Here is a 163002-nt window from a genome sequence, read left to right as displayed (position 1 = left end):
CCCCCCCCCCCCGGCCGGGCCGCCCCCACCAACAGGTCACCTGATGGGGGGGCGACCCCCCGCCGGGGCGGCGGGGCGGCCCCCCCCGCTGCGGTGGGGGAGGACGCGCTGCGGTGGGGGAGGACGTGCTGCGGTGGGGGAGGACGTGCTGCGGTGCCGAGATGGTCGCGGTGCCGACGTGGTCGCGGGCCGAGGTGGTCGCTGTGCCGACGTGGTCGCGGCGCCGGCCGGGTCAGAGCCAGGGCAGGCGCAGCACCAGGTCCAGGTCGTCGGGCGCCTCGCCGTCGCGGACGAGCCGGTTGGGCTGGCGGTGGCCGCACGCCGTGCAGCGGTGCACCACCTGCCAGCCCTTGCCCGACTTCTCCACCAGCCCGACGGGCTCCATGAGCTGCCGGCACTCGCTCGCCCGGTCGCCGGGCAGGTCGTCGACGTGCAGCGACCACAGGCAGTACGGGCAGTGGTTGCGGTAGTGCCCGTCGGTGTTCGCCGGCACGTCGGAGTGGCACCACCCGCAGGTGAAGCCGGTGTTCTCCGCCCGCCGGGAGCGGGCCGTGCGCACGGGTGCGCCCCCGGTCAGGGGACGAACGGCTCGACGGCGACGACGTCGACGGTGATGTCGCGGCCGTTGGGCGCCTTGTAGGTGACCGTCGTGCCCGGCTCGGCCCCGAGGATCGCCGAGCCCATCGCCGACTCCGGCGAGTAGACGGCGAGGTCGGTGGTGCCGGCGATCTCGCGGGAGCCGAGCAGGAACTTCTCGGTCTCCTCGTCGCCCTGGAACCGGATGGTGATCACGGTGCCGAGCTCGGCGGTGGTCACCGTCGTGGGGGGCTCGCCGACGCGGGCCTTGCGCAGCAGGTCGGTCAGCTGGCGGATCCGGCCCTCCTGCTTGCCCTGCTCCTCCTTGGCGGCGTGGTAGCCGCCGTTCTCCTTGAGGTCGCCCTCCTCGCGGCGGGCGTTGATCTCCGCCGCCATGGCGGGCCGGCCGGCCACCAACTGGTCGAGCTCGGCCTTCAGCCGGTCGTGGGCCTCCTGGGTCAGCCAGATGCCCTGCTCGTTCTCAGTGGGGGTGGTCACGCGGGGTTCTCCTGCGGCTCGGGGGCCGTCTCCCGGCCGGGAGACGGTCGACGTCGATCCGGCCAAGCTAACACCGGCCGGAGGGCTCCTGCACCGACCCGGCGGCACGGCAGGGGGGCGAGCACGCTACCGGCGGACGGCGTGAGGAGCAGCACATCCACCCGTCCGGACCACCGCGGCGCGGCGGGCCGTCCCCACCGCGGGGGACACTGGTCCGGTGACCGAAGCAGACCCGTTGCGCCTGCTCGCCGTGCACGCCCACCCCGACGACGAGTCGAGCAAGGGCGCGGCGACGATGGCGAAGTACGTCGCCGAGGGCGTCGAGGTGCTGGTGGCGACGTGCACCGGTGGTGAGCGCGGCTCGGTGCTCAACCCGGCACTCGACCGTCCCGAGATCTGGGAGCGCCTGCCCCAGCTGCGCGCCGAGGAGATGGCCCGCGCCCGCGAGATCCTCGGAGTCGAGCAGGAGTTCCTCGGCTTCGTCGACTCCGGCCTCCCCGAGGGGGACCCGCTGCCGCCGCTGCCGGAGGGCTGCTTCGCGCTGGTGCCCACCGAGGAGGCCGCGGCGCCGCTGGTCGAGGTCATCCGGCGGTTCCGCCCGCAGGTGGTGCTCACCTACGACGAGAACGGCGGCTACCCCCACCCCGACCACATCAAGACCCACGAGATCTCGGTGGTGGCCTTCGAGGCCGCCGGCGACCCCGAGCGCTACCCCGGCCTGGGGGAGCCCTGGCAGCCGAGCAAGCTCTACTACCACATGGGCTTCACGCTGACCCGGATGCGGGCGCTGCACGAGGCGATGCTCGAGGCCGGCGCGGAGTCGCCCTACGCCGAGTGGCTGGCCTCCTGGGACCCCGAGCGGGACATGTCGCACCGGGTCACCACCCGGGTGTCCTGCGCGGAGTACTTCCCGGTCCGCGACGCCGCACTCATCGCGCACGCCACCCAGATCGACCCGACCGGCCGCTGGTTCGCCTGCCCCATGGACGTGCAGCAGCGCGTGTGGCCCACCGAGGACTACGAGCTGGCCCGCTCGCTGGTGGACTCGCCGCTCCCCGAGGACGACCTGTTCGCCGGCATCCGCAGCGAGGTGCGCGTCCCGTGACCGGGCTGGCCACGGCCGTGCTGGCCGCCGAGCAGCAGCAGCTGCCCGAGGACGTCGGCAAGTCCGGCCCGCTCGGGCTGTTCCTGATCCTCGTGCTGCTGCTGGCCACGGCGCTGCTGGTCCGGTCGATGAGCCGGCACCTCAAGCGGATCCCGCCCAGCTTCGACGAGGAGGACGGGCCGCGCGTCGTCGTCCCCGACACCCCGGCCGACCTCGTCGAGCCGCGGCAGCCCGGCCAGGACCTGCTCGACACGCTGCGCCGGGCGCCGCGGGCCATCGAGGGCCCCAAGGACACCGACGGCCGGACGGACCCGCCGGCGCGCTGACGCCGGCGGGCCCGCCCGGGCGGCTCACCAGGTGTGGGCCACGTCGACGACGAGGCGCGACCCGTCGCCCGGACCGTTCAGGACGACCACCCGGAAGGGCAGCCGGGCGCGGACGCCGAGGCCGACGGTGCTCGACCCCTCGAACGACCCGGCCCAGGCCACCTGGCGGAAGGTGCTGTAGCCGGCCACGTCCACGGCCTCGGCGTCGTCGGCGGGGTCGTAGGTGGCCGCGCCACGGTCGTCGTAGGCCGGGGTGTGCACGACCACCTGCAGGTCGGCGGCCCCGCGCAGGGGGACCGGGGCGCCCGAGCCGTCGCGCGCGACCTGGCCGACGTAGCGCACGTCGTAGGACACGGCGGACGCGTCGATCCCGTCGAGGTCGAGCACCAGCCGGTCGTAGCAGGTGTGCCGGCCGGCGCGGACGCCGTCGAGGGTGCCGCCGCCGTCGTCGGACACGGTCTCGGGCAGCGAGCCCCAGGCCGTGCTGCAGCCCGGGGCGGCGGAGGCGGGCAGGACGCCGCCGGTCACGACGGCCGCCGCGGCGGCCAGGACGACGGCGGCGCGGGTGCTGGTGGTTCTCATGTGGGGCTCCCGGGGTCAGGGGGAGGGGTGGTGCGGACGAGGGAAGAGTCCGCCGACACGTCCGTCGGCGCTACGGCTGGACATGCCTGGAGATGCCGATCCGGTGCGCCGTTCACCGGCAGGATGTGACGAGTGAGCGGGGTCTGCACGCGACACGACACGGCACATGACGCCAGGGTCACCGGCGCGCGACGCCGCGTCGTCGTCCGCTCTCGGCGTAGTGCTCCGAGCGGGCGGCGGCGCTACCGTGTAAGCGTGTAATCACCTGGTATCCGAGGAGGATCCCGTGCACGGACACCACCGCTTCGCCGACTCCGCCTTCGCCCGCATGGGCGCGCCCGGGTTCCGGGGCCGCGGTCCCGGCGGCCGCGGCCGCGGCGCCGAGGGGCCGCCGCCGGTCGACCGGGCCGAGGTGGCCGGCTGGTTCGCCGGCCGGCTGCCCGACGGCTGGTTCACCGGGCCGGTCGAGATCACCGTCGACCGCGACGAGATCACCGTCGTCGGCTCGCTGGCCGAGCCCGACGCCGGCGAGGGCGACCCCACCGCCGCCCGGTCCGGGCGGATCTCCCGCTTCCGGGAGGACACCCGCGAGCAGCGCATGGCGATCGCCGACGCCGCCCAGGCCCGCTACGGCCGCTCGGTGGCCTGGGGCGCCGCCTGCGGCGACGTGCGCGAGCTGTTCACCAACGCCTCGGTGCCGGTGATGACCCGGCTGCGCCAGCCCGAGCGGCTGGTCCTCGACACCCTCGTCGACGCCGGCGTCGCCCGCTCCCGATCCGAGGCGCTGGTGTGGGCGGTGCGGCTGGTCGGCCAGCACGCCGACGCCTGGCTGACCGAGCTGCGCGACGCCATGGCCTCGGTGGAGGAGGTCCGCGCCCGCGGGCCCGAGCTGTGATCCCGGCCGGGCTGCCGGCCGCCCGGCCGGCAGCCCGGCCCCGGCGTGCGGCCGGCACGCGTCGCTGACCAGGGACACTGGGGACGTGCTCGCCCCCTCCGCCGTCCCGTCCTCGACCGACGTCCTCGTGGTGGGGGCCGGCCCGGCCGGCTCCGGCGCGGCGGCCTGGGCGGCCCGCGCCGGTCACGACGTGCTGCTGGCCGACGCCGCCGTCTTCCCCCGCGACAAGGCCTGCGGCGACGGGCTCACCCCGCGGGCGGTCGCCGAGCTCGACCTGCTGGGCCTCGGCGACTGGGCGCGCGGGCGGGCCCGCAACCGCGGCCTGCGGGCGGCCGGCTTCGGCCAGGTGTGGGAGCTGCCCTGGCCCGGTGGGGCCTTCCCCGACCACGGCAGCGCCGTGCCGCGCACCGAGCTCGACGCCCGGATCCGTGCCTGCGCCGTGCAGGCCGGTGCCACCCCGCTGGAGGGCGCCCGGGCCGTCGACGTCGAGCGGGACGGCGACCGCGTCACCGGCGTCGTGTTCGACGTCGGCGGGGAGCGCTCCACCGTGCGCTGCGAGCGGCTGGTCGTCGCCGACGGCGCCCGCTCGCCGCTGGGCCGCCGGCTCGGCCGGCAGTGGCACCGCGACACCGCCTACGGCGTGGCCGCCCGCGGCTACGTGACCTCCGGGCGCAGCGCCGACGAGTGGATCTCCTCGCACCTGGAGCTGCGCGACGCCGACGGGGCGCTGCTGTCGGGCTACGGGTGGGTCTTCCCGCTGGGGGAGGCCGCTGGGCAGGTCAACATCGGCGTCGGCACGCTGGCCACCGCCCGCCGTCCGGCCGGGGTGCAGCTGCGCGCGCTGCTCGGCACCTACGCCGCCGCCCGCCGCGAGGACTGGCGGCTCGACGGCCCGGTGCACGCGCCGGCCTCGGCGCTGCTGCCGATGGGCGGGGCGGTGTCCGGCGTCGCCGGGCGCAACTGGGCGCTGGTCGGGGACGCGGCCGGCTGCGTCAACCCGCTCAACGGCGAGGGGATCGACTACGGCCTGGAGACCGGCCGGACGCTGGCCGGGATGCTCGGGGAGCCTGATTGGTCGGGGGCGTGGCCGGCCACGCTGCGGCGGCACTACGGCGAGGCGTTCTCCGTCGCCCGCCGGCTGGCCGGCCTGCTCACCCTCCCGCGGCTGCTGCCCGCGGCGGGTCCGGTCGGCATGCGCTCGCGCGCGCTGATGACCGTGGCCCTGCGGGTGATGGGCAACCTGGTCACCGAGGAGGACCGCGACGCCGTCGCCCGCGCCTGGCGCCTGGCCGGCCGGGTGTCCCGCCGCTTCGACGAGCGCCCGCTGTTCGCCTGAGTCCGTGCACGTCCACGGACGCGCACGGACCGGGTCACACGAAGGGCGAGTTGTACATCGCGAAGTAGACGGCGATGTAGTGGCAGATCGCGGCCACGATCGTCATCGCGTGGAAGACCTCGTGGTAGCCGAAGACGCCGGGCACCGGGTTGGGCCACTTCACCGCGTAGGCCACCCCGCCGAGGGTGTAGAGCACCCCGCCGACGGCGAGCAGCACCAGGGACGTGACGCCGGCGATGTGCAGGATGTCGGTGAGGATGAAGACCGCGACCCAGCCCAGGCCGACGTAGAGCGGCACGCCGACCCAGCGCGGCGCCGTGGGCCAGGTGAGCTTGAGGCAGACGCCGGCCAGCGCCCCGGCCCAGACGCCGGCCAGCACCCAGTACCCGGTCGGCTGGTCGACGGCGAGCAGCGAGAACGGCGTGTACGTGCCGGCGATGAACAGGAAGATCATCGAGTGGTCGAGCCGCTTCATGACCTTCCAGCCGCGCGGTGACCAGCGGCGGCGGTGGTAGAGCGCGCTGATGCCGAACAGGCCGCAGATGGTGAGGCAGTAGACGGCGACGGAGAACCCCGACCGCGCCCCCAGCACCGCGGCCAGCGGGATGAGGACGGCGCCGGCGACGATCGCGCCGAAGAAGGCGAACAGGTGCAGCCAGCCGCGCATCCGCGGCCGGGTGTCGGGGTGCTCCCAGTCGCCGTCGGCGAAGTCCGCGGCGGTCCAGGTGTGCTGGACCGCCTCGCCCTCCGCCAGGACGGTACCGACGGCCGCGCCCCGCGGCGCCTCGATCTCGGCGTCGTCGGCCTCCACCCGGACGGGCTGGAGGTCGTCGGAGGGTGCGCTCATGCACCGAGGTTACGGAGGCGTAGGTCGCCGTGCACCGCGACGCCGCTGTGAGGTCGGTGGCAACGCCGCAGGCGGGGGAGGGGGTGGCGCGCCGCCGGAACGGCGGCGTCGCGGGGGTCCTACGCTCTACCCCGTGGGGGCGCGTCAGTGGGTCCGCGACGCGCTGACCCAGCTCTACGAGCGGCGCCTGGCGCGCCAGCTGGTCGGGGCCCCCGTCCCCCGCCACGTCGGCGCGATCATCGACGGCAACCGGCGCTGGGCGCGGGCCACCGGGCTGCTCGACCCCAACGCCGGGCACCGCCGCGGCGCCGACCGGATCGCCTCGTTCCTGGGCTGGTGCGACGAGGCCGGCGTCGAGGTGGTCACGCTCTTCCTGCTCTCCACCGACAACCTCAGCCGGCCCGAGCCGGAGCTCACCCCGCTGCTGCGGATCATCGAGGGCGTCGCCGAGGACCTCTCCGCGCCCGACCGGCGCTGGCAGCTGCGGCCGGTCGGCGCCCTGGAGCTGCTGCCGGCCGAGACCGTCGCCGTCCTCAAGCAGGCTGAGGAGACCACCCGCGGCCGGCCGGGCGCGCACGTCAACCTCGCCGTCGGCTACGGCGGGCGGCGGGAGATCGCCGACGCCGTCCGCTCGCTGCTCGCCGAGCACGCCACCAAGGGCACCTCGCTCGACGAGCTGGTCGAGGTCCTCGACGTCGAGCACATCGCCGAGCACCTGTACACCCGCGGCCAGCCCGATCCGGACCTGGTCATCCGCACCAGCGGCGAGCAGCGGCTGTCGGGCTTCCTGCTCTGGCAGACGGCGCACTCGGAGTTCCACTTCACCGACGTCTACTGGCCCGACTTCCGCCGGGTCGACTTCCTGCGGGCGCTGCGCGCCTACGCTGCGCGGCACCGCCGCTTCGGGGGCTGAGAGACTGACGCCCATGGCAGCCGGCGCGGTCGACCTCCCCCTCGAGTACGTCCGGCTGGGGTTGCGGTTCGACCGGCTGGAGTCCGGCTTCGTCGACGCCTACACCGGCGAGAAGCGGATCCGCGCCGAGGTGGAGAGCGAGCCCGCGCCCACGCCGTCCGGGCTGCGCGACCAGGCCCGCGCGCTGCTCGGCGAGCTCGACGCCGCCGGGCTGCCGGCCGACCGCGCGGCGTTCCTCCGCGGCCAGCTCACCGGCCTGGAGTGCAGCGCCCGGAAGATGAACGGCGAGCCGGTCGCCTTCCTGGACGAGGTGCGCAGCTACTTCCAGGTCGACCTCACCCTCGGCGACCCGGCCGCCTACGCCGCCGCGCACGCCGAGCTCGACACCCTGCTGCCCGGGGAGGGTGGGCTGGCCGAGCGCTACGCGGCCCACCGGCGCCGCGAGGAGTGCCCGCCGCAGCGGCTGGAGACCGCGGTGCACGCGCTGTCGAGCGCGCTGCGCGACCGGGTCCGCGGCCGGTACGGGCTGCCGGAGGCCGAGACGGTGCGCTACGAGGTGGTCACCGACAAGCCGTGGTCGGGGTTCAACTACTACGAGGGCGACTTCCGGTCCCGGGTGGCGATCAACGCCGACCTGCCGCACCGGCTCAGCCAGCTGGTGCACCTGGTGGCGCACGAGTCCTACCCCGGCCACCACACCGAGCACTGCCGCAAGGAGCGCGGCCTCGTCGAGCGCGCGGGCCACCTCGAGCACACCGTCTTCCTGGTCAACACCCCCGAGTGCCTCATGGCCGAGGGGCTGGCCGACCTCGGCGTCGACGCCGCCGTCGGCGAGGGCTGGGGGCCGTGGTCGGCGGAGGTGCTCGGCGACCTGGGGCTGCGCTTCGACGGGCACCTCGCCGAGCGGATCGCCGCGGCCGCCGCGCCGCTGAACCGGGTCCGGCAGGACGCCGCCGTGCTGCTGCACGACCGCGGGACCGACGCCGACGAGGTCGCCGCCTACATCCAGCGCTGGTCGCTGGTCAGCGCCGAGCGGGCCCGCCAGCAGCTGCGCTTCCTCACCCACCCGCTGTGGCGGGCCTACATCACCACCTACGTCGAGGGCTACGACCTGCTGCACCGCTGGCTGGCCGCCCGCCCCGCCGAGCAGGACGTCGCCGGCCGCTTCGTGCGCCTGCTCGACGAGCCGCTGACCCCCGCCGTCGTCACGGCCGAGCTGTCGGCCGCCTGACCCGTGCCGCGCCGCGACCCCCGGGAGGCCCGCCTGCTCGGGCTGTGGACGGCGGGGTGGCTGTTCGCGCTGCTGCTGGCCGGCCTCCTCCGGTTCGGCGACCTGCGGGTGCAGTGGCCGGTGCTGCTCGTGCCGGTGGTCTGGGCGCTGGTGGCGCTGCGGCCCCGGGGCGGCCGCGCCGCGCGGGGCGGGGACGACTGGCCTCCAGACGACGACCTGGCCGGCTGGCCACCACCGGACGACGGCGGGCCGCCGCGCACGCCCCGGACCCGCGAGCTGCGGCGGCTGCCCGAGGTGCCCCGGGACCGCCGGCGGGAGTGACGGCGGGAGTGACGGCGCTGTCGCGGGGGAGCGGCCGGCGGGCAGAGTGGGCGCATGTCCACCACGCGGCTGCTGCTGCTCGGTGCGGTCCGGGTGTTCCAGCCGGTGCACGGCTACCTGCTGCGCCGTGAGCTGCTGAGCTGGCAGGTCGAGGACTGGGCGCACGTCAAGCCGGGGTCGATCTACTCCGGCCTGCGCACGCTGGCCGGCCTCGGCCTGGTCGAGGAGCTGTCCGGCGAGCCGGTGTCCTACCGGCTGACCCCCGACGGCGAGGTGGAGTTCCGGCGGCTGCTGGACCAGGCGCTGCGCGAGCCCGACCCGGGAGACCCCTCCCGGCTGCTGGCCGGGCTGTGCTTCGTGACCGTCCTGCCCCGGGCGGAGGTGCGCGAGGCGTTGCGGGCGCGGTCCCTGCAGCTGGAGGCCGCCGCCTCGGCCACCGCAGCGCGACTGCGCGCGCTGGCCGCGGGCCGGTTCGCGCCCGCGAGCACCGCCGAGCTGTTCTCCGTCACCGGCCACTGGATCGAGGGCGAGCGGGCGTGGGTCCGCGAGGTGTGCGGGCGCCTGGACGCCGGCCACTACCGCTTCGCCGGCGACGGGCCCGGGCCCGACCTCCCGGCCGACGGGATCTGGCCGCCGGCCGTCCTCCGCGACCCGCCGGAAACCGGTTGACCGCCTGGTAGTCAAAGTTGAACACTGGGGTGCGTGATCGAGGCACGCGGGCTGGCCCGCACCTTCCGGAGGAGGAAGCAGGAGGTCCACGCCGTCACCGGGGTGGACCTCGACGTCGCGGCCGGCGAGATCGTCGGCTTCCTGGGGCCGAACGGCGCCGGCAAGACCACCACGCTGCGCATGCTCACCACGCTGCTGGCGCCCACGGCGGGCACCGCGACGGTGGCCGGCTGCGACCTGCTGGCCGACCCCGTGGGCGTGCGCCGGCGCATCGGCTACGTGTCGCAGAGCGGCTCCACCCAGCCGGAGGCGCTGGCCGGGGAGGAGGTCGTCGACCACGGCCGCCTCTACGGCATGAGCACCGCCGACGCCGTCGCCCGTGGCCGGCGGCTGTTCACCGAGCTGGACCTCGAGGGGCTGTGGGAGCGCAGGCCCAAGGCCATGTCCGGGGGCCAGCGCCGCCGGCTCGACATCGCGATGGGCCTGGTGCACGAGCCGGGCCTGGTGTTCCTCGACGAGCCGACGACCGGCCTGGACCCGCAGGCCCGCGCGAACCTCTGGGACCACATCCGGGGGCTGCGCGAGGAGCGGGGGACGACGGTCTTCCTCACCACCCACTACCTCGACGAGGCCGACGCGCTGTGCGACCGGATCCTCGTCATCGACCGGGGGGCCATCGTGGCCGAGGGCACCCCGGACACGCTGAAGTCCCGCGTCGGCGGCGACGTCCTGACCGTCACCGCCGCCCGCTCCGACCGGGCCGGTGAGATGGCGCGGCTGGTCGCCGGGCTGCCGGGCGCCGAGCCGCCGCAGGTGCACGGGGACCGGGTGGTCGCGCGGGTGCCCCAGGGCGGCAGCGCGCTGGTGCAGCTGGTCCGCGAGCTCGACGCCGCGGGCATCGGCGTGGCCGGCGTCGAGAGCCGCCGGCCCAGCCTCGACGACGTCTTCCTGGGGCTGACCGGGCGGTCGCTGCGCGAGGAGGGCGCGCCGGCGGCGCTCCCCGAACCGGAAGGAGCCCTGCGGTGAGCCTGCCCGTCGCGACGAACAGCGTCGCCCGCGACACCTGGACGGTCTTCGCCCGGGCGATGCGGCTGTCGCTGCGCAACCCGGCGTGGGTCGTCATCGGGCTGACCCAGCCGGTGCTCTACATCCTGCTGTTCGGCCCGCTGCTCGAGCCGCTGTCCGGCCAGCTCGGGTCGGGCAACGCCTACCAGGTGTTCGTGCCCGGGATCCTCGTCCAGCTCGGCATCTTCGGCGCGCTGTTCGTCGGGTTCGGCCTCATCGCCGAGTGGCGGGCCGGCGTCGTGGAGAGCCAGCGGGTCACCCCGGCCAGCCGGACGGCGCTGCTGCTGGGCCGCGTGCTGCGCGACGTCGTCGTCCTGCTGGTGCAGGGGACCGTGCTGGTGCTGGTGTCCCTGCCGCTGGGCCTGCGCGCCCCGCTGGTGGGGGTGGTGCTGGCGCTGGCCCTGGTCGCGCTGCTCGGCGCGGCGTTCTCCGCGGTGTCCTACGCGCTGGCCCTGACGCTCAAGAGCGAGGACGCCTTCGCGCCGCTGCTCAACGCCGTTGTCCTGCCGGTGCTGCTGCTGTCGGGGATCCTGCTGCCGATGAGCCTGGCGCCCGGGTGGCTGCAGGCGGTCAGCGACGTCAACCCGCTCAAGCACGTCGTCGAGGGGGTGCGCTCGCTGTTCGACGGCTCCTACACCTCGGCGACGGCGTGGTGGGGGCTCGGGCTGACCCTCGCGATGGCGGCGCTCGGCTGGTGTTTCGGCGTGCGGCGGTTCCGCCGGGAGTCCAGCTGACCCGCAGGTGGGACGGCTGGGACGGCTGGGTCCCCCCGATGGAGGACACGCCGCCTCCTCGTCATGTGACTGTCACCTCCCCGTTCTAGCGTCCGGGGTGGACGACGGGCCCGCCCCGGAGTCCACGGGAGGCCCGGTTGGTGCTGACGTTCTCGTCGACCAGGGGGCCGGTTCCCGGCCCCTGTGCCGGGGCCCGGCCACCTTCGAGAAGGGGTGCGGTCCCGCACCTCAGGGGAGACGACTCGTGACTCTGCGCCGCACGTACGTCCTCGACACCTCCGTCCTGCTCTCCGACCCCCGCGCGCTGCTGCGCTTCGGCGACGCCGACGTGGTGCTGCCGCTCGTGGTGATCGGTGAGCTCGAGGACAAGCGGCACCACCCCGAGCTCGGCTGGTTCGCGCGCCAGGCGCTGCGCCTGCTCGACGACCTGCGCGTCGCGCACGGCCGCCTCGACGCGCCGGTCCCGGTGGGGGAGGACGGCGGCACGCTGCACGTCGAGCTCAACCACAGCGACGCTGCGGTGCTCCCGGCCGGCTTCCGCAACGACAGCAACGACAGCCGGATCATGGTCGTGGCGCTGAACCTGCGGGCCGAGGGCCGCGACGTCTGCCTGATCACCAAGGACGTGCCGCTGCGGGTGAAGGCGGCCGCCGTCGGCCTGGACACCGACGAGTACCGGGCACTCGACGCCGTCGACGCGGGCTGGTCCGGCATGGCCGAAGTGGGTCTCGAGGACGCCGAGCTGTCGGCGCTGTACGACGCCGGTGAGGTGTACGTGCCCGCGGCCGCGGAGCTGCCGGCGCACACCGGGCTGGTGCTGCTGTCCTCGCGCGGGTCGGCGCTGGGCCGGGTGACGCCGGACAAGCAGGTGCGGCTGGTCCGCGGCGACCGCGAGGCGTTCGGGCTGCACGGGCGCTCGGCCGAGCAGCGGGTCGCGCTGGACCTGCTGCTCGACCCCGACGTCGGGATCGTCTCCCTCGGCGGGCGCGCGGGCACCGGCAAGTCGGCGCTGGCGCTGTGCGCGGGCCTGGAGTCGGTGATGGAGCGGCGGGCGCACAAGAAGGTCGTCGTCTTCCGGCCGCTGTACGCCGTCGGCGGGCAGGAGCTCGGGTACCTGCCCGGCAGCGAGGGCGAGAAGATGTCGCCCTGGGCCCAGGCGGTCTACGACACCCTCGGTGCGCTGGTGTCCCGGGACGTGCTCGACGAGATCGCGTCGCGGGAGCTGATCGAGGTGCTGCCGCTGACCCACATCCGCGGCCGGTCGCTGCACGACTCGTTCGTGATCGTCGACGAGGCGCAGTCCCTCGAGCGCGGCGTGCTGCTGACCGTGCTGTCCCGGCTGGGCAGCGGCTCGCGGGTGGTGCTCACCCACGACGTCGCGCAGCGGGACAACCTGCGGGTCGGCCGGCACGACGGCGTGGCCGCGGTGGTCGAGCAGCTCAAGGGGCACCCGCTGTTCGCCCACGTCACGCTGACCCGCTCCGAGCGCTCGCCGATCGCCGCGCTGGTCACCGAGATGCTGGAGGACCTCCCGCTCTGAGGTAGGGCCCGCTCGCTCCGGCTGGATTGCGGGCGTTCCTCGTGCACTGCCGGTGCTGCAGGACCGGCAGTGCACGAGGAACCCGGCAGTGCGGTCACGCACCGGGCCGCCGCCGCCCCAGCGCGCGGTCGACGCGGACGGCCAGCGCACCGGAGCCGCTGATCTCGTCCCAGGTCCAGCGGACCATGCCCCAACCCTCGGCGCGCATCGCGTCCTCCCGGCGCTTCTCCTCGAAGACGACGTCGCCCGGGGCCTGCCCGGGGCGCAGCAGCCGCCCGTACTTCACCCGCCCGTCGAACTCCCCGAGCAACCGCTCCGCCTCCCACGCGAAGTCGGCTCGGCCGAGCAGCGTCCCGTCGGCCGAGCGCACCGGGTGCTGGAGATCGCTGGGCGCCAGCCGCAACCGGTGGAGCAGGACGCGGCTGCGGCTCTCGCCGACGCTCTCGCTGCGCCCGTCGGCGAAGGCCACGGCCCGCGCCGCGGCACGGCTGCCGCGGGTCCCGGCCGCACGGACGAGCCCGTCCTGCAGGGCACCAGCGTCGGCCGGCCGCGCGGCGAGGAGCCCGTCGAGCACGACCACCGCCACCTCGAACGGCAGGCAGCGGGCGAGGTCGAGCGCCGTCCGCACGGGGTCGGTCACGGGGATCCCCCCGACGGCGGTGACCTCGTCGTCCTCCAGCCGGGCGACGTGGCAGCGCAACGTGCGGCTGACGTCGCTGGAGGCAGGGGGACGCCGGGTCACGTGCACGCGGCCCAGACGCAGTCCCCAGGTGGGCAGTCCGTGCAGGACGGCCGCCGACTCGTGGCTGACGACGGCGTCGCGGCGCAGCCCGGCGACGGTGGCCCGGACCAGGAGGTGGTGGTGGACCGCGGCCGCCGTGGGCACCGCGCCCTCGACGTAGGCCCCACGGCGCACGCGGGACAACGCGCCGGAGCGTCGCGCGCGGGCGACCTCGTCGTCGCTCCAGCCGCCGGTGACCAGGTGGCGACGCAGGACGAGCGGTGGCTGCCCCTCGGACGGCATGCGGCCAACGTCCTGCCGACGCGCCGTGCCCGGTGGCCGGTCAGCACGTCCGTGGACGGCTGCCGGTCCTGTGGACCGCGCACTGCCGGTGGTCCTCGCGCGTTGCCGGTGCTGCAGGACCGGCAACGGACGAGGACCACCGGCGAGGCGGCGTACCGCGGGTCAGGAGGTGGGGTCCTCGGCCTCGGGTGCCGGTTCGGTGGCGCCCTGCGCCGGCGGGGTGCGCGGCGGCGTCGCCGCGTAGCGCAGCAGCGCCACCGCGCCCCACCCGGCCAGCAGGCACCAGGGCAGCCGGGCGGCGACCTCGTCGGGGGAGAAGTCGCCGCGCACGCCGAGCGCGAGCACCGGCAGGGCCAGGAGGAACCCCACCGCGAGGACGTCCCAGCGCAGCAGGCTCATGCCTCAGCGGTCTCCAGCCGCTCGCACAGCAGCGACGCCCAGCGGTGTGCGGTCGCGCGGACGCCGTCGAGGAGGGCCACCGGCACGGTGGTGCGGCCCAGCACGGCCGCGGGGTCGGCGGTGAGGTCGGTGTCCTGGACGACGAGCGCGTCGACCCGGGGCAGCCCGTCCAGCCACGGCCCGACGTCCTCGGGCTTGCGGGTCGCCTCCACGACGGCCCACACCGCCGACGGCGCGAAGATCGCCATGACCTGCTCGAGCCAGGTGCGGCCACCGGCGCGCATGGGGGCGTCGACGGCGACGACGGTCGGCGTCCCGGCCCGGGCGGCGTCCTGCTTGCGCTCGATCGCGGTGTCGACGGAGGTGATCCGGCCCGCCTCGGGCGCGAGCGCGGCGAGGTCGCCGCGGGTGGCCCACTGCAGCCGGTCGGCGTCCAGGCGCATCGAGACCGACAGCGACCGCGCGGCCGCGAGCGTCTCGACGCCGGGACCGACCACCAGCAGCACCTCGCCGGGGCCGGCGGGCGCGGCCGGGGCGGCCGGGAGCGACCGCAGGGCGCGGGTCAGCGCGGCGTAGGTGCCGTGCGCGGCGACGTCGGCGGGAAAGCCGCCGCCGAGCAGGTCCTCGGGCACACCGAGGCCCCGCAGCCGAGCGACGACGCAGGCCGCCTCGACCGCCCGCGGGTCGACCAGGTCGCGTCCGGACCGCCCGCCCGCGGCGCGCTCGCGCACCGAGGGGACGACGACCCGGCCCGCGCGGGTGTCGACCGGCAGCCGGGTGACCGTGGCCAGGCCGGTGGGCCGCTGCGGGGCGGCGACCCGGGCGACGGCGTGCCCGGGCACCGGCGGGAGGCGGCGCGGCGGCACCGGCGGGCGCCCCAGCAGCGGCGGCACGGCCAGCGCGGTGCCGGGGGTCGGCGGCAGCAGGGAGAGCGGGGGCAGGACGGCGGTGGCGTCGGAGAGCAGCGGCGCCGGGTCGCTGGCGGTGGGCGCCAGCGCCACGAGCTCGGTGCCGGCCTCCTCGGCCTCCTCGGCCTCCCACTCGTCGCTCTCGGCGGAGGTCTCCACCCACGCCGGCTCGCGGTCCAGGCGCTGGGCGGTGACCGGCACCGGCGGGCGGCCGCGGTGCACGCCGCCCTGCGTCGAGGCGCTGGCGAGGACGCCGCGGAGGATGTCGGTCAGCGCGTCGTCGGGGGTGTCGTGCGCCAGCGCGGCGCGCAGCACCTCGGCGATGGCCTCCTCGCGGCCGGTGGTCGGCTCGGTGGGGTCCGGGTCGGCCCAGGGAGCCGGCACCTCGACCGGCTCCACGACGACGGCCGGCAGCACGTCGGTGGCGAAGTCGTCGGCCGGGACCTCGGCGAGCCGCGCGGGGATCTCATCAGCGACCTCCTCGGCGGCGGGCCCGGTGCCGCCCAGCAGCTCGTCGAGCAGGGACTCCTCGACGACGGCGGGCTCCTCGGCCACGGCCTCGACGACGACAGGCTCCTCGACGACGACGGGCTCCTCGACGACCGGCTCGGGCTCGACCACCGGCTCGACGACGGCGGCGACGCGCGGCGCGGGGACCGGCTCGGCCCACATGTCCAGGTCGGGGACGGGCCGCTCGTCGGCGGGCTCCTCGACGGCGAGCTCCTCGACCGGGAACTCCTCGACCGGGAACTCCTCGGCGACCGGCTCCTCGGGGATGACCTCGACGACCGGATCCTCCGCGACCGGCTCCTCGGCGACCGGCGCAGGAGCCGGGGCGGCGGCCGCAGGGGCAGGGGCGGGAGCGGGTGCGGCCATCGCGGCGGCCAGGGCGGCGGCCAGCGGCAGCGCCGGGCCGGCGGGCGCGGGCGCCGGCGTCCGCAGCACCGACCGGGACGCGGGCACCTCCGGCTCCGGCGACGGCACGGGCTCCGGCGACGGCGTCGTCGACGTCGCCACCGCGGCCTCGGTCAGCGCCCGCAGCGCCTCCGCGGCGGACGAGGCGGCCGCGACACGGACGGCGTCGTCCACGGCCTCGCGGACCTCGCGGTCGCCGGCCACCACCTGCGCGAGCGCAGCGGTGAACGGCGAGGGACCGGCGGGTCCGGCCGGCGTCGCCGGCGGGCGCACCGCCGTCCTCGGCGCCCGGCGGGGCGTGGCAGCGGCGGGAGTGGCAGCCGCGGGACGGGCGGCAGCCGCGCGGCTCACCGCGGCCGGGCGGAACGCGGCCCCACCGGCAGCGGTGCCGCGGCCCGCGGCCACCGACGTCCGCGAGTAGAGGTCGACGTCCGGGCCGGCGCCGCCGGACCCGAGCAGGCCGGCCAGCTCGTCGACCGGGTCGGGGAGCGCGGCGGTCCGCGCGGCCGCCGGCCGGGACCGGTGCATCTCCGTGGCGCGCAGGAAGGCGCCGGTGTCGGCCAGCGGCCCGGGGTCGCGGCTGAGCGCGGCCTCGATGCGCCGCGCCGACTCCGACCGCGACGCGGGGGCGCGGCGGGCCGGCTCGACCTCCTCCACCTCGGCGATGAACCGCTCGGTGGCGAAGAAGCCGAGGACCCCGCCGGAGCGGACGCGGCGCACGCCGACGATCCGGACGGCGTTGCCGTACCGCTCCCGCGCCGCGGCCACCGCGGCCTCGGGCGTGGGCGCCTCAACGGATGGCAACGGCACCGCTCACCACTCCCAGGGACTCGATCTGGGCCGTCCGGGAGACCTCCGCGTAGGAGATCACCGGCAGCCGGGGCAGCACCTGGCGGACCAGGCGGGACAGTGCGGCGCGGACCTGCGGCGAGCAGACCAGGACCGGCGAGAGGCCGTGGTTCTCGGCGACCTCGAGCAGCCCGGTGCAGCCGGTGACCAGCGCGTCGACCGAGCCGGCGTCCAGCGCCAGCACCTGGCCGCCGTCGCCGTGCCGGACCGCCTCGAGCAGCCGCTGCTCGAAGGCCGGCTCGAGGGTCAGCACGTGCAGCCGCTCGTCGGGCGTGACGTAGGGGTGGCTGATCGCGGCGCCCAGCGACGCGCGCACGGCCTCGACCAGGCCGTCGAGGTCGGTCGACGTCTTCGCCCGCAGCGACAGCGCCTCGAAGATGCGCACCAGGTCGCGGATGGACACGTTCTCGGTGAGCAGCGCGTGCAGCACCCGCTGGATCTCGCCGAGGGTGAGCAGCGCCGGGGTGAGCTCCTCGACGACGACGGGGTGGCTGCGGCGGACCATCTCCACCAGCAGCCGGACGTCCTCGCGGCCGAGCAGGTCGGCGGAGTGCTGGCGGACGACCTCGGCCAGGTGCGTGGTGATGACCGAGGAGCGGTCGACGACGGTGGCGCCGGCCATCTCCGCCTGCCGCTGCAGCTCGGCCGGCACCCACTTCGCGGGCAGGCCGAAGACCGGCTCGCGGGTGGGGCGGCCGGGCAGGCCGTCGAGGGCGTCGCCGATGGCCAGCACGGTGCCGGCGGGGGAGGAGCCCTTGGCCGCGGGGACGCCGTTGAGCCAGATGACGTACTGCGACGCCGGCAGGTCGAGGTTGTCGCGGGTCCGCACCAGCGGGATGACCAGGCCGGTCTCCATCGCGACCTTCCGGCGCAGCGCCTTGACCCGGTCGAGCAGGTCGCCGCCGCGGGCGGTGTCGACGAGGTCGACCAGGTCGAAGGCCACCTCGAGCTCGAGAGGGTCGACCCGCATCCGCTCGGCGATCGCCTCGGGGGAGTCCGGCCGCGGCTCGTCGTCGGCCTCGGCGGCCGGCGCGGTCTCGTCGTCGGCCGGGACCTCCTGCATGCGGGCGGCCATGAGCAGGAAGGCGCCGCCGATGACCAGGAACGGCAGCTTCGGCAGGCCGGGGATCAGGCAGAGGGCCAGCGCGGCGCCGCCGGCGATGCGGACCGGCTGCCGGAACCGGCCGAGCTGGGCGAGCAGGTCGCTGCCCATGTCCCCGTCGGAGGCCGAGCGGGTGACGATGATGCCGGTCGCGGTGGACAGCAGCAGCGCGGGGATCTGGGAGACCAGGCCGTCGCCGACGGTGAGCAGCGAGTAGGTCGAGACCGCCTCGCCCGGCGCCATGCCCTTCTGCACGACGCCGACGGCGAAGCCGCCGACGAGGTTGATCAGCGTGATGACGATGGCCGCGATCGCGTCGCCCTTGACGAACTTCGAGGCGCCGTCCATCGAGCCGTAGAAGTCGGCCTCGCTGGTGACCTCCGAGCGCCGCTTGCGGGCCTGCTCCTCGTTGATCAGCCCGGCGTTGAGGTCGGCGTCGATGGCCATCTGCTTGCCGGGCATCGCGTCGAGGGTGAAGCGGGCACCGACCTCGGCGACGCGGCCGGCACCGTTGGTGATCACGACGAACTGGATGATCGTGAGGATCACGAAGATCACCAGGCCGACGACGAGCGAGCCGCCGATGACGAAGTGGCCGAAGGCCTCGATGACCTTGCCGGCGTAGCCGTCGCTGAGCACCAGCCGCGTCGAGGAGACGTTGAGGGCCAGCCGGAACAGCGTCGCGATGAGGATCAGCGACGGGAAGACGGCGAAGTCCAGCGGCCGCCGGATCTGCATCGCGACCAGCAGGATCAGCAGCGACGCGGTGATGTTCAGGCCCAGCAGCAGGTCCAGGAACGCCGCCGGCAGCGGCACGACGAGCATGAGGACGATGGCCACGACGCCGATCGGCACGGCGGCCCTGGTCATCCCTCGCACGGAGCCTCCATCGGCAGCCCGCGCGGGGGCACCGACCGCGTTCGGCCCACCCGTCACAGCAGCCCCACCACCCGGGCACTTCCGCGGAAGTGCCCGCCCTTCCCGGGCACTGCCGCAGAAGTGCCCGGGTCAGGAGGCGATCGGCGCCCTCCGGCGGCCGGCCCGCGGCAGCCCGGTGACGTCGGGCGCCTCGAACCCCGGGCGGTGGAAGCCGCCGCGCACGCCCCGCGCGCCCAGCTGCATCACGAAGGCGAGCACCCGCGCGACGGCGGTGAACAGCTGCGGCGGCACCTCCTGGCCGATCTCGCAGGAGGCGTGCAGCGCCCGGGCCAGCGGCACGTCCTGCACCATCGGCACCCGCGCCTCGGCGGCCCGCTCGCGCAGCCGGGCGGCGATCTCGTCGGCGCCCTTGGCCACCACGCGCGGGGCGCCGCGCTCGGGCTGGTACCGCAGTGCGACGGCGACGTGCGTCGGGTTGACCAGCAGGACGTCGGCCTCGGCGACCTCGGCCATCATCCGGTTGCGCGACATCGCCAGCTGCATCGACCGGCGCTGGCCCTTCACGTGCGGGTCGCCCTCGGAGTTCTTGTGCTCCTGCTCGACCTCGTACCGGGTCATGAGCAGCTTCTTCCTCGTCTGCACCCGGACCACGACGTAGTCGGCGATCGCGATGACCAGGCCGGTGACCGCCACGACCCGGAACATCAGGACGGCGGAGTCGGCGACGGCGGAGGTGACCGCCGACAGCGGCAGCGCGCCCGACGCCGAGACCAGCTCCTGCGCCCGGTCGCTGGTGGTGACCACGACGACGCCGAGGGCGATCGTCTTGATCACCGCCTTGGCCGCCTCCCACAGCCCGTGGGTGCCGAACATCCGCTTCATCCCGGGGAAGGGGTTGAGCTTCTTCAGCGTGGGCTTCATGCCCTTGGTCGCCAGCGCCACCCCGCCCTGCGCGGCCGAGGCGAGCACGCCGGTGAGCAGCAGTGCCAGCGCCACCGGCAGCACGGTCGCGAGGAAGGCCGACAGCGCCTGGCCGAGCAGCGGGTCGACCCGCTCCACCCGGGGGTCCTCGACCACCACGCCGACCTGCAGGAACAGCCGGCCGACCTCGTCGAAGGTGTTGCCGACCATCATCGGCAGCAGGGCGCTGGCCACCGCCACCCCCGCCCAGGTGCCCAGCTCCTGGGTGCGGGGGATCTGCCCCTCCTTGCGCGCCTCCTTCAGGCGCTTGGGAGTGGGCTTCTCGGTCTTCTCACCGCCCGGTCCGTCCTTGGCCACCGGGCCTCACCCACTCCGGAGTCCGACGACGGCGCGGGTGGCCTCCTCGAGCAGGGCGTCGAGGGCCGAGGGCAGCAGGGGGAAGGTCAGCCCCAGCAGCGCCAGGGTCAGCATGATCTTCACGGGGAAGCCGATCGCGAAGATGTTCAGCGCCGGCGCCGCCCGCGACAGCAGGGCGAGGGCGACGTCGGCCAGCAGCAGCACCGCCACCATGGGCCCGGCGATCTGCAGCGCGGCCAGGAACATCATCGAGAAGGCGGTCATCACCACCTCGCCGATCGACTCGGCGGGGTAGCCGCCGGTCACCGGCAGGCCCTCGTAGGAGGTGGCGAAGCCGCGCACCAGCAGCAGGTGCCCGCCGCTGGTGAACAGCAGCGTCGTGGCCAGCAGCGAGTGCAGCTTGCCCATGACGGAGTTCATCGTCATGGCCAGCGGGTCGTAGGCCGGCTGCAGCGTGAAGCCGCCGGTGACGTCGATGAGTTCCCCGGCGAACTGCACCGCGGTGAAGAACAGCTGGACGACGAAGCCCAGCGCCGCGCCGATGGCGACCTCGGTGACGGCGGTGACCACGAGGAAGCCGGCGGTCGGCTCGGGCAGGCCGGGGGCGACACGGTCGACCAGCGCGACCGACAGCGCCAGGGCCAGCGCGCCCTTGACCGGCGCCGGGATGGTCCGGGTGTTGAACGGCGGGGCCAGCAGGACGAATCCGGCCGCGCGGGCGGTGGCGAGCAGCAGGGCCGCGAGGGTGACCGCCGGGACCTCGAGGTCCATCCGGTCAGGTCCGCCCGAGCAGGTGCGGCAGCTGGTCGAACAGGTGCTCGGTGAAGCTGACCATCTCGGCGAGCACCCAGTTGCCGGTGACCAGCAGCGCGACGGAGACCGCGATCATCTTCGGCACGAACGACAGGGTTGGTTCCTGGATCTGGGTCGCGGCCTGGAACAGCGAGATGAGGAACCCGACCAGCAGCGCGGTGAGCAGCACGGGGGCGGCGACCTTGGCGCCCACCGTCATGGTCTCGACGGCGATCTCGGTGACGTCGGCGTCGGTCACGACGGCTCCTCGCTGGCGCTCGTCGCCATCGTGCCCGGGGGTGCTGCGCCCACGCGTGAGCTCGCGAGCTCGCTCACGAGTAACTGCCCACGAGAGCGGTGGTGATCAGCGCCCACCCGTCGACCACCACGAACAGCAGCAGCTTGAACGGCAGCGACACCACCGACGGCGGCACCATCATCATGCCCATCGCCATGAGCGCGGCGCTGACGAGCATGTCGAGCACCAGGAACGGGATGAACACGACGATCCCGATGATGAAGGCGCTCTTGAGCTCGGAGAGGACGAACGCCGGCACCAGCGTGGTCATGCTGACCGACACCGCGTCCTCGGGCTGCTCCTCGCCGGAGAGGCCCACCATGAGCTCGAGCTCGTCGTCGCGGGTGTTGGAGAGCAGGAACTCCCGCAGCGGCACGACGCCGGCGTCGTAGGCCTGCGAGACGGTGATCGTGCCGTCCATGTAGGGCTGGACGGCGACCTCGTTGACGTCGGAGAACACCGGGCCCATGACGAACAGGGTCAGGAACAGGGCGATGCCGGTGAGCACCGAGTTGGGCGGCGACTGCTGCAGGCCCAGCGCGTTGCGGGTCAGCGACAGGACGATCGTGATCTTGGTGAACGACGTCGCCAGCAGCAGCACCGACGGCGCCACCGACAGGACGGTGACCGCGAGGATCAGCGTGATCGACGTGCTGGGGCTGCCGTTGCCCACGGAGATGTCCACGCCGCCGTCGACGGCGGGGACGGTCGGCGCGGTCGGGGGCGTGGGTGCGGTCGGGGCGGCGGCGGCCGGCCCGGCCAGCAGCACGCCGGTGACGGCGCAGCCGAGCAGGGCCGCGGCGACGACGGCGGCGCGGCGCGTGCGGTCCATCAGCGGCGGACCGTCCGCTCGCGCAACTGGCCCACCAGGGTCGACCAGGCGCCGCGGTCGAGCACCGACCCGGCCACCGCACCGCCGACGCGGCCGGGCGCGGTGGGCAGGGCCGGCGGGCGCCCGGCCGCCTCGGCGCGCTCGGCGAGGGTGGCCTCGACCGCCTCGCCGTCGAGCTCGGCGAGCAGGGTGACCTGCTGCTCGGTGGCGCCGACGACGAGCACCCGGTCGGCGATGCGCAGCACGTTGACGGTGCTGGCGCGCCCCATCCGCTGGTGGGCGACGACCTCGACCAGGCCGCCGGAGGAGCCCAGGCCGCGCTTCTTCGCCAGCTGCGCGGCGAACCACAGCACGCCGCCGACGAAGGCCAGCGACAGCAGCAGCCGCACGACCATCCACGTCACGGCTGGTCCTGCCCGAGCTCGGCGGCGGCGTCGGTCACGATCTCGCTGATCCGCAGGCCGAAGTCCTCGTCGACGACGACGACCTCGCCGCGGGCGATGAGCGTGCCGTTGACCAGCAGGTCGGCCGGGGCGCTGGCGGCACGGTCGAGCTCGACGACCTCGCCTGGGTGCAGCGACAGCAGCTCGCCGACGGTCATCCGGGTGCGGCCGATCTCGACGGTGACCTCCATGGCCACGTGCCGCAGCAGGTCCAGGCTGCCGCGGCGGGCGCGCGGCGCCGTCGGCAGGGTGACCTGCAGCGCGAGCGTCGCGACGTGCTCGGCGCCGGCGGCCAGCGGCACCGCCACCAGCATGCCCTTGTCGCGCAGCCCGTCGAGGGCGGTGACCGGGTCCTCCGTGCGCTCGCTGTCGACGCGGACCCGGCCGAGGGTGGCCGCGGCCGCCTCCAGCGCGGGGCGCAGCGCGGTGGCGACGTCCATCGGGCCGACGGGGGAGTTGTCCAGGGCCTCGACGACCTCGGCGGAGAGCACCAGGACGACGTCGCCGGTGACCTCCCCGGACAGCCGGGCGCTGACCGCGGCGGCCGCGGCCGGCGGGACGGGGACGGCGTCGGGGTCGGTGACCGCGGCGCCGGCGACGAGCTCGGCGCCGGCCGGGACGAGGGCGCCCGCCGCGCGCGCGGCGGCCACCACGACGCTGGTGATGGCCTCGGAGGCCTGGGAGTGGTCGAGCGTGGCGGTCATGCGAGGTCCTTCGGGGCCGACGGGGCGGGGACGATGGCGGCGGCCAGCCGGCGCCGGTGGTTGCTGGCGATGGCGTGGGCGAACACGGCGTCGTTGGTGGTGACCTCCAGCGGCGCGTCGCGCGGGTGGCGCAGCAGCAGAACGTCGCCGACGGTGAGCGACAGCAGGTCCTCCGAGGACACCTCGAGCGGGGAGAACCGCACGCTGACGTCGACCGGGACCAGCTCCAGCCGCTCGGCGAGCAGTTCGGCGGCCCGCTGCCGCTTGCGCTGCGCGGACTCCGACAGCTGCGGCGAGGCGGCGTTGTCCAGCGCCTGGTGGAACGAGGAGAACGGCAGCACCAGCGCGGCCGCGCCCTCGCGGCTGCCGATCGAGAGCGTGTAGCGGGCCACCATGACGGTGTCCGAGCCCGCCGCGGCCTGCGCCAGGGCGGGGTTGTACTCGATCCCGTCGATCTCCGGCTGCACGTCGCTGACGTGCTGGAAGGCGGCGGCGAACTCCTGCAGCAGCCGGATCAGCAGGGAGTGGGTGATGGTGGTCTCCATCGCCGTCATCGGCCGCTCGGGCTGGTGGGCGGCACCGGAGCCGCCGAGCATGTGGTCGACGGCGGCCATGGCGATGTCGAGCGGGTAGGCCAGCAGGCCCTTGCCGGCCAGCGGGTCCATGCTGAACGTCGTCAGGAACGAGGGGTCGGGCAGCGTCGCGACGAAGTCGTCGTAGGAGTGCTGCTCGATGCCGAGCAGCTCCATGCGGGCGCCGGTGCGCAGCATCGTGGTGAGGACCGTCGTCGCCTGGCGGGCGAAGGCCTCCTGGGCGATCTGCAGCACCCGCACGTGCTCGCGGGAGAGCTTCGTCGGGCGGCGGAAGTCGTAGGTGCGGGGCGCACCGCGCCGGCTGCGGCCGCCCACGGCCGGCGACTGCGGCCCGTGCCCGGCGGGCACGGTCGCGTTCTCGGGGCGGGTCACGGCCTCCTCATCGGCGGGCCCCGAACGCGAACTGACCGGCGGCGCGGGGCGCCGCCGGTCAGCCGGGGAGGGTGTGACGGGTGGTGCGTCAGGAGGTCACTGGGTGTCCGACGGGGAGCGAGGGTGTGCGCCGGAGCCGGGTTCCCGAGCTCGGGACGCGGCGCGGGCGCACACCCTCGGCCGGGCTACTGGGTGACGTACTCGGTGAAGTAGATGCCCATGACCATCGGCACCTCGTGCTCGGTGTAGGCCTCGACGATCTTCTGCTCCAGCGCCTCCTTGAGCGCCTCGCGGGCCCCGGTGACGTCGGCCGGCTGGGCCTGCGAGTAGGTGGAGATGACCAGGTCGAGGGCCTTGGAGCCGTCGACGCCGCCACCGCCGTGGCCACCGGAGGCGGCGTCCTCCGTCGTCTGCAGGCTGATGCCGATCTTGAGGTAGCCGCCGCCGGCCAGGTTGACCGTCACCGGCTCGAGCGCGACCACCTCGCCGGCCACCGGCTCCTCGGCCTCGGCCTCCCCGGTGAAGAGGAAGAAGTAGGCGGCGGCCCCGAGGGCGACCAGCAGCACGACGAGCACCAGCAGCAGCTTCCTGCGGCCGCCGCCCTTGGGCTCCTCGCCCTCGGCGGGAGCCTCCTCGTTCTTCTTGGCCTTGGTCGTCGAGCTCACTGGGGGATGCCTTCCTGTGCGGGTGCCTGTGCGGGTGCGTCGAGGCCGGGCAGCAGCTCGCGCGCCTCGGCGGAGGCGTCGGACAGCACGACGACGTCGACGCGGCGGTTGAGGGACAGTGCGTCGGGGTCGGAGGCGGGCACCATCGGCCGCGTGTCGGAGTAGCCGGTGCCCTGCAGTCGCTCCTGGGGGACCCCGGAGGCGGCGAGGAAGCGGACCACCGTGGTGGCGCGGTAGGCCGACAGCTCCCAGTTCGACGGCCACGGCCCGCCGCGGGTGACCGGCAGGGAGTTGGCGTGCCCCTCGACGGCGAGCTGGTTGGGCACGCCGGCCAGCGCGGGGGCGACGGCGCCGAGGACGGCGCGGCCGGTGGGCTGCAGGTCGGCCTCCTCGGGGCCGAACAGCACCGGGTCGGACACGATGTGCACGACCAGGCCGCGCTCGTCGATCTCGTAGCGCGCCGTGCCGGCCTGGCCGGCGGCGGCGAGCGCGGCGTCGATCGCGGCGCGCACGGCGGCGAGCTCGTCGTACTCCGCCCGCGCCTCGGCGGCGACCCGCTGGGCCTCCTGCCGGGCGGCCTCGGCGGCCGCGGCGTCGACGGAGTCCTGCGCCGCCGGGGCCGGCGGGATCTGGACGTCGACGGCGGCGTCGAGGGAGTCGAGGACGGAGGCCTCGGGGTTGCCCGCCGACCCCTGCAGGGCGGTGACCGGGGCGCCGAAGGCCTGCGAGAGCCCGCTGGCCAGCGCGGCGAACTTCTCCTTGTCCACCTGGCTCATCGCGAAGAGGACCACGAAGAGGACGAGCAGCAGCGTCATCATGTCGGCGTAGGACACCAGCCACCGCTCGTGGTTCTCGTGCTCCTCCTCCTCGTGCTTCTTCCCCCGCCTCCGGCCGCCGTGGCCGCCACTCACGCGGCCTCCTTGGCGACCTCACTGGGCGGGATGAGGGAGGTGAGCTTGAGCCGGACGGCGCGCGGGCTGGTGCCGGCCTGGATCTCGGCGATGCCCTCGACCAGCAGCTCCATCTGCGCGGCCTGCAGCTCGCTGACGCGCAGGATCTTGGCGCCCATGGGGAGGAACCAGAAGTTGGCGGCCATGACGCCCCACAGCGTGGCGACGAACGCCGAGGCGATCATCGGGCCGAGCGCCTCGGGGTTGCTGAGGTTCCCCATGACGTTCATCAGGCCGACGATGCAGCCGACGATGCCGATGGTCGGCGCGTAGCCGCCCATCGCGTTCATGAACTTGGCGGCGACCTTGTCCTCCGCCTTCTTGGCGGCGATCTCGCTCTCGAGGACCGCGCGCAGCTCCTCGGGGTCGGTGCCGTCGATGCCCATCTGCAGGCCGCGCTTGAGGAACGGGTCCTCGATCGCCTTCACCTGCGCCTCGAGCGCGAGCAGGCCCTCCTTGCGCGCCTTCTCCGCGAGGGCCACCAGGACCTTGATCTGGTCGGCGGCGGGCGGCACCTTGGCCGGCACCACGGCGAGCTTGAACCAGGCGGGCAGCTTCTTGAGGTCGTCGAGCGTCTGGCTGGACATCGCCGCGCCGAAGGTCGCGACGATCACCAGGACGATCGCGGGGAGGAACAGCAGGGTCGTCGGGTCCGAGCCCTCCAGGACCATGAAGGCCAGGAGGGCGACCATCGAGACGACGAACCCGACGAGGGTGGCGGGGTCCACGGATCAGCGCTCCTCGCGGGCCGGGAAGGGGACGACGGAGGCCGTCGTGGTGTCGTCGGCGGCGGTGGGGCCGCTGGTGGTGCGGTAGGTGCCGCGGTCCATCGCGTAGGCGGTGGCGAGGATGCTCGCCCGGTACTCGCGGATCTCGTCGAGCACCTCGTCGACGCCCTCGCTGACGACGTAGCGGGTGCCGTCGACCAGGGAGATCACGGTGTCGGGGTGGCCCTCCACGCGCTCGATGAGGTCGGGGTTGAGCGCGAAGTGCTCCCCGTTCAGGCGCGTCACACGGATCACGGGTCGGTCCTTCTGCTCGTGCGGAGAGGGGAAGCGGCTGCAGGGACCATCGGTCCCGCGCCGGGACTGCTTGAGCCGAACACGGCCCGCCGCACCACCCCGGCGGGTGACGCGGCACCGCCGTCCCACCCGCCCCGGGAGTGCCACGGGGCGCGGCCCGGCACCCCGGGGAACGGGTGCCGGGCCGCGAGTCGGTGACGTGCTGGAAAGGGCCCGCTCGCAGGGGCCCGCGCCGAGCGTGGTGACGTGCTGGAACGGCCCGCTCGCAGGGGCCCGCGCCGAGCGTGGTGACGTGCTGGAACGGCCCCCCTGCAGGGACCCGCCACGAGCTCGCGAGTGGTGGGGAGCAGGGGGGTCCTTCGTCAGCGCTTGAGGTTGACCAGGTCCTGCAGCACCTCGTCGGAGCTGGTGATGACGCGGCTGTTGGCCTGGAACCCGCGCTGGGCGACGATCAGGCCGGTGAACTCCTCGGCCAGGTCGACGTTGCTCATCTCCAGCGCGCCTGCCGTCAGCGAGCCGCGGCCGCCGGTGCCGGCCTCGCCGATGACGGGCTGGCCGGAGTTGTCGCCCACCCGGTAGCTGGTGTTGCCGGCCTTCGACAGGCCGCCGGGGTTGGCGAAGGTGGCCAGGGCGAGCTTGCCGATCGGCTCGCGCAGGCTGTTGGAGTAGACGCCCATGATCGTGCCGTCGCCGCTGAGCGAGATCGACTGCAGCGTGCCCATGGCGTTGCCGTCGACACCGCTCGGGGTGAGCGCGGTCTTGCCGCCGAACTCGGTCATCCCCGACAGGTCGATCGCGATGCCGCCGGGCCAGTTGGCGCCGGTGACCCCGAGCTCGAAGCTGGTGTCGCCGGTGGCCAGGCCGGTGGAGGCGCTGAAGCCCAGCGTCTGGGCGGTGCCGATGGCGGTGCCGTTCTCCGAGGCGGCCACCGACCAGCGGTTGGCGGCGGTCTTGGTGAAGGTCAGCGCGATCTGGTGGGCGGTGCCCAGCGAGTCGTAGGCGGTGACCTGCGTCTGCACGGCCGTGGCCTCGACGACCGGCGGCCCGGCCGAGGCGACGACCGCCGACGTCGACAGGTTGCCGCTGACCGTGCCCGTGCGGGTCGGGGTGGGCGGCATGACCTGGCCGAAGGGGATGGTCAGCGGGCCGAGGGCGCCGTTGGTGTCGACCCGCCCGCCCTGGGCCATCCAGCCCTGCAGCTGGGCGCCGTCGGGGGTGACGAGGTTGCCGGCGCCGTCGTAGTCGAAGGACCCGGCGCGGGTGTAGAGGTTCTCGTTGCCGGCCCGGGTCACGAAGAAGCCGTCGCCGCTGATCATGAAGTCGGTGGAGCGGCCAGTGTTCTGCGTCGAGCCCTGGCCGAAGTTGGTGGTGATGCCGGCGACCTTGACGCCGAGGCCGACCTGCGCCGGGTTGGTGCCGCCGGCCTGGTCGGTGGGCGCCGAGCCGTTGCGGACGACCTGGGACAGGGTGTCCTCGAAGACGGTCTGGGAGCTCTTGTAGCCGACGGTGTTGACGTTGGCGATGTTGTTGCCGGTCACGTCGAGCTTGGTCTGGTGGGCACGCAGGCCGGAGATGGCCGAGAACATCGAGCGCAGCACGGGGAGGGTCCTCTCGGGAGGGGAGCGGGGGTCAGGCGCCGGTCTGGGCCGGCAGGGAGATCTCGGTCAGGCGGCCGAGGGGGACCTCCTGGCCCCCGACGACGGCCAGGGGCTCGTCGTCGCCGAAGCGGACCGAGGACACCGTCCCGGTCTGCGTCGTGCCGTCCTCCGCGGTCCAGCTGACCGCGTGGCCGACCAGGGCACCGGCCGACAGCGACCGCTGCAGGGACAGCAGCGCGGCGTTCTGCGAGGCGATCTCCTCGAGCTTCTCCACCTGGGTGAAGGTCGCCGTCTGCGACATGAACTCGGTCGTGCTCGTGGGGTTGCCCGGGTCCTGGTACTTCATCTGCGCGACCAGGAGCTGCAGGAAGGTGTCCTTGCCCATCTGGTCGGCGCGGTCCACCGAGCTGGTGGCGGTCTGGGGAACGGCGGGGGAGGTGCTGCCCACGCCGCCCACGGGTCCGGTCATCGTCGGCTCCTCTCAGGCCCGCACGTCGAGGGCGCTCGACGCGGGGTGGGTCGCGGCGGCAGCCGGTCGGCTCCCGTCGGGGTCGGTGCGCAGCCACGGGCGGCCGCGGTCGTCGGCGGGGCCGCGGCCCGGACCGTGGCCCTGGCCCCGGCCGTGCTCCTCCGACTGCTGGCGGGACTGCTGCCAGCCGGACTGCGCCTGTGACGAACCCGAGCCGGCCTGCTCGCGGTCGACCTGCAGCCGCGAGCAGGTCAGCCCGGCGGACTCCAGGTCGCGGCGCAGGTCGGGCAGGGCGTCGAGCAGCGCGGCGCGGCCGGCGTCGGACACCCCGCGCAGGCTCAGGTCGAGCGTGCCGGCGTGCACGGTGACCCGGACCTCGACCTGGCCGAGGGTCTCCGGGGTGAGCACCAGGGTCATCGTGTGCGTGCCGTCGGGCCCGGAGGCCAGCGTGGCGACGGCGGGCGTGACCTGCGCGGCGACCGGCGGCTGGGGGACGTCGGCCCGCGGTGCGGCGGCCGCGACCGGCACCGCCGCGGCGGGGGCCGGTGCGGGGAGCGGGGCGGCGGCCGGCGCGGTGCCGGCCGGTGCCGCCTCGGGTGCCGTGGGTTCGTGTCGCGCGGGGGCGTCGGCCGGTCCCGGCCGCGGCGCCGGCTCGGCGAGGACGGGCACCACGGCGGGAGGCGACGGCACGACGGGGGCCGGGTCGGCGGCCGGCACGACCACGAGCCCGGCGGGCAGCCCGGCGGCGGCGGGATCCGGAGCGGGGGCGGCGGCCTGGGTGGCGGCCGGGGGAGCGGTCGCGGGGACGGTGCCGTCCGGCGCGACGGCGGCCGGCAGCGGGGTGCCCGCGGGGGAGGGGGGGACCGCGCCGGTGGGCAGGCCGGCGGCGACGCCGGGGACGGCGACCGTGCCGTCGGCGACCCCGCCGGACGCGGCGGCGGCACCGGGAGCGGCGGGGACGGCGGGCGTGTCCTCGGCCGGGGTGCCGGCGGCGGTCGCGGGCGGCACCGCGGTCCCCAGGGCGAGGGCCAGCGCCCACCCGGCGGGCAGGGCCCCGGCCGCGGCGGGGGCGGCGGGCGCCGTCGCGGCGGCGTCCTCACCGGCGGGGACGGCGGCGGCGTCGTCCTCGGGGGGCGCGGCCTCGCCGTCGCGGCCCACGGCCCGGCCGGGACGGTCGCCGGCACGGCCGCGGTCGGCCACGGCGCCGTCGAGGGCGGACGCGAACTCCGCCGACGGGCCGGACGGCTCGGTAGACGGCGCCGCGGTCGGCGCCGCGGGGAGGACGGCGGGCAGGGCGGGTGCTGTCACGAGTAGGCCTCCGCGGCGCTGGTGACCTTGCGGACGTAGGACTGGGTCTCGGCGTACGGCGGGACGCCGCCGGCGCGGGCCACCGCACCCGGCCCGGCGTTGTAGGCGGCCAGGGCGAGGTCGGTGGAGCCGAAGCGGTCGGTGAGCTGGCGCAGGTAGCGGGCCGCGCCGTCGACCGCGGACGCCGGGTCCGACGCGTCCACGCCGAGGCCGGCCGCGGTGGCCGGCATGAACTGCATGAGCCCGGTGGCGCCGGCGGGGGAGACGGCGGCGGAGTCGAAGCCGGACTCCACCTGCGCCACGGCGGCCAGCAGCGCCGGGTCGACGCCGTGGCGGGCGCCGGCGGCGGTGAACAGGTCGGCGTAGGGGACCCCGGCCAGGCCGGCACCGCCGGTGGCCGGGGGCGCGGCGGCCGCGGCGGGCAGCACGCGGCGGACGACCGACGGGGTGCCGACGTCCTGCACCCGGACGACGTCGCCCTCCTGCGGCGCGGCGATCATCTTCCCGTCGCCGACGTAGATGCCGACGTGGTCGATGCCGGGGCGCGACGGCGAGTTGTCGAAGAACACCAGGTCGCCGGGGCGGGCCTCGGCCAGGCTCGCGACCGGGGTGCCGGCGGTGGCCTGCTGGGAGCTGGTGCGCGGCAGGTCGATGCCGACGTCGGCGAAGACGCGCTGCACCAGGCCCGAGCAGTCCAGGCCCACCGACGGGTCGGTGCCGCCCCACGCGTAGGGGACGCCGAGGTAGCGCTGCGCGGCGGCCACCACCTGCCCCTCGCGGCCGCTGCCGGCGGCCGGGGGCGTCCCGGTCGCCGCGGCCGGGGCCGTGCCGGTGAGCCCGGCGGTGGCCGCGGCGCTCGCCCACGCCGCGGACGTCGACGTCGACGACGCCGAGGCCAGGGTGAGGATCCGGTTCTGGATCTCGGCGATGCGGCCGTGCACCGCGGTCAGGCCCTCCACGGCTCCTCCTCCCCGTTGTCGGTGGCCCGCACCGCGTGCCGGCGCGTGACCAGGTCGTCGACCGCGCGCTCCTCGGCGGTCAGCTCGGCGGCCCGCAGCGCGAGGAGGTGCCGCTCGCGCAGCTTCTCCAGCGCCCGGGTCTCCTGGGCGGCGGCGGTCCACCGCTGGCGCAGCAGGTCCGCCTGCTCGGCCGAGGCCTGCGCCGTCGACCGTGCGGCTGCTACATCGGCAGCCGCGGCCGCCGATGCGACCATCGCGGCGAGGAAGACGGGCGCGGGGGACGACGCGGGCGGCACCCGGCCGGCGAGCGCGGCGGCCAGCTCCTCGGCGCGGCCGGCGGCGTCGCGGGCGGCGGCCTCGGCCTCGGCCGCCGCCCGCTGGGCGGCCTCCTCGGCGGCGGCGCGCACCCGCAGCACGGGCTCGAGGCGGAAGGTCGCGCGCTTGCCCACGTCAGCCCGCGGTCACGAGCCGGTGCAGCATCGCCCAGGCGTCGTCGGGGGCGGTGCTGTCCTCCAGCGACTGGCGCAGGAAGGCGTCGATGGCGGGGGAGAGCAGGCGGGCCCGGTCGACCAGGGGGTCGCTGCCGGCCTGGTAGGCGCCGATCTCGACGAGCTCCTTGACGTCGCGCAGCGCGCCCATGAGCCGACGCATCTCGCGGGCGTCGGCCATCCGCGCCGGGGCGGTGACCGCGCCGGCGACGCGGGAGATCGACTCCAGCACGTCGACGGCGGGGAAGTGGCCGGCGGTCGCCAGCCGGCGGGTGAGCACCACGTGCCCGTCGAGGATGGAGCGGGCGGTGTCGGCGATCGGCTCGTTGTGGTCGTCGCCCTCGACGAGCACGGTGTAGAGCCCGGTGATCGACCCGGTGGAGCCGGGGCCGGCCTTCTCCAGCAGCCGCGGCATCATCGCGAACACGCTCGGCGGGTAGCCGCGGGTGGCCGGCGGCTCCCCGGCGGACAGGCCCACCTCGCGCTGGGCCATCGCGGTGCGGGTGATGGAGTCCATGAGCAGCAGCACGTCGCGGCCCTGGTCGCGGAAGCCCTCGGCGATGCGGGTGGCCACGAACGCGGCCTTGAGCCGCACCAGTGGCGGCTCGTCGGAGGTGGCGACGACGACGACGGTGCGCGCCAGCCCCTCCGCGCCGAGGTTCTCCTCGAGGAACTCCTTGACCTCCCGGCCCCGCTCGCCGATCAGCCCGATGACCCGGACGTCGGCCTCGGTGCCGCGGGTGATCTGCGCGAGCAGCGTGGACTTGCCGACGCCCGAGCCGGCGAAGATGCCCAGCCGCTGCCCCTTGCCGACCGGCACCAGGGTGTCCAGCGCGCGGACGCCGACCGGCAGCGGCTCCTCCACCCGGCGGCGGGAGAGCGCGTGCGGGGTCTCGCTGGCCAGGTCCACCCAGTCGACCCCGGCGCCGAGCGGGCCGTGCCCGTCGACCGGCCGGCCCAGCCCGTCGAGCACGCGGCCCAGCAGCGCCTCGCCGACGGGCACCTGCAGCGGCATGCCGGTGGCGCGGACCGGCGCGCCGGCGTGCACGCCCGAGATCTCGCCCAGCGGCATGCAGGTCAGCCGGTCGCGGGAGACGGCGACGACCTCGGCGAGCAGGCCCGGGCCCACCTCGACGAGGTCACCGACGGCGGCGACGACGCCCTCGACGGTGACGGTCAGTCCCATGGCGCCGACGACGGAGCCGGTCAGCTGCGGCCGGGCGGCCAGCCGGGCCCGGGACAGCAGGGCGGCGGCGCCGCTCATGCCGACAGCACCGCCCGCACCCGCGCCAGCGCCGTCGACAGCTGCGCGTCGACCCGGCGCGGGCCGCACTCGGCGACCGCCCCGGCCCGCTCGACGGCGTCGTCACCGACCACCGTGACCGTGGGGGGCAGCGCGGCCAGGGCGTGCGGCGGGACCTCGGCGAGGTCGTCGGGGTGCAGCCGGACGACCGCGGGGGCGTCGGTGGGGACGAGGGTCAGCGCGCGGCGCACGGCGTCGAGGCCGGCGGTGGTCGACGCCGACAGCTCGCGGCCGAGCAGCTCCTCGACCAGGCCCAGGGCGCCGTCGAGCACGGTGTCGCGGACGTCGTCGGCGGTGGGCACGGCCGCGGCCTCCAGGGCGGCGGCCGCGGCGCCGAGGGCCGCGGTGGCCGAGGCCGTGCGGCGCTCCCAGCGGGCCTGCACCTCGGCGAGCCGCGCGGCCGCGGCGGCCTCGGCCTCGGCGACGACCTGCCCGGCGGCGGCCACGCCCTCGGCGTGCCCGGCGGCGAAGCCCTCCCGGCGGGCGAACTCGCGCAGCCGGGTCAGCTCCTCGGCGTAGACGTCGCCCAGGCGCAGCACGCCGCGGCCGTTGGGCACCGGGACGTCGGCGGCGCGGCGGCTCGCCGTCCGCCGCTCGACGGTGACCTCGGGGGCGGAGGCGACCACCGGCGAGGGGCCGGCCGGTGCCGGCGCGGGGGCCGGCCGCGGTGCCGGGGGCACGGTCGTCCCGGCGACCTGCCGGTAGGGGGCCGCGGCGCTGGCCGAGGCCCCGCGCAGCAGGACCGATCGGCGGCCGTCAGGAGACGAACTCATCGTCCCCACCGCGGGAGATGGTCAGCACGCCCTGCTCCTCGAGCGTGCGGATGACCGCGACGATCTTGCCCTGCGACTCCTCGACGGTGCGGGCGCGGACCGGGCCGAGCAGCTCGATCTCCTCGGCGAGGTTCTCCGCGGCGCGCTCGGAGAGGTTCCGCACCACCTTGTCGCGGACGTCGGGGCGCACGCCCTTGAGCGCGGTGGCCAGGTCGCTGGAGGCGACCTCGCGCAGCACCAGCTGCATGGAGCGGTCGTCGATCGTGACGATGTCCTCGAAGACGAACATCTGCGCGCGCACCTGCTCGGCCAGCTCCGGGTCGGAGGAGTCCAGCCACTCGAGGATGGAGCGCTCGGTGGGCCGCGGCGAGCGGTTGATGATCTCGACGAGGGTCTCGACGCCGCCGACGGTGGACATGTCCTGGTGGGCCAGCAGCGACCCCATGCGCCGGCTGAGCTCCTCCTCGACCAGCCGCACCATCTCCGGGGAGGTGCGGTCCATCGTCGCGATCCGGTGGGCGACCTCGGCCTGCTGCTCGGGGCTGAAACCGGAGAGCACCTCGGCGGACTGCCCGGCCGACAGGTGGGCCAGCACCAGCGCGATGACCTGCGGGTGCTCGTCCTTGAGGAAGGTGACCAGCTGGCGGACGTCGGCGTTGCGCAGCGAGGCGAAGGGCACCTCGGTGTAGACGACGTTGAGCCGGGCGAGGATGCCCTCGGCCTTGTCCTCGCCGAGGCCCGCGGCGAGGATCTCGCGGGCGAAGTCGACGCCGCCGCGGCCCACGAAGCGCTGGGCGGCCATCATCGTGTGGAACTCCGACAGGACGCCGTCGACGTCCTCGGGCTCCACCGTGCCGAGCTTCATGATCTCGCGGGTGAGGGCCTCGACCTCGCGGGCGTTGAGCTTGGACAGCAGCAGCCCGGCCTCCTCCTTGCTCATCTGGGCGAGGAAGACGGCGGCCTTGCGCAGGCCCGGCATCTCCGGGCGCGGCGGCGCCGGCGGCAGGGCGGGCAGGTTGGTCCCGCCCGCGCCGACCAGCTGCTCGACCGATGCCAGCGTCATCGGACGTCACTCAGCCAGCCGCGCAGCATCTGCGCCACCTCGTCGGGACGTTCGCTGACCATCGAGGCGATCTCCCCTCGGACGCGCTGGCGCTCGGCGGCCTCCAGCTCCAGTGCACGGGTGTCCAGCACGGCGGTGTCGTCGCGGGAGCTGGCCACCCGCAGCCGCTCCAGCTCGGCCATCAGGCCGTCGTCGATCTCGTAGGGCTCGTCGTCCTCGTCCTCCTCGTCGTCGCCGCGGCGGCGCGAGCGCAGCCACACGACCAGGACGAGGAGCGCGATGCCGAGGCCGATGCCGCCGGTCCGGATGAGCGACCACATCTGGGCCTGCTGCTCGGCCTCGCGGGCCTCGGCCATGGCGGCGGCGGCCTCGTCGGCGGCCTTCGTGTCGAAGGCCAGCGAGGCGACGCTGATGTCGTCGCCGCGGGCCTCGTCGAGGCCCACCGCGTTGCTCACCAGGTCCTGCACCTGCGCCTGGTTGAGCCCGCCGGCCACGGTGTCGTCCATGACGACGGCGACGGTGAGCCGCTTGACCTCGCCGGGCGCGGTCACGGTGTTGGTGACCGTCTGGTCGACGGCGTTGTTCGACGTCGAGGACTCCGTCGAGTACTCGGACTGCCCGCCGCCGGTGCCGTTCGCGGCGTCGGCGGTGTTCTCCGGGCCCAGCACGCCGCCCACGGCGGTGCCGTCCCCGGTGTAGGTCTCCGTCGAGCTCTGCTGGGACACCGGCGGGGTGCCGTCGGTGTAGCCGTAGGTGGTCGCGGTGCTGTCGCGCTGGGACATGTCGAGGTCGGCGCGCACCGAGACCTCCGCGTGCCCGGGGCCGAGCACCCGGTCGAGGATGGCCTGCGCGTTGGCGGCCAGCCGGGTCTCGTAGTCCGACTCCATCTGCGAGCGGGCGTCGCCGGCGGCCGAGGTGAGCCCCGTCCCGGCGGCCGAGAGCAGCTGCCCGGAGGAGTCGCTGACGGTGACCTGCTCGGGCTCCATCCCCTCGATGCTCGAGGAGACCAGGTTGGTGATCGAGGCGACCTGCTCACCGGTCAGCTGGGTGCCGCGCTCGACGTCGAGGAGCACCGAGGCGGTCGGCTCGGCCTCGTCGGAGGCGAACACCTCCTCCTCGGGCAGCGCCACGTGCACGACCGCCTGCGAGACGCCGTCGAGCGCCTCGAGGGTGTTGGCGAGCTCGCCCTCGATGGCGCGCTGGTACTGCACCTGCTGCTGGAACTCGCTGGTGGTGATGCCCTGCTCGTCGAGCAGCGCGTACCCGGTCTCCGAGCCCGCGGGCAGGCCCTTGCCGCTCATCTGCAGCCGCAGGTCGTAGACGGCGTCGTTGGCGACCAGGATCGTCTGGCCGCCGTCGGCGAGCTCGTAGGCGACGCCGCCGGCGTTGAGCTCCTCGACGATCGCCGAGGCGTCGGTCGAGGCGAGGTTGGAGAACAGCGGCGCCATGGTCGGCGTCGTGACCCAGCGGTAGAAGACGAAGCCGCCGAGGGCCAGCCCGGCGACCAGCAGGCCGATGACGACCTTCTGGCCCAGGCTGATCGTGGCCAGGGTGCCGCGCACCTTCGCCAGCGGCCCCGCCAGTGCGGGAGGCATCAGACCGGCATCCTCATGATCTCGGTGAAGGCCTCGACGGCCTTGTTCTTCAGGGTCACGACCATCTCGGTGGCCACGGAGGACTCCTGGGCCGCGATCATGTAGTCGTGCACGTCACGCAGGTCGCCGGTGGCGGCCTGCACGGCCAGGTCGTCCCGGGTCGACTGCAGCGCCCCGAGCTGCTCGAGCGCCCCGGTGAGCGCCGCGGCGAAGCCCTCGCCGGAGGCCGGGGCCGCCGGCTGGGCGGCCTGGGCGGCCTCCGTGGCCTGCAGGGGGCCGACGGTCGGGACGGTGGGCAGCGAGATGCCGCCGATGGGGGAGGTCACGCTTCCTCCTCGCTGGCGCTCGTCGAGCGCACGCCCTGAGGTGCTCTGTCTTCTCGTGTTCTCGTGAGCTCGAACACCGATCAGCCCTTCCCGAGCTGCAGGGCGGCCTGGTAGGCGGAGGTCGCCCGCTCCAGGGACGCCAGGTTCGCCTGGTAGCCGCGCTGGGCCATGATCAGCTGGGTCATCTGGTCGCCGAGGTCGATATCGGGGTAGCGCACGTAGCCCTCGGCGTCGGCCAGCGGGTGGTCGGGCTCGTACACCAGCCGGCCCTCGCCGCTGCCGAACTCCGCGCCGGCGATGCGCACGCCGCCCTCGCCGGAGCCGTAGTCGACGGCCTGCGCGACGACCATGCGCTCGCGGAACGCCTCGCCGTCGGTGGAGCTGACGGTGTTGACGTTGGCGATGTTGTCCGAGACGGCGTCCATCCAGCGGCGGTGGACCGACAGGCCGGACCCGGAGATGTCGATGCTGTCGAACACGTCACGCCGTCCTGAGGGCCGTGCGCAGACCGCTGTACTTGCCGTCGAGCGCGGTCAGCGCGAGCTGGTAGCGCAGGCCGGTCTCGGTGGCGATGACCGTCTCGCTGTCGAGGTTCACGTTGTTGCCGTCCGTCCGCGTGGGCTCCAGCGAGCGGGCGATCGCGCCACCGGAGACCGTCGGCGTCCGGCCCTGGCGCAGCTCGGCGCGCAGCGAGGACTCGAAGTCGGTCCGGCCGGCGAGGAAGCCCGGCGTCTGGACGTTGGCGATGTTGTCCGCCGTCACGCGCTGGCGCTGGGCCAGGCCACTCAGCGCCGCGTGCAGCGTCGCCGTCGTGACGTCGCCGATCATCGGGCGGACCGCCGGTGGGCAGGACGGCAGGACACGGGGTGCCTCCGGGTACGTCGGGGACCCCCGCGCGCGAGCGCGAGGGAGGGGCCGCCGATCCGTGGCGAGAGTGGTGCTGTCCGTGCAGGGCCGTCATCGGCATCGCCTCGTCAGACCTTGACCACGATCCGTGACGGAGGTGACCGGTGTGACGGGGGGCGCGATCGAGGGGGACGAGCCGGGGGGAGTCCCCCCCCGTGCCCCACGAGGTGCCTCCGTCGTGCAGATGGCACTCCTGGGGGCGGGACGACGACGGCCGGGCCCGCCGTGAGGCGGACCCGGCCGGGTCGGGAGCTGTGCAGATGTGCCAGGAGCGGTCAGAGCGCCCTGTCGACGAACGCCGCGACGGGGCGGGGGCGGTAGGCCATGCGGGCGGCGACGTCGCGCTGCCGCTGGGACTGGGTGATCCGCTCGACGAGCTCCTCGGCGACGGCGAGCTGGTGCTGCAGCAGCCGCGCGGCCCGTTCGCGCAGGTCCGGCGGGAGCGGCCCGAGCATCGTGGGCGGCGTCCAGTCCTCCATGCGCCGGCCCCAGGCGGCGATCTCGTCGGCGCGGTCGCCGCGGATCGAGCGCTCGGCGTCGAGGACCTCGACCTCCATCTCCTCGAGGGCGGCGGCCCACTCGGCCCGCCGCTGCTCCTCGGAGGAGCGCGGCGCGCTCATGCGGTGCTCGCCGCCATGCTCGCTGCGGCCTGGCGCCACGCGTCGCGCAGCGGTTCGACGACCTGGAGGCAGGACCGCACGCGGCTCCGGTCAGCCCGCACGTTGGCCTGGACCATCTCGGTGAGCAGCCAGCTGTAGAGCGCCGCGAGGCGGGGGCCGCCCTCCCAGGCGTCGACCCGCAGGCTCGACTGCAGCTCCAGGACGATGTCCTGGGCGTGCTGCAGCTGGGCGCCGGCGGCCTGCCGGTCGCCGTCCCCCAGCGCGGTCAGCGCACGCTCCAGGTCCAGGGCGAGCCGGTCGTAGAGCATGACCAGCAGGCGCTGGGGGGAGGCCGTCGTGACGGCGTCGCCGACGTAACGGGCGCGGAGGGAAGCGGCACTCATCGGGCTGTCTCCTGGGGAAGAGGGGTCAGGGGGAGTGTCGGCCGGGCAGCTGGTCAGCTTGAGCTGGGGAGCGAGGCGATCTGGCCGGCCAGCCAGTTCGACTGGTTCTTCATGGCGCTCAGCGCGGTCTCCATCGCGGTGAACTGGCGGGTCAGCGTCTGCTTGCGCTGGGCGAGGCGGAGGTCCCAGGCGTCGATGCGGGTCTGGATGTCCTTGGCCAGCGCGTCGCGGCCCTTCGCGAGCATGGTGAGCGTGCCGGTGGTCGTGTCGGTCGCCTTCTGCGCGAGCTCCAGCACCCGGTCCGCGACGCCGGGGACGGCGGCCGCGGTGCCGGCGGCGGGCGAGCCGTCGACGATCCTGCGGGCGAGGCCGGGGTCGGCCTTCAGCGCCGCCACGAACCGCTCCTGGTCGAAGGTGACCGTGCCGTCCCTGTTCAGCTGGATGCCTGCGCGGTTGGGGGAGCCGTCGCCACCGACGGCGTAGGAGACGGCCGAGCGCAGGCTGCTGGCCAGCGCCGACAGACCCGAGTCGCCCTTGAGCACAGCCGTGGCACCGCCGTCGGCGGCCGTGTAGGTCTTGATGCCGCTCAGCGCGTTGTTCACGGCGTCGACCAGGGCCTTGACCTTGCCGGCCACGGCCTGCGGGTCGGCGGCGACGTCGACGGTCACGGCCGCGTCCTTGTCCGCCTTGCTCACCGTGATCGAGGTGCCCGGGATCAGGTCGGTGAAGGTGTTGGTGGTCGACGTGACATCGAACCCGTCGGTCGCCCCTCCGATGTGCAGGACGGCGTTCTGGCCCTTGGTGAGGTCGACGAAGGCCGGCCCCCCGCTGAGGGAGAAGCTGCCGGCGGCCCCGGAGCTCTTCGTGGTGACCTGGAGGCGGTACTCGCCCGGGCCGGTCTGCAGGACCGTGGCGGTCAGCCCGAGCTCCGGCTTCTTGTTGATCGCGGCGGCCGCCTCGGCCAGCGTCGCCGTGCCGTTGCCGTCGGTGTCCAGCGCGACGGCGGTCGTGGTGCCGCCGGCGGCCACGCTGATCGAGGTGGCCCCGAAGTCAGCCGTCGTCGTCGACCAGGTCGCCGTGCTCCGCACGGAGTGGGCGGTTGCGAGCTGGGTGACCGCGAACGTCACCGTGCCGGTCTGGGGCGCCGTGCCCGTGGTGGCCGTCACCGTGGACGAGGAGCTGGTCGCCCGGGCCGCGGACCAGGCCTCGGGCTTCGTCAGCGCCTCCGCGGCGGTGCGCACGGCGTCGAAGCGGGTGTTGATCGTCCGGTAGGCCGTGGCCGACGCGTTGGTGACGGACAGCTTGGTCTTCAGCTGGGCCTGCGGCGCGGCCTCGGCCTGGACGAGCTGACTGATGAGGCTGGTGGTGTCGAGTCCGGAGACCAGTCCGTCGACGCTCATGCCTGCCACGGGGGATGCCTCCCGGTCGGTGGGGATGGGTGTACGCCAGTGAGGGGGGAGGTCGGAAGACCTCCCCCCTCACCGGGTGGTGCGGTGGCGCTACTGCGTCAGCCGTCCCTGGACGGGGATCAGCGGAGCAGCTGCAGGACGCCCTGCGAACCCTGGTTGGCCTGGGCGAGCATCGCGGTGCCGGCCTGGGACAGGATCTGGTTGCGGGTGAACTGCATCATCTCCTGGGCCATGTCGGCGTCGCGGATGCGCGACTCCGACGCGGACAGGTTCTCGACCGACACGTTCAGGTTGTTGATCGTGTGCTCGAAGCGGTTCTGCAGGGCACCGAGGTTGGCGCGGGCCGTGGAGACCGCCACGATCTGCTTGTCGATCAGCGTGATCGACGCCTGGGCCTTCACGTTGTCGCTGAAGTCCACGCCCCCGCTGCTGCCGGCGACGGCCGTGCCGTTGCCGGCGGCGAAGACGGTGGCGTTCGGCGTACCGGCGGTGGCGATCGTCCCACCGTTCACCGTGCTGCCGTCCTTGGACCGGACCTCGATGTGAGTGGCCTTGCCGTCGGCGTCCTTGATGACCGCAGCCGTCATGTTCTGGTTGAAGTCGGCGTTGGCGTTGAGGGCGTCGGCCAGCTCGGCGGCACTGTCCCGGGTGGCGTCCGCCGCCAGGGAGACGGAGTAGTTGGTGTCCGTCGACGTGCCGTCGGTGCTGAAGGCGAAGGTCAGGGCGCCGCTGTAGACCGGTGCCGTAGCCAGTGCGAACTTGGTGGAGCCACCGACCGAGGCGGTCGAGCCGAGCGTGGTCGCGATGCCCGAGACGTTGACCCCGCTGAGGTCGACCGCGATCTTGCTGTTCTCGTCACCGTCGGCACCGACCTGGAAGTTCAGGGTGCCGGCGGTGCCGTTGAGCAGCTTGATCCCGTTGAAGTTGGTCGCCTGGCCGATCCGGTCCAGCTCGGAGATCAGCTGCGTGGCCTCGGTCTGGATCGCGTCACGCGACTGGCCGTTGTTGCTGTCGTTACCCGCCTGGACGGCGAGGTCACGGACGCGCTGCAGGATCGAGTGGACCTCGGTCAGGGCGCCTTCCGCCGTCTGGACGACGGAGATGCCGTCCTGGGAGTTGCGGACGGCGACCTTGAGCCCGCCGACCTGCGAGCGCAGGCCCTCGGAGATCGCCAGACCGGCGGCGTCGTCGGCAGCACGGTTGATGCGGAAGCCGCTCGACAGCTTCTCCAGGCTCTTGGACATCTGGGTGTCCGTGGCCGAGAGGTTGCGGTACGAGTTCATCGCCGCGATGTTCTGGTTGATGCGCAGACCCACGGTGTTCCTCCTTGGAATCGGGTCTTCCGGTTCTCCCGCTGCATCCGTGCTGCGGGCTTGCACTGGCTGTTACGGCTGGGACGAGCCGGGGCTTGAGGCGAACCTCGATCTTTTTCGCGCCGGCCTCACTCAGGCGGGGCGGGCGGCTCCGTAGGCGACCTGCCAGCCGGCGCGGTGGCGGGGGACGGGCACGACGGGTGGCACGGCGCGCCCGGCCACCCGGTCGACGTAGAGCCGCTGCTGGTTGCGCGCGCGGACACCGCCGTCGGCCGCCACCGGCCGGCCCTCCCACACCTCGCTCATGGCGGCGTGCAACAGGGTCAGCGCGCGGGCGCGCATCTGCGAGACGCGGGAGAGGGTGACCCCGAGGTCGGCGGCGATGTCGGTGAGCGACTCCCCGCCGAAGAAGTTGCGCTCCACGACCTCGTCGAGCCGGTCGGGCAGCGCCCGGATGGCGTCCTGCAGGTACCGGGCCCGCTCGCCGCGCAGCACCGCCCGCTCGGGCGACTCGCCGGGGTCGGGCAGGTCCAGCGTGCCGCCCTCGCCGCCGGTCTCGGCGTCGATGCTGACCATCACGGCGCGGTGCACGTCGACCTGCAGCGCCTCGAGCTCCTCGCGGCGCACCCCCAGGTCCTCGGCGAGCTCCTCGCGCGTGGGCGGCCGGCCCAGGCGGACGGTCAGCGCGTCGGCCGCGGCGTCGGTGCGGCGGGCGGCGGCCCGCACCGAGCGGCTGGCCCAGTCCCCGGAGCGCAGCTCGTCGAGGACGGCGCCCTGCAGCCGGGGGAGGGCGTAGGTGGCGAACGTGGCGCCGGCCGACGGGTCGAACCGGCGGGCCACCTCGACCAGCGCGACCTTGGCGCAGGAGAGCAGGTCCTCGCGACTGACGTGGCCGGGCAGCGAGATGCGCGAGGCCACCGCGTTGACCGCGAAGGAGCACAGCGGCAGGTGCGCGGTCACGAGCGCCGCGACCTCGGCCTCCGACCGCAGGGCGTCCGGGCGCGGCACCTCGGGCCGCGCGGCAGCGGCGGACAGCGGGGGAGCGGGGCGCGCGGCGACGGGGCGCTCGGTCACCGGGGAGCGGGCAGCTGGCACGGTGCCCTACTCGGCAGGGACCCTCCCGCCCCGGACGCACAACTCCTGCCAATCCTGCGATCTCGGCTTGAGGGGCCGTTGCCCGCTGCCGACGGTCCGAGGGCATGGCGCGGACGGCGGGAGGCCCCCGCCGGGGACGAGGGAGGCGGTGGCGGACGTGGACTACCAGCACCTGTCGACGCTGCTGTGGCGGGAGCAGGAGCTGCTGGACCTGCTGCTGTTCAAGGCGGAGGAGAAGCAGTACCTGATCCTGTCGGGCAAGACGCGCTGGCTGGCGCGCATCGCCCACGAGATCGAGGTCGTCCTCGACCAGCTGCGGACGCTCGAGGTCGAGCGCGCCGCGGCCACCGAGGCGATCGCCGTCCGGCTGGGCACCGGGGTCAACCCCTCGCTGCGCCAGTTGGCCGAGGCCGCGCCGGCGCCGTGGAACGACCTGCTGGCCCGCCACCACGAGGCGCTGCTGGTGCTGGTCACCGACCTGCGCAGCCTCTCCGACGCCAACCGCGAGCTCATCGAGGGCGGCCTGGCCGCGATCGGCGACGCGCTGCTGTCGGTGCGCCACCCCTCCGCCGGCACCTACGGCGCCAGCGGTCGCTCCGAGGCCGGCTCCTCCCGCGCCGTGACTCTCGACGGTGCCCTGTGAGCAGCACGTTCGGCGGTCTGAACACCGCCTCGACGGCGCTCTGGGCGCAGCGGCGCGCCCTCGACGTCACCGGCCAGAACATCGCCAACGTCAACACCGACGGCTACTCCCGTCAGCGGGTGGACCTCCAGGCGATGGGCGGCACCGCCGTCCCGGCCGTGCACTCCGTCGACCGCGGACTGACCGGGGGTGTCTCCGCCGACGAGGTGCTGCGCATCCGCGACGCCTTCCTGGAGGCCCGGGGCCACACCGAGCACGCGAACCAGGCCCGGCTGACCGCCGAGACCGAGGCGCTGCGCCAGGTCGAGCAGGCGCTGCGCGAGCCCGGCAAGTCGGGCATCCAGAGTCTGCTGTCGGACATGTGGGCCGGCTGGGACGACGTCGCCAACAGTCCGGACAACACCGCGGTGCGCGGTCAGGTGCTCGAGCGCCTCGGCGCCCTCGTCGACGGGATCCGGACCAGCCAGACCACCATCGACGCGGAGTGGTCCCGCACGCGGGAGAACCTGCGGGTCCTCGTCGCCGACGTCAACTCCGCAGCCGCCACCATCGCTGAGCTCAACCAGGCCATCCAGCGCTCGGCGCAGAGTGGGATGCCGGTCAACGAGCTCACCGACAAGCGCGACCTGCTGGTGATGGACCTGGCCGACAAGGTGGGCGCCACCGTCCAGCACCGGCCCGACGGCGTCGTCGACGTCTCGGTCGGCGGGATCGTCCTGGTCTCCGGGGCGGCCGCCACCGAGCTGACCGTCGTCGGCACCGACGACCCGGCCGGCATCGACCCCGCCGTCAACCCGCCGGCCGACCCGCCGCGCATCCAGACCGCCCGGGGCAACCTGGCCGTCGTCCCCGGCGGCACCGCCGGCGGGCAGCTGGACGCCCTCACCCGGCTCCTGCCGCGGTACCGCGACGCGCTCGACGACCTCGCCGTGGACCTGGCGACGTCGCTCAACGCGGTCCACACGACCGGGGCCTACGACCTGGACGGGGCCCCGGGGACGCCGCTGCTCGGGTCGAGCGGGGGGCCGGTCACCGCGGCCTCCCTGAGGGTGCTCGTCACCGACCCGAGGAAGCTCGCCGCCTCGGGGGAGCCGCCGACCGCGGGGACCCCCTCGCTCGACAACTCGGTTGCCGACCGGATCGCCCAGCTGCGGCTGTCGCCCACCGGCCTGGACGCGACCTACCGGCGGACGGTGGTCGAGCTCGGCGTCCAGACCTCCGTCGCGGCGCGCAGCCTCGAGATCCAGGGCGTCGTCACCACGCAGGTCGACGCGGCGCGCGACTCCGTGGCCGGGGTGAACCTCGACGAGGAGATGACGAACATGCTCTCGTACCAGCACGCCTACTCCGCCGCGGGACGGCTGGTCACCACGATCGACGAGATGCTCGACCAGCTCATCAACCGCACCGGCGTCGTGGGTCGGTGAGCGGCGTGAGGATCACCCAGCGCGCCGTCGCGACCACCAGCCTGCAGGGCCTCAACCGCAACCTCGACCAGATCGGGAAGCTGCAGCAGCAGCTCACCTCCGGCCGGAAGATCAGCGCGCCGTCGGACTCGCCCACGGGCACCAACCGGGCGATGCAGATCCGGTCGAACCAGGCCGCCGTCGACCAGCAGTCCCGTGCGGTCGCCGACGCCAAGGCGTGGCTGGAGCAGACCGACTCGACGCTGCAGACGATGGTCCAGCACACCCAGCGGGTGCGGGACCTGGCGCTGCAGGCGTCCAACGACGGCGCACTCTCCGCCACCGGCCGCCAGGCCATCGCGACCGAGGTGACCTCGCTGCGCGAGGGGCTCATCGCGCTGGCCAACACCCGCTCGCAGGGGCGCCCGCTGTTCGGTGGGACGACGTCCGGCCCGGCCGCTTACGACACCGCCGGCGCCTACGTCGGCACCGCCGGTGACGTCAACCGGCGGGTGTCCGACGGCGAGGTCATGGCCGTCAACGTGACCGGACCGGCCGCCTTCGGTGCCGGCCCCGGTGACCTCTTCGGCGTCGTCCAGGCGATCGCCACGGACGCGACCGCGGACCCCTCCGCGCTCTCCGGCCACCTCCAGGCGCTCGACGACGTCATGGCCGGCATGCTCGACGCGCTCGCCAGCGTCGGTGTGCGCGGGGCGCGCATCGAGCGGCTGGAGGAGATCGGCGCGGACCGCGCGCTGTCGCTGTCCTCCCAGCTGTCGGAGGTCGAGAACATCGACCTCCCCCACACGATCATGAAGTTGCAGATGCAGCAGATCGGGTACGAGACGGCGCTCGCGGCGACGGCCAAGGCGATCCAGCCCACGCTCCTGGACTTCCTCCGGTGACGCTCGCCTCCGTGGTCACCCTGCCGCTGCTGGGCATGGTCGCGCCGCTGCCCGGCTTCCCCGACTGCCGTGACTACGTGCTCGTCACGGCCGACGGCGACGGGCTGCTGTTCTGGCTGCAGTCGATGGACGCCGACGGTCCGCGCTTCCTGGCCATCCCCCCGGCCCGGTGGTTCCCGGACTACGCGCCGTCGCTGCCGCGGCAGGTGCTCGCCGACCTCGACCTCGACGACGCCGCCGACGCCCTGCTGTTCTGCCTGGTCACCGTCCCGGCCGAGGGGGTGGCAGCGGCGACGGCGAACCTGCGCGCCCCGGTCGTGCTCAACCCGGCGAACTGGCGGGCCACTCAGGTGGTCCTGCCCGACGGCCGTCTTCCGATCCGGCGTCCCCTGCGCCGATAGGAGGAGGAGACCCCGTCCTCCTCGGACGGGGCCCGCGCCAGGAGGGCCACCACACACCCATGGAGGGGTACCCGTGCTCACACTCACCCGCAGCGTCGGCGAGACGATCCGCATCGGCGACGACATCGAGGTCCACGTCGTCGAGGTCCGCGGTGGCACCGTCCGCCTCGGCTTCAAGGCCCCCCGTGAGGTGACCATCCACCGCGAGGAGGTCTACCGGCAGATCGCCGAGGCCAACCTGCTCGCCGCCCAGGTCACCGCGGACACCCTCGGCGCCCTCGCCGCCTTCGCCCCCGCGGCCGGCGGTCCCCCCGCCCCGCCGGAGGCCCGCGGCCACTGAACGACTGAACGACTGCCACGACTGCCACGACTGGCACGACTCGCACGGACGGCCGGCCCGCGCCTCGGCAACTCCTGCCGGAGCGCGGGCCCGCCCCGGCGGAGGCCCCGTCCGCACGGGCAAGACCTGACGAAGGTCTGCCCGCGGATTGCAGAGGGCACGGCGAGTTGTGTGCCCGTCACCGTCCGCTTCTGCGACAGAGTTGCCCCCGAGCACGACACAGGGGGCGATGGAGATGCAGCAGAGCGTGATGGCAGAGATCCCGCAGGCCGACGAGACCGTCGTCGTGCACGTGCAGCTGCGGCCGCGTCGCGGGTCGACCCGCCGCTGCCTGGCCGAGCTCTCGGCCCTGGCCGCCGCGCACCCCGCGGTCGCCTTCTCGGTCACCGGCCTGGCCAAGGACGAGCGCGTCGTCCGGGTGACCGTGGGCGTCGAGCTGGGCCCCCGCGCCGGCATCGCCCGCTTCTCGCCGCAGGCGCAGGCCGCCTACGCCTTCGTCAGCGACGTCTTCACCATGCTGTACGACCACATGCCGGTCTACGCCACCGAGCCGGCCGCCGCCGAGCGCGCCGCCGCCGAGGCCCTGCTGCAGGTCGCCGACGAGCTGCTCGAGCCGGCCCCGGTCGCCTACGCGTCCGCCTGAGCGAGGACCCTCCTGCCCCCACCACTCGCTCCGCTCGTGGCGGGCCCCTGCAGGAGGGCCGTTCCAGCACCCCGCCGCACCGTCGCCCCGCGATCGTCTGGAGACCCCGGTGACCACCTCCGCTGCCGACCGGCCGGCCGACGCCGGCACCCGCGCGCCGCTCGTCTTCGGCGGCATCCCCGAGGCCGAGGGCTTCGCGGCCGTCCCGATCAGCGCCCGCGACCGGGTGCACTTCCGGGTCGACCGCGACCTGCCGCTGGCCGAGTTCCGCGCCGACCTGCCCGACGGCGTCACGGTCAGCCACGACGAGGGGGAGGGCCTCTACCGGGTCGACGGCCCCTGCGGTCAGGGCCAGGTCCTCGCCGACTGGGTCCGCGCGTGGTGCGCCGGCCGCGGCTGCGCCACCGTGGGCCTGCGTGCCGAGGCCGGCGTCCGCCGCCGCGCCCCGCGCGACCTGCCGCCGGCCTTCCTCGAGGACCTGTGCCGGCACTACCACCCCGTCAGCCTCAAGCGGCTGCAGCGCAACTCCAGCACCCTGCGGATGCACGTGCCCGACCCCGACGACCTGCACCAGCAGGTCGCCGAGTGGATCCTCAAGGCCGTCGGCCAGTACGACGAGACCAAGGGCGTGCCGTTCGGGGCCTTCCTCGCCACCCAGCTGTCGAAGTGGGTGCACGACCTGGGCCGCAGCGCCCACGGCCGGACGGCGGCCGACACCGAGAACCGCCAGCAGAAGGCGATCGCCGCGTTCCAGGCCGAGCACCAGCGGCGGCCCACCGAGCGGGAGCTGGCCGCCTACCTGGGCCAGAGCGTCGAGACGCTGCGCCGCAACGCGCAGACCGTCGCCACCCTCTCGGGCCTGCGCAACCTGCAGTCCCTCGACGGCGGGCCCGACGCGGCCGAGGTGCTGGTGCCCGACTCCACCGAGGCGCCCGACCAGATCATGGACGAGGCCGAGCAGACGCTGCTGTCGCACGCGCTGACCGCCGCCTGCGCCCCCGACCCGACCGCCGCACGCGGCCAGCGCGCCGCGCAGCCCAACGTGCTCGGCTGGGCCACCTGGTACCTGACCACCTGGGGCGGGCAGACCAAGACGCAGGTGTCGGCCGACCTCGGCACCTCGGTCCGCAACATGAACGTGCACGCCGACCGCGTCGAGCGCGCGCTCAAGGACCGGTTGACCGAGCTGTCCGAGTGACGCGTGGGTGAACGGACCGCAGGAGTCCGCACCTGACGGGTACACCCGGGCTCTCGCCTGCCGATATCCAGAGCGGAACCGGGAGTGCCCGCCGCCGCGCCGCGCGGCCGGGACCCGATGCGCCGACGGGGGGAGGGTGCGGTGAGCGTGCTGCCCGCGGGCGACCCCGCCGTCGTCCTGCTGCCGCACTGGCTCTCGGCGGCCGACCGCGAGCTGCTGGCCACCGTCGTGCGGGCCTCGCTGGACGCCCCGGAGCTGCACCCGGTCGACGCCGTCCACCTCGCCGACGTGCTCACCGAGCTGCACGTCGCCGCCGCCCGCGAGGCCGTCTGGCCCGGCCCCGCGGCCCGTGTCCGCCGGGTGACCGGCTGGCCCGACGACGTCCTGCCGGTGCGGCTGTCGGCCGAGGAGCTCGACAGCGTGCTCGGCCTCGCCGCGCTGCCGGCCGCGCTGCGCGCCGCCCTGGCGGGACGCCGCCCGTGACGTCCTCGCGCGCGCTGCGCCCGGGGACGGGCCTGCTGTCGCGGCTGCGCCCGGCCGCGGTCGCCGTCGACGACGTCCGCGCCGCCGCCGCCGCGGTGCTGCCGGTGCTGGCCACCGGGGGCCTGCGCGCCGCCGTCCTCACCGACCCCTCCGGCGGCCCCGTGCTGGTCCTCGCCGAGGACGAGCGCCGCACCCGGATGCCGCTGCGCGATCTCGCCGAGGACATGACCGACGCCGGCGTGGCGCCCACCGCCGACGGTGTCGCCGCCGCGCTGACCGCCGTCGTGGCCGGGCGCCCGGTCAGCGACGCCGCCGCCGCGCGCAGCGGGGTCGCGGTGCTCGACTGGACCGACGGGGCGCGGTCGGCCGTGGGCTGGCAGGTCGTCGTCCGCCGCGGTGAGCGCACCGTCGCGTGGACGCCGTCGGACCGCGCCGACGCCGACGCCGTCGCCCGCACCCGGGCCGGTGCCACCGCGCGCGCCGCCGACGCGGGGGGCGTGCTGCGGGTCGAGGGCCCGGTGGCGCTGTGGTCGCACCCCGGCGCGCCGGTGCTGGCCACCGCCGCGCTGGCCGCGCCCGACCGGCTGCTCGCCCGGATCGCCGACGCGGGACTGCCGCTGCGCGACCCGCACGTCGTCGTCACGCCGGCGCGGCCGCTGGCCTGTGCGGTGGCCGGGGTGGCCGACCGGCTGGCCGGCCTGACCGGGGAGGCCTGCGTGCGGCTGCCCTGGTCCGGCCTGTCCGCCCTCCGCTGGCTCTGAACGAGGCATAGGAAGCTCTACCCGCGTCCTGCACTGCAGGACGTGGGTGTTGCTTCCTATGCCGCGTCGGCCAGGTCGCCGAACTCCCAGTGCCAGGGCTCGGGCTTCTCGCCGCCGGGGCGGGCCCAGTCGGGGTTGACGAACCCGAACCGCGCCGCGTTCTCCGTCATCCACCGCCACTGCGGCGTGCCGGCGACGTTGATCCCGCCGCACAGGTCGACCGCCAGCGCCCACCCGTGGTTCGACGTGCCCGGCACCGCGGCCAGCGCTGGCTTGCGGCGGAAAGCGTCGATCTGCGCGGTCATCGACCGGTAGGAGTCGGTGATGCACAGCGGGCGGCCGAACTGCGCCTCGAAGGCCGCGGCGAGCGCGGCGTACCCGGCCGCGGCGTCGCAGCGCAGCGCGTGGCCGCGGGCGATCGGGCACAGCGCCTCGACCGGGATCCGGCCGTTGCGCCAGCCACCCCAGGCGGGGCTGACCGGCCCGGCCGGCGGCGGGGGAGCGCCACAGGCACCCCGGCCCGACGCCGTCGCCGGCAGCGGCGCGTTGGGCTGCGCCGGGGCGGGCAGGGTCACCCGCACCGCGCGGGCGTCGTCGGGCAGCGGCCGCACGCCCACCCGGTAGGTGGCGGCCGAGGCGCCCAGCACCTCGCCCTCGCCCAGGTAGAGCCCGACGTCGGAGCCGCCGTCGGAGACGACCAGGTCGCCGACCTGCAGCTGCGTGGCGGGCACGACCGTGGCTGCCGCCCACTGCCCGGCCGCGGTGGCCGGCAGGTCGTACCCGGCCAGCAGCCACGCCGCCGCGGTGAGACCGCCGCAGTCGAAGCCGTCCGGGCCGGTGGCGCCGGGGGCGTAGGGCCGCCCGGCCATCGACAGCGCGCTGCTGACCGCGGTCACCGTCTCGGCGGGGAGCACCGTGACCGGGTGGTTGCCGGCGACGGCCCAGGCCACGCCGGGCACGGCCTGGCCGGCGGCGTCGAGGGCGGGGGAGAAGCCGTCGGGCAGCCGGCCCGGGTCGGCCAGCTCGGCGGCCGACGGCGGCTCGATGCCGGCCGACGCCAGCTCGGCGAGGGAGGCCTGCCAGCGCTGCAGCGCCGCGGCGTTGCGTGCCTGCTGCTCGCCGGCGGCGGGCACGGTGTCCAGCGCGGCCAGCTGCGCGGCGACGTCGAGGCCGAGGTCGCCGGCGGTCTCCCGGACCCCGGCCAGCAGCGTGCGGGCCTGCGCGGTGGCACCGTCGAGGGCGGCCTGCGCCGAGGCCACGCGGTCCTCGGCGGCCTCGGCGGCGGCCGCGGCGCGCTGGGCCCGGACGACGGCGGCCTCCCGGTCGCCGTCGGCGCGGTCGGCCAGTGCCTGCAGGTACAGCACGTCGGGGGTGGTGACGGGGGTGTCGGCGTCCAGCGCGAGCACCGGCATCCGCCCGGTGGCCGGGGCGCGGTAGAGGTCGGCCGCGGCGGCGCCGACGGTGCCCCGCTCCGCGGCCACGGCGGCGCGGGCGGCCTGCGCGGCGGCGGTGGCGTCGGTGAGCTCGGCGCGGCGGGCGCCGATCTCGGCCTGCAGCCGGCGGTAGGCGTCGGCGTCCTGCAGCAGCGTGCTGCGGGCGGCCAGCGCCAGCCCGGCCGGGTCACCGGCCACCGAGGCCGAACCGGGCGCGGAGGTGGTGGGGGCGAGCGGCACCGACAGCGCCGGCACCAGCAGGGTGGCCAGCCCGACGACGAGCAGCCGGGGACGCCAGGGACCGCGCAGCTGTGCGCGCAGGTGGTGCCGGCGGGCGGCCCTCCGGCGCTTCGGCGGCGTCCGGCGCGTCGCGGGGCGCCGGCTGCCCGGACGTCCGGCGTCGCGGGCGGCCAGCAGAGCGCGCAGGGCCTCGGCCTCGCGGGCGGTGAGCTCGCGGCGGGGGCCGGCCGCCCGGGTGCGCGGGGGAGCGGGCGTGCGCGGTGCAGGCACGGCGTGGTCCCCCGGCGGTCTCGACTGGCGTGGCCGCGCTCCGTGGTGGAGCGCTCGCCGTCGGATCGGCCGGTCGGGGGACCCGGAGGAGGGAGCGGGCGGGCGACCTCACCCCCGCGGGGGAGGAGGTCCGCCCGCCCGGGGGACGCAGGGACGGGCACGTCCGCGGAAGTGCACCCGTGGGGCCGGCCCGGCTCGTGCACTTCCGCGGAAGTGCCCAGGTCGGGCCGGCCCGGTCCGGGCACTTCCGCGGAAGTGCCCGGAGGAGGTCAGCGGTCGGGGGGCCACCAGGCGCCGTGCCGGGGGACGAGGGCGATGCGGTGCTCGCCCCCGTCCGCGGTGGACACCACGAGCTCGACGGCGGTGACCACCCGCACCCGGTCGTCGTCGTCACGCAGCAGGCGGCCGGTCGCCAGGGGGATCGGGGGCAGGACCAGGAGGTCCTCGGCCGGCTCGCCGCCCACCGGCGCCGTCGTCAGCGCTCGTCGAGCGGGACGAAGGCCCGCTCGGTCTCGCCGGTGTACACCTGCCGGGGCCGGCCGATCTTCGTGGACGGGTCGTCGATCATCTCCCGCCACTGCGCGATCCAGCCGGGCAGCCGGCCGAGGGCGAACAGCACGGTGAACATCCGCGTCGGGAAGCCCATCGCCCGGTAGATCAGCCCGGTGTAGAAGTCGACGTTCGGGTAGAGCTTGCGCTCGATGAAGTAGTCGTCGGACAGCGCGATCTCCTCGAGCTGGCGGGCCAGGTCGAGCAGTTGGTTGTCCCCGCCGAGCTTGTCGAGCACGGTGTCGGCGGTCTGCTTCACGATCGCCGCGCGCGGGTCGTAGTTCTTGTAGACCCGGTGGCCGAAGCCCATCAGCTTGACGCCGGGCTCCTTGCGCTTCACCCGCTCGACGAACGCCGGGATGTCCCCGCCCTCGCGCTGGATGGACTCCAGCATCTCCAGCACCGACTGGTTGGCCCCGCCGTGCAGCGGGCCGAACAGCGCGTTGATGCCGGCCGAGACCGAGGCGAAGAGGTTGGCGTGCGAGGAGCCGACCAGCCGCACGGTCGACGTCGAGCAGTTCTGCTCGTGGTCGGCGTGCAGCACGAAGAGCATGTCGAGCGCGGCGGCCAGCTCGGGGTCGACCTCGTAGGGCTCGGCGGGGAAGCCGAAGGTCATCCGCAGGAAGTTCTCGACCAGGCCGAGGGAGTTGTCCGGGTAGAGGAACGGCTGGCCGACGGACTTCTTGTACGCGTAGGCGGCGATCGTCGGGAGCTTGGCCAGCAGCCGGATGGTGGAGATCTCCACGTGCTCGGCGTCGAAGGGGTCCAGCGAGTCCTGGTAGAAGGTCGACAGGGCGCTGACCGCCGAGGACAGCACCGGCATCGGGTGCGCGTCGCGCGGGAAGCCCCGGAAGAACTGCTTGAGGTCCTCGTGCAGCAGGGTGTGCCGGCGCAGCCGGCTGTCGAACTCGGCCAGCTGGTCGGCCGTCGGCAGCTCGCCGTAGATGAGCAGGTAGGTGACCTCGAGGAAGCTCGCCTTCCCGGCGAGCTGGTCGATCGGGTAGCCGCGGTAGCGCAGGACGCCGGCGTCGCCGTCGATGTAGGTGATCGCCGAGGTGCACGAGGCGGTGTTGACGAAACCGATGTCGAGGGCGACCTGGCCCGTGGTGGCCAGCAGCTTGGAGACGTCGAGCCCGTCGGACCCCTCGGTCGCGGGCACCACGCGCAGCGGGAGCTCACCTCCCGGGTGCCGGAGAGATACCTCGGGGGCGCGGTCGGCCGCGGCGCTGTCGGCTGCGGTGCTGGCTGTCTCGGTCATGGTGGTCCGACGCTACTGGCGTCGGGCCCGTCCGACGACACGGACGGTCCTCCCGCCGGGTGGGCCGGGGTCCCGGCCCACCCGGCGGCGGGTCAGGGGTGGGTCATCGACAGGACGTCGAGGGCCTCGTCGAGCTGGGCCTCGGTGAGCTTGCCCTGCTCGACGTAGCCCCGCTCGAGGACGACCTGGCGGATCGTCTTCTGCTCGGCCAGCGACTGCTTGGCGACCTTGGCCGCCTCCTCGTAGCCGATGTACCTGTTCAGCGGCGTGACGATCGACGGCGAGGACTCGGCGTACTCGCGGCAGCGCTCGACGTTGGCGGTGATCCCGTCGACGCAGCGGTCGGCGAGGACGCGGCTGACGTTGGCGAGCAGCCGGATCGACTCGAGCACGTTGCGCGCCATCAGCGGCAGCGTCACGTTGAGCTCGAAGACGCCGGTGGTGCCGGCGAAGGTGACCGCGGCGTCGTTGCCAATGACCTGCGCGGCCACCTGGATGGTCGCCTCGGGGATCACCGGGTTCACCTTGCCCGGCATGATCGAGCTGCCCGGCTGCAGGTCGGGGAGGTTGATCTCGGCCAGGCCGGTGCGCGGGCCCGAGCCCATCCAGCGCAGGTCGTTGGCGATCTTCACCAGGCCGACGGCGATCGTCTTCAGCTGCCCGGAGGCCTCGACCAGGCTGTCGCGCGAGCTCTGCGCCTCGAAGTGGTCGCGGGCCTCGGTCAGCGGCAGCTCCAGCTCCGCGGCGAGCCGCTCGATGATGGCCGCGGCGAACCCGGGCGGGGTGTTGATCCCGGTGCCGACGGCGGTGCCGCCCAGCGGCAGCTCACCGATGCGCGGCAGCGAGGCCTCGAGCCGCTCGACGCCGTAGCGGATCGTGGCGGCGTACCCGCCGAACTCCTGGCCGAGGGTGACCGGGGTGGCGTCCATGAGGTGGGTGCGGCCGCTCTTGACCACCTCGGCGAACTCCTGCGCCTTGCGCGACAGCGAGGCCTCCAGGTGCCGCAGCGCCGGGACGAGGTCGCGCACGATCGCGCGGGTGGCCGCCACGTGGATGGCCGAGGGGAAGACGTCGTTGGACGACTGCGACGCGTTGACGTGGTCGTTGGGGTGCACCGACGTGCCACTGGCCTCGGTGGCCAGCGTCGCGATGACCTCGTTGGTGTTCATGTTGCTCGACGTGCCCGAGCCGGTCTGGAACACGTCGATGGGGAAGTGGTCGTCCCAGGAGCCGGAGACCACCTCGGCGGCGGCGTCGGCGATGGCGGCGGCGACGTCGCCGTCGAGCACCCCGAGGTCGGCGTTGACCCGCGCCGCGGCGCCCTTGATGGCGGCCAGGGCGGCGATGAGCTCGCGCTCGACGGGCGTGCCGGAGATGGGGAAGTTCTCGACGGCGCGCTGCGTCTGGGCCCGCCACTTCGCCCACGCGGGCACACGGACCTCCCCCATGGAGTCTCGTTCGATGCGGTGGTCCTGCTCGGTGGCCACGCTGGCTCCCGTGTGGTGTCGGTGGGTTCTGTGCTGCAGCCGTGACCTTAGGAGGACCCCCGCGCCCCCTGCTGCGCGCGGGCCCGGAGCGGCACCCCGGCCCGCGCCGGCCGGGCTCCTACCGTGCGCCGGACACCCCGGTCCCAGGAGGCTCCGTGACCCACCCGCAACACCCCGCACCCGGCACGGTCCCCGTCGGGGGCTGGACGCCCTGGGGGACGTGGGACCCCGCCGCCGGGCGGCCTCCCGTCCCGCCCGCAGCGCCCGCCGTGCCCCTGCCCGCGGCCCGGGCCGGTCTGGGCGGCGCCGCGGTCGTCGCCGCCGGGCTCGTCGTGGGCCTGGTCCTCGCCGCCGTCGTCGCGGTGGTGCTGCTGCGCGGGGTCGCGGAGGACGCCGGCCGGGCGGCGGGCGAGGCCATGGGGACGTCGGTGGCCGACGCGCTCTCCGGCGGCGCCGGTGCGTACGTGAGCGGGACCGTGGAGGAGGTCGAGCAGTCCGCCCCGGTGGCGCCGGGTGACCTCGGGCCCGACCCGGTGCTCGACGGCTACGCCCAGCAGTGCTTCGACGGCGACCTGCAGTCCTGCGACGACCTCTTCGCCGCCTCCCCACCGCTGTCGGACTACGAGGAGTACGCGCTCACCTGCGGCGGCCGGGTGAAGGCCTGGGCGGTCGTGTCCTGCACCGACCTCGAGTAGGGGGGGAGCCGGGTCGCGGCGATCCCGTGACCCGGAGGTGCTGGTCGGCGCCGGTCCTGCGGACCTAGCCTGGCCCCGCCAGCACCCGGACCGAGGAGTTCCCGCGATGGCGCAGCCGCCGTACCCGCCGCAGGGCGGCGAGGACCCCGCGGGCCGGCAGCCCGGGCAGCAGGGGTGGGGTCCGCCCGAGGAACCGACGCGGCGGCTCGGTCAGCCGGCTCCGCCCACCACGCAGTTCCGGCCCGGTGAGCACGGCGGAGAGCCGCGCGAGCAGACCGCGCCCCTCGGCCGGCCCGACCCGGAGCAGCCGTACGGGCAGCAGCCGTACCCGCAGCAGTACGGCCCCCAGTACGGGCAGCAGTACGGCCAGCAGCCCGGCCACGACCCGACCCAGCAGTTCCCGCAGCAGTACGGCCAGCCGTACGGGCAGCCGTACGGACAGCCGTACGGACAGCAGCCCGGCTACGACCCGACCCAACAGTTCCCGCAGCAGTACGGCCAGCAGTACGGCCAGCAGCCGCCGCCGCAGAAGCGGAGGAACCTGGCGGTCGTGCTGGGTGTCGTCGGCGTCCTGGTGGTCGCCGGCCTGGGCGTGCTGCTGTTCTTCCTGCTCCGCGACAGCGACACCCCCGTCGCCGACCCGCCCCGGACGACGAGCGCCTCCTCGTCCTCCGCCGGGCCGTCGTCGAGCCCGTCGTCGTCGAGCCCGTCGTCGTCGAGCCCGTCCACCTCGAGCTCGCCGCGGCCCCCGACCCCGTCGCCGTCGAGCCCGCCACCCCCGCCGACCCCCGGGGGCGGGTCCGTGGCGGCGCCGGTGCCGCCCACCGGGCTGGGCGACGACGCCACCTACCAGCCGCTGGCCCAGGCCTGCTTCGACGGGGACTTCGCCGCCTGCGACGAGCTGTGGCGGCTGACGCCCTCGGGCTCGCAGTACGAGCAGTACGCCGGCACCTGCGCCGGCCGCGTGCCGTACCAGACCAACGCCTGCCAGGAGCGGCTGGGCACGACGACGCCGGCCGACCCCACCCCGCCCACCGGGCTGGGCGACGACGCCACCTACCAGCCGCTGGCCGAGGCCTGCTTCGCCGGTGACTGGGCGGCCTGCGACCGGCTGTGGCTGGAGACCCCCATCGGCTCGCCCTACGAGGACTACGCCGGCACGTGCGCGGGCCGGCTGCCCTACGAGGAGCAGGGCACCTGCGAGGCGCGGCTGGGCTGACCTGCGGCGGACCGCTCAGTCGTCCTCGTGGGAGCGGTCGAAGGGCACCGCGGAGTAGGCGCGCAGCTTCTCCAGCGAGTGCAGGCTGTCGATCGAGCGGATGGTGCCCGAGCGCGAGCGCATCACCAGCGACTGCGTGGTGCAGCCCCCGGACCGGTACTGCACGCCGCGCAGCAGCTCGCCGTCGGTGATGCCGGTGGCCACGAAGAAGACGTCGCCGCGCACCAGGTCGTCGATCTGCAGCACCCGGTCGAGGTCGTGGCCGGCGTCGAGCGCCTTCTGCCGCTCCTCGTCGTCTTTGGGCCACAGCCGGCCCTGCAGCGCACCGCCCATGCACTTGAGCGCGCAGGCGGCGATGATCCCCTCCGGTGTGCCGCCGATGCCCATGAGCAGGTCGACGCCGGTGCCCTCGCGGGCCGCGGCGATCGCGCCGGCGACGTCGCCGTCGGAGATGAACTTGATCCGGGCGCCGGCCTCGCGGACCTCGTGCACGAGCTGCTCGTGGCGCGGCCGGTCGAGGATGCAGACGGTGACGTCGGCGACCGAGCTGTGCTTGGCCTTGGCGACCCGGCGGACGTTCTCCGCGACCGGCGCGGTGATGTCGACGACGTCGGCGGCGGCCGGCCCGGTGGCGATCTTCTCCATGTAGAAGACGGCGGAGGGGTCGTACATGGCGCCCCGGTCGGCCACGGCCATGACGGCGATGGCGTTGGGCATGCCCTTGGCCATCAGCGTGGTGCCGTCGATGGGGTCGACGGCGACGTCGCACTCGGGGCCGTAGCCGTCGCCGACCTGCTCGCCGTTGTAGAGCATCGGCGCCTCGTCCTTCTCGCCCTCGCCGATGACGACGACGCCGCGCATCGTCACGGTGCCGATGAGGGCGCGCATCGCGTCGACCGCCGCGCCGTCGCCGCCGTTCTTGTCCCCACGACCCACCCAGCGGCCGGCGGCCATCGCGGCGGCCTCGGTGACCCGCACGAGCTCGAGGGCGAGGTTGCGGTCGGGCGCGGGGCGGTCGGTGCGGAAGGTGCTCACGCGGGGGGCCGGGGGCACGGGGCCGTCGGGCACGGGAAGGATCACGGGACCTCCAACGTCGGCAGCGTCGCCGGTGCCCACCGTTCCGGCCACCCCGTTCCCGGTGCCGGTCGGGCGGGCGGGTGCGTCGGGATGTGGAGCGACGGGGTTTTCGGATCGGTGCTGCGATCCTAGGGGTATGACCACGACCGGGCCGTCGGGCCGGCAGGCCCCCGAGGAGCCGCCTGCCCAGCAGCAGCCCACCCAGGACCAGCTCGCGCCGGAGCAGCCGCCGCCGGCGCCGTCGGCGGTCGAGCGGGCCAACCGGATGAGCGCGGCGAACATGGTCCGGTCGCTGCTGCCGCTGGTGGTCGCCTGCCTGCTCGTGGTCGGCTGGATCGCCTTCCGGCAGGGCGACGTGGACCCGGTCCGGGCGATCGACCCCTCCAGCACCGTGCAGCTGGCCGCCACCCGGGCGTCCTACCCCGTGGCGGTGCCGACCGGGCTGCCCGACGGCTACCGGCCGACGAGCGCCCGGACCGACGCCGGGGAGGCCGTCGACGGCGCGCCCGTCACGCTGGAGGTGGGCTACGTGACGCCGTCGGAGGAGTACGCGGGCTTCCTGACCACCGACGACCCGCGCGCCGAGCGGCTGACCGCGGTGCTCGACGGCGCCGAGGAGGACGGCACCGTGCAGCTCGGCGACCGCACGTGGACCCGGCTGACCAGCGACCGCGGCGAGACGGTGCTCACCGTCGAGGACGGCGGCGTCACCACGATGGTCACCGGCTCGGCCGACGACGGGGAGCTGGAGACGGTGGCCGGCTCCCTCGCGCCCGTCGTGGTGCGCTGAGCGCTCAGTCCTGCCGCTCGGCCGGGGTGGCCGCGGCCAGCCGCTCGCGGGCGCGGTCGAGCCAGTGCCGGCACAGCTCGGCCAGCTGCTCGCCGCGCTCCCACAGCGCCAGCGACTCCTCCAGCGTCAGCCCACCGGCCTCCAGCCGGCGCACCACGTCGGCCAGCTCCTCGCGGGCCTGCTCGTAGGTCTGCGTCGGCTGCTCGGCCGGCTGCTCGCTCGGCTGGTCGCTCGGCTGCTCGCTCACGGGTGCCCATCCTGCCTGTCGACCCGCACCGGCAGCCGCCCGCCCGCGACCCGCACCGACAGCCGCTCGTCGTCGGCCACCTCGCCCGGCTCGCGGACCAGCGCGCCGTCGGCCCGCTGCACCAGCGCGTAGCCGCGCTGCAGCGTGGCCTGCGGCGAGAGGGCGGCGACCCGGGCCCGGGCGTGCTCGAGGTCGCGCTCGGCGGTCTCGACCCGGTGGGTGAGGGTGCGGCGGGCCCGGTCGCGGAGCGCCGCGACGTCGTCGGCCCGGCCGTGCAGCAGCCGCTCGGGGTCGGCCAGCACCGGCCGGCTGCGGACGCTCTCCAGCCACCGCTCGGACTGCTCGACCCGGACGGTGAGCAGGTGCCGGGCGCGGGCGCGCAGCCCGTCGACCAGCCGGCGCTGCTCGCCGATCTCGGGCACCACGCGGTGCGCGGCGTCGGTGGGGGTGGCGGCGCGGACGTCGGCGACGTGGTCGACCAGCGTGGTGTCGGTCTCGTGGCCGACGGCGGTGACCACCGGGGTGCGGCAGGCGGCGATGGCGCGGACCAGCCCCTCGTCGGAGAACGGCAGCAGGTCCTCCACCGACCCGCCGCCGCGGGCCAGGACGATCACCTCGACCTCCGGGTCGCGGTCGAGCCGCTGCAGCCCGTCGATGACCGACGCCGCGGCGTTGACGCCCTGCACCAGGCTGTGGTGGACGGCGAAGCGCACCGCCGGCCAGCGCCGCCGGGCGGTGACCAGCACGTCGCGCTCGGCGGCGGAGTCCTTGCCGGTGACCAGGCCGACGACGGCGGGGGCGAAGGGCAGCGGGCGCTTGCGGGCGGCGTCGAACAGGCCCTCGGCGGCCAGCAGCCGGCGGATCCGCTCGATGCGGGCCAGCAGCTCGCCCAGGCCGACGGCGCGGATCTCGGTCGCGCGCAGGGAGAACGAGCCGCGGGCGATGTAGTAGTCGGGCCTCGCCCGCACGATGACCCGGGCGCCCTCGGTGAGCTCCAGGCCCGGCCGGTCGGCGACGTCGCGGGCGCAGGTGACCGGCACCGACAGGTCGGCGGCCGGGTCGCGCAGGGTCAGGAAGACCGTCGCGGCGCCACTGCGCCGGCTGAGCTGGGCGACCTGCCCCTCGACCCACACCTCACCGAGCCGGCCGATCCACTCGGCGACCTTGCGGGCCACCGTGCGCACCGGCCAGGGCGCCTCGGGGGAGGAGGGGGCGGTCATGCCCGCGACTGTGCCAGGCGCCGGTGACGACGACGGCCCGGGACCCCGGTGGGGGTCCCGGGCCGCGCCGGGGCAGGTGGTCCGTCGTCAGCCGCGCGGCTGCAGCGGGCTGGCGTCGACCGCCTGCTGCTCGAGCTTCTCCAGCCGGTTGCGCAGCATCGTGACGAACTGCGCGCGGTTGCGGGTGGCCTCCTCGTAGGCGAGCAGGTCCTGGACGGTGGCCAGCTGGTAGCCCCGCAGCCGTCCGCGCAGCTGGGCGATGGTGAAGGAGTCGTAGCCCTCGATCGGCGCCGTCCCGGCCGCCTGCGACCCGGAGACGTCGCTGCCGCCCTCGGGGTCGTCGGTGGGCGCGGCGGACTCCCCGCCGACGGCGTCGACGGCTGCGCCCTCGGCGCGCGCGGCGTCCTCCTCGGCGGTGTCGGTCTCCCCGACGTCGGTGCGCACGCCGGTGGCGGCGGCGACCGGGGTGCCGCTCTCGTCGGTCACGGTGTCCTGCGTCACGGTGTCCTGCGTCGCGGTGTCCTGCGTCACGGTGTCCTGGCCGGTGTCCCGGTCGCCCTCGGGGGCGACGACGCCCTCGTCGGTGACCGTGCCCTCGACCGTGGTGACCTCGCCGTCGGGGCCGACCACGTCGACCTCGGCGTCGGCGAGGCCGATGTCGGTGTCGGGGGTGCCGGAGTCGGCGGCGTCGGGCGTGGTCGTGTCGTCGCTGCCCACGTCGGGGGCGCCGGCGAGCTCACCGACCGGGGAGCCGCCCGGGTCGCTGGCGGCCGGGGTGTCCTCGGGTGCGCCGGCCGCGGGGGCCGCGTCGGTGCCCTCGGCCTCGAGCAGCGCGCTCTCCAGCGCGTCCTCGGCGGTGAGCGCGGAGTCGGCGGCGTCGAGCGCGGCCTCGGCCTCCTCGGCGCCCAGGACCTGGTCGGTGACGTCCTCGACGGCGGCGACCACCGCGGCGGGGGACGGCTCCGGCGGCAGGCCGGCGAGCTCGTCGTCGACCAGGCCGGCCGCGTCGGTGTCGACGTCGACCTCCATGACGTCGACCTCGGTGAGCTCGGTGACGGTGTCGGGCTCGCGCAGCGCCGCGGCGGTGTCCTCGACGGCGGCCACGACGGCGTCCGCGGCGGGGTCGCCGGGGAGGGTGGCGACCTCCTCGTCGGAGATGCCGGTCGTGTCGACGTCGGGCGCGCGGTCGAACGCGGAGTCGCGGAGCACGTCGATCGGCTGGGCCACCAGCCCGGTGCCCGCCGGCTGCTCGTCCTCGTCGTCGTCGAAGGTGGCCATGCCCGGCTCGCGCTCGCCGCGGATCCCGGTGAGCACCTCGTCGCCGCGGGCCACCAGTCCCGACCACTGCTGCTGCAGCTTCATCGCCGCCTGCAGCGCGATGCCGACGATGCGCACCGGCAGACCCGGCAGCGTCCGGGGGAGGCTGCGGACGTCGTCGAGGACGGTGGCCGCCAGTCCGACGGTGGCGCGGACCGGCTCGGGGATCTCACGGGACATGCACCCAGCCTGCCGCAGGGTCTCCGGGTCGGCACCACGGCCCCGGCCGGGGCCACCCGGTCGGGCGGGCCGCACCGGTGTGACGTTGGTGACGTTCCGGGGCGGCCTCCCTGCAGGGGCCCGCCGCGAGCCTGCGAGCGGCGGGGGGCAGGGAGGTCCTGTCTCTACCATGGGGTCATGGCTGATCAGCGCGGACGGGTCCTGCTGGCCGATCCCCGGGGCTACTGCGCCGGTGTCGACCGGGCGGTGGTGGCCGTCGAGCGGGCGCTGGAGATCCACGGCGCCCCGGTGTACGTCCGCAAGCAGATCGTCCACAACAAGCACGTGGTGGCCACCCTCGAGCGGCGCGGCGCGGTGTTCGTCGACGAGACCGACGAGGTGCCCGAGGGCTCGGTCGTCGTCTTCAGCGCCCACGGCGTCTCCCCCGCCGTCCACGAGGAGGCCGCCGCCCGGCAGCTGCGCACCATCGACGCCACCTGCCCGCTGGTGACCAAGGTGCACCAGGAGGCCAGGCGGTTCGCCCGCGACGACTACGACATCCTGCTGATCGGCCACCGCGGCCACGAGGAGGTCGAGGGCACCTCCGGTGAGGCGCCGTCGCACATCCAGCTCGTCGACGGACCCGACGACGTCGCGAACGTGCAGGTCCGCGACCCCGAGAAGGTCGTGTGGCTCTCGCAGACGACGCTGTCGGTCGACGAGACGCTCAGCACGGTCGACCAGCTGCGCACCCGCTTCCCCGGGCTGCAGTCCCCGCCGAGCGACGACATCTGCTACGCCACGCAGAACCGGCAGCAGGCGGTCAAGCAGATGGCGCCCGCGTGCGACCTGGTCGTCGTCGTCGGCTCCACCAACTCGTCGAACTCCGTGCGGCTGGTCGAGGTCGCGCTGGAGGCCGGCGCCCGCGACGCGCACCTGGTCGACTACGCCGCCGAGATCGACCCCGCCTGGCTCGAGGGCGTGTCCACCGTCGGCGTCACCAGCGGCGCGTCGGTGCCCGAGGTGCTGGTGGGCGAGGTCCTCGACTGGCTGGCCGAGCGCGGCTACCCCGACGTCGAGACGGTCAAGGCCGCCGAGGAGCGGCTGGTCTTCGCGCTGCCGCGCGAGCTGCGGCCCGAGCGCGGCGAGTCCGCCCGCCCCGCCCGCTGAGCGGCCGGCCGCAGACGCGAGAAGGGCCCCCGCCCGGGCGGGAGGGGGGCCTTCTCGTCTGGCGCCGGGGGGTCAGTGCCCTGCGGCCCCCCCCACGCCGGCCAGCCCCAAGGCGGCACCGGTGGCCACGGCCATGGTGGGGAAGCCGCGGATCAGGATCGTCGCCAGCGTCGGGAGGTTGAAGCTCGCCGAGGGCGCCAGGCCGATGTTGACCGCGGCGACGGCGACGAAGACCAGCGGCGGGCAGCAGACGACGGTGAGCAGGTCGCGCGGGCGCACCAGCAGGGTGCCGACGGCGGTGGCCGCGACCAGGGTGACCAGCGTGAGCGTGCCGAGACCGACGGCGAGGAAGGAGTCGACGGCGCCGCCGGCGAGGGTGATGACGAAGATCCCGAGGACGGCGAGGACGCCGCGCAGCCCGCTGTCGCGGCGGCTGTCGGGCGGGGTGCGGCGGGACGAGCCGCGCGACCCGCGGCCGGGGACCGCCTCCCGGCCGGCGTCACGGGCCGGCACGCGCTCGACCGGCCGGCTGTGCCGCGGCGGGGCCTGCGTGCCGTCGCGGCCGGCGACCGGCGGCAGGCCCGGCTGGGGGGTGCGCTGCCCCGGGCGGATCGCCGGGGGACGGGAGTCGGGGACCGGGCGACCGTGGCCCATGCCCGCCCCGTGGCCGGAGCCGCCCGGGCGGCCGCGGGGGTGCGGCGGGGGCACCGGCGGCAGCGACATGCGCGAGGCCCGGGCGGGCGTCGCGTCGTGCCGCGGCGGGTCCGGGCGCGGAGCCGGCGCGCCGGCGAGGGGGCGCTGCCCGCGGACCCCGCTGTCGCGCCAGGTGTCGGCTGCGCTCGCCGAGGCCATGGCCACCTCCCCGTCCCGTCCGGCCGTCCCGTGCCGGGCCGGTCCCGGTGCACACCGTAGCGACGGCAGGCCCTGCGGCGGGGCACCTTCCCGTGTGGACCCTCGACACGTCGCCGTGTCGATTTGGCAACTCTCGGTGGGCCGCGGGGTGGGTGTGACGGAGGGGTCCAGCGCGACCGCCGGGACGGGCCCGCCCGGTCGGTCAGCCGGTCCGCTCAGCCGCCGTCGGTGAGCCGCCAGCGCAGCGGGACGTCGTCCGCGGCGGTGTCGTAGGCGGCGGTGTCGTAGGCGGTGGTGTGGTGGGCGGTGGTGTGGTGGGCGGTGGTGTCGCCGGTGACGGCGCCGAGGGCGTCGGGCGCGTCGTCGGCGGCGGGCCGCAGCTGCCGCACCACCGCCTCGACCTCCGGCGGGGACGGCACCGCCGCCTCGCCGACGCCGAGCTCGTCGAAGCGCCGCGCGGCGGCGAGGACGGAGCGCTCGTAGGAGCCCACCGTCTCGTTGTAGCGGGTGAGCGTGGTGCCCAGGGCGGCGCCCAGCCGGGTCAGGTGCCCCGAGAGCGTGGTCAGGCGGGCGTGCAGCCGGCGGCCGACCTCGATGACCTGGTCGGCGTCGCGGGCCAGCCGCTCCTGCCGCCACGAGTGGGCCACGGTGCGCAGCAGCGCCAGCAGCGTGCTCGGGGTGGCGATGACGACGTCGCGGCCGAAGCCGTACTCCAGCAGCGCCGGCTCGGCCTCGAGCGCGGTGGTGAGGAAGCCGTCGGAGGGGACGAAGAGCACGGTGAACGGCGCGGCGGGCCGGAACGCGGTGGGGTAGCGGCGGGCGGCCAGCGCGTCGACGTGCGCGCGCAGCTGCCGGGCGTGCGTGGCGACGCGCTGGACGCGGACGGCCTCGTCGGTGGCCTGCACGGCCTCGATGTAGCCGGCGAAGGGGACCTTCGCGTCGACGACGACCTGGCGGCCGTCGGCCAGGGTGACCACGAGGTCGGGCCGGACACCGGCGCCCTCGTCGTTGGTGGAGGAGGGCTGCTCGACGAAGTCGCAGTGCTCGAGCAGCCCCGCCACCTCCACGACCCGGCGCAGCTGCACCTCGCCCCAGCGGCCCCGCACGTGCGGGGTGCGCAGCGCGGTGACCAGGGCCGCGGTCTCCTGGCGCAGCAGCGCGCTGGTCTGCCCCACGGTGCCCATCTGCTCGCGCAGCTCGCCGTGGGCGGTGGCGCGGTCGCGCTCGATGCCGGCCAGCAGCCGGTGCAGGTGGTCCAGCGACTCGTGCACCGGCTCGAGGGCGTCGCCGACCGGCCGGCGACGGGACACCAGCGCGACGACGCCGAGCACGACGGCCGCTCCCAGCAGCGCGCCGAGCAGCAGGCCGAGGAGGAGCGAGGCGGCGTCCACGAGCAGCAGGGTGCAGGACGCCACCGACAAGCCCCCGCAGGCGCACGGCATAGGAAGCGATCCGCACGTCCCGGGGGCCGGGACGTGCGGATCGCTTCCTATGCCTCGACGGCGACGAGGACGGGGACGGGGGCGTGCGCCGCCTCGTGGTCGAGCAGCCACCGCTTGACCGGTGTGCCCCAGCGGAAGCCGCCGAGGCCGCCGTCGGAGCCGAGCACCCGGTGGCAGGGCACGAACAGTGCGGCGGCGTTGCGGGCGCAGGCGTTGGCCGCCGCGCGCACCGCCTGCGGCCGGCCGCAGCGGGCGGCGAAGGCGGCGTAGGTGTCGGGCTGCCCGGCCGGCACCGTGCGCAGCACGTCCCACGCCTCCTCGAGGAACGGCCCGGAGCGCTGCTGCACCGGGACGTCGTCGATCGCGCGCAGGTCGCCGGCGGCGTGCGCCTCGACGGCGTCGAGGACCGGCAGGTGCTCCACCCGCTCGACCCGGGTGGGCCGCAGCGTGCGGTGGACGACGGGCAGCAGGTCGGCGACGTCGCCGGTCCACCCGGCGGCCAGGACGACGTCGCCGCCGTCGGGGCCGGGGGTGACGACGACGGTGAAGGGACCGGGCGGGGTGGCGACGGTGGCGTAGCGGGCGGACGAGGTCATGACGCACTCCGATCGGGGGTGGGCGCGGGGGAGCGGGTGAACAGGGCGGGGGCGGCCAGCGACCACAGGTGCACGACCGCGTAGGAGCGCCACGGCCGCCAGCGGGTCGCGGCGTCGGCGTAGGAGCTGCCGAGGGCGGCCAGCGAGCGGCGCAGGGCGAGGTCGCCGGGGAGCCAGACGTCGGGGTCGCCGAGGCCGCGCATCGCCACGACCGCCGCCGTCCAGGGGCCGATGCCCGGCAGCGCCAGCAGGTCGCGGACGGCCTCCTCGCGGTCGCAGCCGGGGTCGAGGGCCACCCGGCCGTCGGCCAGGGCCGCGGCCAGGCCGGTGAGGGTGCGGCTGCGCGCGCCGGTCAGCCCGACGGTCGACAGGTCGGCCTCCGCCAGCGCCGCCGGCCGCGGGAAGGCGTGGGTGAGCGTGCCGACCGGCTCGGCCAGCGGCGTGCCGGCCAGCGCGACCACCCGCGCGGTGAGCGTCCGCGCGCCGGCCACCGACACCTGCTGGCCGAGGACGGCGCGGGCGGCCGCCTCCGGGCCGTCCGGCGAGGCGGGCACGCGGCGGCCGGGCGCGCCGGCGACCAGCGGGGCCAGCGCGGGGTCGGCGCCGAGGACGTCGTCGACGGCGGCGGGGTCGGCGTCGAGGTCGAGCAGCCGCCGGCAGCGGGGGACGGCGGCGCGCAGGTCGCGCAGGTCGGTCAGCAGCAGCCGCGCCGTCACCGCGGGGCCGCCGTCGGCGGCGGGGGAGAGGCGGACGACGGCGGGGCCGCCGGGCAGGTCGAGGACGCGGGAGAACGTGGTGCCGTCCCACTCCTCGAGGCCCGGGACGGCGTGCGCGCCGAGGAAGAGCAGCACCTCGGCCGCGTCGAACGGGGCGCGGGCGGCCAGCCGCAGCGTCAGCCAGCCGGGCGCGCCGCCGTCACCGCCGCGCCGGCGGCTGCGCAGCTCGCTGGGGGTGCAGGCGAAGACCTCGCGGACGGTGTCGTTGAACTGCCGGATGCTGGCGAACCCCGCCGCGAAGGCGACGTCGGCCATCGGCAGGTCGGTGGTCTCGACGAGCACCCGGGCGGTCTGGGCGCGCTGGGCCCGCGCGACGGCGAGCGGGCCGACGCCGAGCTCGCCGACCAGCAGCCGGTGCACCTGGCGCTCGGAGTAGCCCAGCCGCGCCGCGAGCCCCGGGACGCCGGCCCGCTCGACCTCGCCGTCGGCGATCAGCCGCATGGCCCGGGCGACGACGTCGGCGCGCACGTCCCACTCCGGCGAGCCGGGGACGGCGTCGGGGCGGCAGCGGCGGCAGGCGCGGTAGCCGGCGGCCTGCGCGCCGGCGGCGGTGCCGTAGAAGGTCACGTTGGCCACGGCCGGGGTGCGCGCCGGGCAGGAGGGCCGGCAGTAGATGCCGGTGGTGCGCACGGCGGTGAAGAACCAGCCGTCGAAGCGGGCGTCCCGGCTGGCGACCGCGCGGTAGCAGCGGTCGGTGTCGAGGGAGGCGGTCACGGCTCCGAGCATGGCACCGCCGGCCACCCTCCTCTGGCGGGAATCGGACGCCACCGTGGGCCGGTGTCCGGGTGCGGCCGTCACCGCCCCGCAGCAGACTGCCCGCACTGCCGGGGCTCCCGCCCGGGCCGCCGACCAGGGGGAACCGTGATCGATCCGTCCGTGCCCGAACGCCGCCACCTCCGCCCGCCCGTGCAGACCACCGGCCGGCAGGTGCTCGTCTTCGCCGACGCGGCCGACGAGCCGGTCGACTGGTCGGCCGCCGGGATCTCCGACGTCGCCGACTCCCGCGACTTCACCGCCGGCCGGGTCCCCGCGCAGACCCTCCGCGAGGCCGGCGCCACGGTGTTCTCCCGGCTGGGCATCGCCGTGGTCGCCGCCCCGCCGGAGCAGGTGGGCGCGCTGCGCCGGCCGGTGCTGTCGGTGTCCCCCGAGCTGGTGCACCACGTGCTGCCCGACGACGCCTACGTCCGCGGCTACCGGGACGGCGTCGCCGACCTCGCCGGCCGCCTCGTCGGCACCGGCGGCGACGGCGCCGCGCCCGCGCCGCCGCTGTTCGAGGACACCGCGGCGGCCACCTGGGGCGTGCAGGCGGTGCAGGCGACGACGTCGCCGTTCACCGGCCGCGGCATCCGGGTCGCCGTCCTCGACACCGGCCTGGACCTCGCCCACCCCGACTTCGCCGGCCGGCAGGTCACCGCGGAGTCCTTCGTGGAGGGGGTGACCAGCGCGCAGGACGGCCACGGCCACGGCACGCACTGCACCGGCACCGCCTGCGGCCCGCGGGTCCCCCCGGCCGGCCCGCGGTACGGGATCGCCTCGGAGGCGGAGGTGTACGTCGGCAAGGTGCTCAGCGACGAGGGCAGCGGCGACGACGGCGGGATCCTGGCCGGCATCGACTGGGCGGTGGCCAACGGCTGCGCCGTCGTCTCCATGTCCCTGGGCGCCGACGTCGCCGAGGCCCACCCGCCCTACTCGGCCGCCGGGCGGCGGGCGCTGGAGCAGGGGTCGCTGATCGTGGCGGCGGCCGGCAACAACGCCGACCGGCGTGCCGGTGACCTCGGCTTCGTCGGCGCCCCGGCCAACAGCGTGGAGGTCCTCGCCGTCGGCGCGCTCGACGCGAGCCTGGCGACCGCCTGGTTCTCCGCGCGCAGCCTGCCGGTGCCCGGCGGGGAGGTCGACGTCGCCGGACCCGGTGTGGACGTGCTGTCGACCTGGCCCATGCCCACCCGCTACGAGACGATCAGCGGCACCAGCATGGCCACCCCGCACGTGGCCGGGCTGGCCGCGCTGTGGGCCGAGGCCACCGGGCGGCGCGGCTACGAGCTGTGGGCCACGCTCACCCAGGCCGCGCGGCGGCTGGCCGAGCCGTCGGCCGACGTCGGCGGCGGGCTGGCGCTGGCCCCGCAGGAGGGCGCCGGAGCGGGCTGAGGTCGGTCCGGGCACGTGGTCGCGCCGGAGTCCGGTGGTCCCCGGCCGCCCGGTCCGGCGGTCAACCGGGGAGGTGGCCCAGCTGCGACAGCACCGTCACGTTGTCCCAGATCAGCCACATCTCCGCGATCCTGCCGTCCTGGACGCGGAAGACACCGGCGAAGTCGAACCGCGCCTTCTGGCCGGACGGCGGGAAGGGGCCCAGCGGCCCGGTCTGGGTGCCTTCGTAGGTCGCCCACACGGCCGCCCGGTCACCGTCCACCAGGACCTGGGTGAACGTCTGCACGTTGTCCGGGAAGGACTCCGCGTCCTGCCGCAGGAAGTCCTTGAACTGGTCACGATCGGTGATCGAGAGGTGTGGGGTCGCCTGGGAGTGCCGGGTGACGTCCGGGGCGAGGACGTCGTCGAGGAGGTGCAGCCGGCGGGTGTTCATCGCGTCCTCCAGCCGCCGGACCAGCGTCCTGATGTGCTCGGCGTCGTCGGTCACCGGGACCTCCTCGTCCTCCGGCCGTGCAGCGACCCGGCCTGCCTACTCGCCGACACGACGGGGGTGCCGACGACGGCTCGCCGAGGGGCCGGGCGGGCAGCCGGTCGTCACCCCGTGGGACGCCCCCGTCACGGCTCGCCGCCTCGGCGGCCCCGGGCGGCGTGGGAGGGACTAGCCTCCGCCCCGTGGGCTCCCCGCTGGCGCGGTTCAGCGTCACCGTCGACGACGGGCACCGGGCCGACCTCGACGAGGTGGCCCGGGCGCTGCGCGACTCGGGCCTGCAGGTCGACCGGGTGCTCGGCACGCTCGGGCTGATCACCGGGCGGGCGCCGGCCGACGCCCGCCCGGCGCTGCTGGCCGTGCCGGGCGTGAGCTCCGTCGACGAGCAGCTGCGCGTGCAGCTGCCGCCGCCCGACGCCCCGGTCCAGTAGCGCGGGGACCCTGCCGCGCCGCCGTCCGTTGGACGGGGTGTGCAACCGAGCCCCCCGGCCGGGCGAGCCCGCCTCCTCGTCGTCCTGCCGGTCCTCGTGCTGCTCGTCCTCGGGCTGGTGCTGGTGACCCGGCAGGACCCCGTCGAACCCGCGCCGTCGGCCGAGTGCGCGGCGGCGGAGCCGGCGGTGCGGGTCGACCCGGCGGCGGTGCCCGAGGGGCCGGTCGCCGGGTACGCCGGGGAGCAGCTGGCCAACGCGGCGGCGATCGTCAACGCCGCCGCCGACCTGGGCCTGGACACCTGCGCCCAGGTGGTCGGGGTGATGACGGCGATGGGGGAGTCCTCGCTGCGCGTCCTCGACCACGGCGACGCCGCCGGGCCGGACTCGCGGGGGCTGTTCCAGCAGCGCGACAACGGCGCCTGGGGCAGCTACGCCGACCGGATGGACCCCACCACCAGCGCCACCAACTTCTTCCGCGCGCTGCAGGAGGTGCCCGACTGGCACGCGCTGCCGCCGACGATCGCCGCGCACCGCACCCAGCGCAACGCCGACCCGTACCACTATCAGCGCTGGTGGGACGACGCCGTCGCGGTGGTCGGCGCGCTGGCCGGCCGCCCGGTGCTCGGCGCCGGCAGCTGACCCGCGCCCGACGGTCAGCGCCCGACGGTCAGCGCTCGAGGAGCACCGCGATCCCGTCGAGCAGCCGGGCCAGGCCGAACTCGAAGGTCCGCTCGGGGGAGTAGCCGCCGAGCTCGTTCCCCGCGACCGGGCCGACCCGCGCCGCGGTGGGGAAGCGCGCCGCGTCGAAGACCCGGTCGACCAGGGGCTCGGTGGCCGCCCACCACTCGTCCTCGGTGAGCCCGCTGTCCCGCTCGGCCGCGTCCTTGTCGTGCAGCCCGCCGACGGTGCCGCGGACGAAGCCACCGACCACCGTCACCACCAGCTCCATCTCCACCTCCGACAGGCCCAGGCCGTCGACGGCGGCCAGCTCCAGGTCGTACCGGCGCATCAGGTTCGGCCCCAGGACCGGCCTGCCGGTGCCCACGGAGGCCGCCCAGGGGTGGCGCACGTAGAGGTCCCAGTTGGCCCGGGCGACGGCGGTCAGCCGCGCCCGCCAGTCGCCGGCCGGGGGCTCGGGGTAGAGCTCGCCGAGGACGGCGTCGTGCATGAGGGCCACCAGCTCGCCCTTGCCCGGGACGTGCGTGTAGAGCGTCATCGCGCCGACGCCGAGCTCGGCGGCGAGCCGGCGCACGGTCACCGCGGCCAGTCCCTCGCGGTCGGCCAGCTCGACCGCGGCGGCCACGACCCGGTCGACGTCGAGGCCGGGGCGAGGGCCGGGGCGGCGTCCGGCAGCGTCCGGGGTCCGCCAGAGCAGGGCCATGGTGCGGGCGGGGTCACCGCCGGACGTGGACTCCGTCGCCATGGCTGCAGCCTCCCCCATCCGGTTGCCCGGCCGTCTCCGTACGGCGTACGGTACTGCCCGAGGGGACGTCGTACGGTGTACGGAGGTGGCGGGTGGACGCGTCGGTGCGGATCCGGGGACTGGTCAGGAGGTACGGCGCGAGGGCGGTCCTCGGCGGGGTGGACCTCGACGTCGAGCCCGGGCAGGTGTGCGCGCTGCTCGGGCCCAACGGCGCGGGCAAGACGACGGCCGTCCGCATCGCCACGACGCTGCTGCGGCCCGACGGCGGCCGGGTCGAGGTCGCCGGTGTCGACGTCGTCGCCCGGCCGCGGGAGGTGCGCCGCCGGATCGGCGTGGTGGGCCAGCACCCCACGGTCGACGACGTGCTCGGCGCCCGCGACAACCTGGTGCTCTTCGGCCGACTGCACCACCTCGACCGGGCCGCCGCCCGCCGGCGCGCCGCCGAGCTGCTCGCGCTGGTTGGGCTGCCCGACACCGGCGACCAGCCGGTCCAGGAGTTCTCCGGCGGCATGCGCCGACGGCTCGACATCGCCGCGGGGCTGGTGCTCGAGCCGCGGGTGCTGTTCCTCGACGAGCCGACCACGGGGCTGGACCCGGCCGGCCGGCGCGACGTGTGGGACGCGGTGCGCGGCCTGGTGGCCCGGGGGACGACGGTGCTGCTCACCACCCAGTACCTGGAGGAGGCCGAGCGGCTGGCCGACCGGGTGGCGGTGCTCGACGCCGGCCGGGTCGTCGCCACCGGCACCCCGCGCGAGCTGACGGCGGCCATCGGCGGCGACCGGCTGGAGCTGGTCGTCCCCGACCCGGGCCGCGCCGCCGAGGCCGCCGCCATCGCCGAGCGGGTGGCCGCCGGGCCCCCGCTGCCGGGCGGGCACGAGGAGGGGGCGCGGGTGACGGTCCCGGTCTCGCGGCGCGCCGGCGTCGTCGGGGACGTGGTGCGCGCGCTCGACGGCGCCGGGATCGACGTCGCCGACCTGGTGCTGCGGCCGGCCACGCTCGACGAGGCCTACCTGCGCCTCACCGGCCGGGACCGGGCGGCCGAGGAGGTGCCGGCGTGACCGCGGCCGCGGAGGGGACCGGCGGGCGGCTGCGGTGGGCCGTGACCGACGCGTTCACCGTCGCCGGCCGCGACGTCGCGCACTGGCGGCGGCAGCCCGCGGGCCTGCTGGCGACCCTGCTGTTCCCGGTGCTGCTGATGGTGACCTTCGTGTACCTGCTCGGCGGCGGCATCCCCGTGCCCGGCGGCAGCTACCGCGACTTCATGGTCCCGGGGATGCTCGCGCTGGTGATGCTGTTCGGGCTCGAGGGGACGATGAGCGCCGTCGTCACCGACACCCAGCGCGGCGTCACCGACCGGTTCCGGGCGCTGCCCATGGCGCCGTCGGCCGTGGTGGCCGGGCGCTGCCTGGCCGACCTCGCGGCCTCGGTCGCCGGGCTCGCCGTCGTCGCGCTCGCCGGGCTGGCCGTGGGCTGGCGCCCGGAGCCGGGCCCGGGGCTGCTGGTCGCGGCCGCGCTGCTCCTGCTGCTGCGGGTCGGCTTCCTCTGGGTCGGCATCTGGCTCGGGCTGCTGACCCGTGACCCCGCGCTGGTCACCGCCGTGCAGGTCCTCGTGTGGCCGTTCGCCTTCCTCTCCAACGTCTTCGTCCCGGTCTCCTCCATGCCGGCCTGGCTGGGGACGCTCGCGGAGTGGAACCCGGTGGCGGCCACCGTGACCGCCGTGCGGGAGCTGACCGGCGTCCCCGTCCCCGACGGCGGGTGGGCCACCGAGCACGCCGCGCTGCTCGCCGTCGCCTGGCCGGTGGCGCTCACCGCGGTGTTCGCGGCGCTCGCGGTGCGCCGCTGGCAGGGTCTGTCGCGCTGACCCCGGCCGCTGGGTCCACCGACCGGTGGACGCAGCGCCCACGGAACGGCCGTACCGCCGGCGGCCCCGGGCCGCCAGGCTCGTGCCATGACAGCGATGCAGACGGCGCCCGCCGCGGCGGGGGTGCGCGACGACGACGCGGTCCGCGTGCGCGGGCTGGTCAAGCGCTACGGCGGCCGGGCGGTGGTCGACGGCCTCGACCTCGACGTCCGGCGCGGGGAGGTCTTCGCCCTGCTCGGACCCAACGGCGCGGGCAAGACGACCACCGTCGAGGTCCTGGAGGGGCTGCGCACCCGCGACGGCGGCGAGGTCGCCGTCCTGGGCGAGGACCCCGCCCGCGCCGGGCGCGCCTGGCGCGACCGCACCGGCGTCGTCGGGCAGACCACCGGCGCCGGCAACGCGCTCACCGTCCGCGAGACCCTCGACCACTTCGCCCGCTACCACGCCACGCCGGTGCCCACCGCCGAGCTGCTCGACGACGTCGGGCTGGCCGGGTCCGCCGGCACCCGGGTGTCGCGGCTGTCCGGTGGGCAGCGGCGGCGGCTGGAGGTGGCCCTCGGCATCCAGGGCCGGCCGGAGCTGCTGTTCCTCGACGAGCCGACGACGGGCATGGACCCGGGGGCCCGGCGCTCGTTCTGGGGGCTGGTCCGCGGCCTGCGCGCGGCCGGCACCACCGTGCTCCTCACCACCCACTACCTGGACGAGGCCGCCGAGCTCGCCGACCGGGTGGGCGTGCTGGCCGCGGGCCGGCTGGTCGAGGTCGCCCCGCCGGCCGAGCTGGGCGCCGACCTGCGGCAGGTGGCCACCGTGCGGTGGACCGAGGGCGGCACCGTCCGCGAGGTGGTCACCCGCGAGCCGTCGGCCGTCCTGCGCGACCTGCTCGCCACCTCTCCCACCGGCGAGGTGCCCGGCCTGACCGTCACCCGCCCCGACCTGGAGGAGGTCTACCTCTCCCTGGTCGGCGCCCCCACGACCCGCGAGGGAGAGCTCAGGTGACCGCCGTCCTGACCCCGCCCCGCACCCGCCCGACGCCGCCGTCGGCCGCGGCCATCGGCCTGGCCCGCACGGGCGTGGAGCTGCGGCTGTTCGTCCGCGACCCGGCCCAGGTGGTCTTCTCCTTCGCCTACCCGGTCGTGATGCTGCTGATCTTCGCGTCCGTGTTCGAGGGCGAGGACCGGCCGGGTGGGGTGCCCTTCGCCCAGTACTTCCTCGCCGGGATCGCGGCCACCGGGATCATGCTGACCAGCTTCCAGGCGGTGGGCACGGCCATCGCCGAGGAGCGCGACCGGGGCGACCTCGCCCGGCTGCAGGCGCTCGGCACGCCGGCGCTCGGCTACTTCCTCGGCAAGGCCGGGCAGGTGCTGGTGACGACGGTCCTGCAGCTGGCGCTGCTGCTCACCGTGGCCGCGACCGCCTTCGACGTGGCGCTGCCCGCCGAGCCCGGCCGCTGGCTGACCTTCGCCTGGGTGGCGATCGGCGGCGCGGCGGCCGGCACGGTGCTCGGCATCGCGGTCGCCTCGGTCGGCAGCAGCCGGTCGGTGGCCAACGGGATCAGCGCCTTCGCCGTCGTGCTGCAGTTCTTCTCCGGCGTCTTCTTCGTGTTCTCCGAGCTGCCGCCGTGGATGCAGGAGGTGGCCGCGGTCTTCCCGCTGAAGTGGATGGTGCAGGGCATGCGCTCGGTGTTCCTGCCGGACTCGGCCGCCGCGGTGGAGCCGGCCGGCAGCTGGGAGCACGGCACCACTGCCCTGGTGCTGGCCGCATGGGTGATCATCGGGCTCGTGGTCTGCGTCCGCGCCTTCCGCTGGCGCCGCACGGCATGAGCCTGCGGCGCCTCCTGGCCGCCGCCCTCCTCCCCACCCCGGGCGAGGAGGGCGGCGAGCCGCTGTCCGCGCGCGGGTGGCGGGCGACGGTCGTCGGGATGCACGTCATCTCGGCGGTGCTGTGGTCGCTGGCGGTGGTCAGCGTGCTCTCGGGCGAGGTGACCGAGCCGGGCGAGCAGGGGCCGGTCCTCGCCGTCCTCGGGGCCCTGGCGCTGTCCTACGTCCTCGCCGGCGGGCCGGCCGTCGGGGGCGGGCACCCGCACCGGGCCCTGGTCCACCTCACCGTCGTGGTCGTCTGCTTCGGGCTGCTGGGGTGGCTGGCGCCGGGGCTGCTGTTCCTGCTCTTCCTCGCCTACCCGCAGGTCTGGTTCGTCGTGCAGGGGACGCTGACCGGCGTCGCCTGGACGGTGCTGCTGGCGGGAGCCAGCGCGATCGGGCCGCTGGCGCAGGCGGGGGCGGGGGAGACCACGCTGGAGGTGCTGCGCGAATCGGTGGTCAGCCTGGCGTTCAGCCTGGCGCTCGGGCTGTGGATCAGCGAGGTGCTGCGGCAGAGCGCCGACCGGGCCTCGCTGATCGCGCAGCTGGAGGCCACCCGGACGGAGCTGGCCACCGCCGAGCGCGAGCGCGGGGTGCTCGCCGAGCGGGAGCGGCTGGCCGGCGAGGTGCACGACACGCTGGCGCAGGGGTACACCTCGATCGTCGTCCAGGCGCAGACGGCGGCGGCGCTGCTGCGCACCGACCTCGACGCCGCGCGGGAGCGGCTCGCCGTCATCGAGGACGTCGCCCGCGACAACCTGGCCGAGGCGCGCGCCGTGGTGGCGGCGTTCCGGCCGGTGGCGCTGGACGGGTCGACGCTGGTGGAGGCGCTGCAGCGGCTGGCCGCCCGGTTCGCCCGCGAGACCGGGCTGCAGGTGCGGGTGGACACCGGGGCGCTCGACGGCGTGCCGGCGCTGCGCACCGACGAGGAGGTCGTGCTGCTGCGCGGCGCCCAGGAGGCGCTGACCAACGTCCGCCGGCACGCCGCGGCCTCGGCGGTGGTGCTGCGGCTGGCGCGGGTGGGCGGGCAGGTGTCGGTGCACGTGGAGGACGACGGGGTGGGCTTCGACCCGTCGTCGGTCACCGTCTCGGGCCTGGAGGGGCTGCGCGGGCGGGTGGCGCAGGTGGGCGGCGAGGTCGACGTCGCCTCCGCGCCGGGCTCGGGCACGCGGGTGACGGTGCGGGTGCCGGGGACGTGATCAGGGTGCTGGTGGTCGACGACCACCCGGTGGTGCGCGGCGGGCTGGTCGGCTGGTTGGCGGCGCAGGAGGACCTCGACGTCGTCGGGGAGGCCGGCGACGGGCTGGAGGCGCTGGCGCAGGTGGCGGCGCTCGCGCCCGACGTGGTCCTCATGGACCTGCGGATGCCGCGGATGGACGGCGTCACCGCGATCGAGAGGCTGGCCGCCGCGCACCCCGCCGTCCGGGTGCTGGTGCTGACCACCTACGACACCGACGCCGACATCGTGCGGGCGGTGGCCGCCGGGGCGACCGGCTACCTGCTCAAGGACGCCCCGCTGCCGCAGCTCGCCGACGCCGTCCGCGCGGCCGCCCGCGGGGAGACGGTGCTCGCCCCGCCGGTGGCCGCCCGGCTGGTGTCGCAGCTGCGCGCGCCCGCGGTGGAGGCGCCGACCGCGCGCGAGCTCGAGGTGCTGGCCGGGGTGGCGCGCGGGCTGACCAACGCCGAGATCGGCCGGGAGCTGTTCATCGGCGAGGCGACGGTGAAGACGCACCTGCTGCGGGTGTTCGCCAAGCTCGGCGTCGACGACCGCACGCGCGCGGTCATGGTCGCCGTCGAGCGCGGCCTCCTCCCCGGCCCCGGCGCCCGGTAGGTACCTCTGTCGCGCTGCCGACGGGAGTCGGCGGCTGGCGCGCTCGCCTCCACGTCGGCCTTCTCCCCCGCGCGAGGTGGAACAGCGCCGTGAGGAGGACCCATGCCACGTGCGGTTGCTAGCTTCCGGCGGTCCACATGATCAACAGGGGGGCTGGTGTGACCGACGACCGCGGGTTCGGACCCGATCGTGCGCCAGGTGGGCCCTCGTGGTCCCACGAGCCGGGGCCAAAACCCCGCGACCTAGGACACGACCTCGCGCGGACTCCGGTGACAGGGGCAGCGCCCGGCGTCCGGCCGGGGTGGGTACAACCGCAGGCCTGGATCGCACCGCCGCCTGCGCAGTCGCTGCCGACGCCACCACCGGGTGCGCCACGGAGCGCCTCGCCGCGCTCGGCTGCACTGCTGGCAACCGTCATCGGCAGTGTCGCGGTGGCGGTGATCGCCGTGGTCGTCGCCGTGGTCGCGGTGAGCCGTTCCGGGGGACAACAGCCGGCCGCCGGCCCCACGCCCGCCGCGGTGACAGCTCCGACGAGTACGCAGGAGACCGTCGACACCGGCCCGGCACGCCCCTCGGCGTCGACTCCTCCCTTGGAGGCGGAGCCGTCGGCGGCGGTTCCTGCGGCCACCACGACGGCCGCACGGCCGACCACCTCGGCTCCCCGGCCGACCACCCCGGCTCCGCGGCCGACCACACCGGCTCCGCAGCCGACGATGCCATCGTCACAACCGACCACGCCGGCTCCCCGGATCGGGTCGGCGACCGCGCCTGTGCCCCTCGGACAGGCGGCCGTGGTCGGCGACTACCAGGTGACGGTGACCGGCGTGGACTTCGACGCCGACGCCGTCGTGGCCGGTGCCAACCAGTTCAACGACCCGCCGACCGGTCGCTACATCATCGTGGAGGTGACCGCGCAGTACGTGGGCACCGAGGAGGGGCAGCCGGGCTGGGACCTGTCCTACGTATACAACGGGACCGACGCGAGGCAGTACTCCGACAGCGAGTGTGGTGCGGTGGTCCCGAACGGCGGACTCGATGCCCCAACGCTGAACCCGGGCGGCTCAGCGTCCTTCCAGATGTGCATGGACGTGCCCCCGGCGGCGATCGACGGCGGACAGCTGTTCATCGAGCCGCTGCTGACCTTCGACCGGGACGGTCGGGTCTTCTTCGCGGTCCGCTGACCGGGCTCAGCCGACCCAGCACCAGCGGTCGCGCGGCTGGAGATGGAGGCGTCTCCCTGAGCGTCCGAACTGCCGTGTGTGACTCATCCCCTGTGTACGGGCCGGAGCGCCGGCGCGTATCGAGGTGCACCTTCGCCGGTCTGTTGATGACGGGCTGTCAAGCGGTGCAGCGGAGCTGTGGACAGGCCTCTGAGCTGCGGATTCGGCTCGCGGTAGGGTCCTCGGTCGAGTAGTCTTCGATCATGTGTTCGAGTGAGTGGCGGGACGGTGATGTGCTCGACGACGTCGCCGCGCTGGTCGCCGAACGCAACCGCATCGACGCCGTGCTGGCCCGGCGGGCGCGGGCCGCGGAACTGGCCCAGGCGCCGGAGCGCGACGGGCTGAAGTCCATGACCTCCTGGCTGCGCGGGCACTGCCGGCTGTCGTACGCGGCCGCCGCCCGGCTCGTCACCAACGGGCGGGCGCTGGAACACCTGCCGGTCCTGGCCGAGGTCCACGACGCCGGCTGGGTGACCGCCGAGCAGGTGGCCGAGGCCGCCCGGATCGTCACCCCCAAGCGGCGGGCGGCAGCGGTCGCGCAGGGCGTGGACCTGGCCGCGATCGACGCGGCACTCACCCAGGTCGCCGTCGACGGCGAGCACGCCGACCTGGTGCTGGTGGTGCAGCGCTACTGCGACGCGCTCGACCCCGACGGCCCGGAGCCCGATCCCACCGGAGGGCGGTCGCTGACGATGGTCAAGCACGCCGACGGCAGTGTGTCCTTCCGCGGGCACCTGGACGCCGTCGGTGGGGAGAAGGTGCAGACCGCGCTCGAGGCGCACGTGCAGGCCAACCGGCCCGCCGGCGACGACCGCACCCGCGCCCAGCGACTGGGCGACGCCTGGGTCCAGTGGGCCGACAACTCCCTCGCGTCGGGGAACCTCCCCGTCCTGCGGACGGTCAAGCCGCACGTCGCCACGCGCATCGACCTGGACGACCTCGCCGACCCCACCACCGGGCACGGTGCGGCCACCATGGGTTTCGGCGCGGTGATCTCCGCCGCCCGGGCTCGCTGGCTGGCCTGCGACGGGCAGGTCACCCGCATCGTCATCGGCCCGGAAGGCCAGCCCCTCGACGTCGGCCGCACCAAGCGAGTAGTCACTCCGGCCATCCGCAAGGCCGTCGAACTCCGCGACGGCGGCTGCGTCTTCGCCGGCTGTGACGCGCCGAGCCACTGGGCGGACGTCCATCACCTGGTGCACTGGATCGACGGCGGCGAGACCTCCCTCGACAACAGCGCGCTGCTGTGCGAGCGGCACCACACCAAGGTCCACCACGGCTTCCGCGTCGAGCGACAACCCGATGGCCGATGGCGCACCTACAGACCCGACGGCACCGAGATCAGCACCCCGACACCGCTGGTGCCTGCCGCCTGACCGCTACGGCTCGACCACCCGGCGCTCGGCGGTGAGCTCGCTCGGAGTGTCACCGGTGTTCACCGTCGCGCTCGGCTCCACCAGCAGCACCTGCGCGCCCTCGGGCGAGTACGGCTGGTGCGGCGTGCCCCGCGGCACCACGTAGAGCTGACCCGGGCCGAGCGTGACGTCGCCGTCGTCCATCCGGATGGTCAGCGAGCCGGCGAGGACGAGGAAGACCTCGTCGGTCTCCGGGTGGCTGTGGCGGGTGAACTCGCCGCGGGTGTGCACGACACGGACGTCGTAGTCGTTGAGCACCGCCACGGTCCGCGGCGACCACGGCTCGTCGACGGTGGCCAGCACCGCGGCGAGGTCGACCGGGCCGGTCACGGCGCCGCCTCCACCGACTCGGGCGCACGCGCGAGAGCCCGGTCGACGAGGTCGAGCAGTCGCCGGCTGACCTCGGGACGGCGCTCGAGCTGGACCATGTGCCCGACGCCGGGGTAGACGGCCAGCTCCGCCAGTGGCAGCGCCTCGGCGATCGCCCGGCTGTGCTCGACCGGGCAGAGCCGGTCGGCGTCGCCCACGGCCACCAGCGCCGGCACCTCCGCCAGCGCCTCCAGCGCCGTCGCGCGGTCGTGGTCGGAGAAGGTGGGCAGGAAGGCGGCCACCGTCTCCGCCGTGCACGCGCGGTGCACCTCCATCGCCAGCCGGACGTCGGCCGGGTCGGCGGTGCCGCCGAAGATCAGCTTCATGTCCAGCGGGCCGACGGCGCGCGGCCTGCCCGCCTGCTCGGCCCGCACCGCGCGCTCGTTGAGCACCGGCAGCAGGCGCTTGACCACCCGGGCCACCGGCGCCGGCAGCCCGTAGGTCACCGCGTCCAGGCCCCCGCTGCTGGTCCCGACGAAGGCCACCCCGACGACGCGGCTGCCGAACAGGTCGGGCCGCTGCTCGGCCAGCGCCATGAGCGTCATGCCGCCCATCGAGTGCCCCGCGACGACGACCGGCCCGGCCGGGGCCACCTCCTCGACCACCCTGGCCATGTCCCGCCCGAGGTGCTCGATGGTGGCGCGGTCGCGCGTCGTCGCCCCGGACCGCCCGTGCCCGCGGTGGTCGTAGGTGACCACCCGCAGGTCGGGGCGGGCCTCGAGCAGGTCGCGCACCTGCCCGGCCCACAGGCGCGAGGACTGCACGTACCCGTGGGCCAGGACGACGGTGGCGGCCGGCCGCTCCGCGCCGAACTCCTCGACGTGCAGCGCGACGCCGTCCTCCGTGGTCACCGTGCGCACCCGCCCCTGCGGCGGCGGTGGCAGGTCCGGCGTCTCGGCCGGACGGGCGGCGCGGCGGCGGGCGAGGGCCGCACCGGCGGCGAGGGCGACGAGGCCGGCAGCGGCGGCGGTGGACGGGCGCATGGTGGCGGACTCCCGGGTGGTCAGGCAGGGACGGGGACGCGCCGGGCGGCGCGCAGCTCGTAGGACTCGGCGTCGAACCGCCGCATCAGGCGCACGAAGGGGAGCGTGTACGTGGGCCAGAGCGTGAAGTTGCGCCCCTGCGCGTCGCGGTACCAGGACCGGCAGCCCCCGGCGTTCCACACGGTGCCGGTGAGCTCGGCCTGCAGTCGCGCGTTGTAGGCATCCTGCGCCGACCGCCGCACCTCGAGCGCGGCGGCGCCGGCCTCCCGTAGCGCCCGCAGCGCTGCGACGACGTAGCCGATCTGCGCCTCGATCATGATCACGACGGAGGTGTGGCCGAGCACGGTGTTCGGGCCGAGCAGCAGGAACAGGTTGGGGAAGCCGGCCACGGTGGTGCCGCGGTGGGCCTGCACGCCCGAGCGCGCCCACTCCTCGTGCAGCGCGCGGCCCTCGCGGCCGGTCAGCCGGTGGGCCAGCGGGATGTCCATCACCCGGAACCCGGTGCCGTGGACGACGACGTCGACCTCGTGCTCGGACCCGTCGGCGGCGACCACGGCGTGCGGGCGCACCTCGGTGACCGGCGAGGCGACCACCCGCACGTTCGGCCGGGTCAGGGAGCGCAGGTAGTCGTCGCTGACGATCACCCGCTTGCAGCCGATGGCGTAGTCCGGGGTGAGCGCGGCACGCAGCTGCGGGTCGGGCACCTGCTCCTCGAGGAACCGCAGCGCCTGCTTCTCGAACAGCCCGCGCAGCCGCCCGCCGCCGATGAACGCGCGCAGCCGGGCCTCGCGGGACCAGTACTGCAGACCGCGGGCCAGCCGCAGGAAACCCGGCACGCCGGCGTGCAGCCGGTGCTCGCGGTCGCTGTAGGCGCGGTCGGCCCGCGGGATGACCCACGGTGGGGTGCGCTGGAAGACGACGACCTCCGCCGCCGTCTGCTGCAGCTCGGGCACGAACTGGGCGGCCGACGCGCCGGTGCCGACGACGGCGACCCGCTTGCCGGCGAGGTCGACCGAGTGGTCCCAGCGGGCGGAGTGGAACGACGGGCCGCGGAACGTCCCGACGCCGGGCACGTCGGGCAGGTGCGGCTCGACCAGGCCGCCCGCCCCGCTCACGACGACGTCGGCGGTGAGGCTGCCGCGCGAGGTCTCCAGCCGCCACAGCAGCGCGTCGTCGTCCCACTGCCCGGAGACGACGTCGGTGCCGCAGTACAGGTGGGGGAGGACGCCGTGGTCGGCGGCGACCTGTTCGAGGTACTCCCGGATCTCGGCCTGCCGCGAGTAGACGTGCGACCAGTCGCGCTTGGGCGCGAAGGAGAACGAGTAGAGGTGGCTGGGCACGTCGCAGGCGGCGCCCGGGTAGGTGTTGTCCCGCCAGGTGCCGCCGAGGCTGTCGGCCCGCTCCAGGACGACGACGTCGTCGATGCCCGCCCGCACCAGCGCGACCGCGGTGCCGATGCCGGAGAACCCGCTGCCGACGACGACCACCCGGGCGTGCGCCGGGAGCGGTCCGGCGGCGGTGGCGTGCCGCGACGTCGTCGTGGGCAGGACCAACGGTGCCTCCTACGGGTGCGGGGGGTGACGAGGGTCGCACGCGTCGCCGGCGGATCGGCGGGGACCCGGTCCGCGCGCGCGGCGGCCCGTAGGCTGGGCTTCCGTGAGTCTCACCATCGGGATCGTCGGGCTGCCCAACGTCGGCAAGTCGACGCTGTTCAACGCGCTGACCAAGAACGACGTCCTGGCGGCGAACTACCCCTTCGCCACGATCGAGCCGAACGTCGGCGTCGTCGGCGTCCCCGACGAGCGGCTGGGGAAGCTCGCCGAGCTGTTCTCCTCGCAGAAGGTCGTGCCGGCGACGGTGTCGTTCGTCGACATCGCCGGCATCGTGCGCGGCGCCAGCGAGGGGCAGGGACTGGGCAACAAGTTCCTCGCCAACATCCGCGAGAGCGACGCGATCTGCCAGGTGATCCGCGTGTTCAGCGACCCCGACGTCGTGCACGTGGAGGGCAAGGTCTCCCCGCGGGACGACATCGAGACGATCAACACCGAGCTCGTCCTCGCCGACCTGCAGACGCTGGAGAAGGCAGTCCCGCGGCTGGAGAAGGAGGCGCGCAAGGACAAGGAGCGCGCGGCGCTGCTGTCGGCCGCGCAGGCCGCCGTCGAGGTGCTGAACACGGGGCAGACGCTGTTCGCCGCCGGGGTGGACCCCGCGCCGCTGCGGGAGCTGACGCTGCTGACGACCAAGCCGTTCCTGTACGTCTTCAACGTCGACGCCGACGAGCTGGCCAACGAGGAGCTGATCGGCGAGCTGCGCGCGCTGGTGGCGCCGGCCGAGGCGATCCTGCTCGACGCCAAGACCGAGGCCGAGCTCGTCGAGCTGCCGGCCGAGGAGGCCGCGGAGCTGCTGGAGTCGATCGGGCAGAGCGAGCCGGGCCTCGACCAGCTCGCGAGGGTCGGCTTCCGCACGCTCGGCCTGCAGACCTACCTGACGGCCGGGCCGAAGGAGGCGCGCGCCTGGACGATCCCGGTCGGCGCCACCGCGCCGCAGGCCGCGGGGGTCATCCACACCGACTTCCAGCGCGGGTTCATCAAGGCCGAGGTGGTCTCCTACGACCAGCTGGTGGAGGCCGGTTCGATGGCGGAGGCGAAGTCCCGCGGCTGGGTGCGCATCGAGGGCAAGGACTACGTCATGGCCGACGGCGACGTCGTGGAGTTCCGCTTCAACGTGTAGAACGGCCTGTCGCCGCAGCTCAGCGGCTTGCGGAGGTCCTCCAGTCAACAGGACTCCTCGAGGACGGCGCCGAGCGCGTCGGACAGATCGAGCAGATCGCGGTCGTGGATGCGGCCCTCGACGGCCTGCACGGCGGATCGACCCGAGGCTGCGGCTCGGGTCTGCTCCCAGGCGCGGTGCCGGCAGGTGGCCGAGCACCACGTCGCGATGGGGCCCCGGCTGCGAGGGGTGACGGGCCCGCAGCACCAGGCGCAGTCGCCGGCCGCCCTCGGGGTCCCGCGGAGCGCTTCTCGTCGTCGACGGCGTCGGATCGCTCCGGTTGGCTGAGCGCCCAGTCGACCTCTCGGCGGCGGCGCTCGGCCTCCGCCCGTCGTCGACAGTCCGCCGTCCCCTTGCTGGCCATGGCGCCGAGGCGGCGCACCAGCCGCCGGTGTCCCGTCACCACGGACCACGAGACCCGCCGGTACACCCGTGCAGAGCTCCGTGCTCCTGCAAGGTCCGCTCAGAGAAACGGCCTGCTCAGTTGGGCGGCACTGTTCGGTCCGTTACCTGCTGGACGTTTTCTCACCGAGCGTGGCCCGAGAGACTGCGGCAGTGACCGAGACCGCGTCGCCCACCTCCCCCTTCTGGGACCGACCCGCGACCTGGAAGCCGTTCGCGCTCATCGCGGGCTACCTGGTCTTCTTCGGGGCGATCACCACCGTCGTCGGGACCGTCTTCGGCGACCGGATCGACGACGACAACGTCGTGGCCGATGCCGCCAGCATCTTCTTCGGGCTCGTGCTCCCGATCGGCATCGGCGCCCTTGCTCTGCTGGTCTTCACCTGGCGGGTCGGCTGGTTGCCAGAGGTGCTCGGCCGGCAGCCGATCGGCGGCCGGGGCTGGATGTGGATCGCGCCCGCCCTCGTCCTGGCCGTGATCGTCGCGCACACCGGCGCCGTCGACTGGGACGAGTGGACCAGCGGCGAGATCGCGATGCTGGCCCTGCTCGGTGTCTGCATCGGCGTCGCGGAGGAACTGGCCACGCGCGGCCTGGCGGTGAAGATGCTCCGCGACGCCGGGCACACCGAGCGGTTCGTCGCGGTGGTGTCCTCGGTGCTGTTCGCGCTCATGCACCTGATCAACCTCCTCGCCGGGATGGAACTGACCACGGTGCTGGGCACCGTGGTGTACACGTTCTGCTTCGGCGTGTGCATGTACCTGGCGATGCGGGTGACCGGCACGATCTGGGTCGCCATCGTCCTGCACGGGCTCACCGACCCCACGACGATCCTGTCCACCGGCGGGGTCGACGAGGCCGTGGGCACGCAGGACGTCTCGGGCTGGTCCGCGCTCGCCGTGATCGGCACCTTCGCCTTCATGCTCTTCGCTGTCATCGCCGTCTTCCTGGTCCGTGGGACCCGGGAGGACCGGCGCAGCACGGCGCCGGCCCGTTGAGTGGACCGACGAGGCCACCACTGCAGGGCCCTGGCGGAGGGGGCGCCACGACCGTGACCACGAACGACTCGGGTCAGCCCCCCGGGGATACGGCGCCGCCCACCCGGGCATCCGCGCCGGCGACGTCATCCAGGTGGCCGAGGGTGTCACGTTCACCCCGACCACGGGCTGGGGTGTGCTGGACGATCGAGGCCGCTCGGGACGTTCCGCTCCGACGGGTGACAGCCGTCAGTACCAGCCACCGGGCGGGAGCTGCTCCCCGGCGGCGACCACGGCGTCGAGCCGGTTCCCCTCCTGGGGGAGCGGGCACGACCAGCGGGAATCGTAGGTGCACGACGGGTGGTAGGCGAAGTTCAGGTCGACCACCACGGAGCCGGCGTCCCCGCCCAGGTCGGCGCCCTTGATGGTGTCCAGCAGGTAGCGGCCGCCACCGTAGGTCGTCGTCCCGGCGCTGGCGTCGCGCACCGGCAGGAAGAGCCCGCCGGCGTACCCGCCCAGCCACCAGACGTCGAGCCGACCGAGGTCGCCCAGGGTGACCCGGCCGATCCGGGTCATCGCCACGACCCCGTCGTCCGCGGTGGGCAGCTGGAGGAGGACCGGCTCGACGTCGGTGTCCAGCCGCGGGCGGAAGCGCAGCGCGGGGTCGTAGGGCGCCAGCGGGAGGCCGCCGCGGGCGCGGCCGGCCTCGTCCAGCGGCGAGTCGGGGTGGCCGACGAAGAGCGCGTCGCGGCCGGCGCCCCACGCCCGCCAGCCCTCCTCGGGGTCGTCGGCCGCCCGCACGCGGGCGTAGAGCTCGGCGACCTGGCGCCGCCAGTCGAGCAGGGTCAGGCTCACGCGGCGACCCTGCCACGGGACGGAGGGCGGCCGCGCCGGCTGTCCGGCCGACCACCTGCTCCGCGTCATGCGATCGGCACCACCGCGTCGTCATCGGTGCACGGGGACCGGCAGGGATGTGGGGCACAGGATGACCAGGGGTCACCAGGACGGGGTCACGCCCGTCGACGGCGGGCACCGACCGTCGAACCGGCACGAGCAGCTCCGGCGGCTGCTGCGGATGCAGCGTGCGGCCGACGAGCTGGCGACCGCGCAGCTCCTCGAGCGCCGCGCCGACTCCGTCAGCAGCCCGGCGCTGGCCTCCCTGCTGCGCGAGCGCGCCGGTGAGCGACGGGACCGCGGGGAGCGGCTCCTGGACGTCCCGCCGGACACCGGTCCCGCGACCGGAGACGGAACCGGTGGTGACACCGCAACCACGGAACGGCATCGCCCGTTAGGGTGACGCGGCTCACATCCGCTGCCGGCACCGTCGCCGGCGACGATGACAGGGAGTCCCATGGTGATCACCCGGCTGCGCGGGGCGGTTGTCCTCCTCGCCACCACCCTCCTCACGATCGGCTTCGTCGCGCCGACCGCCTCGGCCGCACCGCCGACCCGGTCCGACGTCGAGTCGCCCGCCCGCCGGCTCGTCGAGCAGGCGATAGACCCGGGCGACTACGTCTGCGGACCCACCTCGCTCGACGCCTACTTCGAGGAGCTGCTGGGCGAGCTCACCGAGTCGGAGCTCGAGTTCCTGGTCACCACCGAGGCCCTGGACATCCCGACGTACGACGCCCTCCTCTTCGGGACCGCGTCCGACCCCGAGTACGCCCTCGAGGGCCAGGCCCGGCAGCTGCAGAACACCTTCCGCGACCTGCGGCGGTTCTGGGACATCGACTCCTCCGACATCCAGCTGCTCGCCATGCACGGTGACGTCCTCCTCGACGTCGACCGGGTCGCGCGGGTGCTCGTGGTGGTCTTCGGCTACACCGAGGCCGCCGCCGCCGAGCGGGCCCAGTACATCGCCGACACGGTGGCCTCGGTCCCGGCGTTCCAGGGCGGCGACAACCCGATCTTCACCCTCAACGCCTTCGCCTTCAGCGGCGAGGGGGAGTCCGACCCCCTGTTCGCCTCCATCCCCGACAAGATCATCATGGGTGACGGCGTCATCGACTTCCTCGAGGCCATCGGCATCGGCGACGTCGGCCCCCGCCTCGTGCTGGCGCACGAGTTCGGCCACCACATCCAGTTCGAGCTGGGCCTGTTCGACTCCCCGCTGACCGGAGCCGAGGCGACCCGGCGCACCGAGCTGATGGCCGACGCCTACGCCACCTACTACGCCGTCCACGCCCGCGGTCTGGCCCTGAACACCCGGCGGGTGCTGCAGGCCGAGCAGACCTTCTACGAGGTGGGCGACTGCTTCTTCGACGACCCGGGCCACCACGGCACCCCGCAGCAGCGGATGCGCGCCTCCGCCTGGGCGGCCGCGCTCGCCAACGACGCGCGACCGCAGGGGGCGATCCTGTCCGCCGAGGCCTTCGCGGCCCTCTTCGACGCCGAGCTGCCCGAGCTCGTGGCGCCCGACGCGTAGACCGCGGACCGACGGCTGAGCGGACCTGGGGTGGGGGGGGGGGGGGCGCGGGGGGGGGCCCGGGGGCGGGGGGGGGCGGCGCCGGGGGGGGCGCGCGCCGCCCCCCCCCCCCCCCCCCCCCCCCCCCCCCCCCCCCCCCCCCCCCCCCCCCCCCCCCCCCCCCCCCCCCCCCCCCCCCCCCCCCCCCCCCCCCCCCCCCCCCCCCGGCTCCGGGCGTGACCTCCGCCTCTGGTGCGCCGCGCCGCCGCGCGGGACGGTCGCAGGCGCCACCGGTTCCCGGACGGGGGTGCGAACATGGGCAGGTCACGGGCGGTCCTGGCGCTGGCGGTCACGCCGTTCGCCATGGCGCTGGCGGCGGTCCCCGCCACGGCTGCGGCTGGCAACGGGGCGCAGGTGATCCTCTACGACTACTGCGACTCCGACGACGACGGCGGCACGTTCTGCGCGTCCGGCCGTTCCGTCTACCGGACCACCGAGACGCCCTCCGGGAACGTCGTGGCGGTGATCGAGACCGACTACGTCTTCTCGTACAGCGGAACCGACTGCTCCTACGCCACCTCCGGGCAGGACCACGGCACCTCGGTGTTGACCGCGAGCGGCTACCGTCAGGCGCACGGGGTCCAGTGGATCGACTCCCGGTTCAGCTGTGGCGGCAGGACGGAACACTGCGTCACCAGCATCAACATCGCCTACGCCGCGGGCGTGATCCGCCACGACTCACAGGAGACCACCTGCGAGTCCTCCTGAGCTGGAGTGCTCAGTGCTCCGCGGGCCGGCCGGCTCCGGGCGGCGGTGGGTGGAAGGCCGCGATCCCCTCGCGCCAGGCGTCCTCGGTCACGCCGTCGTCGGGCAGGCGGCCGTCGAGCTCGAGCACGGTCATCCCGTGGACGAACGCCCACGCCGCCCGCGCCCGCCGGGGGCTGCCCACCGCCCGGAGGAGGGGAGCGGCGGTCCGCGCCTCCAGGCCGGGGGGCATGTCGTCGCGGGGGAGCGGGCGCTGGGTCATCAGCCGGTACACGTGCGGATGGGCCGCGGCGAACGCGCGGTAGGCGTCGACGAAGGCGCCGAGCGGATCGGCGGCGCCGTCGACGGCGGACTCGAACCGCAGCGCTGCCTCCCGGAAGCCGTCGACGACGATCGCGGTCTCCAGCGCCGTCTTGTGCGGCACGTGCTTGTAGAGCGACGGCGCCCGGATGCCCAGGTCGTCGGCGATGCGACGCATCGTCAGCGCCTGCGGGCCCTCGCTCTCCAGGACCTCCCGCGCGGTGGCCACGATCTCCCGGGCGCGCGGGCTGAGCTCACGCACCCGGCGTGGTCAGCGAGCCCTCGGCCCGCTCCTTGAGCGCCCGGTCCATGAGCCCGAACGCCGGCCGGGTGCCGCGGTCGAGCGACCGGCCCACCAGCGGCAGCAGCACACCGCGGAAGACCTCGTCCTGCACGAGGTGGGTGCCGCCGCCGGAGCGGGGCTCGAGGTGGAAGGAGTGCTCGGCGTCGAGGAGGCCGGGCACCCCCAGCCGGCCGAGCCACCGCAGCCGCTGCCCGGCGACCGCCTCCAGCACCGTGGGCCGCAGGGTCATCGCCCGCCCCCCGACCGGTTGCATGCGCAGGGTCAGTCGCGCCCCGGTCCGGGCCTCGCCCTCGGCGCGGACGATGAAGGGGTTCCAGTCGGCGTAGGACGAGAACGCGGTCAGGACCTGCCACACCCGCTCGGGCGGGGCGTCGACGTCGATCTCGCTGGTCAGTCGCCTGCTCATGTCGACCCCTCCTCAGCTAACGCTGTTAGCCGATGGTTGCGCCGACGTGGCGGCCGCGTCAAGGGGTGAGGTGCCGGGACGGGGAGATCGGCGTCCGACGCGTCCGGGCCTGCTCCGCCCGGCGGCCGCGGGCGGGGATGGGTCACCGGCGCAGGTCGGCGACCTCGTCGAGGCGGCCGAGCTTGTGCGGGTTGCGCATCGCGTACACGTGGGTGATCAGGCCGTCCTCGACGACGAAGGTCACCGCTGTGTCGTTCTCGCCGCCGGGGTCGATGCGGGCGGCGACCGCGCCGTTGACCAGCGGCGTGGTGATCTCGACACCGGGTGCGAGGTCGGCGAAGCGGGACAGGGCCCGGGCCACTCGCAGCCGCCCCGCCACGGGGCGCCGGGCGGCGGGCGCGAGCCCCCCGCTGTCGGCGACCACCACGACGTCGGGCGCGAGGACGTCCAGGAGTCCCTGCAGGTCACCGGCGGTTAGCGCGGCGAGGAACCGGTCGACGACCCGCTGCTGCTCGGCGCGGCTCACCGTCGCTCGCGGGCGGCGCGCGGCCACGTGCTGCCGGGCCCGGTGCGCGATCTGCCGCACCGCGGCGGCCGATCTGCCCACCGCCACGGCGATCTCGTCGTAGGGCACGTCGAACACCTCGTGCAGCACGAGGACCGCCCGCTCGGTGGGGGAGAGGGTCTCCAGCACGGTGAGCATCGCGATGGAGACGCTCTCCGCCAGCTCGACGTCCTCGGCCACGTCGGGGCCGGTCAGCAGCGGCTCTGGCAGCCACTCGCCGACGTAGTCCTCGCGGCGCCGGGCCAGGGCGCGCAGCCGGTTGAGCGCCTGGCGGGTGACGATCCGCACCAGGTAGGCCCGTGGGTCGCGCACCGCCGCCCGGTCGGCCTCGGCCCACCGCAGCCACGTCTCCTGCACGACGTCGTCGGCGTCGGCGGCCGACCCGAGCATCTCGTAGGCGACGGTGAACAGCAGGCCGCGGTGGGCGACGAACGGGTCCTGGGTCATGCCGAGGGAGCCAGGGGCGGCAGACCGCAGGACGCCGAGAACTCCTGGGACCGGATGCCGAGTGCCACGTTCCCGCGCGCGCTGGAGTTCATGAAGCCGACCCTGGCGGTCAGCTCCACCAGCGCGGCCGGCCCCAGCTCGTCGAGCAGGGCGGCCGACATCTCGTCGGTCACGGCCGGCGGGGTCTGGCTCATCGCCTCGGCGTACTCCATGACACGCCGCTCCACGGGCGTGAAGACGGCGGACCGCCGCCAGCGCGGCACCTCCCGCACCTTGGCCTCGTCGAGTCCGCGGTCGTGGCTCAGGAAGTGGTGCAGGTCCAGGCAGAAGCCGCAGCCGATGACCCCGGCCGCGGCCATCGCCGCGAAGGTCGCCAGGTGGGGGTCCAGCCGATTCCACGCGTCGACCTCGCGGCCGAACGCCATCGAGTCCCTGAGCACGGCCGGGTGGTGCCACATCACCCCGGCGCCCTCCGGGACCTGACCGAACACCCTGCGGCTGATGATCTTCAGCAGGCTCCCGTAGACGCCGGTGATCTCCGTCGGGGGAACCCGGGTGGTGCTCGTCATGTCTCCTCCAGGTGTCGATGTCCTCGACATGGAGACACCGACCGCGCTCCCCGTGTGACAGCCGGGTTGCGCGACGCTCCACGCGGATTGCAGCGGGCCTGCAACGGTCCGGTCGCACGGTCGTCGCATGACGTGGACAGCAACACGACGCGGACCGGGCCGATGACCGGCACCGTGGCACCGATCGACGCCGAGCGCGGACGGGGCGCCCACCCGACCGCGGGGCCGGACGAGCGCTCCCTCGGGGCCGGCGCGCGGCGCCTGCTCACCGCCTTCGCCCTGCTCACCGCCCTGGCCACCCACCAGCTGCTGGTCCAGGGCGGGCACACCGACCGGCAGTGGGCGTGGACCATCCAGGCCCGGCCGACCGCTGCCTTCCTGGGAGCCGCGTACGCCGCCGGCCTCGTCCTGTCGGTGCTGTCCCTGCGGCAGCGCTCGTGGGAGCGGGTCCGCGTCGCGGTGGGAACGGTCACCGCGTTCACGGTCCTCACCCTGGCCGCGACGTACTGGCACGCGCACCGGCTGCACCTCACCGCGGCGGATCCCGGAGCGCGGGCGGCGGCCTGGGTGTGGGTGGCGGTGTACCTGACGGTGCCGGTGTGCGGCGTCGTGGTCCTCGTCCGGCAGCGGGGGAGCCGGGGACCGGGAGCCGTCCGCAGCTCCATGCCGGTCTGGCTGCGGTGGGTGCTCGCCGCGCAGGGCGTGGCGCTCGGCTCCGTCGGCGCCGTCCTGTTCGCCCTGGGCCTGACCCTGCACCACGGCACCCACCCGATGGCGGGGTTCTGGCCCTGGCCCCTGACCCCGCTCAGCGCCCAGGTGGTCGGTGCCTGGCTCATCGCGCTGGCCGTGGGCGCCGGACTGGTGATCCGGGAGCGGGACCTCGGCCGCCTGCGCGTCCCGGCCATCGCCTACGCGGCCTTCGGCGCCTTCCAGTGGGCGGTCCTGCTCCGGTACCAGGACGAGATGCGGGGCGGCCCCTCCCTCTGGGTCTACGGGGCCCTGCTCACCGTGGTCGTCGCCACGGGGGCCTACGGCTGGTGGGCCGTCGGGCGCCGCCCGGCGTGACCGGCCGCCGGTGCAGGTGGGCGCCGCCCACCTGCACCGGCGTCAGTGCGGGACGCTCAGGGGCGACCGGTCGAGGGGCCGTCCGACTTCGCGGGCGGCACGAGCGGGTCGGGCACGCCGGCACCGGTCAGCCCGGGGTCGCCCGCGCCGCCCACCGGCGGCGGCGGGGTCGCGGCGAGACCGACGTCCCCGGGGAGGGCGGGGTCGACGTCGACCGTCCCGGTGGACACCGTCGGCGTCGCGATCCCCCCGGAGCCGCCGGAGCCGCCCGAGCCGCCGGAGCCGCCCGAGCCGGGCGAGCCGCCGGAGCCACCCGAGCCGGCCTGCGTCAGCTTGTCGATGCTGCTCTGCAGCGGCGCCGGTGCGGCGTCCCGGGCCTTCTCCAGGGTCTGCTGGACCTCCGGTCGCCCGAGGAGGCCCTGCGTGGCCTGCACGATCTGCCGGTAGCGCTCCTTGCCGGCGCGCGCACCGAGCACGTACCCGACGCCCAAGCCGAGCCCCAACGTCACCTTGCCCATGTCTCCTCCAGCCCTCGCAGCCTGGTCGTGACGGTCCCTGCAGGGATATCGCGCGGGGCCGGTCCGCAAACCGGCTGCGGCTCGTGACCGGGCGGTCAGTAGGCGTCGCCGGTCCGCCAGGCCATCTCCTGCAGGGTCAGGGTGTTGCCGTCGGGGTCGGTGATCCCGGCGTACCGGACGCCGCCGCCGACGTCCACGACCTCGCCGACCTCGGCGCCGCGGGCCAGGAGGTCGGCGCGGGCCCGTTCGATGTCGGGGACCACCAGGTGCAGGCCGCGGATCGAGCCCGGCGCGGCGTCGTCGTAGACCGGCAGCCCGGTGCCCAGGCCGATCGAGCACGCCGACCCCGGCGGGGTCAGCTGCACCACCCGCACGCCGTCGGCGGGGGAGACGTCGATGTCCTCGACGAAGCCGAGCCGCTCCACGTAGAAGGCCTTGGCCCGGTCGACGTCGGCGACCGGGACGGGCACCAGCTCCAGCTTCATGTCCACGACAGCTCCCTCTCCTCACCGGCAGCGCCGTGCCGCCTGCAGGGGAGACGGTGCCGGAGGGCCGGGCTCATCGCTCAGCGGCGGTGGGCGTCGACCACCGTCCGCACCAGGGAGTCGCCGAGGTCCTCGGGATCGCCCTCGAGCAGTCCGGCGTGCCGCAGCGCGGCGACGCCGTGGGTGGCCGTCCAGCACGCCTGCGCCAGGGTGACCGCGTCGGGTGCGTGCAGGGTCCCGGCGTCGAGGCACTCCTGCGCCGCGGCGACCACCAGGCCGAAGGACCGCTCGCGGCTCTGCTCACGGGTCGTCCGGCCGGGGACGAACCCGGGGATCGCCGGGCCGAACATGACCGAGAAGAACGCCGGCTCGGCGACGGCGAAGCGGCGGTAGGCGCGCGCGAGCACGACCAGCCGCTCCGGGTCGCCCGCCGGTGAGGGGTCGGCCGCCGAGGCCGCGCGGACGGCGTCGCCGAGCCGGCGGAAGCCCTCCGCGTAGAGCGCGTCGGCGAGACCCGGCTTGCCGCCGAAGAGCGTGTACACCAGCTGCGTCGAGCCGCCGGCCGCAGCGGCCAGCCGCCGCAGCGACAGCCCGTGCGGACCCTCCTCGGCCAGCACCCGCGCGGCGATCTCGACCACCCGGGTGCGGCGGTCGTCGTCGGTGGGCGGCTCGGGCCACGAGCCGGATGACACTGTCATGACACTGTTATACCCTCGCCGTCATGCCCTCCGTCATCGACACCGACTACCTCGTCGTCGGCAGCGGCGCCACGGGGCTGGCGTTCGCCGACACGCTGCTCGACGAGACCGACGCACACATCACGATCGTCGACCGGCACGGCAAGCCCGGCGGCCACTGGAACGACGCCTACCCCTTCGTCACGCTGCACCAGCCCTCGGCCTTCTACGGCGTCAACTCCACCGAGCTGGGCACCGGCCGCAAGGACACCACCGGCCTCAACCGCGGGCTGTACGAGCTCGCCTCGGGCCCGGAGATCAGCGGCTACTACGACCGGCTCGTGAGCAGCCGCCTCGTCCCGAGCGGGCGGGTCTCCTACCACCCGATGTGCGAGTACGAGGGGGCAGGCCGCTTCCGCTCGCTGCTGTCCGGCGCCGTCACGCAGGTGCAGGTGCGCGACAAGGTCGTCGACGCCACCTACAACAGCCCGTCGGTGCCCTCGACCTCCACGCCGTCGTTCGCCGTCGCGCCCGGGGTGCAGCTGGTGCCGCCGAACGCGCTGCCGGGCCTGTGGAGCCGGCAGCAGTCGCCGCCGAGCCGCTTCACCGTGCTGGGCGCCGGCAAGACCGCCATGGACACCTGCGTCTGGCTGGTCCAGGCCGGGGCCGACCCGGACGCGATCACCTGGGTCGTCCCGCGCGACTCGTGGCTGATCAACCGGGTGACCACCCAACCCGCGCCGGAGTTCTTCGACGAGGTGATCGGCGGGCAGGCCGACCAGATGGCCGCCTTCGCCGAGGCCACCTCCACCGAGGACCTGTTCCTGCGGCTGGAGGCCTGCGGTGCGCTGACCCGCGTCGACCGCGAGCGCACCCCGGGGATGTTCCACCTGGCCACGGTGGCCCCCGGCGAGGTGGAGGTGCTGCGCCGCATCCGCGACGTCGTCCGGCTCGGGCGGGTCCGCGCGCTGGAGACCGGCCGGATGGTCCTCGACGACGGCGAGGTCGCCGTGCCGCCGGACACCCTGTTCGTCGACTGCACCGCCTCGGCCGTCCGGCGCCGCCCGGTCCAGCCGGTGTTCCAGGGCGACCGCATCGTGCTGCAGATGGTGCGGCTGCCCCAGCCGGCCTTCAGCGCGGCGCTGATCGCCTGGGTGGAGGCGCACCGCGACGACGAGGAGGAGAAGAACCGGCTCTGCGGGCCGGTGGCGTTCCCGCACACCCTCGACGACTACGCCGGCGCGACGATGACCACGATGTGGAACCAGTTCCACTGGTCGCAGGACCGCGAGCTGCGCCGCTGGATCCGTGGCAGCCGCCTGGACGGCTTCAGCAAGCTCGTCACCGCCGTCGACCGGGACGACGAGCACCGGCAGGCGGTGCTCGCCCGGTTCCGTGAGCAGGCGGTGGCCGCCATGGGGAACCTGCCTCGGCTGGCCGGCGCGACGGCGGGCTGACCAGGGCGGTAGGTCGTCACCCCGCCGTGACGGACCGGTCCGCGCTGCGGAGCGACCCGCCGCCTTCGGCGAGCCCGGTGCCGGAGCACCCCTCCTCGTGGCGCCCGCCGCGGCGTACGGTCCCCCGCCCCGGGGCCCGACGTCGTGGAGGACGGCCGGTCGGGCGGTCGTCCCGTCGGCCCCGCACGGGGACACGGGGGTCGTCATGCGCCTGCTCCGTCGCTCTGCCCTGCTCACCGCCGCGGTGCTCGTCGCCGTCGGCACCGCCGGCCCGGCCGCGGCCGCCCCGCCGCGGCCGGGGGAGTGTCCGGTGCCCTACACCGCGGCCGACCAGTCGCAACTGGCGCAGGCCCTGGCCGACGCCACGCCCGAGGACGACGTCGCGGAGGACCACCAGGCGACCGCCGCGGGTGCCTTCGCGCGGTACGACCGCAACGCCGACGGCCTGCTCTGCTACATCCCGATCGGCAAGGTGGGCTACGTCAACGTCATCGACGACGTCGTCCGCGGCCGCGCCTGAGTCCGGTCCCGGGGCCGTGCGCGCGGCTCCGGGACCGCGCGCCTGGCCCTCCGCCGCGGGCCGCCGCTAGGGTCGGCCGCGCCCGGCGATCCGCTGGCAGACGGGGCGGCGATGACAGGTGCAGCACACGTCCGCTTCTCGGTCCTGGGGCCGCTCCAGGTCGAGGACGGCGAGGGGCCGCTCGCCGTCGGCGGGCACAAGCCGCGCACCCTGCTGGCCGTCCTGCTCGTCGCCCGCGGTGACGTCGTCGCCGCCGACCGGCTGGTCGCCGCGGTGTGGGGGGACACCCCACCCGACGGCGCCCTGACCGCCCTGCGGGCCTACGTCTCCCGCCTGCGCGGCGTCCTCGGGTCCGCCGCCCCGCTGCGGCACCGCCCGCCCGGGTACTGCCTGTCCCTGGAGGCCGCGACCCTGGACGCCGCCGAGTTCGAGGAGCGGGTCCGCAGCGCCCGGGCCGCCGCCGCCGCGGGGGACCACGGGCGGGCGCTGGCCGACCTCGACGCCGGGCTCGCCCTGTGGCGGGGCGAGGCCCTGGCCGAGTTCGCCGACGAGGAGTTCGCCGTGGCCGAGGCGGCCCGGCTGACCGAGCTGCGCCGGGGCGCCGTCGCCGACCGGGCCGACGCGCTCGTCGAGCTCGGCCGGGCGGCCGAGGCGGTGCCCGAGCTCGAGGCGCTGGTGCGCGCGCACCCGTCCTGGGAGCGGCCCGCCGTCGCCCTCATGCGCGCGCGGTACGCGACCGGACGCCAGGCGGACGCGCTCGCCGCCTACCACGAGCTGCGGGCCCACCTCGGCGACGAGCTGGGGGTCGAGCCGGCCGCGCCCGCGCAGGAGCTGTACCGGCGGATCCTCGTCCACGACCCCGCGCTCGCCGCGACGCCGTCGCCGGGGAACCTCCCGCGCCGGGCCAGCGGCTTCGTCGGGCGGGAGCGGGAGGTCGAGCGGGTGCTGGCCGAGCTGCGCGCGGGGCCGCTGGTCACCCTGACCGGCGTCGGCGGCGCGGGGAAGTCCCGGCTGGCGGTGGAGGTCGCGGCCCGGGACCGGTCCCGCTTCCCCGACGGGGCGTGGCTGTGCGAGCTCGCGGCCCTCCCCGACGGCAGCCCGGTGGGCGACGCGGTCTCCGCCGCGCTGGGCATCCGGCAGCGGTCGGGGCTGTCCATCGAGCAGACCGTGCTGGAGTACCTGCGCGGACGCGCGCTGCTGCTGGTCGTGGACAACTGCGAGCACGTGCTGCCGCACGCCGCGGCGCTGGTCGCCGAGATCGTGCAGCACTGTCCCGGGGTGGTGGTCCTGGCGACCAGCCGGGAGCCCCTCGCCGTCGAGGGCGAGCAGGTGTGGCCGGTGCCCCCGCTGCCGCCGGCGGACGCCACCGCGCTGTTCGTCCAGCGGGCCCGGGCGGCGACGCCGGACTTCCGGCTCGACCCGGCCACCGCCGACGCCGTCGCGACCATCTGTGCCCGGCTCGACGGGCTGCCGCTGGGCATCGAGCTGGCCGCGGCCCGGATGCGGGTCATGAGCCCGGGGGAGGTGGCCCGCCGGCTCGAGGACGCCCCGCTGCTGGGCGGCGGGCGCGGGCCCGTGCCGCGGCACCAGAGCCTGGTCGCCGCGGTCGAGTGGTCCTACCGGCTGCTCTCCGAGCCCGAGCAGCGGCTCTTCCGCGGCATGTCGGTGTTCGCGGGGGGAGCCGACCTCCGCGCGGTGCACGGCGTCGTCGACCCGGGGGCGACCGAGGACGACGTCCTCGACCGGCTGACCCGGCTCGTGGACCGCTCCATGGTGGAGGTCCGCAGCGGCGTCCACAGCCGCTACCGCCTGCTGGAGACGCTGCGTGCCTACGGCCGGGCGCGCACCGACGCCGCCGGGGAGGCCCCGGACCTCGCCCGGAGGCACGTCGGCTACCACGTGGACCTCGCCGAGCGGGCGGGGCGGGGACTGCAGGGGCCCGACGAGCGGGCCTGGGCGGCGGACGCCCTCGGCGTGTACGACGACCTGCGCGCCGCCTTCACGCGGGCCGCGGCCGACCGCGCGTGGGACGCGGCCCTGCGGCTGGTGGCGGCCGTGCCGGAACTGGTGCACCTGCGGGTCGGCTACGAGGCCTACGCGTGGGCCGAGCAGCTGCTGCCCGTGGTCGACCCGGCCCACCCCGCCTACCCGGCCGCCGTCGGCGCCGCCGCCCGGGGCGCGTGGAACCGCGGCGACTTCACCCGGGCCGTCGCGACCGCGCGCCTGGCCGGCGACCGGGTGCCCCCGCCCGGGACCGCGCGCATCGCCTACCCCGGTGACGTGCTCGCCGACGTGGCGCTCTACGAGGGCGACGTCGGGACGGCGCTCGCGCACTACACGGCCGAGGCCGGACGCGCCCGCGCCGACGGCGACCGCATCCGCCTGGTGTGGACGCTCTACTACGTCGCCGTCTGCCACGCGGTGGACCGCCGGCCGGAGCGGGGGCTGGAGGCCGCGCAGGAGAGTCTCGAGGTCGCCGAGGCGACGGCCAACCCGACGGCGCAGTCGATGGCGCGCTACGCGCTGGGACTGGTGGTCAAGAAGTCCGACCCCGACCGTGCCCTGGCCCTGTTCGACCAGGCGGAGGAGCTGGCCGCGGCCGTGCGCAACTTCTGGTGGCAGGGCATCGCGATGATGGAGGCGGCGGCCACCCGGGCGGTGCACGGCGACCCGGTGGTGGCCGCGCGGGCGCTCGGCGCCGTCCTCGCGCACTGGGACCGCGTCGGGGACGCCACCCAGCAGTGGCTCAACCTGCGCTACGTCGCCCGGCTGCTGCAGCGGGTCGACGCGACGGAGGACGCCGCCGCCCTGCACGGGTTCCTCCTCGCCGCGGGCAAGCCCTCACCGATGGGCCCGCCCGGTCCCGCGGCGCCCGTCGTCGCCGACGTGCGCGCGGTCGAGGCGGCCGCCGTCGCGCACGCGCGCGCCGCCCTCGGCCGGGTCGTCGCCGGGCCGGTCCCGTCCGGGCGTGCATGACCCTGCATGCGGGGTGCAGCCGGCCTGCAACGCGCCGGCACCACGGTCGGTCCACCGCGGGACGACCCGCACGACCCTCCTGAGGACGAGGAGCAGACCGATGACCGACACCGTCGACGCGACCACCGCCGACCGCGTGCTCAAGACCCGGCACCGGGCGATGTGGGCGCTGGGCGACTACCCGTACGTGGCCCGGGACCTCATCCCGGAGCTGGGCCGGGTCCTGGTCGCCGCGGCCGGGGTGACCCGCGGCGACCGCGTGCTCGACGTCGCGGCCGGGACCGGCAACGCCGCCGTCCCCGCCGCGCTGACCGGTGCCGAGGTCGTGGCCTCCGACCTCACCCCGGAGCTGTTCAACGCCGGGCGGGAGGCGGCGGCGCGCGCCGGGGTGGAGCTGACGTGGGAGGAGGGCGACGCCGAGGCGCTGCCCTACGCGGACGCGAGCTTCGACGTCGTCCTGTCCTGCGTCGGTGTCATGTTCGCGCCGCACCACCGGCGGGCCGCCGACGAGCTGGTGCGCGTCTGCCGCCCGGGCGGGCGGATCGGCCTGGTCAGCTGGACGCCGGAGGGCTTCGTCGGCGAGATGTTCCGGGCGATGAAGCCCTACGCCCCCCCGCCCCCGCCCGGCGCCCAGCCGCCGCCGCTGTGGGGCGACGAGCAGCACGTGCGCGAGCTGCTCGGGGACCGGGTCACCGACGTCGTCGCCCGCCGGCAGACCGTGACGGTGGGCGGCTGGGAGTCGCCGGAGGCGTGGCGGGACTCGTGGAAGGCGGTGTACGGGCCGACGATCGCCACCTACCGCAGCATCGCCGACGACCCGGAGCGGACCGCGGCCCTCGACCGCGACCTCGCCGCCCTGGCCCAGCGGTACGACCGCGGCACCGGGTCCACCGTGCTGGAGTGGGAGTACCTCCTGCTGACCGCCCGGCGCGCCTGACCGGCCCGGCGGCCCGGCGCCGGCCCGCCGTCCGGCGGACCTCAGCCGGTCGACGTCAGCCGGTGGGGGTGGCCGCCTGCTCGGCGAAGCGGCGGCGGGCGTCCTCCAGGGCGGCGACGGCCTTCGCCCGCTGCTCCCAGCCGCGGGTCTCGGCCGACTTGCCCGGGGTCAGCGCCTCGTAGATCTCGAAGAAGTGCCAGATCTCGGCGATCTGGTGCATCGGGACGTCCTCGAGCTCCTGCAGGTGCTTCTGCCGCGGGTCGGTCGCGGGGACGCAGAGCAGCTTGGCGTCCGGGCCCTGCTCGTCGTTCACCCAGAACACGGCGATGACCCGGGCCCGCACCAGGCAGCCGGGGAAGGTCGGCTCGCCGAGGAGGAGCAGGGCGTCGATGGGGTGGCCGTCCTCGGCGAGGGTGTCGGGGACGAACCCGTAGTCGCCGGGGTAGCCGGTCGCGGTGAACAGCATCCGGAGCAGCCTGATCCGGCCGAGACGGTGGTCGTACTCGTAGCGGTTCCGCGAGCCCTTGGGGACCTCGACGATCACGTCGGTTTCCACGGACACCTCTCCTCCGGCGGTGGGGCCCCCGACACTCGCCGAGCGCCCCGCGCGCGTCAACCGGAGCGCCCCGACAGGGCGGTGACCACGGCGGTGACCCGGCGGGCGCGGGTCTCGGGCCGCTTGGCGTCGGTCACCGACCGCACGTGCTCCTTGCGGTGGCTGGGCGCCAGCCGGTCGAAGGCCTCCCGCACCCCGGCCGCGGCGAGCGCCTCGGTCAGGTCGGGCGGCACGTCGACGGTGCGCTCGGCGGTGTCGGGGGTGACCAGCACCTCGACGGTGTCCCCGGTCTCGACGCCGAGGGCGGTCCGGCGCTCCCGGCTGAGTCCGATCAGGTTCTCCCCGCCCATCCGGGCGAGCCGTGCCTCGACGGTCACCGGGCCGATCGTGATCCGGACGGGGAACGCCCGCCCGGCGCCGAGGCCGGCCACCTGGTCGTCGGTGAGCACGATCGCCGCCGCCGGACCGCGGGGCTCGAGGGTCGTCGTCAGTCGCAGCTCGGGAGGCACGCCGGACAGCCTGACCTGCCGGGTGTGCTGACGGAAGGGCCCCGGTCCGGCGTCCTCAGGCGGCCAGCCGGTGGTGGTGGCAGCGCCCGCCGGCGGTGGCGCGGGCGGCGCAGGGCGCACCGGCCCGGGTCACCCCGCCGCTGTCACCGCAGCGAGCGGGCCGCGCGGGCTGCTCGACGACCAGCGCCGGACGGGGGAAGGGCAGGACGACGGCGTCCGGCTCCGGCGCCGCCGCGGACTCCACGCCACGCCTCGTGGCGGGGCCGACGGTGGGAGCCGGGGCCCGGCGGCCGGCGCGGCGGTGCAGGGCCGAGGCGGCGGTGAGCCCGGCGGTGAAGGCGGCGAGGGCGGTGGCGACGTGGCTGGCGCGCATGCCGTCCTCATCGGCCGACGGCGCCCGGCCGGGAACGCGGGAGCCCCGTGCGCCCCACGCGTCACGGGGACCACCACGGCCTCCCTGCAGTAACGGAACCGGACCGGAGGTTGTCCACTCCGACCAGGGGTAACGCACGTCACGTTCCTCCAGCACGTCCTGACACGACGAAGGGAGACGAGCGATGACGACGAAGGTCGAGAAGTCGATCCAGGTCGACGTGCCCGTGCGCACCGCTTACGACCAGTGGACCCAGTTCGAGGACTTCCCCCACTTCATGGGCGGGGTGAAGGAGGTCCGCCAGCTCGACGACCGGCGGCTGCACTGGGTCGCGGAGATCGCCGGCGTCCGCCGCCAGTGGGAGGCCGCGGTCCTCGAGCAGGTACCCGACCAGAAGGTGGCCTGGGCCGCCACCGGGGGTGCCACCAACGCCGGCGCGGTCCGGTTCGAGCCCGCCGGGGCCGGCTCGACGATCGTGTACCTGGAGCTGGAGTACGAGCCCGAGGGCCTGGTGGAGCAGGTCGGCGACAAGCTCGGCATCGTCGAGCGGCAGGTGCGGTCCGACCTCGAGCGGTTCAAGGAGCTGGTGGAGAGCCAGGGCTACGCCAGCGGCGCGTGGCGCGGGTCGATCAACGAGGAGCTCGACGTCGGCACGCCGACCACCGAGACCGCCTTCCAGTCCCACGGGGACAGTGGCAAGGCCGGCGTGTCGGGCAAGGTGGTCGCCGGTGCGGCGGCGGCCGTGGCCGGTGTCGCGGCCGCGGCGGCGGCCGTGGCGAGCTCGTCGGGCGGGCAGGAGGAGACCCGGCCGGTGGAGCAGCCCGTGGGGCAGCCGGAGGGGACCGTGCAGCCGCAGGAGGTCACCGTCGTCGACCAGCCGCCGCCGGACGCGGTGGTGCGCGACGACGTCCTCGTGCCGGAGTCCGACCCGGAGGGCTACACGACGCCGACGTCGACCGAGGGCGTCGAGCGGGGTGTCCGCGGCGACGGCGACGACCCGATGATCGGCGGCGGCAGCCGCTGACCGGCCCACCGGCCGGGTGCCCGCACGCGGCGGGCACCCGGCCGGCTGCGGTCAGGCCTGGCCGGTGACGCGGCCGGTGAGCCGGCCGGCGGCGCGCTGGATCTGCGCGTAGTCGCCGTAGCCGGCGCCCACCACGTACCCGGTGCCCGCGCCCAGCCCGAACGTGGTCAGGCGCACGATCCGCCGGCCCTTCTTCTTCAGCCGGTGACCGGCCTCGGCGACCTCCTCGGGCACCGCCCCGACGGCGCGCTCGGCGCGCATCGCGGCCCGCAGCCCGGTCTGGCCCAGCTCGGCCCCGGCCTCGGCGACCCGGGACACCGCGGTGGTGGCCAGCTCGCCGCTGGAGAGGAGCGCCTGGCGGGCCACGACGGCGCCCTCGTCGACCGCCTGCCGTACCGCGGCGCCCGTGCCGGCCAGCAGCGGGGCGACCGCCAGCGCGCCCCGGCGGGTGGCCCCGAGCACCTGCGCGGCGGCCGCGGACGCGACCGGGCCGGCCGCCGTCGCACCACCGCGGGTGACGCCGAGCACCTGCTGGGCGGCGGTGCTCACGGCCGGGGCGACCCCGGCCGCGCCCGCGCGGGCCGCCTCGCGTGCCTGCTCGGTGGCGCTGAGCACCACCGGCGCCACCCCGGCGGCGAGCTGCTGCAGCCGGGCCCGGCCGGCGACCGGGGCCGCCTTCGCCCGGCGACGGGCGCGGCGGCCGGCCTTCGCGGCCTTCGCCGCCGAGCGGCCGGCCGTGCGCGAGGCCGTGCGGGAGGCCTTGACCCGGGCCCGCCGGGCGCTGCGGGAGAGCTGGACGGTGGGCTGCCGCCGGCGGCGGACCAGCGAGAAGCCGACCGCGCCGGCGGCCAGCAGCGCCGCCGCCGCGGCGGCGATGCGGCCGGTCCCGCCGCCCGAGGTGTCCTCCGCCCGGCCGAAGTCGCGGTCGCCGGGCTGGGCCACGGGGGGCGGCGGCGTCGGCGGCAGCGCCTCCTCGTCGACCGTGGGCAGGGTCGGGGTGGGCTCGGCCGTCGTGGTGGCCGCCGGCTCGGCGCCCTCCGCCGGGAGCAGCGTGCCGGAGGTCGCCGTCGTCGCGGGGATCCCGTAGTGGCGGTACAGCGCCTCCTCCTGGTCGGTGGTCAGCTCGCGGCTCTCGCCGAACCGGGGGGCGCCGTCGACCAGGCCGCGCTCGACGGTCACCTGCACCCGCCCGCCGTCCCCGGTGGCGCCCACCAGGGGGACGACGACGGTGGCGCCGGCGTGCTCGGCGTAGAGCCACTCGGGACGGCCGGTGTCCTCGTCGGCGAGCAGGTGCGTCACCGTGCCGATCTCGTTGCCGTCGCGGTCCACGACCGGCTTGCCGATCCAGTCGATCACCTGATCCCGTTCGGGCAGTGTCATGGCTGTCTCCCCACCTCGTGGCCGGACCCCGCTGGCCCGGCTCGGCCGCGTCCGACCGCCCCTACCCCGCGACCTCGGGCCCAACCGACCCCGTGCACGCGCCGGCGACCGGCCTGCGACGACGCTCGGCACGCGTGTCCGCGGTCGCTCGTACGGGCTGACGGGGTGCGGTGGCGAGGTTCCCCACCGTGACCGAACCGGGATGTCCGCGCGTCTTGTGACGGTGATCACGGCTCACTACGGTCCCCTCCGATGGTCACCAGATCAGGTGATCACGATCACACGGGGTGAGTAGTGGCGAGTGCCCGGAACGTCGTGCTGGCTGTCCTGACGAGTCTCCTCGTCGTCCTCTCACTGCCGCCGTCGGTGGCGGTGGCGGGGCCCAGCGCGGGACCCCCGGGCACGCTCGCGGTCTCGATCCGGACACCGCACGGGGTGCCGGCGAGCGTCCTCCTCGTCGGGAGCAGGGAGCGGTCCGTCGCCTCCAAGGCAGCGGCGGGGACGTCGAGCACCGTGACCGTCCCGACCGCCCCGGGCACGGTGCGGGTGGAACCGCAGCCGGTCGTCTCCGCCGGACGCCTGTACGTCGGGACGGCAGCGAGGCCGACGGTCACCGTCCGGTCCGGGGTCGCGGCGACCGTGGCGGTCACCTACGCGGCGGCCGGGGTGGTGCGCGACCTCCACGTGACCGACGTCGGCCCGTCCTCGGTCGCCCTCGCCTGGACGGCGCCGGGCGGTACCACGGTCAAGGTCCGGCGCGTGCTGCTGGACGGGACGAGCGCGCCGAACGAGGGTCAGGGGACGCTGCTGGTCACGAGGGGGGCGACGGCGGTCGACGAAGGTCTGGAACCCGGTCGCCAGTACGCCTACTCGCTGACCGAGCGCGTCGCCCAGGGCTGGACACCTCCCGTCACCGTCGTCGTGGGCACCCCGTCCGGGGCGGCGGACGACGCCACCTTCGTCGCCTCCCCGGGGACCCTCCTGGCGACCGCCCAGGACGTCGTGAGCGCCGCCACCACCGGTGACGGGGTGACGGTGGTCCTGGCCGACCAGGTGACGACGCCGGCCCCCGGGACGGCCGTGGTCCTCCCCGTCTCCGACGTGCTGCCGGGAGGCTTCCTCGGGACGGTGCAGGAGGTGGGGACCGACGGGCGGCGGCTGCGGCTCGCCGCGGGCGGACTCGCGGACGCCTTCGACTACTACGCGCTGGACGTCCCGGACATCGCCGGTGGGGGCGACGACGGCGGTGGCGTCGCCGCTGCCGCGGCCGCGCCGTCCTCCGGCCAGTCCGGCGGGCAGCCGCCGTCGAGGGAGCAGCGGGAGGAGGCGGCAGCCCGGGCCGCCCCGGCCGCCGCGGCTGCCGGGGCGCAGATCGCTGCAGGGGCGGCGGTCGCAGCAGTCGGCGTGGACTGCGACGACGCGAGCGAAGCCTCCGTCGAGTTCTCTCCCTCCGTCTCGCTCGGCGGTCGGTTCTCGGCGCACGTGGACAAGTACCGCGTCCTCGGGGTCGACGTCCCCACCGGAGCCAGCCTCGACATGGAGCTGTACGCCGACGTCACCGCCGCCGTGGCGGTGGCGACGAGCCGGACGGTGACCTGCGGCCTCGACCTCCCCGACTACAAGAGGAGCCTGTCCGCGTACCCCGTGCCGCTGGCCTTCGTCTTCACGCCCACCGTGGAGATCACCGTGACCGGCGAGGTCAGGATCCGGGACATCGGCGTGAGCGCGCGTGCCGGCTTCCGCGTCGCCGGGCACTTCGGCGCGACGTCGGGCTCGTCGTTCACCGGGAGCCCGGTCCACCACGCGACTCCGCTGACCCCCGTCGCGGAGGCCAACGGGGAGGTCCGGCTCCAGCTCGGTGGCGACGTCCTCGTCGGGCCCGGCGCCGCGAGCGAGGGCGCCGGTGTCGTCGCCGGGGTGGGCGGGGAGCTCAAGCCCCTGGACGCCTCCTTCCGTCCGGAGTTCTCGGTGGGTCACGGCCGGTTCAACGCGTGCGTGGAGGCGAGTGCCGCCCTCACTCTCGGCGTGCACGTCACGGCGAAGGCGTGGCTCGGGTCGTGGAGTGTGTCGCGCACGGTCTCCCCCGAGGCACTGCAGAGGACCTTCCAGTACCCCGGCTCGCCGTGGCACCTGCCGAGCGGCTGCGACGAGGCGCCGGCGGTCGACCCGGGGACGACACTGCTCGGCCCGGGAGTGACGAAGGTCGGTGACTCGGTCGGAGGCAGCGCCGACCAGTGGGGGCACGTCGAGGGCTTCGTGCCGGGGCAGAAGACCTGGGTGTTGAGCACCGGCGTGATGGCGCACGCCGTCGGAGCACCCGGGGACTTCGCCAGCACGGGCCTCGGCGCGCCGGGTGACGAGATGCTCAGCGCCATGTCCGGCCGTCCGACGTACGACGCCGCGTACTACCAGGTGACCCTCGTCCCGACCGGGGACACCCTCCACGTGCGGTACGTCTTCGCCAGCGAGGAGTACCCCGAGTACGTGGGCAGCCCGTTCAACGACGTGATGGGTGTCTTCGTCGACGGCGTCAACTGTGCGACCGTCCCCGGCACGTCCACCCCCGTGTCGGTGAACACCGTCAACCCGTGGTCCCACGCGGACCACTACGTCGACAACCAGAACGGCGCTGCCGGCTATGCCACCAGCATGGACGGCCTGACGGTCCCCCTGACCTGCTCCGTCCCCGTGACACCCGGGCAGCCGGTGACGGTGCGCATCGCCGCGGCGGACAGCAGCGACAGCATCCTCGACAGCGCTGTGGCTCTCGTGGACGGCGGGATCTGGACCGACTGACGGTGTGCGCCGGCGCCCGACGATCGACGAGACCAGCAGCAGCTTGACCAGCCAGTCACCGGCGTGGATCGCCGCCTGCTGCCAGGGCACCCTCTCGTGCACCACCGACCCGGTCAGCAGCACCACCGGGAAGGCGGCCCACAGGCCGGCGCCCAGCACCAGCGCCTGCCGCGGGCCGCGCACCGGGAGCCGGTCGGCGAGCGCCGAGACGGCGGTGGCGACGACGCCGCTGCGGACCAGCTCCACCGGTGCGACGACCGCCGGCGACGGGCCCGGCCCGGCGTAGGCCTCGTCGAGGCGGGCCAGCCGCTCACCGAAGGCGGTGTACCAGGCGGAGCTCGCGGCGAACGACGCGCCGGCCGCGGCGGCGACGCGGGCGGCGCTCACCACGCGCGCCGGCCGTCGGGCCGCGCGCCGGGCACGGGGCCCTGCCGCGGGGTGGTGCGGAGCTCGTCCACGTCTGCCTCCTCGGATCGGCGTCGACGGGGAGACCGGCCGCGTACGGCGGAGTCATCGGTCCGGCGCGCCGAGTCCCGCGCCGTCCTCAGGAGCGCATCGCCTCGCGGACCTCGCGCAGCGAGGGGTTGGTCAGGTACCGCCCGCGGACGACGACGGTGGGGGAGACCTCCCAGCCCTGCGGGTGCCGGGACCGGACCTCCGCGGCCGCCTCCGGGTCGTCGGCGAAGCGGACGGAGCGGTGCGGCAGCCGGGTCAGGCGCATCTTCGCCCGCAGCTTCGTCGAGTACGGGCACCCCGGCTTGTGGTAGACGACGACGGGCTCGTCGGTCATGGCCCCTCCCGCTGTGGCGACGTCGACCCCCGCTGGGGGAACGGTGGCAGCCGCGCTCCCCGCCGGACAAGGCGTGTCGTCACCGATGAGTCCCGGCCGTCCCCGCGGTCGGAGGCAGCATGGACTCCCTCGACGCCACGTTCACCGCGCCCCTGGAGAAGGACGGCGCGTTCCCGACCTTCGTCACCGTGCCCGGCTCGGCCGAGCTGTTCGGCACCCGCAAGGCGGTGAAGGTGGCCGGCACGGTGGACGGGCACTCCTTCTCCGCCACCTGCATGCCCTCGGGGCAGGGGCCGCACTGGCTGCCCCTGCGCAAGGCCGTCTGCGCCGCGATCGGCAAGGACGCCGCGGGCCAGGAGGTCACCGTCCACCTGCAGCAGCGCCTCTCCTGAGCGCTCGTGCTCTGCCCACACCGGCGGGGCAGAGCACTAGCGGGCGGGGGATCCCGTCCCGAGGGCGAGCTCCCGGGCGCCGGCGTCGGCCATCAGCACCTCGGGCAGCCCGGCCAGCGCCGCCCGCATCGCGTCGGCGCCCCCGAACTGGAAGCCGAGCTGGGTCGCGTAGCAGGCGCAGGCGACGGCGCGCCGGCCCCGGTCCTGGGGCAACTCGAGCGGGGTCAGCCCGGCGGGCACGTCGGGACCCGGGACGGCGGCGGGGTCGCGCAGCACGTAGGGCGCGTCCCGCCACCACAGCACCGGCCGGCCGGTGCCGGCGACCGCGCGCAGCACCTGCAGGTGGTCGACGTGCCCGCCCAGCGCCTGCGGGGCCAGCCACAGGTCACCGGGCACGGCCTCCAGCAGGTCGCGCACGGTGCGCCACACGTCGTCCCCGGCGTGGACCCCGGCGAACAGCTCCGCGGCGCTCCCGTACCCCCGGTGCGGCGCCTCGGGCAGGTCCAGGTGCAGCGGCGTCGCGCCGAGCACGGTCATCGCGGCGGCGTCCTCCTCCCGCCGCAGGGCCATGTAGTCGACGTCGGCCGGCAGCCCCTTGTCCAGTTGGCAGGCCAGCGCGAACCCCTCCGGGTCGGGCACGCTGCGGGTGAAGCAGGTGACCACGGTGACCGCGTGCCCGGCGTCGGCCAGCGCGGCCAGCGTCCCGCCCACGGAGAACGCCGCGTCGTCGAGGTGCGGGCTGACGGCGGTGACGTTCACAGCAGGTGCGCCGCGGAGCGGAACCGGCACGAGAGGTCCACCTCCGGCGGCACCGTCCAGTCCGCCGACGGGGGCGTCCCCGCCACCGAGCGGTAGACGTCGTCGACCGAGGCGGCCAGCACCGGCCACGAGTAGAGCCGGCGCACCTCCTCGAGCGCCGTCGTCGCCAGCCGCTCCCGCAGCGCGGCGTCGGCCAGCAGCCGGTCGAGCGCCGCGCGCAGCCCGGCGACGTCGCCCGGGGTGTGCAGCAGGCCGTTCTCCCCGTCGCGCAGGCAGTCGACGACGCCGACCGAGTCGGTGCTCACCGTGGGCAGCCCGCTGGCCATCGCCTCGAGCAGCGTGTTGGAGAACCCCTCGCTGTAGGTGGGGCTGACGAAGACGTCGGCGCGGCGGTACACCGCGGGCGCCTCGTCGGGTGGGACGTAGCCGAGGAACGTCGTCCGCCCGTCGGCGCGGGCCCTCGCCTCGTCGAGGTCGGGGCCGATGCCGGAGACCACCAGCCGCACCCCGCCGGGCAGCGCCTCGAGCAGGTCCAGCACGCCCTTGCGGCGGTCGACGCGGCCGTGGAACAGCAGCACCGGCGGGTCCTGCAGCGAGCCGAGCGGCCGCTCGGCCGGGGAGAACCGTCGGGTGTCGGTGGCGCCCGGGACGATCGTGAACCGGGCCGGGTCCGAGCCCAGGTTGCCGACCACCTCGTCGCGGAAGCTGGCGCTGCCGATGAGCACGGCGTTCGAGGCGTCGACGACGGCGCGCATCGCGTGCGCGTGGGTGGTGCAGCAGGTGCCCACCCAGTGCCCGTCGCCGCCCTGGATGCTCACCACCGCCGGCAGCCCGGTCTCCCGCGCGGCGGCGAGCACCGCCAGGCCCGGCGGGTAGCCGTACTGGGCGTGCAGCACGTCGAACGGGCGCTGCGCGTGCAGGTCGACCACCGTGCGCACGATCTCGTCGACGTCGCCCTCCCAGTCGGCGGGGACGACGGTCTCGCCGCGGCTGGGCAGCGCGTGCACCTGCACGCCGGCGGGGACGCGGCCGGGCGGGGGCGGTCCGCCGCCGTAGACGCGGGTGCCGGCCTCGTCGTCGCGGTACTGGCTGACCAGCACCACCTCGTGGCCGAGCGCGACCAGCTCGCGCAGCAGGTTCTCCGCGTAGACGCTCATCCCGCTCACCGCCGGCCAGTAGCGGCGGCTGACGAAGCAGATCCTCACGCCTGGGCCTCCGCCTTCCGCAGCGTCTCGATCGACCGCGGCACCATCTCGTGCGCCCGGTGCCCGTCGCGGGACAGCTCCAGCGTCACCAGCCGGTCGAACGACGCCTCGCGCAGCGCCCGCAGCACCGCCGGCAGGTCGACGTCGCCCTCGTCGAGCGGCAGGTGGTCGTGCACGCCGCGGCGCATCCCCTCGACGGCGACCGTGCCCAGGTGCGGCGCGAACCGGGTCACCGCCTCCTCCGGCGCGTACGCCCCGGCGACGACGCAGTGCCCGGTGTCCAGCGCCAGCGCGATCCCCGGCGCCTCGGCGGCCAGCCGGGCCCAGCCGTCGCAGTCCTCGACCAGCATCCCGGGCTCCGGCTCGACGGCGAGGGCGTAGGAGCGCCCGCCGTGGCTGTCGACCAGCGCCCGCACGCCGTCGACCAGCCAGCCCCAGGCGGCGTCGCGGTCCACGCCCGGCTGCGGCACGCCGGCCCAGAAGCTCACCGCCTCCGCCCCGAGCACGCCGGCGAGGTCGCAGGCCAGCCGCAGGTAGGCCAGCCGCCGCGCGCGGCCCTCCGCGGAGGCGGTGACCAGCGTCGGCTCGTGCTTGACCCGCGGGTCGAGCAGGAAGCGGGCGCCGGTCTCCACCACCACGCCCAGGCCCAGCTCGTCGCACCGCGCCCGCACCCGCTCGGCCTGGGAGAACGCGTCGTCGGCGAACGGGTCGAGGTGGACGACGTCGAGGGTGAGCGCCACGCCGGCGTAGCCGCAGTCGGCGAGGAACGGCAGCGCGTCCGACAGCCGGTGCGAGGTCAGCCCGTTGGTGTTGTAGGCGTACCGGAGGGCCGTCACCTCTCGAGGACCTCCGCGACCACGTGCCGGCCCGGCTCGCGGTACAGGGCGTACAGCGCACCGACCCGCCGGTCGGCGCCGGCCCGGTCGAACCAGGCCGGCCCGCCCAGGCGCTCCTCGGCCTCGGCGGTCAGGTGCACCCGCGCCCAACCGCCCGGGTCGCCGCCCACGACCGCCAGGCCCTCGTCGTGCTCGATCAGCCGGCGCACGCCGCGCTCGCCGATCCGGCCGTAGGACATCGACTCCACCTCCAGGCCGGTCACCAGCACCTTCGCCGCGATCGCGTCGCCCTCGGAGGGCTGCAGCTCGACCAGCACGTCGTGCCCGGCGGCCTGCACCGCGCCGGTGACGTGCGCGTGCAGGTCCTCCCCGGACCAGGTGGGCAGGTCGGCCAGCGCCACGGTGGACCGGCGGGAGAGCACGGTGTCCTGCAGCAGGTCGACCAGCGCGGCGGTGCCCATCCGGGTCCAGTCGAGCATCGCCTGCAGCGCGCGGTCCTCCTCGACCAGCCGTTCCGGGGGGTGCCCGGTGCGCCAGTGCTCCAGGTAGCCCGGCGGCGTCGCGGGCAGCACGACGTCGAAGGGCCCGTGCATGAACGCCTTGCGGCTGCGGGCCGAGGCGAACTCGTGCAGCGCCTTGCGGACGGCGGTGTCCCGGTCGGGGTGGGCCGCCTCGCCGCACGCCGTCGCCATGACCGGCACCGGCTCCGACCCGTCCCGCGAGCAGCCGACGGCGTAGACGTCGACGACGCCGAAGTCCGTCGCGGCGAGCTTCACGACGACGTCGATGCCCGCGGCGTCGAGCCGGCCGAGCAGCGCCAGCGCGTCGGGGTCGGTGAGCCCGGCCAGGTCGACGACGACGCCGCGGTCCATCGCCCGGAACGCCGTCGCGTTGCCGTCGCGCTGCAGCACCTCCAGCAGCGCGTGGGTGACCGCCCGGTCGGCGTCGAACGCCGCGCCCTGCCCGTTGGTGACGACCGTGGTCAGCCAGCCGCCGGGCGGCGGGGCGCCGGGCAGGTCGTCGGGCGCCGAGGCGACCAGCTCCGCGGGCACGAGCACCGTCTCGCCGTCGCGCAGGCGGGTCATCGGCAGCCACTGCAGCGGCCGGTCGTCGTCGTAGGGGCTGCCCGCCTCCAGGCACAGCGTGCGCGGGTCGGCGACGCGGTCGCGGCCGTGGCGGCGGGTCACCTCCGCGTACGAGCCCTCCTCCCGCTGCACCCCCTGGTGCGCCCGCAGCGACAGCGCCATCTCGGCCATCTCGCCCATCGCGCCGGTGCGGGCCTCCTCGCGGGTGGCGCCGTACCCGAGCCCGCTGCCGCCCGGGTGCCGCTCCGACGGCGGCAGCACGGCCGAGTGCAGCGGCACGTCGAGGACGTCGATGCCCTCGATCGCGAAGTCCTCGACCGGGGTGGGGAAGGAGTCGCGGTACCGCTGCGACGGCGTGACCTCCGTCGTCGTCACAGCTCCTCCAGCGGCACGGGCGCGGCGTCCGGCGGTCCGGACAGCAGCCGCTGCACCAGGTGGACGACGGTGTCGGTGGTGATGCCCGGGACCATCTCGAACGGCGTCGCGACGACCTCGAAGTCGAGCTCGGCGACGACGGCGAGCATCTCCCGCAGCTCCCCGTGCGACAGCGGGATCTGCGCGTGGAACGCCTTGTGCGCGCTCAGGGCCACCGGGTCGCCGTCGGGGGACAGGTCGACCTTGAGCGAGTCGCCGCAGAACAGGATCCCGCGGCGGGCGTCGTGCAGCACCGAGTGCCCGGGGAAGTGGCCGCCGGTGCGGTGCAGGGTGAGGTCGGGAGCCAGGGTGAGGACGTCGTCGGCCGGCCAGGTGACCCGGAAGGCCTTGGTCCAGACGAGGTCGTGCACGTTGACGCACACGACCCGCGGCTCGAGCTCCTGCTGCAGCTGCCACAGCGCGCCGTAGCCGTGCACGTGCGACGACGCCAGCACCGGGAAGCCGCCCTTCTCGGCGGCCATGCGGCGCAGCTCGGCGAGCATGTCGGCGGTGTACCAGGGCGCGCACTCGAAGCCGACCAGGCCGATGTCGGTCTCGACGACCCAGCCGCGGCTGTCGAGGCCGAAGCGCGGCTCGGTGCCGAACTCGGTGACGCCCTCGACGGGGGCCGGCCGCCAGAACCCGGTGACCAGCTCGTCGGCCTGCTTGGCGGTGACGAACTCGAAGCCGTGCTCGGGCAGCGCGTTGCGCACGTCCGCGCAGACCGGGCAGACCGCCGGCCCGGGTGCCGGCCAGCGCTGCCAGTGCCCGCAGTTGGTGCAGGCGTAGGCGGGCAGGTCGGGCAGCAGGCCGCGGTAGGGGTTGGTGTCGACCTGACTGGACACGTGCCGCGCGCCGTCGTCGGCGGCGGGGTCGGTGGCCCGGTCGATGGCGCCGGGCACGTCGGGCGAGCTCACGGGGTCCCTCTCTCCAGAGCGGTGAGGAGCAGGCGGTGCAGGGCGAGGTCGCGGGCGGGGTCGTACGGCCACGCCGTCCCCGCCCGCTCCCGACCGGCGACCGCGGCGGTGAAGGCGGCGAACTGCGCCTCGAACGGCGGGGTGTCGGCGAACGGCACGTCCACCGGGTCGGGGCGGTACAGCGTCAGCGAGCCTCCCGCCGTCTGGCCCATCGTGTCGACGGCGACGGCCATGCCGCGGGTGCCGACCACCTCGAGCCGGCGGCGGGGGAGCGCGTCGGGGGTGTTGAACGCGACGTGCAGGCCCACCAGCACGCCGCCGTCGGTGGCGCCGGTGAGCAGCGCGCCGTCGTCGACGCCGTAGCCGTGCACCCGGGTCTGCAACAGCGCCGACAGGCTGGTGACGTCCTCGCCGAGCAGCGTGCCGACCAGGTCCAGCCCGTGCGGGGCGAGGTCGATCGCCGCACCGCCGCCGGCGCGCGCCGGGTCCACGCGCCAGTTGTCGTGCGGGCGGCCGTCGGGCGTCCAGTCCCCGGGCAGCCAGCAGCAGTAGACGATCCGGACGGCGGTGACCGTGCCCAGCTCGGGCACCAGTTCGCGCAGTCGTACGTGGGCGGGGTGCCAGCGCTGGTCGTAGGCGGTGCCGAGCAGCACGCCGGCCCGCGCGCAGGCGTCGACCAGCGCCTGGGCGTCATCGACGTCGGCGGCCAGGGGCTTCTCGCACAGCACCGCCGTCCCGGCCGCGGCGGCCGCCTCCACCAGCGGCCGGTGCCCGGCGTTCGGGACGGCGACGTAGACCGCGTCCAGGCCGGGGGTGGCGAGGAACTCCGCGAGGTCGGTGCTCCGCCGGGCGCCCTCCACCGGCATCCGGTCCAGCGCGGCGGGGTCGAGGTCGTGCAGCGCCACCACGCGGGCGGCGTCGACGGCGAGCAGGCCGGGCAGCGCGTGGTCGCGGGCCACCCAGCCGCACCCGGCGATGCCCCAGCCGACGGTGCTTCCCGTTCTCACCAGGCCTCCGGGAGGTCGACGAGCAGCCGGCGGCGGGCGGCGTCGGCCGGCAGTGGGTCGGGCCAGCGCGGCGGCAGGTAGGACGAGCGCGGCCCGTACTCGGCGGCGTAGCGCTCGTTCGGCCAGGTGAGCACGCCGTCGCGGTAGAGCGGGTTGGCGACCAGCGGCGGCAGCGGCGCGCCGAGGTCCACCGGGGCAGGGCCGAGCGGGTCGCCGGCCACCAGTGCCACCGCCTCGCTGGCGTGCAGGTCCGCGGCCGCCGCCGGCCGCGGCGGGCGGCCCTCGAGCAGCGAGCGGGTGAGCTCGTCGTCGTCGTAGAGCAGGTCGGTGCCGAGGACCTCGGCGTACCCCTCGGGCGTCAGCGGCTGCCCGTGCGGGTCGGCCACGTGCGCGTGCCCGACGACGACGGTGCCGCCGTCCCCGGCCAACGCGCGCATCGCCGCGGCGGCCGCGGGCTTGTCGCGCAGGAAGTAGAAGGCGTCGTGGCAGGCGACGTACGCCGGGGAGCCGACGTCGAGCGGCGGGGTGGCGGTGAGGTCGGCGCACACGTAGCGCGCCGACGGGCACACGAACCGCCGGGCCAGCCACAGCTTGGCCCACACGACGTCGACGCCGAGCAGGTCGCCCACCCCCCGCCGCGACAGCTCGCGCAGGTGCGCACCCACCCCGCAGGCGACGTCGACCACCGGCCGCCGCCCCGGCCAGTGCGCCTGCAGCAGCGCCAGGCCGGCCAGGTGGGTGGGGTCCGACCAGCGGTGGGCGAAGTAGTCGGCCACCCGGCCCATGCCGAGCAGGTCCATCGCCTCGCGCAGCGTGCGGGCCGCGGGGACCCGGGCCAGCTGGTCCGGCGGGGGCGGCGGCTCGGTCCACCAGTCGTCGGCGTCGGCGAGCAGCAGCACCCGCGCCCGGTCGGTCTCCCCGGCGGCCAGCAGCCCGGCGACCTCCGCGCGCAGGTCGTCACGGCCGGCCCGGAGGTAGGGGATCCCGTCGACGACGGGCACGCCGACCGAGAGCGTCACAGCCCCGCCGCCGCCAGGACGTCGAGGTGGTAGGCCTGCACCGGGCCGGCGTGCACCAGCTCCAGGTCGTCGAGCGCCTGCGACGCGGTGAACGCCGCCGCCCGCGCGTGGTGGTGCACCTGCAGCACCCGGTCGAGGACGTCGGCGGCGTGGAAGGCCCGCGCCTCGGGCACCTCGGCGCCGGCCCGCAGCGCCAGCACCTCGCGCACCTGCCCGGCCACCCCGGGCGGCAGCGCGGCGAGCTCCCGCTCCTCCAGCGTGCCGATCACCCGCTCCAGCGCGTCGCCGAGCAGCACCTCCCCGGCGAACCCGGCGTCGGGCAGGACGACGTTGTGCAGGTGGTGGGCCAGACCCAGCAGGAACGGGGTCACCGGGTCGGCGCCGACCACCGGGGCGACGAGCGTGCCGTAGACGGCGACGGTGAGGCAGTGGTCGCCGTGGCTCTCCGGGGGCTCGACGACGATCCGCGGCCGGCCCGGGGCGGTCGCGCCGGCCCGCGGCTGGGCGTTGAGCGCGCCGGCCAGCGGCGGGGGCGGGCCGGGGGAGCCGAGCGGGCCCAGCGCCGCGCGCAGCCGCTCGCGCAGCACGCTGTCGAGCGGGGCGGAGACCTCGTCGAAGCCGCGCCGCAGCACGGTGAGCGCCTCGTCGTCGGCCAGCCCGGCGGCGGCCAGGACGGCGGCGTCGACGCCGGCGAGCCGCGCCCGGGCGACGGCGGCCGCGGTCTCGGAGAAGGCGACGGTCTCGACGTCCTCGCCGGAGACCAGGCGCGCCCAGGCGCGGGCGAAGGCCTGCTCGGCCAGCGAGCCGGGCGTGCCGGCGACCCGGACGCGCTTGGCGTCGCCGATCTCGGCCAGCAGGGGCCGGAGGCCGGCCAGTGCGGTCAGCGTGCCCGGGGTGTCGAGGGCGGTCACCGGGCGCCGGCGCCGGCGGCCAGCCAGTCGAGCAGCGCGGTCTCCTGACGGTGGAACGCGTGCTCCGGGACGCCGCCGTCGGCGGTCATCGGCGCCTTGAAGAACCAGCCGAGCTGCCGCTGCACGCCGCCCTCGCCGCGCTGCTGCGCGAGGTCGGTCAGCCGGGCCAGCTCGATGGCCAGCGGGGCGGCGAGGATCGAGTCGCGGCACTGGAAGTCGACCTTGACCTGCATCCGCTGCCCGAGGAAGCCGACCAGGTCGATGGCGTCCCAGGCCTCCTTCTGGTCGCCGCGCGGCCGGTAGTAGTCGATGCGGACGACGTGGTCCTCGACCGGGTAGCCCAGGATCGAGTCCAGGACGCTGCCCTTGGTCTGCAGCTTGCTGTTGAGCGAGTCGGGGTCGTCGAGGGCCAGGCCGTCGCGGTTGCCGAGGATGTTGGTGGAGTACCAGCCCTCGACGGTCAGCGACCGGGCGCGGAAGGCCGGGGCGAGCACCGTCTTCATCATCGTCTGGCCGGTCTTGCCGTCCTTGCCGGCGACCGGGACGCCACGCGCCTGCGCCAGCTCCACCAGCGCGGGGACGTCGGCGGCCAGCGACGGCGTGAAGTTGACGTAGCCGACGCCCTCGGCGATGGCGGCGTAGGCGTAGACCATCGCCGGGGTGATGGCGCGGTCGTCGGCGTCGAGACCGCCCTCGAACGCCCCGGCCGACTGCAGCGCCGGGGCGGCCGGGTCGGGCCAGCGCTCGGTGGAGGCGAGGTTGACCAGCACCAGGCCGTCGAGGGCCTCCTCCTCGCGGAAGCGGCGCAGGTCGGCGCGGACGGCGTCCACCTGGGCGCGGCGGGTCTCGGCCAGCACCACGTTGCCGCCGGTCACGTTGCGGCAGAAGTCGGCGTCGCCGGCCGCCGGCCAGGGCGTCAGCGCCGACAGCGCCGGGCCGGCCTCCTCCAGCTGCCGGGAGTCGAGGACACCGTGCTGCTCGGCGGCCTTGCGCAGGTCGGAGCCGTCGAGGTCCCAGCCGCGGACCACCAGCGCCTCGTAGCCGACCAGGCCGGTCGTCTCCTCGACCGGGCCGCCGGCCACCTCCAGGCCCGCGAGCGGCAGCCCGTCTGGGGCCGCGGCCCCGATCCGCAGCAGCTCCAGCCCCGCGACGGCGGTCGTCGCGACCGCACCTCCGAGTCCGACCACAGCGACGCCGACGCGACGGGACCCTTGTGACACCACGACCTCCGCGTTCTCCGGGTGGACGTCCTCCACCTGGGACCGACCCTGGCACAGCGGTTGTGCACCCGCTGGGCGAGAGCGAGATTCTTCTGCACAACCCGGTCGTGCACCGCCCGTCCCTGGACGGGGCGGCCAGGATGGGGGTCCAGCCGCCCAGCCGGAGGTGCCCCCGTGACCGTGCCGTACGCCCAGCAGCCGCCCGCGCCGATGGTGGTGCCGCGCTTCACCGTCCACCAGCGCATCACCGTGATGGTCAACCGCTACGAGGTGCGCGCCGTGCAGCCCGACGGCAGCGAGGGCGGGCTGCTGGCGCTCGCCCAGCAGAAGCGGATGAAGCTGAAGGAGGAGGTGGTCTTCACCGCGGACGAGGCCCGCACCCGTCCGGTCTTCTCCTTCCGCGCCCGCCAGCGGCTCGACGTGCACGCCCAGCACGACGTCTTCGACGAGGGCGGCCGCGTCCTCGGCACCTTCAGCAAGCGGTTCGGCGCGAGCCTGCTGCGCTCGACCTGGACGCTGTCGGCCCCCGGCCTGGAGGCCGTCGGCCGGGAGCGCCGGCCGTTCCTCGCGATCCTGCGGCGGGTGTGGGAGTTCATCCCCTTCCTCGGCGACGTGTGGGTGCCCTTCGTCTTCCACTTCGACTTCGTCGACGCCGCCACCGGCGCCCCGGTCCTGGTCGTCGAGCGGCGCAAGTCCATCCGCGACCGCTACGACGTGCACGTCCCCGACCCGCGGCTGGACTTCCGGGTCGCCGCCTCGATGGCCGTCGCCCTGGACGCGCTGCAGAGCCGGTGACCGGCTCGACCGACGCCTCCGCCGGCTTCGCCGACGACTTCGAGGGGGACGACCTCGACCGCGACGTCTGGGTGCCGCACTACCTGCCGCAGTGGAGCTCCCGGGCGGCGACGGCGGCCCGCTACGAGGTCCGCGACTCCTGCCTGCGGCTGTACCTGCCCGACGACGCGCCGCTGTGGTGCCCCGGCGACCACCCGCCGCTGCGCGTCTCGGGCATCCAGTCCGGCGTCTTCTCCGGGCCGGTGGGCAGCACGGTCGGGCAGCAGCCGGTGAGGCCGGGCGCCGTCGTCCGGGAGGAGCAGCCCGCGCACTGGGGCTGGACGCCGCACCACGGCGTGCTGGAGATGCGTGCCCGCGCCACGGTGACGCCCCGGTCGATGGTGGCCTGGTGGCTGGTCGGCCTCGAGGAGTCCCCGGAGCGCTCCGGGGAGCTCTGCGTCATGGAGGTGTTCGGTGACGCCGTCGACCCGGTGGCCGGCGCCGCGGTGGGCATGGGGGTGCACCCGTTCCGCGACCCGCGGCTGGCCGAGGACTTCGCCGCGCCGCGGCCCGGGATCGACGTCGCCGACTGGCACGTCTACGCCGTCGACTGGCGGCCCGACGGCGCGGTGTTCTCCGTGGACGGCCGGCCGGTGCGCGAGGTGGCGGTGACCCCCGACTACCCGGTGCAGGCGATGCTCGCCGTCTTCGACTTCCCGGAGAGGGCGGTGCCGGGGGAGCCCTACGCCGTCCCGGAGCTCGTCGTCGACTGGATCCGCGGGAACCCGGGTGACCGGCCGGCCGGTCCCGGCTAGCCTCGCCCGCCGTGTCCAGCCGCACCTACCGCGTCATCGTGCGCGGCACCTTCGACGGTCTCGACGACGACCGGCGCGCCTGGCTGCACGCGCACGCCGCCGAGCACGACCTGTTCGCCACGGCCTTCACCGAGCGCGGCAGCACCGCCTACGACGGCTCGCTGTCGGCGTTCAGCCACCGGGTCGTGGTGCACGTCGACGCCGGCCCGGACGAGGAGGCCGACGCGTGCACGGCCGGGGAGCTGTCGGCGCTGCAGTGGCTCGGGGACGCCGGTCTGGACGCGCGCCGGCTGCGCTCCACGGCGACGTGCACCGACGACGTGCGGATCCGCCGGCGCTGAGCGGTCAGTCCGGCAGCGGGAAGACCAGCAGCGAGCTCGACGCCGTCGCCACCACCCGGCCGGCGGCGTCGAGGACCTGCCCCTCGGCGAAGGCCACCCGCCGTCCCGGCTTGACCACCGTCCCGACCGCGGTCAGCGGGCCGCTGTCCCGCGTCACCGCCCGCTGGTAGGTCACCTTGATCTCGATCGAGGTGTACCCGACGCCCCGGGGCAGGGTGGTGTGCACCGCGCAGCCGGTGACGGAGTCCAGCAGCGTGCAGACCAGCCCGCCGTGCACGACGCCGATGGGGTTGTAGACCGACTCGTCCACCGCGCAGCTGAACTCGACCCGGCCCTCCTCGACGGCGACGACGTCCATCTGCACCAGCTCGGAGATCGGCGGGGGCGGCAGCACGCCGTCGCGCACGGCCTCCATCGTCTCCAGGCCCGACCGCTCCCGGCCGCCGGCGGCGGTGAGCATGGGGTCGTACCAGGTGACGGTGCGGGACCGCGGCTCGCCCCAGGAGGCGGGGACGGGGTCGGCGAGCGGGTCGGCCACCGGGTCGGTCTCAGTGCTCATGCCGCTGGTCCTCCGGCACCCCGGCCAGCGCCCGGCCGGCGGGGGTGAGCACCCGCTCCACCCGGGACCGGTTCACCGGCTCCCCGCACGTGCGGCACACCCACTCGGCGTCGACCTGGTGCTCCTCGTGACCCTCCGGCGCGTGCTGGAGGCGCACCGGCGGCTCCTCGGCCGCCCAGCGGTCGCCCCACTGCAGCAGCGCCTGCAGCACCGGCAGCAGGTCCCGGCCGGACTCGGTGAGGTGGTACCCCGAGCGGGGCGGCGCCTGGCTGTACTGCCGGCGCTCGAGCACGCCGGCGGCGACCAGCGCGTTGAGGCGCGCGGTCAGCCGGTCCCGGGGGGCGCCGGTGCCGCGGGCGATGTCGCTGAAGCGGTGGTTGCCCAGCGACACCTCCCGCACGACCAGCAGGGACCAGCGCTCACCGACCAGCTCCAGGGCGGCGGCGATCGTGCAGGGGCGGCCGGGCAGGCCGGCGAGGTCGTACGGAGCGGTGCTCACCCGAGTGAGTTTGCCCGTCGAACCGACGGAGCGCCACCGCTGCGGGCCTGGCCCCCTCCGGAGACGGCGACGGGCGGGGACCCCCGCAGGGATCCCCGCCCGACGGCGGTGCAGGTGCCGGGGCCGGTCAGCTCTTCGGACGGGCGCCGGCGCGCAGGGCGCCGAGCAGGTCGTGGTTGAGCCGGGAGATGTTCTCCATCGAGATGCCCTTCGGGCAGCTCGCCGAGCACTCGCCGATGTTGGTGCAGCCGCCGAAGCCCTCGAGGTCCTGCTGGTGGACCATGTTGACCACGCGGTCGTTGCGCTCGGGCTGGCCCTGCGGCATCAGTCCCAGGTGCGTGACCTTCGAGGCGGTGAACAGCATCGAGGAGGCGTTCGGGCAGGCCGCCACGCAGGCGCCGCAGCCGATGCAGGTGGCGGCGTCGAAGGCGGCGTCGGAGTCCTTCTTGGCCACCAGGATCGAGTGCGCCTCGGGCGCGGTGCCGGTCGGGGCGCTGATGTAGCCGCCCGACTGGATGATCCGGTCCAGCGCCGACCGGTCGACGGCGAGGTCCTTGATGACCGGGAACGCCGTCGCCCGCCACGGCTCGATGTCGATCGTGTCGCCGTCCTTGAACGACCGCATGTGCAGCTGGCACGTGGTCGTCTGCGGGTGGTTGTCGAACAGGCCGTTGCCGTGGGCGCGGCCGTTGATCATGACGCCGCACGAGCCGCAGATGCCCTCGCGGCAGTCGTGGTCGAAGGAGACCGGGTCCTCACCGTTGAGGATGAGCTGCTCGTTGAGGACGTCGAGCATCTCCAGGAACGACATGTCCGGGGAGACGTCGGTGACCTCGTAGGTCACCATCTTCCCCTTCTCTGCCGCGCTCCGCTGGCGCCAGACACGCAGCTTGAGGTTCATCTACTTGTAGCTCCGCTGGGCGAGGTGGACGTACTCGAACTCGAGGGCTTCCTTGTGCAGGACGGGCGGGACGCCCTCGGGCGTCCACTCCCAGGCCGCGACGTAGGCGTAGTTGTCGTCGTCGCGCAGGGCCTCCCCGTCGGGGGTCTGGCTCTCCGCCCGGAAGTGCCCACCGCAGCTCTCGTTGCGGTGCAGGGCGTCGACGCACATGAGCTCGGCGAGCTCGATGAAGTCGGCGACGCGGCCGGCGTGCTCGAGGCTCTGGTTGAACCGCCCGGCCTCGCCGGGCACCTTGACGTTCGTCCAGAACTCCTGCCGGATCTCGGGGATCCGGTCGAGGGCCTTGCGCAGGCTCTCCTCCGAGCGCTCCATGCCGCACAGGTCGAACATCAGCCGGCCGAGCTCGCGGTGGAACGACGCGGTGGTCCGGTTGCCGTTGATCGACAGCAGCCGCTCGGTCTGCACCTGGACGCCCTCGAGCGCCTCGACGGCGGCCGGGTGGTCCGGGTCGACCGCGCCGAAGGGGCCGGAGGCCAGGTAGTCGCTGATGGTGTTGGGCAGCACGAAGTAGCCGTCGGCCAGGCCCTGCATGAGCGCGCTGGCGCCCAGCCGGTTGGCGCCGTGGTCGGAGAAGTTGGCCTCACCGATCACGAACAGGCCGGGGATCGTCGACTGCAGGTCGTAGTCGACCCACAGCCCGCCCATCGTGTAGTGGACCGCCGGGTAGATCCGCATCGGGACCTCGTAGGGGTCCTCGCCCGTGATCTGGGCGTACATGTCGAAGAGGTTGCCGTACTTGGCCTCGATGGCCGGCCGGCCCAGCCGCTGCATGGCCTCGGCGAAGTCGAGGTACACGCCCAGGCCGTTGGGGCCGACGCCGCGGCCCTCGTCGCAGACGTTCTTGGCCTGCCGCGAGGCGATGTCGCGGGGGACCAGGTTGCCGAACGAGGGGTAGATCCGCTCGAGGTAGTAGTCGCGCTCGCCCTCGGGGATGTCCCGCGGGTCGCGGGTGTCGCCGCGCTCCTTGGGCACCCACACCCGGCCGTCGTTGCGCAGCGACTCGCTCATCAGCGTGAGCTTCGACTGGTACTCGCCGTGCACCGGGATGCAGGTCGGGTGGATCTGCGTGTAGCAGGGGTTGGCGAACAGCGCGCCGCGCTTGTGCGCCCGCCAGATCGCCGTCGCGTTGGAGCCCTTGGCGTTCGTGGACAGGTAGAAGACGTTGCTGTACCCGCCGGTGGCCAGCACGACGGCGTCGGCGAAGTGCGTGCTGATCTCGCCGGTGACCAGGTCGCGGGCGACGATCCCGCGGGCGCGGCCGTCGACGACGATCAGGTCGAGCATCTCGGTGCGGGCGTGCTGCTCGACGGTGCCGGCCGCGATCTGCCGCTCGAGGGCCTGGTAGGCGCCGTAGAGCAGCTGCTGGCCCGTCTGGCCGCGGGCGTAGAACGTCCGCGACACCTGGGTGCCGCCGAAGGAGCGGTTGTCGAGCAGGCCGCCGTACTCGCGGGCGAAGGGCACGCCCTGCGCGACGCACTGGTCGATGATGTTGACGCTGACCTCGGCCAGCCGGTGCACGTTGTCCTCGCGGGCGCGGAAGTCGCCGCCCTTGACGGTGTCGTAGAACAGCCGGTGCACCGAGTCGCCGTCGTTGCGGTAGTTCTTGGCGGCGTTGATGCCGCCCTGCGCGGCGACGCTGTGCGCCCGGCGCGGGCTGTCCTGGTACCAGAACGACTTGACCTTGTAGCCGGCCTCGCCGAGCGTGGCGGCGGCCGAGCCGCCGGCCAGGCCGGTGCCGACGACGATCACCGTCAGCTTGCGGCGGTTGGCCGGGTTGACCAGCTTGGCCCGGAAGCGGCGCTCGCTCCAGCGCTCGCTGATCGGCACGTCGCGCGGGGCCTTGGTGTCGGCGATGGGGTCGCCGAGGGTGAACAGTTCCAGAGCCATGGTCGAGGTGCTCCTACTCGATGATGCCGACGAGGACGCTGAGCGGCGGGATGAGGAAGCCCGCGGTGAGCACCACGGCGAAGACGGTCGCGAACGCGTTGACGGTCCGCTCGCGCGTCCGGTTGCTCTGCCCCAGGGTCTGGGTCGCGCTCCAGACGCCGTGCCGGAGGTGGAAGCCCAGGGCCAGCAGCGCGACGACGTACACCAGCGTCACGAGCGGGTTGGAGAACCCGGCGATCGCGCGGTCGTAGGGCGTGGAGTCCGGCCCCTCCGGGTTCGCGACCCCCAGCGTGAGGTCGAGGATGTGGTAGACGATGAACAGCCCGAGGATGACCCCGCCCCAGCGCATCGTGCGCGAGGCGTAGCTCTGGGCCACCGCCTTGCGGGCCACGTACTGGGTCGGGCGGGCGCGCTTGGCCTGACGCCACAGCGAGACGGCGGCCCAGATGTGGGCGACCACGGCGACCAGCAGGACGACGCGGATGATCCACAGGACGGTCTGCCCCGGGACGGCCGGCTCGCCGATGCGGCGGATCCACTCGGAGTACCCGTTGAAGGTCTCGGCGCCCGCGAAGAGCTTGAGGTTCCCGACCATGTGCGCGATCAGGTAGAGGACCAGGATGATGCCGCTGACGGCCATCACGGCCTTCTTCGCGACCGAGCTGGTCTTCGCTGCCCGCGGGGTCCTGCGCTGACCCGACTGCGTCACCGTCACCACGCACCAAAGTTAGGCTCCCTAACCCCTTGACGGCCACGTGAACACACAGTGACACGGCTCATGTAAGGGAACCCTCAGCCCAGGTCAGGACGTTGAGGGGCGCCCGCCGGGCGTGACAGCGTTCCGGCACCCGAACCCGACCGGAGGAGGACGTGTGGCAGGACCGACCCGGGGCTTCCTCGGCCGCCGGCGGGAGCGCGATCCCCGCCTGCCGCCCGGCCAGTACGACGTCGGCCGCGACTGGCCGGTGCTCACCGCCGAGCCCACGCCGCGCATCACGCCGGAGACCTGGAGCGTCACCGTCGACGGCCGGGTCGAGACCCCCACGACCTGGACCTGGGACGAGGTGCACCGGCTGCCGCTCTCGGAGTACCGCGGCGACATCCACTGCGTGACGACGTGGTCGAAGTTCGACACCCGCTTCACCGGCGTCAGCGTCGACACGCTGCTGGAGGCCGCCCGGCCGACCGCCGACGCGCACTTCGTCGTGGCGACGGCCAAGACCGGCTACACCACCAACCTGCCGCTCGAGGACGTCACCGGCGGGAAGGCCTGGCTGGTGTGGGAGTTCGACGGCGCGCCGCTGCCGGTCGAGCACGGCGGCCCGGTCCGGCTGCTGGTGCCGCACCTCTACTTCTGGAAGAGCGCCAAGTGGGTCACCCGGCTGACGCTGCTGCAGCGCGACCAGCCGGGCTTCTGGGAGCAGAACGGCTACCACGACCGGGGCGACCCCTGGCGCGAGCAGCGCTACCAGGGTGACTGACGAAGGACCCCGTCCTCCTCACCCCTCGCAGGCTCGGGGCGAGCCTCGGGACGGGGCCGACGGGGAGCCTGCAGCGGGGCCGACGGATCCCCCACCTGGTCTCCGGCGACGGGCGCCGGCCGGGGGGTGGCGGACGGCGACGGTGCGCGAGGTCGACCGCCCGACCCCGCGCACCGTCCGGCTGCGGCTGGAGGTGCCCGACCGGGTCGACCACCTCGCCGGGCAGCACTACGTCGTCCGGCTCACCGCCGAGGACGGCTACCGCGCCCAGCGGTCCTACTCGGTGGCCTCCGCGCCCGGGGACCCGCTCGTCGAGCTGCTCGTCGAGCGGCTCGACGACGGCGAGGTGTCGACCTACCTGGCCGACGTCGTCGAGCCGGGCGACCTGCTCGAGGTGCGCGGCCCGATCGGCGGCTGGTTCGTCTGGGAGGGCGGGGGACCCGCGCTGCTGGTGGGTGGCGGCACCGGGGTGGTGCCGTTCGTGTCCATGCTGCGCACCGCCCGCGAGCTCGGCCGCGAGGACCTGCTGCGGATCGCCGTCTCCACCCGCACGGCCGCCGAGCTGCCCTACGCCGACGAGCTCCGCGCGGCCGGCGCGCTGGTGGTCACCACCCGGGAGCAGTCGGGCATCCGCCCGGCCGGCCGGCTGACCCCCGCCGACCTGGTGCCGCTGTGGGAACCGGGCCAGACCGCCTACGTCTGCGGGTCCACCCCGTTCGCCGAGGCGGCCAGCCAGCTGCTCGTCGGCCTGGGCGTGCCCGCCGCGGACGTCAGGGTCGAGCGGTTCGGCCCCAGCGGCCCCGCCTGACCGGCGGCTGGGACGGCCGGCCGCGGCCGCGCAGCCAGGAGCCCAGCGCCACCCCGGCCAGGGCCCAGAACGCGCCCGCGCCCACGCCGGCGAGCACGATCCAGAACGGGACGCGCAGCTCGTCGTCCACCGGGCGCGGGGTCGGGACGGGACCGGGTGCGTCGCTCATGGCGCCGAGCCTGCACCCGTGCGGGTGGACGGTCCAGGGGCGGCGCCGGTCCCCGCGGCGCCGGGGGCGATGATCGGGGGGTGTCCTCCGCCGTCGTGACCGCCGTCGACGCCGTCGACCCACGGCTGCGCGCGGAGCTGCTGGCCTGCTGGACCGACGTCACCAACGCCGGCGGTGCGGTCGGCTTCGTCCCGCCGGTCACCCCCGACGACGTCGCGCCGGTCCTCGACGCCGTCGTCGGGCGGGTCGCCCTGGGCCGCGAGCGCCTGGTGGTGCTGCGGGTCGACGGCGAGCTGGGCGGCTTCGCCGTGCTGTCGCTGTCGGTCAGCCCGCTGCGCCGGCACTGGGCCACCGTGCTGCGGGTGCAGGTGCACCCGCGGCTGCAGGGGCGGGGCCTGGGCCGGGTGCTGGTGTCCGGCGTGCACGAGGCCGCCCGCGCGATGGGCCTGGAGATGCTGCACCTGACCGTGCGCGGCGGCTCCGGCCTCGAGCGGTTCTACGGGCGGTTCGGCTACCGCGAGTTCGGCCGGATGCCCGGCGCGATCCGGCTCGCCCCCGGCGACGACCGGGAGGAGATCCACCTGGTGGCGCGGCTGGGTCAGCCCGCCGAGGGCTGAGCCAGCGGGTCGGCGCCGTCGACGGTGCCGCGCGAGGAGAGCACCGCCAGCCGGGCGAACAGCTCCTCGGCGTACCAGCCCTCCCGCGCCGTCCGGGCGACGACGGCGGCGTGCTCGGGGCGGTCGTAGGCGAAGGTGTTCAGCGCCGCGGCGGAGTCCCAGACGCTGAAGGTGCCCTGCAGGCCCAGCGGCGCCTCGCCGATCCCGACCGCCATCCGCAGCCCCGGCGCACGGTGCAGGTCGGCCGACACCGGCGGCACCGCCGACCAGAACCGCGCCGCCCGGCGCAGCACCAGCCGGGCGCGGGTGACCGCGGCGACCGGCCCGTCCCAGCGCCGCGGGCGCGGGCTGCCGAACGGCTCGCGCCCCGACCAGAGCCCGCGGGCGGCCAGGGGGCGCAGCCGCACCGACCACTCCTCGTCGGCGATGCGCCGCCAGCTCGCGCCCACCGGGCCGTCGTCGACGGCGTCGGCGGCGGTGTCGTCGTCCCACACCGCCAGCAGCCCCCACCGGCGGGGGTCGGCGTCGCGGGCGGTGAACGTGCGCCCGTCACCGGTGCCCAGCAGCTTGGCGAAGCGCAGGCCGGGCGTGCGGGCCAGCGCCGGCCGCAGCGTGGCCATCCGCAGCACCGCGCGCGGCACCGCGCGGCCGGGGACGCCCCAGAGGTGGAGCGTCACGACCGGGTCGGGTGAGGGCACGCCGCCGAGGGTAGGTGCGCGCGGTGACCGACCAGCGCCGCGTCCAGCTCGGCGACACCGACGCCCCGGCCGAGGACGAGGTGGTGCAGGCCTTCGACCGGGTGGTCAGCCAGGGCGCGCAGCGGCTGCACCGCACCTGGCGCGAGGTGCTCACCACCGGCCTGGCCGGCGGGCTCGAGGTGGGCGTCGGGGTGCTGGCGCTGCTGGTCGTGTACGCCGAGACCGGCAGCCACCTGCTCGCCGGGCTGGCCTTCTCCGTCGGGTTCGTCGCGCTGCTGCTGGCCCGCAGCGAGCTGTTCACCGAGGGCTTCCTGCTGCCGGTCACCGCGGTGGTGGCCCGCCGGGCGAGCGGGGCGCAGCTGGCGCGGCTGTGGTCGGGGACCCTGGTGGCCAACCTGGCCGGCGGCTGGCTGTTCATGTGGCTGGTCGCGCACGGCTTCCCGCAGCTGGGACCCACGATGGTGGAGTCCGCCCGGCACTTCGTCGAGTCGCCGCTGGACCTGCGCGCGGTCTGCCTGGCCTTCCTCGGCGGCACCGTCATCACGCTGATGACCCGCATGCAGAACGGCACCAGCGCCGACGGCGCGAAGATCGTGGCCGCGGTGGCCGGCGCGTTCGTGCTGGCCGGGCTGCAGCTGTTCCACTCGATCCTCGACTCGCTGCTGGTGTTCGGCGCCCTCCACACCGGGACCGCGCCGTTCGGCTACGGCGAGTGGCTGGCCTGGTTCTGGTACACGACGCTGCTCAACGTGGCCGGCGGCCTGCTGGTGGTCACGCTGCTGCGCCTGGTGCGCAGCAAGGAGCTGCTGCAGCGCGAGCGGGCCGAGGCCGACGCGGAGCGCTGACCGGCCGGGCCTGCCGCGGCCGGCCGCCGCCGGTGGCCAGACTGTCCGCGTGACCGAGGTCGACGGGCTGACCAAGCGCTACCGCACCCGCGTCGCCGTCGACGACGTGTCCTTCACCGTCCCCCCGGGCCGGGTCACCGGCTTCCTCGGCCCCAACGGCTCGGGCAAGACGACGACGATGCGCTGCGTCCTCGGGCTCACCCGGCCCACCGCGGGGACCGCGACCGTCCTCGGCGTGCCCTACCGGGAGCTCGACGTCCCGATGCGCCGGGTGGGTGCGCTGGTCGACCCGCGGGCCCGCCACCCGGGCCGCACCGCGTACGCCCACCTGCTCGCGCTGGCGCAGAGCAACGCCCTGTCGGCGTCCCGCGTCGACGACGTCGTCGACCTGGTGGGCCTCGGCGCCGTGGCGCACGAGCGGGTCCGCGGCTTCTCCCTCGGCATGGGTCAGCGGCTGGGCATCGCCGCGGCGCTGCTGGGCGACCCCGAGGTGCTGCTGCTCGACGAGCCGGTCAACGGCCTGGACCCCGAGGGCATCCACTGGGTGCGCGGGCTGCTGCGCGACCTCGCCGCCGAGGGCCGCACCGTGCTGGTCTCCAGCCACCTGATGAGCGAGATGGAGGACACCGCCGACCACCTGGTGGTGCTCGGGCGCGGCCGGCTGCTCGCCGACGTCGCGATGACCGACCTGCTGGGCCGCGGCGCGTCGGTGCGGGTGCGCAGCCCGCGGGCGCCGGTGCTGGCGGCGGCGCTGCACCGGGCCGGGGGCGCGGTGTCGCCGCAGCCCGACGGCGCGCTGCGGGTCGACGGGCTGTCCGCCGCGGCCGTCGGCGACGTCGCCTTCGCCGCCGGAGCGCCGGTGCACGAGCTGGCCACGGTCACGGCCTCGCTGGAGGCGGCCTACCTGGCGCTCACCGGGGAGGACGTCGAGTACCGGGCCGGTGCGGCGTGAGCGTCGCGCTGACCGCGGTGCTGCGCAGCGAGTGGACCAAGCTGCGCACGCTGCGCTCCACGTGGTGGTGCACCGGGGTGTACCTGCTCGTGACCGGCTCCTTCGCCTGGCTGGCCGCCGCCACCACGCACAGCGCGCCGACCGCCGACGCCGCCGTCGGGGTGGTGCTCACCGGCTTCGCGTTCGGCCAGGTGGTGCTGGTCGTCCTCGGGGTGCTCGCGGTGACCGCGGAGTCCGCCACCGGGATGGCGCTGGCCTCGCTGGCGGCGGTGCCGCGCCGCACGCGGCTGCTGGCGGCGAAGACCGCCGTCGTCGCGGGGTGGGCGGCGCTGACCACCGCGCCGCTGGTGGCGGCCTGCGCGCTGGCGGCGCGGGTGCTCGTCGCCGTCCCCGGAGGCCTGTCGCTCACCGACCCGGACGTGCTCCGCCCCGCCGCCCTGCAGGTGGCCGGGGCGGTGCTGGTCACCGTGCTGGCCGCGGGCCTGGGAGCGGTGCTGCGGTCGACCGCGGGGGCGGTGGGCCTGGGGGTGGCCCTGGTCTTCGTCGCCCCGCCGGCGCTGGCGCTGGCCGGCGGGGCGGGCGCCGAGCTGCTGTCGCAGGCGATGCCCGCGCTGCGGGTGGGGGAGGACGCGTTCCTCGCCGTCCCCACCGGCTGGCCGGTGGGTCTCGCGGTCGCCGGCGCGTGGGCCACCGCGGCGTGGGTCGCCGGCGCGGTGCTGCTCGAGCGGCGCGACGTGTAGCCAGGGGCCGAGCGCGGCTCAGCGCGCGGCGGCGAGTCCCCGGCCCGCCGCGTGCGCCGGCCCGGTGGCGGACTCGCGGATCCCGTAGCGGGCGTAGAACCGGCCCAGCGGCTCCGGCGCCCACCAGTTCGCCCGGCCGAGGAGCCGCATGGTGGCCGGCACCAGCAGGGCCCGCACGACGGTCGCGTCGACCACGATCGCGATGAGCATCGCCACCCCGATCATCTTGATCAGCACGACGCCGGAGACGGAGAAGGCGCCGATCACCACCACGAGCAGCAGCGCGGCGCTGGTGATGATCCCGCCCGTGCGCTGCAGGCCGGTGGCCACCGCGGCGGTGTTGTCGCCGGTCAGGTCGTACTGCTCCCGGATCCGGGACATCAGGAAGACCTCGTAGTCCATCGACAGCCCGAAGACGATGGCGAGCACCAGGATCGGCGAGGTGGCCTCGATGAACCCGGTCGGGGTGAAGCCCAGGACCCCGGAGAGGTGACCGTCCTGGAAGATCCACACCAGCGCGCCGAAGGAGGCGCCCAGCGACAGGACGTTCATCAGGACGGCCTTGATCGGCAGCACGACCGAGCCGAAGGCCAGGAACAGCAGCACGAACGACGTCAGGGCCACCAGCAGGGCCATCCACGGGAGCAGCGCGCCGAGGCTGTCGAGCAGGTCGGCGTACACCGCTGCCGTGCCGCCGACGAGGACGACGGCGCCCCCGGGAGCGGGCACCTGCCGGATCGCGGCCACCAGGTCCCGGCCCTCGGCGCCCATCGCGTTCACGTCGGCGGCGACCACCACCCGTGCCGTGCTCCCGGCGACCTCGGCGACCGCGGCGCCGTCCACGCCCGGGACGGCCGCGACCGCGGCGACGTAGGACTGCAGCGCGGCGGCGCCCTCGGGTGAGTCCGCGGCGCCCGGCAGGGTGACGACCGCCTCGACCGGGCCGGACGGGCTCGGGGGGAAGTCCCGCTCGATCGTCTCGGCGACCACCCGGCTCTCCGCGCCCTCGGGCATGGCGCGCACGTCGATGCCGCCGAACTCCGCCCGGGCGAACGGCAGGGCCAGCGCGACCAGCAACCCACCCACCACGACGGCGTAGACGACCGGACGGCGCATCACGCTGTGCGCGATCCGGTACCAGGCCCCGTCACGCTCCCGGGCGTGCGCGGGCCGCCGACGTCGACGGCCGAGCGAGCGCAGCGAGAGCGCGTCGACGCGGGGACCGAGCACGGCCAGCAGCGCCGGCAGCAGGGTGAGTGCGGCCAGCATGGCGACCAGGACCGCGCTCATCCCGCCGAAGCCCATCGAGCGCAGGAACACCTGCGGGAAGATCAGCAGCCCGGCCAGCGACAGCGCGACGGTGACGCCGGAGACGGCGACCGTGCGGCCGGCGGTCGCCATGGTCCGGGCGAGGGCGTCCTCCACGGACGCCTGCCGGCGGACCTCCTCCCGGAACCGGCTGACCACGAACAGCCCGTAGTCGATCGCCAGCCCGAGGCCCAGCACGGTCACCACGTTGACCGCGAAGATCGACACGTCGGTGACCAGCCCGAAGGCGCGCAGGGCCGCGAACGAGCCGAGGATCGCCGTCACCCCGATGGCCAGGGGCAGCCCGGCCGCGGCGAGGCCGCCGAAGATCACGACGAGGAGGACCGCCAGGACCGGCAGCGAGATCGTCTCCGCCGTCGCGATGTCCTCGCTGACCTGGGTGTTCATGTCCCGGTTGAGGGTCACCTCGCCGCCGAGCCGGGTGGTCAGCCCCGGGGCGGCCAGGTCGTCCTCGACGGCGTCGAGGACGTCCTCCCGCTCGTCCTCGTCACCCCGCAGGCTGAGGACGGCGTAGGTGCTGCGCCGGTCGTCGCTCACCAGGAACGCCGCGCCCGTGTCGAAGTACGAGACCGTCCGGAGCACGTCGTCCCCGGGCAGGGAGTCGAGCGTGGAGGTGACCGCCTCGGCGTAGGCGGGGTCGTCGACCGTCGTGGTGTCGCTGGAGTACAGGACGACGACGTCGGCGGTGCTGCGGCCCAGCTCGCGCTCGGCGACCTCGGCGGCCCGGGAGCTCTCGCTGTCGGGGTCGGAGAAGCCGCCGCCGGTCATCTGGCCGAAGACGCCGGTGCCCCAGGCGCCGGCGACGGCGACGAACGCGAGGGAGAGCGCCAGGACCCACCGGCGCCGGCGGTACACGGCGCGACCCAGTGCCTCGAACACGGCCTCTCCCTCGTCCCGGGAACGGGCTGGTCCCGCTCTCAGCACACCGTCCGGGAGATCCGCGGGGAGGGCTGTCGTCCTCGCGACACGTCGCCCGTCCCTCCGGCGACACGACCAGCGCAGCCCTCGTCCACACCCGCCCCCCGTGTCCACTGCCCTCCGGGCGGCCGGAACGGCGTCCCGGCGGCCCGGACGGCAGCATGGCGGCCGGAGGAGCGGCGCGGAACCGGGAACGGCGCGGCGCGGCCGCCTACCGCGGGCCGAACGCCACCGCCCGGAACGCCTCGAACACCGGCGGGGGAGCGGGCGAGGCCCACACCTGGTTGGTCAGCAGCACCGCCGTCGTGCCGGTGACCGGGTCGGTCCACCAGGAGGCGCCCAGCCCGCCGTCCCAGCCGAAGGAGCCGGCGTGCCGGCCGCCGGGTTCGTCCTCGCGCCGCACCCCCAGGCCCAGGCCCCAGCCGCCGCCCTCGTCGTCGACCGGGCCGGCCTGCTCGGTGAGCATCGCCCGCACCGTGCCCTCCCGGAGCACCGGCTCGCCGCCGGCGAGCAGCACGCGCGCGAGGACGCCCAGGTCGTCGACGGTGGACACCAGCCCGTCGCCGCCGTCGGGGAAGGCCGGGGGACGCGCCCACTGCCCGTCGGGCGGGTCGTAGAGCCCGCGCCGGCCGACGTCGTCCGGCGGTGCCCAGTGCGGGCCCAGGCGGGGGCGGGCGGCGTCGGGCACGCCGAAGCCGGTCCCGGTCATCCCCAGCGGCACGAGCACCCGCTCGGCGAGCACCTCGGGCAGCGGCCGGCCCCCGGCCCGGGCGACCAGGACGCCCAGCACGCTGGAGCCGGTGTGGTAGAGCCAGCGCTCCCCGGGCTGGTGGGCCAGCGGGACCGAGGCCAGCCGGCGCAGCCACTCGTCCGGCGGCGGTGCGGCCTGCGGCTGCGGAGGACCGGCCGGCAGCCCGGCCTCGCCGAGCGCGGCCACGGTCGGCGTCGGCCAGGGGGCGGTGAAGTCCAGGCCGGTCCCGAGGCGCAGCGTGAGGACGTCGCGCACCGTGACCGGCCGCCGGGCCGGGACCGTGCCGGCGGACGGGTCGGCGGGGTCGGCGAGCACGCGCGGGCCGGCCAGCTCGGGCAGGTGCGGGTCGACCGGGTCGTCCAGGCGCAGCGTGCCGTCGTCGACCAGCGCGAGGGCGGCGACGGCGACCACCGGCTTGGTCACCGAGGCGATGCGGAAGACGGTGTCGGGGGCGACGGGGTCGTCCCCGCCGGGGGTGTGCGTGCCGGCGGCGCCGCGGGCGACCTCGCCGTCGCGGGTCACCCACCAGGCCGCTCCCGGTACCGCTCCGGCGGCCACGGCCTCCGACACCACCCGCTCCACGTCCTGCGCCAGTCCCATGCCGTGTCGACCGGCCCGGGACGGCGGACTCATCGGCCGCGGGCGGCGCGGCGGAGCGAGGCCAGGTAGCGCCGGGTGGCCAGGCCCTGGACGAACCGGCTGACCGGGGGCACGGCGCGGGCGGCCGGCGTGGCCAGCCGGGAGAACACCCGGATGGAGACGACGACGTCGCCGCCCTCGGCCAGCCGCACGGTGAAGCGCTCCTCGCCGCTCTCCGGGTGCCCGGGCAGGGTGCCGTAGGCGAAGCCCCGCTCGTCGCCGGTGGTCGACGCCCACACCACCCGGCAGGGGATGTCGTAGCCGAGCCGCGGCAGCCCCGCGGTCAGGACGACGACGGTGCCGACCTCGCCCGGCGACCCGCTCGCGCGCACCCGCAGGCCCACGCTGCGCTGCGGCGTCCAGTCGAACACCGCCGCGGCCACCCGCTCGAACGTCACCCGCCCCGAGCCGACCGCCTCGGTCCACGCGCCGTGCAGGTAGCCGGCCGGCAGCTCGGGCTCCCGGGTGGCGCCGACCTCGGCGTAGGTGAGCGGCGCGTCGCGCAGGCCCTCGGGCGACACGGCCCGGAACAGGCCCATGCGCCCAGTGTGGCCCGGCGTAGGTTGACCGGCACTGTGCTGCCCGCCGTCACCGCCACCCGCTACGTCACCCCGCTGCGCGAGGGTGGCTCGCTGCCCGGTCTCATGGAGGCCGACGACCTGGGCACCTACGTGGTCAAGTGGCGGGCCGCCGGCCAGGGCGTGCGGGTGCTGGTCGCCGAGGTGGTGTGCGGGGAGCTGGCCCGCGCGCTGGCGCTGCCGGTGCCGGCCCTGGTCACCGTCGACGTCGCACCGGAGCTGGCCGTGGGGGAGCCCGACCCCGAGGTGCAGGAGCTGCTGCAGCGCTCGGCCGGGCGCAACCTGGGGCTGGACTACCTGCCCGGGGCGCTGGACTTCGAGGCCGGCGCGCACTCGGTCGGGCCGGAGCCGGCCGGGCGGGTGCTGTGGTTCGACGCGCTCGTCGGCAACGTCGACCGGTCCTGGCGCAACCCCAACATGCTGTTCTGGCACGGCCGGCTGCAGCTGATCGACCACGGTGCCGCGCTGACCTTCCACCACTCCTGGTCCGGCGCCGGGGCCGCCGTCGCCCGGCCCTACGACGCCTCGCAGCACGCGCTCGTGGAGTGCTCGCCCGACGTCCGCGCGGCCGACGCCGCGCTGGCCGGCCGGGTCACCCGGCCGCTGCTGGAGGAGGTCCTGCGCCAGGTGCCCGACGACTGGCTCGAGGACGAAGGACCCCGGCCTCCCCACCCCTCGCAGGCTCGGGGCGGTGCCCTGGCCGAGGCCGACCGCCCGTCACCTGACCCCGACGACGTCCGGGAGCGCTACGTCGCCCAGCTGCTCGCCCGGCTGGCCGCCCGCGACGCCTGGCTGCCCGGGCTGGTGGCCGCGGCGGCCGAGGGCGGGTCGCGGCGGCGGGCCCCGCGCGGGGAGAACCGGCCGGCGTGGCTCGGCCCGCCCCCGCCCGAGGGGATCACCCAGCGGTGAGCCGGGAGACCTTCGAGTACGCCGTCCTGCGGGTGGTGCCGCGGGTCGAGCGCGGCGAGGCGATCAACGCCGGCGTCCTCGTCTACTGCCGGCAGCGCGACTACCTCGGCAGCCGGGTGCACCTCGACGCCGACCGGCTGCGCGTGCTGGACCCCACGGCCGACCCGGGGGCGATCGCGCAGGCGCTGCAGGCCGCGGCCGACGTGTGCGCCGCCGACCCCGCCGCCGGGGCGGCCGGACGGGAGGCGCTGGGCTCGCGGTTCCGCTGGCTGACCGCGCCGCGCAGCACCGTCGTGCAGCCCGGGCCGGTGCACACCGGGCTGACCGAGGACCCCGACGCCGAGGCCGACCGGCTGCTGCGGCTGCTGGTGCTCCCCGTCACGGAGTGACCAGCGGAGCGCGCCCCGCGGTCAGGTCGCCCCGACGAGCTCCAGGAGCCGCTCGCGCGTCGGGCCGGCCGGCGGTGGGTGCTCGTGCTCGCCGGCCACCTGCAGGACCCGGTCGGCGAACCCGGGGCGGGTGAACAGCTCCGCGGGCAGGGTCAGGCAGTCCACCACCTCCATGAAGGCGCGGTAGACCTCCGCGTCGAACGCCATGGCCCGGACCAGCGCCGGGCCGAGCGCGGCCGGCGCGGGGGGCGGGGGCGGCGAGGGCGGCGGGCGGCCCTCCCGCGCGGCGTCCATGTCCGCGAGCCGGGCCCGGTCGACGGCGACCGTGGCCCGGTACCAGGGGGTCAGCCGGGCCTCGGTGTCGGCGTCCCACGCCGCCGCGAACTCCTCCGGGTCGCCGAGGTGCTGCCGGACGACCTCGCGCAGCGCGACCGCGTGCACCAGGCCCAGCGCGATGCCCCGGCCGATCGAGGGGTTCGTGCAGGCCCACGCGTCGGCCAGGGGCGCGATGCCGGTGGCCACAGGGCGCTCGCCGTCGGACAGCCGGCGGTGCCGGTCGAGGATCCCCGTCATCGGCAGGACCCCGGTCAGCGGCTCGCCGTCGAGCCAGTGCGCCTGCCGGGGGCAGGCCGCCACGACCGCCGTCCACGCCGGCTCGTGCCGCAGCTCCTTGAGCGGCCGGTCGGAGGAGGCGGTGTAGAGGGTCACCGACCAGGTGCCGGAGTCGGCGGGCAGGGTGAGCACCGAGAAGGAGCCGAGGGCGACGTTGAGCCGGTCGCGGGGTTCGGGCAGGCGGCCGTCGCGGGAGCGGAAGTAGCGGGTGTAGTAGGTGAACCCGCTGTCCACCGACTCCTCCTGCACCGGGGCGCTGCCGGCCTCGAGCAGCCACCGCGGCAGCGGCGAGCGCCGCCCCGTGGCGTCGACGACGAGGTCGGCGGCCACCTCGCCGTCGGTCGTGGCGACGCCGGTGACGTGCGGGCGCCCGTCCAGCGGCCGGGTGAGCAGGCCGGTGACGGTCACGCCGCGCCGGACCCGCATGCCCGGCTGCTCGTCGGCGGTGCGGCCGAGGACCTGTTCGAGCACGCAGCGGCGGGCGGTCAGCGTGACGTGGCGGTCGTCGTCCGGCCGCCGGTCCAGCGGCGGCACCGTGGGCGGGGCCGTGGTCAGCGTGTCGAAGCGGACGGCGTGGGCGGCGGCGAGGGCGGCGCTGACGTCCGGCAGCTCGGCGTCGAGGACCAGCCGCGCCCGCGGCTGCAGGTAGTGCGGCTGGCGGAACTGCGCGACCCCGCCGCGGTGCCACTGCGCCCACGCCTCCTCGGGCGTGCCCGGCACCGGGTCGGGGTCGTGCTCCAGGACGGTCACCTCGTGCCCGTCACGGGCCAGCAGCAGTGCCGAGGCGAGCCCGCACACCCCGCCACCGAGCACGACGACGTCGGCCATGGCGGCCTCCTCCCGCTCGTTGCCGCACGCTAGGAGCGCGGAGGGGCGGGCCGGGAGAGTCCTTGGGCTCCGGTCGTCTCAGCCGGGGAACCTCAGCCGGGGAAGAGGCCGTCGATGCGGCGGGCGAGCTCCAGGTCCAGCTCGCTGACCCCGCCGGCGGAGTGGCTCACCAGCGTCAGGTGCAGGGTGCGCCAGCGCAGGTCGACGTCGGGGTGGTGGTCCAGCTGCTCGGCCACGAACGCGATGCGCACGAGCGCGGCGACCGCGTCCGGGAAACCGGGCAGCTCCAGGCTGCGCCGGAGGCCGTCGGGCCCGCCGGACCACGCCGGCAGGTCGCGCAGCGCGGCGGCGACGTCGTCGGGGGACAGCTTCGGCGGCCGGGGCACGTGCCCATCCTGCCGTGCTGGAACGGCCTCGTCCCCGGGTCCCGCGGCGCGCGGAGCGCGTCGTGGGGCGGGAGGAGGTCCTTTCAGAGGTGCAGGCCGCACTCGGTCTTGCCGCGGCCGGCCCAGCGACCGGCGCGCGGGTCCTCGCCCGGGGCGACCGGCCGGGTGCACGGCGCGCACCCGATGGAGGCGTACCCGAGCTCCTGCAGCGGGTTGACCGGTACCTGGTGCTCGACGAGGTAGGCGTCGACGTCGTCCTGCGTCCAGGCCGCCAGCGGGTTGACCTTCACCATGCCCCGCTTGGCGTCCCAGTCGACGACCCGGGTGCCCGCGCGGGTCGCGGCCTCGTCGCGCCGGACGCCCGAGCCCCACGCCGCGTACCCGGCCAGCGCCGTCGCCAGCGGCTGCACCTTGCGCAGCGAGCAGCACAGGTCGGGGTCGCGCCGGTGCAGCTCCGGGCCGTGCTCGGCGTCCTGCTCGGCCACCGTCTGCGCCGGCGTCACGTTGACCAGCGTGATGGGCAGGACGCCGCTGATCCAGTCGCGGGTGCCGATCGTCTCGGCGAAGTGGTAGCCGGTGTCGAGGAAGACGACGTGCACGCCCGGGACCGCCCGGGAGGCGAGGTGGGCGAGCAGCCCGTCGGCCATCGACGAGGTGATCGCGAAGTCGTCGCCGAAGGTCTCGCCGGCCCAGCGGAGGACGGCGAGGGCCTGCTCGACCGGGTCGGCGATCCCCTCGAACCGGGCGTCGGCCTCCGCGGCCAGCTCCGGCGTGGCACGCACGGCGGTGGTCATGCCTGCACTCCTGTCCCGGTGAGCCGGACGGTGAAGGTCCGGAGGCACGCGGCGCAGTGCCACTCGCCCCCGTCCCCGTACGGGGTCAGCTCCTCGTCCCCGCAGTACGGGCAGTGGAACACGGGGAGCTGGCGCTGCCTTCCGCCCGAGGGCGTGTCGGCCTCGTCGCTCACAGCAGCCAGGCCTCCTCGGCCCGGGCGACGTAGGCGGCGAACCCCTCGCCCGGCTCGCGCCGCTCGAGGTAGCCGCGCAGCACCCGCTCGCAGTAGTCGGCCGTCTCGGCCTTGGTCACCTTGTGGCCGCGGAACTTCCGGCCGAAGGACGCCTCGACGCCCAGGTGCCCGCCGAGGTGGACCTGGAAGCCCTCCACCATCTCGCCGGAGTCGTCGCGCACCATCGACCCCTTGAGGCCGATGTCGGCGGTCTGGAACCGGGCGCAGCTGTTCGGGCAGCCGTTGACGTTGATCCCGATCGGCACGTCGAAGCCGGGCAGCCGCTTCTCCAGCTCGGCGTAGAGGTCCTGCGCGTGCTGCTTGGTCTCGACGATCGCGAGCTTGCAGAACTCCAGGCCGGTGCAGGCCATGGTGCCGCGGCGGAACGCACTCGGGCGCACCAGCAGGTCGTGCTCGGCCAGCGCGGCGACCAGGTCCTCGACGTGCTCGTCGGGGACGTCGAGGACGACCATCTTCTGCTGCGTCGTCGTCCGGATCCGCCCGGCGCCGTACCGGTCGGCGAGGTCGGCGATCCGGGTGAGCACCGTCCCGGTGATCCGGCCGGTGCGCAGCGCGAAGCCGACGGCGTTGCGGCCGTCCTTCTGCCGGGCCACGCCGACGTGGTCGCGCGAGGCGTGCGCGGGCGCCGCGGCGGCGGGGCCGTCGGGCAGGGCACGGTGCAGGTACTCGTCCTGCAGCACCTGCCGGAACCTCTCCGGACCCCAGTCGGCCATCAGGAACTTGATCCGGGCCCGGTTGCGCTGCCGCCGGTAGCCGTAGTCGCGGAAGATCGAGGTGCAGGCCGCCCAGACCTCGGTGACCTCCTCCGGCCGGACGAACACGCCGATCCGCTGGGCGAACATCGGGTTGGTCGACAGCCCGCCGCCGACCCACAGGTCGAAGCCGGGCTCGCCGTCGGGACCGACGACGCCGACGAAGGAGACGTCGTCGATCTCCGGCTCGGTGCAGTGGTCGACGCAGCCCGACATCGACGTCTTCCACTTGCGCGGCAGGTTGCTGAACTCGGGGTCACCCACGTACCGGGCCACCGTCTGCGCCATGACGTCGGTGGCGTCGACGACCTCGTCCTCGAGGACGCCGGCCAGCGGGCAGTTGAGCATCCCGCGCGGGGTGTCGCCGCAGGCCTCGGTCGTGGTCATGCCGACCGCCTCGAGCCGCTCCCAGATCTCGGGGACGTCCTCGATGCGGATCCAGTGGTACTGGATGTTCTGCCGGTCGGTGACGTCGGCGACGTCGCGGCCGAACTCGGTGCTGATGGCGCCGAGGGTGCGCAGCTGCTCGCTGGTCAGCGCCCCGCCGTCGGTGCGCACCCGCATCATGAAGTAGGAGTCCTCGAGCTCCTCGGGCTCCAGGACCGCGGTCTTGCCGCCGGGGATGCCGGGGGCCCGCTGGGTGTAGAGGCCCATCCAGCGCATCCGGCCGCGCAGGTCACCGGGGTCGATGCCGTCGAAGCCGGTCCTCGCGTAGATGTCGAGGATCCGCTGCCGGACCTCGAGGCCGTCGGAGTCCTTCTTCATGCGCTCGTTCGGGTTCAGCGGTTCCCGGTAGCCGAGCGCCCACTGGCCCTGGCCGCGGACCGGCCGGCCGGAACGGGGTGGTGCGGACACGGTGTACTACTTCCTGCGCCGTCCGCGCCGGTTCGCACCCGCGCGGAGCGCGCTGCCAGATCGGGGACGCGGCTCGCGCCGCGGGGAGGACTGGTGGTCAGCGCGCGGCGCGACAGGCGGCGCTGCTGACCCGGGCGAGGTCGACGTGCAGACGCGCGACGAGCAGGCTGCCGCGATCCGTCACGCCTGCCATGGTCGCACACCCGCGCGGGGGACCCGTCCGGTCAGGGAGCGGGTGTCCCGCCGTCGCCCGTCCCGTCGAGGGCCGCGCGGATGCGCGCCACGGACTCCGCCAGCGGGGTGACCGACGTGTCGATCACCAGCTCGGCGCGCGCCGGCGGCTCGTAGGGGTCGTCGATGCCGGTGAACCCCGGGATCTCCCCGGCCCGGGCCCGCGCGTAGAGGCCCTTGACGTCGCGGGCCTCGCAGACCTCCAGCGGCGTGGCCAGGTGCACGAGCACGAACCGGCCGTGCCGCTCGACCAGCGCCCGCGCCTCCTCGCGCGCCTGCTCGTACGGCGCGATCGCGGCGACGACGACGGTGCCGCCGTGGCGGACCACCTCGCCGGCGACGAAGCCGATGCGGCGGATGTTGAGGTCGCGGTGCTCGCGGGAGAAGGACAGCTCGCTGGACAGGTGAGTCCGCACGACGTCGCCGTCGAGGACCGTCACCGGCCGGCCCTCGGCCTCGAGCCCGGCGACGAGGGCGTCGGCGATCGTCGACTTGCCCGCGCCGGACAGGCCGGTGAGGAAGACGGTGACCCCACCGTGCTGCGCGCTGCTCACCGGCCGAGTCTCGCCCAGCCACGCGCGGCCGCTCAGGCGGGGTCGTCGCCGAAGGAGCGCCAGGCGCTGTCGAGGGCCACCAGCTCGGCGACGTGGCCGGGCAGCTTCCCGGCGACGACGTCGGCGAGGGTGACCTCCTCGAGCACCCGCCGGTAGGCCTCCCGCGCGGCCACCCAGACGCCGGCCAGCTCCGCCGCGACGCCGGGGTAGCTGACGTCCTCGGGCCGCTGGCCGTGGACCTCGGCGAGGAAGCCCTGCTCCACGCGCATGACCCGCGCGATCGAGATCTCCGACGGCGGCAGCGCCAGGCGGTAGCCGCCCTCGCGGCCGCGCTGGCTGGTGACCAGCCGGGCGTGCTGCAGGTCGCCGAGGATGCCCTGCAGGAAGCGGGCGGGGACGTCCTGGGCCCGCGCGATGCGGTCGCAGGTCAGCGCGTCGGGCGCCACCGCGGCCAGCTCGACGGCCGCGCGGACGGCGTAGTCGACCCGGGCCGTGATGCGCACGGGGCCCATCCTGCCCGCTCTGCGAGGGTGGGGAGGTGGACCGGCTCCGTTTCACCACCATCGTGGCGGCGCCGTTGACCGTCGCCTTCGACGTCGCCCGCGCCCTCGGCCGCCCCTGGCCGTTCCCGCTGGAGGAGGTCGAGTCCCTCCGCCCGGTGTCCGACGTCTACGCCGCCGGCCCCCGCCGGGGGTGGCGCCGGCTCACCCACGCGCGGACGTTCACCGCCACCGGGCACGGCACCGTCGTCGAGGAGCGGGTCGTCTGGGACACCGGCCTGCCCGGCGTGCTCGGCCGCCTGGTCGACCGGGCGGTGCTGCGGCGCCGGGTGCGGCGGGCGATGCGGCGGCACCTGGACGGCTACGCCGCGGCGGCGGCGCTGCGCGCCCTCGACGTCGTCCAGGTGGTGGGCGCGGCGATCGTCCGGGGGGACGAGGTGCTCGTCGCCCAGCGGGACGCCGGCCCGCTGGCCGGGCTGTGGGAGTTCCCCGGCGGCAAGGTCGAGCCGGGGGAGGACCAGGCCGCGGCCCTGGTCCGGGAGTGCGCCGAGGAGCTCGGGGTCACCGTCGCGCCGCAGGCCTTCCTGGGCGAGGTGCCGCTCGACGGCGTCGTCGCCGGGGGCGCGCCGGGCGCCTCCACCCTGCGGGTCTGGCAGGCGCGGCTGGTCGCCGGGGAGCCGGTCGCCCGCGAGCACCGCGACCTGCGCTGGGTGCGCGCGGACGACCTCGAGGGACTCGACTGGATCGCCGCCGACCGCCCGCTGCTGCCCGCCGTCCGCGACCTCCTCGGGCGCGCCTGACACGCCACGGGCGCCGTCCCCGCGGGGACGGCGCCCGTGGCGAGGTGGTCTGCCGTTACTTGAAGACGTCCTTGACCTTCTCGCCGGCCTGCTTGAGGTTGCCGGCCGCCTTGTCGTTGGCACCCTCGGCCTGCAGGTCGCGGTCACCGGTCGCCTCGCCGACGCGCTCCTTGCCCTCGCCGGAGAGCTCCTGGGCCTTGTTCTTCACCTTGTCGATCCCGCTCACCGTGAGCTCCTCTCCTCGGGGACCCCGGGTTACCCCCCGCTGCGGTTCCGACACCCTGCTCACCCGGGCGGCGGAAGTCCTCCGGGATGAGCGGGCGGGGGCCGCAACACGTGTCGTGACGGGGGCCGCGTACCGTGCCGTTTGCATCGCGCCCCGCAAGGTCGTGAGCCAGGGTCACAAATCGGTGACGGTCGTGGACGGTCCTCCCCGGGCCTGCCTAGGGTCGCTCGCGGCGTTCCGGGACCGATCCCGGGTGTTCACCTGATGGACGCCGACGCCCGGCCAGCGCGTCCGGGTGAGCATCGACCAGTCCGTTCCCCCCGCAGGTGCGGGACGAGGGAGGCATCGCACGTGAAGTTGAGCAAGCGCCGGTCGGCGCTCGTCGCGACCGGTCTGTCGGCCGCGCTGCTGCTGACCGCCTGTGGCGGCGGCGACGACAGCGAGTCGGGCAGCGGCAGCGGCGGTGGTGAGGGCGGCACCTTCAGCATCTACATCGGCGAGCCCGAGAACCCGCTGATCCCGAGCAACACGACCGAGTCCGAGGGGCACCAGGTCCTCTCGTCCCTGTGGACCGGTCTGGTGCAGTACGCCGCGGACGGTGCGGTCGAGTACACCGGCGTCGCCGAGTCGATCGAGTCCGAGGACAACACCACCTGGACCGTGACGCTCAAGGACGGCTGGACCTTCCACGACGGCACCCCGGTGAACGCGCAGTCGTTCGTCGACGCGTGGAACTGGGGCGCCTACAGCCCCAACGCCCAGGGCGCCTCGTACTTCTTCTCGAACATCCAGGGCTACGACGAGCTCCAGGCCCCGACCGACGACGCCGGCAACCCCACGGGTGAGCCCGCCGCCACCGAGATGAGCGGCCTGCAGGTCGTCGACGACCAGACCTTCACCGTCACGCTGGCCAGCCCCTTCGCCCAGTTCCCGGTGACCGTCGGCTACAACGCCTTCTACCCGCTGCCGGAGTCCTTCTTCGAGGACCCGGAGGCCTTCGGCACCCGGCCGGTCGGCAACGGCCCGTTCCAGGCCAGCGAGGACTTCGTCCCCGGCCAGGGCTTCACCGTCACCCGGTACGAGGACTACGCCGGTGACGAGCCCGCGAAGGCCGAGGAGGTCGAGTTCCGCGTCTACGCCGACCTGAACACCGGCCTCAACGACGTCGAGGCGGGCAACCTCGACGTGCTCCCGGACATGCCGCCGGACGCACTCGCCGGGGCCGAGGACACCTTCGGCGACCGCTTCATCGAGGCGCCGTCGTCGGGCTTCACCTACATGGCGTTCCCGACCTACGACCCGCGCTACTCCGACAAGCGGGTCCGTCAGGCGCTGTCCATGGCCGTCGACCGCCAGGCGATCTCCGACGCGATCTTCAGCGGAAGCCGCACGGCCGCCGACGACGCCATCGCGCCGGTCGTCGACGGGTACCGCGAGGGTGCCTGCGAGTACTGCACCCTCGACGTCGACCGGGCCAACCAGCTGCTCGACGAGGCCGGCTTCGACCGCAGCCAGCCGATCGACCTGTGGTTCAACGCCGGTGCCGGCCACGACGCGTGGGTCGAGGCCGTCGGCAACCAGCTGCGCGAGAACCTCGGCATCGAGTACACCCTCCGCGGTGACCTCGACTTCTCGGAGTACCTGCCGCTGCAGGACGAGCAGGGCATGACCGGTCCGTTCCGGCTCGGCTGGAGCATGGACTACCCGAGCCCGCAGAACTACCTCGAGCCGCTGTACTCGACCGCGGCGCTCCCGCCGGCCGGCTCGAACGCGTCGTTCTACTCCAACCCGGAGTTCGACTCCCTCGTCCAGCAGGGCAACGGGGCCTCGGACAACGAGCAGGCGATCGCGGCCTACCAGCAGGCCGACGACATCCTGCTGGAGGACATGCCGATCATGCCGATGTTCTTCGACCTGGAGCAGGCGCTCCGCTCGGAGAACGTCAGCGACGTCGTCATCGACGTGTTCGGTGACATCGACGTCGCCGCGGTGACCGTCAACAGCTGACCCACCCGTCCGCACCACCGCCCGCCGGGGGTGGCCGTCCCACCACGGGACAGCCGCCCCCGGCGGCGCGTGTGCCCGGACAGGAGCACGATGAACCCGCGCCGGCGATCGTCACCGGCGCGCTCACCCGAGGGGGGACATGGGCCGCTACATAGCGCGCCGACTCCTGCTGACGATCCCCGTCCTGATCGGCGCATCCTTCCTGATCTTCGCGCTGGTGTACGCCCTCCCGGGTGACCCCATCCGCGCGCTCGGCGGCGACCGACCGCTCGCCCCGGCCGTCGTCGCGGAACTCCGCGAGGAGTTCAACCTCGACGACCCGCTGCCGGTCCAGTACGTGAAGTACCTCGGTGACCTGGTCCAGGGCGACTTCGGCACGGACTTCCGCGGCCGGGAGGTCCTCGACACGATCGAGCAGCGCCTGCCGGTGACGATCCGGCTGACGATCGTGGCGATCGCCATCGAGGCGGTCATCGGCATCCTCGCCGGACTGCTGGCCGGCATCCGGCGCAACGGCTTCCTGGACAACGTCGTGCTCGTCTCGAGCACGATCATCGTGGCGATCCCGATCCTGGTGCTGGCCTTCGTCGCCCAGTACGTGCTCGGGGTCAAGGCCGGGTGGTTCCCCATCGCCGGGATCACGGAGGGCTGGTACAGCTACCTGCTCCCGGGCCTGGTGCTGGCGTCCGGCTCGCTGGCCTACGTCGCCCGGCTGACGCGCACGAGCGTGGCGGAGAACCTGCGGGCGGACTACGTCCGGACGGCGCGGGCCAAGGGCCTGCCCAACCGGACGGTCATCACCCGGCACACGCTGCGCAACAGCCTGATCCCGGTCGTCACCTTCATCGGCGCCGACATCGGCACGCTGATGGGCGGCGCCATCGTCACCGAGACGGTGTTCAACCTCCCCGGCATCGGCCGCGCGGTCTTCGACAGCGTCCAGGCCCAGGAGGGCGCGGTCGTCGTCGGCATCGTCACCCTGATGGTGTTCTTCTTCATCTTCTTCAACCTGGTCGTCGACGTGCTCTACGCCGTCCTCGACCCGAGGATCCGCTATGACTGACCAGCAGCAGGTGGACCTGCGCAAGGACGAGGTCGAGGCCGGGACGACGACGGGGCTGGCCAGTCCCTCGATCGACGTCACCAACGAGCGGCAGAACAGCCTCTGGAGCGACGCCTGGGGCGAGCTCAAGCGCAACCCGCTCTTCTGGATCGGCGCCGTGTTCGGCGTGGTCTTCCTGCTGATGGCGATCGTCCCGCAGCTGTTCGCGCGGGGCGCCGACCCCCGTGACTGCAGCCTGAGCAACAGCAACCAGAAGCCCTCGGCCGAGCACTGGTTCGGCTTCGACCAGCAGGGCTGCGACTACCTGGCCAACGTCGTCTACGGCGCGCGCAACTCGCTGATCATCGGCCTGCTCGCCATCGTCGTCGTCCTGGTGCTCGGGGTCGTCGTCGGCGCCCTCTCCGGGTTCTACGGCGGCTGGGTCGACAGCCTGCTGAGCCGGCTGACCGACATCTTCTACGCCATCCCCTTCATCCTCGGCGCGATCGTGGTCCTGCGCAGCGGGATCCTCGGCCGCGGCGTCGTCGCCGTGGCGATCGCCCTGGCCGCCTTCGGGTGGATGACGGCGATGCGGCTGGTGCGCTCCCAGGTCATCGCGGTGAAGAGCTCGGACTACGTGGCGGCCGCCCGGGCGATGGGTGCCTCCAACAGCCGCATCCTGGTGCGGCACATCCTCCCCAACGCGGTCGCGCCGGTGCTCGTGTACACGACGATCACCATCGGCGTGCTCATCGCCGCCGAGGCGACCCTCACCTTCCTCGGTGTGGGGCTGCAGCGGCCGGCGATCTCGTGGGGCCTGCAGATCGAGAACGGCCAGTCGCTGCTGCGCACCGCGCCCCACCTGGTGCTCTTCCCGAGCATCGTCCTGACCGTGACCGTGATGGCGTTCGTGATGATGGGCGACGCCCTGCGCGACGCCCTCGACCCGAGGCAGCGCGCATGACCAACCTCGACCTGTCCAAGCCCGGCTCCGACGCCGCCCCCGCCGGCACCCCGCTGCTCGACGTCGACGACCTGCGCGTGGAGTTCCGCACGCGCTCGGGCACCGTGCACGCCGTCAACGGCGTGAGCTACAGCCTGGCGGCGGGGGAGACCCTGGCGATCCTCGGCGAGTCCGGGTCGGGCAAGTCGGTGTCCGCCCAGGCGATCATGGGGATCCTCGAGACCCCGCCCGCGGTCATCAGCGGCGGCGGCATCTGGTTCGAGGGCCGCAACGTGCTGGAAATGTCGGCCGAGGACCAGCGCAAGGTCCGCGGCCCCGGCATCTCGATGATCTTCCAGGACGCGCTGTCGTCGCTGAACCCCGTCTACAGCGTCGGGTTCCAGATCGGCGAGATGTTCCGGGCGCACCGGGGGATGTCGCGCAAGGAGGCGCGCAAGCGCGCCGTCGAGCTGATGGACCGGGTGCGGATCCCCGCCGCGGCCCGCCGCGTCGACGACTACCCGCACCAGTTCTCCGGGGGCATGCGCCAGCGCGTCATGATCGCCATGGCGATCGCGCTGGACCCGCGCATCCTCATCGCCGACGAGCCGACCACCGCCCTCGACGTCACCGTGCAGGCGCAGGTCATGGACCTGCTCAAGGACCTGCAGCGGGAGACGGGCATGGGGTTGATCCTCATCACCCACGACCTCGGCGTGGTCAACGAGGTGGCCGACAACGTCGCCGTCATGTACGCCGGCGAGATCGTCGAGCGGGGTACCGTCGACGACGTCTTCACCCGCCCCGCGCACCCCTACACCGAGGGGCTCATGGGGTCGGTGCCCCAGGTCGAGGCCAAGGGCGGGCGGCTGCAGCCGATCGCCGGCCAGCCGCCGAACCTGGCGCGCATCCCGAGCGGCTGCCCGTTCCACCCGCGCTGCGCCCGCCGGCGGCTCGGTGCCGAGGCCGCGCCGGGCCGCGAGTGCTCGACCGACGTCCCGCCGCTGCGGCTGGTCGTCCCGGGGCGCGAGGCGGCCTGCCACTACAGCGAGGAGGTTCTCGGTGTCCGAGCCCCGTGAGCACGGCGCCACCGCGGCGTCGTCCCTGTCGAAGCCGGCTCCTGCCCCGGCGGCCCCGACGCTGGAGAAGCCCGCGCCGTCCGGGGCGCGCGGCCCGCTGGGCGACACGCTGCTGGAGGTGCGGGGGCTGCAGAAGCACTTCCCGCTGACCCAGGGCATCGTCTTCAAGCGCACGATCGGCCACGTCCGCGCCGTCGACGGCGTCGACCTGACCCTGCGCCGCGGCGAGACCGTGGGCCTGGTCGGCGAGTCCGGCTGCGGCAAGTCGACGGTGTCGAAGCTGATCGTCGCGCTGGAGCGGCCGACCGCCGGGTCGATCCTCTACAAGGGCAAGGACGTCGCCCGCATGGGCGGCCGCGCGCTCAAGGACTACCGGCGCGAGGTGCAGATCATCTTCCAGGACCCCTACGCCTCGCTGAACCCGCGGATGACCGTCGGCGACATCGTGGCCGAGGGCTGGGCGGTGCACGACGACGTCGCCCCGAAGAAGGGCCGGCTCAAGCGCACCCAGGAGCTGCTCGACCGCGTCGGCCTCAACCCCGACTACGTCAACCGCTACCCGCACCAGTTCTCCGGCGGGCAGCGGCAGCGCATCGGCATCGCCCGCGCGCTGGCGCTGCAGCCGGAGGTGATCGTCTGCGACGAGCCGGTGTCGGCGCTCGACGTCTCGGTGCAGGCGCAGGTGGTCAACCTGCTCGAGGACCTGCAGGACGAGTTCGGCCTGTCCTACCTGTTCATCGCCCACGACCTGTCGGTGGTGCGGCACATCTCCGACCGCGTCGCGGTGATGTACCTCGGCAGCATCGTCGAGGAGGGCACCGACGAGCAGGTGTACGCCTCGCCGTCGCACCCCTACACGCAGGCGCTGCTGTCGTCGGTGCCGCTGCACGAGCCGCACCTGCGCGGGCAGAAGGACCGGATCCTGCTGCAGGGCGACGTGCCCAGCCCCGCGGACCCGCCCTCGGGCTGCCGGTTCCGCACCCGCTGCTGGAAGGCGCAGGACATCTGCGCGCAGGAGGCGCCGGCGCTGGTCGACCGCGGCCAGGGCCACCCGAGCGCCTGCCACTTCGCCGAGGCCCGGATGGTCGTCCCCGTCGACGCCGAGTGAGCCCCGCGACGATCAGGTGACCTGATCGTGGCGCGTCCTCCCTCACGGTCTGCGGTGAGGGAGGACGCCCGGCGGTGCGGGAGGACGCCGCCCGGGCCGTCCCACCGCCCGTCCCGGCGCCCGGGGGAGAATGTCCCCTCGTGACCGCCGACCGACGCCTGCTGCTCGTGCACGCCCACCCCGACGACGAGACGATCAACAACGGCGCCACCATGGCCCGCTACGTCGCCGAGGGTGCCCGGGTCACGCTGCTCACCTGCACGCTGGGCGAGGAGGGCGAGGTCCTCGTCCCCGAGCTCGAGCTGCTCGGCCCCGAGCACGCCGACCAGCTCGGCGGGTACCGCATCGGCGAGCTGCGGGCGGCCATGGACGCGCTGGGCGTCACCGACTGGCGCTTCCTCGGCGGGCCCGGCCGCTACCGGGACTCCGGGATGATCGGCACGCCGGCCAACGCCCGCCCGCGGGCGTTCTGGAACGCCGACCTCGACGAGGCCGTGGCCTCCGCGGTCGCCGTCGTCCGGGAGGTCCGGCCGCAGGTCGTCGTCACCTACGACGAGAACGGCGGCTACGGCCACCCCGACCACATCCAGACCCACCGGGTCGCGATGGCCGCCGTCGAGGCCGCCGCCGACCCCGGCTACCGGCCCGACCTCGGGGAGGCGTGGGACGTCGCCAAGGTCTACTGGTGCTGCGTGCCGCGCTCGGTGCTGCAGCAGGGCGCCGAGGCGATGGCCGCGCTGGGGGAGGAGTCGCCGTTCGACCGGCTCGGCGACGTCGACGACATCCCCTTCGCCGTCCCCGACGAGCAGGTCACCGCCGCCGTCGACGGCCGGGCCCACGCCGGCGCCAAGGACGCGGCCATGCGCGCGCACGCCACCCAGATCACCGTCGACGGGCCCTTCTTCGCGCTGTCGAACAACCTCGGCCAGGAGGTGCTCGGCGTCGAGTACTACCGGCTCGTCCGCGGGCGGCGCGGGCCGGCCGGGGACGCGTCGAACGGCTGGGAGGACGACCTGTTCGCCGGCCTGTCCGGATGACGCGGGCCGCCACGCTGGCCGCCGCGGCGGTCGCGGCGGTGGCCGTCTCGGGGTGGCTCGCTCTGGTCCAGGTGTTCTGGCTGCCGCTGCGGGTCGGCGGGGTCCTGGTGCCGCTGTCGGTCCTCGCCGCCCTCGTCGGCAACCCCCTGCTGGTCACGCTCACCCACCGGCTCACCGGCTCGCGCGTCGTCGCCGTCCTCCCGGCGGTGACCTGGCTGGTCATCGCGCTGGCCGCCACGTCCCGCCGCCCCGAGGGCGACCTGGTCGCCGTCGGCACCGGCGGGCTGGGCACCGTCACGCTCGCCTTCCTCGGCCTGGGCGTGGTGGGGGCCGCCCTCGCCGTCGGCCGGGTGCTGGCCACCCCCCGCCCTCACGTGTCCTCGGGCGCCCAGCGGTAGTGGTAGCGGTGGTGCTCGACGTACCCCGCGCGGCGGTACAGCGCCCGCGCCGGCGCGTTCGACACCGCCACCTGCAGGTACACCCAGCGCGCCCCGCGCTCGGCGCCCCACCGGGTGAGCGCGCCCATGAGGGTGGTGGCCAGGCCGCGACGGCGGTGCTCCCCGGCCACGGTCAGCGCGCCGACGCCCAGCCAGTCGTCGGTCACCACCCCGCGGGCGACGGCGACCGGCCCGGCACCCGGGTCGGGGCGCACCGCCGCGAAGACGACCTGCGAGGCGTTGGTGAGCACCGCGCGGGCGACCGGGGGCGCGTCGCGGTAGGCGGCCAGCCAGGCGTCGTCCGGGGCGGGCGCCAGCTCCACCGGCACGCCGTCGGCGGTGCCCGGGACCAGCGGCGCGGTCAGCACGAGGACGTCCTCGCCGCGCTCCCACCCGGCGGCGGCCAGGGCGGCGTCGACGGGGCGCGACGCCACGCCCGGCAGCTGCACACCCGGCCGCAGCCCGCGGGCACGGTACCAGGCGCCGACGGCGTCCGTCGCCTCCTCCAGCGGCCGCCCGGGGTCGCCGGTGACCAGCGCGGTGTTGGCGCGGCCGGTGAACCCGCCGGCCGCGCGCAGCAGCCACCCGCCCAGCGCCTCCTCCTCCGGCGCGCGCCAGCCGCGGGCCGCGACGCGCTCGAGCTCGGCGACCCCCAGCGGCGAGCGGCTCTGTCCCATGCCGGCGATCCTGCGCGGTGCCCGCGGGGGTCCTCCGACCGGGTCGCACCGCCCGACCCGTCGCGCCCGGGGCCGCGGTACGGGGCCATACTGACGGGCGACACGCGCGAGCCCGGCCGCGAGCCGGGGCGCTGCCCGCACGTCCCCCGGGAGGACCCACCGTGACCTACGTGATCACCCAGGCCTGCGTCGACGTCCTCGACAAGGCGTGCATCGACGAGTGTCCGGTGGACTGCATCTACGAGGGCGACCGGATGCTCTACATCCACCCCGACGAGTGCGTCGACTGCGGTGCCTGCGAGCCCGTCTGCCCGGTGGAGGCCATCTACTACGAGGACGACGTCCCCGACAAGTGGAAGGACTTCTACAACGCCAACGTGGAGTTCTTCTCCGACCTGGGCAGCCCCGGCGGCGCGGCCAAGACCGGCCGGGTCGGGAAGGACCACCCGCTGGTGGCGGCCCTGCCGCCGCAGGGCGAGGGACACTGACCACCACGGCGGCGGGGCGGGTGGCCGGCCGGCTGCCCGACTTCCCCTGGGACAGCCTCGAGGCCGCCCGCGCCCGGGCGGCGCAGCACCCGGGCGGGCTGGTCGACCTGTCCATCGGGACGCCGGTCGACCCCACCCCCGACCTCCTGCGCACCGCGCTGGCCGCGGCGGGGGACTCCCCGGGCTACCCCATGGCCCTGGGCACCCGGGAGCTGCGCACCGCCGCGGCCGGGTGGCTGCAGCGCCGCCTCGGGGTGACCCTGGCCGACCCGCTCGGCGCCGACCCGTCGGTGGTGCCCACGATCGGCTCCAAGGAGCTCGTGGCGCTGCTGCCCACCCTGCTCGGGCTGCACGAGGGCACGATGGTCATCCCGGAGGTCGCCTACCCGACCTACGAGGTCGGCGCGGTCCTGGCCGGGCTGGCGGTGCGCCGCACCGACACCCCGCCCGACGACGCCGCCGGGGTCGTCCTGGTGTGGCTGAACTCCCCGGGCAACCCGCACGGCCGGGTGCTGTCCGACGACGAGCTGCGCGCCTGGGCGGCGTGGGGCCGGGCGCACGGCGTGCCGGTGGTCGCCGACGAGTGCTACGCCACCCTCGGCTGGGACGTGCAGCCGCGCTCGCTGCTGCACCCCGCCGTCGCCGGTGAGGACCACACCGGCCTGCTCGCGGTGCACTCGCTGTCCAAGCAGTCGACGGCGGCCGGCTACCGCGCCGGGCTGCTCTCCGGGGACCCGCTGCTGGTCCGGCGGATCTGGGAGGTGCGCCGCCACCTCGGCCTGCTGGTGCCGGGCCCGGTGCAGGCGGCCATGACCGCCGCCCTCGACGACGACGCCCACGTCGACGCCCAGCGCGAGCGGTACCGCCGCCGCCGGGAGCGGCTGGCCGCGGCGGTCCGCGCCACCGGCGCCCGGATCGACCACTCCGAGGCCGGCCTCTACCTGTGGGTCACCCGCGACGAGGACTGCTGGACGACGGTCGACTGGCTGGCGGGCCTGGGCATCGTCCCGGCGCCCGGCTCCTTCTACGGCCCGGCCGGGGCCCGGCACGTGCGGATGGCGCTGACCGCCAGCGACGAGCGCATCGACGCCGCCGTCGCCCGCCTGACCGCGTAGCGGCCGCGGGCCCCACTAGTGGCCCGCAAGTGGGCGCCGGTCGGCCGCCAGAGGGTCGCAAGCCCCTCGGGCCACGGTGGTCCCAGCCGCCGGGCAGCCCGCCCGGCCCCACCGCGGAGGCCCGCCGTGACCCTCGTCGTCTTCCTGCTCGTCCCCGTCCTCGCTCTCGTCGCGCTCGTCGCCCTCGAGGCGCGCCTGCACCGCGGCCGCAGCCTCGCCGGCGCCGCCGGGGTGCCGGTCACCTTCGACCGGCCCGAGCTCCACGGCAAGGGCCGCAACCGGGTGTACTGACCGGTCAGCCGCAGGGACCCTCCGCACGGGCGAGCGCCGCGGTCAGGGCGACCGCCAGGTCCTGGTGCTTCTGGTAGGCCTCCGGGAACCCGGAGCGCTGGACCCACTGCGCGGCGTCGGTCAGGCGCATCGTCTCCCAGCCGGGGACCTGCACCAGGCCGTCGTAGAACCTCCCCGCGGCGTAGGCCGGGTCCTGCACCTGCGCCGGCGTCCCCCAGCCCTGCGACGGCCGCTGCTGGAACAGGCCGAGGGAGTCGCGGTCCCCGTGGTCGAGGTTGCGCAGCGTCGACTCCTGCATCGCCGTCGCCAGCGCGATGACGGTGGCCCGCTCGGGCAGCCCCCGTTCACGGGCGACGTCGGCGATGGTCTGCGCGTTGGCCCACTGCTCCGCCGAGAGGGTCACCGAGGTCGACGGCACGGTGCACAGCCCGGTCGGCACCGGGTCCTGCGAGCCGTCGGCCCGCCAGGCGAGGGCCAGGACCATCGCGATCCCCAGGACCATCGCCGGCCACCAGTGGCGCAGCGCCCACGGGCCGGCCGACCGCCGCCGCCGGGCCGGGGTCCCCTTGCCCGCGGGGCGCCGCGCCGGGTTCCGCGCCGGGGTCCGCTTCGCCGCGGGTCGGCGGGCGGCGGGGCGCGTGCCGGTCCGTGCGCTGGTCATCGCCGTCGACTCTAGGTCGGCCCCCGGACGGGTGACCGGAGGTCCGCGGACCGGCGAGGCGCCCCGGCGGGCCCGCTAGCGTGTGCCCGCCGCCCGACACCTCGAGGAGTACCGCCATGGCCGACGTCCTGCTCCCCGGGGTCACCGCCACCCGGGTCCCCACCGCGCGCCTGGTGCAGAACGTGCTGCACCCGGAGGGCACCGACCCCGCCGGGCCGGGCGAGGCGGTCCTGTTCGTGCACGGCAACGTGAGCTCGGCGCTGTTCTGGCAGCCGACGCTGCGGACGCTGCACGAGACCGGCCGGCACCGCGCGCTCGCCGTCGACCTGCGCGGCTACGGCGACACCGACCCGCTGCCGATCGACGCCGGCCGCGGCGTGCGCGACTGGTCCGACGACCTGGCCGCGCTCGTGGACGCGCTGGGCCTGGACCGGGTGCACCTGGTCGGCTGGAGCATGGGCGCCGGCGTCGTCCTGCAGCACCTGCTCGACGCGCCGTCGCGGGTGGCCTCGGTGACGCTGGTCGCGCCGGTGTCGCCGTTCGGCTTCGGCGGGACCGCCGGGCCGGAGGGCCGCCGGCTCGGTGTCGACGGCGCGGGCTCGGGCGGGGGAGCGGCCAACCCGGAGTTCGTGGCGGCGCTGGCCGCCGGCGATCGCTCCGACGCCGCGCCGACCAGCCCCCGGTCGATCCTGCGCGCGTTCTACGTGGCGCCGGGCTCGCTGCCGCTGGACCCGGCCCTCGAGGACGTGTTCGTCGCCGCGATGCTGTCCACCCGCACCGGTGAGGACCACTACCCGGGCGACGCGGTCGCCAGCGACACGTGGCCCGGGACGGCGCCGGGACGCCGCGGGGTGCTCAACACGATGGCGCCGACGGTCTTCGACGTCTCGGGGATCGTCGACTCGCCGGTCCGGCCGCCGGTGCTGTGGGTGCGCGGCGACGCCGACGCGATCGTCTCCGACACCTCGGCGTTCGACCTGGCGTTCCTCGGGCAGCTGGGCGCGGTGCCCGGCTGGCCCGGCGCCGAGGTCTGCCCGCCGCAGCCGATGGTCACCCAGACCCGCGCGGTGCTCGACCGGTACGCGGCCGCGGGCGGCGCCTACCGGGAGGTCGTGCTGCCCGGCGTCGGGCACTCGCCGCACGTCGAGCGGCCACACGAGTTCGCCGTCGCGCTGCTCGAGCACCTCGACGCGACGGCGCCCGCCGACCTCGCCTGAGGCGGGGACGCGAACGCCCCACCCGCGCGGCTCCCGGGGGGACGATCCCCGCGGGAGGGCGCATGGACGGGATGCGGGAGCGCGTCGCCGGGGTCTTCGACCGGGCGGCACCGACGTACGACGCGGTGGGTGTCGAGATGTTCGGCCCGATCGCCGAGCGGCTGGTCACCGAGCTCGACCCCCGGCCGGGGGAGCGGGTCCTCGACGTCGGCTGCGGGCGGGGAGCGGTGCTGCTGCGCGCCGCGGCGCGGGTGGGCCCGACCGGGTCGGTGACGGGTGTGGACCTGGCGCCGGGGATGGTCGAGCGGGCGCGGGCCGCGGCTGAGGCGACCGGGGTCCCGGCCGACGTGCGGATCGCCGACGCCGAGGACCCCGGAGGCGGCCCCTACGACGTCGTCGCCTCGTCGCTGGTGCTGTTCTTCCTGCCCGACCCCGCGGCGGCGCTGCGGGCGTGGCGGGCGCTGCTCGTCGACGGCGGCCGGGTCGGGGTGACGACGTTCGGTCCCTACGACGAGGCGTGGCGCGACGTCGACGCGGTCTTCGCCCCGTACCTGCCGCCGCAGCTGCGGGATGCGCGCACGAGCGGCGCCAGCGGGCCCTTCGCCTCCGACGCCGGCGTCGAGGACCTGCTGCGCGGCGCCGGCTTCGCGGACCCGCGCACGACCCACCTGACCGTGCCGGTGCGCTTCACCGACGAGGACCACTGGCACACCTGGTCGTGGTCGGTCGGGCAGCGGGGCTTCTGGGAGCTGGTGCCCGAGGGCGAGCGCGACGCCGTCCGGGCGGAGGCGTACCGGCGCGTGCGACGCTGCCGCCACGACGACGGGCGGATCGGCTTCGACCAGGACGTCCGCGTTACCCTCGGCCGGGCCTGACCCACCAGGCATAGGAAGCTCTCCCCACGTCTGTGGGGCCCGGACGTGGGGGAAGCTTCCTTTGCCGAGTCAGTCGTTGGCGTGCAGCGCCGCGTTGAGCTCGCCCCAGGTGCCCGTGCGGGGCAGCGCCTCGAGCGCGCCGGTGACGCTGTTGCGGCGGAACAGCAGGCCGTCACGGCCGGAGAGCTCGCGGGCCTTGACCACCGAGCCGTCGGGCAGGGTCACCCGCGAGCCGGCGGTGACGTAGCAGCCGGCCTCGACGACGCAGTCGTCGCCCAGGGAGATGCCGATGCCGGCGTTGGCGCCGAGCAGGCAGCCGCGGCCGATGGACACGACCTCCTTGCCGCCCCCGGACAGCGTCCCCATGATCGACGCGCCCCCGCCGACGTCGCTGTCGGCACCGACGACGACGCCCGCGCTGATCCGCCCCTCGACCATCGACGGGCCCAGCGTGCCGGCGTTGTAGTTGACGAAGCCCTCGTGCATGACCGTCGTCCCCTCGGCCAGGTGCGCGCCCAGCCGGACCCGGTCGGCGTCGGCCACCCGCACGCCCGGCGGGAGGACGTAGTCGACCATCCGGGGGAACTTGTCCACCGCCAGCACGGTGAGGCTGCCGTGGGCGGCCCGCAGCAGCGCGCGGCGGGCCGGGGTGAGCTCGGTGGCCAGCACCGGCCCGGCGCTGGTCCAGGCGACGTTGGCCAGCAGCCCGAAGACGCCGTCGGTGTTGACCTCGTGCGGCCGGACCAGCCGGTGCGAGAGCAGGTGCAGCCGCAGGTAGACGTCGTGGGTGTCGGCCGGCGGGGCGGTGAGGTCGGCGATGGTGGTCCGGACGCCGACCACCTGCACGCCGCGGGCGTCGTCGGTGCGCACCAGCCCCGAGAACTCCGGGCCGAGCTCTCCCTCCAGCTCCAGGGTGCCCAGCTGCTGCGTGCCCGACGGCCCCTCGCCGCCCAGCGCGGGCGCGGGGTACCAGGTGTCGAGGACGGTGCCGGAGGTGGTGACGGTCGCGAGACCGGCGGCGACGGCGGAGCGGGCGGGAGCGGTCACGCGCCCGACGCTACCGAGCGCACTCCGCCGGCTGCCGGGCCGCCGTGTCCCCCGCCGCGACCGGGGGCCGCGGGGCCCGGGCGCCGACGACGGCGCCGAGCAGGCTGAGCACCGCCACGCTGGCCAGCGCCCACCGCAGCGTGACGACCTCGGCGAGCAGGCCGATCAGCGGCGGCCCGGCGAGGAACCCCGCGTAGCCGATCACCGACACCGCCGACACCCCGCGGCCACCGGGGACCACCTCGGCGCCGCCCTGCATCGCGACCGGGAACGCGGTGGCCAGGCCCAGCCCGGTCAGGCCGAAGCCGACCAGCGCCGCCGTGGGGCTGGCCGCCCCGACCGCGAGCAGCACGCCGGCGGTGGCCAGGACCCCCGAGCCGGCCAGCGCGCGGGCCCGCCCGACCCGCGCGAGCAGCCACTCCCCGGCCAGGCGGGCCACGGTCATGCTCAGCGCGAAGGCGGCGTAGCCCAGCGCGGCCACGCCGTCGCCGGCGCCGGCCTCGTCGCGGAGGAACAGCGCCGTCCAGTCGGCCATGGCGCCCTCGCTGAAGGCGGCGAAGAGCGCGATCAGGCCGAAGACCCAGATCCCGCGGTGCCGCCAGGCGCTGCCGCCGGCGGACCCCTCCGGGCGCTCCTCGGGCTCGTCGGCCGGCAGCCGGGAGGCCACGGCAACGACGCCGGCGGCGGCCACCGCGCCGACCAGGCCCAGGTGCACCGCCGGCGAGATCCCGGCCCCGGCGGCGAGGGCCCCGGTGCCGGCGCCGGCCAGCCCGCCGAGGCTGAACGCGGCGTGGAACGAGGGCATCAGCGGGCGCCCCGAGCTGCGCACGACCTGGACGGCGCCGACGTTCATCGCGACGTCGAGGACGCCGAAGACGGCGCCGTAGACGAACAGCACCGCCCCGAGCGCGACGACGTCGGTGACCTGCCCCGGCAGGGTCACCGCGGCCGCCGTCGCCAGGCCGGTGACCACGGTGACCCGGGCCGACCCGTAGCGGTCGACCGCCCGCCCGGCCAGGGACATGGCGAGGATCGAGCCGACGGCGATGCACAGCAGCGCCAGGCCGAGCGCGCCGGGTGTCGCGCCGGTGCGGTCGCTCACCGCGGGGATCCGGGTGACCCAGTTGGCGAACACGACGCCGTTGAGGAAGAAGACGGCGGAGACGGCCGCGCGGGCGCCGGCGACCTGCTCTCTGGATCGATCCAGAACCATGGCGCCAGCGTAGGCCGTAGCCTGCCGCCGTGCCACGACGACCGACCCTGCGCGACCTCGCGGCCGCCGCCGGGGTCAGCCGCTCGACGGCGTCGAACGCCTACAACCGGCCCGACCAGCTCAGCGCCGAGGTGCGGGAGCGGGTGCTGGCCACCGCGGCCCGGATCGGCTACCCCGGGCCGAGCCCGGCGGGCAGCGCGCTGCGCCGCGGCCGGTCCGGCTCGCTGGGCGTGCTGCTCGGTGACCGGCTCGGATACGCGTTCAGCGACCCCGCCGCCGCGGTCTTCCTCGACGGGCTGGCCGAGGCGGTCGAGGACGAGGGCCTCGCGCTGCTCGTCCTGCCCGGCGCCCGCACCGGCGGCGGGCCGCCACCGGAGGCGGTGCGCTCGGCCGTCGTGGACGCCGTCGTCGCCTACTCCCTGCCCGACGGCGACCCCGCGCTGGCCGCCGTCCGCGAGCGCGGGCTGCCGCTGGTGACCGTCGACCAGCCCGACCTGCCCGGCGTCCCCGGGGTCCGGGTCGACGACGCCGCCGGCGCGCGGGCGGTCGCCGAGCACGTGCTGGGCCTGGGCCACCGGCGGCTGGCGGTGGTCGCCTTCGAGCTGGCCGCCGACGGGAGGTGGGGACCGGCCGACGCCGACCGGCAGCGGCACGCCACGTTCACCGTCACCCGCCAGCGGCTGGCCGGGTACCGCGCCGCGGTCGAGGCGGCCGGGCTCGACTGGGCCGAGGTGCCGGTGCACGAGTGCCCGCACAACACGCACGCCGAGGGCGTCCGCGCCCTGCCCGGGCTCCTCCCCGGCCGGCCGACGGCGGTGCTGGCGATGAGCGACGAGCTGGCGCTGGGCGTCGTCCAGGCGGCCGCGGACGCCGGGCTGGCCGTGCCCGGCGACCTGACGGTGACCGGCTTCGACGACACCCCGGCCGCCGCGCGCGCCGGGCTGACCACCGTGCGCCAGCCGCTGCGCGACAAGGGGCTCCTGGCCGGCGAGCAGCTGCTGGCGCTGCTGGCCGGCGAGGACCCGGAGCCGGCGACCCTGCCGACCGAGGTGGTCGTGCGGGGCTCGAGCGCTCCGCCCGGCGCCGTGCCGCGGTCCGGGGCTCCCCGGCCGTAGGCTCGGGCACCGTGACCAGTCGGCCCGACCTCGACCTCTCCGCCGACGTGCTGACCCTCACCCGCGCGCTGGTCGACACCCCCTCGGTGTCCGGGGACGAGCGCGCGCTGGCCGACGCCGTCGAGGCCGCGCTGCGGGCGCTGGGCGGCCTGGAGGTCGAGCGGGTCGGCGACACCGTGCTCGCCCGCACCACGCTCGGCCGCGACACCCGCATCGTGCTGGCCGGGCACCTCGACACCGTCCCGATCGCCGACAACGTGCCCAGCCGGCTCGAGGACGGCCGGCTGTTCGGCTGCGGCACCAGCGACATGAAGTCCGGCGACGCGGTCGTGCTGCGGCTGGCCGGCCGCTTCGGCGTCCCCGGCGCGCAGCCCGCGCACGACCTCACGTTCGTCTTCTACGACAACGAGGAGGTCGAGTCGGTCAAGAGCGGGCTGGGCCGGGTGGTCCGCGAGCGGCGCGGCTGGCTCTACGGCGACCTCGCCGTCCTGCTCGAGCCCACCGACGGCGAGATCGAGGCCGGCTGCCAGGGCACGCTGCGCGCCGAGCTCGAGGTCCGCGGCCACCGGGCCCACTCGGCGCGCAGCTGGCTGGGCGTCAACGCGATCCACGGCGCCGCGGGCGTCCTCGCCACGCTGGCCGCCTACGAGGCGCGCGAGGTGGAGATCGACGGCTGCACCTACCGCGAGGGCCTCAACGCCGTCCGCGTCGAGGGCGGGGTCGCCGGCAACGTCGTCCCCGACCTGTGCCGGGTCACCGTCAACTTCCGCTACGCGCCCGACCGGGACGAGGACGCCGCCGAGGCGCACGTGCGCGAGGTGTTCGCCGACGCGCTGGCCGCCGGGGTCACGCTGACCGTCACCGACAACGCCGGCGGCGCCCCGCCCGGGCTCACCGAGCCCGCGGCCGCGGCCTTCGTCGCCGCCGTCGGCCGCCCCGCGCGGGCCAAGCTCGGCTGGACCGACGTCGCCCGGTTCGCCGCGCTGGGCATCCCGGCGGTGAACTACGGCCCCGGCGACCCGCAGCTCGCGCACACCCGCGAGGAGTCCGTCCTGGTCGAGCGGCTGCAGCCGGCCGAGGACGCCCTGACCGCCTACCTGTCCGGAGACAGCGCATGACGACCACCCCTCCGCCCGACGGCGCGCGCCGGCCCCGGCCGACCCGCCACCGCGGGCCGGTCCTGCTGCGCGGCGGCGAGCCGGACCCCCAGACGGTCGGGACGACGACCGACCAGCGGCTGCTCGACCGGCGCGGACCGACCGACTGGGTGCACACCGACCCGTGGCGGGTGCTGCGCATCCAGAGCGAGTTCGTCGAGGGCTTCGGCCTGCTCGCCGAGCTGCCGCGGGCGGTCAGCGTGTTCGGCAGCGCCCGCACCAAGCCCGACCACCCGCACTACGCCGCCGGCGTGCGCATCGGCGCGGCCCTGGCGCAGGCCGGCTACGCCGTCATCACCGGCGGCGGGCCCGGCGCCATGGAGGCGGCCAACCGCGGCGCGTCGGAGGCCGGTGGGCTGTCGGTGGGGCTGGGCATCGAGCTGCCGTTCGAGCAGGAGCTCAACGAGTGGGTCGACGTCGGCATCAGCTTCCGCTACTTCTTCGTCCGCAAGACGATGTTCGTGAAGTACGCGCAGGCCTTCGTCATCCTCCCCGGCGGCTTCGGCACGCTCGACGAGCTGTTCGAGGCGCTCACGCTGGTCCAGACCCGCAAGGTCACCCGGTTCCCGGTGGTGCTCTTCGGCACGGAGTACTGGGGCGGGCTGGTCGACTGGATCCGCGGCAGCCTGCTGGAGTCGGGCACCATCAGCGCCCGCGACCTCGACCTGTTCACCGTCACCGACGACGTCGACGAGGTGCTCTCGCGCATCCGGGACGCGGAGACCGCCCGCGCGGGAGGGGACGGCGGCGGCGGGATGCGCGCCCCGCTGAGCCCGCCGGTCGAGCCGGTCGAGGGCTGAGGGCGCCGGTGCTGTCCGCCCTCGTCGGGGTCGCCGCGGTCGCCGTCGTCGGGGCGCTGCTGTTCCTCGGCGGCTCGCTGCTGCTGGGGCGCGGGGAGACCCAGCCGCCGGCCGAGCTGGACCGCTCGCCGGTCGAGCTGCCCGACGACCGCCCGGTGACCGGCGCCGACGTGCGGGCGCTGCAGGTGTCGGTGGCGGTGCGCGGCTACCGGATGAGCGAGGTGGACTGGCTGCTCGAGCAGCTCGCCCAGGCGATCGAGGAGCGCGACGAGGTGATCGCCGCGCTCCGCGACCGCCGGCCGGCGCCGGCCGCCGACGCCGACACCGACCCCGGCCTCCCGTCGCCGGCCGACGGCGCATCCGGCGGCGGGCCCGGCGACGAAGGACCGTCCGTGGACGAGGAGGTGCGCAACGGTGCCTGAGCTGGTGCTGCCGGTCGCGGTGGCGGCCCCGCCGGAGCGGGTGTGGGCGGTGCTCACCGACTGGCCGGCCCAGGGCCGCTGGATGCCGGCCACCGACGTCGAGGTGGTCACCGCGCACGAGGAGGGCATCGGCGTGCGGCTGGCCGCGCGCACCGGCGTCCCGCTGCCGTGGCGGCGCGGCCGGCACGGCGCCGTCCGGCACCTGGGCGTCCTCGACACGATGGTCGTCACCGAGTGGGACCCCCCGCGCCACGTGGTCGTCCAGCACACCGGCCGGATCGTGCGCGGCCCCGGGATCTTCGACCTCACGCCCGCTCCGCACGGCACGGACCTGGTCTGGACCGAGCGGCTGTACCTGCCGTTCGGGATCCTCGGGCGGCTGGGCTGGCCGCTGGTGAAGCCGTTCGTCGTCCTCGGGTTCCGGCTCTCGCTGCGCCGCTTCGCCCGCTACGCCGCCTCCGGTGCCGCCACCGACGCCGCCCCGGACGCCGCCGGCGCGGGCTGAGCCGCGGCCCGCAACGCCTCCCGGCCGGTGTACCAGCGGCGCCACAGCACCGCCGCGGTGACCAGGGTGACCACCGTGCCGCCGTCGTACATCAACCGCGCGCCCTCCTCGGCGCCGGTGACGCCGGCCGGCGGGTGGGCGTAGAGCACCTTGGCGAGCACGTCGTGCGCCGCGGCGCCGGCGGCCAGCGCCCCGGCCCGGACGCCCACGCCGCGGCGGTGCGGTGCGGGGTCGACGGCGAGCACGGCGGCGGTGGCGAGGTACCCGCTGACCAGCACGTGGGCGCTGACGAGCGCCGACCACCCCGGTGCGTGCCCGACGGCGGCGTGCAGGCCGGTGCCGTAGAGCACCCACAGCCCCGCGGCGTGGAGCGGGACGGCGACGAGCGGGTCGGCTAGCCACCGCAGCGGGGCGGTGCGCAGCACCCGGCTCACCCGGCGGGCGGCCGGGACCGACAGCGCCCGCAGCGCCAGCGTGACCGGGGCGCCGAGCACCAGGAGCAGGGGCGCCACCATGCCCAGCAGCAGGTGCCCGGCCATGTGCGCGCGCAGGTCGCCGTGCGCCGCCAGCGGCCCGGCGACGGCGACGGCGGCGGTCGCCACGCCGGCCAGCCAGGCCGCCGTGCGGGCCAGCGGCCAGGGGCTGCGGCAGCGCCAGGTGGCGGCGACGTAGGCGGCCGCCAGCAGCAGGACCGTGACGGTCATCGCGCGGGCGCGGGCGCGGGCGCGGGCCGGGCCCGGCGGCGCAGCAGCAGGACCAGCCCGGCTCCGAGCAGGAGGGCCCCGGGGACGATCCAGCCGACGTCGTAGCCGGTCGGGTCGACGCCGTAGCGGACCTGGTGCAGGCGCAGCAGCTTGTGGTGGACCACGCCGTCCCACACCTGGAACGCGCCGGCGCCGGTGAGCACCGCGCCCCACCACAGCGCCGGCAGGAACGGGCCGCGGCGGCGGGCGTCGGCCAGCAGCGCCATGCCGGCGACCGCGGCGGAGAACGTGCCGGCGTGCAGCACGCCGTCGGAGACCAGGCCGGCCGCGCCGCTGGCCCGGTCGTAGAAGTGGTGCCAGTGCAGCAGCTGGTGGAAGACGATCTCGTCGACCGCGCCGGCGGTGCCCAGCCCCAGCAGCAGGCCGGACACCAGCAGCCGCCGGCGGGCCGGGGGGCGGGGGAGTGCGTCGGCCACGGGGCCTCCCGTCGTCGCAGGTGCCCCCGCGCTGCCCGCCCGGTCCCGGCGGGAAACCGGGAGCTCCGGCTGGACCCGGCCCCTGGGGCATGCCGCAGGCTCGGGTCCGTGAGCGGAGACCTGCTGCGGCCCGGGGAGTTCCTGCGCCGCACCCGGCTGTCGGCCAAGGCGCTGCGGCTCTACGCCGAGCAGGGGCTGCTGGTGCCCGACGCCGTCGACCCCTGGACCGGCCACCGCGGCTACGCGGCCGGCCAGGTCGACCGGGCGCGCCTCATCGCCGCCCTGCGCCGCGCCGGCATGCCGCTGGCGCGGGTCCGGGACGTCGTCGACCTGGAGCCGGCGGCCCGGCGGGCGGCGGTGGCGCGGTGGTGGGACGGCGTGGAGGAGGACCTCCGGCAGCGCCGGACGTGGGTGTCCGCCCTGACCGTGGGACCGGACGACGAGGAGGACGACGTGCACGAGGTGTACCTGCGCGAGGTGGCCGAGCAACCGGTGCTGACCGCCGAGCGGCGGCTGACCGTGGACGAGCTCGAGGGCTTCATCACCGGGGCGGGGGAGGAGATCGACGCGCACCTGGCGCGGTCGGGCGCGGTGCCCGCCGGCCCGCTGCGGGTGGTCTACCACGGCATGGTCACCGAGGACGGCGACGGCCCGGTGGAGGTGGTGCGCCCGTTCACCGGCCGGGTCGAGCCGGCCGGTGACCTGCGGATCCGGCTGCAGCCGGCCGGGCGGGAGGCGGTCACCTGCCTGTCCCGCGGGCAGGCGGAGTTCCCCGGCATCCTGCGGGCCTACGACGCCGTCGGTGCCTGGGTGGACGCGCGGGGCCTGGAGCGCGCGGGCAGCCCGGCGGAGGTCTACCTGTCCGCCCGCGACGTGGGCCCCGACGAGCCGCACGTGGAGGTGGCCTGGCCGGTGACCTGACCCCCGTCCGGGGGCGCCTCCCTAGGTGCGCCGGCGCGAGGCCACGAACGCCATGGCCTCCTCGGCCACGGCCAGGTCGGACTCCGGCGTGCCGTGGTCGAGGGCGACCCACTCCCGCATCGGGGTGCCGTTCGCCGCCGCGAACGGCAGCCCCGTGCCGGCCGCCACCAGGCCCTCGACGCGGTGCCGCGGCAGCTTGAACACCAGCGCGCCGCCGACGACCATCGCGAAGATCGACCCGTCGACGGTGAGCGCGGCCGAGCCGAAGCCGGTCCGCCCGCCCGCGCCCGGCGGGCCGACACCGGGGCGGGTGGCGAGGGCCTCCACCAGGAGGCCGAAGCGCTGACCGGGGTCCACGGCACCGAGTCCAGCGCCGGTCGGCGGGGATGGCAACGGGAACGTCCGCCGCATCGGTGAGGATGTCGCGGTGAGTCGTCGCGGGTGGGTGCTGTTCCTGGCGATGTCGGTCATCTGGGGCGTGCCGTACCTGCTGATCAAGGTCGCCGTCGACGAGGTGTCGCCGGTCGTCCTCGTCTTCGCTCGGTGCGCCGTCGGGGCGGCGCTGCTGCTGCCCTGGGTGCTGGCGCGCGGGCAGGTCCGGTCGGCGCTGCGGCACTGGCGGGCGCTGCTGCTGTTCACCGTGCTGGAGATGACCGCGCCGTGGTTGCTGCTGTCCTACGCCGAGGTGACGCTGTCGAGCTCGCTGACCGGGCTGCTGGTGGCGTCGGTGCCGTTCGTCGCCGCGCTGGCCGCTCGGTTGCTCGGCGACGAGGAGCGGCTGACCCCGGTCCGGCTGGCGGGCATGGGGCTCGGCGTCCTCGGCATCGCCGCGCTGCTCGGGTTCGACGTCGAGGGCATCGCGCTGCTGCCGGTGCTGGCCGTCGTCCTCGTCGTCATCGGGTACGGGACGGCACCGCTGGTGGCCAGCCGCGCGCTCGGCGACCTCTCCGGGGTGACGGTCAGCGCGGTCGCGCTGGTGGTCACCGCGGTGGTCTACGCGCCGTTCGCGCTGCCCCGGCTCGGCGAGCTGACGACGGCGTCGCCCGAGGCGCTCGGGTCACTGGCGGCGCTGGGCGTCGTCTGCACGGCGCTGGCACTGGTGCTGTTCTTCTCGCTCATCCGCGAGGCCGGCCCGCAGCGGGCGCTGGTGATCACGTTCGTCAACCCGGCGGTCGCTGTCGTCGCCGGGGTGCTGCTGCTCGACGAGCCGTTCACCCTCGGTCTGGCGGTGGGGCTGCCGCTGGTCCTCGTGGGCTGCGTGCTCGCCACGCGGCGCAACGCCCCGGCGCCGGTCCCGGTGGAGTCCCCGGTGCCCTGAGTGCGTCCGTCAAGGCCGTCCGTGGATCTGTGGACAGACTTCTGACCTGCGGATACGGGTCGCGAGAGGGCCTCCGTTCGGATATTCTTCGATCATGTGTTCGAGTGAGTGGCGGGACGGTGATGTGCTCGACGACGTCGCCGCGCTGGTCGCCGAACGCAACCGCATCGACGCCGCCCTGGCCCGCCGGGTGCGGGCGGCGGAGCTGGCCCAGGCCCCGGAGCGCGACGGGCAGCGGTCGATGGCCTCCTGGCTGCGGGGGCACTGCCGGTTGTCGCCGGCGGCGGCGTCCCGGCTCGTCGGCAACGGGCGGG

The 163002-nt window shown here is 75.5% G+C and carries 178 protein-coding genes and 2 pseudogenes; 79 read left to right on the top strand and 101 right to left on the bottom strand.

Annotated elements, in window-relative coordinates; translation table 11 throughout:
- Window positions 1–232: 232 nt before the first annotated feature.
- Together ACI780_RS10230 and greA are read right to left on the bottom strand one after the other, a co-directional pair.
- The gene (locus tag ACI780_RS10230; RefSeq protein WP_456869478.1) at window positions 233–559 is read right to left on the bottom strand and encodes an RNHCP domain-containing protein; all 327 of its coding nucleotides are present in this window, start codon (window positions 557–559) and stop codon (window positions 233–235) included.
- 14 nt (window positions 560–573) lie between these two features.
- Window positions 574–1074, bottom strand: a complete 501-nt coding sequence (gene greA / locus ACI780_RS10225) for a transcription elongation factor GreA (protein WP_456869477.1) — start codon at window positions 1072–1074, stop codon at window positions 574–576.
- 217 nt (window positions 1075–1291) lie between these two features.
- Between greA and mca the strand changes: the two genes are divergently transcribed.
- Both mca and ACI780_RS10215 read left to right on the top strand, forming a co-directional pair.
- Complete coding sequence (mca, locus tag ACI780_RS10220) at window positions 1292–2179, top strand: mycothiol conjugate amidase Mca (RefSeq protein WP_456869476.1); 888 nt, start codon at window positions 1292–1294, stop codon at window positions 2177–2179.
- Window positions 2176–2505 (top strand): hypothetical protein, encoded by a 330-nt coding sequence (locus ACI780_RS10215; RefSeq protein WP_457002662.1) that lies wholly within the window; start codon window positions 2176–2178, stop codon window positions 2503–2505. Before mca ends, ACI780_RS10215 begins: the two co-directional genes overlap by 4 nt.
- A gap of 24 nt (window positions 2506–2529) precedes the next feature.
- Here the strand turns inward: ACI780_RS10215 and ACI780_RS10210 are convergent, their stop codons facing one another.
- Complete coding sequence (locus ACI780_RS10210; RefSeq protein WP_457002660.1) at window positions 2530–3087, bottom strand: AMIN-like domain-containing (lipo)protein; 558 nt, start codon at window positions 3085–3087, stop codon at window positions 2530–2532.
- 286 nt (window positions 3088–3373) lie between these two features.
- On the opposite strand from ACI780_RS10210, the gene ACI780_RS10205 reads away from it, so the two are divergent.
- Window positions 3374–3982, top strand: a complete 609-nt coding sequence (locus tag ACI780_RS10205) for a hypothetical protein (RefSeq protein ID WP_456869473.1) — start codon at window positions 3374–3376, stop codon at window positions 3980–3982.
- Window positions 3983–4067: 85 nt separating this feature from the next.
- Window positions 4068–5318: a geranylgeranyl reductase family protein gene (locus ACI780_RS10200; RefSeq protein WP_456869472.1), complete on the top strand. Its 1251-nt coding sequence runs from the start codon at window positions 4068–4070 to the stop codon at window positions 5316–5318.
- Between the two features lie 34 nt (window positions 5319–5352).
- Here ACI780_RS10200 and trhA read toward each other — a convergent pair whose 3' ends face one another.
- A complete protein-coding gene (trhA, locus tag ACI780_RS10195) occupies window positions 5353–6165 on the bottom strand; it encodes a PAQR family membrane homeostasis protein TrhA (protein ID WP_456869471.1) in 813 nt (270 codons plus the stop codon).
- Between the two features lie 133 nt (window positions 6166–6298).
- Between trhA and ACI780_RS10190 the strand changes: the two genes are divergently transcribed.
- From ACI780_RS10190 to ACI780_RS10160, 7 genes are all read left to right on the top strand, one after another.
- Window positions 6299–7078, top strand: coding sequence for an isoprenyl transferase (locus tag ACI780_RS10190; protein ID WP_456869470.1), 780 nt, complete (start codon window positions 6299–6301; stop codon window positions 7076–7078).
- Window positions 7079–7091: 13 nt separating this feature from the next.
- Entirely contained in the window at window positions 7092–8309 is a 1218-nt protein-coding gene (locus ACI780_RS10185) for a DUF885 domain-containing protein (protein ID WP_456869469.1), read from the top strand.
- A 3-nt stretch (window positions 8310–8312) separates the two neighbouring features.
- The gene (locus ACI780_RS10180) at window positions 8313–8630 is read left to right on the top strand and encodes a hypothetical protein (RefSeq protein ID WP_457002657.1); all 318 of its coding nucleotides are present in this window, start codon (window positions 8313–8315) and stop codon (window positions 8628–8630) included.
- A 54-nt stretch (window positions 8631–8684) separates the two neighbouring features.
- On the top strand, window positions 8685–9299 hold the full coding sequence (locus ACI780_RS10175; protein ID WP_457002655.1) for a PadR family transcriptional regulator: 615 nt from the start codon (window positions 8685–8687) through the stop codon (window positions 9297–9299).
- 33 nt (window positions 9300–9332) lie between these two features.
- A complete protein-coding gene (locus ACI780_RS10170; protein ID WP_457002653.1) occupies window positions 9333–10325 on the top strand; it encodes an ATP-binding cassette domain-containing protein in 993 nt (330 codons plus the stop codon).
- Window positions 10322–11098, top strand: a complete 777-nt coding sequence (locus ACI780_RS10165; RefSeq protein WP_457002651.1) for an ABC transporter permease — start codon at window positions 10322–10324, stop codon at window positions 11096–11098. Before ACI780_RS10170 ends, ACI780_RS10165 begins: the two co-directional genes overlap by 4 nt.
- 244 nt (window positions 11099–11342) lie before the next feature.
- Complete coding sequence (locus ACI780_RS10160; protein ID WP_457002649.1) at window positions 11343–12638, top strand: PhoH family protein; 1296 nt, start codon at window positions 11343–11345, stop codon at window positions 12636–12638.
- A gap of 94 nt (window positions 12639–12732) precedes the next feature.
- On the opposite strand, the gene ACI780_RS10155 is transcribed toward ACI780_RS10160, so the two are convergent.
- From ACI780_RS10155 to ACI780_RS10000, 32 genes are all read right to left on the bottom strand, one after another.
- Entirely contained in the window at window positions 12733–13662 is a 930-nt protein-coding gene (locus ACI780_RS10155; RefSeq protein WP_457002647.1) for a type IV toxin-antitoxin system AbiEi family antitoxin domain-containing protein, read from the bottom strand.
- Window positions 13663–13824: 162 nt separating this feature from the next.
- The gene (locus tag ACI780_RS10150) at window positions 13825–14061 is read right to left on the bottom strand and encodes a hypothetical protein (protein WP_457002645.1); all 237 of its coding nucleotides are present in this window, start codon (window positions 14059–14061) and stop codon (window positions 13825–13827) included.
- Window positions 14058–16694, bottom strand: a complete 2637-nt coding sequence (locus tag ACI780_RS10145) for a hypothetical protein (RefSeq protein WP_457002643.1) — start codon at window positions 16692–16694, stop codon at window positions 14058–14060. The genes ACI780_RS10150 and ACI780_RS10145 overlap by 4 nt, the downstream gene beginning before the upstream one ends.
- A complete protein-coding gene (gene flhA, locus ACI780_RS10140) occupies window positions 16675–18705 on the bottom strand; it encodes a flagellar biosynthesis protein FlhA (protein ID WP_456869464.1) in 2031 nt (676 codons plus the stop codon). The genes ACI780_RS10145 and flhA overlap by 20 nt, the downstream gene beginning before the upstream one ends.
- Before the next feature lie 138 nt (window positions 18706–18843).
- Window positions 18844–19992: an EscU/YscU/HrcU family type III secretion system export apparatus switch protein gene (locus ACI780_RS10135; protein WP_457002641.1), complete on the bottom strand. Its 1149-nt coding sequence runs from the start codon at window positions 19990–19992 to the stop codon at window positions 18844–18846.
- Window positions 19993–19998: 6 nt separating this feature from the next.
- Window positions 19999–20763: a flagellar biosynthetic protein FliR gene (gene fliR / locus ACI780_RS10130; RefSeq protein ID WP_456869462.1), complete on the bottom strand. Its 765-nt coding sequence runs from the start codon at window positions 20761–20763 to the stop codon at window positions 19999–20001.
- A gap of 4 nt (window positions 20764–20767) precedes the next feature.
- Complete coding sequence (fliQ, locus tag ACI780_RS10125) at window positions 20768–21043, bottom strand: flagellar biosynthesis protein FliQ (protein WP_457002639.1); 276 nt, start codon at window positions 21041–21043, stop codon at window positions 20768–20770.
- Between the two features lie 73 nt (window positions 21044–21116).
- Entirely contained in the window at window positions 21117–21914 is a 798-nt protein-coding gene (gene fliP / locus ACI780_RS10120; RefSeq protein WP_457002637.1) for a flagellar type III secretion system pore protein FliP, read from the bottom strand.
- On the bottom strand, window positions 21914–22309 hold the full coding sequence (locus tag ACI780_RS10115; RefSeq protein WP_457002667.1) for a FliO/MopB family protein: 396 nt from the start codon (window positions 22307–22309) through the stop codon (window positions 21914–21916). The genes fliP and ACI780_RS10115 overlap by 1 nt, the downstream gene beginning before the upstream one ends.
- A gap of 5 nt (window positions 22310–22314) precedes the next feature.
- The gene (gene fliN / locus ACI780_RS10110; RefSeq protein WP_456869459.1) at window positions 22315–23061 is read right to left on the bottom strand and encodes a flagellar motor switch protein FliN; all 747 of its coding nucleotides are present in this window, start codon (window positions 23059–23061) and stop codon (window positions 22315–22317) included.
- Window positions 23058–24026, bottom strand: a complete 969-nt coding sequence (locus ACI780_RS10105; protein WP_457002635.1) for a flagellar motor switch protein FliM — start codon at window positions 24024–24026, stop codon at window positions 23058–23060. The genes fliN and ACI780_RS10105 overlap by 4 nt, the downstream gene beginning before the upstream one ends.
- Before the next feature lie 185 nt (window positions 24027–24211).
- The gene (locus ACI780_RS10100; protein WP_456869457.1) at window positions 24212–24691 is read right to left on the bottom strand and encodes a flagellar basal body-associated FliL family protein; all 480 of its coding nucleotides are present in this window, start codon (window positions 24689–24691) and stop codon (window positions 24212–24214) included.
- The gene (locus ACI780_RS10095) at window positions 24688–25602 is read right to left on the bottom strand and encodes a flagellar motor protein MotB (RefSeq protein ID WP_457002633.1); all 915 of its coding nucleotides are present in this window, start codon (window positions 25600–25602) and stop codon (window positions 24688–24690) included. The genes ACI780_RS10100 and ACI780_RS10095 overlap by 4 nt, the downstream gene beginning before the upstream one ends.
- On the bottom strand, window positions 25599–26369 hold the full coding sequence (locus ACI780_RS10090; RefSeq protein ID WP_456869455.1) for a motility protein A: 771 nt from the start codon (window positions 26367–26369) through the stop codon (window positions 25599–25601). Before ACI780_RS10090 ends, ACI780_RS10095 begins: the two co-directional genes overlap by 4 nt.
- A 3-nt stretch (window positions 26370–26372) precedes the next feature.
- Complete coding sequence (locus tag ACI780_RS10085; RefSeq protein ID WP_457002630.1) at window positions 26373–26663, bottom strand: flagellar FlbD family protein; 291 nt, start codon at window positions 26661–26663, stop codon at window positions 26373–26375.
- Between the two features lie 362 nt (window positions 26664–27025).
- Window positions 27026–28261: a flagellar hook protein FlgE gene (locus ACI780_RS10080; protein WP_456869453.1), complete on the bottom strand. Its 1236-nt coding sequence runs from the start codon at window positions 28259–28261 to the stop codon at window positions 27026–27028.
- A gap of 31 nt (window positions 28262–28292) precedes the next feature.
- Window positions 28293–28730, bottom strand: coding sequence for a flagellar hook capping FlgD N-terminal domain-containing protein (locus ACI780_RS10075; RefSeq protein ID WP_457002628.1), 438 nt, complete (start codon window positions 28728–28730; stop codon window positions 28293–28295).
- 12 nt (window positions 28731–28742) lie between these two features.
- A complete protein-coding gene (locus ACI780_RS10070) occupies window positions 28743–30038 on the bottom strand; it encodes a flagellar hook-length control protein FliK (RefSeq protein ID WP_457002626.1) in 1296 nt (431 codons plus the stop codon).
- Window positions 30035–30997: an NlpC/P60 family protein gene (locus ACI780_RS10065; protein WP_457002624.1), complete on the bottom strand. Its 963-nt coding sequence runs from the start codon at window positions 30995–30997 to the stop codon at window positions 30035–30037. Before ACI780_RS10065 ends, ACI780_RS10070 begins: the two co-directional genes overlap by 4 nt.
- A complete protein-coding gene (locus ACI780_RS10060) occupies window positions 30985–31446 on the bottom strand; it encodes a flagellar export protein FliJ (RefSeq protein ID WP_457002622.1) in 462 nt (153 codons plus the stop codon). The genes ACI780_RS10065 and ACI780_RS10060 overlap by 13 nt, the downstream gene beginning before the upstream one ends.
- A gap of 1 nt (window position 31447) precedes the next feature.
- Window positions 31448–32749: a FliI/YscN family ATPase gene (locus tag ACI780_RS10055; RefSeq protein WP_457002620.1), complete on the bottom strand. Its 1302-nt coding sequence runs from the start codon at window positions 32747–32749 to the stop codon at window positions 31448–31450.
- The gene (locus ACI780_RS10050; protein WP_457002618.1) at window positions 32746–33561 is read right to left on the bottom strand and encodes a FliH/SctL family protein; all 816 of its coding nucleotides are present in this window, start codon (window positions 33559–33561) and stop codon (window positions 32746–32748) included. The genes ACI780_RS10055 and ACI780_RS10050 overlap by 4 nt, the downstream gene beginning before the upstream one ends.
- The gene (fliG, locus tag ACI780_RS10045) at window positions 33545–34624 is read right to left on the bottom strand and encodes a flagellar motor switch protein FliG (protein ID WP_456869446.1); all 1080 of its coding nucleotides are present in this window, start codon (window positions 34622–34624) and stop codon (window positions 33545–33547) included. The genes ACI780_RS10050 and fliG overlap by 17 nt, the downstream gene beginning before the upstream one ends.
- Window positions 34621–36219, bottom strand: coding sequence for a flagellar basal-body MS-ring/collar protein FliF (fliF, locus tag ACI780_RS10040; RefSeq protein ID WP_457002615.1), 1599 nt, complete (start codon window positions 36217–36219; stop codon window positions 34621–34623). Before fliF ends, fliG begins: the two co-directional genes overlap by 4 nt.
- Complete coding sequence (gene fliE / locus ACI780_RS10035; RefSeq protein ID WP_456869444.1) at window positions 36219–36545, bottom strand: flagellar hook-basal body complex protein FliE; 327 nt, start codon at window positions 36543–36545, stop codon at window positions 36219–36221. The genes fliF and fliE overlap by 1 nt, the downstream gene beginning before the upstream one ends.
- Before the next feature lie 80 nt (window positions 36546–36625).
- The gene (gene flgC, locus ACI780_RS10030) at window positions 36626–37024 is read right to left on the bottom strand and encodes a flagellar basal body rod protein FlgC (RefSeq protein ID WP_089404496.1); all 399 of its coding nucleotides are present in this window, start codon (window positions 37022–37024) and stop codon (window positions 36626–36628) included.
- A gap of 1 nt (window position 37025) precedes the next feature.
- On the bottom strand, window positions 37026–37373 hold the full coding sequence (gene flgB, locus ACI780_RS10025; protein ID WP_456869443.1) for a flagellar basal body rod protein FlgB: 348 nt from the start codon (window positions 37371–37373) through the stop codon (window positions 37026–37028).
- Between the two features lie 353 nt (window positions 37374–37726).
- Complete coding sequence (locus ACI780_RS10020; protein WP_456869442.1) at window positions 37727–38071, bottom strand: hypothetical protein; 345 nt, start codon at window positions 38069–38071, stop codon at window positions 37727–37729.
- Complete coding sequence (fliS, locus tag ACI780_RS10015; protein ID WP_456869441.1) at window positions 38068–38454, bottom strand: flagellar export chaperone FliS; 387 nt, start codon at window positions 38452–38454, stop codon at window positions 38068–38070. Before fliS ends, ACI780_RS10020 begins: the two co-directional genes overlap by 4 nt.
- Before the next feature lie 53 nt (window positions 38455–38507).
- Window positions 38508–39854 (bottom strand): flagellar filament capping protein FliD, encoded by a 1347-nt coding sequence (fliD, locus tag ACI780_RS10010; RefSeq protein ID WP_456869440.1) that lies wholly within the window; start codon window positions 39852–39854, stop codon window positions 38508–38510.
- Window positions 39855–39982: 128 nt separating this feature from the next.
- Entirely contained in the window at window positions 39983–41179 is a 1197-nt protein-coding gene (locus tag ACI780_RS10005) for a flagellin N-terminal helical domain-containing protein (RefSeq protein WP_456869439.1), read from the bottom strand.
- Window positions 41180–41308: 129 nt separating this feature from the next.
- Window positions 41309–42271, bottom strand: a complete 963-nt coding sequence (locus tag ACI780_RS10000; protein ID WP_457002611.1) for a sigma-70 family RNA polymerase sigma factor — start codon at window positions 42269–42271, stop codon at window positions 41309–41311.
- A 148-nt stretch (window positions 42272–42419) separates the two neighbouring features.
- Between ACI780_RS10000 and ACI780_RS09995 the strand changes: the two genes are divergently transcribed.
- The 9 genes from ACI780_RS09995 to ACI780_RS09955 all read left to right on the top strand — a co-directional run bounded on the left by ACI780_RS09995 (window position 42420) and on the right by ACI780_RS09955 (window position 49051).
- The gene (locus ACI780_RS09995; protein WP_457002609.1) at window positions 42420–42914 is read left to right on the top strand and encodes a flagellar protein FlgN; all 495 of its coding nucleotides are present in this window, start codon (window positions 42420–42422) and stop codon (window positions 42912–42914) included.
- Window positions 42911–44341: a flagellar hook-associated protein FlgK gene (gene flgK / locus ACI780_RS09990; protein WP_457002607.1), complete on the top strand. Its 1431-nt coding sequence runs from the start codon at window positions 42911–42913 to the stop codon at window positions 44339–44341. The genes ACI780_RS09995 and flgK overlap by 4 nt, the downstream gene beginning before the upstream one ends.
- Before the next feature lie 5 nt (window positions 44342–44346).
- The gene (gene flgL, locus ACI780_RS09985; protein WP_457002605.1) at window positions 44347–45225 is read left to right on the top strand and encodes a flagellar hook-associated protein FlgL; all 879 of its coding nucleotides are present in this window, start codon (window positions 44347–44349) and stop codon (window positions 45223–45225) included.
- Entirely contained in the window at window positions 45222–45626 is a 405-nt protein-coding gene (fliW, locus tag ACI780_RS09980; protein WP_457002603.1) for a flagellar assembly protein FliW, read from the top strand. The genes flgL and fliW overlap by 4 nt, the downstream gene beginning before the upstream one ends.
- Before the next feature lie 73 nt (window positions 45627–45699).
- A complete protein-coding gene (gene csrA, locus ACI780_RS09975; RefSeq protein WP_089404506.1) occupies window positions 45700–45966 on the top strand; it encodes a carbon storage regulator CsrA in 267 nt (88 codons plus the stop codon).
- 250 nt (window positions 45967–46216) lie between these two features.
- Entirely contained in the window at window positions 46217–46609 is a 393-nt protein-coding gene (locus ACI780_RS09970) for a hypothetical protein (protein ID WP_457002601.1), read from the top strand.
- 109 nt (window positions 46610–46718) lie between these two features.
- A complete protein-coding gene (locus ACI780_RS09965; protein ID WP_457002599.1) occupies window positions 46719–47807 on the top strand; it encodes a flagellar biosynthesis protein FliA in 1089 nt (362 codons plus the stop codon).
- Window positions 47808–47948: 141 nt separating this feature from the next.
- Window positions 47949–48290, top strand: a complete 342-nt coding sequence (locus ACI780_RS09960) for a hypothetical protein (RefSeq protein WP_456869432.1) — start codon at window positions 47949–47951, stop codon at window positions 48288–48290.
- Window positions 48287–49051 (top strand): hypothetical protein, encoded by a 765-nt coding sequence (locus ACI780_RS09955; protein WP_457002597.1) that lies wholly within the window; start codon window positions 48287–48289, stop codon window positions 49049–49051. The genes ACI780_RS09960 and ACI780_RS09955 overlap by 4 nt, the downstream gene beginning before the upstream one ends.
- A gap of 56 nt (window positions 49052–49107) precedes the next feature.
- Here the strand turns inward: ACI780_RS09955 and ACI780_RS09950 are convergent, their stop codons facing one another.
- The 4 genes from ACI780_RS09950 to ACI780_RS09935 all read right to left on the bottom strand — a co-directional run bounded on the left by ACI780_RS09950 (window position 49108) and on the right by ACI780_RS09935 (window position 54288).
- Window positions 49108–50994: an NlpC/P60 family protein gene (locus ACI780_RS09950; protein WP_457002595.1), complete on the bottom strand. Its 1887-nt coding sequence runs from the start codon at window positions 50992–50994 to the stop codon at window positions 49108–49110.
- Between the two features lie 269 nt (window positions 50995–51263).
- Entirely contained in the window at window positions 51264–51458 is a 195-nt protein-coding gene (locus ACI780_RS09945) for a hypothetical protein (protein WP_456873075.1), read from the bottom strand.
- Between the two features lie 11 nt (window positions 51459–51469).
- Window positions 51470–52801: a citrate synthase gene (locus ACI780_RS09940; RefSeq protein ID WP_457002593.1), complete on the bottom strand. Its 1332-nt coding sequence runs from the start codon at window positions 52799–52801 to the stop codon at window positions 51470–51472.
- A gap of 92 nt (window positions 52802–52893) precedes the next feature.
- The gene (locus tag ACI780_RS09935) at window positions 52894–54288 is read right to left on the bottom strand and encodes a class II fumarate hydratase (RefSeq protein WP_457002590.1); all 1395 of its coding nucleotides are present in this window, start codon (window positions 54286–54288) and stop codon (window positions 52894–52896) included.
- Between the two features lie 155 nt (window positions 54289–54443).
- Between ACI780_RS09935 and ACI780_RS09930 the strand changes: the two genes are divergently transcribed.
- Window positions 54444–54983, top strand: a complete 540-nt coding sequence (locus ACI780_RS09930) for a hypothetical protein (protein WP_457002588.1) — start codon at window positions 54444–54446, stop codon at window positions 54981–54983.
- 106 nt (window positions 54984–55089) lie between these two features.
- Complete coding sequence (locus ACI780_RS09925; protein ID WP_457002586.1) at window positions 55090–56202, top strand: hypothetical protein; 1113 nt, start codon at window positions 55090–55092, stop codon at window positions 56200–56202.
- 15 nt (window positions 56203–56217) lie between these two features.
- Here ACI780_RS09925 and glpX read toward each other — a convergent pair whose 3' ends face one another.
- On the bottom strand, window positions 56218–57282 hold the full coding sequence (glpX, locus tag ACI780_RS09920) for a class II fructose-bisphosphatase (RefSeq protein WP_217897358.1): 1065 nt from the start codon (window positions 57280–57282) through the stop codon (window positions 56218–56220).
- A gap of 133 nt (window positions 57283–57415) precedes the next feature.
- On the opposite strand from glpX, the gene ACI780_RS09915 reads away from it, so the two are divergent.
- Window positions 57416–58069 (top strand): DUF4245 domain-containing protein, encoded by a 654-nt coding sequence (locus ACI780_RS09915; protein ID WP_457002584.1) that lies wholly within the window; start codon window positions 57416–57418, stop codon window positions 58067–58069.
- A gap of 4 nt (window positions 58070–58073) precedes the next feature.
- Here the strand turns inward: ACI780_RS09915 and ACI780_RS09910 are convergent, their stop codons facing one another.
- From ACI780_RS09910 to ACI780_RS09900, 3 genes are all read right to left on the bottom strand, one after another.
- On the bottom strand, window positions 58074–58316 hold the full coding sequence (locus tag ACI780_RS09910) for an exodeoxyribonuclease VII small subunit (protein ID WP_456873068.1): 243 nt from the start codon (window positions 58314–58316) through the stop codon (window positions 58074–58076).
- Window positions 58313–59536 (bottom strand): exodeoxyribonuclease VII large subunit, encoded by a 1224-nt coding sequence (xseA, locus tag ACI780_RS09905; RefSeq protein ID WP_089404518.1) that lies wholly within the window; start codon window positions 59534–59536, stop codon window positions 58313–58315. Before xseA ends, ACI780_RS09910 begins: the two co-directional genes overlap by 4 nt.
- An 87-nt stretch (window positions 59537–59623) precedes the next feature.
- Window positions 59624–61033 carry a hypothetical protein gene (locus ACI780_RS09900; protein ID WP_457002581.1) on the bottom strand — a complete coding sequence of 470 codons (1410 nt, stop codon included), beginning with the start codon at window positions 61031–61033 and terminating at the stop codon, window positions 59624–59626.
- A 177-nt stretch (window positions 61034–61210) separates the two neighbouring features.
- Here ACI780_RS09900 and ACI780_RS09895 point away from each other — a divergent pair, with 177 nt between their 5' ends.
- The gene (locus ACI780_RS09895; protein ID WP_457002579.1) at window positions 61211–62182 is read left to right on the top strand and encodes a 4-hydroxy-3-methylbut-2-enyl diphosphate reductase; all 972 of its coding nucleotides are present in this window, start codon (window positions 61211–61213) and stop codon (window positions 62180–62182) included.
- Window positions 62183–62254: 72 nt separating this feature from the next.
- Here the strand turns inward: ACI780_RS09895 and ACI780_RS09890 are convergent, their stop codons facing one another.
- The 4 genes from ACI780_RS09890 to ACI780_RS09875 form a co-directional block, all read right to left on the bottom strand.
- Window positions 62255–63034, bottom strand: coding sequence for a DUF6542 domain-containing protein (locus tag ACI780_RS09890; protein ID WP_457002577.1), 780 nt, complete (start codon window positions 63032–63034; stop codon window positions 62255–62257).
- Window positions 63035–63249: 215 nt separating this feature from the next.
- Window positions 63250–64425, bottom strand: a complete 1176-nt coding sequence (locus ACI780_RS09885; protein WP_457002575.1) for a DNA recombination protein RmuC — start codon at window positions 64423–64425, stop codon at window positions 63250–63252.
- Between the two features lie 98 nt (window positions 64426–64523).
- Window positions 64524–65072, bottom strand: coding sequence for a methylated-DNA--[protein]-cysteine S-methyltransferase (locus ACI780_RS09880; RefSeq protein ID WP_457002574.1), 549 nt, complete (start codon window positions 65070–65072; stop codon window positions 64524–64526).
- Window positions 65069–66562, bottom strand: coding sequence for an AlkA N-terminal domain-containing protein (locus tag ACI780_RS09875; RefSeq protein WP_457002572.1), 1494 nt, complete (start codon window positions 66560–66562; stop codon window positions 65069–65071). The genes ACI780_RS09880 and ACI780_RS09875 overlap by 4 nt, the downstream gene beginning before the upstream one ends.
- A gap of 147 nt (window positions 66563–66709) precedes the next feature.
- Here ACI780_RS09875 and ACI780_RS09870 point away from each other — a divergent pair, with 147 nt between their 5' ends.
- Entirely contained in the window at window positions 66710–67993 is a 1284-nt protein-coding gene (locus tag ACI780_RS09870) for a S8 family serine peptidase (RefSeq protein ID WP_457002570.1), read from the top strand.
- A 61-nt stretch (window positions 67994–68054) separates the two neighbouring features.
- On the opposite strand, the gene ACI780_RS09865 is transcribed toward ACI780_RS09870, so the two are convergent.
- On the bottom strand, window positions 68055–68480 hold the full coding sequence (locus ACI780_RS09865; RefSeq protein ID WP_457002569.1) for an ester cyclase: 426 nt from the start codon (window positions 68478–68480) through the stop codon (window positions 68055–68057).
- 185 nt (window positions 68481–68665) lie between these two features.
- On the opposite strand from ACI780_RS09865, the gene ACI780_RS09860 reads away from it, so the two are divergent.
- Window positions 68666–68911 carry a hypothetical protein gene (locus ACI780_RS09860; RefSeq protein WP_456873051.1) on the top strand — a complete coding sequence of 82 codons (246 nt, stop codon included), beginning with the start codon at window positions 68666–68668 and terminating at the stop codon, window positions 68909–68911.
- 39 nt (window positions 68912–68950) lie between these two features.
- Window positions 68951–69550, top strand: a complete 600-nt coding sequence (locus ACI780_RS09855; RefSeq protein WP_456873050.1) for a hypothetical protein — start codon at window positions 68951–68953, stop codon at window positions 69548–69550.
- A 28-nt stretch (window positions 69551–69578) separates the two neighbouring features.
- Here the strand turns inward: ACI780_RS09855 and ACI780_RS09850 are convergent, their stop codons facing one another.
- Window positions 69579–70334, bottom strand: coding sequence for a TetR/AcrR family transcriptional regulator (locus ACI780_RS09850; RefSeq protein WP_456873049.1), 756 nt, complete (start codon window positions 70332–70334; stop codon window positions 69579–69581).
- A 92-nt stretch (window positions 70335–70426) separates the two neighbouring features.
- Between ACI780_RS09850 and ACI780_RS09845 the strand changes: the two genes are divergently transcribed.
- The 8 genes from ACI780_RS09845 (at window position 70427) to ACI780_RS09810 (ending at window position 78478) form a co-directional block, all read left to right on the top strand.
- Window positions 70427–71392 (top strand): ABC transporter ATP-binding protein, encoded by a 966-nt coding sequence (locus tag ACI780_RS09845; RefSeq protein WP_457002566.1) that lies wholly within the window; start codon window positions 70427–70429, stop codon window positions 71390–71392.
- Window positions 71389–72195 (top strand): ABC transporter permease, encoded by an 807-nt coding sequence (locus tag ACI780_RS09840; RefSeq protein ID WP_456873047.1) that lies wholly within the window; start codon window positions 71389–71391, stop codon window positions 72193–72195. Before ACI780_RS09845 ends, ACI780_RS09840 begins: the two co-directional genes overlap by 4 nt.
- Before the next feature lie 87 nt (window positions 72196–72282).
- Complete coding sequence (locus ACI780_RS09835) at window positions 72283–73191, top strand: ABC transporter ATP-binding protein (RefSeq protein WP_457002563.1); 909 nt, start codon at window positions 72283–72285, stop codon at window positions 73189–73191.
- Entirely contained in the window at window positions 73188–74015 is an 828-nt protein-coding gene (locus tag ACI780_RS09830; protein ID WP_457002561.1) for an ABC transporter permease, read from the top strand. The genes ACI780_RS09835 and ACI780_RS09830 overlap by 4 nt, the downstream gene beginning before the upstream one ends.
- Entirely contained in the window at window positions 74012–75250 is a 1239-nt protein-coding gene (locus ACI780_RS09825) for a sensor histidine kinase (protein WP_457002559.1), read from the top strand. Before ACI780_RS09830 ends, ACI780_RS09825 begins: the two co-directional genes overlap by 4 nt.
- Window positions 75247–75882 (top strand): response regulator, encoded by a 636-nt coding sequence (locus ACI780_RS09820; RefSeq protein ID WP_457002557.1) that lies wholly within the window; start codon window positions 75247–75249, stop codon window positions 75880–75882. The genes ACI780_RS09825 and ACI780_RS09820 overlap by 4 nt, the downstream gene beginning before the upstream one ends.
- 791 nt (window positions 75883–76673) lie before the next feature.
- Window positions 76674–77063 carry a hypothetical protein gene (locus ACI780_RS09815; RefSeq protein ID WP_457002555.1) on the top strand — a complete coding sequence of 130 codons (390 nt, stop codon included), beginning with the start codon at window positions 76674–76676 and terminating at the stop codon, window positions 77061–77063.
- A gap of 242 nt (window positions 77064–77305) precedes the next feature.
- On the top strand, window positions 77306–78478 hold the full coding sequence (locus ACI780_RS09810; protein WP_457002553.1) for a DUF222 domain-containing protein: 1173 nt from the start codon (window positions 77306–77308) through the stop codon (window positions 78476–78478).
- A 3-nt stretch (window positions 78479–78481) separates the two neighbouring features.
- Here ACI780_RS09810 and ACI780_RS09805 read toward each other — a convergent pair whose 3' ends face one another.
- From ACI780_RS09805 to ACI780_RS09795, 3 genes are read right to left on the bottom strand one after another with little or no spacing between them, the layout of a single operon-like run.
- Complete coding sequence (locus tag ACI780_RS09805; RefSeq protein WP_457002551.1) at window positions 78482–78847, bottom strand: cupin domain-containing protein; 366 nt, start codon at window positions 78845–78847, stop codon at window positions 78482–78484.
- Window positions 78844–79869, bottom strand: coding sequence for an alpha/beta fold hydrolase (locus tag ACI780_RS09800; protein ID WP_457002549.1), 1026 nt, complete (start codon window positions 79867–79869; stop codon window positions 78844–78846). Before ACI780_RS09800 ends, ACI780_RS09805 begins: the two co-directional genes overlap by 4 nt.
- Window positions 79870–79889: 20 nt before the next feature.
- Entirely contained in the window at window positions 79890–81422 is a 1533-nt protein-coding gene (locus tag ACI780_RS09795; RefSeq protein ID WP_457002547.1) for a flavin-containing monooxygenase, read from the bottom strand.
- Window positions 81423–81525: 103 nt separating this feature from the next.
- On the opposite strand from ACI780_RS09795, the gene ychF reads away from it, so the two are divergent.
- Together ychF and ACI780_RS09785 are read left to right on the top strand one after the other, a co-directional pair.
- Window positions 81526–82599, top strand: coding sequence for a redox-regulated ATPase YchF (gene ychF, locus ACI780_RS09790; protein ID WP_456873203.1), 1074 nt, complete (start codon window positions 81526–81528; stop codon window positions 82597–82599).
- Between the two features lie 594 nt (window positions 82600–83193).
- Window positions 83194–84036 (top strand): CPBP family intramembrane glutamic endopeptidase, encoded by an 843-nt coding sequence (locus ACI780_RS09785; protein WP_457002544.1) that lies wholly within the window; start codon window positions 83194–83196, stop codon window positions 84034–84036.
- A gap of 228 nt (window positions 84037–84264) precedes the next feature.
- Here the strand turns inward: ACI780_RS09785 and ACI780_RS09780 are convergent, their stop codons facing one another.
- Complete coding sequence (locus ACI780_RS09780) at window positions 84265–84870, bottom strand: DUF1684 domain-containing protein (protein ID WP_457002542.1); 606 nt, start codon at window positions 84868–84870, stop codon at window positions 84265–84267.
- Between the two features lie 481 nt (window positions 84871–85351).
- On the opposite strand from ACI780_RS09780, the gene ACI780_RS09775 reads away from it, so the two are divergent.
- Both ACI780_RS09775 and ACI780_RS09770 read left to right on the top strand, forming a co-directional pair.
- Entirely contained in the window at window positions 85352–86440 is a 1089-nt protein-coding gene (locus ACI780_RS09775; RefSeq protein WP_456873034.1) for a hypothetical protein, read from the top strand.
- A gap of 294 nt (window positions 86441–86734) precedes the next feature.
- Window positions 86735–87187, top strand: a complete 453-nt coding sequence (locus tag ACI780_RS09770; RefSeq protein ID WP_457002539.1) for a hypothetical protein — start codon at window positions 86735–86737, stop codon at window positions 87185–87187.
- Between the two features lie 10 nt (window positions 87188–87197).
- Here the strand turns inward: ACI780_RS09770 and ACI780_RS09765 are convergent, their stop codons facing one another.
- The 4 genes from ACI780_RS09765 to ACI780_RS09750 form a co-directional block, all read right to left on the bottom strand.
- Window positions 87198–87746 (bottom strand): TetR/AcrR family transcriptional regulator, encoded by a 549-nt coding sequence (locus ACI780_RS09765; RefSeq protein WP_457002537.1) that lies wholly within the window; start codon window positions 87744–87746, stop codon window positions 87198–87200.
- Window positions 87739–88194: an SRPBCC family protein gene (locus ACI780_RS09760; RefSeq protein ID WP_457002535.1), complete on the bottom strand. Its 456-nt coding sequence runs from the start codon at window positions 88192–88194 to the stop codon at window positions 87739–87741. Before ACI780_RS09760 ends, ACI780_RS09765 begins: the two co-directional genes overlap by 8 nt.
- A 142-nt stretch (window positions 88195–88336) precedes the next feature.
- Entirely contained in the window at window positions 88337–89206 is an 870-nt protein-coding gene (locus ACI780_RS09755; RefSeq protein WP_457002533.1) for an RNA polymerase sigma-70 factor, read from the bottom strand.
- Entirely contained in the window at window positions 89203–89775 is a 573-nt protein-coding gene (locus tag ACI780_RS09750) for a carboxymuconolactone decarboxylase family protein (protein ID WP_457002531.1), read from the bottom strand. Before ACI780_RS09750 ends, ACI780_RS09755 begins: the two co-directional genes overlap by 4 nt.
- Before the next feature lie 162 nt (window positions 89776–89937).
- Here ACI780_RS09750 and ACI780_RS09745 point away from each other — a divergent pair, with 162 nt between their 5' ends.
- The gene (locus ACI780_RS09745) at window positions 89938–90840 is read left to right on the top strand and encodes a hypothetical protein (RefSeq protein ID WP_457002529.1); all 903 of its coding nucleotides are present in this window, start codon (window positions 89938–89940) and stop codon (window positions 90838–90840) included.
- Window positions 90841–90896: 56 nt separating this feature from the next.
- On the opposite strand, the gene ACI780_RS09740 is transcribed toward ACI780_RS09745, so the two are convergent.
- From ACI780_RS09740 to ACI780_RS09730, 3 genes are all read right to left on the bottom strand, one after another.
- A complete protein-coding gene (locus ACI780_RS09740) occupies window positions 90897–91358 on the bottom strand; it encodes a hypothetical protein (RefSeq protein WP_457002527.1) in 462 nt (153 codons plus the stop codon).
- A gap of 95 nt (window positions 91359–91453) precedes the next feature.
- Window positions 91454–91843 carry a VOC family protein gene (locus tag ACI780_RS09735; RefSeq protein WP_457002665.1) on the bottom strand — a complete coding sequence of 130 codons (390 nt, stop codon included), beginning with the start codon at window positions 91841–91843 and terminating at the stop codon, window positions 91454–91456.
- Between the two features lie 80 nt (window positions 91844–91923).
- Window positions 91924–92541 (bottom strand): TetR/AcrR family transcriptional regulator, encoded by a 618-nt coding sequence (locus ACI780_RS09730; RefSeq protein WP_457002525.1) that lies wholly within the window; start codon window positions 92539–92541, stop codon window positions 91924–91926.
- A gap of 23 nt (window positions 92542–92564) precedes the next feature.
- Between ACI780_RS09730 and ACI780_RS09725 the strand changes: the two genes are divergently transcribed.
- The 4 genes from ACI780_RS09725 to ACI780_RS09710 all read left to right on the top strand — a co-directional run bounded on the left by ACI780_RS09725 (window position 92565) and on the right by ACI780_RS09710 (window position 98410).
- Complete coding sequence (locus ACI780_RS09725; RefSeq protein ID WP_457002523.1) at window positions 92565–93977, top strand: NAD(P)-binding protein; 1413 nt, start codon at window positions 92565–92567, stop codon at window positions 93975–93977.
- A 205-nt stretch (window positions 93978–94182) separates the two neighbouring features.
- Window positions 94183–94497: a hypothetical protein gene (locus tag ACI780_RS09720; RefSeq protein WP_456873025.1), complete on the top strand. Its 315-nt coding sequence runs from the start codon at window positions 94183–94185 to the stop codon at window positions 94495–94497.
- Window positions 94498–94608: 111 nt separating this feature from the next.
- Window positions 94609–97473: a BTAD domain-containing putative transcriptional regulator gene (locus ACI780_RS09715; RefSeq protein ID WP_457002520.1), complete on the top strand. Its 2865-nt coding sequence runs from the start codon at window positions 94609–94611 to the stop codon at window positions 97471–97473.
- Between the two features lie 100 nt (window positions 97474–97573).
- Window positions 97574–98410 carry a class I SAM-dependent methyltransferase gene (locus ACI780_RS09710; protein WP_457002518.1) on the top strand — a complete coding sequence of 279 codons (837 nt, stop codon included), beginning with the start codon at window positions 97574–97576 and terminating at the stop codon, window positions 98408–98410.
- 55 nt (window positions 98411–98465) lie between these two features.
- Here the strand turns inward: ACI780_RS09710 and ACI780_RS09705 are convergent, their stop codons facing one another.
- Genes ACI780_RS09705 through ACI780_RS09695 form a run of 3 tightly spaced genes read right to left on the bottom strand, consistent with a single transcriptional unit; the run spans window position 98466 to window position 99848 of the window.
- Entirely contained in the window at window positions 98466–98966 is a 501-nt protein-coding gene (locus ACI780_RS09705; protein WP_457002516.1) for an inorganic diphosphatase, read from the bottom strand.
- A gap of 56 nt (window positions 98967–99022) precedes the next feature.
- Window positions 99023–99475, bottom strand: coding sequence for a YdeI/OmpD-associated family protein (locus ACI780_RS09700; RefSeq protein ID WP_457002514.1), 453 nt, complete (start codon window positions 99473–99475; stop codon window positions 99023–99025).
- A gap of 55 nt (window positions 99476–99530) precedes the next feature.
- On the bottom strand, window positions 99531–99848 hold the full coding sequence (locus tag ACI780_RS09695) for a hypothetical protein (RefSeq protein ID WP_457002512.1): 318 nt from the start codon (window positions 99846–99848) through the stop codon (window positions 99531–99533).
- A gap of 184 nt (window positions 99849–100032) precedes the next feature.
- Between ACI780_RS09695 and ACI780_RS09690 the strand changes: the two genes are divergently transcribed.
- Complete coding sequence (locus ACI780_RS09690; protein WP_456873185.1) at window positions 100033–100872, top strand: SRPBCC family protein; 840 nt, start codon at window positions 100033–100035, stop codon at window positions 100870–100872.
- Between the two features lie 51 nt (window positions 100873–100923).
- Here ACI780_RS09690 and ACI780_RS09685 read toward each other — a convergent pair whose 3' ends face one another.
- Entirely contained in the window at window positions 100924–102252 is a 1329-nt protein-coding gene (locus ACI780_RS09685) for a PRC-barrel domain-containing protein (RefSeq protein ID WP_457002509.1), read from the bottom strand.
- Window positions 102253–102765: 513 nt separating this feature from the next.
- Here ACI780_RS09685 and ACI780_RS09680 point away from each other — a divergent pair.
- A complete protein-coding gene (locus tag ACI780_RS09680) occupies window positions 102766–105048 on the top strand; it encodes a choice-of-anchor L domain-containing protein (RefSeq protein WP_457002507.1) in 2283 nt (760 codons plus the stop codon).
- Window positions 105049–105126: 78 nt separating this feature from the next.
- On the opposite strand, the pseudogene ACI780_RS09675 reads toward ACI780_RS09680, so the two are convergent.
- A pseudogene (locus ACI780_RS09675) lies at window positions 105127–105435 on the bottom strand (DUF1761 domain-containing protein); the annotation flags it as partial.
- 157 nt (window positions 105436–105592) lie between these two features.
- Window positions 105593–105838, bottom strand: coding sequence for a glutaredoxin family protein (locus tag ACI780_RS09670; RefSeq protein ID WP_089404555.1), 246 nt, complete (start codon window positions 105836–105838; stop codon window positions 105593–105595).
- 119 nt (window positions 105839–105957) lie between these two features.
- Between ACI780_RS09670 and ACI780_RS09665 the strand changes: the two genes are divergently transcribed.
- Entirely contained in the window at window positions 105958–106230 is a 273-nt protein-coding gene (locus ACI780_RS09665; RefSeq protein ID WP_456872124.1) for a DUF1905 domain-containing protein, read from the top strand.
- Between the two features lie 36 nt (window positions 106231–106266).
- Here the strand turns inward: ACI780_RS09665 and ACI780_RS09660 are convergent, their stop codons facing one another.
- Genes ACI780_RS09660 through ACI780_RS09620 form a run of 9 tightly spaced genes read right to left on the bottom strand, consistent with a single transcriptional unit; the run spans window position 106267 to window position 115570 of the window.
- Window positions 106267–107019, bottom strand: a complete 753-nt coding sequence (locus ACI780_RS09660) for a PIG-L deacetylase family protein (RefSeq protein WP_457002504.1) — start codon at window positions 107017–107019, stop codon at window positions 106267–106269.
- On the bottom strand, window positions 106986–108194 hold the full coding sequence (locus tag ACI780_RS09655; RefSeq protein ID WP_457002502.1) for a glycosyltransferase family 4 protein: 1209 nt from the start codon (window positions 108192–108194) through the stop codon (window positions 106986–106988). The genes ACI780_RS09660 and ACI780_RS09655 overlap by 34 nt, the downstream gene beginning before the upstream one ends.
- Window positions 108191–109030, bottom strand: coding sequence for a sugar phosphate isomerase/epimerase family protein (locus ACI780_RS09650; protein WP_457002500.1), 840 nt, complete (start codon window positions 109028–109030; stop codon window positions 108191–108193). Before ACI780_RS09650 ends, ACI780_RS09655 begins: the two co-directional genes overlap by 4 nt.
- Window positions 109027–110490: a YcaO-like family protein gene (locus tag ACI780_RS09645; RefSeq protein WP_457002498.1), complete on the bottom strand. Its 1464-nt coding sequence runs from the start codon at window positions 110488–110490 to the stop codon at window positions 109027–109029. The genes ACI780_RS09650 and ACI780_RS09645 overlap by 4 nt, the downstream gene beginning before the upstream one ends.
- Window positions 110487–111446: an MBL fold metallo-hydrolase gene (locus tag ACI780_RS09640; RefSeq protein ID WP_456872129.1), complete on the bottom strand. Its 960-nt coding sequence runs from the start codon at window positions 111444–111446 to the stop codon at window positions 110487–110489. Before ACI780_RS09640 ends, ACI780_RS09645 begins: the two co-directional genes overlap by 4 nt.
- On the bottom strand, window positions 111443–112453 hold the full coding sequence (locus tag ACI780_RS09635) for a Gfo/Idh/MocA family protein (protein WP_456872130.1): 1011 nt from the start codon (window positions 112451–112453) through the stop codon (window positions 111443–111445). Before ACI780_RS09635 ends, ACI780_RS09640 begins: the two co-directional genes overlap by 4 nt.
- The gene (locus tag ACI780_RS09630) at window positions 112450–113472 is read right to left on the bottom strand and encodes a class I SAM-dependent methyltransferase (RefSeq protein WP_457002495.1); all 1023 of its coding nucleotides are present in this window, start codon (window positions 113470–113472) and stop codon (window positions 112450–112452) included. The genes ACI780_RS09635 and ACI780_RS09630 overlap by 4 nt, the downstream gene beginning before the upstream one ends.
- Window positions 113469–114383, bottom strand: a complete 915-nt coding sequence (locus tag ACI780_RS09625; RefSeq protein ID WP_456872132.1) for a hypothetical protein — start codon at window positions 114381–114383, stop codon at window positions 113469–113471. The genes ACI780_RS09630 and ACI780_RS09625 overlap by 4 nt, the downstream gene beginning before the upstream one ends.
- On the bottom strand, window positions 114380–115570 hold the full coding sequence (locus ACI780_RS09620) for an inositol-3-phosphate synthase (protein WP_457002492.1): 1191 nt from the start codon (window positions 115568–115570) through the stop codon (window positions 114380–114382). Before ACI780_RS09620 ends, ACI780_RS09625 begins: the two co-directional genes overlap by 4 nt.
- 207 nt (window positions 115571–115777) lie before the next feature.
- Here ACI780_RS09620 and ACI780_RS09615 point away from each other — a divergent pair, with 207 nt between their 5' ends.
- Genes ACI780_RS09615 through ACI780_RS09605 form a run of 3 tightly spaced genes read left to right on the top strand, consistent with a single transcriptional unit; the run spans window position 115778 to window position 117533 of the window.
- The gene (locus ACI780_RS09615; RefSeq protein WP_456872134.1) at window positions 115778–116398 is read left to right on the top strand and encodes a hypothetical protein; all 621 of its coding nucleotides are present in this window, start codon (window positions 115778–115780) and stop codon (window positions 116396–116398) included.
- Window positions 116395–117192 (top strand): glycoside hydrolase family 16 protein, encoded by a 798-nt coding sequence (locus tag ACI780_RS09610; protein WP_457002490.1) that lies wholly within the window; start codon window positions 116395–116397, stop codon window positions 117190–117192. The genes ACI780_RS09615 and ACI780_RS09610 overlap by 4 nt, the downstream gene beginning before the upstream one ends.
- 11 nt (window positions 117193–117203) lie before the next feature.
- Window positions 117204–117533 (top strand): DUF6204 family protein, encoded by a 330-nt coding sequence (locus ACI780_RS09605; RefSeq protein ID WP_457002488.1) that lies wholly within the window; start codon window positions 117204–117206, stop codon window positions 117531–117533.
- 4 nt (window positions 117534–117537) lie between these two features.
- Here ACI780_RS09605 and ACI780_RS09600 read toward each other — a convergent pair whose 3' ends face one another.
- The 5 genes from ACI780_RS09600 to ACI780_RS09580 form a co-directional block, all read right to left on the bottom strand.
- The gene (locus ACI780_RS09600; RefSeq protein ID WP_457002486.1) at window positions 117538–118092 is read right to left on the bottom strand and encodes a PaaI family thioesterase; all 555 of its coding nucleotides are present in this window, start codon (window positions 118090–118092) and stop codon (window positions 117538–117540) included.
- Window positions 118082–118591, bottom strand: coding sequence for a winged helix-turn-helix transcriptional regulator (locus ACI780_RS09595; protein WP_456872137.1), 510 nt, complete (start codon window positions 118589–118591; stop codon window positions 118082–118084). Before ACI780_RS09595 ends, ACI780_RS09600 begins: the two co-directional genes overlap by 11 nt.
- A gap of 127 nt (window positions 118592–118718) precedes the next feature.
- On the bottom strand, window positions 118719–119492 hold the full coding sequence (locus ACI780_RS09590; protein WP_089404567.1) for a succinate dehydrogenase/fumarate reductase iron-sulfur subunit: 774 nt from the start codon (window positions 119490–119492) through the stop codon (window positions 118719–118721).
- Window positions 119493–121439, bottom strand: a complete 1947-nt coding sequence (locus ACI780_RS09585; protein WP_457002483.1) for a fumarate reductase/succinate dehydrogenase flavoprotein subunit — start codon at window positions 121437–121439, stop codon at window positions 119493–119495. It lies immediately after the preceding gene.
- Between the two features lie 13 nt (window positions 121440–121452).
- Entirely contained in the window at window positions 121453–122157 is a 705-nt protein-coding gene (locus ACI780_RS09580; RefSeq protein WP_457002481.1) for a succinate dehydrogenase cytochrome b subunit, read from the bottom strand.
- Between the two features lie 154 nt (window positions 122158–122311).
- On the opposite strand from ACI780_RS09580, the gene ACI780_RS09575 reads away from it, so the two are divergent.
- Both ACI780_RS09575 and ACI780_RS09570 read left to right on the top strand, forming a co-directional pair.
- Complete coding sequence (locus tag ACI780_RS09575) at window positions 122312–122920, top strand: sulfite oxidase-like oxidoreductase (RefSeq protein ID WP_457002479.1); 609 nt, start codon at window positions 122312–122314, stop codon at window positions 122918–122920.
- 142 nt (window positions 122921–123062) lie between these two features.
- Window positions 123063–123728 (top strand): FAD-binding oxidoreductase, encoded by a 666-nt coding sequence (locus ACI780_RS09570; protein WP_456872141.1) that lies wholly within the window; start codon window positions 123063–123065, stop codon window positions 123726–123728.
- On the opposite strand, the gene ACI780_RS09565 is transcribed toward ACI780_RS09570, so the two are convergent.
- Window positions 123691–123897: a hypothetical protein gene (locus tag ACI780_RS09565; RefSeq protein ID WP_457002477.1), complete on the bottom strand. Its 207-nt coding sequence runs from the start codon at window positions 123895–123897 to the stop codon at window positions 123691–123693. The genes ACI780_RS09570 and ACI780_RS09565 overlap by 38 nt on opposite strands.
- Window positions 123898–123977: 80 nt before the next feature.
- On the opposite strand from ACI780_RS09565, the gene ACI780_RS09560 reads away from it, so the two are divergent.
- The gene (locus ACI780_RS09560) at window positions 123978–124514 is read left to right on the top strand and encodes a GNAT family N-acetyltransferase (protein WP_457002475.1); all 537 of its coding nucleotides are present in this window, start codon (window positions 123978–123980) and stop codon (window positions 124512–124514) included.
- Here ACI780_RS09560 and ACI780_RS09555 read toward each other — a convergent pair.
- Window positions 124496–125212, bottom strand: a complete 717-nt coding sequence (locus tag ACI780_RS09555) for a monooxygenase (protein WP_457002473.1) — start codon at window positions 125210–125212, stop codon at window positions 124496–124498. The two genes, ACI780_RS09560 and ACI780_RS09555, sit on opposite strands and share 19 nt — an antisense overlap.
- Before the next feature lie 23 nt (window positions 125213–125235).
- Between ACI780_RS09555 and ACI780_RS09550 the strand changes: the two genes are divergently transcribed.
- From ACI780_RS09550 to ACI780_RS09540, 3 genes are read left to right on the top strand one after another with little or no spacing between them, the layout of a single operon-like run.
- A complete protein-coding gene (locus tag ACI780_RS09550) occupies window positions 125236–126057 on the top strand; it encodes a formate/nitrite transporter family protein (protein WP_457002471.1) in 822 nt (273 codons plus the stop codon).
- A gap of 49 nt (window positions 126058–126106) precedes the next feature.
- Window positions 126107–127009: an ATP-binding cassette domain-containing protein gene (locus ACI780_RS09545; RefSeq protein ID WP_457002469.1), complete on the top strand. Its 903-nt coding sequence runs from the start codon at window positions 126107–126109 to the stop codon at window positions 127007–127009.
- On the top strand, window positions 127006–127749 hold the full coding sequence (locus ACI780_RS09540; RefSeq protein ID WP_457002466.1) for an ABC transporter permease: 744 nt from the start codon (window positions 127006–127008) through the stop codon (window positions 127747–127749). Before ACI780_RS09545 ends, ACI780_RS09540 begins: the two co-directional genes overlap by 4 nt.
- Before the next feature lie 18 nt (window positions 127750–127767).
- Here the strand turns inward: ACI780_RS09540 and ACI780_RS09535 are convergent, their stop codons facing one another.
- The 3 genes from ACI780_RS09535 to ACI780_RS09525 form a co-directional block, all read right to left on the bottom strand.
- Window positions 127768–129957: an MMPL family transporter gene (locus ACI780_RS09535; protein ID WP_457002464.1), complete on the bottom strand. Its 2190-nt coding sequence runs from the start codon at window positions 129955–129957 to the stop codon at window positions 127768–127770.
- A gap of 250 nt (window positions 129958–130207) precedes the next feature.
- Window positions 130208–131347: a serine hydrolase domain-containing protein gene (locus ACI780_RS09530; RefSeq protein ID WP_457002462.1), complete on the bottom strand. Its 1140-nt coding sequence runs from the start codon at window positions 131345–131347 to the stop codon at window positions 130208–130210.
- Between the two features lie 29 nt (window positions 131348–131376).
- Window positions 131377–131925, bottom strand: coding sequence for a DUF1990 family protein (locus ACI780_RS09525; protein WP_457002460.1), 549 nt, complete (start codon window positions 131923–131925; stop codon window positions 131377–131379).
- Between the two features lie 36 nt (window positions 131926–131961).
- Between ACI780_RS09525 and ACI780_RS09520 the strand changes: the two genes are divergently transcribed.
- On the top strand, window positions 131962–132873 hold the full coding sequence (locus ACI780_RS09520; protein WP_457002458.1) for a HipA family kinase: 912 nt from the start codon (window positions 131962–131964) through the stop codon (window positions 132871–132873).
- Window positions 132870–133262 (top strand): DUF3037 domain-containing protein, encoded by a 393-nt coding sequence (locus ACI780_RS09515; RefSeq protein ID WP_456872163.1) that lies wholly within the window; start codon window positions 132870–132872, stop codon window positions 133260–133262. Before ACI780_RS09520 ends, ACI780_RS09515 begins: the two co-directional genes overlap by 4 nt.
- A 21-nt stretch (window positions 133263–133283) precedes the next feature.
- Here ACI780_RS09515 and ACI780_RS09510 read toward each other — a convergent pair whose 3' ends face one another.
- From ACI780_RS09510 to ACI780_RS09480, 7 genes are all read right to left on the bottom strand, one after another.
- The gene (locus tag ACI780_RS09510) at window positions 133284–134702 is read right to left on the bottom strand and encodes an NAD(P)/FAD-dependent oxidoreductase (protein ID WP_457002456.1); all 1419 of its coding nucleotides are present in this window, start codon (window positions 134700–134702) and stop codon (window positions 133284–133286) included.
- A gap of 92 nt (window positions 134703–134794) precedes the next feature.
- On the bottom strand, window positions 134795–135088 hold the full coding sequence (locus ACI780_RS09505) for a 4a-hydroxytetrahydrobiopterin dehydratase (protein ID WP_457002454.1): 294 nt from the start codon (window positions 135086–135088) through the stop codon (window positions 134795–134797).
- An 83-nt stretch (window positions 135089–135171) separates the two neighbouring features.
- Entirely contained in the window at window positions 135172–135882 is a 711-nt protein-coding gene (locus ACI780_RS09500; RefSeq protein WP_457002452.1) for a phosphoadenylyl-sulfate reductase, read from the bottom strand.
- A 169-nt stretch (window positions 135883–136051) separates the two neighbouring features.
- Window positions 136052–137722 carry a nitrite/sulfite reductase gene (locus ACI780_RS09495; RefSeq protein WP_457002450.1) on the bottom strand — a complete coding sequence of 557 codons (1671 nt, stop codon included), beginning with the start codon at window positions 137720–137722 and terminating at the stop codon, window positions 136052–136054.
- Between the two features lie 97 nt (window positions 137723–137819).
- Window positions 137820–137915: a putative leader peptide gene (locus tag ACI780_RS09490; RefSeq protein WP_456872169.1), complete on the bottom strand. Its 96-nt coding sequence runs from the start codon at window positions 137913–137915 to the stop codon at window positions 137820–137822.
- 31 nt (window positions 137916–137946) lie between these two features.
- Window positions 137947–138507: an adenylyl-sulfate kinase gene (gene cysC, locus ACI780_RS09485; protein WP_457002447.1), complete on the bottom strand. Its 561-nt coding sequence runs from the start codon at window positions 138505–138507 to the stop codon at window positions 137947–137949.
- Between the two features lie 32 nt (window positions 138508–138539).
- A complete protein-coding gene (locus tag ACI780_RS09480; protein ID WP_456872171.1) occupies window positions 138540–139019 on the bottom strand; it encodes an RrF2 family transcriptional regulator in 480 nt (159 codons plus the stop codon).
- A gap of 26 nt (window positions 139020–139045) precedes the next feature.
- Here ACI780_RS09480 and ACI780_RS09475 point away from each other — a divergent pair, with 26 nt between their 5' ends.
- Entirely contained in the window at window positions 139046–139807 is a 762-nt protein-coding gene (locus tag ACI780_RS09475) for a (deoxy)nucleoside triphosphate pyrophosphohydrolase (RefSeq protein WP_457002444.1), read from the top strand.
- Window positions 139808–139862: 55 nt separating this feature from the next.
- Here the strand turns inward: ACI780_RS09475 and ACI780_RS09470 are convergent, their stop codons facing one another.
- Window positions 139863–140033 carry a CsbD family protein gene (locus ACI780_RS09470; protein ID WP_457002442.1) on the bottom strand — a complete coding sequence of 57 codons (171 nt, stop codon included), beginning with the start codon at window positions 140031–140033 and terminating at the stop codon, window positions 139863–139865.
- Window positions 140034–140384: 351 nt separating this feature from the next.
- On the opposite strand from ACI780_RS09470, the gene ACI780_RS09465 reads away from it, so the two are divergent.
- The 7 genes from ACI780_RS09465 to ACI780_RS09435 all read left to right on the top strand — a co-directional run bounded on the left by ACI780_RS09465 (window position 140385) and on the right by ACI780_RS09435 (window position 147647).
- Entirely contained in the window at window positions 140385–142040 is a 1656-nt protein-coding gene (locus tag ACI780_RS09465) for a peptide ABC transporter substrate-binding protein (RefSeq protein ID WP_456872174.1), read from the top strand.
- A gap of 139 nt (window positions 142041–142179) precedes the next feature.
- Window positions 142180–143103 carry an ABC transporter permease gene (locus ACI780_RS09460; RefSeq protein WP_456872175.1) on the top strand — a complete coding sequence of 308 codons (924 nt, stop codon included), beginning with the start codon at window positions 142180–142182 and terminating at the stop codon, window positions 143101–143103.
- The gene (locus ACI780_RS09455) at window positions 143096–144046 is read left to right on the top strand and encodes an ABC transporter permease (RefSeq protein ID WP_456872176.1); all 951 of its coding nucleotides are present in this window, start codon (window positions 143096–143098) and stop codon (window positions 144044–144046) included. Before ACI780_RS09460 ends, ACI780_RS09455 begins: the two co-directional genes overlap by 8 nt.
- A complete protein-coding gene (locus ACI780_RS09450) occupies window positions 144043–145104 on the top strand; it encodes an ABC transporter ATP-binding protein (RefSeq protein WP_457002438.1) in 1062 nt (353 codons plus the stop codon). Before ACI780_RS09455 ends, ACI780_RS09450 begins: the two co-directional genes overlap by 4 nt.
- Window positions 145088–146212 (top strand): ABC transporter ATP-binding protein, encoded by a 1125-nt coding sequence (locus tag ACI780_RS09445; RefSeq protein WP_456872178.1) that lies wholly within the window; start codon window positions 145088–145090, stop codon window positions 146210–146212. The genes ACI780_RS09450 and ACI780_RS09445 overlap by 17 nt, the downstream gene beginning before the upstream one ends.
- 140 nt (window positions 146213–146352) lie before the next feature.
- Complete coding sequence (mshB, locus tag ACI780_RS09440) at window positions 146353–147249, top strand: N-acetyl-1-D-myo-inositol-2-amino-2-deoxy-alpha-D-glucopyranoside deacetylase (RefSeq protein ID WP_457002435.1); 897 nt, start codon at window positions 146353–146355, stop codon at window positions 147247–147249.
- On the top strand, window positions 147246–147647 hold the full coding sequence (locus tag ACI780_RS09435; RefSeq protein WP_457002433.1) for a hypothetical protein: 402 nt from the start codon (window positions 147246–147248) through the stop codon (window positions 147645–147647). Before mshB ends, ACI780_RS09435 begins: the two co-directional genes overlap by 4 nt.
- Here the strand turns inward: ACI780_RS09435 and ACI780_RS09430 are convergent.
- The gene (locus tag ACI780_RS09430; protein ID WP_457002431.1) at window positions 147620–148363 is read right to left on the bottom strand and encodes a GNAT family N-acetyltransferase; all 744 of its coding nucleotides are present in this window, start codon (window positions 148361–148363) and stop codon (window positions 147620–147622) included. The two genes, ACI780_RS09435 and ACI780_RS09430, sit on opposite strands and share 28 nt — an antisense overlap.
- Before the next feature lie 161 nt (window positions 148364–148524).
- Here ACI780_RS09430 and fdxA point away from each other — a divergent pair, with 161 nt between their 5' ends.
- The 3 genes from fdxA to ACI780_RS09415 all read left to right on the top strand — a co-directional run bounded on the left by fdxA (window position 148525) and on the right by ACI780_RS09415 (window position 150257).
- Complete coding sequence (gene fdxA / locus ACI780_RS09425) at window positions 148525–148851, top strand: ferredoxin (protein WP_089404596.1); 327 nt, start codon at window positions 148525–148527, stop codon at window positions 148849–148851.
- A 20-nt stretch (window positions 148852–148871) separates the two neighbouring features.
- Window positions 148872–149966 (top strand): succinyldiaminopimelate transaminase, encoded by a 1095-nt coding sequence (dapC, locus tag ACI780_RS09420; protein ID WP_457002429.1) that lies wholly within the window; start codon window positions 148872–148874, stop codon window positions 149964–149966.
- Between the two features lie 126 nt (window positions 149967–150092).
- Window positions 150093–150257, top strand: coding sequence for a hypothetical protein (locus tag ACI780_RS09415; protein ID WP_457002426.1), 165 nt, complete (start codon window positions 150093–150095; stop codon window positions 150255–150257).
- 4 nt (window positions 150258–150261) lie between these two features.
- Here ACI780_RS09415 and ACI780_RS09410 read toward each other — a convergent pair whose 3' ends face one another.
- Window positions 150262–150918: a hypothetical protein gene (locus ACI780_RS09410; protein WP_456869638.1), complete on the bottom strand. Its 657-nt coding sequence runs from the start codon at window positions 150916–150918 to the stop codon at window positions 150262–150264.
- A gap of 116 nt (window positions 150919–151034) precedes the next feature.
- Between ACI780_RS09410 and ACI780_RS09405 the strand changes: the two genes are divergently transcribed.
- Together ACI780_RS09405 and ACI780_RS09400 are read left to right on the top strand one after the other, a co-directional pair.
- Window positions 151035–152135, top strand: a complete 1101-nt coding sequence (locus tag ACI780_RS09405) for an alpha/beta fold hydrolase (protein WP_457002424.1) — start codon at window positions 151035–151037, stop codon at window positions 152133–152135.
- Between the two features lie 62 nt (window positions 152136–152197).
- Complete coding sequence (locus ACI780_RS09400; protein WP_457002422.1) at window positions 152198–153010, top strand: class I SAM-dependent methyltransferase; 813 nt, start codon at window positions 152198–152200, stop codon at window positions 153008–153010.
- Between the two features lie 69 nt (window positions 153011–153079).
- On the opposite strand, the gene dapD is transcribed toward ACI780_RS09400, so the two are convergent.
- Together dapD and ACI780_RS09390 are read right to left on the bottom strand one after the other, a co-directional pair.
- Entirely contained in the window at window positions 153080–154057 is a 978-nt protein-coding gene (gene dapD / locus ACI780_RS09395; protein ID WP_456869642.1) for a 2,3,4,5-tetrahydropyridine-2,6-dicarboxylate N-succinyltransferase, read from the bottom strand.
- 10 nt (window positions 154058–154067) lie between these two features.
- Window positions 154068–155270: an MFS transporter gene (locus tag ACI780_RS09390; protein ID WP_456869643.1), complete on the bottom strand. Its 1203-nt coding sequence runs from the start codon at window positions 155268–155270 to the stop codon at window positions 154068–154070.
- A 29-nt stretch (window positions 155271–155299) separates the two neighbouring features.
- Here ACI780_RS09390 and ACI780_RS09385 point away from each other — a divergent pair, with 29 nt between their 5' ends.
- From ACI780_RS09385 to ACI780_RS09365, 5 genes are read left to right on the top strand one after another with little or no spacing between them, the layout of a single operon-like run.
- Window positions 155300–156385 (top strand): LacI family DNA-binding transcriptional regulator, encoded by a 1086-nt coding sequence (locus ACI780_RS09385; protein WP_457002419.1) that lies wholly within the window; start codon window positions 155300–155302, stop codon window positions 156383–156385.
- Window positions 156386–156396: 11 nt separating this feature from the next.
- Window positions 156397–157503 (top strand): succinyl-diaminopimelate desuccinylase, encoded by a 1107-nt coding sequence (gene dapE, locus ACI780_RS09380; protein ID WP_456869645.1) that lies wholly within the window; start codon window positions 156397–156399, stop codon window positions 157501–157503.
- Window positions 157500–158342, top strand: a complete 843-nt coding sequence (locus ACI780_RS09375) for an LOG family protein (protein ID WP_456869646.1) — start codon at window positions 157500–157502, stop codon at window positions 158340–158342. The genes dapE and ACI780_RS09375 overlap by 4 nt, the downstream gene beginning before the upstream one ends.
- A gap of 8 nt (window positions 158343–158350) precedes the next feature.
- Window positions 158351–158764, top strand: coding sequence for a DivIVA domain-containing protein (locus ACI780_RS09370; RefSeq protein ID WP_457002416.1), 414 nt, complete (start codon window positions 158351–158353; stop codon window positions 158762–158764).
- Window positions 158757–159269 (top strand): SRPBCC family protein, encoded by a 513-nt coding sequence (locus ACI780_RS09365; protein WP_457002414.1) that lies wholly within the window; start codon window positions 158757–158759, stop codon window positions 159267–159269. Before ACI780_RS09370 ends, ACI780_RS09365 begins: the two co-directional genes overlap by 8 nt.
- Here the strand turns inward: ACI780_RS09365 and ACI780_RS09360 are convergent.
- Entirely contained in the window at window positions 159212–159973 is a 762-nt protein-coding gene (locus ACI780_RS09360) for a cytochrome c oxidase assembly protein (protein WP_457002412.1), read from the bottom strand. The genes ACI780_RS09365 and ACI780_RS09360 overlap by 58 nt on opposite strands.
- Window positions 159970–160449 carry a DUF2243 domain-containing protein gene (locus ACI780_RS09355; RefSeq protein ID WP_457002410.1) on the bottom strand — a complete coding sequence of 160 codons (480 nt, stop codon included), beginning with the start codon at window positions 160447–160449 and terminating at the stop codon, window positions 159970–159972. The genes ACI780_RS09360 and ACI780_RS09355 overlap by 4 nt, the downstream gene beginning before the upstream one ends.
- Window positions 160450–160557: 108 nt before the next feature.
- Between ACI780_RS09355 and ACI780_RS09350 the strand changes: the two genes are divergently transcribed.
- A complete protein-coding gene (locus tag ACI780_RS09350) occupies window positions 160558–161370 on the top strand; it encodes a MerR family transcriptional regulator (RefSeq protein WP_457002408.1) in 813 nt (270 codons plus the stop codon).
- A gap of 21 nt (window positions 161371–161391) precedes the next feature.
- Here the strand turns inward: ACI780_RS09350 and ACI780_RS09345 are convergent, their stop codons facing one another.
- Window positions 161392–161727, bottom strand: coding sequence for a hypothetical protein (locus tag ACI780_RS09345; RefSeq protein ID WP_457002406.1), 336 nt, complete (start codon window positions 161725–161727; stop codon window positions 161392–161394).
- Window positions 161728–161797: 70 nt separating this feature from the next.
- Between ACI780_RS09345 and ACI780_RS09340 the strand changes: the two genes are divergently transcribed.
- Entirely contained in the window at window positions 161798–162688 is an 891-nt protein-coding gene (locus tag ACI780_RS09340; RefSeq protein WP_456869653.1) for a DMT family transporter, read from the top strand.
- Window positions 162689–162782: 94 nt separating this feature from the next.
- Window positions 162783–163002, top strand: a pseudogene (locus tag ACI780_RS09335) (hypothetical protein); the annotation flags it as partial.

It is taken from the genome of Geodermatophilus sp. SYSU D00814 (genome assembly GCF_054050055.1).
Note: the sequence above shows the minus strand (reverse complement) of the source record. Positions and strands in the feature narration are given on the sequence as shown.

Bases quoted from the DNA above. Each gene is read 5' to 3' on its own strand.
- flgB (WP_456869443.1), bottom strand. From the start codon at position 37,373: ATGATCGGCGACGTCACGACGGCGACGCTGCACGCGGCGCTGAGTGGC.
- ACI780_RS09585 (WP_457002483.1), bottom strand. From the start codon at position 121,439: ATGGCTCTGGAACTGTTCACCCTCGGCGACCCCATCGCCGACACCAAG.
- ACI780_RS10150 (WP_457002645.1), bottom strand. From the start codon at position 14,061: ATGAGCCTGCTGCGCTGGGACGTCCTCGCGGTGGGGTTCCTCCTGGCC.
- ACI780_RS09530 (WP_457002462.1), bottom strand. From the start codon at position 131,347: ATGGGACTGGCGCAGGACGTGGAGCGGGTGGTGTCGGAGGCCGTGGCC.
- fliG (WP_456869446.1), bottom strand. From the start codon at position 34,624: ATGACGCTGGCATCGGTCGAGCAGCTGGTCGGCGCGGGCGGGACCAAC.
- ACI780_RS09480 (WP_456872171.1), bottom strand. From the start codon at position 139,019: ATGGGCCCCGTGCGCATCACGGCCCGGGTCGACTACGCCGTCCGCGCG.
- ACI780_RS09460 (WP_456872175.1), top strand. From the start codon at position 142,180: ATGGGCCGCTACATAGCGCGCCGACTCCTGCTGACGATCCCCGTCCTG.
- ACI780_RS09730 (WP_457002525.1), bottom strand. From the start codon at position 92,541: ATGACAGTGTCATCCGGCTCGTGGCCCGAGCCGCCCACCGACGACGAC.
- ACI780_RS09800 (WP_457002549.1), bottom strand. From the start codon at position 79,869: ATGCGCCCGTCCACCGCCGCCGCTGCCGGCCTCGTCGCCCTCGCCGCC.
- ACI780_RS09670 (WP_089404555.1), bottom strand. From the start codon at position 105,838: ATGACCGACGAGCCCGTCGTCGTCTACCACAAGCCGGGGTGCCCGTAC.
- ACI780_RS09400 (WP_457002422.1), top strand. From the start codon at position 152,198: ATGGACGGGATGCGGGAGCGCGTCGCCGGGGTCTTCGACCGGGCGGCA.
- ACI780_RS09745 (WP_457002529.1), top strand. From the start codon at position 89,938: ATGACCGGCACCGTGGCACCGATCGACGCCGAGCGCGGACGGGGCGCC.
- ACI780_RS09430 (WP_457002431.1), bottom strand. From the start codon at position 148,363: ATGGGACAGAGCCGCTCGCCGCTGGGGGTCGCCGAGCTCGAGCGCGTC.
- ACI780_RS09665 (WP_456872124.1), top strand. From the start codon at position 105,958: ATGGACTCCCTCGACGCCACGTTCACCGCGCCCCTGGAGAAGGACGGC.
- xseA (WP_089404518.1), bottom strand. From the start codon at position 59,536: ATGACCGCCCCCTCCTCCCCCGAGGCGCCCTGGCCGGTGCGCACGGTG.
- ACI780_RS09525 (WP_457002460.1), bottom strand. From the start codon at position 131,925: ATGGGCCTGTTCCGGGCCGTGTCGCCCGAGGGCCTGCGCGACGCGCCG.
- ACI780_RS09850 (WP_456873049.1), bottom strand. From the start codon at position 70,334: ATGGCGACGGAGTCCACGTCCGGCGGTGACCCCGCCCGCACCATGGCC.
- ACI780_RS09695 (WP_457002512.1), bottom strand. From the start codon at position 99,848: ATGCGCGCCAGCCACGTCGCCACCGCCCTCGCCGCCTTCACCGCCGGG.
- ACI780_RS10055 (WP_457002620.1), bottom strand. From the start codon at position 32,749: ATGAGCGGCGCCGCCGCCCTGCTGTCCCGGGCCCGGCTGGCCGCCCGG.
- ACI780_RS09600 (WP_457002486.1), bottom strand. From the start codon at position 118,092: ATGAGCACTGAGACCGACCCGGTGGCCGACCCGCTCGCCGACCCCGTC.
- fliN (WP_456869459.1), bottom strand. From the start codon at position 23,061: ATGACCGCCACGCTCGACCACTCCCAGGCCTCCGAGGCCATCACCAGC.
- ACI780_RS09825 (WP_457002559.1), top strand. From the start codon at position 74,012: ATGAGCCTGCGGCGCCTCCTGGCCGCCGCCCTCCTCCCCACCCCGGGC.
- ACI780_RS09490 (WP_456872169.1), bottom strand. From the start codon at position 137,915: ATGGCAGGCGTGACGGATCGCGGCAGCCTGCTCGTCGCGCGTCTGCAC.
- ACI780_RS09410 (WP_456869638.1), bottom strand. From the start codon at position 150,918: ATGACCAGCGCACGGACCGGCACGCGCCCCGCCGCCCGCCGACCCGCG.
- ACI780_RS09970 (WP_457002601.1), top strand. From the start codon at position 46,217: ATGGCAGAGATCCCGCAGGCCGACGAGACCGTCGTCGTGCACGTGCAG.
- ACI780_RS09685 (WP_457002509.1), bottom strand. From the start codon at position 102,252: ATGACACTGCCCGAACGGGATCAGGTGATCGACTGGATCGGCAAGCCG.
- ACI780_RS09390 (WP_456869643.1), bottom strand. From the start codon at position 155,270: ATGGTTCTGGATCGATCCAGAGAGCAGGTCGCCGGCGCCCGCGCGGCC.
- ACI780_RS09715 (WP_457002520.1), top strand. From the start codon at position 94,609: ATGACAGGTGCAGCACACGTCCGCTTCTCGGTCCTGGGGCCGCTCCAG.
- ACI780_RS09900 (WP_457002581.1), bottom strand. From the start codon at position 61,033: ATGTCCCGTGAGATCCCCGAGCCGGTCCGCGCCACCGTCGGACTGGCG.
- ACI780_RS09925 (WP_457002586.1), top strand. From the start codon at position 55,090: ATGGCGCAGCCGCCGTACCCGCCGCAGGGCGGCGAGGACCCCGCGGGC.
- ACI780_RS10050 (WP_457002618.1), bottom strand. From the start codon at position 33,561: ATGAGTTCGTCTCCTGACGGCCGCCGATCGGTCCTGCTGCGCGGGGCC.
- ACI780_RS10210 (WP_457002660.1), bottom strand. From the start codon at position 3,087: ATGAGAACCACCAGCACCCGCGCCGCCGTCGTCCTGGCCGCCGCGGCG.
- ACI780_RS09735 (WP_457002665.1), bottom strand. From the start codon at position 91,843: ATGAAGCTGGAGCTGGTGCCCGTCCCGGTCGCCGACGTCGACCGGGCC.
- ACI780_RS09760 (WP_457002535.1), bottom strand. From the start codon at position 88,194: ATGAGCAGGCGACTGACCAGCGAGATCGACGTCGACGCCCCGCCCGAG.
- fliD (WP_456869440.1), bottom strand. From the start codon at position 39,854: ATGAGCGTCGACGGACTGGTCTCCGGACTCGACACCACCAGCCTCATC.
- ACI780_RS09405 (WP_457002424.1), top strand. From the start codon at position 151,035: ATGGCCGACGTCCTGCTCCCCGGGGTCACCGCCACCCGGGTCCCCACC.
- ACI780_RS10020 (WP_456869442.1), bottom strand. From the start codon at position 38,071: ATGAGCGCGCCGCGCTCCTCCGAGGAGCAGCGGCGGGCCGAGTGGGCC.
- fliS (WP_456869441.1), bottom strand. From the start codon at position 38,454: ATGAGTGCCGCTTCCCTCCGCGCCCGTTACGTCGGCGACGCCGTCACG.
- ACI780_RS09835 (WP_457002563.1), top strand. From the start codon at position 72,283: ATGACAGCGATGCAGACGGCGCCCGCCGCGGCGGGGGTGCGCGACGAC.
- ACI780_RS09750 (WP_457002531.1), bottom strand. From the start codon at position 89,775: ATGACGAGCACCACCCGGGTTCCCCCGACGGAGATCACCGGCGTCTAC.
- flhA (WP_456869464.1), bottom strand. From the start codon at position 18,705: ATGACCAGGGCCGCCGTGCCGATCGGCGTCGTGGCCATCGTCCTCATG.
- ACI780_RS10175 (WP_457002655.1), top strand. From the start codon at position 8,685: ATGTCCACCACGCGGCTGCTGCTGCTCGGTGCGGTCCGGGTGTTCCAG.
- fliF (WP_457002615.1), bottom strand. From the start codon at position 36,219: ATGCCTCCCGCACTGGCGGGGCCGCTGGCGAAGGTGCGCGGCACCCTG.
- ACI780_RS09720 (WP_456873025.1), top strand. From the start codon at position 94,183: ATGCGCCTGCTCCGTCGCTCTGCCCTGCTCACCGCCGCGGTGCTCGTC.
- fliR (WP_456869462.1), bottom strand. From the start codon at position 20,763: ATGGACCTCGAGGTCCCGGCGGTCACCCTCGCGGCCCTGCTGCTCGCC.
- ACI780_RS09500 (WP_457002452.1), bottom strand. From the start codon at position 135,882: ATGACCACCGCCGTGCGTGCCACGCCGGAGCTGGCCGCGGAGGCCGAC.
- ACI780_RS09740 (WP_457002527.1), bottom strand. From the start codon at position 91,358: ATGGGCAAGGTGACGTTGGGGCTCGGCTTGGGCGTCGGGTACGTGCTC.
- ACI780_RS09590 (WP_089404567.1), bottom strand. From the start codon at position 119,492: ATGAACCTCAAGCTGCGTGTCTGGCGCCAGCGGAGCGCGGCAGAGAAG.
- ACI780_RS09775 (WP_456873034.1), top strand. From the start codon at position 85,352: ATGACAGGGAGTCCCATGGTGATCACCCGGCTGCGCGGGGCGGTTGTC.
- ACI780_RS10075 (WP_457002628.1), bottom strand. From the start codon at position 28,730: ATGACCGGACCCGTGGGCGGCGTGGGCAGCACCTCCCCCGCCGTTCCC.
- ACI780_RS09565 (WP_457002477.1), bottom strand. From the start codon at position 123,897: ATGAGCGACGCACCCGGTCCCGTCCCGACCCCGCGCCCGGTGGACGAC.
- ACI780_RS09450 (WP_457002438.1), top strand. From the start codon at position 144,043: ATGACCAACCTCGACCTGTCCAAGCCCGGCTCCGACGCCGCCCCCGCC.
- ACI780_RS09375 (WP_456869646.1), top strand. From the start codon at position 157,500: ATGACGACCACCCCTCCGCCCGACGGCGCGCGCCGGCCCCGGCCGACC.
- ACI780_RS10155 (WP_457002647.1), bottom strand. From the start codon at position 13,662: ATGCCGTCCGAGGGGCAGCCACCGCTCGTCCTGCGTCGCCACCTGGTC.
- ACI780_RS09690 (WP_456873185.1), top strand. From the start codon at position 100,033: ATGACGACGAAGGTCGAGAAGTCGATCCAGGTCGACGTGCCCGTGCGC.
- ACI780_RS09360 (WP_457002412.1), bottom strand. From the start codon at position 159,973: ATGACCGTCACGGTCCTGCTGCTGGCGGCCGCCTACGTCGCCGCCACC.
- ACI780_RS09725 (WP_457002523.1), top strand. From the start codon at position 92,565: ATGCCCTCCGTCATCGACACCGACTACCTCGTCGTCGGCAGCGGCGCC.
- ACI780_RS09710 (WP_457002518.1), top strand. From the start codon at position 97,574: ATGACCGACACCGTCGACGCGACCACCGCCGACCGCGTGCTCAAGACC.
- ACI780_RS09890 (WP_457002577.1), bottom strand. From the start codon at position 63,034: ATGGCCTCGGCGAGCGCAGCCGACACCTGGCGCGACAGCGGGGTCCGC.
- ACI780_RS09755 (WP_457002533.1), bottom strand. From the start codon at position 89,206: ATGACCCAGGACCCGTTCGTCGCCCACCGCGGCCTGCTGTTCACCGTC.
- ACI780_RS09915 (WP_457002584.1), top strand. From the start codon at position 57,416: ATGACCACGACCGGGCCGTCGGGCCGGCAGGCCCCCGAGGAGCCGCCT.
- ACI780_RS09770 (WP_457002539.1), top strand. From the start codon at position 86,735: ATGGGCAGGTCACGGGCGGTCCTGGCGCTGGCGGTCACGCCGTTCGCC.
- ACI780_RS09940 (WP_457002593.1), bottom strand. From the start codon at position 52,801: ATGACCGAGACAGCCAGCACCGCAGCCGACAGCGCCGCGGCCGACCGC.
- ACI780_RS10185 (WP_456869469.1), top strand. From the start codon at position 7,092: ATGGCAGCCGGCGCGGTCGACCTCCCCCTCGAGTACGTCCGGCTGGGG.
- trhA (WP_456869471.1), bottom strand. From the start codon at position 6,165: ATGAGCGCACCCTCCGACGACCTCCAGCCCGTCCGGGTGGAGGCCGAC.
- ACI780_RS09880 (WP_457002574.1), bottom strand. From the start codon at position 65,072: ATGACCTCGTCCGCCCGCTACGCCACCGTCGCCACCCCGCCCGGTCCC.
- ACI780_RS09895 (WP_457002579.1), top strand. From the start codon at position 61,211: ATGGCTGATCAGCGCGGACGGGTCCTGCTGGCCGATCCCCGGGGCTAC.
- ACI780_RS09455 (WP_456872176.1), top strand. From the start codon at position 143,096: ATGACTGACCAGCAGCAGGTGGACCTGCGCAAGGACGAGGTCGAGGCC.
- ACI780_RS09510 (WP_457002456.1), bottom strand. From the start codon at position 134,702: ATGGCCGACGTCGTCGTGCTCGGTGGCGGGGTGTGCGGGCTCGCCTCG.
- fliP (WP_457002637.1), bottom strand. From the start codon at position 21,914: ATGGACCGCACGCGCCGCGCCGCCGTCGTCGCCGCGGCCCTGCTCGGC.
- ACI780_RS09435 (WP_457002433.1), top strand. From the start codon at position 147,246: ATGACGCGGGCCGCCACGCTGGCCGCCGCGGCGGTCGCGGCGGTGGCC.
- ACI780_RS10115 (WP_457002667.1), bottom strand. From the start codon at position 22,309: ATGGTCGTGCGGCTGCTGCTGTCGCTGGCCTTCGTCGGCGGCGTGCTG.
- ACI780_RS09810 (WP_457002553.1), top strand. From the start codon at position 77,306: ATGTGTTCGAGTGAGTGGCGGGACGGTGATGTGCTCGACGACGTCGCC.